Source organism: Advenella incenata, assembly GCF_004217095.1.
In the GTDB taxonomy this organism is placed as follows: Bacteria; Pseudomonadota; Gammaproteobacteria; order Burkholderiales; family Burkholderiaceae_B; genus Advenella; species Advenella incenata.
Genome location: NZ_SHKO01000002.1, coordinates 864,005 through 1,091,598, shown reverse-complemented (window position 1 = coordinate 1,091,598; position 227,594 = coordinate 864,005). Strand labels below are relative to the sequence as shown.

193 protein-coding genes, 2 tRNA genes, 1 pseudogene and 2 riboswitches are annotated in these 227,594 nt (G+C 53.6%); of the genes and pseudogenes, 65 read left to right on the top strand and 131 right to left on the bottom strand.

Annotation, left to right across the window (positions count from 1 at the left end; genetic code table 11):
* The first annotated feature begins 803 nt into the window (after positions 1 to 803).
* Positions 804 to 1,064, top strand: coding sequence for a hypothetical protein (locus EV681_RS16235; protein WP_130304599.1), 261 nt, complete (start codon positions 804 to 806; stop codon positions 1,062 to 1,064).
* 350 nt (positions 1,065 to 1,414) lie between these two features.
* Here the strand turns inward: EV681_RS16235 and EV681_RS16230 are convergent, their stop codons facing one another.
* From EV681_RS16230 to EV681_RS16225, 3 genes are all read right to left on the bottom strand, one after another.
* Positions 1,415 to 2,278 (bottom strand): hypothetical protein, encoded by an 864-nt coding sequence (locus EV681_RS16230; RefSeq protein WP_130304598.1) that lies wholly within the window; start codon positions 2,276 to 2,278, stop codon positions 1,415 to 1,417.
* 298 nt (positions 2,279 to 2,576) lie between these two features.
* On the bottom strand, positions 2,577 to 2,759 hold the full coding sequence (locus EV681_RS22865; RefSeq protein ID WP_423191217.1) for an IS66 family transposase: 183 nt from the start codon (positions 2,757 to 2,759) through the stop codon (positions 2,577 to 2,579).
* Complete coding sequence (locus tag EV681_RS16225) at positions 2,699 to 2,968, bottom strand: IS66 family transposase (protein WP_423191209.1); 270 nt, start codon at positions 2,966 to 2,968, stop codon at positions 2,699 to 2,701. The genes EV681_RS22865 and EV681_RS16225 overlap by 61 nt, the downstream gene beginning before the upstream one ends.
* A gap of 146 nt (positions 2,969 to 3,114) precedes the next feature.
* Between EV681_RS16225 and EV681_RS16220 the strand changes: the two are divergent.
* Positions 3,115 to 3,700: pseudogene (locus EV681_RS16220) on the top strand (DDE-type integrase/transposase/recombinase); the annotation flags it as partial.
* Positions 3,701 to 3,989: 289 nt separating this feature from the next.
* Here EV681_RS16220 and EV681_RS16215 read toward each other — a convergent pair.
* The 4 genes from EV681_RS16215 to EV681_RS16200 all read right to left on the bottom strand — a co-directional run bounded on the left by EV681_RS16215 (position 3,990) and on the right by EV681_RS16200 (position 7,655).
* The gene (locus tag EV681_RS16215) at positions 3,990 to 4,961 is read right to left on the bottom strand and encodes a Bug family tripartite tricarboxylate transporter substrate binding protein (protein ID WP_165393080.1); all 972 of its coding nucleotides are present in this window, start codon (positions 4,959 to 4,961) and stop codon (positions 3,990 to 3,992) included.
* Between the two features lie 119 nt (positions 4,962 to 5,080).
* Positions 5,081 to 5,965 (bottom strand): amidohydrolase family protein, encoded by an 885-nt coding sequence (locus EV681_RS16210; RefSeq protein ID WP_165393079.1) that lies wholly within the window; start codon positions 5,963 to 5,965, stop codon positions 5,081 to 5,083.
* A 5-nt stretch (positions 5,966 to 5,970) separates the two neighbouring features.
* A complete protein-coding gene (locus EV681_RS16205; RefSeq protein ID WP_130304595.1) occupies positions 5,971 to 6,294 on the bottom strand; it encodes an AtuA-related protein in 324 nt (107 codons plus the stop codon).
* Positions 6,291 to 7,655 (bottom strand): acyclic terpene utilization AtuA family protein, encoded by a 1,365-nt coding sequence (locus EV681_RS16200; RefSeq protein ID WP_130304594.1) that lies wholly within the window; start codon positions 7,653 to 7,655, stop codon positions 6,291 to 6,293. The genes EV681_RS16205 and EV681_RS16200 overlap by 4 nt, the downstream gene beginning before the upstream one ends.
* 297 nt (positions 7,656 to 7,952) lie before the next feature.
* Between EV681_RS16200 and EV681_RS16195 the strand changes: the two genes are divergently transcribed.
* Positions 7,953 to 8,786: a GntR family transcriptional regulator gene (locus EV681_RS16195; protein ID WP_130304593.1), complete on the top strand. Its 834-nt coding sequence runs from the start codon at positions 7,953 to 7,955 to the stop codon at positions 8,784 to 8,786.
* Between the two features lie 144 nt (positions 8,787 to 8,930).
* Positions 8,931 to 9,500, top strand: coding sequence for an MFS transporter (locus tag EV681_RS16190; RefSeq protein WP_341273445.1), 570 nt, complete (start codon positions 8,931 to 8,933; stop codon positions 9,498 to 9,500).
* Here EV681_RS16190 and EV681_RS16185 read toward each other — a convergent pair.
* The 13 genes from EV681_RS16185 to EV681_RS16125 all read right to left on the bottom strand — a co-directional run bounded on the left by EV681_RS16185 (position 9,480) and on the right by EV681_RS16125 (position 26,974).
* Complete coding sequence (locus tag EV681_RS16185) at positions 9,480 to 10,235, bottom strand: ABC transporter ATP-binding protein (RefSeq protein ID WP_130304591.1); 756 nt, start codon at positions 10,233 to 10,235, stop codon at positions 9,480 to 9,482. The genes EV681_RS16190 and EV681_RS16185 overlap by 21 nt on opposite strands.
* A 2-nt stretch (positions 10,236 to 10,237) precedes the next feature.
* Positions 10,238 to 11,308 carry a FecCD family ABC transporter permease gene (locus EV681_RS16180; protein ID WP_130304590.1) on the bottom strand — a complete coding sequence of 357 codons (1,071 nt, stop codon included), beginning with the start codon at positions 11,306 to 11,308 and terminating at the stop codon, positions 10,238 to 10,240.
* Positions 11,309 to 12,280: an ABC transporter substrate-binding protein gene (locus EV681_RS16175; protein WP_242612282.1), complete on the bottom strand. Its 972-nt coding sequence runs from the start codon at positions 12,278 to 12,280 to the stop codon at positions 11,309 to 11,311.
* Between the two features lie 201 nt (positions 12,281 to 12,481).
* Complete coding sequence (locus EV681_RS16170) at positions 12,482 to 14,617, bottom strand: TonB-dependent receptor (protein WP_130304588.1); 2,136 nt, start codon at positions 14,615 to 14,617, stop codon at positions 12,482 to 12,484.
* Between the two features lie 39 nt (positions 14,618 to 14,656).
* On the bottom strand, positions 14,657 to 15,061 hold the full coding sequence (locus tag EV681_RS16165; RefSeq protein WP_130304587.1) for a ParB N-terminal domain-containing protein: 405 nt from the start codon (positions 15,059 to 15,061) through the stop codon (positions 14,657 to 14,659).
* A 428-nt stretch (positions 15,062 to 15,489) separates the two neighbouring features.
* A complete protein-coding gene (locus EV681_RS16160; protein ID WP_130304586.1) occupies positions 15,490 to 16,317 on the bottom strand; it encodes a maleylpyruvate isomerase family mycothiol-dependent enzyme in 828 nt (275 codons plus the stop codon).
* Positions 16,301 to 17,890 (bottom strand): AMP-binding protein, encoded by a 1,590-nt coding sequence (locus tag EV681_RS16155; protein WP_130304585.1) that lies wholly within the window; start codon positions 17,888 to 17,890, stop codon positions 16,301 to 16,303. The genes EV681_RS16160 and EV681_RS16155 overlap by 17 nt, the downstream gene beginning before the upstream one ends.
* Positions 17,887 to 19,128, bottom strand: coding sequence for a thiolase family protein (locus tag EV681_RS16150; RefSeq protein ID WP_130304584.1), 1,242 nt, complete (start codon positions 19,126 to 19,128; stop codon positions 17,887 to 17,889). Before EV681_RS16150 ends, EV681_RS16155 begins: the two co-directional genes overlap by 4 nt.
* Before the next feature lie 43 nt (positions 19,129 to 19,171).
* Complete coding sequence (locus EV681_RS16145; protein WP_130304583.1) at positions 19,172 to 20,878, bottom strand: FAD-binding protein; 1,707 nt, start codon at positions 20,876 to 20,878, stop codon at positions 19,172 to 19,174.
* Between the two features lie 375 nt (positions 20,879 to 21,253).
* Complete coding sequence (locus EV681_RS16140; protein ID WP_130304582.1) at positions 21,254 to 22,522, bottom strand: amidohydrolase family protein; 1,269 nt, start codon at positions 22,520 to 22,522, stop codon at positions 21,254 to 21,256.
* A gap of 95 nt (positions 22,523 to 22,617) precedes the next feature.
* Positions 22,618 to 22,896 carry a MaoC family dehydratase gene (locus EV681_RS16135; protein WP_165393078.1) on the bottom strand — a complete coding sequence of 93 codons (279 nt, stop codon included), beginning with the start codon at positions 22,894 to 22,896 and terminating at the stop codon, positions 22,618 to 22,620.
* A gap of 855 nt (positions 22,897 to 23,751) precedes the next feature.
* Positions 23,752 to 25,476, bottom strand: a complete 1,725-nt coding sequence (locus tag EV681_RS16130) for an FAD-dependent oxidoreductase (protein WP_130304580.1) — start codon at positions 25,474 to 25,476, stop codon at positions 23,752 to 23,754.
* A 382-nt stretch (positions 25,477 to 25,858) separates the two neighbouring features.
* Positions 25,859 to 26,974, bottom strand: a complete 1,116-nt coding sequence (locus EV681_RS16125; RefSeq protein ID WP_130304579.1) for a CaiB/BaiF CoA transferase family protein — start codon at positions 26,972 to 26,974, stop codon at positions 25,859 to 25,861.
* 243 nt (positions 26,975 to 27,217) lie between these two features.
* On the opposite strand from EV681_RS16125, the gene EV681_RS16120 reads away from it, so the two are divergent.
* Positions 27,218 to 28,843, top strand: coding sequence for a sigma-54 interaction domain-containing protein (locus EV681_RS16120; RefSeq protein WP_130304578.1), 1,626 nt, complete (start codon positions 27,218 to 27,220; stop codon positions 28,841 to 28,843).
* 403 nt (positions 28,844 to 29,246) lie between these two features.
* On the opposite strand, the gene EV681_RS16115 is transcribed toward EV681_RS16120, so the two are convergent.
* From EV681_RS16115 to EV681_RS16085, 7 genes are all read right to left on the bottom strand, one after another.
* Positions 29,247 to 29,621, bottom strand: coding sequence for an enoyl-CoA hydratase/isomerase family protein (locus EV681_RS16115; protein ID WP_130304577.1), 375 nt, complete (start codon positions 29,619 to 29,621; stop codon positions 29,247 to 29,249).
* Positions 29,527 to 29,724: a hypothetical protein gene (locus EV681_RS22860; protein ID WP_423191216.1), complete on the bottom strand. Its 198-nt coding sequence runs from the start codon at positions 29,722 to 29,724 to the stop codon at positions 29,527 to 29,529. Before EV681_RS22860 ends, EV681_RS16115 begins: the two co-directional genes overlap by 95 nt.
* Positions 29,725 to 29,728: 4 nt before the next feature.
* Entirely contained in the window at positions 29,729 to 30,031 is a 303-nt protein-coding gene (locus EV681_RS22855) for an enoyl-CoA hydratase-related protein (RefSeq protein WP_130304576.1), read from the bottom strand.
* An 81-nt stretch (positions 30,032 to 30,112) separates the two neighbouring features.
* The gene (locus EV681_RS16100) at positions 30,113 to 31,690 is read right to left on the bottom strand and encodes an AMP-binding protein (RefSeq protein ID WP_165393076.1); all 1,578 of its coding nucleotides are present in this window, start codon (positions 31,688 to 31,690) and stop codon (positions 30,113 to 30,115) included.
* Positions 31,691 to 31,734: 44 nt separating this feature from the next.
* Positions 31,735 to 32,079, bottom strand: coding sequence for a Zn-ribbon domain-containing OB-fold protein (locus tag EV681_RS16095; RefSeq protein ID WP_278044087.1), 345 nt, complete (start codon positions 32,077 to 32,079; stop codon positions 31,735 to 31,737).
* Between the two features lie 59 nt (positions 32,080 to 32,138).
* The gene (locus EV681_RS16090) at positions 32,139 to 33,326 is read right to left on the bottom strand and encodes a thiolase family protein (RefSeq protein ID WP_130304573.1); all 1,188 of its coding nucleotides are present in this window, start codon (positions 33,324 to 33,326) and stop codon (positions 32,139 to 32,141) included.
* Positions 33,319 to 33,810 carry a MaoC family dehydratase gene (locus tag EV681_RS16085; RefSeq protein ID WP_207227082.1) on the bottom strand — a complete coding sequence of 164 codons (492 nt, stop codon included), beginning with the start codon at positions 33,808 to 33,810 and terminating at the stop codon, positions 33,319 to 33,321. Before EV681_RS16085 ends, EV681_RS16090 begins: the two co-directional genes overlap by 8 nt.
* A gap of 432 nt (positions 33,811 to 34,242) precedes the next feature.
* Between EV681_RS16085 and EV681_RS16080 the strand changes: the two genes are divergently transcribed.
* The 5 genes from EV681_RS16080 to EV681_RS16060 are packed head-to-tail and all read left to right on the top strand — an operon-like array spanning position 34,243 to position 38,651.
* Positions 34,243 to 35,133, top strand: a complete 891-nt coding sequence (locus EV681_RS16080; protein WP_130304571.1) for a branched-chain amino acid ABC transporter permease — start codon at positions 34,243 to 34,245, stop codon at positions 35,131 to 35,133.
* The gene (locus tag EV681_RS16075) at positions 35,133 to 36,011 is read left to right on the top strand and encodes a branched-chain amino acid ABC transporter permease (protein WP_130304570.1); all 879 of its coding nucleotides are present in this window, start codon (positions 35,133 to 35,135) and stop codon (positions 36,009 to 36,011) included. The genes EV681_RS16080 and EV681_RS16075 overlap by 1 nt, the downstream gene beginning before the upstream one ends.
* On the top strand, positions 36,008 to 36,763 hold the full coding sequence (locus EV681_RS16070) for an ABC transporter ATP-binding protein (RefSeq protein WP_130304569.1): 756 nt from the start codon (positions 36,008 to 36,010) through the stop codon (positions 36,761 to 36,763). Before EV681_RS16075 ends, EV681_RS16070 begins: the two co-directional genes overlap by 4 nt.
* Positions 36,763 to 37,461 (top strand): ABC transporter ATP-binding protein, encoded by a 699-nt coding sequence (locus tag EV681_RS16065; protein ID WP_130304568.1) that lies wholly within the window; start codon positions 36,763 to 36,765, stop codon positions 37,459 to 37,461. Before EV681_RS16070 ends, EV681_RS16065 begins: the two co-directional genes overlap by 1 nt.
* 53 nt (positions 37,462 to 37,514) lie before the next feature.
* The gene (locus EV681_RS16060) at positions 37,515 to 38,651 is read left to right on the top strand and encodes an ABC transporter substrate-binding protein (protein WP_130304567.1); all 1,137 of its coding nucleotides are present in this window, start codon (positions 37,515 to 37,517) and stop codon (positions 38,649 to 38,651) included.
* Positions 38,652 to 39,516: 865 nt separating this feature from the next.
* Here EV681_RS16060 and EV681_RS16055 read toward each other — a convergent pair.
* The 10 genes from EV681_RS16055 to EV681_RS16010 all read right to left on the bottom strand — a co-directional run bounded on the left by EV681_RS16055 (position 39,517) and on the right by EV681_RS16010 (position 54,076).
* Positions 39,517 to 41,646 carry a PQQ-dependent dehydrogenase, methanol/ethanol family gene (locus EV681_RS16055; RefSeq protein ID WP_130304566.1) on the bottom strand — a complete coding sequence of 710 codons (2,130 nt, stop codon included), beginning with the start codon at positions 41,644 to 41,646 and terminating at the stop codon, positions 39,517 to 39,519.
* 145 nt (positions 41,647 to 41,791) lie between these two features.
* The gene (locus EV681_RS16050) at positions 41,792 to 43,276 is read right to left on the bottom strand and encodes an aldehyde dehydrogenase (protein WP_130304565.1); all 1,485 of its coding nucleotides are present in this window, start codon (positions 43,274 to 43,276) and stop codon (positions 41,792 to 41,794) included.
* Positions 43,277 to 43,729: 453 nt separating this feature from the next.
* Positions 43,730 to 45,004 carry an MFS transporter gene (locus EV681_RS16045; protein ID WP_130304564.1) on the bottom strand — a complete coding sequence of 425 codons (1,275 nt, stop codon included), beginning with the start codon at positions 45,002 to 45,004 and terminating at the stop codon, positions 43,730 to 43,732.
* A gap of 523 nt (positions 45,005 to 45,527) precedes the next feature.
* Positions 45,528 to 46,283: an HpcH/HpaI aldolase family protein gene (locus tag EV681_RS16040; RefSeq protein WP_130304563.1), complete on the bottom strand. Its 756-nt coding sequence runs from the start codon at positions 46,281 to 46,283 to the stop codon at positions 45,528 to 45,530.
* 59 nt (positions 46,284 to 46,342) lie between these two features.
* Positions 46,343 to 47,452 (bottom strand): zinc-dependent alcohol dehydrogenase, encoded by a 1,110-nt coding sequence (locus EV681_RS16035; RefSeq protein ID WP_130304562.1) that lies wholly within the window; start codon positions 47,450 to 47,452, stop codon positions 46,343 to 46,345.
* 39 nt (positions 47,453 to 47,491) lie between these two features.
* A complete protein-coding gene (locus EV681_RS16030; protein WP_130304561.1) occupies positions 47,492 to 47,809 on the bottom strand; it encodes a 2Fe-2S iron-sulfur cluster-binding protein in 318 nt (105 codons plus the stop codon).
* A gap of 87 nt (positions 47,810 to 47,896) precedes the next feature.
* Positions 47,897 to 49,147 (bottom strand): cytochrome P450, encoded by a 1,251-nt coding sequence (locus EV681_RS16025; protein WP_130304560.1) that lies wholly within the window; start codon positions 49,145 to 49,147, stop codon positions 47,897 to 47,899.
* A 449-nt stretch (positions 49,148 to 49,596) separates the two neighbouring features.
* A complete protein-coding gene (locus EV681_RS16020; protein ID WP_130304559.1) occupies positions 49,597 to 50,736 on the bottom strand; it encodes an epoxide hydrolase family protein in 1,140 nt (379 codons plus the stop codon).
* Positions 50,733 to 52,157, bottom strand: coding sequence for an FAD-dependent oxidoreductase (locus EV681_RS16015; RefSeq protein WP_130304558.1), 1,425 nt, complete (start codon positions 52,155 to 52,157; stop codon positions 50,733 to 50,735). The genes EV681_RS16020 and EV681_RS16015 overlap by 4 nt, the downstream gene beginning before the upstream one ends.
* A gap of 1,679 nt (positions 52,158 to 53,836) precedes the next feature.
* Entirely contained in the window at positions 53,837 to 54,076 is a 240-nt protein-coding gene (locus tag EV681_RS16010; RefSeq protein WP_130304557.1) for an OsmC family protein, read from the bottom strand.
* A gap of 211 nt (positions 54,077 to 54,287) precedes the next feature.
* On the opposite strand from EV681_RS16010, the gene EV681_RS16005 reads away from it, so the two are divergent.
* Positions 54,288 to 55,880, top strand: coding sequence for an aminotransferase class V-fold PLP-dependent enzyme (locus tag EV681_RS16005; RefSeq protein ID WP_130304556.1), 1,593 nt, complete (start codon positions 54,288 to 54,290; stop codon positions 55,878 to 55,880).
* 261 nt (positions 55,881 to 56,141) lie between these two features.
* Here EV681_RS16005 and EV681_RS16000 read toward each other — a convergent pair whose 3' ends face one another.
* From EV681_RS16000 to EV681_RS22845, 19 genes are all read right to left on the bottom strand, one after another.
* Entirely contained in the window at positions 56,142 to 57,383 is a 1,242-nt protein-coding gene (locus EV681_RS16000) for an NAD(P)/FAD-dependent oxidoreductase (protein ID WP_242612281.1), read from the bottom strand.
* A gap of 93 nt (positions 57,384 to 57,476) precedes the next feature.
* Complete coding sequence (locus EV681_RS15995; RefSeq protein WP_242612280.1) at positions 57,477 to 57,932, bottom strand: 2Fe-2S iron-sulfur cluster-binding protein; 456 nt, start codon at positions 57,930 to 57,932, stop codon at positions 57,477 to 57,479.
* 3 nt (positions 57,933 to 57,935) lie between these two features.
* Positions 57,936 to 58,256, bottom strand: coding sequence for a Rieske (2Fe-2S) protein (locus tag EV681_RS22850; protein ID WP_130304555.1), 321 nt, complete (start codon positions 58,254 to 58,256; stop codon positions 57,936 to 57,938).
* Positions 58,249 to 58,740: a VOC family protein gene (locus EV681_RS15985; protein WP_130304554.1), complete on the bottom strand. Its 492-nt coding sequence runs from the start codon at positions 58,738 to 58,740 to the stop codon at positions 58,249 to 58,251. Before EV681_RS15985 ends, EV681_RS22850 begins: the two co-directional genes overlap by 8 nt.
* A gap of 1 nt (position 58,741) precedes the next feature.
* On the bottom strand, positions 58,742 to 60,184 hold the full coding sequence (locus tag EV681_RS15980) for an aromatic ring-hydroxylating oxygenase subunit alpha (protein WP_130304553.1): 1,443 nt from the start codon (positions 60,182 to 60,184) through the stop codon (positions 58,742 to 58,744).
* Between the two features lie 652 nt (positions 60,185 to 60,836).
* Positions 60,837 to 61,712: a transporter gene (locus tag EV681_RS15975; RefSeq protein WP_165393075.1), complete on the bottom strand. Its 876-nt coding sequence runs from the start codon at positions 61,710 to 61,712 to the stop codon at positions 60,837 to 60,839.
* Positions 61,713 to 63,045: 1,333 nt separating this feature from the next.
* Positions 63,046 to 64,029: a Bug family tripartite tricarboxylate transporter substrate binding protein gene (locus EV681_RS15970; protein ID WP_130304551.1), complete on the bottom strand. Its 984-nt coding sequence runs from the start codon at positions 64,027 to 64,029 to the stop codon at positions 63,046 to 63,048.
* A gap of 193 nt (positions 64,030 to 64,222) precedes the next feature.
* A complete protein-coding gene (locus tag EV681_RS22725) occupies positions 64,223 to 64,564 on the bottom strand; it encodes an ABC transporter substrate-binding protein (protein WP_242612279.1) in 342 nt (113 codons plus the stop codon).
* A 13-nt stretch (positions 64,565 to 64,577) separates the two neighbouring features.
* The gene (locus EV681_RS22720; RefSeq protein ID WP_278044086.1) at positions 64,578 to 64,823 is read right to left on the bottom strand and encodes an ABC transporter substrate-binding protein; all 246 of its coding nucleotides are present in this window, start codon (positions 64,821 to 64,823) and stop codon (positions 64,578 to 64,580) included.
* 152 nt (positions 64,824 to 64,975) lie between these two features.
* Complete coding sequence (locus EV681_RS15960) at positions 64,976 to 65,785, bottom strand: enoyl-CoA hydratase/isomerase family protein (protein ID WP_130304550.1); 810 nt, start codon at positions 65,783 to 65,785, stop codon at positions 64,976 to 64,978.
* A 289-nt stretch (positions 65,786 to 66,074) separates the two neighbouring features.
* Complete coding sequence (locus tag EV681_RS15955) at positions 66,075 to 67,061, bottom strand: NADPH:quinone oxidoreductase family protein (RefSeq protein WP_130304549.1); 987 nt, start codon at positions 67,059 to 67,061, stop codon at positions 66,075 to 66,077.
* A 120-nt stretch (positions 67,062 to 67,181) separates the two neighbouring features.
* Entirely contained in the window at positions 67,182 to 67,847 is a 666-nt protein-coding gene (locus EV681_RS15950) for a 3-hydroxyacyl-CoA dehydrogenase family protein (RefSeq protein ID WP_130304548.1), read from the bottom strand.
* 4 nt (positions 67,848 to 67,851) lie between these two features.
* Positions 67,852 to 68,727, bottom strand: coding sequence for a 3-hydroxyacyl-CoA dehydrogenase family protein (locus EV681_RS15945; protein ID WP_130304547.1), 876 nt, complete (start codon positions 68,725 to 68,727; stop codon positions 67,852 to 67,854).
* A complete protein-coding gene (locus tag EV681_RS15940; RefSeq protein ID WP_130304546.1) occupies positions 68,724 to 69,899 on the bottom strand; it encodes an acyl-CoA dehydrogenase family protein in 1,176 nt (391 codons plus the stop codon). The genes EV681_RS15945 and EV681_RS15940 overlap by 4 nt, the downstream gene beginning before the upstream one ends.
* 37 nt (positions 69,900 to 69,936) lie before the next feature.
* A complete protein-coding gene (locus tag EV681_RS15935; RefSeq protein ID WP_130304545.1) occupies positions 69,937 to 70,683 on the bottom strand; it encodes an SDR family NAD(P)-dependent oxidoreductase in 747 nt (248 codons plus the stop codon).
* 3 nt (positions 70,684 to 70,686) lie between these two features.
* Positions 70,687 to 71,457 (bottom strand): enoyl-CoA hydratase/isomerase family protein, encoded by a 771-nt coding sequence (locus tag EV681_RS15930; RefSeq protein WP_130304544.1) that lies wholly within the window; start codon positions 71,455 to 71,457, stop codon positions 70,687 to 70,689.
* Positions 71,454 to 73,160 carry a class I adenylate-forming enzyme family protein gene (locus EV681_RS15925; protein ID WP_130304543.1) on the bottom strand — a complete coding sequence of 569 codons (1,707 nt, stop codon included), beginning with the start codon at positions 73,158 to 73,160 and terminating at the stop codon, positions 71,454 to 71,456. The genes EV681_RS15930 and EV681_RS15925 overlap by 4 nt, the downstream gene beginning before the upstream one ends.
* A 36-nt stretch (positions 73,161 to 73,196) precedes the next feature.
* A complete protein-coding gene (locus EV681_RS15920) occupies positions 73,197 to 74,447 on the bottom strand; it encodes a CaiB/BaiF CoA transferase family protein (protein ID WP_242612277.1) in 1,251 nt (416 codons plus the stop codon).
* A 773-nt stretch (positions 74,448 to 75,220) separates the two neighbouring features.
* Complete coding sequence (locus EV681_RS22845) at positions 75,221 to 75,418, bottom strand: SDR family NAD(P)-dependent oxidoreductase (protein ID WP_423191215.1); 198 nt, start codon at positions 75,416 to 75,418, stop codon at positions 75,221 to 75,223.
* A 1,674-nt stretch (positions 75,419 to 77,092) separates the two neighbouring features.
* Here EV681_RS22845 and EV681_RS15910 point away from each other — a divergent pair.
* The 5 genes from EV681_RS15910 (at position 77,093) to pyrF (ending at position 82,705) form a co-directional block, all read left to right on the top strand.
* Positions 77,093 to 77,500, top strand: coding sequence for a hypothetical protein (locus EV681_RS15910; RefSeq protein ID WP_130304542.1), 408 nt, complete (start codon positions 77,093 to 77,095; stop codon positions 77,498 to 77,500).
* 1,591 nt (positions 77,501 to 79,091) lie between these two features.
* Positions 79,092 to 79,379: a co-chaperone GroES gene (locus tag EV681_RS15905; RefSeq protein WP_128396725.1), complete on the top strand. Its 288-nt coding sequence runs from the start codon at positions 79,092 to 79,094 to the stop codon at positions 79,377 to 79,379.
* Positions 79,380 to 79,460: 81 nt separating this feature from the next.
* Positions 79,461 to 81,107, top strand: coding sequence for a chaperonin GroEL (gene groL / locus EV681_RS15900; RefSeq protein ID WP_130304541.1), 1,647 nt, complete (start codon positions 79,461 to 79,463; stop codon positions 81,105 to 81,107).
* Positions 81,108 to 81,478: 371 nt separating this feature from the next.
* Positions 81,479 to 81,874 (top strand): diacylglycerol kinase, encoded by a 396-nt coding sequence (locus EV681_RS15895; RefSeq protein WP_165393073.1) that lies wholly within the window; start codon positions 81,479 to 81,481, stop codon positions 81,872 to 81,874.
* A 6-nt stretch (positions 81,875 to 81,880) separates the two neighbouring features.
* On the top strand, positions 81,881 to 82,705 hold the full coding sequence (gene pyrF / locus EV681_RS15890) for an orotidine-5'-phosphate decarboxylase (RefSeq protein ID WP_128396722.1): 825 nt from the start codon (positions 81,881 to 81,883) through the stop codon (positions 82,703 to 82,705).
* A gap of 76 nt (positions 82,706 to 82,781) precedes the next feature.
* Here pyrF and EV681_RS15885 read toward each other — a convergent pair whose 3' ends face one another.
* The 12 genes from EV681_RS15885 to EV681_RS15830 all read right to left on the bottom strand — a co-directional run bounded on the left by EV681_RS15885 (position 82,782) and on the right by EV681_RS15830 (position 94,756).
* Positions 82,782 to 83,294 carry a CinA family protein gene (locus EV681_RS15885; protein ID WP_130304540.1) on the bottom strand — a complete coding sequence of 171 codons (513 nt, stop codon included), beginning with the start codon at positions 83,292 to 83,294 and terminating at the stop codon, positions 82,782 to 82,784.
* Positions 83,295 to 83,296: 2 nt separating this feature from the next.
* The gene (locus EV681_RS15880) at positions 83,297 to 83,848 is read right to left on the bottom strand and encodes a phosphatidylglycerophosphatase A family protein (protein WP_128396720.1); all 552 of its coding nucleotides are present in this window, start codon (positions 83,846 to 83,848) and stop codon (positions 83,297 to 83,299) included.
* 16 nt (positions 83,849 to 83,864) lie between these two features.
* Positions 83,865 to 84,860 carry a thiamine-phosphate kinase gene (gene thiL / locus EV681_RS15875; protein ID WP_128396719.1) on the bottom strand — a complete coding sequence of 332 codons (996 nt, stop codon included), beginning with the start codon at positions 84,858 to 84,860 and terminating at the stop codon, positions 83,865 to 83,867.
* A gap of 88 nt (positions 84,861 to 84,948) precedes the next feature.
* Positions 84,949 to 85,392 (bottom strand): transcription antitermination factor NusB, encoded by a 444-nt coding sequence (nusB, locus tag EV681_RS15870; protein ID WP_014751893.1) that lies wholly within the window; start codon positions 85,390 to 85,392, stop codon positions 84,949 to 84,951.
* Between the two features lie 29 nt (positions 85,393 to 85,421).
* Positions 85,422 to 85,985 (bottom strand): 6,7-dimethyl-8-ribityllumazine synthase, encoded by a 564-nt coding sequence (gene ribH / locus EV681_RS15865; RefSeq protein ID WP_130304539.1) that lies wholly within the window; start codon positions 85,983 to 85,985, stop codon positions 85,422 to 85,424.
* A gap of 16 nt (positions 85,986 to 86,001) precedes the next feature.
* Complete coding sequence (gene ribBA, locus EV681_RS15860; RefSeq protein WP_128396717.1) at positions 86,002 to 87,150, bottom strand: bifunctional 3,4-dihydroxy-2-butanone-4-phosphate synthase/GTP cyclohydrolase II; 1,149 nt, start codon at positions 87,148 to 87,150, stop codon at positions 86,002 to 86,004.
* 105 nt (positions 87,151 to 87,255) lie between these two features.
* Positions 87,256 to 87,678, bottom strand: coding sequence for a RidA family protein (locus EV681_RS15855; protein ID WP_128396716.1), 423 nt, complete (start codon positions 87,676 to 87,678; stop codon positions 87,256 to 87,258).
* Positions 87,679 to 87,712: 34 nt separating this feature from the next.
* Positions 87,713 to 89,365 carry an AMP-binding protein gene (locus tag EV681_RS15850; protein WP_130304538.1) on the bottom strand — a complete coding sequence of 551 codons (1,653 nt, stop codon included), beginning with the start codon at positions 89,363 to 89,365 and terminating at the stop codon, positions 87,713 to 87,715.
* A gap of 71 nt (positions 89,366 to 89,436) precedes the next feature.
* The gene (locus tag EV681_RS15845) at positions 89,437 to 90,606 is read right to left on the bottom strand and encodes an acyl-CoA dehydrogenase family protein (RefSeq protein WP_130304537.1); all 1,170 of its coding nucleotides are present in this window, start codon (positions 90,604 to 90,606) and stop codon (positions 89,437 to 89,439) included.
* A gap of 2 nt (positions 90,607 to 90,608) precedes the next feature.
* On the bottom strand, positions 90,609 to 91,466 hold the full coding sequence (locus EV681_RS15840; protein WP_130304536.1) for an enoyl-CoA hydratase family protein: 858 nt from the start codon (positions 91,464 to 91,466) through the stop codon (positions 90,609 to 90,611).
* Positions 91,467 to 91,597: 131 nt separating this feature from the next.
* A complete protein-coding gene (locus tag EV681_RS15835; RefSeq protein ID WP_130304535.1) occupies positions 91,598 to 92,395 on the bottom strand; it encodes an SDR family NAD(P)-dependent oxidoreductase in 798 nt (265 codons plus the stop codon).
* Positions 92,396 to 92,401: 6 nt separating this feature from the next.
* Positions 92,402 to 94,756, bottom strand: a complete 2,355-nt coding sequence (locus tag EV681_RS15830) for a bifunctional salicylyl-CoA 5-hydroxylase/oxidoreductase (RefSeq protein ID WP_130304534.1) — start codon at positions 94,754 to 94,756, stop codon at positions 92,402 to 92,404.
* 291 nt (positions 94,757 to 95,047) lie between these two features.
* Here EV681_RS15830 and EV681_RS15825 point away from each other — a divergent pair, with 291 nt between their 5' ends.
* The 3 genes from EV681_RS15825 to EV681_RS15815 all read left to right on the top strand — a co-directional run bounded on the left by EV681_RS15825 (position 95,048) and on the right by EV681_RS15815 (position 99,398).
* Positions 95,048 to 95,521: a MarR family winged helix-turn-helix transcriptional regulator gene (locus tag EV681_RS15825; protein WP_130304533.1), complete on the top strand. Its 474-nt coding sequence runs from the start codon at positions 95,048 to 95,050 to the stop codon at positions 95,519 to 95,521.
* A gap of 310 nt (positions 95,522 to 95,831) precedes the next feature.
* Positions 95,832 to 97,421 carry a glycerol-3-phosphate dehydrogenase gene (glpD, locus tag EV681_RS15820; RefSeq protein WP_130304532.1) on the top strand — a complete coding sequence of 530 codons (1,590 nt, stop codon included), beginning with the start codon at positions 95,832 to 95,834 and terminating at the stop codon, positions 97,419 to 97,421.
* Between the two features lie 270 nt (positions 97,422 to 97,691).
* Positions 97,692 to 99,398, top strand: coding sequence for a CYTH and CHAD domain-containing protein (locus EV681_RS15815; RefSeq protein WP_130304531.1), 1,707 nt, complete (start codon positions 97,692 to 97,694; stop codon positions 99,396 to 99,398).
* 343 nt (positions 99,399 to 99,741) lie between these two features.
* On the opposite strand, the gene ftsY is transcribed toward EV681_RS15815, so the two are convergent.
* A complete protein-coding gene (gene ftsY / locus EV681_RS15810; protein WP_423191214.1) occupies positions 99,742 to 100,815 on the bottom strand; it encodes a signal recognition particle-docking protein FtsY in 1,074 nt (357 codons plus the stop codon).
* A 577-nt stretch (positions 100,816 to 101,392) separates the two neighbouring features.
* Between ftsY and rsmD the strand changes: the two genes are divergently transcribed.
* The 3 genes from rsmD to EV681_RS15795 all read left to right on the top strand — a co-directional run bounded on the left by rsmD (position 101,393) and on the right by EV681_RS15795 (position 103,013).
* Complete coding sequence (rsmD, locus tag EV681_RS15805) at positions 101,393 to 102,001, top strand: 16S rRNA (guanine(966)-N(2))-methyltransferase RsmD (RefSeq protein ID WP_130304646.1); 609 nt, start codon at positions 101,393 to 101,395, stop codon at positions 101,999 to 102,001.
* A gap of 86 nt (positions 102,002 to 102,087) precedes the next feature.
* Positions 102,088 to 102,606: a pantetheine-phosphate adenylyltransferase gene (gene coaD, locus EV681_RS15800; protein ID WP_128396778.1), complete on the top strand. Its 519-nt coding sequence runs from the start codon at positions 102,088 to 102,090 to the stop codon at positions 102,604 to 102,606.
* Positions 102,607 to 102,761: 155 nt separating this feature from the next.
* Entirely contained in the window at positions 102,762 to 103,013 is a 252-nt protein-coding gene (locus tag EV681_RS15795) for a YfhL family 4Fe-4S dicluster ferredoxin (RefSeq protein ID WP_014751910.1), read from the top strand.
* A gap of 136 nt (positions 103,014 to 103,149) precedes the next feature.
* Here EV681_RS15795 and EV681_RS15790 read toward each other — a convergent pair whose 3' ends face one another.
* From EV681_RS15790 to EV681_RS15730, 13 genes are all read right to left on the bottom strand, one after another.
* The gene (locus EV681_RS15790) at positions 103,150 to 103,524 is read right to left on the bottom strand and encodes an MOSC N-terminal beta barrel domain-containing protein (protein ID WP_128396706.1); all 375 of its coding nucleotides are present in this window, start codon (positions 103,522 to 103,524) and stop codon (positions 103,150 to 103,152) included.
* Positions 103,525 to 103,583: 59 nt separating this feature from the next.
* Complete coding sequence (locus EV681_RS15785; RefSeq protein WP_130304530.1) at positions 103,584 to 106,307, bottom strand: AsmA family protein; 2,724 nt, start codon at positions 106,305 to 106,307, stop codon at positions 103,584 to 103,586.
* A 450-nt stretch (positions 106,308 to 106,757) separates the two neighbouring features.
* Entirely contained in the window at positions 106,758 to 107,315 is a 558-nt protein-coding gene (locus EV681_RS15780) for a YidB family protein (RefSeq protein WP_130304529.1), read from the bottom strand.
* 250 nt (positions 107,316 to 107,565) lie between these two features.
* Positions 107,566 to 108,657 (bottom strand): redox-regulated ATPase YchF, encoded by a 1,092-nt coding sequence (gene ychF, locus EV681_RS15775; protein ID WP_128396703.1) that lies wholly within the window; start codon positions 108,655 to 108,657, stop codon positions 107,566 to 107,568.
* Between the two features lie 337 nt (positions 108,658 to 108,994).
* Positions 108,995 to 109,393, bottom strand: a complete 399-nt coding sequence (locus tag EV681_RS15770; protein WP_130304528.1) for a VOC family protein — start codon at positions 109,391 to 109,393, stop codon at positions 108,995 to 108,997.
* A gap of 119 nt (positions 109,394 to 109,512) precedes the next feature.
* Complete coding sequence (locus tag EV681_RS15765) at positions 109,513 to 110,253, bottom strand: CPBP family glutamic-type intramembrane protease (protein WP_128396701.1); 741 nt, start codon at positions 110,251 to 110,253, stop codon at positions 109,513 to 109,515.
* The gene (gene pth, locus EV681_RS15760) at positions 110,250 to 110,855 is read right to left on the bottom strand and encodes an aminoacyl-tRNA hydrolase (protein ID WP_130304527.1); all 606 of its coding nucleotides are present in this window, start codon (positions 110,853 to 110,855) and stop codon (positions 110,250 to 110,252) included. The genes EV681_RS15765 and pth overlap by 4 nt, the downstream gene beginning before the upstream one ends.
* 135 nt (positions 110,856 to 110,990) lie before the next feature.
* Entirely contained in the window at positions 110,991 to 111,641 is a 651-nt protein-coding gene (locus tag EV681_RS15755) for a 50S ribosomal protein L25/general stress protein Ctc (protein WP_128396699.1), read from the bottom strand.
* Between the two features lie 104 nt (positions 111,642 to 111,745).
* Complete coding sequence (locus EV681_RS15750; RefSeq protein ID WP_165393072.1) at positions 111,746 to 112,696, bottom strand: ribose-phosphate pyrophosphokinase; 951 nt, start codon at positions 112,694 to 112,696, stop codon at positions 111,746 to 111,748.
* Positions 112,697 to 112,792: 96 nt separating this feature from the next.
* Positions 112,793 to 112,869 (bottom strand) — tRNA-Gln (locus EV681_RS15745).
* 4 nt (positions 112,870 to 112,873) lie between these two features.
* Complete coding sequence (gene ispE / locus EV681_RS15740; protein ID WP_130304526.1) at positions 112,874 to 113,770, bottom strand: 4-(cytidine 5'-diphospho)-2-C-methyl-D-erythritol kinase; 897 nt, start codon at positions 113,768 to 113,770, stop codon at positions 112,874 to 112,876.
* Positions 113,767 to 114,378 (bottom strand): outer membrane lipoprotein LolB, encoded by a 612-nt coding sequence (locus EV681_RS15735; RefSeq protein WP_130304525.1) that lies wholly within the window; start codon positions 114,376 to 114,378, stop codon positions 113,767 to 113,769. The genes ispE and EV681_RS15735 overlap by 4 nt, the downstream gene beginning before the upstream one ends.
* A complete protein-coding gene (locus EV681_RS15730) occupies positions 114,375 to 116,156 on the bottom strand; it encodes a tetratricopeptide repeat protein (RefSeq protein WP_165393071.1) in 1,782 nt (593 codons plus the stop codon). Before EV681_RS15730 ends, EV681_RS15735 begins: the two co-directional genes overlap by 4 nt.
* A 149-nt stretch (positions 116,157 to 116,305) precedes the next feature.
* Here EV681_RS15730 and mutM point away from each other — a divergent pair, with 149 nt between their 5' ends.
* Positions 116,306 to 117,133 (top strand): bifunctional DNA-formamidopyrimidine glycosylase/DNA-(apurinic or apyrimidinic site) lyase, encoded by an 828-nt coding sequence (gene mutM, locus EV681_RS15725; RefSeq protein WP_130304523.1) that lies wholly within the window; start codon positions 116,306 to 116,308, stop codon positions 117,131 to 117,133.
* On the opposite strand, the gene EV681_RS15720 is transcribed toward mutM, so the two are convergent.
* On the bottom strand, positions 117,114 to 118,538 hold the full coding sequence (locus EV681_RS15720) for an FAD-binding oxidoreductase (protein ID WP_130304522.1): 1,425 nt from the start codon (positions 118,536 to 118,538) through the stop codon (positions 117,114 to 117,116). The two genes, mutM and EV681_RS15720, sit on opposite strands and share 20 nt — an antisense overlap.
* A 172-nt stretch (positions 118,539 to 118,710) precedes the next feature.
* Here EV681_RS15720 and EV681_RS15715 point away from each other — a divergent pair, with 172 nt between their 5' ends.
* Positions 118,711 to 120,099: a phosphomannomutase/phosphoglucomutase gene (locus EV681_RS15715; protein ID WP_130304521.1), complete on the top strand. Its 1,389-nt coding sequence runs from the start codon at positions 118,711 to 118,713 to the stop codon at positions 120,097 to 120,099.
* A gap of 95 nt (positions 120,100 to 120,194) precedes the next feature.
* Here the strand turns inward: EV681_RS15715 and EV681_RS15710 are convergent, their stop codons facing one another.
* From EV681_RS15710 to coq7, 10 genes are all read right to left on the bottom strand, one after another.
* Complete coding sequence (locus EV681_RS15710) at positions 120,195 to 121,328, bottom strand: glycosyltransferase family 4 protein (RefSeq protein ID WP_130304520.1); 1,134 nt, start codon at positions 121,326 to 121,328, stop codon at positions 120,195 to 120,197.
* Positions 121,329 to 121,352: 24 nt separating this feature from the next.
* A complete protein-coding gene (locus EV681_RS15705; RefSeq protein WP_242612275.1) occupies positions 121,353 to 122,636 on the bottom strand; it encodes a glycosyltransferase family 4 protein in 1,284 nt (427 codons plus the stop codon).
* The gene (locus EV681_RS15700; RefSeq protein WP_130304519.1) at positions 122,636 to 123,871 is read right to left on the bottom strand and encodes a glycosyltransferase family 4 protein; all 1,236 of its coding nucleotides are present in this window, start codon (positions 123,869 to 123,871) and stop codon (positions 122,636 to 122,638) included. Before EV681_RS15700 ends, EV681_RS15705 begins: the two co-directional genes overlap by 1 nt.
* A 32-nt stretch (positions 123,872 to 123,903) precedes the next feature.
* Positions 123,904 to 125,799 carry an asparagine synthase (glutamine-hydrolyzing) gene (gene asnB, locus EV681_RS15695; protein WP_130304518.1) on the bottom strand — a complete coding sequence of 632 codons (1,896 nt, stop codon included), beginning with the start codon at positions 125,797 to 125,799 and terminating at the stop codon, positions 123,904 to 123,906.
* 9 nt (positions 125,800 to 125,808) lie between these two features.
* Positions 125,809 to 126,909, bottom strand: coding sequence for a glycosyltransferase family 4 protein (locus tag EV681_RS15690; RefSeq protein WP_130304644.1), 1,101 nt, complete (start codon positions 126,907 to 126,909; stop codon positions 125,809 to 125,811).
* Positions 126,910 to 126,955: 46 nt separating this feature from the next.
* Positions 126,956 to 128,323 carry a murein biosynthesis integral membrane protein MurJ gene (murJ, locus tag EV681_RS15685; protein WP_423191208.1) on the bottom strand — a complete coding sequence of 456 codons (1,368 nt, stop codon included), beginning with the start codon at positions 128,321 to 128,323 and terminating at the stop codon, positions 126,956 to 126,958.
* A 3-nt stretch (positions 128,324 to 128,326) separates the two neighbouring features.
* Entirely contained in the window at positions 128,327 to 129,352 is a 1,026-nt protein-coding gene (locus EV681_RS15680) for an SDR family oxidoreductase (protein ID WP_130304516.1), read from the bottom strand.
* A gap of 92 nt (positions 129,353 to 129,444) precedes the next feature.
* A complete protein-coding gene (gene tviB / locus EV681_RS15675) occupies positions 129,445 to 130,719 on the bottom strand; it encodes a Vi polysaccharide biosynthesis UDP-N-acetylglucosamine C-6 dehydrogenase TviB (protein ID WP_128396687.1) in 1,275 nt (424 codons plus the stop codon).
* A 140-nt stretch (positions 130,720 to 130,859) separates the two neighbouring features.
* Positions 130,860 to 131,933 carry an MraY family glycosyltransferase gene (locus tag EV681_RS15670; protein WP_128396774.1) on the bottom strand — a complete coding sequence of 358 codons (1,074 nt, stop codon included), beginning with the start codon at positions 131,931 to 131,933 and terminating at the stop codon, positions 130,860 to 130,862.
* A gap of 932 nt (positions 131,934 to 132,865) precedes the next feature.
* A complete protein-coding gene (gene coq7 / locus EV681_RS15665; RefSeq protein WP_128396686.1) occupies positions 132,866 to 133,543 on the bottom strand; it encodes a 2-polyprenyl-3-methyl-6-methoxy-1,4-benzoquinone monooxygenase in 678 nt (225 codons plus the stop codon).
* Positions 133,544 to 133,685: 142 nt separating this feature from the next.
* Here coq7 and EV681_RS15660 point away from each other — a divergent pair, with 142 nt between their 5' ends.
* The 3 genes from EV681_RS15660 to EV681_RS15650 all read left to right on the top strand — a co-directional run bounded on the left by EV681_RS15660 (position 133,686) and on the right by EV681_RS15650 (position 135,496).
* On the top strand, positions 133,686 to 134,108 hold the full coding sequence (locus EV681_RS15660; protein ID WP_014751933.1) for an OsmC family protein: 423 nt from the start codon (positions 133,686 to 133,688) through the stop codon (positions 134,106 to 134,108).
* 2 nt (positions 134,109 to 134,110) lie between these two features.
* Complete coding sequence (locus EV681_RS15655) at positions 134,111 to 134,908, top strand: thymidylate synthase (protein ID WP_130304515.1); 798 nt, start codon at positions 134,111 to 134,113, stop codon at positions 134,906 to 134,908.
* A 63-nt stretch (positions 134,909 to 134,971) separates the two neighbouring features.
* Positions 134,972 to 135,496, top strand: a complete 525-nt coding sequence (locus EV681_RS15650; RefSeq protein WP_130304514.1) for a dihydrofolate reductase — start codon at positions 134,972 to 134,974, stop codon at positions 135,494 to 135,496.
* A 5-nt stretch (positions 135,497 to 135,501) separates the two neighbouring features.
* Here the strand turns inward: EV681_RS15650 and EV681_RS15645 are convergent, their stop codons facing one another.
* The 15 genes from EV681_RS15645 to EV681_RS15575 form a co-directional block, all read right to left on the bottom strand.
* Positions 135,502 to 136,224, bottom strand: a complete 723-nt coding sequence (locus EV681_RS15645) for an ABC transporter ATP-binding protein (RefSeq protein ID WP_130304513.1) — start codon at positions 136,222 to 136,224, stop codon at positions 135,502 to 135,504.
* The gene (locus EV681_RS15640) at positions 136,221 to 138,017 is read right to left on the bottom strand and encodes a branched-chain amino acid ABC transporter ATP-binding protein/permease (RefSeq protein ID WP_130304512.1); all 1,797 of its coding nucleotides are present in this window, start codon (positions 138,015 to 138,017) and stop codon (positions 136,221 to 136,223) included. The genes EV681_RS15645 and EV681_RS15640 overlap by 4 nt, the downstream gene beginning before the upstream one ends.
* Positions 138,014 to 139,069 (bottom strand): branched-chain amino acid ABC transporter permease, encoded by a 1,056-nt coding sequence (locus EV681_RS15635; RefSeq protein WP_130304511.1) that lies wholly within the window; start codon positions 139,067 to 139,069, stop codon positions 138,014 to 138,016. The genes EV681_RS15640 and EV681_RS15635 overlap by 4 nt, the downstream gene beginning before the upstream one ends.
* A gap of 63 nt (positions 139,070 to 139,132) precedes the next feature.
* On the bottom strand, positions 139,133 to 140,302 hold the full coding sequence (locus EV681_RS15630) for an ABC transporter substrate-binding protein (protein WP_130304510.1): 1,170 nt from the start codon (positions 140,300 to 140,302) through the stop codon (positions 139,133 to 139,135).
* Between the two features lie 63 nt (positions 140,303 to 140,365).
* Positions 140,366 to 141,517 carry an ABC transporter substrate-binding protein gene (locus EV681_RS15625; protein WP_130304509.1) on the bottom strand — a complete coding sequence of 384 codons (1,152 nt, stop codon included), beginning with the start codon at positions 141,515 to 141,517 and terminating at the stop codon, positions 140,366 to 140,368.
* Positions 141,518 to 141,608: 91 nt separating this feature from the next.
* Complete coding sequence (locus EV681_RS15620; RefSeq protein ID WP_130304508.1) at positions 141,609 to 142,334, bottom strand: SDR family NAD(P)-dependent oxidoreductase; 726 nt, start codon at positions 142,332 to 142,334, stop codon at positions 141,609 to 141,611.
* Positions 142,335 to 142,403: 69 nt separating this feature from the next.
* Positions 142,404 to 143,180 (bottom strand): cyclase family protein, encoded by a 777-nt coding sequence (locus EV681_RS15615; RefSeq protein WP_130304507.1) that lies wholly within the window; start codon positions 143,178 to 143,180, stop codon positions 142,404 to 142,406.
* 20 nt (positions 143,181 to 143,200) lie between these two features.
* The gene (locus tag EV681_RS15610; RefSeq protein ID WP_130304506.1) at positions 143,201 to 144,448 is read right to left on the bottom strand and encodes an SDR family NAD(P)-dependent oxidoreductase; all 1,248 of its coding nucleotides are present in this window, start codon (positions 144,446 to 144,448) and stop codon (positions 143,201 to 143,203) included.
* A complete protein-coding gene (locus EV681_RS15605) occupies positions 144,445 to 145,620 on the bottom strand; it encodes a thiolase family protein (RefSeq protein WP_130304505.1) in 1,176 nt (391 codons plus the stop codon). The genes EV681_RS15610 and EV681_RS15605 overlap by 4 nt, the downstream gene beginning before the upstream one ends.
* Complete coding sequence (locus EV681_RS15600) at positions 145,617 to 147,257, bottom strand: AMP-binding protein (protein ID WP_242612274.1); 1,641 nt, start codon at positions 147,255 to 147,257, stop codon at positions 145,617 to 145,619. Before EV681_RS15600 ends, EV681_RS15605 begins: the two co-directional genes overlap by 4 nt.
* A 7-nt stretch (positions 147,258 to 147,264) precedes the next feature.
* Complete coding sequence (locus tag EV681_RS15595) at positions 147,265 to 147,750, bottom strand: aromatic-ring-hydroxylating dioxygenase subunit beta (RefSeq protein ID WP_130304503.1); 486 nt, start codon at positions 147,748 to 147,750, stop codon at positions 147,265 to 147,267.
* Positions 147,747 to 149,096, bottom strand: a complete 1,350-nt coding sequence (locus tag EV681_RS15590; protein ID WP_130304502.1) for an aromatic ring-hydroxylating dioxygenase subunit alpha — start codon at positions 149,094 to 149,096, stop codon at positions 147,747 to 147,749. The genes EV681_RS15595 and EV681_RS15590 overlap by 4 nt, the downstream gene beginning before the upstream one ends.
* A gap of 87 nt (positions 149,097 to 149,183) precedes the next feature.
* Positions 149,184 to 150,152, bottom strand: coding sequence for a PDR/VanB family oxidoreductase (locus EV681_RS15585; protein ID WP_130304643.1), 969 nt, complete (start codon positions 150,150 to 150,152; stop codon positions 149,184 to 149,186).
* Positions 150,153 to 150,178: 26 nt separating this feature from the next.
* A complete protein-coding gene (locus EV681_RS15580) occupies positions 150,179 to 151,717 on the bottom strand; it encodes an indolepyruvate oxidoreductase subunit beta family protein (protein ID WP_130304501.1) in 1,539 nt (512 codons plus the stop codon).
* Positions 151,714 to 153,885: an indolepyruvate ferredoxin oxidoreductase subunit alpha gene (locus EV681_RS15575; RefSeq protein WP_130304500.1), complete on the bottom strand. Its 2,172-nt coding sequence runs from the start codon at positions 153,883 to 153,885 to the stop codon at positions 151,714 to 151,716. Before EV681_RS15575 ends, EV681_RS15580 begins: the two co-directional genes overlap by 4 nt.
* Positions 153,886 to 154,177: 292 nt before the next feature.
* On the opposite strand from EV681_RS15575, the gene EV681_RS15570 reads away from it, so the two are divergent.
* Positions 154,178 to 154,618, top strand: coding sequence for a MarR family winged helix-turn-helix transcriptional regulator (locus EV681_RS15570; protein WP_165393070.1), 441 nt, complete (start codon positions 154,178 to 154,180; stop codon positions 154,616 to 154,618).
* Between the two features lie 69 nt (positions 154,619 to 154,687).
* Here EV681_RS15570 and EV681_RS15565 read toward each other — a convergent pair whose 3' ends face one another.
* Positions 154,688 to 157,156, bottom strand: coding sequence for a DUF3772 domain-containing protein (locus EV681_RS15565; RefSeq protein ID WP_130304498.1), 2,469 nt, complete (start codon positions 157,154 to 157,156; stop codon positions 154,688 to 154,690).
* Between the two features lie 146 nt (positions 157,157 to 157,302).
* On the opposite strand from EV681_RS15565, the gene EV681_RS15560 reads away from it, so the two are divergent.
* The 7 genes from EV681_RS15560 (at position 157,303) to EV681_RS15530 (ending at position 164,303) form a co-directional block, all read left to right on the top strand.
* Entirely contained in the window at positions 157,303 to 158,274 is a 972-nt protein-coding gene (locus tag EV681_RS15560) for a MurR/RpiR family transcriptional regulator (RefSeq protein WP_130304497.1), read from the top strand.
* A 68-nt stretch (positions 158,275 to 158,342) separates the two neighbouring features.
* Positions 158,343 to 159,542 carry an ABC transporter ATP-binding protein gene (locus EV681_RS15555; protein WP_130304496.1) on the top strand — a complete coding sequence of 400 codons (1,200 nt, stop codon included), beginning with the start codon at positions 158,343 to 158,345 and terminating at the stop codon, positions 159,540 to 159,542.
* A gap of 2 nt (positions 159,543 to 159,544) precedes the next feature.
* A complete protein-coding gene (locus EV681_RS15550; protein WP_130304642.1) occupies positions 159,545 to 160,474 on the top strand; it encodes a carbohydrate ABC transporter permease in 930 nt (309 codons plus the stop codon).
* Positions 160,471 to 161,331, top strand: coding sequence for a carbohydrate ABC transporter permease (locus tag EV681_RS15545; RefSeq protein WP_242612273.1), 861 nt, complete (start codon positions 160,471 to 160,473; stop codon positions 161,329 to 161,331). Before EV681_RS15550 ends, EV681_RS15545 begins: the two co-directional genes overlap by 4 nt.
* Positions 161,332 to 161,385: 54 nt before the next feature.
* Entirely contained in the window at positions 161,386 to 162,672 is a 1,287-nt protein-coding gene (locus tag EV681_RS15540; protein ID WP_130304495.1) for an ABC transporter substrate-binding protein, read from the top strand.
* Between the two features lie 48 nt (positions 162,673 to 162,720).
* Complete coding sequence (locus EV681_RS15535; protein WP_130304494.1) at positions 162,721 to 163,407, top strand: HAD family hydrolase; 687 nt, start codon at positions 162,721 to 162,723, stop codon at positions 163,405 to 163,407.
* Entirely contained in the window at positions 163,407 to 164,303 is an 897-nt protein-coding gene (locus EV681_RS15530; protein ID WP_130304493.1) for a CehA/McbA family metallohydrolase, read from the top strand. Before EV681_RS15535 ends, EV681_RS15530 begins: the two co-directional genes overlap by 1 nt.
* Positions 164,304 to 164,562: 259 nt before the next feature.
* On the opposite strand, the gene gcvP is transcribed toward EV681_RS15530, so the two are convergent.
* The 3 genes from gcvP to gcvT all read right to left on the bottom strand — a co-directional run bounded on the left by gcvP (position 164,563) and on the right by gcvT (position 169,112).
* Positions 164,563 to 167,442 carry an aminomethyl-transferring glycine dehydrogenase gene (gene gcvP / locus EV681_RS15525; RefSeq protein WP_130304640.1) on the bottom strand — a complete coding sequence of 960 codons (2,880 nt, stop codon included), beginning with the start codon at positions 167,440 to 167,442 and terminating at the stop codon, positions 164,563 to 164,565.
* Positions 167,443 to 167,521: 79 nt separating this feature from the next.
* On the bottom strand, positions 167,522 to 167,893 hold the full coding sequence (gene gcvH / locus EV681_RS15520; RefSeq protein WP_128396677.1) for a glycine cleavage system protein GcvH: 372 nt from the start codon (positions 167,891 to 167,893) through the stop codon (positions 167,522 to 167,524).
* A 73-nt stretch (positions 167,894 to 167,966) separates the two neighbouring features.
* On the bottom strand, positions 167,967 to 169,112 hold the full coding sequence (gene gcvT / locus EV681_RS15515) for a glycine cleavage system aminomethyltransferase GcvT (protein WP_130304492.1): 1,146 nt from the start codon (positions 169,110 to 169,112) through the stop codon (positions 167,967 to 167,969).
* A 62-nt stretch (positions 169,113 to 169,174) separates the two neighbouring features.
* Positions 169,175 to 169,293, bottom strand: a riboswitch (glycine riboswitch).
* Between the two features lie 10 nt (positions 169,294 to 169,303).
* Positions 169,304 to 169,408, bottom strand: a riboswitch (glycine riboswitch).
* A gap of 462 nt (positions 169,409 to 169,870) precedes the next feature.
* Between gcvT and EV681_RS15510 the strand changes: the two genes are divergently transcribed.
* Complete coding sequence (locus EV681_RS15510) at positions 169,871 to 170,203, top strand: GrlR family regulatory protein (protein WP_128396675.1); 333 nt, start codon at positions 169,871 to 169,873, stop codon at positions 170,201 to 170,203.
* Between the two features lie 210 nt (positions 170,204 to 170,413).
* Here the strand turns inward: EV681_RS15510 and EV681_RS15505 are convergent, their stop codons facing one another.
* The 6 genes from EV681_RS15505 to apbC all read right to left on the bottom strand — a co-directional run bounded on the left by EV681_RS15505 (position 170,414) and on the right by apbC (position 183,800).
* Positions 170,414 to 171,616, bottom strand: coding sequence for a BaiN/RdsA family NAD(P)/FAD-dependent oxidoreductase (locus EV681_RS15505; protein ID WP_130304491.1), 1,203 nt, complete (start codon positions 171,614 to 171,616; stop codon positions 170,414 to 170,416).
* Complete coding sequence (locus EV681_RS15500) at positions 171,609 to 173,873, bottom strand: arginine/lysine/ornithine decarboxylase (RefSeq protein WP_128396673.1); 2,265 nt, start codon at positions 173,871 to 173,873, stop codon at positions 171,609 to 171,611. The genes EV681_RS15505 and EV681_RS15500 overlap by 8 nt, the downstream gene beginning before the upstream one ends.
* A gap of 34 nt (positions 173,874 to 173,907) precedes the next feature.
* On the bottom strand, positions 173,908 to 174,471 hold the full coding sequence (gene dcd / locus EV681_RS15495; RefSeq protein WP_128396672.1) for a dCTP deaminase: 564 nt from the start codon (positions 174,469 to 174,471) through the stop codon (positions 173,908 to 173,910).
* Positions 174,472 to 174,556: 85 nt separating this feature from the next.
* The gene (locus EV681_RS15490) at positions 174,557 to 180,907 is read right to left on the bottom strand and encodes a translocation/assembly module TamB domain-containing protein (protein WP_130304490.1); all 6,351 of its coding nucleotides are present in this window, start codon (positions 180,905 to 180,907) and stop codon (positions 174,557 to 174,559) included.
* Positions 180,907 to 182,688, bottom strand: a complete 1,782-nt coding sequence (locus EV681_RS15485) for an autotransporter assembly complex protein TamA (protein WP_130304489.1) — start codon at positions 182,686 to 182,688, stop codon at positions 180,907 to 180,909. Before EV681_RS15485 ends, EV681_RS15490 begins: the two co-directional genes overlap by 1 nt.
* A 17-nt stretch (positions 182,689 to 182,705) precedes the next feature.
* Positions 182,706 to 183,800: an iron-sulfur cluster carrier protein ApbC gene (apbC, locus tag EV681_RS15480; RefSeq protein ID WP_130304488.1), complete on the bottom strand. Its 1,095-nt coding sequence runs from the start codon at positions 183,798 to 183,800 to the stop codon at positions 182,706 to 182,708.
* 414 nt (positions 183,801 to 184,214) lie between these two features.
* On the opposite strand from apbC, the gene EV681_RS15475 reads away from it, so the two are divergent.
* Positions 184,215 to 184,502, top strand: coding sequence for a hypothetical protein (locus EV681_RS15475; RefSeq protein ID WP_128396668.1), 288 nt, complete (start codon positions 184,215 to 184,217; stop codon positions 184,500 to 184,502).
* 353 nt (positions 184,503 to 184,855) lie between these two features.
* On the opposite strand, the gene EV681_RS15470 is transcribed toward EV681_RS15475, so the two are convergent.
* A complete protein-coding gene (locus EV681_RS15470; RefSeq protein WP_242612272.1) occupies positions 184,856 to 185,278 on the bottom strand; it encodes a winged helix-turn-helix transcriptional regulator in 423 nt (140 codons plus the stop codon).
* Positions 185,279 to 185,355: 77 nt separating this feature from the next.
* Between EV681_RS15470 and EV681_RS15465 the strand changes: the two genes are divergently transcribed.
* On the top strand, positions 185,356 to 186,033 hold the full coding sequence (locus EV681_RS15465) for an FMN-dependent NADH-azoreductase (RefSeq protein ID WP_207227081.1): 678 nt from the start codon (positions 185,356 to 185,358) through the stop codon (positions 186,031 to 186,033).
* Positions 186,034 to 186,044: 11 nt separating this feature from the next.
* On the opposite strand, the gene EV681_RS15460 is transcribed toward EV681_RS15465, so the two are convergent.
* Positions 186,045 to 186,947 (bottom strand): LysR family transcriptional regulator, encoded by a 903-nt coding sequence (locus EV681_RS15460; RefSeq protein WP_130304486.1) that lies wholly within the window; start codon positions 186,945 to 186,947, stop codon positions 186,045 to 186,047.
* A gap of 178 nt (positions 186,948 to 187,125) precedes the next feature.
* Between EV681_RS15460 and EV681_RS15455 the strand changes: the two genes are divergently transcribed.
* From EV681_RS15455 to EV681_RS15440, 4 genes are all read left to right on the top strand, one after another.
* Entirely contained in the window at positions 187,126 to 187,911 is a 786-nt protein-coding gene (locus EV681_RS15455; RefSeq protein ID WP_130304485.1) for an SDR family oxidoreductase, read from the top strand.
* A 76-nt stretch (positions 187,912 to 187,987) separates the two neighbouring features.
* Positions 187,988 to 188,521: a DUF1097 domain-containing protein gene (locus EV681_RS15450; protein ID WP_128396664.1), complete on the top strand. Its 534-nt coding sequence runs from the start codon at positions 187,988 to 187,990 to the stop codon at positions 188,519 to 188,521.
* On the top strand, positions 188,497 to 189,009 hold the full coding sequence (locus EV681_RS15445) for a DoxX family protein (RefSeq protein WP_128396663.1): 513 nt from the start codon (positions 188,497 to 188,499) through the stop codon (positions 189,007 to 189,009). Before EV681_RS15450 ends, EV681_RS15445 begins: the two co-directional genes overlap by 25 nt.
* A gap of 518 nt (positions 189,010 to 189,527) precedes the next feature.
* Positions 189,528 to 190,634, top strand: a complete 1,107-nt coding sequence (locus tag EV681_RS15440) for an NADH:flavin oxidoreductase/NADH oxidase (RefSeq protein ID WP_130304484.1) — start codon at positions 189,528 to 189,530, stop codon at positions 190,632 to 190,634.
* Positions 190,635 to 190,665: 31 nt separating this feature from the next.
* On the opposite strand, the gene EV681_RS15435 is transcribed toward EV681_RS15440, so the two are convergent.
* On the bottom strand, positions 190,666 to 191,640 hold the full coding sequence (locus EV681_RS15435) for a LysR family transcriptional regulator (RefSeq protein WP_130304483.1): 975 nt from the start codon (positions 191,638 to 191,640) through the stop codon (positions 190,666 to 190,668).
* A 319-nt stretch (positions 191,641 to 191,959) separates the two neighbouring features.
* Here EV681_RS15435 and EV681_RS15430 point away from each other — a divergent pair, with 319 nt between their 5' ends.
* From EV681_RS15430 to lysM, 8 genes are all read left to right on the top strand, one after another.
* The gene (locus EV681_RS15430) at positions 191,960 to 193,327 is read left to right on the top strand and encodes an MFS transporter (protein WP_130304482.1); all 1,368 of its coding nucleotides are present in this window, start codon (positions 191,960 to 191,962) and stop codon (positions 193,325 to 193,327) included.
* An 81-nt stretch (positions 193,328 to 193,408) separates the two neighbouring features.
* Complete coding sequence (locus tag EV681_RS15425; protein ID WP_130304481.1) at positions 193,409 to 194,002, top strand: chromate transporter; 594 nt, start codon at positions 193,409 to 193,411, stop codon at positions 194,000 to 194,002.
* The gene (locus EV681_RS15420; RefSeq protein ID WP_130304480.1) at positions 193,999 to 194,532 is read left to right on the top strand and encodes a chromate transporter; all 534 of its coding nucleotides are present in this window, start codon (positions 193,999 to 194,001) and stop codon (positions 194,530 to 194,532) included. Before EV681_RS15425 ends, EV681_RS15420 begins: the two co-directional genes overlap by 4 nt.
* 324 nt (positions 194,533 to 194,856) lie before the next feature.
* Positions 194,857 to 196,959 carry a methionine--tRNA ligase gene (gene metG, locus EV681_RS15415; protein ID WP_128396657.1) on the top strand — a complete coding sequence of 701 codons (2,103 nt, stop codon included), beginning with the start codon at positions 194,857 to 194,859 and terminating at the stop codon, positions 196,957 to 196,959.
* A gap of 76 nt (positions 196,960 to 197,035) precedes the next feature.
* Complete coding sequence (locus EV681_RS15410) at positions 197,036 to 197,644, top strand: class I SAM-dependent methyltransferase (protein WP_242612271.1); 609 nt, start codon at positions 197,036 to 197,038, stop codon at positions 197,642 to 197,644.
* Between the two features lie 140 nt (positions 197,645 to 197,784).
* Positions 197,785 to 198,597, top strand: a complete 813-nt coding sequence (trmB, locus tag EV681_RS15405; RefSeq protein WP_128396655.1) for a tRNA (guanosine(46)-N7)-methyltransferase TrmB — start codon at positions 197,785 to 197,787, stop codon at positions 198,595 to 198,597.
* A gap of 20 nt (positions 198,598 to 198,617) precedes the next feature.
* A complete protein-coding gene (gene pip / locus EV681_RS15400) occupies positions 198,618 to 199,556 on the top strand; it encodes a prolyl aminopeptidase (RefSeq protein WP_128396654.1) in 939 nt (312 codons plus the stop codon).
* Between the two features lie 413 nt (positions 199,557 to 199,969).
* Positions 199,970 to 200,404 carry a peptidoglycan-binding protein LysM gene (lysM, locus tag EV681_RS15395; protein ID WP_128396653.1) on the top strand — a complete coding sequence of 145 codons (435 nt, stop codon included), beginning with the start codon at positions 199,970 to 199,972 and terminating at the stop codon, positions 200,402 to 200,404.
* 338 nt (positions 200,405 to 200,742) lie between these two features.
* Here lysM and EV681_RS15390 read toward each other — a convergent pair whose 3' ends face one another.
* Together EV681_RS15390 and ffh are read right to left on the bottom strand one after the other, a co-directional pair.
* Positions 200,743 to 201,471 carry a methyltransferase family protein gene (locus tag EV681_RS15390; protein ID WP_130304479.1) on the bottom strand — a complete coding sequence of 243 codons (729 nt, stop codon included), beginning with the start codon at positions 201,469 to 201,471 and terminating at the stop codon, positions 200,743 to 200,745.
* A gap of 221 nt (positions 201,472 to 201,692) precedes the next feature.
* On the bottom strand, positions 201,693 to 203,117 hold the full coding sequence (ffh, locus tag EV681_RS15385; RefSeq protein WP_128396651.1) for a signal recognition particle protein: 1,425 nt from the start codon (positions 203,115 to 203,117) through the stop codon (positions 201,693 to 201,695).
* Positions 203,118 to 203,234: 117 nt separating this feature from the next.
* On the opposite strand from ffh, the gene EV681_RS15380 reads away from it, so the two are divergent.
* The 3 genes from EV681_RS15380 to ampD are packed head-to-tail and all read left to right on the top strand — an operon-like array spanning position 203,235 to position 205,012.
* A complete protein-coding gene (locus tag EV681_RS15380; RefSeq protein WP_014751968.1) occupies positions 203,235 to 204,086 on the top strand; it encodes a cytochrome C assembly family protein in 852 nt (283 codons plus the stop codon).
* The gene (locus EV681_RS15375) at positions 204,086 to 204,346 is read left to right on the top strand and encodes a PP0621 family protein (protein WP_014751969.1); all 261 of its coding nucleotides are present in this window, start codon (positions 204,086 to 204,088) and stop codon (positions 204,344 to 204,346) included. The genes EV681_RS15380 and EV681_RS15375 overlap by 1 nt, the downstream gene beginning before the upstream one ends.
* A 54-nt stretch (positions 204,347 to 204,400) precedes the next feature.
* Positions 204,401 to 205,012, top strand: a complete 612-nt coding sequence (gene ampD / locus EV681_RS15370; protein ID WP_128396650.1) for a 1,6-anhydro-N-acetylmuramyl-L-alanine amidase AmpD — start codon at positions 204,401 to 204,403, stop codon at positions 205,010 to 205,012.
* 106 nt (positions 205,013 to 205,118) lie between these two features.
* On the opposite strand, the gene EV681_RS15365 is transcribed toward ampD, so the two are convergent.
* Complete coding sequence (locus tag EV681_RS15365) at positions 205,119 to 205,952, bottom strand: penicillin-binding transpeptidase domain-containing protein (RefSeq protein ID WP_130304478.1); 834 nt, start codon at positions 205,950 to 205,952, stop codon at positions 205,119 to 205,121.
* Between the two features lie 154 nt (positions 205,953 to 206,106).
* Between EV681_RS15365 and EV681_RS15360 the strand changes: the two genes are divergently transcribed.
* Positions 206,107 to 207,741: a hypothetical protein gene (locus EV681_RS15360; protein ID WP_128396648.1), complete on the top strand. Its 1,635-nt coding sequence runs from the start codon at positions 206,107 to 206,109 to the stop codon at positions 207,739 to 207,741.
* A gap of 98 nt (positions 207,742 to 207,839) precedes the next feature.
* Here EV681_RS15360 and htpG read toward each other — a convergent pair whose 3' ends face one another.
* Positions 207,840 to 209,753: a molecular chaperone HtpG gene (gene htpG, locus EV681_RS15355; RefSeq protein WP_128396647.1), complete on the bottom strand. Its 1,914-nt coding sequence runs from the start codon at positions 209,751 to 209,753 to the stop codon at positions 207,840 to 207,842.
* Between the two features lie 234 nt (positions 209,754 to 209,987).
* Here htpG and EV681_RS15350 point away from each other — a divergent pair.
* The 7 genes from EV681_RS15350 (at position 209,988) to EV681_RS15315 (ending at position 216,279) form a co-directional block, all read left to right on the top strand.
* A tRNA-Leu gene (locus EV681_RS15350) sits at positions 209,988 to 210,072 on the top strand.
* A gap of 73 nt (positions 210,073 to 210,145) precedes the next feature.
* Entirely contained in the window at positions 210,146 to 210,718 is a 573-nt protein-coding gene (locus tag EV681_RS15345; RefSeq protein WP_128396646.1) for a hypothetical protein, read from the top strand.
* A 1,539-nt stretch (positions 210,719 to 212,257) separates the two neighbouring features.
* A complete protein-coding gene (locus EV681_RS15335; RefSeq protein WP_128396644.1) occupies positions 212,258 to 213,088 on the top strand; it encodes a hypothetical protein in 831 nt (276 codons plus the stop codon).
* A 33-nt stretch (positions 213,089 to 213,121) separates the two neighbouring features.
* Positions 213,122 to 213,610, top strand: a complete 489-nt coding sequence (locus EV681_RS15330) for a hypothetical protein (protein ID WP_130304477.1) — start codon at positions 213,122 to 213,124, stop codon at positions 213,608 to 213,610.
* A gap of 285 nt (positions 213,611 to 213,895) precedes the next feature.
* Positions 213,896 to 214,786 carry a helix-turn-helix domain-containing protein gene (locus EV681_RS15325; RefSeq protein ID WP_128396627.1) on the top strand — a complete coding sequence of 297 codons (891 nt, stop codon included), beginning with the start codon at positions 213,896 to 213,898 and terminating at the stop codon, positions 214,784 to 214,786.
* A 167-nt stretch (positions 214,787 to 214,953) separates the two neighbouring features.
* Positions 214,954 to 215,928 carry a Bug family tripartite tricarboxylate transporter substrate binding protein gene (locus tag EV681_RS15320; RefSeq protein WP_242612270.1) on the top strand — a complete coding sequence of 325 codons (975 nt, stop codon included), beginning with the start codon at positions 214,954 to 214,956 and terminating at the stop codon, positions 215,926 to 215,928.
* A 33-nt stretch (positions 215,929 to 215,961) separates the two neighbouring features.
* Positions 215,962 to 216,279: an NIPSNAP family protein gene (locus tag EV681_RS15315; RefSeq protein WP_128396626.1), complete on the top strand. Its 318-nt coding sequence runs from the start codon at positions 215,962 to 215,964 to the stop codon at positions 216,277 to 216,279.
* Positions 216,280 to 216,306: 27 nt separating this feature from the next.
* Here the strand turns inward: EV681_RS15315 and EV681_RS15310 are convergent, their stop codons facing one another.
* Positions 216,307 to 217,419 carry a porin gene (locus tag EV681_RS15310; protein WP_128396625.1) on the bottom strand — a complete coding sequence of 371 codons (1,113 nt, stop codon included), beginning with the start codon at positions 217,417 to 217,419 and terminating at the stop codon, positions 216,307 to 216,309.
* Positions 217,420 to 217,818: 399 nt separating this feature from the next.
* On the opposite strand from EV681_RS15310, the gene EV681_RS15305 reads away from it, so the two are divergent.
* Positions 217,819 to 218,856: a Bug family tripartite tricarboxylate transporter substrate binding protein gene (locus EV681_RS15305; protein ID WP_128396624.1), complete on the top strand. Its 1,038-nt coding sequence runs from the start codon at positions 217,819 to 217,821 to the stop codon at positions 218,854 to 218,856.
* A gap of 295 nt (positions 218,857 to 219,151) precedes the next feature.
* Here the strand turns inward: EV681_RS15305 and EV681_RS15300 are convergent, their stop codons facing one another.
* Positions 219,152 to 220,231 carry an ABC transporter substrate-binding protein gene (locus EV681_RS15300; protein WP_130304476.1) on the bottom strand — a complete coding sequence of 360 codons (1,080 nt, stop codon included), beginning with the start codon at positions 220,229 to 220,231 and terminating at the stop codon, positions 219,152 to 219,154.
* A gap of 469 nt (positions 220,232 to 220,700) precedes the next feature.
* On the bottom strand, positions 220,701 to 221,723 hold the full coding sequence (locus tag EV681_RS15295) for an alpha/beta hydrolase family protein (protein ID WP_128396622.1): 1,023 nt from the start codon (positions 221,721 to 221,723) through the stop codon (positions 220,701 to 220,703).
* A gap of 508 nt (positions 221,724 to 222,231) precedes the next feature.
* Between EV681_RS15295 and EV681_RS15285 the strand changes: the two genes are divergently transcribed.
* Both EV681_RS15285 and EV681_RS15280 read left to right on the top strand, forming a co-directional pair.
* Positions 222,232 to 223,200 (top strand): Bug family tripartite tricarboxylate transporter substrate binding protein, encoded by a 969-nt coding sequence (locus EV681_RS15285; protein ID WP_128396621.1) that lies wholly within the window; start codon positions 222,232 to 222,234, stop codon positions 223,198 to 223,200.
* 22 nt (positions 223,201 to 223,222) lie between these two features.
* Positions 223,223 to 223,558: an EthD domain-containing protein gene (locus tag EV681_RS15280; RefSeq protein WP_014752008.1), complete on the top strand. Its 336-nt coding sequence runs from the start codon at positions 223,223 to 223,225 to the stop codon at positions 223,556 to 223,558.
* A 184-nt stretch (positions 223,559 to 223,742) separates the two neighbouring features.
* Here the strand turns inward: EV681_RS15280 and EV681_RS15275 are convergent, their stop codons facing one another.
* The 3 genes from EV681_RS15275 to EV681_RS15265 form a co-directional block, all read right to left on the bottom strand.
* Positions 223,743 to 224,702: a zinc-dependent alcohol dehydrogenase family protein gene (locus tag EV681_RS15275; RefSeq protein ID WP_128396620.1), complete on the bottom strand. Its 960-nt coding sequence runs from the start codon at positions 224,700 to 224,702 to the stop codon at positions 223,743 to 223,745.
* 60 nt (positions 224,703 to 224,762) lie between these two features.
* The gene (locus EV681_RS15270) at positions 224,763 to 225,065 is read right to left on the bottom strand and encodes an ArsR/SmtB family transcription factor (RefSeq protein ID WP_128396619.1); all 303 of its coding nucleotides are present in this window, start codon (positions 225,063 to 225,065) and stop codon (positions 224,763 to 224,765) included.
* 89 nt (positions 225,066 to 225,154) lie between these two features.
* Positions 225,155 to 226,396: an MFS transporter gene (locus EV681_RS15265; protein WP_130304475.1), complete on the bottom strand. Its 1,242-nt coding sequence runs from the start codon at positions 226,394 to 226,396 to the stop codon at positions 225,155 to 225,157.
* 59 nt (positions 226,397 to 226,455) lie between these two features.
* On the opposite strand from EV681_RS15265, the gene EV681_RS15260 reads away from it, so the two are divergent.
* Complete coding sequence (locus EV681_RS15260) at positions 226,456 to 227,460, top strand: AraC family transcriptional regulator (protein ID WP_130304474.1); 1,005 nt, start codon at positions 226,456 to 226,458, stop codon at positions 227,458 to 227,460.
* The last annotated feature ends 134 nt before the right edge of the window (positions 227,461 to 227,594 follow it).

The following is a 227,594-nucleotide window of genomic DNA, read 5'->3' as shown; positions in this document are numbered from 1 at the left end:
CCTACTGGGATGAATTACTCCACCAAGAACCTGATGGAGATTCAATCCTCTACGATCTGTCGCTGATATTCAAGATGGGTTTACCGGACGCTTACGTTACAATAAATAAAATCAAACTAAAGTTACCAAGTAATAAGAAAAATTAACAGTATTTCGGCTGTTTGCTTTGACGTATTTGGCACTCTAATTAACTACGCTGGCGCGTCGACTCAATCCCTACCCTGTTCGTCAAATATTGAGTACATCAGATGGCTATATCGTGAAAGTTTGAACCAATGATGCTGCGCTGTTAATTACGTGCTCTAAATCGGATCGAAAAATGGTAATTACACAATTCCGTTACGAATAGTGATAGGAATACGTGTTGATACAGTACAAGGATTCTACGAATCCATCCATAAAGAGTGGAAAAATACAATTATCAAGAAAAATTCATGAGCATGACTACACCACTATCTAACGAACTAGCATGTAATTAGCTCTTGATGAATGAACTCGGAATGGAAAATTCTCGCAAAGAATCGGATCTACTTGAGAAGGGCATTTACGAACTGGAGTATTTATACTTATTTATTGACTGGGCCGAACACAACAACACCTGGCATTGATTCTTCACTACCTAAAAAAATAGTTAAATTGAATTATCACTGTTTGAACAAAAACAAATGCTACCTTTACTGATCGATCCAGCCGTACAGAAGCTCCAATCGTTTTGTGCCACGACTAAGTGGTCCACGCTTGCCAACCAGAGCGCGTTTGAAACAGCTTCGCGAGTGTATACAAAGTGTCGTCCGCCGAAGCATATGCTGGACAGCACCGACGCGGTGGAATACCTTGAGACGTTCGTGCCGTTCATTCAAGCCGACATTCTTGAGCAACGCAATGCCTATGGGCCGATCCGATGGTTTTGGTACTTGCGCCGAGCACCTATCTGCCTCTTTAAAGGACGTTATGGAACCACGCTCGGCTACGACTTAATCCCTGCAGAAATGCTTTCATCACAATTTACCGCAATCGATGTGAGTGAAGTCGCTGGGGCATTACAAAACGGCACTGCGTCTTAGTCTTAAGATCGATATAACTGAATCGGCCAAGGTCTACTTGGCACTGTGGAGCCTCATAAACGGGTTGCAATATGCTGAAACATGACCACCTGAAACGGGCACGCTGTGCGACAGCTTCTCCCTAGTATGGGTGCCTACATTTTGCACTACGCAGTTCGAGTCGCAAGCCAGACCCGGCAACTATTGCGAAATATGCATCGCGTTCAGCGGTGAACCACACAAAGTGTTATTCATTGTCGACAGCAAGCGTTGCGATCAACATAGTCTAAAGCATTTGAGCCTTTAATTTTTATCATCAAGAGAGGTCTCGCTGATTGGGAGGTAAAAAAATTAAGAATAGCTAACTAAACTTACGTTTTATTTCCGAAGGGGATTACGTCATAGCTGACGATATTAAAAAAATCCTCCAAACGAATTTTCACACATTCTTGCTCGCTCTTTCTAATATAAACGGTATTATCAACTTCAGGCCCGCATGCTGAAAATGAGTAAGAATCGAAAAGCAGCATTTGCTTAGTACTAACAGGAAAATTCTGTCCAAGAAAAATTGCCATCCAAAATAATTCTATCCCATTTGATAGATATGAATATCTGGAAAAATTGCTAAATATTGGTTCATTAGCTTCTATATATCGATCCAAGAGCTTATTTATCTTGAATTTTTCCAAGAAAATGCATATCAAAATCGCGATCATCAAATTGATAGTGGCATTCTCCATAGTAAATGGATACTGAGACAAATCTGAAAAGAAATAAATTAGAGCGGTCATGCACAATGCCAAAAATATATTAATTATTGATAATGCTTTCAAAAATCCAAACAGAATAAAAAATACTCCAGATACTGCCATTGCAACTATAACTGTATAGAAAGCCCCACCGACTGAAGAGGCATATTGAATATATTGAGCGTCAATTTTAAGTTCATGATTAATCTTATGTTTGACAAATACCACGCTGATAAAGAATATAAGTACGCTAATCACCCAAGTCAACGGTGTTTTTTTAAAGATTTTTATTATTGGATCGCGGTGTGTTAGGTAAGTACAAACTACCATAACTGTTGATGCAATAAATATAGGAAATTCATTGTTCGATTTTGACCCAAATAAAAGGAATGAACAAAAAGCCATAAAGATGAAGCTAAAAGTCGTATTCACGCCTTCTCGACTATTTAGATTACGCAAATTTTTCTTAAGCAACTCTCTGAGCATATAACTGAATTCTCCTACACTAAATGTGGTGATTAACCTTGTAATAGAACAAATAGAAGATATCTAAATCTTAGGTAGATCAAGTATTCGACAGTTTTAACATTCTATATAATATCTTCGATTCAGTTTGCCATTTAATACTGGAAAATACGCAATCGCTTTCGCCAACGCTTCAAACTCACAAATAATGGGTAAATGATCGCGGGGAACAGGGCTTTCCGATTCCCAATCTATTTCTCCAATTTTAATAAAGCACGCAATAGCCTGCTCTATAACCGTTTGGTTGATTGCATCAACGTCAACTACAATATGGATGCCCGATGCTCTTGAGTGCCTGTTCTGCGATATGGCTTTTACCCGATTTGTGCAGTTCGAAGAATTTGCGCCGGGCGTGTGCCATACAACCGACTTCGGCCATGCCTAGCTCGAAGCAAGCTTTATAACCACCGTAATCATCACATATACGAGTTGACCGCGCCAGCCTCCCAAGAAGGTCCGGGCATGAGTCCCCGCGCGCCCTTCGGTAAAATAATAGACCACGGCCTTCAGATTCTGGAACGCGCCTGGGGCATAGGCCCACAGATAAGCGCGATGCGTCCTCTTGCTGCGCGGTTGCAGTACCTTCACGGGTGTCTCGTCCACATGCATCATCGGCTGGGTGAGAATCACTTGCTGGCTCGCTTTAGCCATCTCGGTCTTGAACGCCGCTGAGTAAATCCGCCGGGTACGCTTAATAGGGATTATTTCGTTTATAATAGTGTCCACTTATCAGGGAGTGGACACTATCCTGGCAGCCCCGATAAGACCTTGCAAGGTGACTTCACTGGATGCTTACGGATCGTGTCCAAATGGATACATGCAGAATCGGACCTAACTTGTACCAATACTCTTCGGTCGATGACTGCACTCGCTACAGGGTTCTAAGACTTTACCGTCGGCGAACTACAGAAAATACCCTGGATTTTATTAATTGTGTAATTGAAGATATGCCGTTTCCAATTCAACGCATTCAGACTGAACTTGGGCGAGAGTTTTTTGCCATCAAAGTACAGGAAAAATTCCAAAAGCATGGAATCAAATTTCGCCCCATTAAACCTACCTTTCCACACCTAAAAAGGAAAGTAGAACGGTCTCAAAAAACCGACAAGGCAGAATTTTATGCGACCGTTGATCTGACAATTAATACTCTGGATGATTTACTTCCAGAGTGGCAGTATTATTACAACAGGGAACGTCCTGACAGTGCTAATAATGGAAAAACGCCGATGGGAAAATACTTCGAACTATCTGAACAGACTCAGTATTCTAATGCTGTTCTAATCGAGTACCGATCACAGAAAAGAACGCATACAAGAACAAAACTATAGACTCGACCTCAAGCCTACCAAAGTTGAATTGATGTCTATGGATCACACCGATTAACTGCTCCGTATCACGGCCTTCTGGTTGCAACCATTCGCAAAATTCAACGATCATAACTCTGTCCTTGGGTATCATAACGCTGTTGGCGTAGTACGTCCGCCGCTTTACACTAAGTGGATCGAATGGTACACAGATGCGGCCGGAAATGATATCGTCTATACCCAAGAATAGCGATACCATACGAAACCCAGCCCCTCAGACGTAGCCTGTAAGGTGAAATACGTCTGCTCAAAGCCTAGCGTATTCGCGGAATTCTAACTCATGTTTTAGCACAACAATCCAAACGTGCTCAACTTCCATTTTTCAAAATATTGAGCGCGCGTACGACCTCGCGCCATTTACTTATCTCTTTAGCTAGCATATAGCGTAGGTCAGCCGGTGTTCCTCCGATGGGGATCAAGCCGTTTACGAGTAAATTGGCTTTGTAGTCCGCGCTGTGCAGAACCGCATTGATCTCTTTATTTAAGCGCTCTACAATTGGCTGTGGCATATTTCTTGGCCCAAATAAAGCATACCAAGACGTCACCTCATAGCCAGGTAGTCCACTCTCCGCAAAAGTCGGAATTGTCGGGGTTCCAGGAAACCTTTGAGGACTCGTTACAGCGATTGCTCGCACTTGACCTCCACGGATCTGCGCTAGAGCCGCGGGTAGGTTCGCAAACGCCATTTGAATCTGTCCGCTTAGAAGGGCAACCATCATGGGTCCGCCTCCTTGAAAGGGAACATGTACAATGTCAATATTCGCCATTTGCTTTAGTAGTTCTCCACTCATATGCAGTGAACTACCGTGGCCTGTCGAACCAAAATTAAGTTTGCCCGGATGCTGCCTAGCATAGCTAATTACCTGTTCGAGATTTGTTACAGGGAGATCATTGTTGACCAGCAAGACATTCGGCCCCCCGCACAGCGCAGCGATTGGGGTAAAGTCATTGACGGGATCGAAGTTCAGTTTTGGAGAAATAGCGGGGAGTATGGCATGGCCTCCCGTGCCGGCAATTAGTAATGTATAGCCCGCCGGACTTGCACGTGCCACCGCCGAGGCTGCGATTGCACCCGTAGCACCTGGTCGATGCTCCAGAATCAAAGGCTTTCCTAACTGAGTGGCTAGCTCCTTTTCCAACGGTCTAACGACTTGCTCACCAGCCCCTCCAGGTGCAAACCCCAGCACAAGAGTTACGGGACGAGAAGGGTATGGCTCCTGCGCCGTGGCTAGGAAACAAGTTGCCATCAGTGCACTTATAAGTAATCTTGAAATCTTCATGTCTCTATCCTCTGAATTGTTGTTTCCGGCGAGAGATGCGCAACCACTAGCGATACTGGTATCACCCGATCTCATCCTCCATCATGAAAGCGCCTGACTCGCTACTAGTCCTTTCAGAGTCAACGACTACGAGCTTCAGCAGTCTGGTCCTTATTCTCAAAATCGTAAAAATGTTGCGGGTTATGAACTAAGATCTGTGTGAGCGTCTCAATATCGGACACGGAGTCGAGAAGTACCTGCAATTGTTGTTCAGGCGTTACCTTGGCCGAGTACTTTGGATGTGGGAAGTCGGTACCCCACAATAGTCGGGTCGGCACATCCATCATTAACGAGCGCAGGATCGGGCGCAGGTCGTCATATCCCGATAGCTTGGAGAGGCGATAAAACGCCGATAACTTGACGTAACATCGATCGCCTCGAGATAACTCGCTACAGATGGCTCGAAATTCCTCTGAGACTGAACCCATTTCAGGCCGAAGGCCCGCTACATGACCGAAACAATACTTCAACCCCGTGTCCCGTAATACTGGAATTAGCCGAACAGAAAGCCAGCCTGGCGTCATCACTTCGATATGCCAATTGTTCCTCGCAACGCGAAGTGCAGTCGCCTGAATGCGAACGACCGTTCTCTGGTACAGTGAATCGTCCGGCAGACCTGCCAGTGCAATCGTCAAACGTACGCCGCGCGCGCCACTGGCATGCATGATGTCAAGCTCTGCGTCAGTGATGGCGTTCTCATCAATTTCAACGACTGCCCTGCCCGCACCCTGGAGACTTGCCGCCGCGTCAAGAGTACAATGGTTCTCAGTTCCGTATATACTTGGTTGAACGATGACAGCACGGCTGATTCCGCTCTTTCTTGCGAAGGCTTGGTGCGCGGACACCGGTGAGTCGTACCAGCTGTATCTACTTTCGTCCTTAACCGGGTAAAGTTGCTTAGACCCATATACATGGACATGGCAATCGCATGCGCCTTCGAGTGGCAGCGGTAGACTGATATTCACAATATTCAGCTCTCCAAAGGTAGTACAATAGATAAAACGATGCTGCTCAAGGATTTCCCATGAGGATCCAATCGCAACGAGCGTGTGACACCCCCAGCCAACGCATTGTGAATTACGAAATTGAGCGCACGTAGCTTTGGAAGCTCATATCGAATTACCGGTCCTTCGGCAACGCTACTATAGGCCTGCTTAACACGCTCACTGGTCAGAAGCCGACTGAGAATTTCCCAGCCGTCATCGTCATACGCTACAACGACAATGTTTGATATATTTCCTTTGTCGCCGGAGCGTGAGTGCGCAAGGTCATATACTTTGACGGTTCTGCTCATTGCATACCCTCCAGCGTAACTTGGGTCTTCACCCATTTGCGCGGCACAAGCACGCTTGCAACGGCCAGCACCTCTCGAGCACCATGATTGATCGGCCCACCCGCAGCACATGGGCCCTGGACCGTCATGTGACGAACTTGCTCACCGAGTAGTAATGCGGAGCGGCGATCAGGGCAGCGACCCGCGATGCGTAATCGGACCTCGTACGGAACAGAATGAGGCAATATATTTTGGTGCAATGAATTTATCCCAATCAGGTCGATCTGCATTTCGGTGCAAACCCCTCCTTCAAGCCGGAATCGTTCCTGGGCGACCTCCGCTGCGAGGCGTGCTCTCCCAACTGCGTTCGGACCCGCAAAGGAAACTTCACCACTACCAATATATCCATCGAAATAGCCAATAACCGCCTTATATGTGTCGGTACGAGGTTTACCAAGTACTCCCGTTACACGTATACGGTCTTTGCCTTCTTCCGTGAATGAAATATTGGTCACATCGACGACACAGTCCGGGGTAATATAGTTTGCGGGATCGTGGAGTTCATAAAGAAGTTGTTCAGTGCAAGTCATGCGGTCGACACGACCTCCAGAGCCCGGGGTTTTGCTTACAGTTACATCGCCGGAACGAGTTACGTCAATGTATGGATAGCCTATGTCCGCCAGCCTGGGCACATCCTTTTTTCCTGGATCGGCGAAATATCCGCCGGTCACTTGAGTGCCACACTCTGACAAGTGGCCACCTATCAAACCTGCAGCTAACTTACTCATATCCGAGTATGACCATGAGAAATGATGTAGCAGCACGCCGAGATATAACGACGGGTCGGCGACGCGGCCAGTTATCACAACCTGCGCCCCTGTATCTAACGCTTGGGCTATGACGTCTGCCCCAAGATAAACATTCGCGGAAGCCATTCGCGGCAACAGCTGTTCAAGTGGACCGGAATTATCCATTAATGGTAACTCCGGATGCCTCTTTAATAGCTCTGTAACGTCATCTCCAGACACTACGGCACACGAAACGTCGCCCAAACCCAGTTCCCGACCAACGCGTTGCACCACTTTGGCTGCACTTATGGGATTGGCGGCACCCATATTGCTGACAACCCGCACACTCTGTTCGATACAGAGAGGCATAAAGGCCATCATACGTTCCTCCAGCATTGGACAGTATCCAAGCTCAGGATTGCGCTCGCGACTGAGCGTCTCTCGTGCAATCGTACGCTCAGCTAAACATTCGCAAACGAGGTAGTCTAGTTTAGAATACTTCAACAACTGTACACCAGGATAGATTCGCTCTTCCGAAAAACTGGCGCCAGTACCTATACGTACTATGTCAGCGCTGTGCTTGCCTGTATACATCTGCAGTTACTCCTTTTATTTGGAGTCCCAAGGCAGCAACCAACACCACAATGGAGATCTCGCTAAAATCATTAGTATTAACTTAAGCAATTTTGATAGACGGTTATTGTTGCCAAAACCCCAGAAACACACTTTGAAATTTTGCCCAACAAATTTTGCTTAATGCTTCCCCATCAATCAAACTATGCGATATAGACTGCACCCCATTAATGATTACTCACTTGCACATATATATCAGCTGATACATAATGGAGAACACACCCCTATACGATCAATAGAACCTACTATAGTACTTTTATGAAACCAACGCAAGACTCTTCTGCGCCTCACCGCGCTTTTTCTTTCAACAGGCACAATAACCGCACGCCCAGCAACCCTGCTCACACAGGGAGGATCGCTCACTATTTGAGGTTAGCAGCCGTATTTCAGGACATAATTGCAAAGGGAGAATGGGCTCCCGGAACACAGTTACCAACGCTTCCAGAGCTTTGTGAGCAGTACAGCGTCTCTCGAAACACCGTCCGTCAAGCGTTGCAACTGCTGGTCGATGATGGACTCCTGACAAGCACCCGCGGTAAGGGGACTTTCGTACAAGAAGGAACGCAGCTCAGCAATATCCCTGCGATGCAGGATCAGCAAGTTCGGCTGCTTCGGCGAACTCAGCAAATGGCATTGCCGAAGGAATTAGCATCCGCCGAGGAAGGGTGTCAAGAAAGACCAATTTCGTACACGCGCATTCTCCGGATGCATCATCTAGACAGTGAAAAGTTTAATTTATCCGATGTGTACGTGGCCCAGAACATCTACACCAAATTTCCTAAAGATGCTGATCTTGAGGCAAAAATAAGTGATCTCGTCCGACGATATGCAAAGCCGCGGATCATTCGCTATCGACAAGAGATCACCATAGCGAGAGCCGACTTAGAGGTTGCTGCCTTGTTTGACCGCCCGGTCGGTGAGGTACTGGTGAGAATTCGCCGCTGGCTAACTGATAATAATGGAGATCTCGTTTTTGCGGCCATCAATTTATATGTTGGCCATCTGTTCGTTCTCAACCGCGTCGACGAGGACCCAGATGACGTCGGGTATAGACCTGGGTTAGTGCCTGACGAATCGTCATCTAATGAATAAGACATCTATCTTCGGTCGCATACCCAGTGCAACGCGCTCTTCACCATCAGCCATTCGCGAATTTGCCAAGCCCTTACCGGAGACCCACAACATATTGCTGCAGCGGAGAAACCCCTTGCACTGTCCAGTCTCGTTCCGCTTTATTTGGTATTAGGTGGTTTGCTACTTTCTAGAATGATTCCACAGACGGTATTTTCACGTTATGTGAGCTCCGTTTTTGAGGTTTCTCACACAACCACAGGCATTGCGTATGGAGCACTGGCTCTAGGTTTTATTATCTCAGCCCCGTTATGGGCGCGTATATTTGAGAATGAATCGTTACGGGGAACTTTGGTCAAACTGTTGTTTATCGTTTTCGGTTGTGGCTTGGTTGTGATAGTCGCAGCGGTTACTAGAAATGTAGATGTCTTTATTGGCTTATACGTTGTGTGGGGTATTTTGTTAGGCGGAACTCAGCCCATTGTCGTAGCAACGATATCGAGAATTGCAAATCGTACTAACCAAGGCGTGGTATTGGGTGTTAGTCAGAGCGTTTCTCAGTTTTCGTCAATTTCAGGTATTGCACTAGGCGCTATGTTCGGTCAGATGTATGGTTTAGAAAAAACGTACTTTTTTGTCTTCAGTGCTTATTTATTAACATCTATATTCATCGGTATTACTGCTCGTTACCTTCCAAAGAGATTGGCTTTTATGTCAGACGATAGATTCAACTAGTACCTGTTTAAAACCAATGGAAGTATCTTCTACTCTTGCAGAAACTCCATAAATATTTCTGAGCATTGATGAGTCAATGACGATATCGCTTTTCCCAAAAGCGGCTAAAGACCCACCGGAGATTACCATGCATAGATCAGAAAACCGCAGTGCATGATTTAGATCATGAATTGCAATAAATATCAGTTTTTTCTGGCCATTTGCTAATTCGCGTATGTAATCAAGCACTTGGATCTGACGACGCATATCCAAAGCACTGGTTGGTTCATCCATTAGCACAATATCTGGATCGCGTATGAGCGTTTGCGCAAGCGATACTAGTTGTAGCTGCCCACCACTTAAATCCCCGATATTTTTGAATGCCAGATTTTCTATCTGAATCGAATGCAATATTGCATCGACACGTTCCAATTCTGTACCTGATAGTTTCCACTTACTGCTGCCCTGTTTGAGTGCTAAAGCAATCGATTCGAATACTGTAATACGAGCGGTTGAGTAAGATATTTGAGGCATATAGGAAATTGTCGGTTCCCGTTTCTCCTTTGTTTTATCTATTATCACCTCTCCTGGACCTTGCATCAATCCGGCTATGCGTTTAAATAGCGTAGATTTTCCCGCAGCATTGGGCCCGACTACCGAAACAATATTTCCAAACGGGATGGGAGGAGTGCTGACCTCGCTCAGAATTTGATTGCGCCCGTAGCTTGCACCAAGGCTCGCGATTTGTAAAGTCATAGCTATGCTTTTTTGCTGGCCAGGATCAAAGAGAAGAATACCGGAATCCCGATAATAGAGGTAACTATCCCTATGGGGAAAATGGCGCCCGATATTAACGTTTTACTCAAAATTGAACTTAACGATAAAATTAAAGATCCCATGAGTAGTGACGCCGGCAGGAAGAAACGTTGATCCTCTCCAATGATCATCCTGGCGATATGCGGACCAACCAGACCGATAAATCCAATCGTACCGACAAAGGCAACGGGTAGCGCCGCCAGAAGACTCGTTAATATGAGAGTCTCCAGTCTGATATAGCCTACGTTTACTCCGAAACTAGCAGCTTTTTCATCTCCCAAACGTAGGGAGGTAAGTATCCAAACTCGTCTAAAAAAAATGGGTAGAACAAATACCAAAGATAGGCCAATTAATGCGAGTTTTCCCCAGGTCGCTTTGGTCAAGCTTCCCATTGTCCAAAACACCACTGCAGCAACGGCCTGCTCGGATGCAAAATACTGAACGGCAGCAAGCAGCGAGTTAAAGGAAAAAACGAGTGCGATACCCAGTAGTACCACTGTTTCTGTGGTGGCTCCCCGCCGTTTGCTTAAAAAGAAGATAAGCAATGCAGAGAGCGCAGCCATAAAAAAGGCATTTAGGGGTACGATATAGTTTGATATTCCAGGTAGTATTTTTACCCCGAACGCCAGGGCAAGCGCCGCTCCAAAACTCGCAGCAGCAGAAATCCCAAGAGTAAAAGGGCTCGCGAGCGGATTATTCAGAATGGTTTGCATCTGGGCACCCGAAACTGATAATGAAGCGCCCACGAGGACAGCCATGAGCGCCACTGGCATTCGAATCTCCCAAAGCACAGTTTTTATCTGTTCATTGGACGAATCAAAGAGAAATAACGCATTCAGTACTTCAGAAAACGCATATTGAGATGGGCCTATCGCAAGGTCAAATACGAAACTCAAGAACAGTAGCACTGCCAGGACCGTCAAAATGGCCGTCTTACGATAGATAGTTTTTATATACTGTGTTGACTGAGGGGCGTACCTACTGACTTGGGCGATGTCTTCGGATGTATGCATTTAATCAGCAAGCCCTAAAAAATAGCCTTTTTTATAGGGTATAGGAAGAAATCTATCATGGAGCACTTTGAAGTTTTCGTCCGGATTTAAAGATTTAAAAAGGTCTGGGTGTAGCCATTTAGCGAATTGTTGGATGGCAATAAATTGATATGGACTATTATAAAATTGGTGCCATACAGCATAAATATGATTGTTTTTTGCAGCGATTGTATCTTTATATACTGTACGGCTAGCATAGTTTTTAAGTTTACTCTTTTCGACTGACAAATCTGCTCCTGGTCCGACACCAATCCACTCGCCATTGGGCGCAATGGCGCTCCAATTTGCACTGGTGACAATGACGTATTCAGGCGAAGACGCTATTATCTGTTCTGGATTGACTTGGCCAAATGTGCCTTTAATAATATTTTTTGCAATGTTATCACCTCCAGCCAGCTCCACGAATCGGCCAAAATTCTCATTTCCAAAACTTAAACAGCAATCATCAGTGTAGCCTCCGATACGTTCCAGAAACACGGTTGGCCTTTTGGGATTTATGTGTTCAATGACATCGGTAACGAGTTTGGTCTGATTTTTATAAAATTTGAGGAACTCCTCGGCTCGCTGTTCCTTTCCAAAGAGTTTCCCAAAAATTCGCAAGGATGGGACCGTATTTTTTGTCGGATCGTTTCGGAAATCTACAAATACGACCGGTATATTCAGGGTAGCAAGTTTTTGAATATACTGGCCATCTTCTGCCGCTCGCTTGGACTCAACGTTAAGAATGAGAACATCAGGTTTCAGTGAAAGCGCTTGTTCTATACTAAATGATCCATCGTTAAAGCCTCCTATTATTGGTAGTTTTTCGATCTGCGGAAATTTCTCTTGGTACTCTTTGTAGGTATCAGGGTCTGTTTGCATTAGGTCTTTACGCCATCCTACTATTCTATCCAATGGATGATCAGTATCTAGAATAGACGTAAGGTAAAGCATGCGGCCCTCTCCGAGCATGACACGCTGCACAGGGAGCTTTATCTTAACTGTCCTGCCTGTTATGTCCTGTACCGTAGATGCAGACTCCACTGTGCTGGCTGGCCAGGCGATATTGCATGTCAGTACTAGAAATACCGCACAAAACCAGCTAATAGATTTAGATATTAAATTATTCATACAGGGGAAAATTTTTACTACGATTTAAAATTCCATTTCTGCGGAGACGAGCAGCGTCCTTGGGCTTCCTAATGAGAAAGATCCGTAGGAGGCTACACCAGACCAATATTTTTTATTAAAGGCATTTTGCAGGTTCGCTCGTAAAGCCACGGCTTTCCCACTAATTTGAGTATTGTAACGTGCACCTACATCGACACGGGTCCAAGCGGGCAAGTTTGCTGTATTCGTCTGATTAACATATTGTTTCCCGGAATATATAACATTACCCATTAACGTCAGACCAGTTGCTTTGGGCACATCCCACTCCATTCCAAGATTCGCTTGGAACCGCGGGACACCCACTGGACGATGGCCTTTCGTGGCCGGATTATTCGTCTTGGTTAGTTCAGCATCAAGGAAAGTTGCGCCACTGAAGACTCTAAGCCCTTTAGTTAATTCCCCTTGGAGAGTGAGCTCGAGGCCACGATTGCGTTGCTCCGCATTTACATCAAATATATTGCCCTCAAGCTGGCCGCTGGGCTTAGTAATCTGGAACAGACTGACGCCAGCATTTAGATTTCCAATATCTGCTTTGAATCCGAGTTCGTACTGTTTTGTTTTATAGGGAGCAAATGTCTCACCTGCATTCAAAGCACTGGAAGGGGCTACATCTCCCTTGCTCAGGCCTTCAATATAGCTTCCATAAACCATTGTGTTATCCGTGGGCCGGAAGATGAGGCCGACAGAAGGTGTTAATGCATCCTTACGATATGAAGTTGTTGTTGCACCTGTTACAGGATCATAGTTTTTGGAATTTACATTCTGATAGCGCAAGCCTAAAATCAGCTGTAATCGTTCGTTAAACATCGAAAGTGTGTCTGAAAGCGAAATACCAGAAAGGTCAATTTCTGCGCGCTTTGGCATATCAGGTCTAGCGATATCTTGAGAAGGGTGAGAAATAGGGTCGTATAAGTTAGAGAGGATTGAGGCCCCATCTAAACTACCTTGATAATTAATAACTTTCAAAGCACTATATTGCAAATTCACATCATGTCTAATTGCTGCAGTGTTAAAACTAACTCGGGCACCAATACTTGCGGTATTACGTTTCACTTCAAACTCAGCATAGCGTGGCTTCGTATTAAAGTCACCGTTCTCGTTGATAAAATTTATCGTTTGATCATACAATCTACTCACGCGTGAATTTCCATATCCAGCATTGCCGTAAATAGAAAAATTATCATTAATGTTGTATTCGGCTCCAAACAGGATGGAGTGATCCTTCATCTTCGACCATCCCCACCGCTGGGTTGGACTATTCTCTCCATCGGGCGCATCGGGTACTGACACTCCTTCCGGTAAAGTATAGACACGCGATGGATTTTTCCAATCTTCACGCTGATAGAGCATATCCAGATTTATACGAAGTTTGTCGCTGTTATAGTCCAGTGCTAAAGCCCCTACGGTATCTTCTTTGCGTTGGTGTTTTACCGGAGTTGCACCTTTTTTGTAGCCCCCATTGAAACGAATACCGACATTGCGTTCCACTCCAAATTTCCTACTGAGGTCAACATGGCCTCCCCATAAAGATCGCATGCCATACGTGGCACCGACTTCGGTTAAATCCTCTTCTAAAGGCCTTTTGGGTACCACATTAATCACGCCTCCTACGCCGCTGTCTGGAGACATGCCGTATAACATGCCGGTTGCACCTTTCAGGACCTCAATGCGCTCAACATATTCATTAAAAACACGATAATTTGGTGCTATTCCGTAGATCCCATCATAGGCAATTTCACCCACATTCCCTTCACCGACTGGAAAGCCTCGGATCGAATAAGAATCGACCTGCCCACCGGTTTGACTCACGCTCACCGATGAATCTAAAGCCAATGCATCGGCGACCGTGCTCATCTGCTGGTTTGTTAATAATTTTGAGGTATAACTGGATAAACTGAAAGGCAAATCCATAACATCTTTGTTCCCTAAAATACCAGCTCGGCCACCGCGCGCCGTCTGTCCCCCAGGGAGTTCTTCGGGTAGTAGGGACGGCTGGCTGACTGCTTGGATCGGCGTTAACCTCGTCACTTGCGCAGTATCACCTACCTGCGCAAGTGACGGGCTGGAAAAACCACATAGAATTGCCAAACCTAACTTTTTACGAGCTAAGGAGATTTTCATAACTTGCCTTTGAATTATAGATTCACTGCATATATTCAACTATCGCAAATGTTCAATTTGAATATCGACTTGTGGTAATTGAGGAGAAAAAATGTGGCGTGTGGTTTTATACGAAAATACTCTTCCTGATTTGATTGCATTTTGAACACATGCTTGGTCAAATTGCTCGGCCGTATCCCAATCAAGGACTTCTACTCGCGGGTCTGAATATGCCAGCAATATGCACGGAAGATAGTTCAGATGTAGCATTTTTGCTGCTCTGTATCTGTGATTGCCGTCCATAATGAATCCGGATGCTGATTCTGCAATGATAGGCTCAAGCCACGAACCATCTTGTCGAATCTTATCGGTCAAATACCATACCGCTTCAAAATCCACCCCTTCTGATTGCTCGAAAAACTCAATGGGCTTGAATGTAACTACATAGCTCTGGTCGACATACATGTGTAAATCTCCCTTCCCAAAATACATTATGAATATCTATATGATAATGATATTGATTCCTATTATTAATTATACTAAAAATTCAAGCCTTTAAGCTACTTATGTCTATTTGTAAACTCTTAATCGTCCACCTTGTTGGTTAGATGCTTTGCTATTAACCCTCGCGATATGAAAACGTGTCAAATACGATTGGTATAAAACTGCCCTCTACCATCTAACAGCGGCCAAATGAAAACAGGCTGCCCTGTAAAGATGGGAGCCTGTTTGCAAATTCGTATTAATACGGATTTTCCACTAACTATAAAAATCGACAAAAAGTATACTCACTAATTGTGAAATTCCATTCTCACTAATTGTGGAATATTCTCACTTAATGTGGAATTCGACACTTACCTTCGTATATATTGAAGAAGTAATTGCCCGGCGAGTTAATGATCTAACACTTTTGGGTTCAAACTTTCGCGCGAAACGTTGCGACGACGATCACCCGGGAGCGGCGGATCAGACGGCGGCCCGGCAAAGCATTGTGCAATTGCCATCCACGATCCTCCCACAAAGCCCTCGACTTGCAACTGGGTATCTGCGACATTTCTTGTTTGAGTCACAACTTGGCAAAATTCAGTAGCACTGCCAAGGATGCGCTCTGCAGATTCAGCATTGTGCCAACGCCACAAGACGCCACTGGGGGCTGTCAACTCCAGCGTAGGAATCGGACCTGGAGGATTCATTCCACGGTTCCGAAAGGTCCAGGAGAACGTTTGCACTCCAATTTGAACGATATTTCTGATTCGGTCATGGTCTAGGCGCTCGATTCCCCATTCATCATAGATTGCCTGGCTGTGAGACCACGTTTCCATCAGTCGCGACGTAATACAGGTTCGAGCACTGAGATCCGGTCCGCCCCATTTTAGACGTATTTTGGGATCAGCTGTTGCGTATAGTTGTGCCGTTTTTTGACAATTACTCCACCAGCGATTTGTCAGGCTGATACCTTGTTCAGGCACAACCTTTCGTTCGAACAACCTGATACGGTTGGCTTCTATATAAGCAGGGATAGGGCCAAAAAAGTGCTGAAACGCTTCTGCACTTTGCATAGTCAAACGCGCAGCTTCGTCCCAGACGATCAAATGACGAAGAATGTCCGAGACTGTCCAGTGTTTGAACTTGGTCTCGACCAATAGATCCCGTTCGTCCATAGTTGAAAGCAATCGATATAGGTTTCTACATTCGTTCAGAAAATCACTCGCTTGCTGCATTTAAATCCCTATCGACAGTAAATACTTGGCACGCTTCACTTGCATCGTTGCTATTTTTGAGCAGCTTTCGAAGTTCAGATTTGAGAACCTTGCCATAGTCACTTTTAGGTAATTCTGACAGGATAATATACTCTTTAGGCCGTTTATACCTAGCGATATTGTCCATGCAAATAGCATCGAGTTCCTCCACTGAAAAATTGTATCCAGATCTCACAACGATGAATGCAACAACTTCTTCTCCCCAATCGTGATGGGGCCGGCCGACGACCGAAACTTCTAGTACGCCAGGATGAAGTAACAAAACTTCCTCAACTTCGCGTGGATATATATTGCTGCCGCCAGAAATGATCAAGTCCTTGGAGCGATCTTTGAGACTAAGATAACCATCGTCACTAATGCAGCCCATATCACCAGTAAAGAGCCAACCATCCCGCAGCGTTTTTTCTGTAGCCTCAGGATTATTCCAATACCCGTCCATGCAAACATCACTACGTGTAATGATCTCTCCTATTTCGCCTAATGGCAAATCCTTGCCATGGTCGTCAACGACTCGAAGGTTGACGCCTGTTCGAGCAATGCCCACTGAAGACAAATGCTCCTCATACCGCGGGTTACCGACATCGGCATGGGCTCGTTTAGACAGAAATGTCAACGTATTGGGCGTTTCACCTTGAGCATAAATGCCGACAAGTTTTGGACCGAAGGTATCGATGGCGCGTTTGAGATCTTCCACATACATTGGAGCCCCACCGTAGAAGATGGTCTTAACTCCGTTGAGATTGGCTTGTAATACAGCGGGATGATTAACCAAACGATTAAGCATCGTCGGTACGACGAAAAAAGTAAGATTATTATAGAGATGAGTCAACTCAAAAATTTCGGTCGGATCAAAGCCAGTGCTAACAGGTACGACATGATGCGAAGCCTTGGCTATGTGAGGTAAGGCGTAAAGCCCGCCGCCATGTGACATAGGCGCAGCGTGGAGCATGCAGTCTTGCTCGGTGACTTCGTCGATATCAGCAAAGTAGCGTAGCGTCATTGCCATTAAAGAGTGATGGGTTAATGTTGCTCCTTTGGGCCTACCGGTCGTGCCACTCGTATAGAACAGCCAGGCGGGATCACGAGCTTCGACTTCGGCGATTGGCATGGGAGTGGACGAAAAAAGGTCGCGATATGAATCGCTGCCAGCGACAATGACTCGTTCAATTGACGGCACATACTCTGGCAACGATGCTAGCTTGACAGACAGATCTTGTGTAATGAAACACCAGCGAGACCCCGAATGTTCGAGTGCATAATTAACTTCACGTTCATGCAGTTTTGCATTCATAGGAACAGCACAAAGTCCAGCATGCCAAATACCAAATAGGATCTCGAGATACTCGGGCGCATTGGTCATGGCAATACCTACTCTATCGCCTTTGACGAGTCCTGCGGACCGGATGGAAGCGGCAATCCGGGCGACCCTGTCACCAAATTGTTCGTACGAGGCATAGAGCTGGTCACCAAAAGAAATAGCTGGCCGATGTGCGAACGAGGACGCTGCAGTTTGCAAGAGAATGGCGATGTTCATGTACTAGGACCCTCCAAGATTGTGATGCAGGCGGCTCCTTCCTCAAAGCCGTGAAACCCCCCACCATTCTCCGCGATAGCGAAGCGGGCATTCGGAACCTGCGAAGCGCCCGCCTCTCCCCGGAGCTGGCGTGTCAACTCGAAAATCTGCCCCAACCCTGTCGCTGCAATTGGATGACCTTTCGATTCGAGTCCACCCGAAACATTGACCGGAATGCGGCCGCCCAGTTTAGTGTCACCACGCTCACTAGCAGGGCCGCCTTCGCCGAATTCAACAAAACCGAGATTCTCAATTTGAGAAATTTCAGCAAAAGCTGAAGCGTCATGCACCTCAGCTACCGAAATCGCTTTCGGCTCTATACCAGCAATCTCATAGGCCTGCGTCGCTGCGAGATGGCAAATATTCTTTCCGTACTCTTCGTAGCCCCTGTTGGTGCCGGAAGCCAATACGCTTGCGCGGATCTTGACCGCGCGTTTTCTAGCTTCGGCTGCCATCACGTCGCCTGCAGTCAGAACAATAGCTGCACCTCCATCGGTTACAGGAGCACACATTGGCAAGGTCAGCGGCCACGTTATCATAGGAGCTTTTAATACCTCCTCGATGGTCATATTCTTCTGATATTGCGCGAGCCGATTGAAGGTGGAATGATAGTGGTTCTTTGAGGAGACAGCAGCAATTTGCCGCTCAGTGGTTCCGAACGTTTTCATATGAAAACGTGCGAGAGCAGCGTAGATGTCCATGAACACACTGCGATTCGCTAAGTCCTCTTGATCTGAAGGGGAGGAAATACCTCTTCCCATCTCCATGACCTTCGCATAGGCCGTATCAGCGCAATGAACATCCCAAGCACCATCGAATAGTGCAAGACTTTTTGCCTTATCCGGGTGTGTCATTTTGTCAACGCCAACGACCAAAGCCACATCGCACATGCCTGCGCGAATGTAGGCGAAGGCCGCATGAAGGCCACTGGTCGAACTCGCACACGCATTCTCAACATTGATAATTGGTATGCGTTCGAAACCGAGCGGTCGCAGCGCAACTTGCCCCGCAATCATGTGTTGCCCCTCGAGCGGAGATTGCGAAGTATTGGAGTAAAAAATTGCACCAATATTAGAGTGCACGAGACCTGAGTCCTTGATCGCAGCCGAGACTGCGAACTCGGTCAGGCCTTTTACAGTGGCATCTGCGAACCGCCCAAATGCTGTCATTGCAGTACCGACTACATATACATCCCTCATATGAGGCTCCTATTTTGTGTTCGTCCAATGGACACAAGCATTTTTAGCTGAAGTCTCCAGCAGGGCATTCCGTGTCAAGCGTTCTGCCGGCGATATGACGCGCTGCACGGCGTGCAGAAAACACCCCATCGGAGAGAGACATGCCACTCATATATCGGTTAGCACATACGCCGATGGCGGCGCGACCAGCTGCATACAGTCCATGGATCGGCTTGCCATCGACGCTGATGACTTGCCCGCTCATCTCTCCCACGGTGAGTCCCCCGAGAGTCAGGAACGGCGCTAACATGAATTTATTCCAAACGGACATATTAATTGCATGGTATGGGCCTTCACCCAAGGCACGAAAATAATCGCTCGATTTCCCAAGGGGATCACCGTGACCAGATGCTATGGTAGCGTGACTGGTCTGAGCCTCTTCCTGCAACCCCCTTTCATCGATTCCGCATTTTTTTGCTAGTGCGTACAGCGTTCGCCCTTTACGGCTGCCCCCGAAAATCACATTAACCAACGCGGGGAGATACCACTGGACGAATTGACCATCACCCTTCGGCACCAATTGCTTACGCAACTTGCGCCACACCTCGGCGTCCAGGATCAGCCAAGCCATTCCGTCCGGTTGCTCAGCAATGGCCTCGCCTAATTCAGCGTTATAGGCATCCTCGTTATAAAAACGCCGGCCATGCCGATTGACGATCATACCTTCGACAAATGCCGCGGGGGGAGAAATGATTCGGCCGTAGAAGTTGTTCGACAGTTTGCGGCCTTCACCACCAACAGATTGTCCAAGTTGAATGCCACTGCCGTCGCAACCCATTGATCCCATACGCAACATCGCTGAGGCAAACTTAGCATAGTTCGGCATATACTGTTTAAGCATATGGGTGTTATAACAGAAACCACCAGTTGTTAATATCACTCCCCGCCTTGCTCGCAAGCGAATACGTAGCCCATTTTCATTCTCTAATGTCCGGGCTCGAGCGATAGATTTTTCGGCCTTTTCGAAAGTGAACGGCATTGGGCCAACGTTTTTATATTGCCGAAGATGATCTTTGTGATGTCTTACCGGCAGTGCTATCGCTTCAACACCTATTACTCGTCGATCAGTATCCTGAACTAAGCGGACTACTTTTGTATGGCGCTGTATAGGAATGAAGCGTTGTTCTACCGCCTTTTTTAATATGGAAAAATAGACGTGACCGGTATAACCCTTGCCGACGACGCGATGGCCTCGTACTGCCGGTCTTGCTTTAGCAGCATATGCTGGCAATGGCTCGTTTCCAGAATAATAAAGGAAATGACCATCCGGCGGGTATACTGTCTTGCTTGTATATGGGTTCCCACCGAACTCAACCCCCAGAAATCGAAGCCATTCTATGTTTGAGCCGCTTTCGTGGCAAAAGCGCAATAATGTTTCATCACTCACGGCATCTCCAGTCTCGATCCGCAAGTAGTTGTACATGTCTTGAGCACGGTCTACAATGCCCGCTTCAGCTTGAACTTTCGTTCCGCCAGCATAATGGACTCCACCGCTCAAGGCAGTAGCTCCACCGCCTTCGAAGCGATCAACGATAACAACATTGCAGCCCTGATCTGCAGCTTCGATCGCCGCGCAGGCACCTGCGCCTCCGAAGCCAACAACAATTACATCGGCTTCGACATCCCATTGAACTGCATCAGCTGAACCAAGTATAAGCGGCTCTTCAATAATAGCACCTTCCCCAGCAGGGGTTATATCTTGATCTTGCATTTCTATTATCTCCTCACTAGCATCTATAAATATTGATAATATATTGATTTAGTATGATTTTTTGTCATATTTTTTATTTGTATTCTCACCTCGAAAGGAGCTTTAGGTTTACTAAAAAAGACCGCTGCGAAAGTGCATAGAATTGTATTAACAAGAACGTCAACGCTGAAGCTATTTTTGGACGATAGTGTGCCTATGTAGGTCCCTGCTGAACACAAAATAATATTGATTTCGTTCCCGAAAATTACAAGGAATTTCCTGATACGCAGATGTATTATTCAACCATTTCAAGACGAACTCGAATTGTTCACGATTCGTGTATAGTTTGACTATCATTAACGATAGCATCGCCAGCACCCTGACCATCACACGTTCTCATGAACGTGCTTTAGGGACGAGAGTCGACCTTGCGAAGATTCCCGATTTCATTACGGATAAAATATTCTTGGCTGGATCGGAAAAGCCTTTTAACCCATCTTTCATTGGATCGAAATCGAGAACCAAAAGGTCAGCGATCTTTCCCTTGGCAATTGTGCCGGTATCGTCATTAAAGAAGTGTGCACCGTTGGCAGTGACCATTTCAATCACAGCGGCAGGCTCAAAACCCATTTCGTCGACGAACATGTTAATTTCATCGCCCCAAAAATTTGGAAAAAATCCGTATTTCGGGCCATAATCATCGCCAATCAGCATCTTGACACCGGCTTTTTGGGCTCGTTGTAGTATTTTTCCGGTGCGCTCAATATATGCTTCATCCTTGGGATAATATTGCATAAAGTCAAAGTACGGTTTTGTATCGTCCCAACGAATTGTCATCACCGTCATGCCAATTGTTGGGCAATAGTAGGTACCGTGTTTGATCATAGCCTCAATGCATTCGTCATCAAGATCATCGGCATGATCGATGATATCGATACCGTTTTCGATGCACTCTATGATCTGATCTTTATAATTCACATGACCTCGGATCCAGGCACCCCGCTCATGAGCTGCGTTAATCGCTGCTTTTAACTCATCCAAGCTAATGTTACGCATTCCGTGAGTGTGTGGAAATCCATGACCTCCTGACGGCAGCAGCTTCATCATGCGTGCACCACGCTGCGCTTGCAGACGGATGAACTTGCGAAATTCGTCTGGGCCCGTGCACTGACCTCCCTCGAGTCCTAGATTCTTAGCCTCGATCCACCACGGTGTAGCTGGAAAGTGCGCGCCGGTCGCAACAATATGGGGACTGCAAGGCACGATTCGCGGCCCCTCGCACACGCCTTCTGCCATTGCCATCTCTAAGCAGACGTCGGTATCATATACGCATGCCGTACCCAACGCGGAAGTGAATCCGGCGTTTAGGGCGATTCGCATATTCTTTATAGCATAAGCCATAGTAACGCCAGGGGGACGTTCGGATCCCAGGCTGAAGCCAGGCATGGTGCCTAGACCGTTATACTCAGCGTGAAAATGTCCGATACACATTCCTGGCATTACTGTTTTATCTGTCAGATCGTAAACGATGTCATCGATACTCTTTTCGACAGTGCCGGCGACGATATCAGCGATCCGATCCCTCTCGATAATGATGGTAATGCCGGAAGTTGTCCCGCCTGCACCATCAATCAAATTCGCGTGTTCAAGTATAACGCGGCTCATAGAGTCTCCTGGTACGGTTGTTATGTTGCTTTTGCAAAACTAAGGTTGCGTTTGGTTGGGCGAACCGATCAAGGTGCCCGCTTGTTCTGATATTCCTACATATTTTGAATTGCCATGCCATAGTAGCCTGAGAGATAAACCCGCCCGGAAGAAATAGAGAATGTCAGCGGCCCATGTGCGATTCTTCCTTCAAATGAGGTTGCTTTTGCATACGCCTCATCGAGGTGTAGCGAATAGAATTCAAAGGTTAAACCTGCAAAACCTGATATATGTGAGGCCTCGATTGTTCGCGCAGATGAGATGACAACATCGCCTGTTGCGAAATCTTCAAGTGACCTCTTAATGGGCCAAACTGACTCGGGTTTAATTGCCATGGAAAATGTTTTTCCTATGTCTTGTTTGTATGAAGTTATCTCAGTTGTAGCAAATCGCGTGCCAATTTTAGAAATCAAGTTGTTTCTCGTGATTCGCAAAATTCAAATCTTTTCGGGAGTTTTTTGTCCCCTTCAAAAACACATAAGTGTCCTTAGTGAAAACAAGATTCGCGTAAGACGGCTGATAACACCATCTTGATGAAAATCACAGAGCGACTCGATAGCCGAATTGCTCGCTAGATTAGTGATTCGACACAATAAGCCTATGGATCTATACTGCTCCATCCGATAAGATAGATCAATAGACGACAAATTAACTTCAAGTCAAGCGCGCGCGCCGCAGCTATACGTTCGACTTCGTTGCACCGCAGAGAAGCGCTATAGTATGCCTAAAAGTCCAGCGTAATATTTCTGAGAACTCAAGTCAAATAACACTTTATCAAGGTTCTTTGCCATGCAGAGTGTGTCCACACTATATCAATATCCGTAAATTGCTAGCGGCAGCTTTCATCAATTAGTAGAAAAGTTTCTTAGCAGCCTCAAAAAAAGCGCAGGTACAAAAACGATTCTACAAGACACAAGATATCGCACGCGTTGTTCTATTCTTCCGCATTAAGGTCTTCTACAACCATAGTCGTCTCGACTATCACATAGATGACATCAGTCCAGATACCTTCTAGCAGAACGCCGCGTAATACTGGCAAGTGCCGAATTCCCGATCAGTTTATAAAAACTTTAAACAAAAAGTACCATGTTACTTTCATGATGAAAGGCCACGAGTTTTCGAACTTAAAACTTGCCTAAAAAGTCATCAGTAAAAATATGTTGAGGACCCTCTTCTTCGCAGCAAGGCCATTAACTTGAACTCTTTGACGTGTGATCTCGGTTAGCGAGCATATCAGCTACATGATTGGCAGCAACGAATCCGAAGACCAGCGCGGGACCGAGCGTACTACCAGCCCCAGGGTAAACATCAAGAAATAACGAACTCGTCGTATTGCCTGTAGCATACAAACCATTAATACGGTCACCGGCCGTGTTTAGCACTCGAGCATACTCATCGACGCGCAATCCACCTTTAGTTCCAATGTCCCCCAGTTCCAACCTGATGGCATAGAACGGTGCCTTGTCTATCGGCCCCAGATTTGCATTGGGCGTTGCGCGAGCATCTCCGAAAAATTTATCAAAATCAGTCTCGCCACGATGAAACTCAGGGTCAATGCCTGACTTAGCGTACGAATTCATATTGTTAATAGTCGTCGTCAATACTATCGGATCAACACCTATCTTGCGTGCTAATTCGTCAATCGAATCGGCACGGTAGATAATATTGTCCCAATATTCTGGGGGAAGCCAATTATCGGAGCGCACCCATCCTGGCAGGATATCACTCGCAGGGAAATTTTTCCGATATTGAGCATCAAATATCATCCAACATGGTAGATTGGCTCCTGTCTTGCGATGGTCCTCGATCATCGCATTTCCAAAACGATCATAGGAAAGGGCCTCGTTGCAAAATCGCTTGCCTAGACGATTGACACAGATCACACCCGGACGGCTACGATCGAAAAATACTTGCCCCGCTAGTTCTGTATTGCATTTTCCAGGTAGCCTTATGGTCGGAACCCACCACGCGTTCCCCATGTTACCTATGTCCGCACCAATCATCTGGCCTAACAATATTCCGTCTCCTTCGTTGGCGCAGTCCGGTGTCAATGAACTGGCAACTTCCGTTGGTACAGTGTGATATTTATTGCGCATCTCTTGATTTTGTTCAAAGCCACCCGTGGCGAGGATAACAGCGTGTGCCTTCATCACTGAGTCGCTACCATTGTGCCTGAAACGGGCGCCAGATATACGTTCTTGATCCATTTCAATTCCGACGAGTCTCGTATTCAAAAGAAGAGGAATCCCGCGATCAATCATTGCTTTGCGCAAGGCGCCTACTTGGGCGCGTCCCATAGATAGGCGACTATCAACCTTGGTTCTCAGTCGCCAGCGAAAGTCAATCCAGTAGCCCGCGACGAGCTTGAACCCTTCCCAAAGCCACCCCTTCTGTCGGCTCATCAAGGCATAGGCACCTTTGAGATTTAGCGCATACCGATCAAACGCCAAAAATGACGGATAACTCGTTCGCATACGGAAGAGTTCTTTACCCAGGCGCTTACCATCAAAATCAACCGCTAACATTGTTCGTCCAGCCACCGCATCCGGCCGTTCAGAAAAATAGTCTGGATACCCTGGCGCTTGTTCAAGCCCCATTCCAACCGAGCGAGCATACTCAACCATGGCAGGTCCGTTATCAACGTAGGCTTGTAGTAATTGATTGTTGGCCTTGCCTTTTGTAACACCACGCAGGTACATTAGCGCCTTTTCTCTTGAATCCTTGCTCCCGAGGTCTGAATTATTGGGAATCCATACTCCACCACCCGAGAGAGCAGAGGTGCCCCCATAGTGATGACTTTTTTCAATTACAACCACCTTAAGCCCGAGATCATGGGCTCGTATCGCCGTGAGCATTCCACCGACTCCTGAACCCACAACTATTACATCCACCGACTTGATAGTGTTCTCGACCATCGTGACATTCCCTTTTTAAAATTATTTGACAGAAGTCCCCGACCACAATCAATAATCTGTAGTGGCCTAATGTGGACTCTCCACGTTTAAAACCTCGGACATTTAATACTTTCAATAGAACAGCAACAAGTGCTGTCAACGAAGATTTATATGCCAGAATAATAGAACTTCTCTATAAGATAAGATAGCAACGCTAGTACACCGAATACCGAGACAAACCAGTCATAGGACTTTACGAAACTCATCCAATATGAATTTACGACAAATGTGTGATCATGCAAGATCATTAGTCCGTCGACGAGCCACTTCTCGGGTTAATTGATCGGTAACAGTACTACATGGCTCCACATTCGAAATCTGATAATTAACCATCGCTTTTTTTTCAAATAAGCAACATGGGATCCTGCGTTTCGTTTAGGCGTGGTGCGCTCGCACAATGCGTCTGAGCACGAAATAGTGGCGCAATCGGAGTCGGCAATGCTGGCAACGTACGACCAGCAACCTCCAATTGATGCTCAAAAAGGCCACGCACCTTGACTTGAGCATCCTGAACGGCCTCCTGAAGGGTCACTACTATAGAGCAACAAACTTCTTGTCCCGCAAACACCTCACGCCAGTGCTCGGCATTGGCAGCGGCAATGCGCTCGCCCACCGCCGCTTTTACTATGGCTACAGGCGCGTCCGCCCGGCACAGTAACTCTGGCAGGCCAATAAGTTTGCAGAAGGTATTCCAGAATTTGTCTTCGAGCGGAGCCGCGGCGAGATAACTACCATCCTTAGTAGGATAGATCTGGTATCTCGGCGATCCCCCTGTAACGATCTCGTCGCCAGAACCTGGCCAACAGCCCATGCCGAAGCCTTTACCCAAGCCCCAGTACATGAAAGTAAACAGGTTATCGGCCATGCAAATGTCCAAGTAGCTCCCACACCCAGTACGATCACGTTGCTTCAGCGCCAAAAGTATGTTCATCACTGCAGGATAAGCACCACCAGCTATATCAGCGGCAAGAATCGGAGGTAAGACCGGTTCGCCAGTTGCTCCTTTGGTCAGACTGAGCAAGCCAGTTTCGGCCATATAATTCAAGTCGTGCCCAGCGTTCTTCGCCTTAGGTCCCGTCTGACCCCAGCCTGTAATGGAGCAGTACACCAGTTGCGGATTAATGCGACGAACCGCTTCGTAACCAAGCCCCAAGCGATCCATCACTCCAGGGCGGAATTGCTCGATCAGTACATCTGCACGTTCGATCAGCGGGAGAAGACGCATCAAGGAATGTGACTCCTTCAGGTCGATTGCTATACTCTGCTTTCCGCGGTTGAGCATTGAAAAATTTATGCTATCTTCGCCGATTTTTGGTTCATAGGAACGCATCTCGTCGCCCTGATCAGGCTTTTCTATTTTAACTACGCGCGCACCGGCCTCGGCCAGCAATAAACTGGCACAAGGACCAGGTAGCAGCGTACTGAAATCTAAGACTAGCAAACCGTCTAATGGTTGCATTTACAGCTCCAATTTGTTTTCTATTACTAAACTTAGGGGCGAATATGGCAAGCGTATTCGATATTAAGCAAAAGACATGCCATATTAATTTATTTAGTAGAATCAATAAGTTGTATATAAGTTTCGTTCGAACATAGTTGACAAGAATCATATTTTGATCTAATTTGCTTGCACTGGAGACATTCGAAAACATCGCTGTCCTTCAAAAAAACACAATTGACATAACACAAATGGAATTTCAAGATGGACTCGTCTTTCGAATTACTCTGCTTTGACGATCAGGGACAAATTACCTTCTGTACTTCTGGTGCAACCAGCTCAAACCTGCAGAAAAACTTGATGAAGAAACTTGCTACACTGGCACCTGGCCAGCGTATGTTGTCCTTGGAAGTAGATGAGGTTCCTCAGGTAGCAATTGTTATTAAAAATGACCACTACAGCCTAGTTGTCGTCCATCCTGATGAAGGAAATCGTGCCCTCTTCGACTTTATTGCTACTGTCGACATTGCCTTTGATATTCTTCATCACTTCATCACTAATCCGTACGAAGGTATTACTGTAGTAGATAGGGACGCCATATTGCGCTATATCAGCCCTGTGCACGAACGCTTCTTCGGATATAAACCTGGAGGTGCCGTCGGACAACCGGTAAAGGAAGTTATTGAGAATACACGTTTACATGAGGTAATACTTACAGGCAAAGCTCAGATTGGCCAAGTTCAGCGGATGCGCAACACCTCACGCGTAGTTAACCGTATACCTATTACCCGTGAAGGAGAGGTCGTAGGTGCCATAGGACGTGTATTGTTCCGTGCTCCCGAGGAAGTTCATGAGCTCAGCCGTCAAATTTCTTCACTACGTGCAGAAGTTAATTACTATGAAACGGAGCTAACTCGACTCCGCCATCGCACATTTGGTCTCGAGGAAATCATTGGAGAAAGTGAAGGTATTGTTAAACTTAAGGAAGCAATCAGAAAGGTTGCACCATTAGATGTTCCGATCTTTATTGCCGGCGAGAGTGGCACCGGCAAAGAATTAGTGGCCCATGCCATACATAATCTAAGCCGCCGAGCCGACAAGGCCATGGTAGTAGTCAATTGCGGTGCACTACCAGGCACGCTTGTAGAAAGCGAGCTATTCGGCTATGATTCGGGCGCATTCACTGGGGCAAAGCGCGAGGGACGTGCTGGCAAATTTGAGATGGCGGACCGCAGCAGTATTTTTCTTGATGAAGTGGGAGATCTACCCCAGGAGGCTCAGGTAAAACTACTCCGAGTTCTAGAAGGTAGCTCATTTGAACGTGTGGGCAGCAACCGCCAACGCACTACAGATTTTCGGTTAATCAGTGCCACTAATCGTGATTTGAAGCGAATGATCGCCGAAGAGGATTATCGAGCAGATCTTTATTTCCGGCTCAATGGAGTAACTCTCACGATTCCTCCACTGCGAGAACGCCAAGAAGATATTCCAATCCTAGTTCACCACTTCATCACAAAAATTTCAGGACGCGTTGCTTCGAATGTGCGTAGCATCACCCCGGAAGCATTGACTCTACTTAAAAACCTAAAATGGCCGGGAAATGTGCGACAGTTACATCATGAAATCCAGCGAGCTATCATATTCGCCAACCACCATGAACTATCGCTTGGTAATTTCGCGGAACTTTATGAAGAAAGCCGGACTCCGCATGGAAACAATCTTGAAGAAATATCCAATATTACTTCCATGAAAGATACCGTCGGCGACGTGGAATCGAAGCTTATAAGGGAAGCAATTATTCGATTTGACGGGAATAAAAGACGTGCAGCTGAAGCACTAGGGATCTCTAGATCCTATTTATACAAACGTCTCGCCGAGCTTGAGCTATAAACCAAAGCACTGCGTTCGTCTCGCATACGCTCTATATTAAGCTCTTTAAGCTGAAATGATATTCAGATAAAGAGTTTCACTTGTGAGCCAATATGGGTGTTTCCCTAATGTCAAATATGAAATAGTTGCAACTGGCGTGCATAATGCAGCACTGACCTATGTATCGGCTACGGTTGCGACTAAGAAAAAAAAATTATAAATAATCTAGCGTTACAACTATTTCTAGAAGGTCGCATCGAGGTCAAAATCATTTGGCGCTTATTCAAACCAGGTACAATGCGAGCATTGCGCCAAAGAGTATCGCCTCTCAAATAGAGAAGTCTACAGAATCGATCCAGCGGGCAGTCTAACCCAGTAAGTACGACTGTCCCCTTTCCTCTCTTAGTCAGCCACTTCGTAAGCGCTAGGAATGTCCCGAAGAGCGGCTGCGAACAAACGCCTCAGCAGCTTTTCGATTCGGTTCACGTTCGCGGAAAATCAACGCATAGGAAAGGGATGCATCCATTACGCTGACAACAAGTTGCTTCAGTGAAACATTGACCGCCATTGTTGCGGCCTGAATAGCCAGTTGTGGCATGCGAGCCAACTTGTCCGCGAATACATCTGTCGCTCCATCGAGCTCTTCCAATGGCAACGCGTGGTACATCAGTCCAATCTCGACCGTCTTCTCCATCGCAATAAGATCACCCGTCATCAGGTACTCCTGGGCTCTCGCGTGACCAATCATCTGCGGCCAGTTCACCGCCGAGCCATCGCCTGCCGTGCCCCACGAGGACATGAGGACCGCCTATTTTCGCGGATCTATTCCCGAAGACAACATCACAGAAGAGAGCCAAAGTTGCGCCTAAGCCCGTCGCGTGACCGTTCAGCTTTGCTAGGATGGGCTTACGGCAATCGAGGATGGTGCCGACGATGCGTTTTTCTTCCGTGAAGGCCGATCATAGAACGCTTATTCCTTGACGAGATTCTCATGCATTTAACATCTTCGCCAGCACAGGACACAGAGCCGTTTCTGGTCAGGACAACGATGTCGGTTTCCGGATCGCTGTCCTGGTCGTAGAAGATGTTCGCAAGCTCCTCATGGAGCGTTGCATTGGTAGAATTGCGCACATCCGGACGATCAAGCACGATTATCGTGATACGTCCCCGACGGGAAATAACAATGGAGTCATAAACTCGCAAAAACACACCTCCCTAGTTGGCCATCACAAGGGCGCATCGCCTCATTGAACGCGCTTGATCTCCCCGGTCGGGCTACTGAGTCGGTTGTCAGATCACTGTCCGAACGACACCTTTAGCAGTCAGCTTTATGCCCGCCTCCTCACGATCCCAAGCTGCCGCACGCTCGCGTTTGCGCAGATCCCCCTTCGCCACTTTATGGTTTGGAGTACGCGGCAACTCGTCGATGAACTCGATGTATCGGGGCACCATAAAATGGGGCATACGATCGACGAGAAAGTCGAAAAGCTCCTCGTGGCTTACACCTGCTCCAGGTTGCTTCACGACATAGGCAAAAACGTCATCTTCCATCTCGTTGGAAGGAACGCCGATGATGGCACTCTCGGATACCGAAGGGTGCTGGTTAATCTCGGCTTCCACTTCAATCGACGAGATGTTTTCACCTCGCCGTCGTAGCGCATCCTTATTTCGATCCACAAAATGATAGTTGCCCTCAGCATCGATTTTGAACAGGTCGCCGGTGTGGAACCACCCGTCTGTCCATGCCTCCGCGGTCGCCTCAGGCATATTGAGATAACCTCGGGTTATCACACTTGGTTCAGTGTGCCGTACAACGAGTTCGCCTATCGAACCTGTGGGAACATCGTAGCCGTCAGCATCAACCAGCCGAAGCTGCCAATCTGACGATGCGGCCTTGCCGGCTCGGTTCATATTGCTTGTTCCTGCATCCGTCCTGAGCGGACCCGGCACTTCTGACATAGCATAACCTGTGAAGAGCTCCACGTTGAAGCGTTTACTAAACTCCTCCGTTTCAGGAATGTAGGGAACCAGACAAGCGACCCTTATCGGGTTGTCGGCATCGTCCGGCTTGGCAGGCTGCCGGAAGAGAAATCGCGCCATGGCTGCCATAAAGGTGCATGTTGTAGCGCCCATGCGTTTGACCGCTGGCCAAAAATCCTCAGTACGAAAACGCTCAACGACGGCAATGGAGCCGCCCCGCACCAACATGGTGTAGAGCCAACCGGTGCCTCCGACATGGAACATCGGCAGACACAGAAAACATCGATCTGTTTCGTTCAAATCCCGCCCATACCAATCGGCATAAATCTCGTGGTGGCGATATGAGCATCGAACAGCCTTTGAGGGGCCTGTTGTGCCCGAAGTATAGATATAGACCATGTCGTCGGTCGCCTTACGACGGCAGATTTTCGGCGGCTCCACTATCTCGCTTTCTTCAAGATCAGCCCATGCCACATGCTTGACATCGAGTTTCCGCAGAGGCCCGATACCAACAACAACAATCGTCTTGATGTACGGCAGATCAAGCCCCCTGAGGCGCTCATATAGATCGTCCGACACGATCAATATCTCGCTTCGAGGAAGATTTAACGCGTGTTGTAGAATCCCACCACGATAGGCCACGTTTATGGGCGCGTAAATGGCGCCGGCGGCATTCGCCCCAAAGAATACTGCGATCGCTTCTTCTCCATTCGGGAGAAGTGAGAGCACAGATTGTCCAGGTTTCACTCCAAGGCGTGAAAGGGCGTTACTCACCCGCCATGAAAGCCTCAACGCCTCCGCATATGACCACTGCGTCCCCGTCTCGAATACAGCGAAGATTTTGTTCGGCGTTTCACGCGCCCATTTATTTAGTAGGTCCTGGGTCAATTTATCGAATCCCCCCCAAAAATTTATATCTAGTAAAAAGCATGTCAACCCTTTTGGAACCACGCTACCGGGCGACGCGCAATTTCCTCAGTGGGCGCCGGCATGAACTGGACAGACATGTCACACTGATACGATGAGAATTCACCATCTTCGTCCGCTGACAGCCGAACCAAAAGTTGCGGCCCCTCACTGAGCTTCACGATGCCAATACAGTAAGGAGTATCTTCGGCAAAGTCATTGGGCGAGGCTGCCCGCACGACTGTGTAGCTGAGCAAGGTTCCCTTGCCGGAAACCCGGATCCAAGACAGATCGGATGAATAACAGTGCGGACACCGAGCTCGGGGATACATATTGAGCTCTCCGCACGAATCACAGTTTTGCACGTGCATTTCCCCATTGATGAGGTGTTGCTGATATTCTGATTGAAGCGTCATATTAATTGTCCTTGTTAAGCCACACGTTCCATAAGCAGTACTTGAGCATCGCTGTAGCTGCCGCCAGTACCACCGACGATTCCGCGCTCGGCACCCCTAATCTGCCTCTCTGGAGGCGCTTCGTGCATAAGCTGCCTTACGCCCTCCACTAAAAGTGCCAATCCGCCGCCGATCCCGATATGACCTGCGCCGATCAGCCCGCCATTAGTGTTGACAGGAAAACGCCCTCCCGGAGAAAACTCTTTGCCTGCAAACATCCGAGCAGCCTCCCCCTTCGGAGCCAACCCAAGACCTTCAAGCCCGACCGTGAGGACGCTCGGGTATGAATCGTAGATCTGGGCGAAATCGGCGTCCTGAGCCGTCCAGCCTACTTTTGCGAAAGCACGCTCAGAGGCCTTGGGCCAACCGAGAGTCCCGAGATCCTTTTCCTGACCGATGCTAAAATGCGTCACCGAACCGCCGCCGGCGACGATCTCCACTATGGGACGCTTGAGTTCCTTGGCCCGTTCCGATGTTGTCATGACAAAACCTACACCGCCGTCCGCCATCATAGGACATTCGAAGCTGTGCAGGGGATCGGCCACCAGGCGTGAGTTCAACACCTTTTCGACAGTCAGCTTCTTGTCTCGCCAGGCCCCATTCGGATTGAGATTGCCCCATTCGCGTAATGCTACGGTAACAGCAGCCATTTCTTCCTGCGTCGACTTGCTCTCATGCATGTAACGCTGCATCAAAAGCCCACCGATAGCATTGAAGGACAAGCCTGCCGGCCTTTCCCACTCTCGCGGAATACCGTTGTGAGTGAGCATTTCGACCATTTCTTCGACCGGCAGGGTTGCCCAACGCTCTGCCTGCAGGACTAAAACCGTCTCAGCGTCCCCGGCTTCGATCAAGCTCGACGCGACGCGGGCCAGATTATCACTGGTCGAACCGCCCGAATGAACGAGCATGTTAGTTGTCAGACTGCCAAGAACACCGAACTCCTCAGCAAAACGCGAGAAAATCAGGTCCGCTTGAGCATCAGGAGAAAACATCGGCGCTCCGAACAGGATCACATCGATATCTAGTGGAGTGAGCCCGGCATTATTGAGCGCAAGCAACGCGACGTCAGTCAGATCACCCATGAAGGTCCGGTCACCGAACCGGCCCGCCTCAAGCTCGCCGATACCGACGAACGCGGCTTTCCGAGTATGATTAACCATGGGACACCTCCGGATTGCGGCGTTTAGCCAACATAACCATACTATAGGTCATAACCTCCTCCTCCTTCTGATTGAGTACGCTATAGATTACAGTGAGTTTACCGAGATTGGGGCGCTTCCATTCATCGAGCCCTACCACTTCAGCGCGAACACGCAGTGTATCTCCTGGACGCACCGGCAGCAGTGCTCGCATATTCTGGCACTCCAGCATGTTCTGGATGGCCATTCCATAATAGCCGGATTGGTACATCAAGCCCGATGAAATCGAGAAGGTCAGCGGACCATGTGCGATCCGACCACCAAAGGGCGTTTTCTTGGCGTATTCTTCGTCGACGTGCAACGGGAAAAAATCTCCCGTCAACCCAGCGAACGTAGAGATGTCTGACGCTTCGATCGTCCTGCCATCGCTGACGATGATGTCTCCTAGTTTGAAATCCTCGAATGCCCGTCCTAGCTTCCCCGCCTGATGTAACCTTTCGCTCATTTGCTTTCTCTCCATGATATAGATGATCTCGCCTCAGCCAAACACGACCGTTTGACGGACTCGTTAGTTAGGCGTTTAGCAATTTACGTGCCAAACTATCTTGTTTCGCTCAATGCCGCTTGGAGTGAGGCGTCCATCCCGCCGAGAGCGCTTTGAACAGAAATGAAAGGTATGTCGTCAACGCGGACATATGGCGGTGCTAGTGCGTCTTTCAGAGACAGTTTATAGCCGCATGCCCTCGCTGCCAGACTATCCCAGCCGCCAAAACCGCCACCTTGAACAATTGGCACGAACCTTGCTGGTAACCCATTGCTGATAATCCATCTAAAAGACAGCGGCAGTTATGGCAAATACTACCACTACCGGAGGAATACAACATGAGTCAAGCAATGCAGTCGCAGTGCCTTGTTCGCTCGACGTCGAGCGCCTGACATGATCGTTCAGCAACTGCTCAATGGGATCACTACCGGTTCAGTCTATACACTGTTCGCACTCGGGTTCACAATTGTATTCGGAACGCAGCGGATCTTGAATCTCTCACATGGAGCTATCTTCATGGCAGGCGCCTTCATTGGCTATTACGCGACGCGCATTGGCCTGTCGTTCTTGCCAGCTGTGCTTTTAGCTATGGTGGGGTCAGCATTAATCGCCTGCCTGACTGACCTAGTCGCATTTCGAAGGCTCCGCGCCTCGGGGCAAATTGAATTTGGCGCGCTCATCTCCTCGATCGGTGTTGGCCTTATACTGACCAGCCTTGGTCAGTTGATCTCAAAGACAAAGGTATTAGTCTATCCGTTCGATCTGGTACCGAACGAATTTTTCCAACTGCTTGGCGTTCGGGTATCATTGCTTCAGATCGTGACCATCACCTCGGTCGTAGTGACTTTGGCACTCGTGTTTTTTGTCATTTATCGAACGAGCCTCGGTCGTCAGATTCGGGCCACTGCCGGTAACGAAAGAGCGGCAGTCCTGCTCGGTGTGAATCCAACCCGAGTTTACCTATTTGTGTTTGCTATATCGGGGGCACTGGCTGGGTATGCAGGAGTTCTCATCGGCCTGCTGTTCAATTCCGTGCACTTCATGATGGGTGATCCATATCTGTTAAAAGCATTCGTCATTGTGGTCCTTGGCGGCTTGGGCAGTTTGTATGGCGCGGTGGTTGCAGGCTTTCTGCTTGGTATTGTCCAGGCGTTCGCCATCGCCTACTTCACCGGCAGCCTCGCCGACATCATCTTCTATTCTTTGGTGTTCTTGATTCTGGTCGTCCGCCCCGGTGGATTGTTCGGAAACACCAACTCCGCTGTGAAAGTGGGGCGCGTTTGATGACTAACTTTTTTTCAATCTACGAAACCCAATTCCAGTTGTTCTTGATTGGAGTCGGATTTGCGTACAGCCAGCAGATCGTGCTGCGCGCAGGCTTATTCTCCATCGCAACCGCCGGTTTTGCCTCGATAGGAGCTTATGCCACAGCAATTACCGTTACGAATTATGGGGTTCACCCTACCCTAGCTATCGGAATCGCCGTCGCTTTTGGTGGTTTGGCTGGAGCGATGCTTTCCATTCCACTTGTGCGGCTTCGCGGTGTCTATCAGGCGATAGCGACGCTCGCTTTTGTTCAAGTCGTGATGGCCTTTGCGTTTTATGCCGAACCGCTGACAGGGGGTGCTCTGGGTATCAATAGGATTCCTCAGGTCGTTAAAACCTGGCATCTGCTACTTGCAGTCGGTGTCACAATCTATCTGACGTTCTCGATCGCCCACTCTGGTATAGGCCGTGCATTCAACGCAATCCGACAAAATGAAGTTGTCGCCGCGACGCTCGGCGTGTCCATTTTGCGATATCAGATAATCGCCTTTGTCATCAGCGGCCTTATGGGCGGTTTGTTCGGCGGATTGTTCGCTCTTCAGTCATACAGCGTGACGCCTGAGCATTTCGGCTTCGCGTTTCTCACCACCGTGCTTGCATATATCGTTTTGGGTGGGCGCAATTCCTTCCTCGGCCCGCTCGTAGGGTGCGCTATATTGTCAGCGCTTCCAGAGATCGCCCGCCCGTTATCGGAGTATAGGGTCTTACTGCAAGGCGCACTGATGATTATCGTTATGAACTATATGCCGATGGGAGTGGTCGACACTTTGCTGACCGTCGCTCGAAGAAGCCGAATGACTGACCACAATAACCACACCAAGGTTCCCGAGCTATGAATCTCGTACTTACAAATATTTCGAAGCGGTTCGGTGGCGTTGCGGCCGTTTCCGACGTTTCTATGACGGTTCAGCAAGGAATGATCACGGGCCTGATTGGACCGAATGGCGCAGGTAAAACCACCGTTGTCAATTTGATAACAGGCATCCTTGCTCTCAGTTCAGGGACGATCACCATTGGCGAAACTCACATCGGATCGGAATCGCCCCATCGTATTGCTGCCCGCGGCATATCCCGGACATTTCAAAACATCCAACTCCTCCCAGAGGCGACTGCGGTGGAGAACATTATGATCGGTTTCCACCGTCACGAACGCGCCACTCTGGTGGCTCAAATCATGGGATTCTCAACTAGTTGTCGCGAAACACGCGACTTGCGCGAACGGGCCCGCAACCTCATGACCATCTTTGAGATGGAAAACTTCGCCGAACGGCCCGCAGGCGGCCTGGCATACGGCCATCAGCGAAAGCTCGAAATAATGCGTGCGGTTGCAAGCGAACCTGCCGTATTAATCCTAGACGAACCGGTCGCCGGAATGAACGATGTCGAGGCATTTGAGATGGGACGCATCCTTCGGAAACTCGTGGAAGATGGCATGGCTCTACTGCTCATAGAGCACAATGTTCGGTTCGTCAGTAATCTATGCAATGCAGTCTATGTGCTTGACAGCGGAAGAATGATTGCTAGTGGGGCGCCGCATGACGTTATGGCGGATCCGGCGGTCCGTACAGCATATCTGGGGACCATGTAATGCTCAAAATAAATAAACTCTCCGCCGCTTACGACGGTATCAAAGCTCTTAAGGGTGTTTCTCTCAAAGTCCTGCCCGGCGAAATGGTCGCGTTGATCGGGCCAAATGGCGCCGGCAAGTCAACCCTGCTCAACTGCATATCGGGGACAGTCAGGCCGTCAGCTGGCTCAATCCTGTTCAAAAACTCAGAAATATCGAAGACGCCCGCTCACCGGATATCGCAATTAGGACTGCTACAGGTACCTGAGGGTCGTCAAATACTTGTTGACCTATCGGTCGAAGAAAATCTGCAGCTCGGCACACTAGCGCTTGGAAAAAGGATGCCGCGACACACTATCGATGATGTTTACGATCTCTTTCCGATCCTGGGAGAAAGACGCCTGCAACGATCTGGTGATCTCTCGGGTGGCCAGCAACAAATGCTCGCCATAGGTAGAGCGCTCGTCGCCAATCCAGGTCTGTTGTTGCTCGATGAACCTAGCTTGGGTTTGTCACCGCTCATCACCGACCTAGTATTCAATACTCTCAAACGTCTCAATGAGGCTGGGCTCGCGATTTTTGTAGTCGAACAGAATGCGTTGCGGGCGCTCACCTACACGCAAAGAGCATACATTCTAGAGCGCGGCCGCGTAGTCCTGGAAGGCTTAAGTTCCGATCTGCTAACAGATCCGCGCGTTGCCGAACATTACCTAGGGTAACGCGAAATTATCATCGGGAAGTGTAATCACGCACTTATAATGGAGGGAAAGACATGCAAGCTTCGAGGAAATACAATCATGCTCTGCGGGTAGGAGTACTGACTATACTGATTGGTGGTGCTTCTCAAGCGGCAGCAGAAAATTACAACATTGCTGTCGGCAAGAGCCTTACGGGCAATCTGGCATTTATCGGGGTACCCCAGGCTAATGCGATCCGAATGGTGGTTGATAAGCTCAATGCGGAAAAATTTCTGGGCGAACATACGCTATCAGTCACAATGGAAGACGATGCCAATGATCGCGGCCAAACGATCACTCTGCTGAACAAGGCCGCCGCCGATCCCAATACGCTAATTTATTTGGGCTCAATCTGGGGTGCTCACGCCGTCGCGGTTGCTCCGTTGCTGAACGATCTCAAGATCCCGATGTTTGGCACTGCACAGACGGCTGAGCCACTGAAATTGAGCGACTGGTATTTTAAGAGCACGACGTCGGCTCCAAAGTCGGTGACCACAATCGCAAAATACGCTGTTGAGAAGTCACAGATCAAGGATCTGGCCGTTGTATTTACTCGGGATGCTGAAAATACGGTTGTTGGCGCCGGAATTTTCCGAGATTATGCGAAGAGCCATGGAGTGAACATCGTTTCTGACGAGAGCATCCTTGGATCTGACTCAAATTTCTCCGCAATAGCCACAAAAATTGCTTCCACCAATCCAGACTCTATCTGGGTTGGGGCTTTCGGGGCCCAGGCTGCCAACCTAGTTGTTCAATTAAAACGGGCTGGCGTGCGTCCCGACCTCAAAATATTCACCACTGCTGGCCTAGGAACTGACTATCTGGAGGCTGGAGGATCGGCCGTAGATGGAACGTATTTTTGGGGCGATTTCAATGCGCAGAGTGCTGATCCAAGAATTGCTGCCTTTGTTCAGAACTACGAAGAAAAATACTCGAGCACGCCTGATACTTGGGCCGCGGTGGGCTACACAGAAGCTCTGCTTGCTGCTTATGCTATCAAGGCTTCGCTCCCCAATCCTACAAGAGAGAAAGTGCGGGGCGCCATCGTCGCCATGAAAGATGCACCGACTGTACTTGGCGCAGGGCCTTGGTCGTTGAATGCTGAACGGGTGCCGGTTTACGAACAAAGCATTGTCATGGTTAAGGACGGTAAGTTCATGGCTGCCCCCTGACTTTACCGCACCATCATGAGCAAAGTGGGGTCGCTGCTGTCGACAAAGCGGCTGACCTGCGGATCTACTGGCCATCGATGCACACCTATAACAAACATATCCCATTGATCAGTCATGAAGTTACGAGAAAGTGGCGAGTTACAAAAAATATCGCCAATATAGTGCCTGTTCTCGCGCCCAACGAGACCTAGTATATCAACGGTGTAAATTCTTCAGCGAAGCAGGGGACACGATGGAGTAGACTCTAGTCGTCAGGTAGTTTCGCATGTCTACAACAATATACTCATCACCAAGCAGTATAATAGCAAAGCCCGCCCCAACAACCCATCGTCGGGCTGCGGTGAATATCGGTTTACGGGACAGTCAAGCATGTCCGTAACCAGATCATGCGACTCGTCCATTGCTCGGAATTCTAAGTATATAGTCATCTCATTCTAGGCCCTCGTGCTTAAGGGCGACGCCAAGATGCGTCCGAGGGGACATCATGCATTTTGCCCTCAGTGATGACAACAAAACTGGGGGATTCGGCCGTCGTGATCCAAGCCCACAGCAGTTTTGTGGCACTATTGGTACGGCGAAACCTGGCCCGAGGAAGACTGAGAGACATAGGTCGAAGAAAAAGGAAGAACATAAACGGGATATGACTGAAATTAATTGAAGATCAGTCATATCCATACAACCAATTCAAAGCGCGCGGTAGCCAACCTCCTCTAAGCTCGATCAGCGGTGCAAGATATGGAGTCAAATTGTCCAATTCGAGAGGCTCAAGGTAGGTCCACCACACAAAAGTTGTTTACCCTACCGTACAGGTTTGATTTTCGTATGAGGCCAGCTCAAACTAACGTCCTATCATAGAAAAATCGCCTCAATTTCTGTTCGCACGGAGCTCGGCAGAGCGGCTGCGTAAATATTGCCGCAGGGCGTTCAGGTCCGCGTCTGAAAGTTCTTCAAAATTTGGCATACCGTTCGATCTAAGTAATCCATCACGCACTACTCTCTCGAATACATTATTAGATTGGACGATGCCTGAATATCTTAAGTCGGGTGCAGTGCCACCAGAAATGGCCTGAGGACCATGGCAAGTAAAACAGTAAGTATGATATACAGTTCCCCCCTGTGAACTGAGTGCTTCGTCCGATTTATAAGTGGGATCTGGCGATAATGGTCGGCGGCCAGAATCGCGCAAAGGTAGAGCAGGAAGGTTCACCTCACCATCAAGGGCAAAAGTAAGCACACGTCTACGTTGTGTGTGGTAGTCGATATCAGCATCGTTAAAGACACCGGCGGTTGAGCCTATACCGACAAGGACCGTTATATATTGCTTTGAGCCGACAAGATAAGTGATAGGCGCAGCAATAACGGCCGCCTGAGCTGGAAATTGCCACAATTGCTGACCACTGTCAGCTGCGTAGGCACTAAAAGTGCCGCCGATTTGCCCCTGGAAAACCAGATTCCCGCCAGTTGCCAATACACCACCATTCCACGAGCCGGGAGTCTTCACCTCCCAGGACGGCTTCTGTGTAATAGGATTCCATGCGATCAACGAACTCGTGTTGTGCAGCGGATCCTCCAAATCCGCCGTGATACTTACTCCAGTCTCGGTAATATTTCCAGGCGTTCGAACCCAATTTTCAATATCAATATCCTTATCGCTGTAGATGGCTCCATGCATTAGTTTTGGGATATAAGCGAGTCCAGTGTCGGGACTGAATGCCATTGGCATCCAGCTATGACCTCCCTTAAAACTCGGCCAGAGTTCAAAACTATTTCCATCAGGGAACCGTGCGCCTTCCACTTCCTCCGGCCGTCCAGTAACCAGATTGATCTTGTTTGCCCAAGTCACTTTTGTAAATTTCTCCGCAGAAATCAACTCTCCTGTTATACGGTCGATTACATAGAAAAATCCGTTTTTGGGTGCGGTGATGACAACTTTCCGTAACCGTCCGCCAATTTTCAACTCCGCAAGCGCCATATCCATAGTGGCATTGTAATCCCAGGTCTCCCCGGGATTGATTTGGTAATGCCATTTATACTCGCCAGATGAGGCATCGAGTGCGATAATCGAACTAAGGAACAGATTGTCGCCCCCACCAGGGCTGCGAATCTTCTGGTTCCATGGGCTACCGTTACCGGTCCCTACAAGTATAGTGTCTGTATCCTGATCGTAAGTGAAGGAGTTCCAGGCAGCCCCACCGCCGCCATATTTCCACCATTCCCCAGTCCAGGTCTTTGCCGCCATCTCCTGGGCTTTATCCTCAAATCCCTTTTCCGGGTTGCCAGGGACAAGAAAGAACCGCCACAGCTGATTACCCGTTTCAGCGTCATAGGTAGTAACATACCCACGAGCGTTTGAAGTATCAGCCCCCCCATGACCGATGATAATTTTACCGTCGAATACACGTGGCGCTCCAGTGATGTATCGTCCATCGCCAGGCTCAACCGTTAAGGTGCTCCACAGCATCTCTCCAGTTTTAGTATCCAGCGCTATCAGGCGTCCATCTTGTGTTCCTGTATATATTTTTCCATTCCAGTAGGCAATCCCACGAATTCCCCACGCAGCTCGCAGTTTTTTGCCCGCATACTTGGCAACTTTCGGGTCGTATTTCCACAAGAGAGCACCAGTCGCAGCATCGACCGCATGCACAATGCTCAACCCCATTGAGAAATAGAGAACACCATCGACTTCAATTGGTATAGTAGCCGGGTTTCCAACCCCGAGATCCATATACCAACTCAATCCGAGACGACGAACATTCCTGTCGTTGACTTGCCTAAGCGGACTAAAATGTTGCTCACCATAGGTTCTGCCATACGCAGGCCAATCGTCGCCATTACTGTGGTCTAAAAGAATACCTGATTTTCTGCCACTCTCGATTGATAAAGTTTTTTCAATTTTCGGCGTTGCCGCTACCAGATTACTTTGAGAGACAGTAACAGCGAGGACAAGTAAACTCGATGCAAAAATTATGGATGTTTTCCTGGATTGTGTTTTCATATAAGTATTTTTGGCTCTTCGCCCAATGTTGTCGGTTTAATAATTCTTGTGATATCACGAACTATGCTGTGACATCTCATTCGTTAATTTGGAAGAAAGGGCCGATGGAATTCGCCCTTTGCGCGCCCATACTTTCTAGAAAAGATTAGTCGTCCGTTGGTTTCTCATCGAGTATAATAGTCTTAGTTTCGAGAAATGGACTAAGCCCCTCCGTTCCGCCTTCGCGTCCTATGCCTGATTGCTTAAATCCGCCAAACGCAATCGAGAAATCGGTACGAAATGAATTGTGACCCACAGTTCCCGATTTTAGCGTGCGAGCGAATTCCTTAGCTTTATGCACATCATCGGTGAATACAGAGGCATTTAACCCGAACACAGTGTCATTAGCTATCTCAATCGCATTCATCTCATCCTTTACGGGAATCACACATACAACGGGTCCAAATATCTCTTCGCGAGCAACAATCATATTATTATCCACATCACCAAATACTGTCGGTTCAATGAAATAGCCTCGATCCAGGTAGGTAGGGCGTGTGCCTCCCTGGACCAATTTTGCGCCTTCATCTATACCTTTTCTTATATAACTTTCTACCCGATTGCGCTGCAGATCTGTAGCTAGCGGACCCATATCCGTTGTAGCATCGAAGGGATCGCCAACTTTGATTTCTCCGAATGCTGCGCAAAGGGCATCGACAAACTCGTCATGACGGTGCCGCGAGACGATTAACCTCGTAAGCGAGGAGCAAACCTGACCGCTCAATAGCCTCGCTGACATTGAGATGGAGCGAGCCGCCTTTTCGAGGTCGTAATCATCGAGAATAATTGCAGGGGATTTTCCACCAAGTTCGAGCGTGCAACGAGCCACGCGCTCAGCACAGATTGAGCCTATTCTTTTTCCTGCCTCACTTGAACCGGTGAACGTAATCTTATCAACGTCTGGGTGACGGACGAGCAATTCCGAAACCTCACGATCCGCAGCGACAACATTAATAACGCCCTTAGGCAGACCCACCTTTTCTGCTATTTCGGCCAAAATCCAGCCGCTGCCTGGAGACTCGAATGAAGTTTTGATGACGACTGTACATCCAGCAAGCAATGCTGGTGCAACTTTCCATGCAATCAGGCCGAGCGCTCCGTTCCAAGCCACAATGGCGCCAACCACGCCAACAGGCTCACGCACTAAAAGACCAAATTCTCCTCCAGCTTGTGGGGCGTGCTTTTCTTCAAAGGAGTAGGTATGAGCAAGATTCGCATAATAATCGAAAACTCCGGCGATTTGAGGTGTAATCGCTTGCGCGACATGGTTGGTAACGCCCACCTCCAACGTCCAGAGGTTAGCAAGCTCATGTGCCCTTTTGGACATTTCCGAAGATATTGCTCGCAGATAATCCGCTCGTTCAGCATGGCTCATACGAGGCCAAGGGCCGTAGTCAAACGCTTCCCGAGCTGCGCCCACGGCACGGTCAATATCGTCCGGCTGGGCCTTGGAAAATCTCATAAACAGTTCTTCGGTAGAGGGATTTATCACATCGAACGACGAGTTACCAACGGAGTTGACCCATTTACCTCCAATAAAAAAACGGTCGGGATGGCGGATATTGGGCTGTTCAGGTGAGATCAGAGACATAAAAGAAAACCTTCCTATGAAAGTAAGTAAACCAACAATCAGCTGTCGTATGCTAGGCTTAAGCAAAATATATGCCAAATCGATATATAGGTTTAAACCGGACAAGCATGTATTAATCTCATTCGCAGAAGCGAAGATATGCATTTCGTCCTGTACATTGCTTTTTAGGCCCAATTTGTAAAAATGTCCCTGATGAGAACATTTTTTTCATTCGATGTAGGCATAAAGGACAGCAAAGCTATCTTCGGGCTATGACTCTCGAATTCATCCTATGATTTATTATCAAATCCGGTGTTCACAAGTTTGATCACGCAGCGCACTGCTTGGCTATGTGCCCCCTCGATTCCACCATTGAGCCAGATTCCGATAGCGACCTTGGCCAACTACCTGTGTGGTGTCTGATGTCTCAACGATATTTCGAAAGCGCTCAAGAATTAGCAGTGACGAGGGAAATCATTGCTCGGCTCTCTTCAGGTTAATTTCACTTTTGGAAAAAACTTCGGCGCTAAGGCTAGGCTCAATTTTCTCTATTAGAAGAATCATTAATCCGCCCGCTAAATAGCAAGCTCCCGCCAACATCATAGTAATCGCGTGATCACTGAATACATCATGGATAGTCGCGAAAGCGACACCACCCAATGCTATTGCACCATAAATCGCAGCCCCCAGAAGACTGTATACACGTGCAAAAACCTCAATGGGATAATACCGAGCAACTAAGTAAGCAGCAAAGTCAGCCTCGGCGCCTTGCGCAAAACCAATCAGCACCCCAGAGAGAGCTGCTATTGGCCCCACCCAATCCCAATGGGGCTGCAGAAAATGAACTAAAGTTACCCCCAATATAGGGATTAGAAAGAAAAAACACACCACCCCTGGAGGCCATAGTTTGTCGAGTAGAAAACCAGCAGCAACTCTGCCCAAAGCTATCGACAGCGCAAAGGCGGAAGCAGCAGCTGTTGCCATTTGTATATTTATCCCCTTATCGGTGAGAATTGGCACGAGATGATACATAAAACCACCAACCGGAAAACTTACCAGAGAAAAGCAAACGAAAATCAACCAGAAACGTGGGCTACGAAGAGCGAGACTAAAACCAGGCGTACTCCCTATTTTTTTTGGGGAAATTTCGTCAATATTTATTTCCTGCGTCCGCTCTCTGAACCACAATAAAACTGTGGGTAATCCTAAAAACAGAATCATTAGTGAAAGCACAAAGAAACCTGCCCGCCAACCCCAATCGTCGATAACACCGCTAAGAACAGGCAAAACAATGGCAGAGATAATAGAAATACCACTAAATGTTAGGCCAAACGCTAAGCCCTTGCTTTGATCGAACCATGTGGCCACTCCTCTAACCCATGTCATAGCCCCGCTAGCGGACGCCAATGCTCCCAAAACTATCACTAAGCAATAAAACAGGAATTTGTCCGGCGGGACGAAACAAAAGCCTACACACCCGAGCATTAAGGAGACTAGGCCAAAGGTTCCGACGACCCTGGGGCCCCATCGGTCAACCAAATAGCCAGTTAGCGGCAAAACTAAAGCACTCACTACCCCCATTATCGGGAGAATGCTTAGTGCAGTTCTGGACCATCCAAATTCTTCCTGCATAGGCTTGACAAAGAGGCCGGCTGTCATCATTAACAAACCATATCCCGTGCCCATACCCAGAGCTCCACTTAACACGACTTTCCAACCCATGCGCCATTCGGACTTAGGATATTCCATCAGTATCTGCTCCTTTACTTTCAGTTACGCCACCTGAAATATCGCGTTTACCGATGAAAGTAAACGCCGATAATATACTCTTGCTCTGTGCGGTCTCAGCTATCAACTGGGATAAGACACATGTTGAATTTTTGTAGGCTGCAAAAACATTTGATTAATAGCCATATGAAAAGCCTGACGCGCGCTCCGCGCAAAAGTCTCAGTTTGACGATCGACTACTAGACATCGAATCACACTAATTTACCAAAGTCCCTGTCTGCCTAAATGGCAGAAAAACCGCAGGAAATCATGGCGTTCACCCAAAACTCAAGCATTTGAATATACGGTTTCTCACCTTACATCCGATGCACAAGGAATTTTTACATTATGATGTCTTGGCAACAATCAAAACCATCGTTAAAAAAAGGAGCCTAGCTACTGGCAAAGACAACAAAAGAAGTCTGCCGGCTATTTCAAAGTGAAACCCTCGCCAGGGAAGATCGCGTATATATCATTGGCGACCGAAATTAGTCTCAGATTAATATTATTGCTTGTACTGCTGAACAATTGCCTTTCCGGCGTTCAATAACATTTGTATGTCCATTTCGGCGATAAGGATATCCGCATCATCGAATCCCCAACCTCGTGGTGCTAAAGTGTACTTACCTGCCTCTTTCGCTGCATCTTTCACTCGTTGCCAAGAATCCATAAGTCGATCACCGTCCTTTGTAAAATTCAGGCCCATTTCAGCCGCGAGATCGCCTGGGCCAAAAAACACCACATCGATACCATTCACAGCGACTATTTCTTTAATATTTTCTACGGCTCGAGCAGACTCAATCAATGGGATCACTAGAACATTTTGATTCGATGCTTTAACATGATCAGGCCAGCTATCCAATTGGTAGCCGCCGGCGTAACATGCGTTGCACATACCCCTCTTACCAACGGGTGAATACAGGCTCGCCGCTAGAGCTCGTTGCGCATCGTGTGCAGTTTCAAGGTGTGGAATGATTACTCCTTGGGCTCCGGAGTCAAGCATGGCCTGAATGAGAGTTTGAGAATTTTCAAGTATTCGCACGAGCGGAATGATACCTCTTGCAGCCGCTGCACGAGAGTGAGTCTCAACGTCGACTCTCCCCATTTTTCCGTGCTCACCGTCAAGTACTACATAATCGAAGCCGGCGTCCGCTAGGGCTTCTGTCGACGCGGGATCCATACACGAAACAAAAACACCCAAAGGCCTTTCATTTCGTTCGAACATCTCAAAAAATTTTGATTTAGCATTCACTCGGTTCATAGAATTTTACCTCACTCGTTCTCACGAAAGTTTAGAATACGCATGTTTGAAAATGACATTCAATGCTGTGGATTTAGCGCCACTTTGATAGGTCGCTCTTCTGTTTGGTATGCTGCGGCCTCCAACGCGATCTGAGCTTGTCCCAAAGGATAAATATGCGTAATCCAACTACCAATATCTATTCCTTTCTCCAACAGCTTTTCTGCCATAGCGAGCCCTGCCTCGACTGTGTAGGGATGCGATGCGTAGCTAAGGATACGAATTTCTCTAGCAAGAAGATCCAACCAATTCATCGACTGTGCAGACGGAAACGGTAGCGCCACATTAACAAACGTGCCCATCTTTCTGACCACGGCAAATCCCAAGAGTTTCGCGTCTTGGACTCCCGCCAGGTCAATGACTACATCAGCTTGGCCGGCCTCCTGTAGCACGCGAGCTGCCAAGCCTTCAGGGCCATCTGGCAAGACATAGAACGTGTTATGCACACCAAATTTCATTGCTAGTTCGAGCCGCGAAGCGTCATCGCGTAGTCCGACCATGCTGACTTTGGCCCCCAAAGAGAGCGCAACCAAAGCACAGGCGAGACCTTGAGGGCCAGGGCCCACAATTAATACGTGATCTCCATCACCCACGCCCGACTCTTCAACCCAACGGATCCCATTTGCGAGCACAGAACAGCCGATCAGCGCTGTGGAATCATGCAGAGTATCGGGAATTTTGTAGACCAAAGCTTGTTTTGGCACAAACGCGTGTGTTGAATAGCCACCCCATAAGAATGGAGGAGATTTGCTTGTCGTCGCGCCATACCCGGAAATAATTCCATGGACATCACATAGATAATATTGCCTCCGAAGACAGCTCGAGCACTGATTGCATGGCCACTTTGCTTCAAGCGCTACCCTGTCGCCAACCTCAAGTTTTCGCTGTCGTCGAGCCCTGTCCCCTATCTCTTCAACCGTTCCGACGATCTCATCTCCAAAAATAAGAGGTGCCATGTCATTGACCCACTGTAGCTCCCCACGGAACATATGAAGCTCCGACCCATCCACTCCGCAAAGCGATATCTTTAAAAGGAGGTCATCCTCTCCTATTGCGGGACGATGAATCTCTCTTGCTTCGAAGGTGTAAGGTGCAACAAATTCAATGTATTTAGCTGTTTTTTCAGTCATCAAGTAGTTATCTCCAAACTGTGTGTCTTTGGGTTACGCCTATTCTGCGGGTGCTATCATCACCTCGATGCCATTCGTTTCTTTACTCAACTCTATTTGACAAGCCAGGCGACTTTCAGGCCGGTAACTTTCAAGAGCTTCGAGCATCTCGATTTCGGCAGCAGACGCAGCGGGCACCAGATCGACCCATTTCGGGTCAACGTATACGTGACATGTACCGCAGGACATCGCGCCGCCACATTCGCCCAGAATCCCGCCCACGTCGTTACGCACTGCACTGAACATCAACGAGTTATCTTCTTCAGCCTCGATTTCTTGGATTTCACCATTTTCAAGATGAAATATTGCTTTCACCATTTCTAATTCTCCAAACATTTAAAGAGTGAACCGTTACCATTCGCATAAATATTATTTTCTTCACAGTTATTATCGGAATCAGAAACTTCACTGATTCAGGTTTACTTCTAATTTAGTGACACCGGAGACCTGATGATCTATGACCCAATGAGGCCTTTTATCATTTGCGAAATCCATGTTAGGGAAGGCCTCAAATATTTTTGAGAATAATGTCTTGAGTTCAAGTCTGACAAGAGCACGTCCCAGGCAAGCGTGGATTCCTTCACCCAAAGCCAGGTGTTCATTCGAGGTGCGGGTGATATCGAACTTATGTGGATTATCAAATTTTCTTTCATCCTTGTTGCCGGAAGCCGGATAAATGAAAACCCAATCCAATGGCTTAATGACCTTACCATGAAGTCTATAGGGTGCTTTTGCTACTCTTAGCCGACCCCGGGCTGGCGTAACCCATCTAAGCACCTCTTCGACGGCTCCACCAGCTAGATCAGGCTGCTCAATGAGCAATTGTTTCTGATCAGGATTTGCAAGAAAAGTCCACATGCCTGCACCGATAGCATTTCTTGTAGTTTCAAGCCCCCCCAAAATTAGCACAAGAAACCACGTAGCAATTTCGTGCTCATCGAGCGACGTACCATCTACCACCATTTTGCTAATAACAGTCGCCATGTCGTCGCGAGGATTGGCAAGCCTGTCCCTAGCCATTTGATAACCATACTTACCTATACTTTCAAGGCCGATATACGACGCTTCAGCATGGGTTTTTCCTGGGATAGTACCTTTGGGATCGGCCGGAGAAAAAGCTTGGTATGCATATTTTTCAAGCATCGGCCAATCCTCTTCCGGAATCCCAAGCATTGCAAATACGATATCCATCGGGAGTTTAGCTGCAAACGTATTGACTATATCGATCGATTTCTTTGTCTTTAGCTCTTCGATTAACTCGTCAACAATTTTTTCGACATCATTCTTCAGCTTATTGATAGCCGGCACACTGAAATGCTTATTCATAGGTTGGCGCAAAACCGTATGGAAAGGGGGATCCAGCATAGCAATATTCACATCCCACATAAGAGCTCTTCTCTGTAGAGTCGTCAGTCGTTTTCCCGATCTAGGAATTCGACTGTCTACAGAATTGCTGAAAGTCATCGAATCAGCCATTATCGCTTTTACGTCATCATAACGTGTGACCACCCAGAAATTACGCCCGTAGTTCTCAGGCTCTGCCCAATATAACGGCTCTTCGTCGCGTAGCTGTTTGAATACCTCATGAAACTCCCCAGACGGCCACCATTCAGGGTTTACGAGATTGTTATCAATATAGCTTTTATCGAATGACATCGGTCTTCTCCTAATTTCAACAAATATCCTGCCAACATTGTTGATCGCCTTCTGTGTTATATACAATCGGTCAATCTATAAATATTGGATCAATCTTTTCAAACCACCCAGAGCAGGATCTCTGATTGATTCGCTGCATTCCTATCCTAATAGACAGACTAAAAGCAAACATCGTGCCATTTATAGTCATGCCGACTTGGTCCTGTTAATAAGCGCTTACAAAGTGTGATCTTCTCAAACGCCGCACCTAGTGTGTACTGCGTACGCACAGCAGCCTAAGACAATGTCTTTTTTAACTACAGCATTCAATTTATTCTGGAACCCCAAAGGTTCAGAAGGCTGATCCTCGAGTGCTACGCCGACACCCCACATGGCGAGCGATTTCAACGATGTATGTACAGAACGTGACGATTCTGCCTGCCACGGTGCTCACTTACCCTCGTATAGTCTTAAGCGAGTTCTCGGAAAAACGCCCGGATATCCGTGACAAAACATTCTGGCTGCTCGAGAGCTGGAAAATGACCTCCGCGTGCGAACTCCGTCCACCGGACAACACGGTACAAACGCTCGGCCTGTCGTCGCGAGACTCGGTAAGGCTCCTTCGGGAACACAGCGACTCCGGTTGGCACGTCGACATACTTGCTTACTGGGCTCGCAGATCCCGCGAGCACAGATTCCCGGTACAACCGCATCGACGATCCGGCTGTTCCAGTCAGCCAGTAAGCAGTGATGTTGCCGAGGATTTCCTCACGGGTTAACGCAGATTCCAATTGGCCACCACAATCGGTCCATGCATGGAACTTCTCGACGATCCAGCCAGCGAGCCCGGCTGGGGAGTCGGTGAGCCCGAATGCCAGGCTTTGCGGTTTCGTTGCCTGGATGGCAATATAGCCGGTCTCCGTCGCGACGTATTGTCTGAACTCTTCGGCGAGCAGCGTCTCCTCAGGAGTCGAGTCATCGTCTGCACCCGTCGGCGGTACCGTCACCAGCGTCAGGTATAGGCCGGATATCCGCTCCGGTGTAGCCAATGCCATTCGCGAAGCCACTAGTGACCCCCAATCTCCACCCATAAGGCCGTAGGTGCCGTAACCAAGGTGCTCCATCACCACAGTCATCGCATTCGCTATGCGACTGACATCCCAGCCTGGCTGCGTGATGGGTCCGCTCCATGCGTATCCTGGCAACGACGGAACCACCACATGGAATGCGTCCGCAGGATCGCCCCCGTAGGCAGCAGGATCAGTAAGCCTCGCTACGACCTTCCCAAATTCCAATACTGAACTCGGCCATCCATGCAACAGCATCAGCGGCCGAGCATCGGACACCGGCGAACGGGCGTGCAGAAAATGGATTCGCTGTCCATCAACGGTCGTTGTGAACTGGGGCCATCGGTTGAGATTCGCCTCCGTGCGGCGCCAGTCATACTCAGTTTCCCAGTAAGTGCATAGGTCACGCAAATAGCTGATATCAGTTCCGCTCGACCACCCCTCTCCGTCGATGGGCTGTGGCCACCGAGTTAGCGATAGCCGTCGCCTAAGATCATCGAGCTCGCGCTGATCGACGTTAACTACGAATGATTCAACTTTCATGGTGCAACCAACGGTCCGTTATCTTCGCGGGTCAGGTTGCCCAAGCGATCCCAATTCTCCTGCACCTTGACACGAACTTCCTCCTCGGACATCCATTCCGGCCCACGAACCATACTAATTGTCTCCGTCAGCTTGAGCTGCACATCGAGATCCTCAGTGGCCAAGGCCACCACGCGATTGACGTACTCCTGTTCTTGCGACTTCTCCGATTCCTGTCGCAGTCCGTCAACTTCGACGCCTGGAATTTGCAAGTCGGAGCCAGTCGAGAAGGCCCAGCAGGCCTGAATCACGGATGTATTGAGCTGCTTTTGGAAATGCTCTGCAAAGCCAGTCAGATCCTCTGCTCCACTGCTGAACCATGTTCGCAATTCTTCCCGGAGCAACCCAGCACCCATTGCCGCCGAACTCATTCCCTGACCGTAAACGGGATTGAACGCCGCAGTCGCGTCGCCAAGCACGATAAACCGCTCAGGTCGTGACTGCAGGCCGGCGAAGTCACGTAACCGGTTGGTCGTATTGCGCCACGCTACCGGAGGCTTTACCATCTCTCCTTTGTCAAGTAGCTCCAAAAACTCAGTCCTGCCGAAGCTACCGAGAAAGTCTCGGAAACCCTCCTCGTCATAGGGGGGATAGTCTCCCGCGCACCCCTGTGCAGTCAACACCCAAACATTGTCCTCCTGCGCCCACATGCCAGCGCCCCGCGTCGCTCTTACGTCGTTGCCGGTAACCGTTGGATTAATGTAGAGCGCATCATAGGGAGGCGACCACTCTGGACCTGGCCGGACATAGGCGGTAGTGTAACCCCACTTAGCATTGATGGTCGTCTCAACCGGCCGAGGATAGCCGAGTGAGGCCAGCCAATCGGGAGCAACGGACGGACGACCACTCGTATCAACGATAAGATCGGCATCGATGGTTCGCTTAATCTTGGCTGAATCGATCACCTCGACTCCGGTCACTATGCCACCGTGCGCCACGAGCCCACTGACCGCAGTCCGATCCAACACCTCAACATTGACAATCTCACGAATTCGGTTACGCAGCGTCCACTCTAGGAACTGCCGCGTAAGCAGAAGGCTTCGCAAGTTGGAGGGTTGATTTCGAAAAAATCCGAACTTTGAACAGTACCAAAGTGTATTGGCAGTGTCGATGAGTGGCACTCCGCTGTCGATGGCCTGTTGCGTTAACCCCGGGAACAAACCCTCCATCGCTTTCCTACCACCTACAGCAAGCGCATGAAACTGATATGCGTGCGGGGCGCCTTTGCGTGATTTACGAGTAGCGGGCAACTCGTCGCGATCGATAACCAACACCCGATCAAACTGTTCGTGCAAGGCCGCAGCTGCGGAGCAGCCCGCGATGCTGCCTCCGATTACTACCGCCGTACCAAGAGATGAACGATTTTCTTGGACAGAATTCATATTAGCTTTGCTCCTCTTGAAGATATGCCTTATGGCACACCCTCTCAAGCAAAAATCATGCCATGCTTTGGCTAAGAAGTTTTCGACTCTGGGAGAGCCACTAACCTGCGTAGATGTCTTTACCAAAGACATCTATTGAAAATTCTGCTTTCACAAGCTACAGCTCCAAGATAAAAAGGAGTTTGATATAACGAATAGAACATAAAAAGCAGTGAACCTAAATCTGGTTTGCCACGGGTATACCGAAACCAGCGTCAGACTACTTTTTTAATCTTCCAACGCTTTAAAAGGGCTATACGATGGAATTGATTGTCTGCGTTAACGTTAAGACGAGCTACCGATTCCGCCAATTATTATTTCTCATCAACATATACCCTATCGCAACGAAAAGACAAATAATAAATCTTCAGACTCCTCCCTTTTGGTTACTCCATCCTTAGCCTCGAATACTATAGTCCACGACAGGGTGCACTTACTCAAACCACCGCCTATGCAGGCCCACAAGAATTTCTTCAAAGTGGCATTTGACTTTTTTCCATCACACACTGTTTCTTAAGACACTGGAATTCAATATGCTTATCAAGCCCTACCTACCAAACATGGCAAAAGGTAAATCAATTCTCGTAATTTACAAGCCGAGAAACGCCCTTGGCCCGACGATGACTCGTAGCAAGTGTAGGATATGTAACTCATCCTTAGGGCCACAATAAGTACATCGTCCAACTGGTCAACCTCTACCCCAATGGCTTATCGCGGACTCAGCCTTCGATATCCGTTAGATAAAGGGCCAGTACCCGTGGTATCTCGTGCAGATAAATGTTGGCAGATTGTGGATACGTCTGAAACCCAACCTACATAGTCCGGCTTCGATGGCGTTCCGGATGGCAGCATAGGTTTCTCGTTTCACAGGTTTAACGTGCGGCAGGCGAATTTTAGGTACGTACCGCAACATTTCGATGAAGTTGATCTCGTCATCTGTCTGCGCCCGGTTAAGCATCAGAGAAAATAATCGGCATGCAGGCGAAGATAATCGACATAAGGTTAGACCAACTGATCAATAACGGCTTTGTCGGACAGCCGTTCCCAGTCAGCAGCGGGTATTTCGGAAAACCGTCGGCTGATCTCCTGCATGCCTGCTTTGTGTCGTTCGCATAGCGAGTCAAGCACGCTATGACGGTCTAGAAAAAAAATTACAGGGAGCCAATGAATGTTTGCGCCCATCGAGCCGGCAAGTGCATCGTCAAGCCAACCACACACCCCTCTATAACGACTTCCGCAGTTGCATCCCAAGTGACATTGACTCGTGCTTGCCCGCTGACCTGACGGAGGCTCGTTCGGATATAGTTGTGTCGACCATTACGCCTTCCATATACCAAGCTGAACGGGTGCGCTGTTCTTTGAACATATATCTCACGCGCAAGTGGGGCATGAGCCGTTAGTGACCGATAGAGTAATGACTGCGGCCAACGATCCCAATTGGCACTTGTGCAGGCCTAACCAACAGCATTACACTGACTGACTGATTGGCATAATGTCGCTAAAACGTACCCGCGCACGATATTCGCTGAGTCGAACGTAACAACAACAGTAAATCGATGGACAGCACGACGACCTGTACAACATGAGTTTTGTATGGCCAAATGACGTGGGTGATACATCTTCGTAAAGCCATACGCATCTCAACGTGTCACAATCGACAAGGCGACATCAATGTTACCTTGGATTGCATTGGAGTATGGACCGATCCGGTGCGCTTTCTGCACACTAGCTTCAGCTCCAACCGGATCAATGTCGGTAAAAATCACATCTAACGCGAGATGAAAACGAAAGCCAACACTGCCGTCCAGCACTAAACCTGCGTTGACGCGGGACTGCACATCACTATCGTTGATCTTTGTCTCCCGGTTGCTAATGATCATGTAGAAGACCGCATAGCTGAAGCACCGACCAGCTATGGATATCGACTGGAGGCAGGCGGAGACGGTATCTGAAGAACAAGAAGAACTCGTTAAGTAGATTATTCGCATAGGAACCACGCGAAATAAACACAACAACCAATCAAATCATTTCCGTGACTCAATCGGTATATTAAAATCGACACTAAATACAATTAATGTAGAGATAATCAAGATGAATGTAGTTCTGAATAGCGACACCGATGGCGCAATGAACGGAGTTGACCAGGCGAATAACTCACAGGCGCTGATTAATACCCTCTTCGGCTCCAATACAACTGCCATACGCGATAGAGTCGACCAGAGTTGCAGAAAATTCTTCAGCTCAACCGATGCCGTCACTGACATGCAAATCGAAGACGTTCGAAGCAAGTTCATGCAATTTGATGCACCAGCGCAGGGACAGTCGGCCGAAGCTTATCTTGATATGCTTGACAGCGAAGTATTACCTCATTGCTCGCACCTGGCATCGCCAAGATATCTGGGACATATGACCTCGCCGATTCCCCAGTTTCTGCCTGAAATTGGACGACTAGTCCAAACCCTGAATCAAAACGTAGTCAAAATGGAAACGAGTCGCGGAATGGCGTTTCTGGAGCGCCAAGTCATTGGCATGCTTCACCGGGAGATATTCCAGGCAGACCGACAATTCTACGAAGCACATTTGCAAATTGCATCCTCGGCACTTGGCATCTTTACCAGTGGCGGAACACTCGCAAATATTTGCGCGCTCTGGACCGCATTGCGTCTGGCAGATACCACGCAGGCGCCCGAATCCACAAAGGCATCGCACACGGTTGATCTACCGGTCATCATCGGCTCAGAACTGATGCACTATTCATTTGACAAAGGCGCGCAGTTGCTGGGCGCAGAGCTGCATAAAGTACCCGTCAACAGTCTATTTCAAATTGACCTGGATGCGTTGCGCGACACCGTTGAAAAATACCGACAGGCAGGCAGAAAAATTGCCTGCCTCGTTGCCATCGCAGGAACAACTGATTACGGCAGTATCGACGCAATCGCAAAAATATGTGAAATGGGCAGACAAATTGGTGCGCATGTTCATGTCGATGCCGCCTGGGGCGGTGGCTTGATACTGAGCCAAAGCAATCGGCATCTGCTGGACGGGATCGCCCATGCCGATACCGTGACTATTGATGGCCATAAGCAATTGATGCTGCCGTTGGGTTGCGGCATGCTCTTTTTTCGTGATGCCGCCCTCTCTCAACTTACCATGCATCACGCGCCTTATGCCGTTCGTGCGACATCGTTTGACCAGGGGCGGTTTACGCTGGAAGGCACGCGACCCGCTACTGCTCTGTATTTGCACGCTGCATTACATATTATCGGGAAATCCGGCTACGACGACCTTTTCTCCAAGAGCCTGCAGCGGGCACGCTACATGGCTCAGGCAATCGAGACGCGCCCCGAATTTGAATTGATTGCCGCGCCAGCTATGAATATTCTAACGTACAGATATATACCTGAAAAATACCGCAATATAAAAATCGACGATCTGGATAATATCCAAATCAATCGCTTCAATATTTCCCTGCAAAAATGGCAGAGGCAGAAAGGAGACAGTTTTGTCTCCAGAACATTCCGTACAATCAATCAATATAACAATCAGGGCCTCACATTGCTGCGAGCCGTATTGCTCAATCCTCTGACGACCTTTGACGACATTGATTTTCTATTAAGCGACCAATTAGATATTGCTCGCTCGCTGGAAAGCGAAATCCCAGGCGTTTCTGCCTCACGTTCATAAAAAATCGTACAGCTGCAGGACGCAGCGCCCTTCGGCAGACGAGCTATGGTCAATTCTGTTTCAGACAGAGCGACAGCCACGACAATGCTAATTTACACCGTACAGCGCGTAATCTATCGTCGAAACTATTTTTAGAATTTCGCAATAATTTTTTTATTGGCTAGCGACAAAGCAAAGAACGTCAGGTTAGACGATAAATCCACATATTGGTCAACACCGCTCTTAGATAGAGACTACAATCCGAAAGCATTCAAGCTACCGCTACAACAGGAATGATTTGAGCTTATGTTTCGGATCGGCGAGCAACTTTGGGGATATCTCTACATTTCGCTGGACAAGCAATTTTCCTTGAGCGTAGTCCGAAATTGCGTTAACACAATCGAGAGCAGCGACCTTTCCTCCGCGTAAATAAACAATTGAGAAAGAGCCAGTGAAGGGGTCACCTCGCAATACTTCACTGTCGTACCCGATATTCAAGCCTACCGTTTGTAATCTATGTTCAAATTGATTTGACCAAAACCAAGGCACCGAGACATAAGGTTGAGGTTGACCCAAAATGTGAAGCGCTGCGGTGATCGCCTGATCTGCAGCGTTCTGTACCGACTCCAGTCGCAATTTCCTACCATCTCCAAAGTTATTTATGTGAGCAGCACAATCCCCAATAGCATAGATGTTTGGCAAGCTTGTCCGGCAAAATTCATCCACCTCAACTCCGTTACCTCCGAGCGCCCCTGCTTGAAGCAGCGGAGTCACCGAAGGTTCTAGTCCGATTCCCACGATTACAATGTCTGCCGGAATTGTTGAATCGTCTTCTAGCCTCACACCAATAACCCGTCCCGCTCGTCCTTCAATTTCTGCCACCGCGGCTTGCAAACGGAAATTCACACCGTGTGCGCGATGCTTCTCCTCAAAAAAATTCGAAATAGGTTTGGCCGCGACACGAGCCAACACACGATCTTGAGCTTCTATTACGGTAACCTTCTTACCAAATTTGGACAGGATAGCTGCAGTCTCTAGACCAATAAATCCACCACCAATAATTACGACGCGACTAGCATCTGCAAGTTCGCTCTCCAACTTGTCGATATCTTTTCGAGTTCGAATCGTGTGTAATCCCGCGACGTTACTGCCATCGCACGAGAGTCGTCTAGCATGTCCGCCTGCCGCCCAGATCATCTGACCATATAGCCACATGTGACCACTCGCATCATAGGCGATTCTGTTTTCAGGATCTATCCGCTCAATGCTGTGACCAAAATTAAAATTCACTTCTTTCTCGGCCCAAAAATTTTCTGATCGAATTAACATACGATCAAAAGATCGCTCCTGAGAGAGGTATTCTTTGGAGAGCGGTGGCCGTTCATAAGGGAACTCTTGCTCCTCAGTAACAATGCGGATTGTGCCAGAAAACCCACGCTGACGAAGCACGATAGCAGCCTGAGCACCGCCATGCCCACTTCCCACAATCAATACATCCGAATATGACTTCATGTCTTTTACCACAATCCCTTCTCCATAAAATGGTGCAATCGGCAACCAGACTAGCACCTATTTTGGTTGCAAATAATGTCTAACCTTCGTTTGTTTAGACTTTGCTTAATCTTCTGGTGCGATGCGGGCTGCAAACCCTTCTAGTCCCTCTACCACTGAGATCTGACACGCAAGACGCGACTCCGGGAGTCGATGATCGGAACTGTCTAATAGCGCATCTTCATCATCTCCAATGGCAGGTAACGAACCGAGACGGGCTGAATCAACATGGATATGACAAGTAGCACAAGAACAACAGCCACCACAAAGCGCTAGCATTTCATCAATCCCTGCATCACGAATAGTTTCCATGATGCTATTTCCTGTTGTCGCCTGGATATTATGTTTGTGGCCATCACGTGTAGTGATGCAAATGAGCGGCATGGTATATTGACCTCTATCTGAAAAATGATGTATAGATAAGTAAGGGACTATACTCATAGTGAATATGTCGCTTTGTTTAATCAGGCTTAATGCAGTACCACCTAACAAAAGATCAAGCCGCATAACTTTGTATGGCAAATTTTAGTCCAATGATTTGTGTGCAATCTCGATTCCGCCATTACTCACTCGCACATCAAAACACCGTAATGGCGTCGTGGTCAAATTGCCCGTGGGAGTTCCTGAGCGCAAATCAAACCGAACGCCATGCGTAGGACAAAAAAGATAGCATCCACGCATTCGACCGCCTTCTAACGGCATTTTCTGGTGGGTGCATTCATTCGCAACTGCGAAGACCCCCTCGGCCGTCCGGCATAATAGCACTGATCGACCGAATACCTCTATGGCTCTATTTGTACCAACAGGTAAATCCACTTCGTCTAAAACTCTTAAAAAATCATTCATTATCTGCCCGTAATGCCAAGTATTCCAAACGCTCGAAAGCAAAATCGTGTTCCATTCGAACCTGCTGCAATTCTATGAGATTACCGTCCGGATCCTTTCCATAAATGGCTCGGATACCGTCAGTTTCAGTCGGCAGAGGTCGGTTAAACTTCATCCCCGCTCTTAATAGTCGGCTATAGTCTTCTTCAATATTATCTGTATCTACGCAAAAGTGCGTATATCCCCAATCGTTCGGGCGCAGAGGCTCGTTCTGAAGACCTAGTGGGGCTGTATACTCCCAAACCTCGAGATACAAGTTGTGGCTTTTGAGCATAATCAAGCGGCCAGCAGTCCCAGAGAGGCCGATCACGTTATCGAAAAATGAGTTCTCGTGCCAATGAATCTGCTCTGTAACCGGCATGAATCCGAACGCTTCCTGGTAAAAGTCCAAAATCCTTTCCAGGTTCTTAGTATGAATTGAGATATGATGCACGCCACGGATCATGCTATTTCACCTGTTTCACTTTGATTATCGAAGAGGGCGACTCAGGATCATATTGTTCCAAGTACTCGTCGAGTACTTTTTCCAAGTGTCTGATTCGAATTTCCTGTGTTTGCGCCGTTTGTAGCGATTCATCTGGGGACCCTGCGATTCCTTCCTGTAACAGCGCAAGATTCTGATAATCTTGATGATATGTTTCGCCAAGCAGCACCGAATAATCCTTCAACGCGTCCATGAAGGAGATTTCCCCAAGGTCCTGCACTTCGGCTGCAGGTGGTCGAACTCCAGAAGCAGGGATATCACCAAGCAAATAAAGATCAAAAATACTGGAGTGAGGATCATTTCCGTTAGGTCTGAAGCGATATACTGCAGGAAAAATGAGAGTGCGCCACAGAATCATATTAGGGAAAATAGAATATTGATTTGAGTCTATTAGCTCGGCTTCCGAGCATGATGAGTAGTCTTGGCCTGACAATGACGTATATCTTTCTCGCATTATTTCCGCAAGAAAAGCACGCGCGGTGGTCCCCTCCGGAATAGATGGTGCAGCACCAAGACTATTCGCGGCGAAAAACTCGTCCACGACAGTCTGTTCTGGCAAGGGGTTAGAGATTGCAGTGGTGTTTTTCCCTATCGTTAGAAGAAAACGGCTGATATGGCGTCCAAAGACATCATATTGCCCGTTTTCATCCGACAAGAAGCCAGTAAATTGTGGATGTACTTGCAGTGTGTGATAGCTCTCAATGAAAGCTTCAATGCCCAATTTCCAATTACAAGGAAGTACTTTACGCCAATGCGCCGTGATATATTTTTGGGAGTGCTCCAGGTGGCCTTTGAAGTGTTCAGGAAGAACCTCGAGAAAGCTGAGAAGTGATGGAGCCTTCGTATCCGGATTAATAAAAATAAAGCCTCCCCAAACACCAACTTGCACTTCCGAAAGTCGTGTGGATTCTTCATTCAAATCAGGAAAATCCCACCGCATTGGTACGTCGACCAATTTTCCGCTCAAGTCCCATGTGAATCCATGAAACGGGCAGCGGATTTCATTCACGCTTGTATCATAGGCGCACAGCTTCATTCCGCGATGTTTACATGTATTCCGAAACGCTCGAATTGTGGAATCTTCTCCACGAACGATGATGAAGGACAGTCCGGCAATTTCATAAACAGATATATCGCCTATCTCCGGAATTTCCTCCTCACGGCAAGCCATTTGCCAAACGTGAGACCAGAGCCCCCTCACCTCGCGGTCATGAAAATCCTGAGAGATATATCGATTGCGTGTGATAGTGTAAGGCTGCTTTCCAGAGTCCGCAGGTTGACGCATGTCCTCAGGCGGCAGTAATTTATCGCCAATGAGGTTTTCATGATAGAGGAGTCCCGCACGCTTATGTTGGTCGGGCCTCCTTTCCCAATCTCTCCCTGGTCTTATCAGCACTTTGCTCATATACGTCTCCTATTCGTCGTTATTAAATTTGGTCTTCATAATCATGACTGTGCATCTTAATGTTGTCAGCTGCCGAATGCTGACGGCTTTCTACTCGAGTGTCCGAGACATTATCCTTGGCCTTTCTGGTAATGCCGCTCCGGCCGCGTTTGCGCCAATGAACAACGCAGTTGCTTCTTACCATTTGGAAGAAATGACAAAAAAGCATCACCGCACCTCACTCCTAGACTTATGAGACCCCGTCCGATTTCCCAAGATTTTTCAAGCGCATGAGCGTACGTCCAGGAAGAACCTGTTTCAAAAACCGCGAATAAAGCCTCAGGCCTCATTTCGCACCATTTCTGAAGAAGTTTTTGCGTCATTTCTGATTCTCTCATCCATGTTCAGACATCAACTTTTGGTGCCCAAATAAAATAACCATTTCAAGTCTCTCTAAGCAAGATGCATGCCATTTAATCACAACGGTGGCGTAATAGAAAACTCGGGTTCTTCTCACCGCTCTATGCGCTCTCGGATGTCGTTATAAAACACATCATTGTCTGATGCATGTTCGTTTTAAAAACACAATCAAACATAAAAGATCTCTCAAACTAAATACAATGATTAGTCGAAAGTCTGTCGGCTGCAACTGCGGAATGAGCAACAGACTACATCAGAAGGTTTTGGAAATTCGCAGTACATACGATGTGTCAGCTTGAAATCCGCCCTTCACCTTAAAATCACGGCTTATTTGCCCCAAAATCTGCAACGAAGGAGTTACATTCCACGACACGACCCCACGAGCCTGCTGCCTTTTCGAGCTGAAACCATTGATGAGTCCGTTTACCTTTTGCTTCCCGCCCCAACCGCCAGCCCACCCTGCCGAGAATGATATCTTTGGAGTAACGGCGTAACTGACCCACGCCTGGGCCGAATATGTCGGGTCCTGCTTCAAGGCGCTCCCAAAGCCATCGGCGTTCGTGTTATCTCCGTGAAATGTAGCATCGGCTATGCCTTCCAGGAGCCATTTTTTTCCAAATCCATAAGCACCTGCTATTTGAAAGGCATAGGAGGTGCGGTTTGTACCGGGATTCATCGTGTCAGAAGGGTGGTATTTACCCGTTGGGATAAACAAGTAAGCGGACAGGTTAAAAACGCGTTTTCTTTCATTATCACTGTGAAGCCAGTACGTAAAGGCAACAGAGGTATCGCCGATGCCCTTCGACTCATTGAGTGGAGCTCCCGCAATATTGCCATCTCTTAAATCAACAAAAGGAACTACTCCAGTAACAAGCGCAGGCTGTCCGAAAATATCAAAAAAATAGGTCAAACGCTGTGAGACGGACATAGCTTTCAACGAGCCTCCGACTGACTTTCCATGAAGAAAAGCGTCGTGAGACTTGCTGTACGCGAAATACTGTGTCCAGGCAAAGGTTCCTGCTGGTGCAGCAAGGCTATCATATGGAAGTACATCGATCGCGTCGGCCGTAGGTGCTGCCAGACTAAGAAATAAAAAGGCTGGTCCTATTAAAGTGACTTTCAAATGCATTCTAATACTCCTCCTCAGGGCAATTCGGGTTTGTCTCATTCTTGGTACTTAAGGTGATCTCAATTCGTGTCATGCGATACGGATCACATAACTTAAATACATTCGAAGCAAAATACGTGCCATACACTCACATTGAGTTCGTCATATAAGAATTCTGAAACAATATGCCATTAGCACACTTGGTTTAAATGAGGTTGTGGCTGCCAAAATACATCGATACGCACAGGGCGTTCATTCTGGATAGATCTGGAAGGTGAATGAAGAATGCTGTTCTAGAATATAATTTTCCGAAAAAATTGTTGATAGACACTCCCCTGGATACGCACACCTGAAGCTGATCAACGAGGCAGGTAGGATTTTTACCGAAATACTTAGCCCCATTTTTGAAAATAATTTTGGAATTGCGCTAGTGTTTATAACAATATTGCAGTCACTCTCTAGAAAACCCTACGTCCAAGAGCGTTACTCCACCGCGCAGAAAAAATTCGAGATATGCTCAGCAAACGGATATCTGAGCTCATATGACTTCGAGGAGCAAGCTTTAGACAGAGCAGCTGTGGCCGAATAATTGGGGGAACCTCAACATGTCCACAAGCGCATGGACACGTATGGACTCTCCAGAAAACATCCGCCTCGAATCGGCTCCCGTTGCACATCGCACGTTGCACCGCTTCGATTTTGAAGCTCGTCTGGTGGCCTAGTGTAGAGACCCCACTGCTTCGGTTGCTGCCATCGCCCGCGCCAACAACATTAACGACAACATGCAGAGGTGAATAGAGATCACGTATCTGTCGTGCACCTTGCTCTCACCAGTAAGCACTTTAAGCTGAACATACAATGCTCCGCTGATCAAGCAATCAGCATGTGCGGTTCTTGTTCGAGAATTATTAAAATGATCCACATCGAGCAGATCTGACTGGCGGTGGAGCCGGTGGACATGCGCCGATTACATCAAGGCAACCTGCACTGACCCGGGCCTACGTGATCGGTAAATCCAGTTACACGTTTAGATATCATATTGCATGACTGTGGACGACAGCGGTGCCTAGATAGTGGCTTATACTAAACGTACGAGTCCAGCAAAATCCGCAGTACCAATAGAAACGAAATAACGCACAACCGAGGTTGATTGCCGTCGCTGTGCTCATCTAGAGCAAGTGAGAGATCTATTCAGCATTGCTCTCCCTTCGGTCAGCTCAGCTTACACCGTCCTCGATATCGTCTACCCGCAAGGCGACGTAAACTCTGATGCCTAATGTTGTCATTCTAAAGGGCATGACTTTGATTGAGAATACCAAATTCCTGAGCAATGAAAATGTACATTTCAAGTGGGCTAGTTGATACGGATGTTGTTCCTCTTTACAACTTCCCCCCATCGCTGGAACTCGGCATTAGTAAACGCAGCCAGATCCGATGCGCCTGATCCCACAGGGATAAGACCTTGATCAAACGCAAGCCTTCTAGTAGTCGGGACGTTAACGGCATTTGAGAAATGCTCAGCCAATGTCATGATGATTTCTTCTGCAGTTCCACTTGGGGCGTAAATTCCCTGCCATGTATCAGCATAGAAATTGGGAATCGTCTCGGAAATTGTCGAGACTGTTGGCAGAACAGCAATTCTCTTTGAACTTGTGATGGCGAGTGCCTTCAGTTTTTTTTCTCGAATCAAGGGTAACGCAGTATTCACCGGCTCGAAGCAGAGCTGAACAACATTACTAATTAGATCCGTCGTTGGTTGACCGCTGTATGGAATATGTGTGAACTTAACATTGGCTTCTGCGCACAGCGCTTCCATTGCAACATGCGCTAACGTACCGGCTCCGTAACTTGCATAATTGATCTCACCAGGCATCTCCATTGCTTTAATAAGTAAGTCCGGAAGCGTGCTGTAGGGCGATTCGTAAGCCGTTGCAAGGACACAAGGGGCCGTCAACGTATGAGAGATAGCAACAAAATCATTGAGTGGGTCGTATCGAAGTTTGGAGTAGATGTGTGGATTCATTACCATGACCCCGCTGTGCGCATAGAGCAGTGTCGTACCATCTGCGACGGACTTCGCAACGTATTCTGCTCCGATTATGCCAGCGGCACCTGGCCGATTCTCTACGATGATAGGTTTCCCGAGCGATTTTGTGGCTTGTTGCGCAATCAATCTTGCAAAAAAATCAGGAGAAGAACCCACTGGCGCCGGTACAATGAGTCGAATTGGCTGGCCGCTTGCTAGAATTTGAGCTATCACAGGCCGATTCATCACATTAAAAAAAGGAAAGGCAACAGCCACCTTCAGAAGATTTCTTCGATTTGATTTACTTAACATGGCTACTCCAAAAAAATTTCACTAATGCACACAGTCAATGTCCCGCCAATGAATTTTATCCATTAGGGTTACGGCGCCATTCGTACCAGTCTCCAATTTTAAATATGCTGAAGATTTCTTTTTTTCAACATAGGGCGAATACTTTCAGATAACGGGCGCCATGCTTACGCTGCCAGTAACGTAGATCTGATCTTCAATAAATCCCATTCGCCTTTTTACTCGGACGGCCTTTTACTTCGGTCAGATACAAGTCGTAGATCATTCTACCGTCGGCTCGTATTTTTCCATTATGGGTATAGAAATTGTTGATCGGCATCGTTTTCATTTGTTCTTCGATTTCCAGAGCATCATCGCTACCTACGCTCTTAACTACGTTCAAATAGTGCATTGTGGCGGAATACATTCCGGTCTGCACCATAGACGGCATGGCCTTTTGCCTCTCGTAAAAATGTTCCGAAAATGCGCGAGCCTCACCGCTTCTGTCCCAATAGAACCCACTGGTAAACAGAAGCCTCAGTGCCGCTTCCAGACTCATGCTTCCCTTCACGTCACTCAGAAACAATTATTGTGAATTTCTTCTTTTCGACTCCAAGCCTTTGCAGAGCGAGTGCAGAGGCGGAGTCTGTTGATTCTATAATCATACTCATGCCAGCCTGGTCGTACCACTCCCTTGCCTTGGCGGAAGTAACGTCGAGCCGATTTTGGTAGCCCGCAGATAACACTTCTATCTTCCTGCCCAACACCTGACCGCCAAAGTCATCAATTGCCATTTGTATGGCCTTTACGCTGCCCATATCTACTATCTCGCCAATGCGAAACGGTTGTTGCTCCTGAGCCTGTATCACCGTGGCGTGTGATAAAAAACACAGTAATAGTGGCTATCGCTAGTACATTCTCCTGAAACATTTTAGTCTCCTATATTGTAACTTCAAGGATTAAAGAACCCTTAGAAAGGGCAATCTTGATTAAATTCGGGATATCGTTTTTCCAAGAATGCATCAATACCTTCTTTGCCCTCAGGGCTTGCAAATCCGGTGAATTCGAAAGCAAGCGAAGCATCGAAGATGGGTTGGGCCTGTTTAATCCAATGATTAAGCATCATTTTTGTCCATCGTTGCGCGGTTGGTGCACCCTGCGCCAACCGGTTGGCGATTTCGATGGAGCGGGATTCCACCTCTTCGTCAGGAACGGCCAACGATACCAGATTCATGCGCTCGGCCTGTTCACCGGTAAAGTTATCAGCCGTCAGGAGGTAGTATTTTGCCTTTGCCATTCCGCAAAGAATCGGCCAGATGATCGCCGCGTGATCACCGGCGGCAACACCAATCTTCAGGTGGCCATCAGAAAATTTTGCATCATTCGCAACAATGGAAACATCCGCAAGCAGTAACGTGGCGAGCCCCGCTCCAACAGCCCATCCTCGCGCTGCTGTGACTATCGGTTTGCGACAGTCAAGCATGTTCGTAACGAGGTCACGCGACTCTTTCATTGCTCGCATTCTAAGTATGTAGTCATCGCATACTAGGCGCTCGTGCTTAAGGTCTCCTCCAGCAGAGAACGTCTTTTCGTTCCCTGTAAAAATAATAACATTTACGGAATCGTCCGCATCGACATCCCGCCAGATTTCTGACACCTCCCGATGCATGGTTGCGTCCATTGCCCCCATTTTCAGTGGAGAGTTCAGGGTTACCCGCAATACCTTTGGGCTTGGTCGGTCAAAAGTTAGTCTTGTGTATTTAGAATAGCAGTCATTCATAGCATTTTTCCTTATAAGTATGGATTCTTGGCTCGTAGTTTCCACCGGTTGCATATAATAATATAATAACGGGTAAGCAAATTTTGTGCCTGCAACGTAACACATGCTAAACGATTGAATTTACTCGATAAAGGCTACATCAAATGAGTAAATACGTACTTACAACTGTCTTAGAAAAACACACTACGGCTTTCTAATTACATAAAATGATTCAATAGCGCGACTAATCAGATGCATTAAAGCGTGGCTGTACACTTTATACGGCGCGCATTTTTTAAAAGATCGGTTGTTACACCTGCAGTATGTATTTGCCTAGGGCTTTTCCATCGGAAAGTACCCTCAATGGCTTTGCAACCTTGTCAAGTGGAACCACGTCTGTGATTGGCGGTTGCAACATACCCTGTGCATGCAAAGCATAGAGCCTCTGTTGTACTTCTCTAACAAGGCCAGGTTGTTTTTTCCGATAGTCGCTCCACTGCAGCCCCGATACCGAAATATTTTTGACCAGCAGATAATTGACCTTTACTGTCGGAATCCGTCCGGCGGCAAAGCCAATAACAACCAGCCTCCCGCTCCAAGCCGCCGCGCGGATTGATGCGTCAAAGATATCATCACCCAGCGGGTCAAGAACAATATCCGCTCCGTGGTTAGCGGTGCATTGGTATACTTGCTCTCTGAGCGATTCACGCAAATTAGGTGCAGAAAGATCAATAATATGGTCCGCACCTGACTTGAGTGCTGACTGAGCCTGCTCCTGGCTCATCACGCCAGCCAGTGCGATACCTCCCAGCGCTTTGACCAACTGAATTGCCGCGCCACCAACACCGCCAGCAGCGCCATTGACTAGTACGGTCTCGCCCGAACGGAATTGTCCTCGTACGACAAGTGCAAAATAAGCCGTCTGATACACTAGTCCCATTGCCGCGGCTTCCGCGAAGGAAATACTATCTGGCAACACATGACAATTGTCGGTGGACGTGACAACACGCTCTGCGAAAGCACCGAATTCGACTTGTGCCAGCACTCGCTCGCCCACTTGTAGACCCTTTACATTCGCGCCGACTGCCAGAACGGTACCGGCAGCATCCTTACCTGGCACAAAGGGGCGCTCAGGAAGACTTTGGTATTTGCCGCTTATCACAAGCACATCGGGATAATTAATACCAGCGCAAGTTACGCCGATCAGCACATCGTTGTCACCGCCAACGGGCTCGGGTACCTCTTCGATATTTAACTGTTCCGGTTCGGAAAATTGATGGATAACGACAGCTTTCATTATGATCTACCTTGAGAAAGGAATTGTATAACTTCTCTCATCTGATCACCCACGTCCGAGAACGGCACTTCCACATCGTAAATACAAAACGGCCTACAGACAGGAACCAGCACGATTTGCTCACGTGGTTGAGTCATTTTTACTCCGATTCTGTTGGGCCCAGCTCACCCGTGCGCGGCGTGCAGGGGCATAAGGCTCCTGTCCCAGTGCCTCGTACAGCGCCTGACTCGCGACAAAATGATGATGCAAGCCAGTGCGATTCAAGAGAGAAATGGGACCTTCTGGATAGCCTAGACCCAGGCATAGCGTCTTGTCCATGTCAGCGGCGCTGGCTAACCCTTCGTCAAGCCGACGCAACGCTGCGTTGTAGTAGGGTCGTACCAGCCGGTTCAGAATACGGCCGGGAAAATCATTGCAAACGACAACCGTCAGTCCTGACGCTTCAAACGCCTGACGCGCGGCATCCAGAGAGGCTGGATCCGTATAGTTTTTTTTCACTAACTCAATAAGTTGCGTCGGATCTGCGTCGCCCAAACGGAAACGAGCAAACCCGACCACATTGGGCGCCCCATCGTCGTCGCCGATGTGTTCGCCCAAACACTCCATCCCCAGCTCGATCGCAACAAACGGCAATCCCTTGACGCAAGTTGCCTTGTCCTGCCATGCCGTGCCTGCCTCACTGCCAATCAGGACAAGTCCCTTGCCCAGCGGCTGCGCCGCCTGTAAAAATGTATGGGTTTGTGGAAAAGATTGGCTTTCGCCACTTTTGATGATTTGATAACTCATTGCGTCACGCTCCGAAAATTTTGTCGTTCTGATAAGTGTGAAAGCCCCTCCCTGTTTTGCGTCCAAGCCTGCCCGCACCAACCATTCGCTTAACCAGAGAGGGGCAGGCTGCACGCGGTTCGTTGGTCAGCCCATACATGGCTTCCGATAACAGCTTTTGCGTATCCATGCCCACCATATCTAGCAGCTCCAGCGGTCCCAGTGGATAACCCAGGGCAGTTTTGACAGCCAGATCAATATCGGCCGGTTCGGCGACACCCTGATCGACCATATTGATCACATCGTTATGCCATGGGATCAGAAAGTAATTGAGAATAAATCCCGGCGTGTCACGTGTTTTGACCGGCTTTTGCCCCAGTGCCTCTGAGAACTTCCACAGTCGATCAAACGTTTCCTCGGATGTTGTCAGCCCTGGGGACATTTCCACCAGTTTCATCAATTGCGCAGGCAAGCAAAAGTGCATGCCCACGACTTTGTCAGGTCGCCCACTGCCACCTGCAATTTCGGTAATGGAAATGGTCGAGGTGTTCGAGGCAAATATAGTATGTTGCAGGCAGACCTTGTCGAGTTTGGAAAACAGATCATGCTTGACTGTCAGATCCTCATAGATTGCCTCGATGACCAGGTCACACTCGGCCAGGTCTTCAAGTTTGGTCGTCCCTTTCCATTGCTGCATGATTTGGACATCCTGCCCTTCTTTCAATTTTCCACGGGCAACTGATTTTTCCAGAAACGCAATGGCCTGCTGGCGTGCCTGCTCAAGAGCATCGTCCCTGGTGTCAAGCACAATCGTTTTAAATCCAGCGCGAGCAATCACAATGGCAATCCCCGTACCCATCGTGCCGCTACCGACTACGCCTACTGTCCTGATTTCACTCATTTCATTTCCTTTTTCAGAAAGCTGCGGCCAATCAATTGCCGATGTATCTGGTTTGTTCCTTCCCAAATCTGGGTGATCTTGGCATCCCGCATCAATCTTTCAACACGGAAATCCTGACAATAGCCGTAACCCCCATGCAGCTGTACGGCATCCGTTGTCATTCGCATTGCCAGATCGGTCGCCTTTAGTTTGAGTATCGATGCCTCGATTCCCATATCATTGACATTCTCGTCGACAAGTTCGCCGACATGCCAGAGCCAGCGTTCGCAGACTGCCAGCTCTGCGGCCAAGTCAGCTACCATGAACTGTACTCCCTGAAATTCAAGAACACGGCGATTGGACTGGCGACGCTCGTTAATGTAGGCAACGGCATCCTCGAATGCCGCGCGCGCGATACCCAGCGCGTGGGCAGCAACGCTAGGACGGGATTTATTCAGCGAGGTCAGAAGCACCGATAAGCCCTTGCCGGCCGGCGCTAGCAGATTCTCTTTGGGTATCCGCACGCCCTCAAATGAAAGTGACGCGGTACCGGAGCCCCGCGTGCCCATTTTGTGTTCCACGCCGGTCACGGTCAGCCCTGGTGTACTCTTCTCGATCACCACGGCGCTGATCGCATCTCTGGCACTGTCAACACCGACCCATTTGCCGAACACCACGTAGAAATCGGCGATATCACCATTACTGATAAAAATCTTCTGGCCGTCGACCACGATCTGGTCGCCCTCTTCTTTGAATTGTGTCTTCATCCCGGTGGCGTCTGAGCCTGCGGACGGCTCGGTAATAACCAACGCTGCCAGAGCGCCGCGGGCCATACGTGGTAACACTTTGAACTTGAGCTCACCCGACCCGAACTGAATAACGGGTTTGATAGCGTGAAAATTGGTTGCCCAGATAATGCCAGTTGAGGCACAAGCCTTGGAAATTTCACGGACACACGCCAGGTAGCAACGATAAGACAACGGCATGCCATCATATTCTTCGGGAATGAACATGGCGTTCAGCCCCAGTTCATTAATATCCTGAATGTTGTCCCACGGAAATTCGCTGTTTTTGTCACAGGCTGCAGCGCGTGGCTTCAATGCGGTTTCACACAGTGACTGCACCGAATCCAACAACATTTTTTCTTCGTTCGACCAGGATAGCCCTGCGTCAATACGTTCAAGAATATTCACCTTCACTCCTTGTGTTTTTCTGTTTTTTGCCGGCTACTCATACCGACACACTCTGGGCGCCGTCGAGATAGATGGTTTCTCCGCTCAAGAACTGCAATCCGTCGTGAAATAATGATGACACAAGCACGGCCACATCTCTAGCATCTCCGGGACTTTTGCGAGGAATACGCTTTTCCAGATACGCACGCAGAGGTCCACTTTCCATCGCCTCGCGGTTTAGGTCCGTTGCAATATAGCCAGGCGCAACATTAATCACCTGAATTCCGTCCCTGGCCCACTCAACCGCCAGACAGCGCGTGATAGCGCCGACCGCAGCCTTGGACGCACAATAGGAAACATTGCGTTTAACGCCCAGCTTGTCATAAAACGAACCAATATTCACGATCAGACCACCACCATTTTCTTTGAGCAGCGGGTACACGAGTTGACTGGCGCGCAGGACAGCGACAGCGTTGATATCCATTAACCGTCGAAATTCATCCATAGGTAAATCAATGGTGGGCTCCTCGGTATGCAATCCGGCATTATTGACCAGGCCCCTGATCGACATCTGCAAATTTTCGCGCAACCAGGTCATGGCAGCGGCCAATGCCGTTTCATCCATGACGTCACAAGCAACGGGATGCCAGCGGGCAGAGATGGCATCGGATACGTCACCTACCTGGGGTAGATCGCCCGACCGGGAAAGGCAACCCACCTCAAATCCTCGTTCGGCCAATACCAAAGCAATCATAGCGCCAATACCGCGGCTGGCGCCTGTGACAAAAATCAACTTGTTTTCCATATTTCAACAATCCTTGAAAGCTGGGGTTCGTTTATCGATAAAGGCACGCAGGCCTTCTGATGCATCATCGCTGCGATAGGCAAGTGTCGACAAGTCACGTTCTATCTTCAAACCATCTGTTAAATCGGCCTGCATACCACGCTGAACGGCTTCACGCGCAAAGTACAGGGCGCAAAGGCCATGCTTGAGCATAGGTTCCAAAAACCGCTGACCTATCTCCAGTGGCGTACCGTCGTTGTCTATCCGGTTCACAAGCCCAATACGCTCTCCCTCTTCGGCATAAACCGTTCTTCCCGACATGATGAGCTCCAGCGCGCGCCCTTCTCCTATCAATCGCGGCAGGCGTTGCGTACCCCCATAGCCGGGTATCAGTCCCAGTTTCACCTCAGGCAATCCCATCCGTGCCTTTTCCGTGGCGACACGAAAATTGCAGGCAAGTGCCAGCTCCAGGCCACCGCCGAACGCATATCCCTGAATGACGGCAACAGAAGGAATTTTCAAATGGGCAAGACTATCGAACACGCTCTGTCCAAGTTCAACGCCTTCCAGTTCGTACATCAGCGCTCGGTCAATCAGTTCCGGGATATCCGCACCAGCACAAAACGCCTTGTCGCCATTGCCGGTAATGATAAGGGCGCGCGCATTTGACGCTCTCACTTGGACAACGGCGTCCTTCAGCTCCCCTAGTATCTGAAAACTCAGTGCATTCAAGGCGTTGGGCCGCGACAAACTGATGTGCGCGAATTGGTCAACAAACTCAAGCAGTACGGTCATGCGGATACTCCTTCGTTTTTCGCTGCCGAACTGGCTTTCCAGCGAACTGGGTGCACCTTGATACGCCCTTCCCGGTGCCATTGAACCAGTTCGCGTTTCAGTATTTTTCCGCTGGAAGTCAGTGGAAAGGCATCCATCTGCAGGTAATATTCAGGCATGTCGTACTTGGAAAGCCCTGCATTGCATAGGTGCTGCAGCACCTCGTTCGCCTCCAGCACCGTGCCGGTTTCAGCAATGATCGCAAGACAGACCTTTTCTCCCAGTCGGGCATCTGGAATTGGAAACGCCGCCGATTTCAAAACAGACGGATGCTTATGAGCCAACTCTTCAATTTGCGACGGGTAAATATTGTGGCCACCGCGAATGATCAAGTCCTTTTTGCGACCCACGACATGCAGGCACCCCTGTTCGTCAAGTCTGCCCAGATCACCGCTCAAAAACCAGCCGTTTGAATTGAAGGAATGTTCAGTTGCATCCTGATTGTCGTAGTAGCCAAGTGTCAATACCGCGCCCTTTCCACCGATCTCTCCAATCTCGCCCGGGGCTACTTCCTCGTCCGGGTTCTCCTGCTGGAATATGCGGATATCATAGCCTTTGCATGTTCGACCACATGTGGTTACAATCGTATGACTATCGTCAGTCGGCAGCGTATATTGATGTGATCCGTTTTCAGTCATGCCATATACGTTTTGTGGCTTGATGCCCAAATTCAAAAATTTCTGCGCAACTTCAGTAGGTATCTGGGAGCCTGCCATATAAAAGACATTCACGTTACCCAACCGATCCAGGCCACGCTCGCGCAACATGCTCAGAATATCCATCGCATGGGTGGGAACACCCATCACATATGTGGCGCCGGCCTCGAGAATCCAGTCCAGCGAGGACGAATAGACGAGAGGATTGTGTATCACAAGCTCCATACCAGCGATTAGAGATTGCTCCATGGCAACCGTGGCGATGTGATGGCTTATTGGACTTAAGGACAGTAGTATGGTCTTTGAGTCATGTTTCCAGTCGCTGACCAGTGTTCTGCCATTGGCCAGCAGTGTATTATCGCTATGCATGACCCCTTTTGGTTCGCCTGTTGTACCCGATGTAAAAGCCAGATAGACTACTTTGTCTGGATCAAGCACGGGATCACTTGTGATTCCGACTCTCTGTTTATAGTCCGGGAACGGTAGCACCCCATCGGGCAATGATGGGCGTTCTTTATCCCCGTCTTGAGGCATTAATGCATAAAGCTGCTTGAGCGTCGGGATGGCTGCTGCCTGTTCAAAAATTGAAAGACGGTCAGAGTCTGCCCCGTAGCCCGGCTGACAAAACAAGGCTTTGCACCGGATTCGGGAAAGTAATTTGGTCACTTCGGCGATCGTATAATTCTGATGCAGTGAAGGACAACATATATATCCGTTGCGCGAACAGGCCAAAAATATCAAGATGCTTTCAATCCGGTTAGGTAACCATATGGCTACCCGGTCACCCTGCCGCAGACCACGTTGATAAAGAATTGCGGCAATACTATCTGCATTGGCGAGAACCTCGCGCCAAGTGAGCCGGCAATATGGATCGCGTAAGGCGTACTCGTTGGGGCGAGTATGCGCATGTCCACTTAGCAGAGAATATAGCGTTTCAGTGCGCCACGCACCATTAAGATAATTTTTTTGCACGGCTTGAGGCTCGTGCAAAGTCAAAATTTTATTCATTAAGCTTCCCTTATACAAATCAACGGGTATTCGTATTCATCCAATTGCGCCTGATTGTCTCAATTTTATGATGTCTTCCTGCGATAGATTTAATAGTTTATTAAGAATCACTTCCGTATCCTCCCCCAGTGTGGGTGGTGCTTTTCGATGAACGGACGCGTTACCGTTAATGGTAATACCTAAACCAACCTGCGGTACAGTACCTACGCAGGTGTCTACCTGATAGAGAAAATGAAGCTTTAAAAGTTCTTCGTCTCTAGCCACTTCCTGAAGCGTATTGATCGGACCGGCGGGAACTCGGTGTTGCTCGAACGTCTCGAGCCATTCCCGCTGCAGTCTTGTACGCAGCACCTGAGCTATCTTTGCAACAATCTCATCCCTGTGCTTTCGACGCTCTGCATTAGAAGCATAACGTAAATTTTTGCCCATGGCTGGTTGCCCAAGGGCGACCCAAAATCGCCGCCAAATGTTGTCATTCCCCAACCCGAGCGAAATTTGCTTATCGGCAGTGTCAAATACCTGATAAATAGCGATCACAGAATCTTTCCCTCCAGATCGATGTGGCAATTCATTGGAGCTCAGATACGATGCCAGTCGGGGGGCCATGAATCGTGTCATACTTGTCTGCATCGATACATCCAGTTGGGAACCTTTTCCCGTTCGTTCACGGTCGATGTAGGCAGCCAACACTGCCAAAGCTACATCCTGCCCTGCCAGTAAATCCGCCGCAGGGGTTCCCACCTTCTGAGGAGCATTTTCTGCCTCACCGGTCAAATCCATCACGCCTGAATAACCCTCTGCGATCAAGTCATAACTTGGCAGATGGCTGCGCGCACCTTTGAGCCCGAACCCCGTCAGAGAAGCGTGTATCAATTTCGGAAATTTGGAACTCAAACAAGCATAATCGACGCCAAGTCTTCTTTGGGCTGATTCGACCAAGTTCACAACAAGAACATCACACTGCTCGATCAATTTATACAACACGTCCAGACCTTCTGGGCAACCCAGATTCAGCGCCACACTATGTTTATTTCGATTGACACTTAAGAACCAGGGCGACTCCCCATGAATAAAAGGAGGCCCCCAGTGACGGGCGTCATCACCCACAATATGCTTCTCAATTTTATAAACAGTGGCTCCAAGGTCTGCAAGCAATTGCGTCGCATAAGGGCCAGCAATCGAAGTTGTAAGATCTACTATTCTCACACCGTTGAGTAAAGTCTGACCATTCGTCCCTTCAAGTTTGGGGAGAACGGCATACGGCATGTCCGTGCGATTTTTATGCATGTCTATGAAGAACCTTCGTAGTTTTTATAACAACAGAAGCAAATATCGTGCCAACAGCATGTACCCCTTAATGCCACGTGGAGTGAAGGTATTAAAGTGTTCAAAAGACGTCCATTATGTTTTGTATAAGGACATATAAATCGAATCAACCACATTATCAAAAAAAGTGAGCAGTATCAGAAAAATATTGCTGTTTTTAGTTGACCGGGAAAGGGCGATTTTGGGACTATAGCGACAGATTAAATTGTAAAATCTATCAATAATAGTCAAACCGTTGCTCAGATCGCTTGTAACCGTCAGCTCTGATATGGTCGCCACCGATGAGCAACCAGCCGCGTAAGTAGCAAGTTTGAAATTATTACCTGAATGCAAACATGCTACTGAAGTGAGTATCGGATTACGACGATCTGCGGGCCATAGGTGGGTGTGCTTCTCTCCAATTTTTTGAGCATTTCTCTCTCGCTCCCATGACGCCATGGCTCAACCTATCGGCGAAAAATCTGCCTCACCATTTCGATCTGAACAGAGCTTCGAGGTATACTGTTAACGTGGATTTTTTGTCCGAGGTCGTTGAATTCCAATGCTGCGGCCTTTGTGAGCAGCCTGACCACGTCTTTGCTTGCGCGATAAGCAGCAAGCAGCACTGAACGGGGCATCTACCATCCCCATGATCGACGAAAAGTTTATGATCGATGCTCAGCAGACGCGGCGATCTACAGCAGAGCGGAGCAACGGAACCATCTTTGACATTCCGAGGAAAACTCCATCGACCCTCACGGCCTGTGTTTTGTGCCAGCTCTGCAGGCTCGGCTCCTCAAGCTTCCGATTATCTCGATACCTGCGTTGTTCACGAAGACTTCTAAACGGCCGTACTGTCGCCTCACCTCGCCTACGAACTTTTCCCAATTCGATTCACTCGTCACGTCGAGACTGCACCAATGCGCTCTCCCAGCTGGTTGGTCAGAGGAGATGCCGATGTAGCGGCAATCACCGTCGCCCCGGATTCCACAAGAGCTTTGCAGACTGCCCTACCGATCCTCTGCGGCTGAACAGAAGAAACGATACGGTGGCGCTCAGTCCACTCTACCAGCCGACGGTTCCAGTGGAGATCAAATGGAGCGATCAATTTCGTGCCATGTCTGTTGCTTATTTATCGCACAATACTGAAGCACAAAAACATATGCACCACAACACCTACTCATATTGAGCTCTGCATTCGCACTCATCTTAGCGCCCTTCACTACTATCGAAGGGCATGCAAGCCCACATGTCCATGTTGCACACAGCAATGTAGCTAAAAAACACAGTGGTAGGATAATTGATTTGAACAATAAGCAGTGTACTGCCAGCGAGAAATACTCGAAGGAATTACTCTTGTAGATTTACTGTTGATAAAAGCAGCACTAGAGCCACCTGCAAGGATACGTATATGCTCCTACGCACCAGGGTACGGATAAGGCTCATCGCCGGCGCCCTGACGCAGGGCTGCGACATCATCATTGTAGTTTTTCGAACAAGCCGATTACGCTGATCGTTCCCTACCCCGCCGGAGGCCTTGCTGATCCAACCGCTCGACTCATAGGAAAGAGGCATCAAAACTCATGGCACCAAGCAGTAGTTGCGGAGAACGGGACTGGTGCTGGCGGCATGGTCGGAGCAAGTGCTACCGCACGCACCGGTACATGGCTATAAACTCTTGCACATGTTTCCGGACTGGTACTACAGCCTCTTTTGGCCCATACTCTTACCGTTGATCACTTCAAAAATCTGGTTCCTATTTCCTTGATTGCACGCCTTCCCGTGCTACTTGCAGTACAAAAAATGGGACTGCTTCTCTGGAAGAATGCGTACAGCAGCGAAGGTAGATCACGAGAAATCGGTCTAATCAATGGTGTTAGAAGTGGTAACCGCGGGGGATTAAGAGGCACGGAAGATCTAGGCAATGGTACAAGCACAATATTCCAATTGGAAAGTGGCTTTGATTTGGGCAACGGCAGATCCACATTGAGCAGCCGCTTGTTTGGTCTCCAAGCATACCGGTTTGACTGGCGCCAACTGAGGTACGCTAACCTTGGGCCGTCTAACAAATCGAGCTGCAGATATGGTTGGTCCCATCATATCCATTCAGTGTGACATATCAGCAAGCAGGAGTTCTCACGGTGCGCTCGGTAGTTCCGTCTATGCACGTACGGATAATGCAATGAAATATGTAACACCTAATTTAACCGGCTTTAAATTTGGTGTCGGATACGCTGGAAAAAAACTCTAAAACGACAGGTAGTAACGGACTGGATAATTTCGAAACTAGTAACACTTCTAATTGGATAACCGCCGAAGCCACCTACGACAATGACCCTGCCATTGTATCAGCATCTTATGACCACTTTCGTACTAACTTCCGTGACTCAGACAGTGAAATCAAAACCACAACACATATGTAGAATTTATTTGGAGCTTAAGATTTTAACGTAGTTAAAATTTACATCGGGTACGGTCAAGTTCATGGCTCCATATCTAATTCGTTTATTGTCGAATAACAGTGCTGGGAGTACCGTGCTGAATGGCACACTTAATGATTTCACGACAACGACCAACCCGATGGTTTGAATTATGCAGAAACCAATGGGTATCGTCAGCAATCCTGAATGGCTGGCCTGTCCGCCCGTATTGGCGAACAGGGGAAGGTGCTTTTCTCATATCAGGGCAGCGCTACCAAAAACAAAGAAGACGCTTTTAACGGCGTGAAAGGAAAATTGAGCACTTTCAGCCTGTGTTATGTACATAACTTATCTAAACGTACAAATTTCTGTGCTGTAGTCTTGTATGGATCAGGAAAATTAAATTTTGACAAGACAGAAAACATTAAGCTGAAGTCAACTTTACTAGGAACTGGAATGACTCATTCGTTTCTGACAGGGGCTTCCGGCGTTGCGCCTTGGCCATTCAGTATTCTAGCCTGTACATTTGGAGAACGTTGGGGCAATGCCAACGCCCCCCTGACATGGGCTATTGTATGTTTATTGAGTTCACCTTGGGGCTATATGATCAGCTAACGATTGGGGCGCTCTCGCCGTCTAGGAGTAGCTATTGCTCTTTTAATTACGAATATTACCGGTGTAAATAGAAGCATATAACCATCTGAATTTGCATGTGCAGCGAGACAAACAGTTCCCTATATTGCTATCCGCTCCGGAGCAGTTATCCACGATAATTGCTCTATGCGTGAGCCGATGCAAACGCGAAGTTATATATCAAATAATATTGTCTCTCACGCATGCTTTGTGTCGCTGCAATGAGTATTTGACCATGATCGATCTGCGACTGAAGCAACGGATCGAGGCGCCTGCAGAATTCATGCACATGTATCTAAACGCGCTGCGCATGAAAAACAGTAGTCCGTAACGGAATGAGCACATTCGTCAGTTTGAAAACACTCTAGAATTTAGTACGAATCTGGCGATTCAAAACTGAGTGACGAAAATTCAAAACTGAATGACAATTGACAATAGTTTGCAAATCTGGTTCTTCTAAATTCAGATTTATCGGCATTCTAACGATAATATCCCTCTTATCTTGATATTTTTCGAATTACTACTTTCATAGCTAGAGATTTTTCAGAAAGAAGCCAGTTACAACTTAAGTTTTACTTTCGAGGCGAGAGAAGAAAAAATCGACTTTTTAGTAGGATTTAGCCATTTTCACGTAATCTATTGATTTAAATAAGAAAGAAAAAATTCGAATAATAATCGCTCTGATTTTAAAGTTACCAAAATCTGATTCTAAGAAAACTTCGACAATTACGAATATTACCGGTGTAAATAGAAGCATATAACCATCTGAATTTGCATGTGCAGCGAGACAAACAGTTCCCTATATTGCTATCCGCTCCGGAGCAGTTATCCACGATAATTGCTCTATGCGTGAGCCGATGCAAACGCGAAGTTATATATCAAATAATATTGTCTCTCACGCATGCTTTGTGTCGCTGCAATGAGTATTTGACCATGATCGATCTGCGACTGAAGCAACGGATCGAGGCGCCTGCAGAATTCATGCACATGTATCTAAACGCGCTGCGCATGAAAAACAGTAGTCCGTAACGGAATGAGCACATTCGTCAGTTTGAAAACACTCTAGAATTTAGTACGAATCTGGCGATTCAAAACTGAGTGACGAAAATTCAAAACTGAATGACAATTGACAATAGTTTGCAAATCTGGTTCTTCTAAATTCAGATTTATCGGCATTCTAACGATAATATCCCTCTTATCTTGATATTTTTCGAATTACTACTTTCATAGCTAGAGATTTTTCAGAAAGAAGCCAGTTACAACTTAAGTTTTACTTTCGAGGCGAGAGAAGAAAAAATCGACTTTTTAGTAGGATTTAGCCATTTTCACGTAATCTATTGATTTAAATAAGAAAGAAAAAATTCGAATAATAATCGCTCTGATTTTAAAGTTACCAAAATCTGATTCTAAGAAAACTTCGACACCTATCCGTGTCAAAAATGTAACAAGCCAACTTTCCCTCTTGAAACTGAGCCATTCATCCCTATAATTAGCACTCAGTAGGGTCGAGTGCTAACAGCCGATCTAACTAACTCAATTTACCAACCTATTTTATATTTTCAGGAGTTTTTCCATGGCATTGCGTCCTTTGCAAGACCGCGTGATCATCAAGCGCCTCGATAACGAAACTAAAACTTCGTCCGGTATCGTTATCCCTGACAGTGCAGCAGAAAAGCCAGATCAGGGTGAAGTTGTTGCTGTTGGTCCAGGCAAAAAGACAGACGATGGCAAAGTTATCGCCGTTGACCTGAAAGTAGGCGACAAAGTCCTTTTTGGTAAGTATGCCGGTCAATCCGTCAAAGTTGACGGCCAAGAGCTGCTGGTTATCCGCGAAGAAGAGATCCTCGCTGTAGTCGGCTGATCCGCCCGCAAAAACTAACCCGCCCGCCCTGCTTCGCACGGCATAAAAGGGCTACTGAGACAATCAATCAAGGAATTAAACATGGCTGCTAAGCAAGTATTATTCGGTGACGACGCACGTGTGCGCATCGTCCGTGGTGTAAACATTCTGGCAAACGCTGTTAAGACAACACTGGGCCCTAAAGGCCGTAACGTTGTTCTGGAGCGCTCATTCGGCGCCCCTACCGTAACAAAAGACGGTGTATCTGTTGCCAAAGAAATCGAACTGAAAGACAAATTCGAAAACATCGGCGCCCAGCTGGTTAAAGAAGTTGCTTCAAAAACGTCAGACAATGCCGGTGACGGTACCACAACAGCAACGGTTCTGGCTCAGTCCGTCGTTGAAGAAGGCCTCAAATACGTGGCTGCCGGTATCAACCCAATGGATCTGAAACGCGGTATTGACAAGGCTGTTGCAGCTGCTGTTGCAGAATTGAAAGTACTGTCACGCCCATGCACAACCAGCAAGGAAATTGCTCAGGTTGGTTCCATCTCTGCCAACAGCGATAGCTCTATTGGCGACATCATCGCCAATGCCATGGACAAAGTAGGCAAAGAAGGCGTGATCACTGTTGAAGACGGCAAATCACTGGACAACGAGCTGGACGTCGTTGAAGGTATGCAGTTTGACCGTGGCTACCTGTCTCCTTACTTCATCAACAACCAGGACAAACAGGTTTCTGCGCTGGAAGATCCATACGTTCTGATTTTCGACAAAAAAATCAGCAACATCCGTGATCTGCTGCCTATCCTGGAACAAGTTGCCAAATCAAGCCGCCCTCTGCTGATCGTCGCAGAAGATGTTGAAGGCGAAGCCCTGGCAACGCTGGTTGTGAACAACATCCGCGGCATCCTGAAAACCACTGCAGTCAAAGCTCCTGGCTTCGGCGACCGTCGCAAAGCCATGCTGGAAGACATCGCCATCCTGACTGGCGGCACCGTGATCTCTGAAGAAACCGGTATGTCTCTGGAAAAAGCCACGATCGAAGATCTGGGCCAGGCCAAACGTATCGAAGTAGGCAAAGAAAACACCATCATCATTGACGGTGCAGGCGTTAGCGCAAACATCGAATCTCGTGTTAAACAAATCCGTACACAGATCGAAGAAGCCACTTCTGACTACGATCGCGAAAAACTGCAAGAGCGCGTTGCCAAACTGGCAGGCGGTGTTGCCGTGATCCGTGTTGGTGCTGCAACCGAAGTTGAAATGAAAGAGAAAAAAGCCCGCGTTGAAGATGCTCTGCATGCAACACGTGCTGCTGTTGAAGAAGGTATCGTTCCTGGCGGTGGCGTAGCGCTGATTCGTGCCAAGAAAGCCATTGAAAAAATCAAGGGCGACAATGCTGATCAGGACGCAGGTATCAAACTGATTCTGCGCGCTGTTGAAGCGCCTCTGCGCACAATCGTTGCTAACGCTGGCGACGAGCCAAGCGTTGTTGTAGCCAAAGTCGCTGCCGGTGAAGGCAACTACGGTTACAACGCAGCAACAGGCGAGTACGGCGATCTGGTTGAGCAAGGTGTTCTGGATCCAACCAAAGTAACCCGTACAGCACTGCAAAACGCTGCCTCTGTTGCCAGCCTGCTGCTGACAACTGAAGCTGCTGTTTGCGAAATCGTTGACGACAAACCTGCTCCTGCCATGCCTGACATGGGTGGTATGGGCGGTATGGGTGGCATGGGCGGATTCTAATCCAGCCAGATACACCCCGGGCCTGCCTTGTGCAGGTCCACAGCAAACAAACCCCGAACGGTTCGCCGTTTCGGGGTTTTTCTTTGGGCGCTCATTTCTGGATACTTTTCTTTGCGTGGCTATCTTTTGGCCGGCTGCCTTCTTGCTCACGATTCAGGTGGCTGGCATCGCGATTTCGCGCCTCATTTCAACAATGGGGACCAACAGCCTCGCGCGCGGTCTTTCCCCCTGCTTGCAAAGTGCGGCACGATGGCAGATACAACACCGACACGCATCCCACGTCTGGGAAAATTCCGGGCCAACACGTCTGAATGCGCCAGCACAGCACCGTTTAATCAAGCCGTAGCGTTTTGTGAACTACAATATCGTTCATGAATCGACCCAGCCACCCGCACGTCCGCAAAAATCGCGGCGCACTGCGTTTTATCCAGTCGACTGTGTACTCGGCACAGGGCTTTCGTGCAGCCTTTTCCAGCGAGGAAGCCTTTCGCCAGGAACTGATTGTCTGCATCACGCTCACGCCCTTTGCCTTCCTGCTGGGACGCAACTTTGCAGAGATCATTGTGCTCCTGGGAGTATTGGTCAGCGTCCTGACGGTAGAGCTGATCAATTCAGCCATCGAAGTGCTGGCCGATACGGTCAGCGCAGAAACGCACCCCCTGATTGGCCAGACCAAGGATATTGCCAGCGCTGCGGTCATGATGGTGATTACTTTCGCCGGCCTGGTCTGGTTCGGTTTGCTCTTTGTTCGTCTGTTTTCACATTAATTATTCATGACATTTATCGAAAAACTGGAATCCGCCTGGCAAAGCCAGAACTCCCTGCTCATGGTCGGCCTAGACCCTGATCCCGAAAGACTCCCTGTTAGCATGAAACAGAACCGCGAATCCACATTCGAGTTCTGCAAGGGCATCGTAGATGCATCAGCACCCTACGCCTGCGGTTTCAAACCACAAATTGCCTATTTTGCGTCACAGGGCGCAGAAGAACAGTTGTCACAGCTGTGCGCCTATATTCACGAGACCTATCCGCATTTGCCCATTGTGCTGGACGCCAAGCGCGGCGACATCGGCACGACGGCTGAACATTACGCCCGCGAAGCGTACGAACGCTACAAGGCCGATGCTGTTACCGTCAGCCCATATATGGGATTCGATTCCATCGAGCCATACTTGGCATGGAAAGACCGCGGCATTATTATTCTGTGCCGCACCTCCAATCCGGGCGGCTCCGATCTGCAATTTGTTGAGTCTGCCAGCGGCGAACCGCTATACCTGCATGTGGCCAGCATGGTCGCGGAAAAATGGAACACGCACGGCCAGTGCGGTCTGGTGGTAGGCGCTACCTTCCCCGAAGAGTTAAGCAAGGTTCGCGCCCGGGTGGGCGACGCCATGCCGCTGCTGGTGCCAGGTATTGGCGCCCAGGGCGGAGATATCGAGCAAACCGTGACGGCCGGCCGCAATATCGCCGGTACCGGCATGATGATCAATTCGTCACGCGCCATTTTGTATGCCAGTTCCGATGAAAACTGGAAAGAGGAAGCGGCTCGTGTCGCACAGGAGACGCGTGACCAGATCAATCGGGCACGCAACCTGTAGCAACATTATTTGGGTAAACGGGGGTTCGGCAGGATCACCGTCCCCCTGCCGGCGGCACTAGGCCACCCTGCCGCAGTTAGTTTTCCTCGACGATGCGCCGGGTAATTTCCATGGCGTAGATCACCGCCTGGACACGCACCTGATGGCGATCCCCAACGAAATTCTGCGAGAATGGCAATGTGACAATGCCGTCAGCCTTACGGTAGGAAACCGCAAAGCACACCAGGCCTACTGGTTTGTGTGCGGTGCCGCCGTCGGGCCCCGCGATGCCGGTCGTGCTGACCGCGCAAGTGGATAGGGGCGCATTGCTCAGCACGCCTTCGGCCATTTCGATGGCCACTTCTTCACTGACGGCCCCAAATTTATCCAGTGCAGCCTGGTTGACATCCAGCATATCCATCTTGGCTTCGTTGGTGTAAGTAACGAAACCGCGATCAAACCATTGGCTGGATCCCGCAATGGCGGTAATGGCGCCGGCCAGCAGACCCCCGGTGCAGGATTCTGCGGTGCCCAGCAGCCAGCTCTTTTTCTTTAGCGCTTCTCCCAACTGGGCAGCTACCTGCCACTGTTCACTCAACAACTCTGACATACTCACCCCAACATTCTGGTGGCAATCGCCATGATGAATAGCGTATAGGCCGCTGCCACCACGTCGTCCCACATGACGCCGAACCCGTTTTTGAGCGTACGATCAAAGTAACCGATGGGTGGCGGTTTGACGATATCGAAAAAGCGAAAAAGAATAAAGGCGACCAGTTGCCAGCCCAGGTTCATGGGGGCAACCAGCAACAGGACTGCCCAGAAGGCGACCATCTCGTCCCAGACGATGCCGCCGTGGTCATCTACGTGCATTTCCTGGGCGACGCGATGGCAGCAATAGACGCCGTAAGCGAAGCCGACCAGAATAAACAGCGCCATGTAAAAATCGGTGCCCAGCACAAAACTGAGCGGCCACCAGAGTACCCAGGCCAGCAGGGTGCCCCAGGTCCCGGGTCCCGGTCTGATCAGTCCGGCACCAAGCCCGAAGGCAAAGAAGCGGTGGACATTAGCCCGGATCCACCCGAAAGTAGGCCATTGCGCGTTCACGGTCGTTTTGGTGCCAGAGGCATTAGGTATCGTTTGCGTATGAATGTCTTCTATCATGCAATTATTTCTGTGTTTACGGCTTGCGCCGACGAGCTGGCCGGAAATGGTCGAACCCCGCTGGAAGTGCGGAGATATCCTGTTGCGCAGCATCAAGTACCCGCAAACCCTGCCCGACGTGAACCTCTCCAATACGCGTAAGCGTCACAGGCAGGCTGGCAGCAATGGCTTGCAGTGCCGCTCTGGCGGTCTGCGGCGCCGTAAAACACAACTCGTAGACGTCACCCCCGCCCAACACGGACTGGCGCACTTGCTGCGGGTCATCGTCTGGCAGGCTAAGATTAACAGGCATTAAAGATTCATACAATACGGCAGCGACACCGCTGGCATGCAAAATATGTTTCAAGTCCTGCACCAGGCCGTCGGACAGATCTATGACGGCATGCGCCAGTGGCCGCAGGGCAAGCCCCAGGGCCACACGTGGCTCGGGCCACTCCAGGGCATGCCGGGTGACCTGCAGGGTCTGTGTTTCGCGTTCGTTCAGGGTTTCGCCCGCCTTCTGGCGCAGCAGCAGGTTCAGGGCCCAGTCGGCAGCGCCCAGGCTGCCAGAGACCCAGATATCATCACCGGGCTGGGCCCGACTGCGCAGCAGAAACGGCTGGGTCACTTCGCCCAGCACAGTAACGCTGATGACAATATCGTGTTCGCTGCGGGTGGTATCGCCACCGATAAGCGGGCATTGGTATTTGTCGGCCAGGCGGTTAAAGCCCCGGGAAAACGCAGTCAGCCAGTCGGCATCGTAACGCGGCAGCGCTATGCCCAGCAGGCAGCCGCGCGGCGTCGCCCCCATCGCGGCCAGATCGGACAGGTTCACTGCCAGTGATTTGTGGCCCAGCGATTCGGGATCCACGTCGGAAAAGAAATGGCGCTCTTCGAGCAACAGATCCTTGCTGACCGCCAGGGAGGTGCCGGCGGTGGGCGTCAGGATGGCGCAATCGTCCCCCACCGCCATATCAACAGAGGCTGCGGGACGGGTAAAAAATTGACGGATCAGATCAAATTCGCCGGACATAGGAACCGCTCTTCAAGTTGCGCGAGCATCAAAAGCACCCGGCTAACGCCCGGCACTACCCGCAGCGCATCTGACCACCAACCCCGGGTCAGCGTCCAGCATTGACTTCAAGCGAACGCACACGGGCTGCCAGTTTGTCCAGTACGCCATTGACAAATTTGAAGCCGTCGGTGCCGCCAAATTCCTTGGCCAGCTCCACCGCTTCGTTAATGGCCACTTTGTACGGAACATCCACATGATGAATGAGTTCGTAACTGCCAATAAGCAGAATGCCGTGCTCGATGGGCGAGAGTTCGTCCAGCGGGCGGTCGATATAGGGCACGAATGCTTCACGCAGCGCCGGCGCCTCGGCAAAAACGCCGTGCAACAGCGTCTTGAACCAGACCGGATCCGCGTTTTCGAATTCCGGGCTGTCCTGGATGTGAGCGTCGATGGCGCCTGCCTCGCGCAGGTCAGTGTCGCCACTGACCAGCCAGGCATAAATACCCTGAAGGGCAAATTCGCGCGCCCGGCGGCGCGCACTGCGATGCATTGTTTTATTATCCTGAGCCACTCGTTGTCCTATCGCCTTGGGGTATCTGCTACTTCTTCGGTTTCATCATCTTCGTCGTCCTGGTCGTCGTCATCATCCAGATCTTCGAAGTCATCATCTTCGTCTTCCGACTCGGGCACCAGGGCGGCCGACAGATTGGCCATTTCCACGGCAACCTGGGCGCAATCCTTGCCTTTCTGTTCGGCACGAGCCTTGGCCTGCTCTTCGTCTTCTGTGGTCAGAATGCCATTGGCCACCGGCACATTGGTGTCCATGGACACCCGGGTAATGGCCGCAGCACTTTCATTGCTAACGATCTCGAAGTGATAGGTTTCACCACGAATGACGGCCCCCAGGGCAATCAGCGCATCAAATTCATAGGTTTCGGCCATTTGCGCCAGCGTCAGGCCCACTTCGAGCGCGCCGGGCACGGTCACGACCATAATGTCGCGCTCGTCGACACCCAGCTCGCCAAGTTCGGCCAGGCAGGCTTCGAGTTCGGCAAAACCAATTTCCTCGTTAAATCGTGCGCACACGATGCCGATATGCAGGCCTTCGCCATTCAGATCAGGGGCGAGTGTATAGGGTTTCATAGCCATTCCTTTAAAGTCAGCGGGGGTCAGAAGAAGTTTCGTAACCTGTCACGGTAAGTGCATAACCAGTCATGCTTGGCATTTTACGTGGAAGTGCGAGCAGGCGCATCTTTCCGACGTTCAGTTCACGTAATATTTGCGCGCCGATACCGTACGTGCGCAGATCGTAGCGATCATCCTTGCGCGCGGTGCTCTCGGTTTCTCCCCATTTTTCCAGCGCCTCGATCAGGCCCTTTTGCGATCCCTGGCAGTTGAGCAGCACCAGAACGCCGGCCGGGCTGGCGGAAATGGCTTCCAGCGCCTGCGCCACGCCCCAGCTGTGTGCATTGCGTTCCAGGTCCAGCAGATCCAGTACCGATACCGGCTCATGGACGCGTACCAGCGTTTCCTGGTCGGGATGGATGGCGCCATGCACCAGCGCAATATGCCCGGCGCCCGACATGCTGTCCTGATAGGATACCGCTTCGAACTGACCGAAAGGCGTTTTCAGGGTCTTGCTGCCCAGGCGGCGAATCATGGATTCGTTTTCGCTGCGGTACTGGATCAGATCGGCGATCGTGCCGATTTTCAGATTGTGTTCACGGGCAAAGGTAACCAGGTCGGGCAGGCGCGCCATGCTGCCATCGGGTTTGAGAATTTCACAGATAACAGCGGCCGGTGTCAGGCCCGCCATGGCGGTCAGATCGCACCCCGCTTCAGTGTGTCCGGCGCGAATCAGCACGCCGCCGGAAACGGCTTGGACCGGAAAAATATGTCCCGGATTGACCAGATCCTGGGGCTTGGCGTTTTTGGCAACGGCCGCCTGGATGGTGCGGGCCCGGTCAGCGGCGGAGATGCCGGTAGTGACGCCTTCGGCCGCCTCGATGGACACGGTAAAGTTGGTGCCAAAGGAAGTGCCGTTGCGCGAGGCCATGAGCGGCAGCTCCAACTGCCGGCAACGCGCTTCAGTCAGCGTCAGGCATACCAGGCCACGGGCGTGGGTCACCATGAAGTTAATGGCTTCAGGCGTGACAAAGTCTGCCGCCATGACCAGATCGCCTTCATTTTCGCGATCCTCTTCGTCGACCAGGATAACAATACGCCCCGCCTTGAGCTCTTCGACAATTTCAGAGACGGGGGAGATGGTGCAGTCGGGCACCAGAGAAACAGGGGCGGCAGAAGTCATGATCGTGCTTGAATCCGGAAAGACTGGGCTGGCGCGACGCACCAACAGTGGGCAAAAGCGGTATTTTACCCCTTTCACCCCTGTAAAAGGCGGCAATGCCCCTATTCAGTCCGAGGATTGTTGGGGGCCGCGCACCACTGCCGTCACCTCGATTTCCACTTTGGCCCGGTCTTCCACCAGACCGGCCACCTGTACCGCCGTCATGGCGGGAAAATGCCGGCCAATGACATTGCGGTAGTGCTCGCCGATCGCCGGATAGGCGGCCACATATTCGCGCTTGTCGGTCACGTACCAGTTCATGCGGACAATATCGGATGGCGCTGCTCCGCCCTCCCTGAGGATGGCCACGATATTTTCCAGGGTCTGGCGCACCTGTTCGCCCAGATCATCGGACTCAAACTGCTGCTGCCCGTTCCAGCCGATCTGCCCGCCGACAAACAGCAGCCGGCTGCCCGCCTCGACGGTGATCATCGTGCCATTGGCATAGCCGCGGGGTTTGGTCCAATCTGACGGTTGCAATATTTCCATGTTTTCAGTTTCCCATTCCTTGTACCGATCCCGATTACCGGGTCTCGGTCATTTTTCTCAGGACAAAGCGCTGCAGCTTACCGGTTTCGGTGCGCGGCAACTGCTCAACAAATTCAATTTCGCGTGGATACTTGTAGGGCGCCGCTTCCTGCTTCACATAATCTTGCAGCTCGGCGACCAGTTCAGCGCCGGGTGTAAAGCCGTCGTTCAGAACAATATAGGCCTTGACGATCGCACCACGCTCGGCGTCGCTGCGGCCCACGACCCCGCAATCGTTCACCGCGGCGTGGGTCATGAGCACGCTTTCGACTTCCGGACCGGCAATGTTGTAGCCGGCCGAGACAATCATGTCATCGTCGCGTGCGCGATAATAAAAGTAACCGTCGGCGTCCATCACAAAAGCGTCGCCGGGCAAGTTCCACTGCTGCTGCACGTAACGCGATTGGCGCTCATCGTCCAGATAACGACAGCCGGTGGGGCCGCGTACAGCCAGTCGACCAAGCGTGCCGGGCGGTACCTCGTTCATATCGGCATCGACCACCCGGGCCTGGTAGCCAGGCACCACCCGCCCGATAGCGCCATCACGGATATCGTTACCGGTACTGGAAATATACACATGCATCATTTCCGTCCCGCCAATGCCATCTGTCATATTGATACCGCTGGCCGTCTTCCATACCTGGCGCGTGTCATCGGGCAGCGCCTCGCCGGCCGAGACGCAAACCCGCAGGGAATCGAGCGCATAGTCCTCGGCCAGGGCGGCCATCTTGCGATAGAAGGTGGGCGCCGTAAAGGTCATGGTCACCTTGTGGTCCTGAATAATCTGCAAAAAAGCATCGGGGGTCAGCTTTTCTACCAGCAGGGTCGAACCGCCGGCGCGCAATGGAAAGCACAGCAGCCCGCCCAGCCCGAAAGTGAAGGCCAGCGGCGGCGTGCCGCAAGCTATATCGGTCTCCCGGGTTTGCAGAACCTGGCTGGAAAAGGTATCGCACATGGCCAGCACATCGCGATGAAAATGGATGCAGCCCTTGGGTTTGCCGGTCGTGCCGCTGGTAAAGGCGATCATGCAGGGATCGTCGCGCAGCGTCTGCGCATCATAAGGCGCAGCGCTTTTGGTGTCGGCCCGCGCCTGCATGCTGTCTGCCGTCAGCGTGCCGAACGCCATGATCTGCTGCAGCGTCGGGCAATAGTTCGGATTATCGGGGTTGCGGCAGTGATCCAGCTCCTGCAGCAACCGTTCGTCGCACAGCGCGGCCTGCGCCTGTGAAATTTGCACAATGGCGCTCAGCTCCCGGGCGCGCAACAGCGGCATGGTGGGCACGGCGACAATGCCCGCCTTCAGGCACGCCAGCAGCGCGCCAGCCATACCCACGTTGTTGGGGCCGCGCAGCAACAGCCGGTTGCCCGATACCAGCCCCAGATCTTCGGTCAGCACCCGCGCCAGCTGGTTGGTCCATTGCGCCAGCGCCTGATAGGTCATCTGCTTCTGCATACCGTCCTGCAGCCAGCGCAACGCAATATTCTGGCCACGCCCCTGCTGCACGTGGTGGTCAATCAATTCCACCGCGCTGTTGAGCTTCTCGGGGTATTGCAGTTGTGGCAAGTCGAAGTGGTACTGCGGCTGCTGCCCGCTATCGGGCAGATGTTCAATGACAAAGCGGTCTTGCAATCCTGTCTGTGCTGTCATGGCTTGTCTCCTGTGTTGTCGGCTCAACCGGCGGCGCGGATGAGTCAGGAAGTCTTTGCTCCCGTTTCGATTCAGTCCCGCAGTAATTCACGTGCAATAATCAGTTTCTGCACTTCGGTGGCGCCTTCGTAAATGCGCAGGGCGCGAATATCCCGGTACAACCCTTCTACACACTCGCCGGCCACCACGCCCTGTCCGCCAAACAGCTGAACGGCCTTGTCAATGACCTGCTGCGCCGATTCGGTCGCAAACATCTTGGCCATGGCGGCCTCCTTGGTGGTTCTGGCCTGGTACACGTCACGCCGCCAGGCGGCGCGATAGGTCAGCAGGCGGCTGGCATCCAGCGCCGTTGCCATATCGCCCAGCGCTGCCTGGGTCAGTTGCAGGTCGGCCAGTACACCGCCAAACATCTGGCGCGTCTTGCTGCGCGCCAGGGCCTCGTCCAGCGCCCTGGCGGCGAACCCGTTGGCCGCCGCCGCGACCGAGGCGCGGAAAATATCCAGCACCTGCATCGCCAGCTTGAAGCCCTCGCCCTTAGTGCCCAACAAGGCCTCGGAAGAGAGGCGGCATTGCTTCAGTTTGAGCACCGCCATCGGATGCGGCGCCATCACGTGAATGCGCTCGGACGTGTCCAGCCCCTTCACATTGCTGTCCACGATAAAGGCGCTGATCCCGCGCGCGCCTGGCAGAAAATCGGTGCGTGCAAAGACACAGTAAAAATCGGCAATGCCACCATTGGAGATCCAGGTTTTGACGCCATCCAGAACATATTCGGATCCCTGTTGCGTGGCCTTGCAGGCCATGGCGGCCACATCGGACCCGGCATCGGGCTCGGACAGGGCGAAGGCGGCAATCAGCTCGCCCCGCGCCACACGTGGCAGATAGGATTTTTTCTGTGCTTCGGAGCCGCCCAGCACAATGGCGCCGCTACCCAGGCCCTGCATGGCAAAGGCAAAGTCGGCCAGGCCGTGATAACGCGCGAAGGTCTCGCGGATCAGGCAGATCATGCGCGAATCAATGTGCTCCAGCGCACCGCCCCAGCTTCCATTGGGCCCTGCCGGAACCGCATAGCGCAGCCAGCCGCCTTCTCCCATCCTGCGTACCAGTTCACGACAGGTATCATCGGTATTGCCATGCGGCACATTGCGCAGATTTTCCTGTGCCCAGCGATCCAGTTCGACAGCAACATGGCGATGCTGCTCCTGGAAAAAAGGCCAGTCCAGAAACTCGTGATCAGGCATGCTCAGTCTCCCTCGAACACGGGTTTGTTTTTCGCCACGAAGGCATGATAGGCCCGATGAAAATCTCGGGTCTGCATACAGATGGCCTGCGCGTGGGCTTCGGCATCAATGGCGTCGTCCACACCCATATTCCATTCGTGATGCAGGCAATGCTTGGTTATGCCATTGGCAAAGGTCGGGCCCGCAGCAATCTGCGCTGCCATCGTTTGCGCCGCAGCCAGTACCTGGTCCGGCTCATGCAATTGGTTGTAGAAGCCCCAGTGATGGCCTTCCTGGCCAGACATGGAACGCCCGGTGTAGAGCAGTTCGCTGGCGCGGCCCTGGCCGATAATGCGCGGCAAAATTGCGCATGCGCCCATGTCCGCACCGGCCAGGCCAACGCGGGTAAATAGAAAGGCTGTTTTGCTGTCGGCCGTGCCCAGCCGAATATCGGACGCCATGGCCAGAATCGCGCCAGCACCCGCACACACACCGGCCACCGCCGCGATCACCGGCTGCGGGCACCCGCGCATGGCCTTGACCAGGTCGCCGGTCATCTGGGTAAAGGCAAGCAACTGGGGCATCGACATCCGGGTGAGCGGTCCGATAATTTCGTGCACATCGCCACCGGAACAGAAATTGCCACCGGCGCCGGCGATCACCACCACCTTGATGTCACTGGCGTAAGACAAGGAGCGAAACAGGTCACGCAGTTCGGCATAGGAATCGAAGGTCAGCGGGTTTTTTCTTTCCGGGCGGTTCAGCGTAATGGTTGCCACCTTGTGGTCAGCGCTGACCTGCCAGTCAAAATGCGTGGCCCGATAGCCTGCCAGCGGCTTGTGCTGATCCTGCATGGGGTTGATGTCATCCGAAATAGTCATCGTATATCTCCTGTTTTCCTTCTGGTGAATGCTTGGATTCTTCGGCATTCACATCTGTCATCGCTGCATTCCCTGGCCCGCCTATACCTGGTCTTGCCAACTGCCCTCAGGCAACTGGCCGGGCCGCGCCTTCACCCGGCCATTTTCTCGCCGCCATCGACCGGGACAGCCTGCCCGTTGATACTGGCCGACTGCGGCAGGCACAGCCACAGCACGGCATGTGCCACCTCCTGGGGCTGCACCAGCCTGCCCTGCGGATTGTTGCTGGCCAATGCAGCCTTTGCCTTGTCCGCAGTCATGCCGGTTTTGGCAACCATATTGGCCACGGCGCCATCGAGCAGCGGCGTTTCGGTATAACCGGGGCACACGGCATTGACCGTAATATTTTTTGCGGCCAGCTCCACAGCAAGGGCACGGGTCAGGCCCACCACCCCGTGCTTGGCTGCACAATAAGCGGCCACATAGCCATAGCCCTTTAGCCCGGCAACGCTGGCCACGTTCACAATCCGCCCCCAGCCCTGCGCCAGCATATCGGGCAGCGCGGCGGCAATGCATTGATAGGTCCCGGTCAGATTGACCTGCAGCATCCGGTTCCAGAATTCGGTGTTCATGCGGTCAAAGCGCTCGCTTTGCGCTTGCCCGGCATTGTTGACCAGAATACTGATCGGGCCAAAGCGCGCCCGCGCCGCGTCAAAGGCGATCTCGATCGCCTTTTCATCTGTGATATCGGCCTGCACCGTGTGTACCCGCTGCGCGTCTGCGCAAAGGCTTGCCGCAGCCGCGACCAGGCGCTCGCCGTTACGGGCCAGCAGCGTCACGCGGGCGCCGGCATCCAGCACCAGGCGCGCCACTTCAAGCCCGATTCCCTGACTGGCGCCGGTAATCAGCACGTGGCGATTGTCCAAAGCGGGTGTAGCGGTCTGCGTCATGATGGTTTATCCGTTCTGCATTGATTGGGCCCGTTCAAACAGGGTTTCGATTTGACGTTTGCCGGCGCTGTACTGCAGGGGCCAGTGCACTTGCGTATAACCGATCTTGGCCGTTTCGCTCAGCGTCCAGGCCGGGTTGGCCAGATGGGGGCGGCCAATGGCACACAAATCTGCACGACCCGAGGCAATAATACTGTTGACCTGGTCTGCCTCTGTGATGGCGCCGACCGCCATGGTGGCAATCCCTTCCTGATTGCGGATTTCGTCTGCAAAAGGCGTCTGGTACATGCGCCCATACACCGGCTTCTGTTCGGGGCTGACTTGCCCTGACGAGCAGTCAATCAGATCGGCGCCCGCCGCCTTGAAGGCGCGAGCAATAAGCACCGCATCGTCTGCGGTAATACCGCCCTCGACCCAGTCGCTGGCCGAGATACGCACATTAAGCGGTCGATCTTCAGGCCAGTGGGCACGCATCGCTTTAAATACTTCAAGGGGAAAACGCAGGCGGTTTTCCAACGCGCCCCCGTAGGCATCCGAGCGCTGATTGGTCAATGGCGAAATAAAGCACGACAATAAATAGCCATGTGCGCAATGCAGTTCAAGCACGTCAAACCCGGCCTGGGCGGCAAGCCGGGTAGACTGTACAAACTGCTCGGTAATGTGCTGCATGTCCGCCGCATCCAGCGCCTTGGGCACTTGCGAGATATCTGGCAAATACGGCAAGGGGGACGCTGAAACCAGCGGCCAGTTGCCCGATTCCAGTGGCATATCGATGCCATCCCAGGCCGCTTTGGTTGACCCCTTACGACCTGCATGGCCCAGTTGAATGCCGATTTTTGCATCCGACTGCGTGTGAACCGCCTGCACGATGTGTTGCCAGGCCTGCAACTGAGTGTTGTTCCACAGGCCCGGGCAATGCGGCGTGATTCGTGCCTGAGGCGACACGCAGGTCATTTCAACCATGACCAGGCCAGCGCCGCCCAGCGCGCGCGCCAGCAAATGCTGGAAATGAAAGTCGCCGGGCACCCCGTCAACGCACGAGTACATGGCCATGGGAGAGACCACGATCCGGTTTTTCAATACCACAGAGCGCAGGCTGAACGGCGTCCACATGGGTGGGATCGCAGCGGCGCCGTTGTCCGCGCCCGCCGCCCTCTCAGGGGATCTGGCCTGGCTGGCCTGACGGCTGAACCAGCTTTCAAAATGATGCATCCACTGCGGATCGCGCAGCCGCAGGTTTTCATGTGAAATACGCTGCGAGCGTGTCAGCAGCGAATAAGCAAACTGCTCCGGCGCCAGCCGGCTGTAGCGTTTGACATTCTCGAACCATTCGGTGGAATTGCGCGCCGCATTCTGAATTTTCAGCACTTCGATGCTGCGCTGCGCTTCGTAGTGCGTCAGTGCGGCGCCGGTATCAGTGTGGGTGCGAAAACTGCTGGCCAGCTCTATGGCATCTTCCAGCGCCAGCTTGGTTCCCGAACCGATAGAAAAATGCGCGGTATGCGCGGCATCGCCCATCAGCACCACGGGTACGGTTTTACCGTTAGACAGGCGCTGCTGATGTACCCACTGCTCGCAAATAACGCGGGGAAACTGAATCCAGATGGCCGATCCGCGCAAATGCTTGGCATTGGAGAGCAGCTTGTGACCGTCCAGCCACGGCGCAAAGAGGGCCTCGCAATAGGCAATACCCTCCTCCTGCGACATATTGTCGATCCCGGCAGCGCGCCAGGTTTCATCCAGGGTTTCCACAATGAACGTGGACATGCCCTCTTCATATTGATAGGCGTGCGCCTGAAACCAGCCATGCTCTGTATTGACAAAGGCAAAGGTAAACGCATCAAACGTCTTTTGCGTGCCCAGCCAGACAAAGCGGCAGCGCCGGGTGTCGATATCCGGTTTGAATGTATCAGCGTAGCGCGTGCGGATGCGGCTATTGATGCCGTCGGACGCAATGACCAGGTCCGCATCGTAATCCATTGCGATGGCCTGATCGTCTTCGGCCACGGTCTCAAACACCAGTTCCACGCCAAGATCCAGACAGCGCTGTTGCAGGATATTGAGCATCTTCTTGCGGCCGATGCCGATAAACCCGTGTCCGCCGCTGCGGATCGTGGTCTGGCCGATATGAATATCGATATCGTCCCAGTGGTTGAATTGGCGGATGATTTGTTCCGCCGTCGGCAGGTCGGCCTTTTTCAAGTTTTCCAGCGTGGCGTCAGAAAACACCACCCCCCAGCCGAAGGTATCAAACGGGCGGTTGCGTTCAATGACCACCACCCGGTCCTGGGGATTGCGTTTTTTCAACAGCAACCCGGCATATAAACCAGCCGGGCCGCCACCGATACATACAATATTCATGACAGATCCTTTGAATGCGGTCTGTGGCCGTTGCCTGTCCAGCCGCTGTCTTGCCGGCGCCGCCGGACAGACACAAGAGTGCAGTACTGTGGTTTTGCCTCTTTCACAATTGTGATTTATTTTAAGTTTAAACTAATTTATAATGCACTACAAACTTTTTTTAAACAGGCGACAATGGCTGCCTCATGCCAGGCGTGGGCACCCGAACGAACCGGACTGCGTTTACAATTTGCCCGGCCACACCTGAACGGCTATGTCGTTTTATTTACGTTTATTTCAGCAGGAGCAGTTATGCAACACGATCTGGAAACCCGCGCCGCAACCATTGATCACTCCGAATTGCGTCTGTGGCTACGCCTGCTTACCTGCACCAGCCTGATCGAAAATCGCATCCGCAATTATCTGCGCGTGCAATTCGATTGCACCCTGCCGCGCTTTGACCTGATGGCGCAACTGGCCAAGGAGCCGCAAGGCATGCGGATGGGGGAACTGTCCGCAAGACTGATGGTCAGCAACGGCAACGTGACCACCATTGCCAATCAGCTGGAAAAAGAAGGGCTGATCCTGCGCAAGGTCAGCAGTGAAGACCGCCGCAGCACCTTTTTGCGACTCAGCGCAAAGGGACGCCGGCAATTTGACCAAATGGCCTCGGCTCACGAAGCCTGGCTGCAGGACATGTTCAGCGATATGCCCAAGAGTAATCAGAAGGATCTGTATACGCTGCTGGCTGATCTGAAACAGGCAGCGCTTGCATCGCAACAGTGACACAACGGTGGCCCCAACGCCGCTCCCGGTGTGGCTTCGGACATGACCTGGCCTGCCCCCCGGTGACATGATATGTTTTGCCCTGAGCGCACCCCGCTGGATGTCAACCATTTCGTGCCGATGCAAGCACGAGAACGCCCGGCCTGAAGACCGCCGCAGTGGTGCCCGCGCTCAGAGATGAGCTGAGGTTGCAACTTTGCGGCTATCGGCATTTTGGCCACCGCTGCCGACAGCGGCAATCGGGTAAAATAGTCTTTTTGACGATACCGCCCGGGCATCAATTGGCGATATCTTTTTTGGAGCAGTCCGGATGAATGCCGCAACGATTCAGCAGAACGATCAATCAGTCCACCAGACAGATCTGTTGGTGATCGGTGGCGGGATTAACGGGACGGGCATTGCGCGAGATGCTGCAGGACGCGGCCTGTCCGTATTGCTCTGTGAACAGGAAGATCTGGCCAGCGCCACCTCGTCGGCAAGCAGCAAACTGATCCATGGCGGCCTGCGCTATCTGGAACAATACGAATTTCGCCTGGTGCGCGAAGCGCTGGCCGAGCGCGAAGTTTTGTTGAATATCGCCCCTCATATCGTGCGCCCCTTGCGCTTTGTGCTACCTCACGATCACACCCTGCGTCCCGTATGGATGATCCGTGCCGGGCTCTTTCTTTATGATCATCTGGCCAAGCGCTCGGCGCGCCTGCCGGGATCCCGTCATATCCGCCTGGACGATGACTCGCCATTTGCGCGGCCAATGAGTGAACGTATCAAACAGGGTTTTATATACTCCGATTGCCAGGTGGACGATTCCAGGCTGGTCGTACTCAACGCCATGGATGCGCAGGCGCGTGGCGCGCAGATTCTCACAGGAACGACCTGCACCGGTGCACGTATTGAAAACGGTCGCTGGCTGGTGACGCTGCAGGACGCCGCGGGCCGCCACTCGCAAGTGAGCGCCAAAGTGCTGGTTAACGCCGCCGGCCCTTGGGTGGACAACGTACTCAAAACGGTACGCGATCCCGATGCGCAGCCGCGCAATCACCTGCGCCTGATCAAAGGCAGCCATCTGGTGACGCGCAAATTATATGAAGGCGATCATGCCTATATCCTGCAGAATGATGACAAGCGGATCGTTTTTATCACTCCGCATCGCGATGCCTATTCCATGATCGGCACCACCGATGTCGATTTCAATGGCGATGCGCGCACTGCGCACATTTCCGAAGAAGAAACCGATTACCTGCTGTCGGTGGTCAATCGGTATCTGCGACAACCGGTGCAGCGTGAAGATATCGTCTCAAGCTGGGCCGGCGTGCGGCCATTGTATGATGATGCCCAAGGCAAAGCGGCTGCCGTCACCCGCGATTATGTCTTTGATGTGAGCGGCGGCCAAGACGGCGAACCCGCCATGCTATCGATCTTTGGCGGCAAAATCACCACCTATCGCAAACTGGCCGAACATGCGCTGGAAAAACTGCAGCCTTTTCTTGAACAGGGACCAGCCTGGACCGCCACGGCGCCACTGCCGGGCGGCCAATTGCCCAACCTGGACCCGCAGCACTATACCCAGCAATTGCAGGCGCGCTACCCGTGGCTGGATGCTGCACTGCTTGCCCGTCTGGTAGCCGCCTATGGCTCTATGACAACTGAAATTATCGGCGACGCCGATTCCGTCGCCGGTCTGGGCATGCATTTCGGACACGGCCTGTACGAAGCCGAAGCGCGCTGGCTGATCAACCGCGAGTGGGCACAAAGCACGCAGGATATCCTGTGGCGCCGCACCCGGCTGGGCCTCAAGTTCAGCGTCGGACAACAACAAACCCTGGAACACTGGCTCATTGGCAGAACCCTGGCGGCGACAATGGCGCGCAACGCGTTTTTTGAAGCCACTCCATCACGCTAGGCTGATCAATCCAGGCTAATCACGGCAACCTGGCCACCCTGACCTCCCGCAATTGAGCCACGCTCGCCCGGTCGTCGGACGCGACCGGCACCATGCTGTTTACGTAACGTAACATGCACGCCACGCCTGAAGCGTATACAAAAACCCTGGTAACGGGACAGGTATTGTATTTCTTATTTATGACATGTCATCAAATATGCATGGCCGCAGTGGTATGATCCTTACTACAAATCCCACCCTCTTTGCAGTGTAACTACATCAATAATGACTATGTCTGAACAGGAACTGAAGCTACATGTGCCTGCCGCCGCGGCTGCGCAAGTAGAAAAGGCGCTGAAAAAAGCAAAATGCGAAACCATCTCGCTGCGCGCCATGTATTTTGATACGGCAGATCGCGAACTGGCCAAATCAAAAATCGCCATCAGGCTACGCCTGGAAGGCGACAATTGGGTACAAACGCTGAAAATGCCCGGCAGCAATGCGCTGACCAAGCTGGAACTGAATCACAGCCGCCCCAGCCCGGTGCTGGATTTGAGCTTGTACGCAGGCACGCCGGCCGAAGCCGCCCTGCTCAAACTGGCCAAGCCGCTGGAACTACGTTACGAAACCGATATCACCCGGCTGTATCGGCGCCAGCGTACGCGCAAGGGCACCATAGAAATCGCCTTCGATACCGGTGTCATCCGTGCAGCGGAGCTGGAATTGCCGGTATCCGAAGTGGAGTTCGAACTGGTTTCGGGCTCGCCTGAAGCCATTTTTGAGATCGGAAAAAAATGGCTGTCTCAGTACAAACTGATTCTGGACCTGCGCAGCAAGTCACAGCGCGGCGACGCCCTGGCGCAATCTGCAGCCAATATCCGGCTTGCAGACAATGCTAGCGTAAAGAATGCGACACGCGACAGTGAAGTGCTGCGTTTCTGGGCGCCTCGCAAGGCGCGTGCCTACGAAATCGACAAACAAGACAGTGCCACGCAGGCGCTGGTCTCGGTCACCACTGAGTGCCTGGAACAAATCTGCGCCAACGCCGGCGCCCTGGCAGAAATAGATACGCTGGGCGTTGTTCAGGTAGGCCGCCCCGAACACGTGCATCAATTGCGTATCGGCATGCGGCGCCTGACCAGCAACTGGAAGTTGTTCACCGGCCTGGCCTGGCTGCCGGAACAGCAAGTGCGCGATGAACTTCGCGTGCACCTGGGTCGATTTGGCGCCACGCGTGATCTGGACGTGATGCTCGCGACCGTGGTGCCGGTCCTGAATGAAGCAGGCATGCCAGCCATGCAGTTCAGCTCGCATGAAGACGGCGCCACACCGCACGACATCGCCATAGACCCGCTATTTCAACAATGGCTGCTGCGGTTGCTGGAGTGGTCGGTACTGACGCCGACAACTGATCCGGTGGCTGCCATCGCCGATGACACCGAACCGCTTCAAGTGGACGGGGTTGAAGACGCACAATCGGCCGAGCAAGCGCCAGATGAACCGGCAGCGGCTGAACAGAGCACACAGGCCGCAGCAGGGTCCACAACAGCCGGCGCAGCAACCCAGATTGAACCGATCATTATCCCTCTGACGCCACTGCCCCACGGTCGCCCTATTCTGCGCAGATTGCTGGAGCAGCGTCTGAACAAATGGAACAGGCAAATCGTTCGTCACTGGAAAACTGAAGATAAATCGGATATCGAGGCCTATCACGACCTGCGCAAGCGCATCAAGCGCATGCGTTACGCCCTGAATGTGTACGAAGGCTTGCGCCCCAATTGCAATCTGAGCGGGTATGTGAAAAAGCTGGCAGCAGCGCAGGAAGTATTCGGTCATCTGAACGATATGTCTACTGCTCTCACATTCTTTAGCGCTCATACACAGACCCATCCCGGTGCCTGGTTCGCCGTGGGCTGGCTTACCGCCACGCTTGAAACGCTGAAACACCAGGCCGATGAAGCGCTGACACATATCCCCGCAAAGATCCGCTACGACTGACGCACCACCCGATCGTGCTCATGGTCAGCACGTATACGAAAAAAGCACCCTGCCAGCGCGGATGATTTATCCGGGTTTGCAGGGTGTCTTTTTTGTTGTAAAGGGTTTATTTAAGGGTTGTTCAGAGGATGCCGGGCAGCCATCGCCTCAATCGCATTACCGCTCTTGGTGAAGTATCCCGTTGCCCAAAGAAACAAGCCTGCGCCCAAACAAGAAACGCTCGTGCTGCGACAGGGCGGGCAGCGTATACAGGGTGCACCAGGGTGTTGGGTGCTATAGGCCGCAGACCGCTTTATTTATATGAAGCGAAACAAGCTGCCTGGATGTGCAGCCCTTTGGCCGACTAATCGCCCAGCAACGCACCGGCAAACTCGGATGCCACAAAGGGTTGCAGATCCTGCAATGACTCGCCCACCCCAATCCAGTACACAGGCACGGGCCGCACGCCCTGACTGCCCGCAGCCACAGCTGCCAGCGTACCGCCTTTGGCCGTACCATCCAGCTTGGTCACGACCAGCCCGGTCAGCGTCAAGGCCGCATCAAAAGCCTTGATCTGAGAAATGGCGTTTTGGCCGGTATTGCCGTCCACCACCAGCAAAATCTCATGAGGGGCATCGCCATCGGCCTTGCCGATCACGCGCTTGATTTTCTTGAGCTCTTCCATCAAATGCAACTGCGTGGGCAAACGGCCGGCGGTATCGATCATGACAATTGACGCCTTGCGGGCCCGTCCGGCATTGACCGCATCGAATGCGACCGCAGCCGGGTCGCCGCCATCCTGGGCGATCACGGCCACATTGTTGCGCGCGCCCCATTCAATCAGCTGTTCGCGTGCCGCGGCACGGAAAGTGTCACCAGCGGCCAGTAACACGCTGTGCCCTTGTGCCTGGAAATGGTGGGCAAGTTTGCCAATGGAGGTTGTTTTGCCTGCGCCGTTCACGCCCGCAATCATCACCACGCGTGTCTGCCCGGTGCCTGCATCAAACGGCTTTTGCAGCGGAGCCAAATGCTCGGCCAATAGATCTCGCAATGCGTGCTTGACGGTTTGCGCGTCTTCAATGCGCTCCTTTTTCACCTTGTTGCGCAGTTTGCCCAACAGCGATTCGGTCGCTTCCATCCCCGCATCGGCCATAATCAGCGCAGTTTCCAGTTCTTCGAACAGATTCTCGTCAACTTTAACGCCGACAAACAGTGAACTGATATTCGAACCGGTTCTGGACAGCCCATCCTTCAGCCGCGCCAGCCAGGATTTGCGATCGGATTTGGGGCGCTGTGCCGTGCTGGACGCTGCCGGCGCCTGCTCAACCGTCGCAGTAGCGTCGGGTGTGGCAGATATGACCGGTGCTGCTGGTGCCGGGCGGGCCTCGGCCTGTGCCGGCACTGCGGAGACGTCGGGCGTTGGTGCTGCGGCCGGCACGTTCCTTTGCTCGCCGTGTACAGCAGTTTTGGCCGCTGCGCCGGAAGCCTGGCCCGCAGACGGCGATAAAACGGCATCCATGGGCTTTTTCAAGGTTGCCGCTTTTTCGGTCAGATCCACATGAACCGGCGGGCTCGAAGGCGCAGACTGCACTGTGCGCTGCGCTTGCGGCGGCAAAGTTGATGTCGAAGGCGTGGCCGCAGCCGCTGGAGCCGCTGAAACAGCAGCCGGCACTGGCGGTAGTTCGGTCGATGCAGGCGCGGCCGTCTCATGCGCCGGCGGTTCCTGAACGGGGGGTTCTTTGGACGGCGGCTCCTGCGCGGGTGGTATGTCCTGATCCGCTTGCTCAGTCTCTACTGGCTCCGGGGCAATGGTATGCTCGGGCACCGGCATGAGGGCAGCACCTTCTTCAAGCGTCTCGGGCTGACGGGTCTCAAGCACCGGTTCAACGGGCTTTTCAACAGGCTCGCTGGTTTTCTTTTTACGTTTGAAAAAACTGAACATAGGTTGTCGCAGGAAAGTGAATACTACAATAACGATAGGATTTCCTATTTTAACAGTGTACGTCGCAACAATGATGAAACCAGCAAACCGCCCCGCAGGCACTTCCGGCAAACGCCAGACCATCCGAATTATCGGCGGTCAATATCGTCGCTCGCAGATCCCGGTGGTTGATGCCGACGGCTTGCGGCCGACCTCGGACCGCATCCGGGAAACGCTATTTAACTGGCTCAATTATCTGTGGGATGGCAGGTTCGACGATAAATCGGTGCTGGACCTGTTCGCCGGCACGGGCGCACTGGGCTTTGAGGCCGCCTCACGTGGCGCCGCGCATGTTCAGATGGCCGAAACCAGTCCGGCGGCACTGGCCACATTGCGCGCCACGCGCGACAAATTGCAGGCCAGCCAGGTGCGCATCAATAGCGCCGATGCATTTCTGATGTTAAAACGCATGGATGCCTCCAAGTTCGACCTGGTGATGCTTGATCCGCCCTTTGCCAGCAAGCTGTTTGATCGCATCTTTCCCTTCCTGCCCGCCATTGTCAAACCGGGCGGCCTGGTCTACATCGAATCGGACCAGCCCGAAGACCCGGGCCCCGACTTTCCGGCCATCCGACAAGGCAAGGCCGGACAGGTGTATTATCAGTTACACGAACGCCTTATTGCACCGCACAAAAGCGAGTAAATACCTTATAATCGACGTTCCTTTAAACGCTCGGGCCGGTTTTCGGCCTCTTTCCCGGCATCGATCGGGAGCAAACGGAGCTCATGATGATCACTGCTGTATACCCAGGGACATTTGATCCTCTCACCCGCGGACACGAGGATCTGGTCCGACGCGCAGCCGGGCTGTTTGATCATGTTGTGGTAGGCGTCGCCGTCAGTGCGGGCAAGAATCCGCTGTTTACTATCGAAGAGCGCTTGCAGATTGCCGAAGAGGTTCTGGGCCACTATCCTAATGTCTCTGTCAAAAGCTTTGGCGGACTGCTCAAGGATTTTGTACGCAAGGAAGACGCTCGCATCATCGTGCGTGGCCTGCGCGCCGTGTCCGACTTCGAATATGAGTTCCAGATGGCCGGCATGAATCGCCACCTGCTGCCCGACGTGGAAACGCTGTTCATGACCCCGTCCGACCAGTACCAGTTTATTTCCGGCACGTTTGTCCGTGAAATTGCCCTGCTCGGTGGCGAAGTGGGTAAATTTGTATTCCCGTCGGTCGAGCGCTGGTTGCAGGAAAAATCCAAGGTCCGCCTGGCTGCCAGAAACGAGCAAGCGCCCGAGAGCGAATAGGCAAACCTCGCCAGGGCGACCCTCGGCAACTGCACCCGAATGGCTCGCTGGCGCGCCGCCGCCCATTAACCCTGACACGCTTGCCTGTTTTCAGGTATTTGTCCACTCATTGGCGTACACTGTCATTGTGTATAAACTAAAGCGCCGGAAAGATTATGGCCCTGCTGATTACCGATGAATGCATCAACTGCGACGTCTGCGAACCGCAGTGTCCCAATGAAGCCATCTATATGGGTGTGGATTTCTATGAAATCGACCCTGCCAAGTGCACCGAATGCGTCGGGCACCATGGCGAGCCGCAATGTCAGGTCGTCTGTCCTGTCGAGTGTATTGAGATCAATCCGGAATGGAAAGAATCCCAGGATATGCTCATGGCCAAATTCTACAAGCTGACAGCGGTAGCCTGACAAGTCTGCCTTGCAACGGCCCGCACCTTATGCGGACGGGCCGACTACCCCATCACCGTCAAATACATCACCCCTGATTTTTTGCCCCGCCGCCGCAACCAACAGCACTAGCATGATCACGACCGACGACAAGACGTCAAGCGGTCAGCTCTTCATCAGGGTGCAGCTTGACCAGCCGAATCGGCCGCTCCAGAAACTTACTAAACCACGCATCGGCCAATTGCCCCTCGCTGACTACGCGCAAGGCACGCCCGTCAAGCTGCGCCTGTTCAAAAGCATCCTCATCATCTTCCAGCACATCGACCGGGATATCCAGTCGTAGCATGCCTGGCGCGCGGATAACCAGGTAATCGAAGCGGATGGAAAGTTCAATTTGTTTCAATGCCGGGTCGTCCCGACCAAGCGCCTGCGACTGCTCATCAACGAGCAACCAGCGCAGTTGCGCTGCGGGCTTGACCGGCCCCGCAATGGGCGGGCATTGATAAATAGGCTGAAAATCGGATGTTGTCATAATGCAGAATCGAAAAAGGGAAAGGCTCGCTTAAATAGGGGAATATTGGAAAAACCCGCCTATTTAGCAGGAGCAGGTGTGGGCTCGGCGGGTGCTGCCGGCGCAGTTGCTGCCGGTTTATCGCCTGCCGCTGGCGTCTCGGGTGCGGTCTGGCCTGCGGGCGCAGGCTGCGCGGGCGGCGGGTTACTACCGTCTGCTTCAGGCTTGGTCGGTGCCGGTGCAGGCGCAGGCTGGCCCTCCTCTGTCGTAGCGCCAGGCTGCACCTGAGGCTCGGGCGCAGCGGCTTTCTGTGCAGCTGCCTGCTCGGCCGCCTGCTTTTGGGCCTCTGCTTCTTTGTCCTTGCGCTGCTTGACGAACTGGCCCAGCGGCGAATTATTCAACCGCTGCCATTTGACCTTTAACTGCGCGCCCTGGGGCGATCCGGTCAACTCGAACGGCAAAGTCACCTGTTTGATGCTCACCCGCAGCCCATCCTGATTGAGCGTGACCGGTTGACGCGTGACAAATTTGCCAGGAAATGAAAACTGGTTATTGATCAGGTTGTACACCGCCAGATTGTCGTCAGCCTGAATCAACAAGGGATCGGTCAGCAGGCTGAAGTGCGTAAAATGCAATTCGCCTTTATCGAGCACCAGCTTGGTTTTCAGCGTTTTATACGGCGTTTTGGCCGCTGGATCGAACTTCCAGGTGCCGGCCTGCTCAATGTTGTTGGCGTAGGCGGCAGGATCGGCAAGCATCGGCGCCAGATCAAAGCCACTGATCGCGCCGTCGCTGGCCTGGCCTTCGAGTGAGCCAGTGGCATTGGTCAGCCAGTTGGCGCCTTCAGGCGCGTTTCTGGAGGCAAAGACCAGCGCGAAGGTGCCCGTGCCTGTCATGACCGGATTCATACCCAGTCCCTTGAGCAGCGGCTCAATGGATACGTCCTGGAAATTGAGTTTGGTCGTAACCTCGTTGTCCTTCATATTGATCAACGCGTCGCCCTGTACCTGTCCGTCAAAAATACTGGACTTGATATCAGTGATACCCAACTGGTCTTTGGTGAAGTTCAGGGCCGCCGTCACATCGTTATACACCACGCCATGATAGGTAATTTGCTTGAGACTGGCAGTGCCGGATCCGATCAGCGAGCCCATCAGGTCGCTGACCAGGTTGCGCACCGCCGTGGTGGCTGGCTTGGCTTCGGCCGGCTGGGCCGCAGCGGGTGCCTTGGTGTCGCCGGGTGCAGCGGCGGGCGCGGGTGCAGCAGCGTCCGACACATTGTCGATCAGCTCATCCAGATTGACCGAATCGGCACCCACAGCAAAACGCACGTAAGGCTCATCAAACCTGGAAATATTGCCGTCAAAACTGAATTTGCCGGAATTGATGACGGCATCGGCCTTGAAGCTGGCGACACTTTTGAGGAAATCGGCGCTGAAGGTGCCGATAACGGGAATGTTCTGCTCGCGCGTTTCCACATCCTTGAGCACCACATTGCCGCTCATGGCCGACAGCGCAACCAGACGGCGCGCCAGGTCCATTTTAGCCGGCGACGAAATATTGAAATTGACCGCGCGTTTATTGCCCCGGGCGTACGCGCCATCCAGCTTGATCTGGGCTACATTGAGCGCCTCGGACGTGCCGCTGATGCCCTCCATGCGGAAATTGACGCCGAACTGTTCCTTGCCCTTTATCCGGACAGACCCGGTCAGCGGCTTGCCGCCCGCACCGGTAGGCGAGATATCCAGCGCCGGCGAATTGAGCACCCATTCGTAGCTCTCGTCGTCTTCATCAGAGGCGGTGCCTTTGACGGCGAAATTGGTCATCTGCAATAGCGGCGCAGTGGAGTCAAAATTCAGCTTGGGCGCAGCCAGGCTCATATCCAGATTACGCAATCCGGTGCCCTTGGCGCCCTTGCCCGAAATGGTCAGATCAATGCCCGACCCGGTGAGCGCGTGTGCAAAACTATCGACTTCAAAATCGCCGGTCAGCGTGCCGGTTTGCACATCCACATCACCCACAACGCCTTTGATATTGGCTTCCAGATTGCGCGCCGTATACAGCTTGGTGACCGGGTCCAGCTTGACCAGGCCCTGGATATTCACGCTGGCATTGGCAACCGGTCTTGCACCTTCCAGATTGCCCGTCACAGATACATCGAACGGCTGATCAAACGTGACCCGACCGGTATTGACCGTCATCCGGTTCAGGCGCATATCCAGGTTGTTCAGCCTGTCCTTGTAGAAGATGGCACCGTTTAGCACTTCAAGCCCGGCAATATCGATTTTGAAATCGGTCTTTTTGGGCTGTGGCAAAACACTGTTGCTCTCGGCAGCCGCGGCGGGGGCCGGGCGGATTTCATCGCTTTTGAAGCGCGGATCGACCGTCTCTATGGATGGCGGGCTCTGAGTCAGCAGGTCTTCGAAGTTGAAATTGCCCTTTTCATCGCGCACGATCCAGCCCTTTAGACCAGACACGGCAACATGATCGACCACCAGACGGTTCGATATGAGCGGCCAGATGGCCACGGCAAAACGGGCGCTGTCGATAGAGGCAAACGTGGTGGTGGAATTGGGCTCGGACAGCGAAATTTTTCGAACCGACAGGCCGATACGCGGGAACAGGGACAGTTCCAGGTCGCCCTCGATGACCATGGTGCGGTTATAGCGTTCCTGCACAATGCTTTCGATCTTGTGTTTATAGGCGTTCGGATCGAACGTCAATAAAAAGACGGCTGCGCCTACAAAGGCAAACAGCATCAGCACCACAAGGCCGATCAAAATTCTTTTAAGCCAGGCTTTCATGGGCGGCTTGATCTCTCATTCGTAATAAGTGGGAACAGCCCGCTCAAGGACCGTCTGTCATCCCGATAAACGCAGCCGACAGGAGCAACGCTGCCACGTGTGTAACGTGGGCATGAGCGGTGAACATGCGCGCAGAGCGTTGCCAAACCACATTACCCATTCAAGTAGATCCCGCACACACATGCGCGGGATCCCACCATTATGGCCACACTGTGGATCGACCATCGAGACGCACAGCGCCGGTGACATGCCAGCAGCGACATGTTGCTCATGCACTTGATGCAATGCATATCGCAGGCGGCGCTTCTTTTCACATAAAGAAAAGCATGCACCACCTGCCGGTTGAGCTCACGATCGTGCCGTGCCTGCCGGATCTGCCTGTCTGGATTTATCGGGCTGTTATTTTGATTATGCTAACAGATATGGCACTCGAATGCAGGCAGAACAGGACTATTTGAACAGTGAGGAAAGCGAATTGAGTACTTCATTCTCGCCACGCGCCTGCCCATCGGCCGGAATCTGGCCCTCTGGTGTGGACTTGTCGACCACTTGCGGCAAAATACCCGACAAGCTTCCCAGAATATCGTCACGAGACTGGCCTGACTGAGCAGCAATGGAATCGACCGTATCGGCCCCCAGTGCGGTATCGACCTGTTGCGGGGAAATCTCACGGTTTTCGCCCTGATTGACCCAGGAATTGAAAATATCGCCCAGGCCACCGCGCTGGAATTTTTCGGCCAGACCACCCAGGCCGCCCTGCTGATTATTGATCACGGACAAAACCACAGGCAACAGCGCGCTCAGGGCGCCCAGATTGATGCCATTGCCCAGGCCACCCAAACCACCCAGGCCGCCGAGGCCGCCCATGTCTTCTTGCTGCGCAGCAGGCGCCTGATCTGCCGGGGCCTGCCCGGATGCTACCTGGCCTTCCTGTCTTTGTTCACTTTGTGGCTGTTCTTCAGGCTTTTTGCCGCCCAGTACAGCATTGATTGCATCCAGAATTCCCATGATCTTTCCTTGATTGAGTAAGAAGAGGAATTTTGACTATAACACCGGAATAGAGACGCATCATGAATGTTATTTATCTGATAAACATTTGATACAGATGAAATTATTGCTGTTGCAAGGCGGTTGGCCGGCTCAGCCCGCCAAAAAGACAGTCCGCAGGCCGACCAGCCAGGAACAGCAAAGCCGCGAACAGGCGCGGCTTTGCTTGGTTTGGGAAAGCACGGCACGCTTTCCCGGGTCAATACTGGCTTTAGACGTTGAACAGAAAGTTCAGCACATCGCCGTCCTTGACGACATACTCCTTACCCTCGGCCCGCATTTTGCCGGCTTCCTTGGCACCCTGCTCGCCTTTATGCGTAATAAAGTCCTCATAGGCAATGGTCTGGGCGCGAATAAAGCCGCGTTCGAAGTCTGTATGGATCGCAGCGGCGGCGCGCGGGGCGGTGTCGCCTACATGAATTGTCCAGGCGCGCACTTCCTTGACGCCCGCGGTAAAGTAGGTTTGCAGGCCTAGCAGGCGGAAGGCGGCGCGGATCACGCGATTCAAACCCGGCTCATTCATGCCCATATCGGCCAGGAATACGTTTTTGTCCTCGTCGTCCAGGTCAGCAATCTCGGCTTCGATTGCCGCGCATACAGCCACGACCGGCGCATTTTCTTTGGCGGCAAATTCCTGTACTGCAGCCAGATGCGGGTTGTCGGTAAAACCGTCTTCCTTGACATTGGCCACGTACATGGCAGGCTTGGCCGTAATGAAACAGTACGGCTTGATCAGATCCAGGTCATCTTTATCCAGATTCATGGAGCGGATGGAGCGAGCCTCGTTGAGAACAGCAATGATCTTTTCCAGCAGGCCAGCCAGGCGCTGCGCTTCCTTGTCGCCCGCGCGACCGGTCTTCTGGGCACGCAGCATCGCTTTTTCAGCGGTGCTCATATCGGCCAGCGCCAGTTCGGTATTGATCACTTCGATATCGGAAATCGGGTTGACCTGACCGGCTACGTGAATTACGTTTTCGTCTTCAAAGCAGCGCACGACGTGAACAATCGCGTCGGTCTCGCGGATGTTGGCCAGAAACTGATTGCCCAGGCCCTCGCCCTTGGAGGCGCCCGCCACCAGCCCGGCAATGTCTACAAACTCGACCGTGGCCGGCAGAATGCGCTCAGGCTTGACCACTTCGGCCAGTTTATTCAGGCGCTCATCGGGTACTTCCACGATCCCGACATTGGGTTCGATGGTGCAGAACGGATAGTTTTCCGCCGCGATGCCCGCTTTAGTCAGGGCGTTAAAGAGCGTGGATTTGCCCACGTTGGGCAGTCCGACAATCCCACATTGAAGAGCCATTGAATTTCCTTGAATTTCGGGCACATGCGTCCTCACGGGGAACCCGGTCTGTCCGGATCCACGAACGCGATGTGTAATCAGTAATTGCTGTTGCAGACAAAACCGGTCAATCGGCTCACGCGACGCGAAGCGCTACGGGTTTTGCGCAAAACGTTGATTGTAACCCTCTCTGACGCTCTACTTCATGCGCTTGCATGATCTGCAAGAAGAATACTGGTGGCGTTACATAATAGGACCAATAGTGCAATGTCTGATGCCGCCAGCGCAATGATCACATCGTCGATTGCGCCGTCCAGACCGGGCGACCTTGCACCGGACCGTATCCCTGCAACGGATGTCACTGCGGCGCGTCAACCATCTGAATGATTTGAATCAAATTACCGCAGGTATCGTCAAACACTGCCATCCGCACCGGCCCTGCATCCATGGGCTGCACCGTAAAGCGCACGCCACGCTGCGTCAACCGGTCAACCTCGGCGTCCAGATCGTCCACTTCAAAGGATGTGGCAGGTATGCCGTCCCTGACCAGAGCCGCTTTGTATGGCGCCACTGCCGGGTGCGCGCCAGGTTCGAGCAACAGCTCCACGCCCTCGGGCTGCTCCCTGGATACAACCGTCAGCCAGCGATAGTCGCCTGCGGGAACGTCATGCTTTATTTGGAAACCCAGAATATTGGTGTAAAAATCCAATGCCCTGGCCTGATCATCAACAAACACGCTCGTTACATAAATTCGCATATGCTGCTCCTATCTATGAATCGCGATTGATTGAATATACAGCGATTGCCAGCGGCCACGTGTAAATGGCCGGATACAACAAATGCCAAAAGTACCGCAACCCGACGTCTCACATCGTCCTACCGACCCTGCAACATCAGCCAGATCAGCAGCAGCGGCCCGCCATTGAACATCATATGCATCAGGATCGATGTGCCGATCCCGGAACGCACGCGCATCCAGGCCAGGACCAGTCCGGTCATCCATTGCGGCATGACCATGACCGGATACATCCACCAGGGCGTCTCGTTCAGCTTGAAATTATTCAGATGCACAAAGGCGAAAACCAGCACTGACAGGTGAAAGATCCAGGGAAACCATTGTACATACAGTTTGCGTATGCGCCATGGCAGTGCTTCGTCATGACCGGTAAAACCCCGGAACTTGAGAGCAGCAAGCAGCGCCAGCACCAGGATAAATGCGCCGGCGCTCAGCCACGATGGCCCCGAAAAGACCACCATCATCATCACCGGCAATACCCACAGAATCGCACGGGGATAACGCAGGCTGTAGCGAAACAGCATTTCCTCGACCAGCGGCGCCCACAGCACGGCCATCAGCCAGGGAATATTGTCCGGGTCCAGCCGGTGCTGGGCGCCACCACTTTCTGCTGCGCTCAGGGCCAACGGCGCCAGAACGAACAGATTTACAAACCATAACAGGGCTACCCAGGACAGCATGCGGGCAAAACGCAGATTCGGATACCAGTCGCGCCACCAACCCGAACCACCGCCTCTCTGGGCAATGCGTGGGGTAAAGCGCGGCCTGCGCACAAAGCGCAGGAACACTTTAAGATCGGCGCCGAAAGTCGCGGTGTTCATGACCGCGCCTCGCGCGCGGCGGCAAGACGGCGCGAAGCCGCGGCAAAATCACCATCGAGCAGGGGCCCGAGCACCAGTCTGGCACAGTCGATTTCATTGTCGATCAGCGGCATATCTTCCTTGGCCGGCATGGACAGCACGTAATCGGCCACGCCCTGGGCCAGACCACGACTGCGCGGATGACCAATGCCCAGCCGCATGCGCCAATAGTCGCTGGTGCCCAGTGCTGCCTGAATATCGCGCAGCCCGTTATGGCCGGCGTGACCGCCACCTTTTTTCAACTTGACCTCGCCCGGCGCCAGATCCAGTTCGTCATGCAGCACCAGTACCTGTTCGGGTTCAATCTTGAAGAACCGCGCCACCGCGCCCACAGATTGACCAGAGCGGTTCATGTACGTGACGGGCTTGAGCAGATAAACGGCCTCGCCGTCGTGACGCGCACGCGCCAGTTGTCCGAAAAAGCCGGTTTCCAGGGTGAACTGGGTCTTCAGGTCGTCAGCGTAGTGGTCGGCAAGCCAGAACCCCGCATTGTGGCGCGTGGATTCATACTGCTGACCGGGATTTCCCAGCCCGACAATCAGACGGATAGGCAACGAAGCCATGTACAAAATTCCCTGCAGTTTACGAAACAAACCCCCGAAATGCGAACGCACTGCGGGGGTGTACCAACATAATGGCCTGACCGACAAGGCCGGCCCGCGTTACCCTGCCTTCAGGCAAAGTAACACATTCGAGACTTACTTGGCGTCGTCTTCGGCTGGCTTGTCAGATTTTTCTGCTTCGGCCGCGCTAACATCAGCAGCAGATGGCGGATCCTCGTCAGGACTTTCTGCAATCACAGTTGCAGTGGCCAGTACGGGGCTTTCTTCGCCAATACCCAGAAACTCAACACCGGCCGGGACTTTAACGTCTGACAGATGCACAACTTCATTGGCTTGCAGGTTGCCCAGGTCTACTTCGATGAACTGAGGCAGGTCTTTAGGCAGGCAGGTGATCTCGATGTCGTTCAGAACGTGCGAAATGGTTGCACCTTGCTGTTTGACGGCAGGAGATTCATCACCGTTGATAAAGTGGAAAGGAATACGTGTTGTAAGCGCTTCGTTGGCGTTGACACGCTGAAAATCCACATGCAGCACGAGCTGTTTGTACGAGTGCCATTGCACGGCGCGCAGCAGAACGGTTTGCTTTTTGCCGTCGAGCATCATGTCCAGTACGGACGTATGAAATGGCTCTTTACGCAGTGCGTGGAAAATTTCATTGTGGTCAAGTTCGATGCTTTGCGCTTCGCCTTTTCCACCATAAACAATGGCCGGTACACGGCCGGCGCGACGCAGGCGGCGGCTCGCACTCGATCCCTGAACGCTACGCGTGGTGGCTTCAAATTTCATGGAGAACTCCAAATAAACAATACCGTTTACGGTATTTTCAAAAAGGCTGAACCGGTTGGCTCAGCCACCCGACCCGCTGCCGCGACCAGCAACGGATCAAATTCTTATTCTACAAACAGTGAACTGACTGATTCTGCATGGGAAATACGCAGAATGGTCTCGCCCAGCAATGATGCGCTGGAAAGCTGGCGGATGCGCGTGCAATCGGCCGCTTCCTGGGACAGCGGAATGGTGTCTGTCACTACCAGTTCGTCCAGCTCGGATTCGGCGATGCGGCCAACCGCCCCACCAGAGAGCACGGCATGCGTACAATAAGCGTAGACGGCACCGGCGCCGCGCTCTTTAAGCGCAGAAGCCGCCTTGCACAACGTGCCGGCGGTGTCGACCATGTCGTCCATAATGATACAGGTGCGGCCATCGACCTCACCGATAATATTCATGACCTCGGATACATTGGCGCGCGGACGACGCTTGTCAATAATCGCCAGGTCTGCTTCCAGCTGTTTGGCCAGCGCACGGGCACGGACCACACCACCAATGTCGGGAGACACAACCACCAGGTCCTTGAAACCGCGCTGACCGATATCGGCCAGCAGCACGGGAGCGGCGTAGATGTTATCTACCGGAATATCAAAAAAGCCCTGGATCTGGTCTGCGTGCAGGTCCATGGTCAGCAGGCGATCGACGCCCACGCTTTGCAGCATGTTGGCAACCACTTTTGCCGTGATGGCTACGCGAGCCGAACGCGGCCGGCGATCCTGCCGGGCATAGCCGAAGTACGGGATGGCAGCGGTAATACGGCCGGCCGAAGCGCGGCGCAGTGCATCGACCATCGTCATGATTTCCATGAGATTGTCGTTGGTAGGCGCGCAGGTGGGCTGCAGCACGAATACATCGCGGCCCCGTACGTTTTCCAGGATTTCCACCATGACTTCACCGTCAGAAAAACGACCGACGGTCATTTTGCCCAGCGACATGTCCAAATGATTAACGACGTCTACGGCAAGCCTAGGATTGGCTGTGCCGGTAAAAATCATGAAATTAGTGTTGGTCATGATGACTGGAATCGGTGAAGTGAATAAAAAAACCGTGATAAGCACATACCGGTTTATAGCGGCTTATTCACGGTTTCCGCACATGCAGTACGAATTTGGCTGGGGCGGAAGGATTCGAACCTTCGCATGCTGGAATCAAAATCCAGTGCCTTAACCAGCTTGGCGACGCCCCAAATTCTATATCCAATTATACAGCGGATGCCGGTTGATGCCTTGACAGACAACGACCTGTTTTATCCACTGGCTTGCCTCTGGATGAGAAGCAAGCGCAGATTCTACACGCTGCCTGCATGCCTGAGCCTGATCAGCAGTATCGAACGACGCAAAAAAACACGCACCCGATCCTGTCATTCTGGCCTGTATACCCAGGGATTCAAGCCAGCCGACAATAAGCGAAAGCGGTTTGAAAAGGGCACATGCTGCTGCCTGTAGATCATTTCTGCCAAACTGATGAATATCATGTCCAGCAAAGTCGTGCATTATGAAGGATTTTGTGTCCCGTGTCAAATCAGGATAAGCAAAAACTGTTGCAGTTGCGACACTGATTGCTGGCACAAACACGACATATGACGCTTGCGGCACCGGACAGGCGGCCAGCGCCTCGCCCACGCCCTGGGCAAAAGCCGATTCACCGAAGACAAAAACCGGTACATCCGCGCCCAGCGTCAGGCCCAGGGCCTGCAGGGTTTCGCGGGAAAAACCGCAACCCCACAGGCGATTGAGCGCAATCAGGGTGCTGGCCGCATCGCTGGAGCCCCCACCCAGGCCGCCGCCGGCTGGAATCTGTTTATCTACGGCAATGGTCACGCCAGCGGCTGCGCCACTCTGAGGCGCGGCATGCTGCTGAAGCAGACGTGCCGCCCGTACGATCAAATCCTGATCATGAGGCACACCAGGAATATCGGTGCTGCGCACAATACGCCCATCGTCACGCAAGGTGAAATGCAGCCGGTCGGCCAGGTCAACAAAGGTAAAAACCGTTTGCAGCAGATGGTAGCCATCGGCACGCCTGCCGGTGACATGCAGAAACAGGTTCAGCTTGGCCGGCGCAGCAACGTCATGCAAAGACTTCATTCGCTCTCGGTTACCACGCGAACGGTAATGCGGTCGCCCGCCATAGTGCGCTCAAAGTTCAGGCGTGTGGGGCCGTTGCTATCGAAATCGGACATATTCACCCGCCAGCCTGCTTCGTCAAACGTCTGGGCGCCCTGGGCTGCACCGGCCTGCCCTGCCGTACGCTGGCCATGCCCCAGGCTATTGCGCTGACCCTTGAGCCAGCTGCGCATGCCGCTGACCGGGATCGGGCTGCCCAACACCTCAGCCACCAACGCATCGGGATCGCTGGCGACCGTGCGCTGACCGTTAGAACGCGTCAGCACCGCCTGGTTATCGGCCACCACCACCCGGGCCAGGGTAGAACCCAGCGGATTGGTCAGGTCCAGCGTCAGCACCGCCCCCGTATCCAGCCAGGTAAAACCGCCCTGCACCGAGTCGCGATTGCGCTCTGCGCTGCGATCATAAACGGTCAGGGCAAAGCGCCCCGAACGCTCGAACGTGCCGTCGGCACGGGCGGCCTGTGAAGCCGGGGGCTGGGTGGGCACGGTCGAACATGCAGCCAGTGTTGCAGCCACCAGGCAGATAGCGGTCAATCGGGTATAGCGATGTAAAGCGCGTACATTCATTTGAGGCGGACTCCCAGTCGTTTGAGGGTTTCTTTGAGCGTCGGGTTTTCTTTGTCCAGTTGCCAGCCCTGTTTGAGCAGCGCCCGGGCCCGTTTTTTGTCGCCATTGGCCCAGTAGATTTCGGCTAGATGGGCTGCAATATCGGCTTGCGGCGACAACTCGAAGGCATTTTCCAGATACTGGCTGGCCAGCGCGTCATTGCCCAGCCGAAATTGCAGCCAGCCCATGCTGTCAAGAATGAAGGGATTACCCGGCGCCAGTTGCACCGCCTTGTCCAGCAGCGTTTGCGCCTGGTCCAGATTAATATTCTGGTCGGCAAAGACATAACCCAATGCGTTATAGGCATCCGGCGAGTCGGGCTTGAGCGCGATCACCTGCCGCAGCAGGGTTTCCATTTCAACGATTTTGCCCTGACGCTCGTACAGCATGGCCAGGTCATATTTGATGGCCGGGCTGTCAGGCAGCGCCTTGTCGGCCTGAACCAGGCGGGCGACTGCCCTGTCGGTGCGTCCGGCAGCGGCAAGCACCTGCGCGCCCGCCAGTTCAACAATGATTTTGTCGTCGCGGGTCTCGGTGCGAATGTCGGCGATCAGCGCCATGGCTTTGCTCAGTTCTCCAAGCTTGCCGTAGAGCGCCGCCTGTTTCATGCGAACTTGCGGCAGGGCTGCCAATTCATCGATTTTGTCCAGTTGGGCAATCGCATCGCGATACTTGCCTTCATCTTCGTCAATCTGGGCAAACAACACGCGCGCATCGGTCGACTGCCCCTGAGCGTTGGTTTCAGCATCTGACAATGCCTCGCGCCGCTGCCCCTGCACCTGCAGGAACTCGGTCAGGCGCGCACGTGCCGTTTTATAATGTTTGGCCTGGTAATTGACCTGGGCCTCCAGGTACAGCAGGTCAAAGTCCTCGGGAAAGGCCTTGCGCATACGCGTCAGATCGGCCAGGGCAGGCTCAAACTTCTTGTCTTCGACCAGTTGGCTGATATACAGCAGGCGAACCCGGCGGATATTGGGATGGGCGGTGATGAACTTGCGCCCCAGCGACATGGCCAGGTCGTGATTGATTTTGACGCCGTATTGCAATACGCGCTCGGCAGCGGCATCGGAGTCGGAATCGAGCGTGAGCGATTTGCGCGCCGCTTCCCAGGCCAGCACCGGATTGCCCGCCTGGGCCGCCAAGTCTGCCAGCAACAGGTGCGCGACCGAAAAATTGTCACCGTTCTTGTGAATAACCTCTGTAAAGACCTCGAGCGCTTCCTGCTTGTCCTTCATGCGCGCCACCACGGCGGCGGCCTGGTACAGGGCCCGATCCTTGTTGCCGGCCTTGGCGATGCGCTCGCGCAGCGCCTTGACAATGCCAGCCGTATCGCCGTTGCTGGCCGAAAGCGCCAGCGTGGCTGCCACGGCTTCTTCATCTCCGGGCGCCAGCTGGCTCCACAGGCGCGCCGCCACGGCTGCCTGTCGGGGTTGGGAGGTGGCCATATACAAATGCATGGCGCGTTTGGCCATGCGCGGCATTTTCCGCTCGCGCGCCAGCGCCATCGCCGTTTCTGCCGCCAGATCGGTTTTGCCTTCCTGGGCGGCAATTTCCATGATGAGCAAACGATAAATATCGTCAGCTTCGGTATGGTTGACCAGTGTCACGGGCTTGGCCTGCTCGTTCGACAAAAAGTCCAGCATGGCACGCCGGTCTACCGGCTGGTCAAACTGGGCATGTGCGAGCGCAGCCCACATGAGCGGAGCAACAAGGGCTGCGGCGCGAATAACGCTTTTCATCGGGATCACAGGCAAGCGAGGCAGTGGCTGATAACAAAAAACAAATGTTATCATCCCTGCTTAGTTATTATTAATAAATCCTTAAAACATAAGCATTTTATCTGCGTCGGCGTGCCTTTGCGCGCGCCGTGGGCGCCCCCATTTTTCCTATGCCTGAACTACCTGAAGTTGAAACCACCCGCCGTGGCCTGGACATGATCATTACCGGCAAGCGGCTGCTTGCGGTCCACGTGCACGAAGCGCGGATGCGCTGGCCGGTTACGCCCGAGCTCAATCTCATTTTGCAGGGCAAACAATTGCTGGCCTGCGAGCGACGGGGTAAATACCTGCTGTTGCGTTTCGAACACGGTACCCTGCTTGTGCATCTGGGCATGTCCGGATCGCTGCGCCATGTCCAGGCGGGTGAGTTTTTGCGCAAGCACGATCATGTGGAGTGGTGTTTCGATGGCGTCACAGTCCGCCTGAACGATCCGCGGCGTTTTGGCGCAGTCCTGTGGCACGACCATGCCACCGGGCCCGTCGCAGCCCACCCCTTGCTGGCCGGGCTGGGCATAGAACCCTTTGATGTGGCCTTCACGCCGCAAATGCTCCATGCCGGGCTACAGGGGCGCAGCGTGGCCATCAAGCAGGCGCTGCTGGCCGGCCAGATTGTGGTGGGCGTAGGCAATATTTACGCATCGGAAAGCCTGTTCGCCGCCCGCATTCATCCGCGTACGCCGGCAAACCGCATTTCGCCGGCAAGAGCACAGCGCCTGCATGCGGCTATTTTAAGTACGCTGGAAAAAGCGCTGGATTCGGGCGGCAGCACCTTGCGCAACTACACCGGTACGCAGGGCGAGCCAGGCGCCTATTTTGAGATTCACGCGGCCGTTTATGACCGCGAGAACCAGCCCTGCCGCAGCTGCGGCACGCCGATACGCAAAATCGTGCAGGGCCAGCGCGCCACTTTTTTCTGTCCTAAATGTCAGCGCTATTGATGACCTTGCCCGGGTTCATCAGAATGTGAGGATCCAGCGCACGCTTGATCTTGCGCATCAGCGCCAGCTCCACTTCGGATTTGTATAGCGGCAGCAGGTCTTTTTTCAACTGCCCTACTCCATGCTCGGCGCTGATCGAGCCGCCAAAGGCATGCACACTGTCATGTACCAGCCGATACACTTGCGGCTGCAATTGCAGGAAAGCAGTCTCGTCCGAGCCTGCCGGCGCCGCCACGTTGTAATGCAGGTTGCCGTCGCCCAGGTGACCAAAAACAATATGGCGCACGCCGGCAAAAGCCGCCTGCAACTGCGCATTGGTCTGCTCGACAAAATCGGCCATGCGCGAGACTGGAATCGACACATCGTGCTTGATGTTTTTGCCCATCTGCTTTTCCGCCAGCGGAATGCTTTCACGCAAATGCCACAATTCGTTGCTCTGCGCAATAGAGGCCGCGATCACGGCGTCCACCACATCCCCATCTTCAATGGCCTGGCCCACCACCGCTTCAAAGCGTTCGCGCGCATGATCGGCACTTTCGCTGTCAGAAATTTCCAGCAGCGCATACCAGGGACACTGCCTGCCGGAAACGTCAAACGGCCATTTCTGCTGGTCAAACTGCAGCGTGACCGAATCCAGGCAATAGTGGGAAATGAGTTCGAAACCGGTCAGGGCCGCGCCGAACCCCTTGCGGGCTCGCGCCAGCATCCGCACGGCCGCCGGCATGTCGTTAAAGGCAAGCATGGCTGTGCACTTGGCCACTGGCTGCGGGTACAGTTTGAGCGTTGCCGCGGTAATGATACCCAGCGTGCCTTCGCTGCCGATATACAGATCGCGCAAATCGTAACCCGTATTGTCCTTGCGCAGGCCGCGCAAGCCGTGCCAGATCTCGCCGTCTGCCGTGACCACTTCCAGACCTAGCGTGAGGTCACGGGTATTGCCATAGCGCAGCACCTGCGTGCCTCCCGCGTTGGTCGCCAGATTGCCGCCAATCGTGCAACTGCCTTCGGCAGCCAGACTCAGCGGAAACAAACGGTCTGCCTCAATGGCAGCCTGCTGCACCTCGCGCAGGGTGCAGCCGGCCTGCACGGTAATCGTATCGTCGGCCGTATCCACCTGCAGGACGCGGTTAAGGCGCGCAAGAGCGATCACAACACTATTGCCCTGTCCATCGGGCGTGGCGCCACCGCAAAGACCGGTGTTGCCACCCTGCGGCACCATGGGCGCCTGATGCTCCACGCAGGTGCGCACCACTTGCGCTACCTGTTCGACAGAGGCGGGTCGCACCACGGCCAGCGCCTGACCTGTGTAGCGGCCGCGCCAGTCGGTCAGATACGGCTGTGCCGCAGCCCCGGTCAATACATGATCTGCGCCGACGATGTCCTGCAATGTTGCCAATAGATTCATTTTTTTCTGCCCGTTTCAATTTGACCGCTGTCGCAATGGGCAGGCGGACAGATTCCCACCAGCCCGCTTTGGCAACAGACGTATAATACAGTTCACATTCTACCGAAAATAGTGGCTAGTACCCGCCGCTTGCCTAACGCAACGGCTGCAACCGCCTTCACCAGGACAACCCATGACCCCAGCGCTTCCCCAATCCGTATTCAAGGCTTATGACATTCGTGGTATTGTGCCTGAACAGCTCAATGCCTCGTTTGCCTACCTGCTGGGGCGCGCGCTGGCCCGGCGTGCACGCGCCTGCGGCACGGATCGGATCGTGGTGGGCTATGATGGTCGCCTGTCCAGCCCCGACTTGTCTGCCTCCCTGCAAAAGGGCATCCTGGATGAAGGCATTGATACGGTAGATATCGGCATGGTGCCCACGCCACTGGTGTACTTCGAATCCTACTCCGAAAATATCGGCGCCGCCGTTGCCATTACCGGCAGCCATAACCCGCCAAAATACAACGGCTTCAAAATGATGATCGGCGGCAAGGCCCTGTACGGCGACGACGTGCTGGCCCTGCGCGAGCAAATGCAGGCGCTGCAATCGGAACCGGTCGCTGCCGCCAGAGGCGTTGCGCATAGCAAGGATATCGTCCAGACGTATATCGAACGGATTGTGTCGGACGTCAAGCTGGCCCGCCCGATGAAAATTGCCATCGATTGTGGCAACGGCGTGGGTGGCGTGGCGGCAACCAAACTGTTTCGTGCGCTCGGTTGCGACGTCACCGAGCTGTTTTGCGATGTGGATGGCACCTTTCCCAATCACCACCCGGACCCGGCCGATCCCCATAACCTGGAAGACCTGCAACGCACCCTGCAGGAAACCGACTGCGAAATCGGCCTGGCCTTCGATGGCGACGGCGATCGCCTGGGCGTTGTCACCCGCAGCGGCAGCATCATCTGGCCAGACCGTCAGCTGATTCTATTTGCCCGCGATATTCTTGCGCGCCAACCAGGCGCCACCATTATCTATGACGTCAAATGCAGCCGTCATGTCACGGCCTCTGTCAAGGCTGCCGGCGGCGTGCCGCTCATGTGGCGCACCGGTCATTCGCTGATCAAGGCAAAGCTGGCGGAAACCGGTGCCCCTATTGCAGGTGAAATGAGCGGGCATGTGTTCTTCAAGGAGCGCTGGTTCGGCTTTGATGACGGCCTGTATACCGGCGCGCGCCTACTGGAAATCCTCTCGCGCGATGCCAACCCCACGGCCGTACTTGATGCTCTGCCCGAAGGCATTTCCACGCCGGAACTCAAGCTGGAAATGGAAGAAGGCCAGCAATATTCGCTGATCAAGACCCTGCAGGAAAAGGCGCATTTTCCCGGCGCCACCAGCGTTAACACCATTGATGGCGTGCGCGCCGAATATGAAGACGGCTTTGGCCTGGCGCGTGCATCCAATACCACACCTGTGATTGTGTTGCGGTTTGAAGGTGAGACGCAGCAGGCGATTGATCGCATCCGTGCAGAGTTCAAGGCGGTGTTCGCCCAGTTTGCGCCCGGCGCGGCGCTGCCATTCTGATTGTTTTATGATGCCGGGCCTGGGCCAGCGGCTTTAAGCAAGCTTTGGCAAAAGCAGGCGCCGGCAATCCCGGGCCCTTGGTTGGTATCAGCAGCCTAGCGGCTTAGCGCCTGGTAAATATCCAGATGCGCCTGCACCACCTTGCGGATATCGAAGGCCTCCTGCGCCAGCGCCCGCCCTGCCTGGCCCATGGCCTGACGCTTTTGCGTATTCTCTGCCAAATCGCAGACCGCCTCATAAATGGCGCCTGCATCCCGGACCGGCACCAGCACGCCGGTCTGACCGGCCTCAATCGCATCCCGGCATCCCGGCACGTCGGTCGTAATCACGGCACGTCCACAGGCAGCGGCCTCAACCAGTGACTTGGGCAACCCCTCCCGGTATGACGGCAGCACCACAATATGAGAATCGGCATACAGCGCAGCAATATCGCTGCGCTCGCCCAGCCATTGCACGCGCTCGCCCCAGGCATTGGCCTCTTGCTGCGTGACCGATGCCGGGTTGCCCGGATCGGGATTGCCCACCACAAGCCAGCGATAGGGCTTGCCATCGCGTCGCGACATGTCGGCCGCTTCCACATATTCCAGCACGCCTTTATCGCGCAGCAGCCGCGCCACAAAAATAATCCGGACCGGCAGCGGTGGCTCAGGCGCCGCGGCATACTGTTCAAGATCCACACCCGAGCCTCGAATCATCACCACCTGTTCATCTCTGACTGCGCCAATACGGCTCAGGATATCGCGATCATTGCGGTTCTGGAAAATAACACGGCTGTTGCGATGCCCCAGCGCAAAGCGATAGAGCTGCTGGGTAATCAACCTGACCCAGTCGATGCCCTTGTGCTCGCGCGTAAAAATAAACCCCAGGCCCGAGATCGCAGAGACCACGCCCTTCACACCCGCAAGCCTTGCGGCAATGCCGCCGTACAACACGGGTTTGATCGTGACCAGATGCACAATATCGGGCCGCACCCGCCGGAATAACTGATAGATGGCGTAAAGCGTTTTGAGTTCGGCCAGCGGGTTCATGCCGCTGCGCGACATCGGCAACACATGGTGCGTCAGTCCATGGGATTTGATGGCCTGCACGGCGGCGCCGTCCATGGTCGCCACCCTGACCTCATAGCCCTGTTCCTTTGCCGCCAGTGCGATGGGCAAACGATGCGACAGAAAAAAGGCAGGATTATTCACCACAAACATCAGGGAGCGGGGCGAGTTCTGCTGTGTCATAGTACTGGGTCCCTATTCGTTGAATCAGCGCGCATCGGCAACCATCGCCCGCCAGGTCTGTTCATATCGTTCAATCATCTTGGGCAGGCTGAACTCCTGCAGCACCCGGGCGCGCACCCTTGCGGCGATCACGTCACGGCCCTGCGCATCGATGGCGGCAAACGCCTGGCCGATCGCGTCGGCCAGCGCTGTCGGGTTCTGCGGCGGCACCACCCAGCCGGTCTCACCGACAATCACGGCGGCATCGCCAACATCGGTCACCACGCCAGGGACGCCGCAAGCCATTGCCTCGGCCACCACATTCGGAAAGCCCTCTGCCAGGCTGGAGAGCACATGTACATCAAGTGCATTCATGACCGCGGGCACATCATCGCGCATGCCCAGCAGAATGACCTGATCGACCACATCGGCCTCGCGCAACCATTGCATCAATTGAGCGTTGTCTGTATCCAGCCCTTTGCCGACCAGCACACAATGCAGGGCCAGCCCGTTTTTCTTGCACTGGGCCAGCGCGGCAATCAGGCTGCGATGGTCCTTGAGCGGATTAAAGCGCGCCACAAAACCGATCACCCGCGCATCGGGCGCCAGTTGCCACTGCTGCCGCAGGCGCTCGCGGGCCTGCGCATCCGGCTGCCAGCGCGTCAGGTCATAGCCGTTCTGTATCACTACCATTTTGTCTGCATCGTAACCCCATTGCTCATGCCGCGCCCGGGCGCCTTGCGCGCAGCAAACAATGGTTTGCGGCAGCCAGCCAGAAACCAACCCGCAAAAGCGCGCCAGCAGCCAGGCAGACTTGCTGCTGCTCTTGAGGTTTTCGCCGGAATTGCGTATGCCCCAGGCAATATGCCGGATCCCGGCGGTTCGTGCTGCCAGTCCGGCAATCGCATCGGCGTGATACATCCAGGTCTGCACCACGTCGGGCCGCAGCCTGATCAGTTCACGGCGCAGCGCCACAAAGTCGCGCGGCGTGATCTTGCCGGGTTTCATGTCAAGTGTAATAACGTTGATGCCCGCATCGCGCAGGCCGGCGCCGTACAATCCGTCATCGGTAAAGCTGACCAGCGTATGCTCAATTGTGTTTGAGGGCGCCATCAGCAAGCGGTTGAGCACTGCTTCAGCACCACCCTGGCCCAGGCCACTGATCACGTGTACCACATGCAATTTGCGCGCAGGCGCTGCTGTTGTTGCTGCAGTTGCGTTGGCATCATCTGTCGGCGCTGCGACGACCGGCGCCGATACAGACGAATCCGGCCCGGCAGATTGGCTCATGGCGCCAGCCGCGCCTGCGGGCTGCGACGATGCAGTCATTATTGCGACTCCGTCGGCGTTGCCGGCTTTACCCGCGACTTGCCCAGCACCGCATCAAACAGGAACTGCCATTGCTCCAGTACCGCAGCCAGACTGTACCGATCACGTACCGAGATCGTGGCGCGATGACCCAGCTCGCGCCGTAGTATTTCATCTGTCATAACCTGATGCAGCGCTTCCTGCAGGGCGTCCACATCGGAGAGCCCGACCAGAATGGCGTCACGCCCGTCTCTGGACAGTTCGGCAGGCCCGCTGGGGCAATCCATGGTCACGCAAGGCAGGCCCAGCGCCATGGATTCGAGCAATACATTGGGAAACCCTTCCACTTCAGAGGTCATCACAAACGCATCGGCGCGACTGATTGCCTCCCAGGGCTGATCGGTTTTACCCGGCAGATGGATGCGATCCTGCAAACCCAGCTTGCGCACTTTTTCCTGCAGCAGACTCAGCAGCGGTCCTTCGCCCCAGATCGTCAGGTCCCAGTCGGGCACCTGCGGCGCCAGCCGGGCAAAGACATCAATCAACATTTCAAAGCGCTTGGTGGCAACAAAGCGGCCCATGGCGCACAATTGCTTGCGCGCACTTGCTTGTGCTTGCCGAACAGACGACGTTGCTGCGCTGGCGGTGTCCTCATCGGACGCCATGCCGGCGGACTCGGACACATACGAGACCCTGCCGGTATCGTCCACCGCCCGGGCGGCCGACTCCAGTGCCGGCGGCAGCGGATTGGGAATGACTGCCACATGCTGCAAGCCGGGCACGACTCGGGCAAAAACCTCGGCGGCCTGCTGGGTCTGCAGCATAACGGCATCGGCCTGCGGATACAGCAGGCGCCGCGCGCGTGCCAGCACGTTGCTGATATTCTTGCTGGCAGCCGGATTGGTTCTTTCGCACACAATGACCGGAATGCCCAGGCCCTTGGTGGCAGCCAGCACCATCACATTCACATTCGTTAAGAACGATACGATCACATCGGGCGCTTCGTCCTGAATCAGGCGCCGCAGGATCAGCGGCTTGGCCAGTGTACGAAACATGCCCGGGCCGCTCAGATGCCGGGCCACCCAGACCTGACGCACGCCGGGATCCAGCGGATAGAACGATTGGCCCGTACCCCGTGAAAAAGTGGGCATCAGACACACCTCATGGCCTTCCTTGACCCAGGCGTTGACCAGCGATGCGGCTACCCGCTCTGCGCCACCGGCATTCATGGAACTGACAAGTAACAGGATTCGCATGGGCTACTCCTTACCGCTGCAGTTAATGATTTTCATGGTTTGATTCCGTATTCATCCAGCCAGGCCTGCAGCATCAGGATACCCCACAAGCGCGCACTGTTGTCCACCTGCCCGCTTAGATGCTGCGTCCAAGCCTCGCGCACGCGTTGCGCATCCAGCAGGTTCTGTGCCTCAAGACGCGGCAATGCCAGCAACTGTTCGCCCCATTGGCGCAGCGGCCCCCTGAGCCACTGCCCCATGGGCACGGAAAACCCTTTCTTGGGCCGGTCCAGCATCTGCGCGGGCACGTGACGGTAGAGCAATTGCTTGAGAATCCACTTGCTGTCGTTGCCGCGCAGCTTGTATTTTTCGTCCAGACTCCAGGCAAATTCATATACCCGGTGATCCAGCAGCGGCACACGGGTTTCCAGGGAAACGGCCATGGCCGCCCGGTCCACCTTGACCAGAATATCATCCGGCAGATACGACACGGTATCGATGGCCATCATCGTATCCAGCAGACTATCCAAAGGGGCCTGTGAAAAGGCGCTGACCGGTTCGGTCGCGCCCTTGACCATGCTGGCCGGATCCTGCCAGTACGAAACAAACTGCCGGTAGAACGCGACCATATTGTCCGCCCCCAGCACCTGTTCAAGCTTGCCGAATTTTTCTGCACGCGGCCCCGATAGCAGACTGGCAGCAACCCGCGCGCCAGCACGCAGGGGGGCCTGCAGGCCCGCTGGCACACGCTCGCGCTTGCCCCACCACTGCTGCACCCGTTTGTAACGGGAATAGCCGCCAAAGAGTTCGTCACCGGCATCGCCCGAGAGCGCCACCGTCACCTGCTGCTTGGCCATGCGCATTACCAGCGCGGTCGGAATCTGCGAGGAGTCGGCAAACGGTTCGTCATACATCTGCGGCAGCGCGGGAATCAGATCCAGGCTATCCTGGGCGCTGACATACAGCTCAGTATGGTCTGTGCCCAGATGGCGGGCCACCTCGGCTGCATATTCGGCTTCGTTGTATTCCGGTTCGGTAAAGCCGATGGAAAATGTCTTGAGCGTGCCCGAGGCCTCTTCCCGGGTCAAACTGGCAATCAGGGAAGAATCAATGCCGCCGGATAAAAACGCGCCCAGCGGCACATCCGAGAGCAACTGCCCGCGAATCGCCTGACGCAGCACGCGATCCAGGCCATCGACCGCATCATCATCCCGCGCAAATTGCGCACGCGGCTGCGAACGGGCCACTTCCAGCGCAGACCAGTACGGCTGCGGTTCGGGCCACGCACCTGCGTCTATCTGGTCCGGCGACAAGCTGACCCAGGTTCCTGGCAACAGCTTGCGCACTTGCGTAAAAACGCTATAGGGCGCAGGAATGTAGTTATGCCGCAGAAACAGCGCAATCGCATCACGATTCAAATGCGCATCAAAACCCGGCAAAGGCATCAGCGCCTTAAGTTCAGAGGCAAACATCAGGCCATCTGGCGCATAACCGTAATACAGCGGCTTTTCCCCGAAGCGGTCACGGGCCAGTACCAGATTGCGCGTCTGCCGATCCCATACGGCGATGGCAAACATGCCGACCATCCGCTTTAAGGTTTCCTGCACACCCCAGACCATCAGTCCGGCCAGAATGGTTTCCGTATCGGAGTGCCCGCGCCAGGCATGGGCATAGCCATCCTGCTCCAGCGCCTGGCGCAATTGCGGATGGTTATAAATTTCGCCATTGAACACCAGCATGAAGCGCTGATCGGCGCTGGCCATGGGTTGGTGCCCCTGCTCGGACAGATCCTGAATGGCCAGCCGAACATGGCCAAAGGCCACGCCACTGTCGGCATCTTCCCAGAAACCATGACTGTCCGGCCCGCGGTGGGCAATACGGCCACAGCTTTGCGCAAGTAATGTTTCCTTGTGTTCGAACCGGCCTACAAGCCCGACAATCCCGCACATAAGCGTTGCCTATCCCTTTTTATCCTGATGCTGTATATCGTTGAATACCTCTTGCCACAAAGACAGCACGCGTCGCATCGAAAAGCGGTCACGTACATCCACGGCGCGACTGGCCAGCGTTTTACGAGCCTGCTTGTCCTGCATCAGCCCCGACAGCGCGGCAGCCAGCGCCTGCGGATCTTCTACCGGCGTGACCAGCAGCCCATCAATATCAGGCCGGATAATCTCGCGCGGCCCGGTTTCACAATCGAATGCCACACTGGGCATGCCACAGGCCATCGCCTCCAGCAGGCTGTTGGACAGGCCTTCTACCCGCGAGCTCAGGACATAGATATCACAAGCCTGGTACCACTGCTGCATATTGCCTACCCTGCCAGGCATACTGATGCGCCCGGCCAGCCCGGCCACATCAATCTGTCCCTGCAGGCGATCGCGCTCGGGCCCCTCACCCAGGATGACCAGATCCCAATCGGAAAACACGGCAGCCAGATCCCTGAATGAGTCAATTAGTATATCGAAACCCTTGTCGGTATGCAGACGTCCCACGGCCAGTAGGCGGCAGCGTCCGTTACGCTGGGGCGGCGGCACCTGCGGCTCGCCATTGGCCAGCGGCCAGTGAACGGCATTCGGTATTACCGCCATATTCGATCCGGGCACGTGATTGACGATCCAGCTGGCCGTATCGCGGGTCAGCGCCACCACCTGGGCGGCATGCGGATACGTGCGCCGCCGCAGCTTGAGCCAGAACGACGACAAATTCTGCGATGGCGGATGGGTATGCTCGGTGGCGATAACCCGGCACCGCAGACCGGCGGATGCCAGTATCGACAGAATCGACGCGGTGGTCATCATGCCCAGCACGATATCGGGCCGGTAGCGCTGCATGGTTTTGCGCAAGGCGTACAGACGCCGCAAATTGGCCATCACGCCACGCAAACCCGCTGTATTGAGCGCCACGCGCTCCACATGCCGGTTCAGTTCATAAACGTCGCCACGAGCATCGGTCTGGGTCACCACCATCACGTCGTGCCCATGAATATGCCACTGGTTGGCCAAGTCGACGGCCACCCGCTCCGCTCCGCCGGCATGCAACGAGTGGATGAAAATCATGATTCGCAGGGGGACTGGCGCTGCGGTCGTCGAAGTCAAAGGCATATCAATCGGTTGTTTTTTCAGAAGTAGATTGTTTGGACACATCATGTGTCAGCGTCACAAAGACATAGCAAATATAAGACAGCAGATACATGCAGCTGGTTGCCAGCATAATACCTTCGGCGCCCATCAGGGGGGCCAGAATCTGGTTGAGCACCGCCTTGAGCGCAAAGTTGGCTACGGCGATGGCGGCCATCAGCTTGTAGCGGTTTTGGCTGGCCATCAGTTGCACCAGGATCAGCACGCCGAAATAGAATGGCAACTGCAATATTCCCCAGCGCAGCACGCTGGCCACGGCGATCGTATCATCGGCCGTAAATGCGCCGTTTTCGAACAGGATTTTCACAATCCAGGGCGCCAGCACCCAGCATGCCGCCACCGCAACCACGCCGCCCGCCAGCATCAGCACCGACCATTTCAGCGCCATATTGCGGGCGCGCAGCGCATCGCCCTGGCTTTGCACATCGGCCAGCACCGGCAATGCGGCACGTCCCACCGAAGCGGCGCCAAGGCCGATAATCAATGACAGCAACCGTGTGGCGTAACCCAGCGTCGCGTTGGCGTTATCTCCAAGGCTGGCTGCGGCAATCTGATCCAGCGGCCCCACAAAGCTCATGGCGATCTGTCCGATCAGCATCACGCCGGCCGCGTTCAGCAACAACGGCCACTGATGCGACTTGAACGTAAAACTGGGTACACCCCAGATGCCATTGTCGGCCTTGCGCGCCAGCACCATCAGCCAGACTGCCTGTATGACGTAGCCGACCAGCGTGCCCAGCAGCAGCGGCATGACGCTGACATCGCCCGGCGTGAGCAGAATCCAGACCAGTATCATCAGCGCCGGGATGCTTTCCAGCAAGGTATTGACATGCCGCTCGTGTGCACGCAGGCGCGATGTTCCCACGCCGATCAACAGCGTGAGCAAGGCTGCCGGCGCAAAGGCCCAGATCAGCTCACTACTGTGCTGCCTGGTCATCTGGCTCAGGTTGCCTGCAGAATAATCAAGAATATAGGGCCACAGCAGCCAGGTCAGCACACCGGTCACAACCCCAATGGCCAGTACCCAGCCCTGCAGTTCCCGGATAAATTGCACCCGCTCGCTGCCAGGCGCATAGCGCGTCTTGACCAGCACGGGGATCAGGACAATGGAAAACGCCCCGACAATGGTAATGGGCAGCCAGTTCGCCATGGTCATGGTGAATTGATAGGCGTCAACCACCTCGCTCACACCATAACGATGCGCTACCGCCATTTCCTTGAGTGCGCCGGCCATCTTGCCGATCAGCAGGAAAAACGCCACGCGCATCGCGCCGCGCGCGATACGCATATGGTCAGGATGCAGCCCTTTAAACCGCCCGATAGCCCGCTTCAAGGATCAACGCAGGAACTGGGTGTACCACGGCATCGCCACTTCGATCCCTTCCAGGATATCGTGCGTGGGCTTGTACCCCAACTGGTCATGCGCCTTGGTGATATCTGCCTGCGAATGACGAACGTCGCCGCTGCGAAAATCGCGGTATACCGGTTTTTTATCGTACTTCACACCATTCTTGTCCAGCGTGCTGGCCAGATGGGAGAACAGCTCATTCAGGCTGGTACGGGCATTGACCGCCACGTTAAACACCTGGCTGCCCTCTTGCGGCATATTGGCTGCGGCCAGCAGATTGGCCTGCACAGCGTTTTCCACAAAGCAGAAATCGCGGCTGGTTTCGCCGTCGCCATTAATGAACACGTCTTCACCCTTGATCATGGACGCGGTCCATTTAGGGATCACGGCGGCATAGGCACCATCGGGATTCTGGCGTTTACCGAACACATTGAAATAACGCAGGCCCACGGAGCTGAAACCATAGGCACGGGCAAACACGTTGGCGTACAGTTCGTTCACGTATTTGGTCACTGCGTACGGAGACAAGGGATTGCCGATCTTGTCTTCTACTTTCGGCAGATCGGGATGATCGCCGTAAGTGGAGCTGGAGGCCGCATAAACAAACGACTTGATACCGGCCTCGCGGGCGGCAACCAGCATATTCAGAAAACCGCTGATATTGACTGCGTTCGTTGTAATGGGATCATCCAGGCTGCGTGGCACGGAACCCAGCGCTGCCTGATGCAGCACATAGTCTACGCCGGCAACGGCTTTCTTGCAGGCATCCAGATCACGGATATCGCCTTCGATGAAGTTGAAGTTGGTCCACTGCTGTGCGCTGACCGCTTGCTGCACTTCGTCCAGATTGTGCTGAAAACCCGTGGAAAAGTTATCCAGGCCCACTACTTTCTGATCCAGCAAAAGCAGGGTCTCCAGCAGATTGGAACCGATAAAGCCGGCGCAACCGGTAACCAGCCAGGTGCGTGGTTCGGCCTGAATGGCGTTTTTGAGATTGTCGAATGCCTGAGTCATAAATTTCACCTGCTATTGGTTGAAGCTGCCAAAACACAGCCGCCATCGAATGTACATCGACAGCGCCTGTTCGTACTTACCTGCCTTTCTGATTACAGTCGAATATCGGCCTGATCGGCCTTCAATACGTATTTAAGGTCATAAAGTACATGCTGGGCCTTACCCAGCGCCCGGATGCCTTCAGCACCCATGCTCACAAACTGATGATGCGACACGGCCAGGATAATGGCATCGTAGGCGCCCTTTTCCGGCATTTTCACAGGTGTAATACCATATTCGTGATCGGCTTCGGCCGGGTCAACCCACGGATCATAAACGTCTACATCCATACTGTACTCGCCCAGCTCCTTCAAGATGTCCACGATACGCGTGTTGCGCAGATCGGGGCAGTTTTCCTTGAAGGTCAGGCCCATGACCAGTACCTTGGCGCCCTGTACCTGGATCTGACGCTTGGTCATGGCTTTGACCAGCTGCGATACCACATACGAGCCCATGGAGTCGTTCAGGCGACGGCCGGCCAGGATGATTTCCGGGTGATAGCCAATGGCCTGCGCCTTGTGCGTCAGATAGTAAGGATCTACGCCGATGCAGTGACCGCCGACCAGACCTGGACGAAACGGCAGGAAATTCCATTTGGTGCCGGCCGCTTCCAGCACGGCTTCGGTGTCAATGCCCATCTTATTGAAAATAAGGGCCAGTTCATTGATCAGGGCGATATTCACATCGCGCTGGGTGTTTTCAATGACCTTGGCGGCCTCGGCCACGCGAATGCTGGATGCCTTGTGCGTGCCTGCAGTAATGATTTCGCTGTACAGGTCATTGACCAGGTCGGCAATTTCCGGCGTAGAGCCCGAAGTGACTTTCTTGATCGTTGAAACGCGATGGCTCTTGTCGCCCGGGTTGATGCGCTCGGGGCTGTAGCCGGCAAAGAAGTCTTCGTTAAACTTTAAGCCGGAGAATTTTTCCAGGACGGGAACACAATCTTCTTCGGTTGCTCCGGGGTATACCGTCGATTCATAAATGACGATATCGCCTTTTTTGAGCACCTTGCCAATGGTTTCGGACGCCTTGATCAGCGGCGTCAGGTCCGGCTGCTTGTAATCGTCGATCGGCGTTGGCACGGTCACGATATACACATTGCATTTGGCAAGGTCAGCCGGATCGGCGCTGTAAGCCAGTTTGTCAGCTTCGGCAAGTTCTTCGGAAGAGACTTCCAGCGTGTGGTCCACACCGCCCTGCAAATCTTTGATGCGCTTCTGATTGATATCAAAACCCAGCACACTGCGCTTTTTGCCGAATTCCACCGCCAGAGGCAGCCCGACATATCCAAGTCCGACAATCGCTAATTTTATATCGCCAAGTTGCACGTAGTTCTCCAGAAGGCTATTCAAATAGATGTGATGGAACGTATTTCAAGTGTCAATTTTAACAAGTTCCGGATAACCACGGACGAAGATACGACACGCATGTATTACCGGAATGAAACAAAGCAGACGGCCGGATGCGGTCAGCGGCGACGCGACACCGACGGCAGCAGTAGCCAGCGCGGGCAGCGCCAGGCCACCAGCCGTGAATAGAGCCAGATATACACAGATGCAAATACCAGCATACTGATACACAATGCGATCGGGTTATCCCAGTAATAGGTCGCCGGGATCAGGCCGATCAATGTCAGGACCCACAAGTACGGCGAGGTGAGCGCGTTGCACATGACCGGCACCATGCCCTGCCCCTTGCGGTTGAAGGTGACACGAACCAGGCGGCGAAAAATGAGCTGGTGCAAATGCAGCGCATCGGGCTGGTCCACCGGCACGCCACGCTTGAAGCGGCGGCGCCAGATGGAAAACAGCGTTTCGAAAACAGGATAAAACAGCACGGCCAGCGCATAGAAGGGAGAGACCGACGGGTTGCGCACCACCAGCAGCACAGCCAGTTCGGCAAGCATAAAGCCGATAAAGTAAGCGCCACCGTCACCCAGGAACACCCGCCCGTATGGAAAATTCCAGACGAAAAAGCCGATGATGGACGAGGCCATGGCAAGAGCAATGGCAAAAATGGCCAGATCATCTACCTGATACGCCACCAGGGCAATCGAAGTGGCCATCAGCATGGCCACCATACCGGCCAGACCATTCATGCCGTCCACAATATTGAGCGCGTGGGTGCAGCCGCCAACGGCGATCACGGTAAAGATCAGTGAAATCGGCCAAAAGCCCAGAATGTAATTGAAAACGTCAATACTGACGCGGCTGACCCCGCCAAAAAACCACCAGGCAATGGCGGCAGACAGGAACGCAGCCAGCAGGCGCTTGCCCGCGCCAATGTCCTTGGTAATGTCTTCAAGTATGCCGGCCACAAAAACCGGCATCGAGGCCACAAACAAAGCCGGCCACAGCCAGTTGAGCGTCATGTTATCGGGCCGGCCCAGCACCAGCAGCCCGGCCAGCGTACCGGCAAACACTGCCAGCCCGCCAATACGGGGGGTGGATTTTTTGTGGGATGCCTGCGGTTTGTTCAGATCATAGTCGCCGGTGTAGCGGCCATGCCATCTTTCAGAAAAAACAATAAGCCCGCCGACCATAAAGGCGACAACGCTGATATAGAGATATTGCCAGGGAAATGTCAAAGTCGATCCAGAATGCAAAATACTTAACAAGCGACAATAGTAACGCGGAGCGACCGGGCGCTATCCGGTTTGAAACAAACGGCATAACATTTCATATTCGGCAATTTTAATAATTAATCTGCATTAAAAATGCCGTCGGTCATATTATGACAAATTTAGCTCGCTTCCGGGCAGCCTACTGCCTGCGCTTTGCCGTCCGGATACAGGGCTCGCAGACAAAAAAAAGCCCAAGACCTTGCGATCTTGGGCTAAATCCACCAAAGGAGGAGGGTGGAGGAGACAACCTTGGCAAGACAAATGGGCAAGAAACTCAAGCAGCAGGCAATTAAGAAGCAAACAACCTTTTCTTATTGCGGGCAATGCTAGCGGTTACTGTGGCGCCAACGCTTATTCTTGAATGTGGCGAACTGCAGAACTGCTGTCACTGCTTACTGCGAATTTCCGAAAGACCATTTCGTCATCCGTTAGACAAATAGTACTGCTTTTTTTTGTGCGATGCAAGAAAATTATCAGTCAAGCGTTTGAATTTGCACCCAATTTACTTCAATCTGTTTCAAAACAGACACACCCTACGCGCATGTCCATAGGTAATTACGCTGGTGTGCGGGTATGTCTGGATATTTTACGCCCTGGCTGGCGAAAACAGACACGACGGGCCGACATGCCGTGGTGTATTCACAACAATGGGGCATAAAATCAATATCCACAAGGTACAAATACAGGACCACCACCACCCTGCCAGCGCGAAGGTAACGGCCATCAAGAACGATCCGGGATTCCGCGCCTGGCAGTTCGCATATCTTGGCAGGATCGCCCCTGCGCGCGTTGCACTGCGAGAGGCAAGGCTTTAGCGCAGGCAGTTCCGATGCGACATGCGAACGCGATAGTCAGACGCGATAGGCCAGCGTTGTCATGACTTTGGACATGGCCGTCATGATGCCGCGCACCGGCATTGGCAATGGCGTGCCGCCGTGCTGCTCTGCCGTTTCACGATGGTGGACCTCATCTTCCTTCATCTGCTGGACAACGGCGCGCGAGCGGCTGTCCTGCGCCGGCAGATCGGTCAGGTGACGCTCCAGATGCGCTTCGACCTGGCGTTCGGTCTCGGCCATGAAACCCAGGTTACGTTCGCGACCGGCGGCACTGGCCAGCACGCCCAGCCCGAAAGAGCCCGCATACCATAGCGGATTAAGGAGGCTGGTGTGGCTATTGAGCTCACGAATGCGATCGCGGCACCAGGACAGGTGATCCACCTCTTCCTGCGCAGCCGTCTCGAACACCTTGCGCACCGACGTTTCCTTGCACATAAGCGCCTGCCCGCGATACAGGGCCTGAGCGCATACTTCTCCCACATGATTGACACGCATCAGGCCGGCCGCATGCCTGGCTTCGGCCTGGCTCAGCTCGGGTGCGCTGGCCGCCATGTACGGACCAGCAGGATTGGGACGCGATGCACGCGAGGCGCCCGAGAGCACTTCGAGCGCAGTCCCGATTTCTGCCAGCACCCGGTCGGCAAGCGAGTAACGACGGTCAAATTCATGTACAACAATAGCTTTTTCGGTCATAAGTCAACCTGTGTTGGAAAGGACAGGAAAAGAACGGTGCAGGCGCCGCTGGCGGTCGATTTGTTACCCCGGTGGAGTCTGTCCGATTGTCTATTGTAGCAATGGGTTATGATTTGATTTTGATTTAATGCAGGAAACGATCATGGAATGCAATATCGAATGGAATGGCCCCGAAGGCATGCTGTTCGTTGCCACAACCGGCAGCGGACACACCGTTGCCATGGATGGCGCGCCTGAAGGCGGCGGCAACAATCTGGCGCCCCGTCCCATGGAGATGATGCTGGTGAGCGCCGGTGGCTGCTCGGCCTACGACATCGTGCTCATTCTAAAACGCGGCCGGCACCAGGTCACCCGCTGCCAGGTCACGGTACAGGGCGAACGCGCCGAGACCGATCCCAAGATTTTTACCAAAATCCATTTCGTGTTCACTGTCACTGGCAAGAACCTGCCTGAAAAAGCGGTGGAACGGGCCGTCAGCCTGTCTCACGAAAAATACTGTTCTGCCGTTGCCATGCTGGAAAAGTCAGCAACCATTACCCACGCTTATGTGATCGCCGAGGCATAAAGATGAACCAGCAGTATGAAGATTTCATGCGCCATGTGATGGAGCATGGCGTAGCCAAGACAGATCGCACCGGAACCGGCACCCGCTCGGTGTTCGGTCATCAGATGCGCTTTAATCTGGCCGAAGGCTTTCCGCTGATCACCACCAAGAAACTGCATACCAAAAGCATTTTCATTGAGCTGCTGTGGTTTTTGCGCGGCGACTCGAACGTGCGCTGGCTGCAGGAACGCGGCGTCACCATCTGGAATGAATGGGCCGATGCCCAGGGCAATCTGGGGCCGGTTTACGGTGTGCAATGGCGCTCCTGGCCCAAGCCGGATGGCGGCCATATCGACCAGATCACCCAGGTCATTGAGCAAATCAAATCAAATCCGGATTCTCGCCGGCTGATCGTCTCGGCCTGGAACGTGGCCGACATCGGGCAAATGAAACTGCCGCCTTGCCATGCGTTCTTCCAGTTCTACGTGGCCGATGGCAAACTGTCCTGCCAGCTATACCAGCGCAGCGCCGATATTTTCCTGGGCGTGCCCTTCAATATCGCCAGCTATGCCCTGCTTACACATATGGTCGCACAGCAATGCAACCTGGAACCAGGCGACTTCATCTGGACCGGCGGCGACTGCCATTTGTACAGCAATCATATCGAGCAGGCACAACTGCAATTATCACGGACGCCATACCCCTTTCCACGGCTGATTATTCATCGCAAACCCGATTCCATTTTCGACTATGAATATGAAGATTTCGAGATTGCCGATTACCAGTTTCATCCGCATATCAAGGCACCGGTAGCAGTCTGAACCTGCCCGTTCAAACGTAGCCTGCGTGACTTGCCCGCCCGCGCACCATATACAGGAACCGACATGCCTACACTGATTATTCTTGTTGCCTATGCCATCGAAAACCGAGCCATTGGCGTGGACAACACCCTGCCCTGGCATCTGCCGGGCGACCTGAAACGCTTCAAAACCCTGACCATGGGCAAACCCATTATTATGGGACGCAAAACCTGGGAGTCTATCGGACGCCCCCTGCCCGGCAGGCGCAATATCATTATTACCCGCCAGCAGGATCTGAGCGCCGCGGGCGCCGATGTCGTGAACTCGCTGGACGCAGCCATCGGCCTGGCGTTCGAGCAAAGCGATACGGCTTTCGTTATTGGCGGCGAGCAGATTTACGCCCAGGCCATTGAAAAGTCCCAGCAGGTAATGGCAACTGAAATACACCAGTTTGTCGATGGCGATGCCTTTTTCCCAGATCTGGATGAAAAATTGTGGCGTGAAACATCACGCGATGCCCAGCCCGAAGAAAACGGCATGAACTACGATTACGTTGTTTATGAACGTATTCCCAAAGACCTGCAACAGAACAAGGTCAGTATTCCTTGAGGACGCTATTGCTGCCCGCCGCCCAGATATAGCTGGATGATTCGAGGATCGTCCAGCAGTTGCGCTGCCGCGCCCTGGAGCGCAATCTCGCCGGTTTCCAGCACATAGCCGAAATCGGAGATTTGCAAGGCAGCGCGCGCATTCTGTTCAATCAGCAGCACCGACACACCATCGTCACGCAGGCTGGCCACCATTCGCAAAATGTCCTGAACGATCAGTGGCGCCAGACCCAGGCTGGGTTCATCCAGCATCAGTAATTTGGGGGAAGACATGAGCGCCCTGCCCAGTGCCAGCATTTGCCGCTCACCGCCCGAGAGCGTGTATGCCTTCTGTTGTTTTCTCTCATGCAGTCGCGGAAAGCGGGCATAGACATCATCCAGACGCACGCGCACGCCCGTCTTGTCGGCGCGTTTCGCATAGGCGCCCAGCAACAAATTCTCGTAGACGCTCATTTGCCCGAACAGTTCGCGCTGTTCCGGCACCAGACAAATGCCTTGTTCAACACGGCTCTCAACATCGATGTGTTGCAGATCAATACCTTCATAGGTCACGGCGCCTTGCGACGGACGCAGGCCCATCAGGGCCGACAGCAGCGTTGTCTTGCCTGCGCCGTTTGGCCCGATTACCGATACAATGCTGCCAACCGGCACCTGCAGTGAGACATTCCGCACCGCCGTCACATGCCCATAGGAAACACTCAATCCCGATACATTCAGCAGGCTAGTCATTGGTCGGCCCCTCCCAGGTAGGCATCCTGCACTTTCTTATCGGCACGCACTTGCTGCGGCGACCCTTCGATCAGCTTGGCGCCGAAATTCATCACAACCAGGCGATCCACCAGTTTCATCACGAAATCCATATCGTGCTCAACAATCAATATGGTCAGCCCCTCGGCCTTCAATTGGCGCAATAGAGTTGCCAACACATCCTTTTCGTGCTTGCGCAGGCCGGCCGCGGGTTCGTCCAGGATAAGCAATACCGGATCAGATGCCAGCGCCCGGGCAATCTCAAGTATCCTCTGCAGCCCGAGCGGCAGCTTGCCAGCCGGCGTATACTCTTTGCCATCCAGGCCAATACGCACCAGCTGTTTATATGCTTGATCCAGAATACGATTTTCCTCGGCGCGGTTCAGGCCCAGACCCGAACGCAGAAATCCGGCCGAGCCTCTCATATTGGCACCAAGCGCCACACTGTCCAGTACGCTCATGGCAGGCCGCAACTTGACATGCTGGAACGTTCTGGCTACACCCAGGCGTGCAATCTGCCTTTGTGATTTGTGCGTGACATCTTCGCCCAGAAAGCGTATTCGTCCTTCCGTTTTCCCTAACACACCAGTAATAAGATTGAACATGGTGGACTTACCTGCCCCATTGGGACCGATCAATCCTACGATCTCACCTGCCGACACAGTAAAGCTCACATTATTGACAGCAACCAGTCCGCCAAAACGGCGGACAACGCCATCCACGCTCAGCACTTGTGTCCCCGCCTCGATCGGGGCCCTTTCGGTCAGAGGCTTTTCGCCCGAGAGTTCATAGCGTTTTTTATCGATCTGCGCAACTTTCTGCCCCATACTCTTGCGCCTTGCGACGAACGACATAATGCCTCCGCGTGCAAAATGCAAAAGCAGGATAAAGAGCGCACTGAACACAATCGCCTCAAGCTGACCGCCCCGGGAAGAGACCAAAGGAAGAATATCCTGGATGTAATTTTTCGAGATCAGCACGCCAGCGGCGCCCACCAGCGCCCCCGACAGAAAACCGACACCACCCAGAATGGCCATCAGCAGGTAATTGATACTGGCATGCAAATCGAACGGAGACGGACTCACAAAGCGGTTCATATGTGCATAAAGCCATCCGGCCAGCGCAGCAAATACGGCAGCGGAGATAAATAATTTGAGTCGAATCACAAACGCATCTTCGCCCACACTGGCCAGCAGTATGGAACCGCCACGCAAGCTGCGGATGACCCGCCCCGCCCTGGATCGCAACAAATAATACGAAAACAGCAGCGCAAGCCCAACCAGCAGCCATATGAGGTAATACATCTGCAATGGATTGAGAAGCTCAACGCTGCCTAGCGAGACCGGTGGGATATTGGTAATACCGGTATTGCGGCCAAGCATGTCCATATTGCCGAACAACAGTGAAATCGACAGCCCCCAGGCGATTGTGCTCAGGGGCAAAAAATGACCGCCCAACCGCAGTGTGATGCAGCCAATGACCAGCGCGCACAATGCGGTAATCAAGACGGCTGCGATCAAACCGGTCCACGCAGACAGGCCATAGTGAGTGGTCAGATAGGCGGTGGTATAGGCAGCAACACCCACGAAAGCCGCCTGCCCAAAAGACGTTGCTCCGCCTACACCGGTAAGCAGCACCAGGCCGAGAGCGACCAGGGCGCCGATGCCGATATCGTTCATCAGCGAAATACCAAACTTGCCCAGAAACCAGGGCAATCCCAGAATGAACAGCGTTCCCAACATAAATACGACGATACTGCGCAGGGACGTTTTCATTCGTCGATCTCCTCGTTGTTATCTTCATCATGTGCCGTCAACAGCGAACGAACCATCAATACGGGAATCAGTAATCCGAACACAATGACTTCTTTGAGCGCTCCATTCCAGAAAGACGAAAAACTCTCCACAATGCCTACGGCAAGCGATCCGATCATGGTCAGCGGATAGCTCACCATGCCGCCGATAATGGCGCCTACGAACGCCTTGAGACCCAGCATAAAACCGGAATCGTAATAAATGGTATTGACAGGTGAAATCAGTACACCAATCATGCCGGCGAGCACTGACGCGAAAAGGTAGACCAGCGTGGCCGTCTTCACCGGCCGGATGCCGACAATGCGCGCGCCCACCCGATTGACCGACGTTGCACGCAGCGCCTTACCTGTTAAAGTAAATTCGAAAAACAGATAGAACATAATGCTCAACACTATGGCGACTGCAATGGTCAACGCAACCTGGCCGCTCAGTGTAAAATTGCCGAACAGAGCGATATCCAGGTCTGTAAACGACTCAGTGCGAAAGCCTTCGGGCCCAAAGAAAAGCAGCCCCAGGCCGACAAACAGAAAGTGAATGGACAGCGAGACAATAAGCAGGATCAGGGATGAGGCATCGGCAATCGGTTGCAATGCAATGCGTGCAATCAGCGGAATAATGGGCGTCACTAGAAGTACTGCGGCGGCTATCTGGATCAGCATCGAATCAGTACGTCCGACAATCGACCAGGCCAGCAGACACGGCACCAGCGGTGCCACACCCCAGCAGACAATCGCCCTGGGAACGTGACGCCACGCGTGCCTGCGGGCAAGACTAACCACTTCCACGGCAAGCGCAACAACGGCCAGCACAATCACCAGACCAATAGTGGGGGGCGCGACACCGGCCTGCAAAGAGGCAAGGCTCAAGGCAGCAAATGCAGCCACATCGCCAAAAGGCACAAAAATGACCCGGGTAACGGAAAACACCATTACCAGTCCGATACCCGCCAGCAAATAGACAGCGCCATTCGACAAACCGTCTACCGTCAGCATATAAGCAACTTCCCAATCCATTGTGTATCCCGTCCGACGTTACTCGTTAATCGTGCGACGCGCTTGGCCTCGTTGTCCGTCCCATCATTTTTCGGGGATATATTTCCATTTGCCTTTTTCCAGACGAACCAGCACACGACCACGCTCATCGCTGCCGAACGAATCGCCCTGTTTGAACGTATAGACGCCGTGCGTGCCGGCCACTTGGGTACCAGACATGATGGCGTCGCGCAGGGCTTCGCGAAACGCCGGCGTACCTGGCTTGGCTTTGCCGTCGGCAATGACTTTTTTCGCTGCCGCTGCCGCAATCAGCCATGCGTCAAAGGCATAGGCAGAATAGGCATCGGTCGACGGCTTGCCATTGGTTTTCTGGAAAATGTCGTGAAACTTGCCAGACATCTGCTTGACGGGATGATCGGGCGGCAACTGTTCTGCCACAATCACCGGCCCGGTCGGTGCTACCAGCCCTTCAGCAGAGGAACCTGCAACACGAATGAAATCAGGGTTGATCAGTGAATGCGCGCCATACAGTTTGCCCTTGAAATTCCTGTCTTTCAAAGCCAGGTATGGCAATGCACCCGGTGTTCCCGCGCCGCCGGTCATCACGGCATCAGGTCGCTTGGCGATAATCTTCAGAATCTGCCCGTTCACAGATGAATCAGATCGTGCATAGCGTTCATTGCTCACAACCTTGATGCCGGCACTGTCAGCTTCCTTGACAAGATTGTCGTACACCAGATCGCCCCAGGCATCAGAAAACCCAATATATCCAACCGTTCTGACGCCATCGCGCTTCATCTGCCCAACTACGGCACTGATCATCAACTTCGCGGACTGGGCAGTTGTCACATACCAGGCTGCATTTTCTCCTGTTGTGCTGGCCGGACTGATGCCGATCAGCGCCGTTGCTGCCTCCCGAGCCACCGGTAAGGCAGCAAACGTTGCCGGCACATTCGAGGAACCGATCAGGATATCAACCTTGTTGTCCTGTGTCAGTTTCCTGGCATTGCGCGCTGCGCTCGACGGATCCGTGGCATCGTCCAGTACAATCAGCTCCAGCTTATTTCCCTCAATGTCGGGAATCATCGCCTGCCCTGCTTTGGCGCCTAATTCATAAGGAATGCCGATTGACGAACCCGGTCCGGTTAGCGCGGTGATCAGTCCAATCTTGATGGTATCGGCATGCACAAAACCTGGCGATCCCACGCCGCTCAGAATGCCGATCAGCACCGCCGTTTTAAGCCAATGTTGCATTTTATTCTCCTGATTTTCTGTATGGATCGGTCCTGCCGTACTCACGCAGGACCGAGAACCTGTTTACTCGTTTTCCAGCTTCCATTTACCGCCTAGCAACCTGACTACGACCCGCGCCCGTTCATCTGTTCCGAAAGGGCTGCCGCGTTTGTAGTTATATACTCCATGCGTTCCCGCCAGTTCGTGTGTATTGAAAATGGCATCCATCACTGCCTGTCGATAGGTTGGTGTTCCGGGTTCCGCGTGTTTCTGTGCCTCGGCTGTTGCCGAAACCAGCAAAAGCCAGGCGTCGTAGGACCAGGCTGAAAATACGTCCGGTGACCCCTTGGGAAAGGCCGCCTGAAATGCCTCGCGGTAAGCCAGTGCCACTTTCTTTACCGGATTGGTATCGGGCAACTGCTCGGCAACCGTCACCGGCCCGGTCGGGGCCAGGATATCGTCGCCGGCCTTGCCCACAACACGAATGAAATCACTATTGATCAAACCATGCGTGCCATATACTTTGCCCTTGTAGCCGAGTTTTTTCAGCTCCAGATAAGGCAGTGCTGCAGGCGTACCCGAAGTTCCCGCCAGAATGGCATCGGGCTTTTTCGCACGGATCTTCAATATCTGACCGGTCACCGACGCATCAGTACGTGAATAGCGTTCGTCATTAAGCAGTTCTATGCCGACCTGTGCCGCATGCTTTTTCAATGCGTCGTAGGCCAAATCTCCCCAGGCGTCCGAAAACCCGATGTAGGACACGGTTTTCACACCATGAGCTTTCATATGATCCACCACCGCATTGATCATCAGCTCGGTTGGCTGGGCGACGCTCACCATCCATTGAGCAGTGGCCGGCGACACATTGGCTACCGGTGATATGGCAATGAACGGCACCTTGCTTTCGTTCGCGACAGCAGCGATGGCCATCGTACCGGGTACGCCTGACGTTCCCATCAGCACATCAACCTGGTCTTCATTGATCAGCTTGCGGGCGTTACGCGCCGCCGTAGCGGGATCAGAAGCATCATCCAGGCGTATCAGTTTGATATCGGCATCCGCTGATTTTCCTATCGCCTTGTGCCCGGCAATCGCGCCATTGGCGTATGGAATACCAAGGGATGAAATCGGCCCCGACAATGACGAAATAAATCCCACCGTGACAGTTTTTGCAAATGCATCCACCGATGCACACATACCCACAGCGAACACAATGGTTGACAGCAGCTTCATAGTTCCTCCTGTTTGACCGTCACGCAAACCGACGATCAAAAAACAAATGAATCCACGATTTCAGATAAACACACCTGAAATCGGCGGGGCCTTAAATAGTGATGGAACCGATGCTGCTGCCACCACACACATACAGCACCTGCCCGGTCACGAAACCGGATGCAGCGCTGCAAAAAAATGCCACTGTCTGGGCCACATCCTCTGGCATGCCGATACGACCCACCGGAATAGCCGCCGCCAGGGATTTTTCGCGCTCGCTGCCCGGTTCGATCACGTCGTAAAACATGTCTGACGCTATCGGTCCGGGCGCCACGACATTAACCGTTATGCCAAATCCTGCCAGCTCCAGCGCCCAGGTTCGTCCCATCCCAATCATCCCAGCCTTAGTGGCTGCGTAAGCGGTGCGTGTCTGCAGGCCAAGCGCACCCCGAGACGAAATCAATACAATCCGTCCGTATTTGTTTTTTTTCATGGACGGGATAAAAGCCTGGGTCAATGTCAGGGCACTGGTCAAATGCAACTGCGCAAGCGCATCCATGTCTTCGTCGCTCACCTGCTCAATCAGATTAGGGCGGATAACCCCGGCGTTATGCACAAAATGACTGACCGGGTAAGTGTCGGCTACGTCACGCGCGACCTCCCTGACCGCTCCGCGATCGAGCAGATCCACACTTCTGGTCTGCAACCGGGGATGGCTGAATCCGGGCGAACGCCGCGCCAGCGAAATAACCTCCATGCCCCGCTCAAGCAGGGAGTTGCATATGGCAGCGCCGATACCCACGCTACCTCCCGTTACGACTGCGACTTCGCGTTCCATCCCTGTTTACTCCTGTGTATTTCGTTTGCCATTATTTTTCTTCTGTGCTTCCTGGGTGTTCAAATCAAGCTACTGTTCGACCAACGCAAGCACCCGCAAGGGGCTACCCGATCCACGACGTATTTTCAGGGGAGCAGAAAATATCATCGCCCCGGTGGCGGGCAACTGATCCAGATTAGTCATGCACTGCAAGCCATAACGGTTATTGCCATGCATGAAGTAGTGACAGGGAAATGGCGGGTCCAGATGCTGCGCCTGCCCCGCATCCGTTCCTACCGATTCCGTACCAAAACCGTGCACATCGCGCTCCTGAATCAACCAAGGCACCACCTGTGCATCCGGCCCGGGCGAATGCGCCCCGTCCTCCTGCATATTCAGATACGCTGCCGGTTTTTCCCGCCTGGACCAATCGGTACGCATGAACACCCAGGAGCGAGCAGCAATCTTGCCATGCTCTTTTTCCCATTCCAGTACCTTGTCGATGGTCAGCAGGTAGTCGGCAGACTCAGCCGATTCCGCCGAGCAGTCGATTACGCAGGCATGGGCAATGAACGCCTGCGGATCAATGGTGTCCACAGTATTGTCCGGCTGATCCTTGCCGCTGACCCAGTGCGCAGGCGCATCAAAATGGGTCCCTGTGTGCTCGGAGCACGAAAAATTGTTCCAGTACCAGCCCGGACCACGTTCGTCATAACGCGAAATTTCCTCGATGCGAAACGGCCACGCCTGCCCCATCTCCGGTGGAAGCACAATCGTCGGAAACTCTGGAGTCAGCGTTTCCGTCAAATCAATAATTTTCACTTTCCCCGAGGCCAGTGCTCCCATCAGTTCTACCAATACAGTCATCGTGCTCTCCCTTGTCAGTCTCAATTGCCGCCGGCCAGTTCGCGCTCCAGCGCCTTGGCATTACTGCGCAGCCGTTCCCTGATGTCATTTGCCACATCTCCGACATAAACATCTTCCAGCCCGTTTGCCAGCGCCTGGACAATCTGCCGGGCAATCTGGGACGGTGCGACCCGTGGCGGCGGGGTTGTCTGCTCCCATTCGTAATCCACCGGACCGGTAAATACATTCATGACCCTGATGCCGGCCATCTGCATCTCTGCACGCAGGCAATGGGACAGCGACAGGCCGCCTGCCTGGGCTGCAGACCATACTCCCCGACTGGGCAGACTGGCCATGGCATGGACTGAAAATATGTTCACCCAGGCCGATGCGCTGTTGACCCCATCGGCGGCCCGGCCCGCCATCGCCCCGCCAAATGTCTGGGCCAGACGGAGCAACCCCAGGCAACTAACATCGAACATGTCGCTTGCGGTACTGATAGTGTTTGTACCCAGCATGCCACCGTCACGCAGCAAATCTGCCGTGTTGATCAGTACGTCTACCTTGCCGCCGATTTCAGCGGCAACCCGTTCCAGAGAATCACTGTCAGTGACATCCATGGAATGCACCTGTACCCTGCTGTCAGTCAGCAGCGTATTGAATGCGGGTGAAGGTCGCCATGGTTGTGGATCACCCAAAAAAACAATCGATGCATCAGTCTGCAGCAAGGTCCGTATCATGGCCATTCCCAATCCCGACTTGCCGTCAGTCACCAGCACACGCCTGAACTTCACATTATTGGTCATTTCACGCATCATCGGATCATCCTGATAGTGAGGAGGTAACTCCTGGGGCACGGCAAACAGGGCGGCGTTACCGCTCCTGTCCAGTTTCATCTCCAACTGCACCGGCATACCCTCTTGACAGGCCGGATGCACATGGGCTATCACAACCGGCCCCACTGTCATTTGCACGGTGCCGATCCGCCAGGGAAGACGTTCCCTGAAATACACATCATTACTGTGATGCAACACCGTGGTGGCCACCAGTCGAGCGCTACGGTCCACTTCGGACCACTGCAGACGATGCGACAGGCAATATCCGCAGACGTCGCGCGGCGGATACTGAACCTGCCGGCACTCGTGACACACTTGTAATTCAAATCTGCCTTCTGCCGCCGCGCGCGTCATACCATGGAAAGTGCGACTGCGCGTAGCTGCAGGCAAGGTTGGCTTGCGGGTGCGCTCAACCGGATTTTTTCTTGAAGGCTTGCGTAAAGGGTCCGTCATGCCGACGCTCCACTTTGCAGAATCGCGGCTGCTGTGCATAACCCACGATCATAGTTAATCATTCCGAACCCGCTGACCATGCCGATGCGCGCTGCGGCAACTTGCGTCCTGTCTGCCCGTCCCGTCAGTTGCCGGATGGCCTCGTTCATGCCCAGCGTGCCTCCGGCCGCGCCCGCCTGCCCGGCAGACAACTGTCCGCCACACGTATTGAGAGGGCAGGAACCATCCACGGTAAACGAATGGGTGCGAACAAATTCGGGACCGGCGCCCGCTTCGCAAAACCCCAGATTTTCCAACTGCATCATGTTGATAACCGGATAATCGTCATAAGCCTGCAGAAAATCCATCTCCTCTACGCCAACCCCTGCCTGGTCATACAGCGATTTGCAGTCCTGTGTCCAGCCTCCGCGCGACTGGATAACATCGTCAGGCCAGCCGTTATGCCGTTCTATGGTGCCCAGAACACGTACAAAAGCAAGGCCAAGGCTGCGCGCCTGAGCCTCGCTCATCACCAGAAACGACTCCGCGCCGGCGCAAGGCATGACGCAATCGAACAGATGAATCGGCTCGGTTATCGGACGGGCCTGCAAATAATCGTCCAGCGTCAGCGGTTTTTTCATCAGCGCAGGCGGATAGCGCAGTGCGTTGTCACGCTGGGCTACACACAGCTTGCCGAAATCCTCCCGTGTGGCGCCGGTGGTGTTCATATAGTGGCGGGTCAGCAGCGCAAAACTGGCATTGGGTCCGCCTGCGCCATACGGGTAGGTAGCATCCTGTGCAAAGCGCGAAAACTGTCCGAGCGTCCTGCGAAAAGAATCCACATGATTGGTATCTCCGGTAATAACCGCAACAACACTGGCATCACCGGCCTGCACTGCCCTGGCGGCGCGGCGCAAGGCAACAATGGCACTGGCGCCACCCATTGGAATATGATCCAGCCAGCGCGGTGAAACACCGAAATGCTGGGTCAGGCCCACAGCGGAATCCGGGCCTAGACTGAAGCTGGACACGCACAGTCCGTCAATTTTTGACAACGGCAAGCCAGTGCCATCAAGCAGGCCTTTTAATGATCGTCCGAGCCAAAAATGGGCGCTCTCGATCGAATACCTGACGTACGGCACCGTGACCGGCATGGTCAGAACGACGCCCTCGTAGGAAGCTGGCAGGTTCATGTGCGTCCCCCCGGCTTTTTCAGATGGCAGGTATTGATGGCCTGGCCGCCGGATATCAACTCAAATGCCAGCATGCGCAAGGCACCACGCTGGATTTTATTGGTGGAAGTCAGGGGGAGCTCGTTGACAAAACTTACATATCCAGGCACCTTGTAATAGGCCAGTTGCGACAAAGACCAAGTCACCAGTTCGCCGGCCAGCGCCACCGGATCAGCTCGATCGGACACCGCAGGCGACAGCACGATGCACGCCAGCACTTCGTCTCCCCTGACATCATCAGGCACAGCGGCAACAGAGACTGCCTGCACCATCGGATGACGTGCCAATGCGCCCTCCACCTCGACCGCAGCAATATTTTCGCCACTGCGCCGGATCACGTTTTTCTTGCGATCAACGAAAACCAGATAGCCATCCTTATTTCTGCGAACAATATCCCCGGTTTTAAACCAATCATCCTGCCAGGCAGCCTCTGTGGCAGCCGTATCCTTGAGATAGTGCGAAAAAAAACCGAAGCGCGGATTGGCGCCTGCGTGACACACCCAAAGTTCGCCCTGCTCACCTGCACAAACCTCGCGTCCGTGCTCATCGACAATGCTGACCCTGACGTCTTCCCTCTCTATTCCAATACAGCTGGTACCCACAAAGCGAGGTTCACGGTTTGCCATAATCACTGCTCCGGCGCCGGTTTCTGTCATCGCCCAGGCTTCCAATAGTGGGAATCCGAAGCGTTGTTCAAAATCTGCATGAAGCTTTTTGTCCACCCCGGCGCCAAAACCGAAACGGACGCAATGTTCCCGGTCTTGCGGGTCGGCAGGCAACTTGTCCAGTATGGCGGGCATCACACCCAGGTAATGCACGATAGTCGCCCCGCTGTCTCTGACCGATGACCACCAGGAGCGCGGGTGAAACCGGTCCAGCAGAATCAGGCAACCCGCGCTCAGGACCATCGCCATGACAGAATAGGCCATCGCATTCATGTGCACCAGAGGCAAGGGCGTCAGCATTCGCTCTTCACCCATGCGAATGCCGGCCAGGCCGCCGGTACTTGCATACCACTGGCCAGCATGCAAAAAATATTGGTTCGACAATACACAACCCTTGGGCTGCCCTGTCGTTCCCGAGGTATACAGCAAGGCGCATTCCGTATCCGGCCCCGGCTTGCGGTTATCACGTTTGTCATCGCGTCGCGCAGGCGGCAGCTCTTGTGGAGATATCACCGGCACGGACATTCCGGCAGTGGTGCTGGCTTCACGCATTAGATCGTGATGGCTTTCAATGGCAATGACAAGACTGACTTCGGAATGGCTGATCAGATACTGCAACTCTGCCAGACGCAGATCGGCATTCACAGGCACGACCGAGACACCCAGTGCATTCAGGGCGAACCAGTGCAGAAAGAAAGACAGCCGGTTCTCAAGCAGCAATGCCACCCGGTCTCCCACCGCATAGCCCGCCGAACAATAGGCATCACGCCATTGATGCACCTGCGTCAGCACCTCGCCGTAGCTGAACTGGCCAGCGCTGGTTCCGTATTTGTGGGCCGTCTCTGGCAATACCATCAGAAAGGGCTTGTCGGGGCTGGCCTGTGCAGTCAGTGCAAAAGCGTCATAAACAGTTTGGGCGGTCTGAGGAATCACTGCGCGCTCACATAAACAACTGAATGCTGCCAAAGGCTGCATCGGGATTGACCAGTTCGACTTTCTTCAAGCGAATGCGCAAGCCATCGGCTTCGTCCACCAGTGTATGCGTCGACCACCCGGCATACAGACGCTGATCGTCCTGTCGGGTCTCGATATAATGAAATGCCGTTCGCACCACATAGACGCCTTTCTGCGGGTCGTGCCCCTGATCATTGTGTCTGATCTGCGGTCTCTGTAACAGATGATGGCAATAGCTCACTGGTTGCTGCGAAAACGTGCGTTTCCCGGTCAAGCGCTCGGCCCTGACCTTCAGCAGCAGCTTGTCCTCGTACATCAGCGAGGCCTGCAATCGCGTATCCGTCTGGCCGCGGTGCAGGGGCATCCAGTAATAACCGTCATCCGTAAAGAGTTCTACCCATTGGTCCAGGCGCAACTCATCGATCAACTGGGCCTCGTAGTAAACGAAATCGATCAAATCCTGTTCAGTCATATACCGGCCCCTTGGTTCTGCGCAGGTTTGATAAAACGCAGCCATGCCCGATATTGATTGCGCATCTGCCATTCGCTGGTGCCGTGAGTGATGACATTGCGCTGCCCTGCCTCTGCCGGATCATACAGCCGTGCAAAATTTACCCACTCGTGGCTGCGCGCATGCAGCACCTCCTGCGACCGCTCATACATTTCCAGATCATCATGGCCGACGACAGACGTCGGCGCATTGATCAGCCGGTTATACATCAGGCTGCGCTCAAACAGCAGATCGGGTGCACCCACCAGCCGGAACGTCCAGGATTCGACCATTGTGGCTCCCGCGGAAACCGGCTTGAACAGCCGCAGGGTTTGTATGGGTCCTTTGACCAGGATATTGGGAAAATACACGGTGTTGTGGCGGACATCGCCCAGAATCTGCGCGGCGCGCGCTTCACCATAGGCAGCAGTCATGGCATCCCAGTAACCCGGAATATCCGAATAGGCAGCGTGAATCGAATCGCTCACCCCCGTATGACCGTGGCCGTTTTCCCAGACCCGAATACCCATCTTGTCAAAAAACTCGTACGACGACATAAATGGAGCGAACAGCTCCACCGACATCGGCCTGGGCGTACCTTCAGGCGCCTCCTCCCAGACCTGAACTGCCGTACCTGCCGACGATTCATGTGCCACCATGGGGTGGCAGGTGTCTGTCTGATTGTCCACAAGCATTTTCCAATTGCAATTATGAACATAACGGAATATGCCACCCTCAACCTGCAGCCGGCCTTCCGGCGAACGGTCAATCATATTGTCGATAGTGGACAAAGATTCCCCGAAGAAAGCCTCAAAAGACACCCCGTCGTTGCTCAGCCGGCAAAAAATGAATCCACGGTAATCGTGCACATTGTCAATTGCGACCATCCCTTTGGCGGCATCGCATGTATCAAGCCTGGCATTCTCATAGCCGCTTTTGAGCGGGATTGCGAGCAGTTTTCCATCCGTCCGGAAGGTCCAGGCGTGATAGGGGCAGCGAAAAAACTTTCCGGTATTGCCACACAAGTCACCCGCCACCTTCACGCCACGATGGGGGCAGCGGTTATAGAGCACCTTAACGGTTTTATCGGTGTGACGCACCATTACAACCGGCTCATTTCCTACCGTGGTCGTATAGTAATCGCCCACGTTCGGGATCTGACTTTCATGACCCACAAATATCCAGGTCGACGCAAAAAGATGCGACATCTCCAGATCAAAGATATCCTCGTCAATGTAAAGATCCCGATGCACCTCACGCTCGCGAACCAGCGCCTGCACGGCATCAGGATTCATTTTGTAGTCGTTCGCGGACTTTCTGGCTGACATGATCGTTTCACTCCATCAGATACGTTGTTCTTCCTCTGCTGCATGACATCTGTCATTGCGAACAGAAAAAATTCGCAGCACCGGGCATTACAAATCCAGCACTAAAACCTCCGATTTCGACCGCGATACGCAGATCTGCATCAGCTTGCCTGCAGCCTTCTCGGCATCGGACAGAACATAATCGCGATGATCGGGCTCTCCTTCCAGCACGCCGACCTGACATACCCCGCATTCGCCACGGCAACAGTCACACAGCGGGTCTTCTCCCTGCTCCTGCAATACCTCCAGAATACTTTTGCCCGGTGGAACCACATATATTTTTCCCGACTGCGCCAGCCGTACCTGGAAACTGCCCGCATCCGCTTTGGCTGCCGAATTGCTGAACAGCTCGAAATGCACCCGGGCTGCCGGCAATCCTTCTTCCTTTGCTATTGCAAGTGCCGCATCCAACAAGCCTGTCGGGCCGCATACATACAAATGCTGATCGGCATTCATAGACTGCACGATAGCCTTGATATCCAGTTGCGAATCCTGCTGATCCAGGTGAATCCATAGACCATCGCCAGCGATGGTGTGCAGTTCCTTTAACAGCGCCATCTGGGATTTATCACGTCCGGCATAATGCAGATGAAATGGCCGCCCATCGCGCCAGAGCGATCCAGCCATGGCAAATATAGGGGTGATACCGATACCACCGGCCAGCAGGACCGGAGCGGCCTGATCTGCCGGGTCCAGCATGAAATCATTGCGCGGCGGGTCACACGCCACGATGTCCCCAACTTTCAAGACATGCATGTAGCGGGAGCCCCCACTTCCTGTGTCTTCACGCTTTACCGCGATCTCGTATTGCAAATGTGTTTGGTCATCGTTATTTCCGTTTAGCATCAGCAGCGAGTAGGCCCGGGTGTCGTCGGCAGCCCCACCGATATGTACGCGAACATGCGCCCCGGGCTTTGCTGCCGGCAACGGCAGACCGTCGACATGTTCCAGCACGATCTTGCGAATCTGCTCGGTCAGGTTTTCTGTTTCCTTTACGCGCAACTGGAGCGTTTCCACTGTATTTTTTCCCCTAGTCATTACCGTCATATCGCTGGCATGGCTGACAGCGCCGCCTGCAACCGCTCGCCCTTGACATCGTTTAATGCGGCTTCGTATAGCACCTGAAACTGCGCGGCTGCATCCGGCCTCCTACTTAGCCCCTCGGCCGCTTTCATCAATTGGCTGAACCTGCCACTGCTGCGTGCGTGGGTATCGCTATACCCCTTGACCAGCCGGCGTGACTTGACCACGGTAACGGCAAACTCATAGTCCGTTTCAAGTGCGGCTTCAATTTTTTTTGTCCATTGATCAATTGATTTCATTTCCTGCGCATGTCGGAGCGTCGCAGTCCGTGTGGACCTGCGCGAGGCCAGTACATATAACAGCAGATATCCGCTCAAATGACTGGTTCTGATATGACGTCCTTTTCTGAAAAAGGGAGTCGTCCAGTTGCGCAGAAAGGATTGCTCCATCCAGCGCCCGAGACGCTCGGGCATGGTGCCACAGACCTCTTCAAACCTCGGATGCATATAATCTGCCACATCCAGCATCTGCCCCTGCTCCAGTCTCACTTCCTTCGATATATGCTGCAGCCGCGCTTCCCGGATCTTCAAGTCAGCGACCTTGATGACATCGTCGTAGGCCATAGCGGTGGCCAGGTAGCGGGCAAACTGCCAGGTCAGCGTCCAACCCCGTGACTGGCCGTCTGCGGCACTGTCAAGATTGAATATATGTTCAATGCGGTTCAGGTATGCATGGGCATAATCAGCGTCCTGAAAATCCAGCAGATGCCTCAAGCCTGCCAGGACCACCGGCTGCAGTACGACGGGAAATCGTGATCGCAGATTGTCCAACAGCATCTGCCCACCAGCCGTATCTGCTTTATCCGGCAACGCCGGGAAGCGCGTATTGGCAGTCTGGGTATCATGCTGCATCTGCGCCGAGCGAATCTCATTCCAGCCTGCGTCAAATGCCGACAGGCTCGAGTCGACCCCTACTTTGCCAAGTCGAATGGTCTGTTCGAATTGCTCCCGTGAAAAAGGCAATACGCCAGTACCTGCCAGGGCGCCGAACAGGCTGGCACTGATCACACTGCCACAGCTTTCGGCTATACGCTGCAAATCTGCGGCATAGAAATGTTTGGCTGTATCGTTGCCTGCTGCAATGACCTGCGCCGCATCCACAATGCCGTTAGACGGATGACTTTTTTCACTAATAGCATAACTGCGGTGTATCGAAGTGAGCAGCGTTGTCCGGTCCGGCGTCACAATGCCGCGCAAAATAGCGCGCCCCGCTTCCATCAGCTCGGCGCTGATCACCACATCCACATCGCCTGGCGTCGGCATCTGTGCAAGCACTGGCGGTTGTTCCATGGACCAGGGTGGAGGAAAAAGCTCCACGTAATAGATCGTAGCCCCGGTTCGCTGTGCGACGCCGGGAACAGACGTGCTTTGTGCATACCAGTCGGCGCGCTCTGCCAGGTCCACCAGCCAGTCTGCCAGCACGCCACCGCCCTGTCCTCCCATGGCAAGAATGGCTATTTTCAGGGGTTCGGCGTCCGTCGTGTGCGTCAACCCGGTCATATCGTGACTCGCTCGATGCGCTCACGATGCCGCTGCTGGAGTCGACCTATCAGTTTGCTGCGCATTCGCCCAAAAAAGTGATCTTTCTTACCTGGATTATGAATAATATCGGCGCGATAAAAAGAAGGACACAGCACAGCCTCATGGGCGATCTCGCCACAATGACCACAGCCGACACAACTGCTCTCGACATGGGCGACTGGATCATCCTTCAGGGGATTATCATTGTCTTTCAGAGTCAGCGAGGGACAGCCCGAAAGCCGGATACAGGCATGGTCACCGGAACAGATATCCTTGTCCACTCCAAACTGTTGCCTGACACGGCGTACGCCTTGCGCGACATCCTTCTTGAACACCGGCTTTTCGCGTCGCTGCAGGTTCAGCATGCATTCGGACTGGGCAATAATCACCTTGGGGCCCGTATCTGCACAGGTAAGCGCATCTTCAATCAGCGCACGCATTTTTGATACGTCGTAGGTGTGATCAATGACTCGCACCCACTTGACGCCCACACCCCTGACCGCCTGTTCTATTGGATGATTAGTAGATCGGTTGTCATTGTTGGCCCGGGACGACAGGATATCCTGCCCGCCGGTTGCTGACGAATAGTAATTGTCCACAATGATAATCACACCATCATGCTTGTTATAGACGGCGTTGCCGACGCCGGAAGTCAGCCCGTTATGCCAGAAGCCACCATCGCCCATGATCGAAATGGAACGCTTGCTTGCCTTCACGTTGAACGCAGACGCGCTGGACGCCCCCAGCCCATATCCCATGGTGGTTGCACCCAGATTGAAGGGGGGCAAAATGGAAAAAAGATGACAGCCGATATCACAGGAAATATGGTGTTCTCCCAACTTTTCCTGTGCCAGTGTTAGCGCAGAAAACACTGGACGCTCCGGACAACCTGTACACAGTCCCGCCGGGCGTGGCGGAATAATGTCGGCCAGCTGCTGACGACGCACCTGCGTAAAAACAAGCGGCTTTTCAACCACAATTTTTGCTGCTGGTTCAGAGTCTGGCATCGAATCCGGTGGTGACGGAAGATTATCCAGAAAGTTCCGCAGGCCATCGCGGATCGTTTGCACCGTATACTCACCCGCCATGGGCAGTACATCCTTACCCGACAAGGGCGTCCCGATCCCTGCTTTGCGCAATATGCTGTGAATATTCTGTTCAATATAGTCAGGCTGACCTTCCTCTATCAGCAGCACAGCTTTTTTATCCCGGCAAAAATCCTGCACTTCTTCGTTGATCAGCGGATAGACCGCATTCAATACATATATCGGCAGCTCGCTTTTGCCAAAATGATCAGCCTTGCCCAGCAGGCCCAATGCGCGAATGGTGTTGTTGTACAAACCACCCTGTACTATGATGCCGATGTCCTTGCGGCTGCCGTCAAAGAACTCGTTGACCTGATTGTCCTTAAGGAATTTGACGGCGGCAGGCCAGCGGTCGCGCACTTTTTCCTGTTCATGTTCGTAGGCGGCAGGTGGCAATACGATACGACCAGCATCACGCCGTGGGGTTTCCAGCGCCTGCGCAAGCGTAAACGGCGGTTTGACGTTGTCCCTGGCGATAAAGCGGCCATGCACGTGGCAACCTCGAATACGAACCTGATAAAACACGGGTGTACTGCTGGCTTCAGACAGACGAAATCCCGTTTCCACCATATTCACCATGCAGGTAAGATTCGGCCGCGGATCCAGCATCCACATTTGTGATTTCATGGCAAAGGCATGGGTTCGCTCCTGCATGATGGACGACCCCTCGCCATAATCCTCACCGACGATGACCAGGGCACCGCCAGTGACGCCGCCCGAAGCCAGATTAGCCAACGCGTCCGAAGCTACATTGGTTCCCACTGTTGACTTCCACGTTACAGCGCCGCGGATCGGATACATCACAGATGCCGATAGCGTGGCTGCAGCGGTCGCCTCCGATGCACTGGACTCAAAATGAATACCCAGGTCTCTCAGAATGTCATCCGCGTCCGCCAGCACGTCCATCAAATGCGAAATCGGTGCTCCCTGATAGCCGGCGACATAGCCCACGCCCGACTGCAAAAGTGCCTTGGTGATGGCCAGTATGCCTTCGCCGCGAAACTCTTCACCAGCGCCAATCTTTAGCGTCTGCACTTCCTTTTTGAAGGACCGTTCTGCCATTCATTTGCTCCTTTCCCTGGGCGGGGACAGGTGACCGTGGATCCCAACAATCACAATAGCGATTGCATAGGGTTTAATTTAGTTTAAGTTTAAAATAAAAGTGCGTCAATAAATTTATATGAAAATTCATGTATTGAGATCATAATAAAGGGACGCAGTAGGGCAAGTCACTCAGTACTACTAGTATTTGAGGAAGAAAATATATTTTTCGTGCAAAGCACTAAAATGGCGCACCGTAGCAAAACATGCTTAATTTTGTGCATGCAGTATCTACTTCCGGAGCAGAACAGACGTGAGCCAATCCAATCGCTTTATTGATACCTATCTGGCATATTTGTTGCGGCGCGCAAGCGATACCGTTTCCACCGACTTTTATACGTACCTGTACACGACTGATCTCTCTGTTACAGAGTGGCGCGTGCTCGCGTGCCTGCACAATAATCACGAAGAATCGGTTACCGATCTGGCTTACCACGCCGTCATGAAACAGCCCACGCTAAGCAAGGCGCTGGTACGTATGGAACAGGATGGTTTAATCGAACGAAGACAGGAGCCGGATGATCGGCGCCAGACGATGGTACGCAACACGCGCAAGGGGACGGCCCTGGCAGCCGATTTGTGCCGCGTAGCCAAAGAACACGAGGCGGGAATTATGGAAAATCTGAGCAAGACAGAGCGCAAGCAATTAATCACCATACTGCGCAAGCTGATCAACGGGTCGGAACCTGCCTGATGGATTACTCCTGGGCAAGTGACGCAAACCGGTCAGCCCGCGAGACCTGGGCTGCCGGTAGTCGAACGCCTAATCCGGCCCGCCCTCAAAATGCGTTTTGCTTTGTGGCTGCGCCGCCACTTCCTTGAGCATCATGGTGGCCGGCGCCGCCAGGGCAATATCGGCCTCATGCAGGTGCTGCAGTATGTCAAACAGCAATGCACTGCGTACGCGCGCCACCATGCGCGGCGAGTTAACGTAGCCGGTGGCAATAAATACCAGCCCTGCCGCGTCTATGCTATCGAGCAAAATATCCGGCCTCGGTTCATCCAGTATGTCTTCATTGGCCTGATACGCTGCCAGAATGATTTCACGCACTTGCGCCGGCTCGGTGCCCAGCGGCAGTGTCAGCTTGATCAGCACACGACCGATGGGGCTGGCGTGGGTGACATTGCGCACCACTTTGGTAATCAATTCTGAATTAGGAACAATCATTGTCGAGCGATCCCACAACTGAATTTCCGTTGCCCGCACATTAATGCGCCGGATATCGCCCTCGGCGCCATTGAGCGACACCCAGTCGCCCACCTTGACCGGCCGCTCGGCCAGCAAGATCAGGCCCGAAACGAAGTTCTGCACAATCGCCTGCAAGCCAAAACCGATACCGACCGACAGCGCACTGGCAATCCATGCCACCCGCTCCAGCCCGATACCCAGCGCCGACAGCGTCATGGCGCCGGCCAATACGTAGCCCGCATAGCCGAACAAGGCGCCGGCCGATGCCCGCATGCCGGCATCCATTCGCGTAGTGGGCAAGTACTGGTCTGTCAGCCAGTTCTGCAGGATCTTGACCAGCGCAAACCCCAGCACCAGCACCAGCAGCGAAATCAGGATGGCCGTGGGACGAATCTGTACTTCGCCCAGCGAAATGCCGGAATACAGGAATGAGAAATTGCGCAACCATTCTGTCGGGCCACCACCGAAAGGCGCCATTAAAAGCGCCAGCGCCAGCAAGACGACCAGCAGCCGACCGATGCCCGAAGCCAGCACCAGCAACTGGCTGCGAATGGCGGGATAGGCGCCCTCGTCTTCCTGCCCGTTCTGCCGCTTGATGGCGATCAGCATCACGGTGCACGCGTCATCGATCAGCACCGCCAGCAGATAGGCCGAGAGCAGCACCAGTAAAATCCAGACCAGTTGCTGCACTATAACGGTACCCAGGGCGACAAACCCCAGCAGCAGCGCGGCCTGGCTGATAATCAGCGCAAGACCGGCCAGGCTGATGATCGCATTGAGCCAGCCGGGAATGGTCATCTGGTTGCTGCGCTGCACTGCCTCTGTTTCTGTGGCATAGCGTTTGCGCGAGCGCACCATCGTCACGCCCATGGCAATACTGGTGGTCAATGAGATAATGCAGTTGAAGGCCACCGTCAGCGCAAGGCTGGCGTATACCGTCGCAAATACGCCCTGGATGAACCAGCCCAGGCTGATGATGGTCGCCAGCACCATCGGAAACCAGCGCAAGGTCAGCGCCACGTCGTCGCGCATGGGAATCAGCCGCCATGAAGCGTGATGCGCCGCGAGCAAGGCCTTGCCCAATCCTGCCACAAAGCCGCCGAACCAGGAGACGACAACCATATGCGACAGGATTTCGGTCATCGTGCTCGTGGGGCTCTGGTTCCAGCTCAAGCCGGTTCTGATCGTTTCGGCCACCAGTCCATAGGCCACAGCAGACATCAGCACCACGACCAGCGCATACAAAGACCGGCGCAGGCGGCCCGGTGCGACAAAACGGGTCATGGCCTTGAGCAGCAACTCTTCGGCGGCCAGACGCACGGCAATAATCAACGCAATAATAACGGCAACGCCAAGCCATAAGACAGGCGTTACGGCCTCCAGCAGCCCGGCCAGCTCATTGGCCAAAGGCTGGGTGCGGATCGAATCGCGCGACCACTCACGGGTCAGATCAGCCCAGAATGTGCCCGATAAGATAGAGGCCGTGCGCTCGCCCAGTTGCGCCTGAAAGCGCACCCGCCGCTCTTTGCTCAACTGCTCTGCAGCCTGCTCAGCCTCCACCCCGATCAGGCGCGCCAGTTTGATCTGCGAATCCAGCTTGCCGCGTTCCTTGCCCAGCTCGGCGCGTTGTTCGCTGATATTGGCCGCTTCGGGCGCGGCTCCGTCCGTGGGACCCAATTCGGCCAGGCGCTCCTGTACATCTTTCAACTTGGGCGCCAGCGCGGCCGCCACATCACCTACGGCAGACTGCGTCTTGAGGGCTTGCTCCCGCATGCCCGAGAGCGCGGCGTCATTTAACGGCGCGTCGGCAATTTTCTCCAACTGCTTTTTGATGGGCTCGATCTGCTCCTGCGCCTGCTTGAGCACTTGCGCCACATCGGGCGGCGCTTCCTTATCCTGGGCCCATACCGGGCTGGCGCAGCAACACGCCAGCACCAGCGCCAGCAAAGCCAGCACCCAATTGAACTGCTGCCAGGCGGCACCTGTGGCGCGCAAACGCGACTGAAAGATCATGAAGAGGAAGATGGCTGTTAAAAACGCCATATTAACGCCGATTACCTGCGCAAGGCACAGGAAATCCGCAGATTCCTGTTTGAATTCATTACGGAGCAAGCCGCGCGGGCCAGGCCGCGCACACGAAATGACCTGGCGCGCACCACGATCTGCCTCATGAACCGCTTGCGCTATACTTGCACATTCCCATCACATTGGCCATGTATGATCTGGATCATTGGCGTCGGCGCATTGGCCACATCCGGCCCGGCACGATTGGGCAGGCCACGATCCCGTTCACTATCACGACGAATTCTTCCAGCCAGGTTACCCGTTTTATGAGCATGCTTAACGAACAAAAAGCCCCGCTGGTCCATTTGGCCAACGCCATTGGCACGATGAGTGAAGTTTCTTCACGTGTTGGCCAATACGTCCTGGCCAACCCGGAAAAAGTGGTTCACCAAACGGTGGCAGAGCTGGCCGAATACACCCACAGCGGGCAGGCCAGCGTGTTGCGCCTGTGCCGCCAGCTGGGATTCAAAGGCTTTAGCGACTTCAAACTGGCGCTCATGGCCGAGCTCACAGCCAATGAACACAGTGCCGCGACGGACAGCGACAACGAGGCAGACCGCTACAGCGCCCTGCTCAGACGGCTGACACTCAGTATGCAGAAAACCGCCTACGCCCTGAATGCCGAGCAGTTATTGGCCATTGCCGTGCATATGGTCAAGGCACGCCGCATATCCGTGTTCGGTTCCGGGATCTCCGGGCTTGTCAGCCAACTGGTGTCCTACCGGCTCATGCGGCTGGGCTTGCCCGCCCAGGCGTTCCAGGATCCAGTCCTGGCCCATGAAGTGATGACCGATGTGGATAAGCATTGTGTAGCACTGGGCATTTCCGAAAGCGGCGTCACTCTTGACACCGTGGAGTTTCTCAAGCGCGCCCGCTCGGCCGGCGCAAAAACCATCGCCATCACCGGGCGCGTCAACAGCCCGGTTGCCCAGGCCGCAGATCTGGTACTGCTGGCGGTGCCGATTGAACCGCTTACCATCGGCGGAGATATTTCACCTGCAATCAGCAAGATTTATCTGGTGGAATTGCTTGCCATGGCGATTGCGGATCTGTCTCATGCAGGGCGCCAAAGCAACAAACGGAGTAAAACTCCATAATGAATAAATAATAATGAAATAAATAACCAATAGAATGACGCCTGTTTGGAACAACAGGTATCGTCATCATGGCCGCTTCAGTCAGACTTGAAAAAGTCGAAAAATACTACGGTACGAAACGCACGCTTGCCGAGGTATCGCTCGATATTGCCGCCGGCGAGTTTCTTACGCTGGTCGGTCCCTCCGGCTGCGGAAAATCCACCTTGCTGCGCATTGTGGCGGGCCTGACCTCCCACGAGAAGGGACGCGTCTATATTGGTGACCAGGATGTTACCCAGTTCCCGGCGCGCGACCGTCCGGTTTCGATGGTCTTTCAGAGTTACGCACTGTATCCGCACATGACAGTTGCGCAGAACATTGCCACGCCCTTGAGAATGAAGCGTTTGCCGGCGCCGGCCAGATGGCCGCTGCTTGGTCGCTTCTGGCCGGGCAGTCGCAAGCTGCGCCAGCAGATTGACCATGAAGTGACGGCAGTGGCCGCCCAGGTTCAACTGGAGAATCTGCTTGATTCGAGGCCGTCGCAACTATCGGGCGGACAGCGCCAGCGTGTGGCTGTGGCCAGGGCAATGGTAAAACAACCCGACGTCTTTCTCATGGATGAGCCGCTATCGAACCTGGATGCGCGGTTGCGCGTACATATGCGTTCTGAAATCGCGGCCCTGCACCAGCGCACCGGTGCCACGTTCATTTACGTCACGCATGACCAGGTGGAGGCCATGACATTGTCAAGCCGGGTCGCTGTCGTTATGGACGGCGCTATCGTGCAGATCGGCTCGCCCAGGGATCTGTACGAAGACCCGCAGGACATTCGTGTCGCCCGTTTTATCGGCAGCCCGGAAATGAACCTGCTGGCAATCACTGCCGACGCGCAGCACGGTGCAAGCCTGGCAGGCGAACCCATTGACCTGCCATTGGCGGTCACCGATGCCGTGGTCCATATGGGCTTTCGATCCGAGAGCGTGAGTATTGCCGATCTGTCCAGCCGCCATATGTCAAATGCAATCCGGTTTTCCGCGACATTCGAGCGCATGGAAGTGCTCGGGCATGATGCCCTGCTTTTTTGCCGGCATCTGCATTCGGGCGAGCCGCTGGTGGCAAGAGCGCCGGTTGCTGACATAGACCGGCTGCGCACCCGTGGCAACTGGTCAGACAAGCTGACCCTGCAAGTCAATCTGGCCCAGACGTTCTGGTTCGATGCGCAAGGCAGCAGAATCGCACCCGCGTACGCCAGTTGCGAGGTGCTGCCCATTCACAAGCGTGTGTCTTGAATATGACCAACTGCCACGCCCTGCCCGCGCAACAAGCAGACCGGGTCACCGAAAAAAAACGCCGCTGGCCTGACAGCATGGCCTGGTGGTTTGCCATGCCCGCCACCTTTCTCATGCTCAGCACCATGCTGCTGCCTGTCATCATTGTGATGCTGCTCAGTTTTACCAACTATGAGCTTGGCATGCCGGACACGGGCTTTGTCGGTATCGATAACTATGTGTCGGTTCTGGGCGATGCCAAATTCTGGCATGTGCTGCGCAATACCGTGGTCTATACCCTGCTGGTTGTTCCCGGTTCAGTGATCGGTGGCCTGTTCCTGGCCGTTCTGGTGCAAAGCGTTGGCAAAGGTCGCCGCATATACCAGTGCCTGTTTTTCCTGCCGGTAACGGCAACGCTGGTTGCCATGGCCACCGTCTGGAAGTATCTGCTGCACGGCCAGATCGGACCGATCAACCAGCTGCTGCACGCGCTGGGCCTGCCGCAAATGGAATTCTTTGGCGATCCCGGGCTGGTATTAATTTCACTTGCCATTATCGGCATCTGGCAGCTGGCTGGTTTCAACATGGTGCTGTTTATTGCCGGTTTGGTAGCCATCCCCGAAGACCTGTATGACGCGGCCCGGGTAGACGGCGCCGATCGCCCGTGGGACCGTTTTTTTACTGTCACCCTGCCATTGCTGGGTCCCACCATGCTGTTTGTGATCGTGACCTCCAGTATCACCGCATTCAAGGTTTTCGATACCGTTGCCGTGCTGACCCGGGGCGGCCCGCAAGCAGCCAGTGAAGTCATCCTGTACCAGATTTACCTGGAAGGGTTCCAGTATTTGCGCACAGGCAGTGCGGCGGCCATGACGGTGCTGTTTCTGGCCTGCATTCTGGTTCTGTCCTGGCTGCAAACCCGGTTAACCGAGAAAAAGGTTCATTACCTATGACACCGCAAACAGGGTATGGCGCCCGCCTCTTATCACAACTGACATTGTCGTCCTGCCTGCGCCACGGCACATTGCTCGTGCTGGCGCTGATCATGCTGTTCCCCTTTTACTGGATGATCGTAACGGCCTTCCGGCCCGCCCAGGAAGTGTTCTCGGGCTCGTTCAGCTGGCTGCCCCAGCAGTTTGTCGGCTGGGATAATTTCCGCACGGCCCTGGCCGATGCCCCTTTGCTGCGCTACATGCTCAATGGCGCGATCGTCTGCGCTGGTGTCCTCCTGGTGCAGCTTGCCACCGCCATACCTTGTGGCTGGGCATTGGCGCGCTACCGCTTCCGGGGCGATCGGCTCCTGTTTGGCGCCGTCCTGCTTGGCCTGTGCATTCCCATCCAGGTGCCGGCGATCCCGCTCTTTCTAGGGCTGGCCGCCACCGACCTGCTCAACACCTATTTTGCCTTAATGGTGCCCTTTTTTCTGTCGGTGTTTGCCATCTTCCTGTTCAGACAATCATTCAAGATATTTCCGGAAGATATCGTGCAGGCTGCGCGACTGGACGGCCTGTCGGAAATGGCCATTCTGTGGCAGATCGTCGTACCTGCCAGCAAGCCGGCCATTGCCGCCTTCTCGGTCTTTTCCGTAACCAGTCACTGGAACGATCTTTACTGGCCGCTGATTGTCATCACCAACGCAGAACTGATGACGCCGCCGCTCGGGTTGGCATCCTTTGCCGATCCCGAGATTGGCGCCAACTTCGGCGCGCTGATGGCCTCTGCAACGATCGTGACGTTGCCGCTGATGATTCTCTACCTTTTTATTCAACGCCATTTTATTCAGGGCGTGACCAATACAGGCGTCAAGTAAGGATGCCGGCTTCGGACCAGCGGGTCGGAAGTTTTTTTCTGGAGTGCGAGTGATATGAAAACTGTTTGTCGGATATTGATAGGGCTGTCAGCCAGCAGCCTGTGCGCGTTCGCAGTAGCGGCCCAGGCCGAGACCATTACGCTGGACGCCATGCACGCATGGCCGGGTCACAATCCTTTCTATGAGAAAGTTGCGCAGGCCTTCACCAAGGAGAATCCGGATATTATCGTGCGCTTTCGTGCGTCGCCGCCCTCTTATGACGAAGCGCACCAGGCTGTGCTGCGCAGCATGATGACCGGGCAGTTGCCCGACGTCTACTTCTCCGGTTTTCATCTGTTGCCCGAACTGGTGCATGCACTGCAGCGGCGCAAGCAGGCGGTCGATCTCAAATCGTTTATAGACAAAGAGCAAGGCCAGTGGCTTGAGACCAACTACGAACCGTCCGTGCTCAAGCTTGCCCAGGTGCAAGGCACGCAATATGGGCTGGCCTTCAATGCCTCCACGCCGGTCATTTTCTACAACGCTGATCTGGTGAAAAAAGCCGGTGGCGACCCGGACGCATTTCCGACGGACTGGCCCTCGCTGGTTGCCCTTGCCGCGAACATCGCCAAGACCTCAGAAGGCACTAACGGCATGGCCTATGATGTGCATGCCTGGCCGGACGACTGGCTCTGGCGTGCCCTTATCATGGAACAGGGTGCGCCCATCATGAACCAGGATGGAAAAACCGTAGCATTCAACGGCCAGTCCGGCTTGCACGCATTGCAAAAGGCCCGCAGCTTTGTGACAGACGGCGCCATGGCCTTGCGTGATTTTGACCAATCGCGCCAACAGTTTGTATCAGGCAAGCTGGGCTTTATTTTTGCCTCTCCCAATAGTGCCAAGGCATTTTCCGAACTGATCGGCTCGCGCTTTGCCCTGCGTTCATCGGTATTCCCGCTGGAAAACAAACAGTCAGGCAAGGTCCCCACCGGCGGCAACGCCATGATGATCCTGGCCAAAGACCAGCAGCGCCAGGAGGCCGCCTGGAAGTTCATCAAATTTGCCACCGGCCCTGTCGGTCAGACTGCAGCGGTGCTGGGCTCGGGCTATATGCCGACCAACAAGCTGGCCCTGCAGCCTGAGTACCTGGGCGATTTTTACAAGAAAAACCCCAACTGGGAAACCAGCCTGAAGCAGATCGCCTATGCCAGCCCGTGGGGCGGCTACCCGGGCAATAACGGGGTACAGATCTGGCGCACACAGCGTGACATTATCGGTTCTGTCATGCGCGGCAAGGTTACACCCCAGGACGGGCTCGCTCAGATGGTTGAAGCGACCAATGCCCTGTTAGCAAAATAATTATGTCAACCGGGGTAGCCAGGCGCCGCCCCCTTTTGCCGGTATCTCATGATCAACACTTCTTTGGATCTCATCATTTTTGACTGCGATGGTGTCATTGCCGACAGCGAGGTGCTCTCGACCAGGGCCTCTGCCGCTGCACTGGCCGAATTCGGCCTGAGCCTGAGCGAAGCACAAGTTGCCGAGCTGCTGGTTGGGCTCACCTTCGAGGCGGGGCTCAAGCGCATCCACGAGCAGTACCAACTGGTATTGCCACCGGCATTTGCCCAGCGAAAAATGCAACTGACCGAACAGCTATTTCGCCAGGAACTGGCGCCGGTGCCCGGTCTGGTTGCCTTGCTGGAGCGGCTTACGCTGCCTTACTGCGTGGCCTCCAACAGTTCCCATGAACGACTGCGTTTCACATTCGAGGCCACAGCGCTCACGCACTATTTTGCCGGCCGCATCTACAGCGCTGACGATGTCGCCCTGGGCAAGCCCGCGCCGGATCTGTTTCTGCATGCCGCCGGCCAGCACCAAACGCCACCGCATCGTTGCCTGGTGATCGACGACAGTCCCAGTGGCGTGCGCGCGGCAGTGGCCGCAGGCATGCCAGTCATTGGCTTTACCGGCGGCGCCCATGCCCTTCCCGCGCTTGTCGAGCAGTTGCACGACGCGAGCGCAACCTGGGTCATGCCTGACTACGACGCAGTCAGTGCGCACATCGAACAGTACAACGTAAAGGAATTTTCATAATGCTCGATAGTCTTTTTTCCAGGCCAGGCACATTTTTGCGTGGCAATCTGCATGCCCATACCACCAACTCCGACGGCATGCTGCCGACCGAGGAAGTGGTCAGGCGATACAAGGAATCGGGTTACGATTTCCTGGCGCTCACAGATCACTTTCTGCCCTCGTATCAGTTCCCCTTGACCGATGCACGACAATTTGCCTCGGACACGTTTACGCCACTGGCCGCCGCCGAACTGCACGTGCCGCGTACGGAAAACAGCGCGCTGTGGCATATTACCGCCATTGGCCTGCCCTATGATTTTGAACCCACGCGCGAGGGGGAAGACGGCCCGACCATTGCCCGGCGCGCCGCCGATGCCGGCGCCTTCGTCACTTTGGTTCACCCAGCCTGGTACAGCCTGTCGCTCGCCGATGCGCTGACCATTGATGCGGCCCACGCCGTGGAGATTTATAACCACGGTTGCCAGCTCATGCATGACAAGGGCGATGGCGCCTATCTGCTGGACGGGTTGCTGGACCGTGGTCGCCCGATGCTGGCCACTGCCGTTGATGATGCGCATTTTAAATCGCCGGATTTTGGCGCGGCGTGGGTAGAGCTCAAGGCAGACAGCAGAGACCAGGCCGATATCGTGTCAGCACTGAAAGCCGGCAGTTTTTACTCCACGCAGGGACCGGTCTTTCATGATATTGAAACCACCGCCACTCATCTGAATGTACGCTGTTCTGCCGTCAATGGCATTCTGCTTGTGGGCGCCGGTTATCTGATGGCCTATCAGTTTGCGACCGGGCTTACCCGTGCCAGCATTGACCTGGCGCCGCTGGCAAAAAGCCCGTGGTACCGCGTCGTTTTAATTGGCGCAGATGGCAAGCGCGCCTGGAGCAACCCGGTCTGGAAGTGACGCGCCGGATATCCGGGTAACGAGCAGGCGTAAGGCCGCGCACCATGTTGCCTTACTGCTGCGGCTCACGCGGCTGCCCCGCCCCCACCGCAACAGGCATGCTGGCTCAGGTATTCAGCCTGCCTGTTACACACGAGCTGCTACAGCCGCAAAAAAACCGGGACGACATGCATGACCTGAAGCCATGCCGGTCGCCCCGGTTCTCCTTTAACGTGGTGGTTCCCCTTGCTTGTCAGGAGGCGTACCACTCGCGCTGCCACTAGTCCATATAGGCTTCCAGCGGCGGGCAGGAACACACCAGATTGCGATCGCCAAAGGCGTTATCGACCCGTGCCACTGGCGGCCAGTACTTGCCCACCGGCGAGACATGGCCCGGATAAGCCGCCTGGCTACGCGCATAAGCATGATTCCACTCATCGGCAGTCAACATCTGCGCCGTGTGCGGTGCATTGGTCAGCACATTGTCCTGGGCATCCACTTCACCTGCTTCAACCTGGGCAATCTCGCGACGGATGGAGATCATTGCTTCCACAAAACGGTCCAGTTCCTTCAGACTTTCCGATTCGGTCGGTTCAACCATTAAGGTACCAGCCACCGGAAAACTCATGGTTGGCGCATGAAAGCCATAATCGACCAGGCGCTTGGCCACGTCGTCTACCGTAATGCCGCAAGCGTCCTTGATGGGGCGCAGATCCAGAATGCACTCATGGGCCACGCGACCGTTACGACCGCTGTACAGGACCGGATAATGCGGCGCCAGGCGAGTAGCAATATAGTTGGCATTGAGCAGCGCAACTTCGGTGGCGCGCTGCAAACCGGAAGCGCCCATCAGCGCGATATACGCATAGGAAATAGGCAGAATACTGGCCGAACCAAAAGGCGCCGATGACACCGGACCAGGGCGCCCGTCCGCATCGGCTGCGTCAGGCTTGCCCTGTTCGTTCAGCACACCCGGCAGATACGGCGCCAAATGCGCACGCACGGCAACCGGACCCACACCCGGACCGCCGCCGCCATGCGGAATGCAGAAGGTCTTGTGCAGATTCAAGTGGGAAACGTCGGAACCGAAGCTGCCAGGCTTGGCCAGCCCGACCATCGCATTCATGTTGGCGCCGTCCAGATACACCTGGCCGCCAGCGGCATGAACCAGATCGCAGATCTGTACAACGGCTTCCTCGAACACGCCATGGGTAGAAGGATACGTGATCATCAGCGCAGCCAGGCGATCGCCGGTCTGCTCGATTTTGCGCTTCAGGTCTTCCACGTCCACGTTGCCATTGCTGTCAGAGGCAACTACGGTCACCGACATGCCGGCCAGATTGGCCGATGCCGGATTAGTGCCATGGGCCGAGGCCGGGATCAGGCACACATCGCGCTGGTTCTGTCCATTGGCCTGGTGATAGGCACGAATGGCCAGCAAGCCGGCATATTCGCCCTGCGCGCCGGAATTGGGCTGCAGGCTGACCGAATCGTACCCGGTAATCTCGCACAGGGCGGCCGACAGGCGGCTGACCAGTTCGGCATAGCCGGTGGTTTGCGCTGCCGGCGCGAACGGGTGAATATTTGCGAACTCCGGCCAGGTGATGGGAATCATCTCGGCAGTGGCGTTCAGCTTCATGGTGCATGAACCCAATGGAATCATGCTGCGATCCAGCGCCAGGTCCTTATCGGCAAGGCCGCGCAGATAGCGCAACATGTCGGTTTCGGAATGAATGCTGGAAAAAATCGGGTGCGACAAAATGGCTGACTGGCGCGCCAGGGCGACCGGCACGAAGGTGTCTTCGCCGGCGTTAAGCGCGGCAACGTCAACCGCCGGCGCGCCGGCGGCTTCAGTAAGCACATTGGCCAGCGCCTGCAGGTCTGCCAGGGTGACCGTTTCGTCCATGGACACGGCAAATTGCGTCTCGGATACCCAGCGCACATTGATCTGCGCGGCATCCAGCGCGGCACGCAACGCCTGGCCGCGATTGGTCTGCACCAGCAGCGTATCGAACCAGGTTTCGTTCTGTACTTCGTAACCGGCAGACTGCAGCAAGGTGCGCAGCAGGGTCGTGGTCACATAGGTGCGCTGGGCAATGCGCCGCACGCCCTTGGCGCCGTGATAAACGGCAAACATGCTGGCCATCACGGCCAACAGTACCTGCGCAGTACAAATATTGGAAGTCGCCTTCTCGCGACGAATATGCTGTTCACGCGTTTGCAGTGCCAGCCGCAAGGCCGGCTTGCCCTGCGCATCCTTGGATACACCAACCAGACGTCCCGGCATGCTGCGCTTGAAGGCATCGCGGCAGGCCATGAAGCCAGCATGCGGGCCGCCGAATCCAAGCGGCACGCCAAAGCGCTGTGCAGAGCCCACGGCAATATCAGCGCCCCACTCGCCCGGCGCTTTCAGAATGGCCAGGGCCAGCAGATCGGTAGCAACCGCCACTACGGCGCCTGCGGCATGGGCCTCGGCCGCCAGCTGCGTATAGTCGCTCACGCCCCCCAGGCTATGCGGGTACTGCAGCAGCACGCCAAAGCACTCGGGCAGGCCTGCGGCTTCATCGGCAACCAGCACCTTGATGTCCAACCCTTGCGCACGGGTTTTGACAACCTCGATGGTTTGCGGATGGCAATGTACAGACACAAAGAAAACATCGCTTTTTGATTTGGCAGAGCGGCGCGCCAGCGTCATGGCTTCGGCCGCGGCCGTGCCCTCGTCCAGCAGGGACGCATTGGCAATATCCAGGGCCGTCAGATCGGTCACCATGGTCTGGAAGTTGAGCAGCGCCTCAAGCCGACCCTGGGAAATCTCGGGCTGATAAGGCGTGTAAGCCGTGTACCAGGCAGGGTTTTCTAGAATATTGCGCAAAATCACATTGGGCGTGAGCGTGCCGTAATAGCCCTGGCCAATGTAGTTGCGGTAAATCGCGTTTTTCTGTGCAATGGCGCGCAATGAAGCCAGCATATCGGCTTCGCTGCGTGGCCCGTCCAGCGCCAAGGGCGCGGCATTGCGGATACGGGAAGGAACAATCTCGTCGATGAGCGCGTCAAGGCTTTCGGCGCCAATCACAGACAGCATTTCTGCCTGCTCGGCCTCAGATGGGCCGATATGGCGTCCGACAAATTCCTGGGACGCCGCTTCGTGTGTGTGCAACATAATCTGGGTAATCCGGTGGTAATCAGTCATGCCGCTGCTGCCGCGCATTCAGCGTGAATGCCGGCAGCGGCGGCGCAGTTCAGGCCTGGGCTTCGTAGGCAGCCGCATCCATCAGCTTGTCGGCGTCGGCCGCGTTGGCGGGCTTGATCTTGAATATCCAATTGGTATAGGAGTCTTCGTTGACCAGGTCAGGCTGCGCCTCCAGCACATCGTTGAAAGCGACAATTTCGCCATCCACCGGTGCGTAGATGTCCGAAGCGGCCTTGACCGATTCGACCACGCCGGCAGTGTCGCCCGCCTTCAATTGCGCGCCCACCTGGACGTCGCCCACGTAGACCAGATCCCCAAGCTGTTCCTGGGCATTATCAGTGATGCCGACAACGAACACGTCGCCTTCGGCCAGGACCCACTCATGCGAAGGGGTGTATTTACGATCGGTAGGTAATTTCATTCAAGACTCCTGGAAGAGGAAAATGACCACGTTGCACACGGTCATATAGTATCAAGGTTTATGTGACGGTTTTCTATTTCTGTGCAGGAACCACGGCCTTGCCGTTGCGCACGAAAGGCAGCGCGGTCACCGTAGCAGGCACCCACTTGCCGCGGATATCCACTTCAACGGCATCGCCGGCGGCAACGCCCTGGGGCAGACGGGCAAACGCCACGGACACGCCCAGCGTGGGCGACATGGTGCCGCTGGTCACTTCGCCTTCGCCCTGCGCGGTGCGTACCCGCATATGCGCCCGCATCACGCCGCGCTCATTGAGCTTGAGACCGGTAAACACGTTCTTGCGCGGTGAAGACTCAATGGCCTGGCGACCGATGAAGTCGCGCTGGGTATCGGTCAGGCTGACTGTCCAGGTGAGTGCTGCCTGTGCCGGCTGGGTCTGCTCGTCCATATCCTGGCCGTACAGGTTCATGCCGGCTTCAAGACGCAGCGTATCGCGCGCGCCCAGGCCGCAAGGCGCCACACCCGCTGCAACCAGCTGGTTCCACAGGGCTTCGGCCTGCGTGGCTGGCAGCACGATTTCAAAACCGTCTTCGCCGGTATAACCGGTGCGGGCCACCAAGGTGTCATTGCCGACACTGGCTGCGAAAAACGCCTTGAGCAATTCGGTCGCCGCCTGCCATTCAGGATGAATCTGCCAGACCAGTTCACGCGCTTGCGGGCCCTGTACGGCAATCATGGCCAGATCGCGCCGGGGCGTGATGATGACATCCAGCTGGTGTTCACTGACCACGCGCTGCATCCAGTCAATATCCTTCTGTGCGCAGCCGGCATTCACGACCACACGCCAGCGGTCGTCATCAAAAAAGTAAACAATCAAGTCGTCGATCACCCCGCCTTCGGGGTTCAGCATGCAGCTGTAGAGCGCCTTGCCGGAAACGGCCAATTTGGCCACGTCGTTGGCCAGCAGCAGGCTCAGAAAGCGCCGCGCCTGCAGACCGGTCACATCGACATTGAGCATATGGGAGACATCGAACATGCCGGCTTTCTGGCGCACGGCATGGTGTTCGGCCAGTTGCGAGCCGTAGGAAATAGGCATTTCCCAGCCGCCGAAATCGACCATTTTGGCACCTGCGGCCTGGTGGGCCGCGAACAGGGGCGTGCGATTCAGTTGAGTGGGGGGAGCGCTTGCCGCAGTCGGAGGGGTTGTCTGTGTAGACATGCTTGCACCTGTTGAAAAGGATTGAAGGTCGCAGCGCACAGGTTTCACCATGAAACCGGCGCTTGTCGCCCTCTGTCCTTTTGCCTGAGAGTTGTAGCGCGCTTTGGGCTGGCCTGATGGCGCAGCACAGCGCGTTTCCCCTTCGGCGCCTTAATGAAAAGGTCTCTCCAGAGTGCCTTACCGGCCGGGCCGGTGATTGTGCGGTACATGGACCTGAGCGATTCCGGGCGAATTGCGCCTTCGGTGGCAACATGACAGGCCAGTGGCCGCCTGCTGCTCTCTCCCACGACAATTTGAAAGCATGCGAAAGGATACAGGCAAACGGCAAAAAAATCCATTCTGACAACCCCGATATTCAATTTTTTGCCGCCACCGCACCCCTGTCTCCAATGCCCGTTCCGATCATCTGCCAAACCCGTGAGTTAACAGAGGTTAGCTGCAGTTAAGGTATTGTTACCGTGGCAATACGAACTGTTACATCTTATAGTTTCAATTAAATAATTCTTTGGAAAAGAGATAGAATACACTTGACCACAAGCAATTAGTCACTCGTGCGGCAGCACCCTCACACACGAGTGTCATCATGTTGCGGTACACTAGCCATCCGCTGGTGAACGTCAGCATAAAACACAACAATATCAGATACAGAACACACGTTTTCATTAGCAGCTTCAATAGCGAGCCGGTCTATTTCAGAACAGCTCGCCACTGCAGTCAGCATCAAGCGCCCTAGTGGCAACTACATAAGGAGTACTATTATGGATAACGGTTTCTACGCAACAGTGATCGCAGATTCCAAAGCCCACGCCGGAGTGACGGTCGTAGAAGACAATAAGGTCCGGGGGGGCGATGCCCATTACCTGTATTCAGGCACCATCCAGGCAGATGGCAACGATGAAATCGTCGCCAACCTGAAAATCAAGGCATATACAGCGGTTGACCAGTCTTTCGGCACCGACGAAAACAGCTTCGAATTGTCCCTGATGGGCAGTAAAACCGATAGCGGCTTTCGCCTGACGGGCTATTCACCCAGCGGTCGTGAAATCGTGATCGATGCCCGGAAAATCGCCAATATTGACCTGGGCTTTTAAACGGATCGTCCGGGGCTGACCGGGCCGGCATTCACATTCTTATAATTTATAGGGCGGCTGCCACAGGTGGCCGCCAGCCGGACCGACAACTTGCCTGACCACTTTGATCTGAACCCGCTGTCTCTCATTTCCCTTAAATAACATGCCGGCACAGCCGCATCAAAACACATTATTGCAACCCGGCCTTTAACAAGGCATCCGCCTGTTACTTCACGCTGACAGGGCGCGGCCGCAAGCCACTGCAGAAGCCCAGGCCCACTGAAAGTTGTAACCACCCAGCCAGCCGGTCACATCGACCACCTCACCAATAAAATACAGTCCCGGCACTTTGCGTGCCTGCATGGATTTCTGGTCCAGCTCGCGCGTATCCACACCGCCGCGCATGACTTCGGCCTTTTTATAGCCCACGGTTCCCGAAGGCGTCAGGATCCACGGTTGCGCGCTCTGTGCCAATTGCATCAACGGCTTGTCGGCCATATCGGCCAGCCGCTGTGTCGGCAGCATGCCCCGGTATTGCAGCCAGTTCTCGGCCAGTCGGCGCGGCCACACTTCGCTCAGGGCATTGGCCAGGCTATGCTTGCTGCCCTTCTTGCGTTGCACCAGCTCCTGCGCCAGTTGCCTGCCTGGCAGCAGATCAATGTGGATGGGCGTATCGGGTTCCCAATAGCTGGAAATCTGCAGGATTCCCGGGCCCGACAGGCCCCGGTGGGTAAACAGCAGGTCTTCATCGAAGAGTCCTCGTCGCTTGCCCTGCCCCGTTTCCAGCCGGGCCGGCACCGCCAGACCCGAGAGTTCGGCAAACGGCTTCCAGCTTTGCTGATCAAAGGTCAGTGGCACTAGTGCGGGGCGCGGTTCAATGATTTTCAGCCCGAACTGGCGCGCCGTCTTCAGTCCGAAATCGGTCGCGCCCAGTTGGGGAATAGCCATGCCGCCGGTTGCGATTACCAGCTTGTCGGCTGTCAGCGCCCCGCTTGCGGTCTGCACCGTATAACGGCCGTGTTCCTGGCCAATCGCGGTCACGGGCGCTTGCATGCGTCGCTTGACGCCACCCTTGTCGCACTCGGCGACCAGCATGTCGATAATCTGCTCGCTGCTGTCGTCGCAAAACAGCTGACCCTTGTGCTTTTCATGCCAGGCAATGCCATGGCTGCGCACCAGCGTCAGGAAGTCCTCAGGGGTATAGGAAGACAGGGCCGACCGGCAGAACGCCGGATTGGCGGACAAAAACTGCTGCCAGGTGGTGCCGATATTGGTGAAATTGCAGCGGCCGCCACCGGAGATCCGGATTTTTTCCGCCAGCTTACTGGCGTGATCCAGCAAAACCACCCGCTGGCCACGCTGGCCGGCCACCGCCGCACACATCAGGCCGGCAGCACCGGCACCGATGATCACGACATCAACAGAGTCAGTCATCCAGTCTCAGGCAGTCCACGTAGAAAAAGTCGCGACCATCCTCCTCAACCACATGACCCAGGCCATGGATAAAGGTTTCGAAGCCCGGAAATTTCGCATTAAAACTGCGTGCAAACTTCAGATACTCCACAATGGTCTTGTTAAAGCGCTCGCCCGGAATAAGCAGCGGAATGCCCGGTGGGTAAGGGGTAAGCAGCACACCGGTAACGCGGCCTTCAAGCTCGTCCAGCGGGACACGCTCAACCTCACGGTGCGCCATTTTCGCAAACGCATCCGACGGCTTGAGCGCCGGCACCATATCCGACAGATAGACTTCGGTCGTCAGGCGCGCCACATCGTTCTGGCTGTAGGCCTCATGAATTTTCTGGCACAGATCGCGCAGGCCCATGCGCTCATATTTTTTGAAGTCGGCGCAAAACTCGGGCAGGATGCGCCACAGCGGCGCATTGCGATCGTAATCATCCTTGAACTGCTGCAGCGCCGTTACCAGCGTGTTCCAGCGCCCCTTGGTAATGCCAATGGAAAACAGAATAAAGAAGGAATACAGGCCGGTTTTTTCCACCACAATGCCATGCTCGGTCAGATACTTGGACACCAGCGCTGCAGGAATGCCGCTTTCGGCAAAGTTGCCGTCAATATCCAGCCCGGGCGTAATAATGGTCGCCTTGATCGGATCCAGCATGTTGAAATTGTCGGCCAGGTCACCAAAACCGTGCCACTCATCGCCAGACTCCAGCACCCAGTCTTCCTGCTCGCCGATGCCTTCGGACACCAGGCGATTCGGTCCCCAGACCTTGAACCACCAATCAGTGCGCCCATACTCCGAGGCCACTTTGCGCATGGCGCGACGAAAATCCAGGGCTTCGCGAATACTTTCGGCCACCAGCGCCGTGCCGCCGGGCGGCTCCATCATGGCAGCCGACACATCGCACGACGCAATAATCGCGTACTGCGGCGAAGTGGAGGTATGCATGAGAAACGCTTCGTTGAAAATATTGCGATCCAGCTTGCGGTTCTCAGACTCCTGCACCACGATCTGCGAAGCTTGGGAAATACCGGCAAGCAGTTTATGTGTGGAGTGCGTGGCAAACACCATTGCATCTTTGCTGCGTGGCCGGTTCGGGCCGATCGCGTGCATATTGGCATAGAACTCGTGGAAGGCCGCATGCGGCAGCCAGGCTTCGTCAAAGTGCAGTGTATCAACGATAGTGCCCAGTTTTTCCTTGATCATCTCCACGTTGTAGATCACGCCATCATAAGTACTTTGCGTGAGCGTCAGAATGCGCGGCGTCTTGTTCTTGAGTTTGCGGGCAAACGGATTGGCTTCGATTTTCTTCTGAATGTTTTCAGGATCGAACTCTTCCAGCGGGATCGGGCCGATAATACCCAGGTGGTTGCGCGTTGGACGCAGAAACACCGGTATTGCACCTGTCATAGTAATGGCGTGCAGAATCGATTTATGACAATTGCGATCGACCACCACCACGTCATCGTTGGCCACGTTGGCATGCCACACCACTTTGTTGGAGGTGGAGGTGCCATTGGTCACGAAGTAGCAGTGATCGGCATGAAAGATACGGGCGGCGTTGCGCTCGGACTCGGCCACCGGACCGGTATGGTCCAGCAACTGACCCAGTTCCTCAACCGCATTGCACACGTCAGCGCGCAGCATGTTTTCACCGAAGAACTGGTGAAACATCTGCCCGACCGGGCTTTTCAGGAATGCTACGCCGCCGGAGTGACCCGGGCAATGCCAGGAGTAGGAACCATCCTGCGCATACTTGACCAGTTCACGGAAAAACGGCGGCGCGAGCCCATCCAGATAGCTCTTGGATTCGCGAATAATATGACGCGCCACGAACTCGGGCGTATCTTCAAACATATGAATGAAACCATGCAGTTCGCGCAGGATGTCATTGGGAATATGTTCAGATGTACGGGTTTCGCCATACAGATAAATGGGTATGTCTTCGTTACGAAAGCGCAGCTCGCCAATAAAGGTTCGCAAATTGCGGATGGCATGCGCCACGTCTTCGCGCGAGTCTACATCGAACTCTTCGTCGTCGATGGACAGAATAAAGGCGCTGGCTCGGCTTTGCTGCTGGGCAAACGAACTTAAGTCGCCGTAACTGGTTACGCCAAGCACCTCGACGCCTTCGGCCTTGATGGCATCGGCAAGGGCACGAATACCGAAACCGGACGCACTGTCCGAGCGGAAGTCTTCGTCAATGATGACGATGGGGAAACGAAATTTCATCGGGTACTCCTGGCTGGCTGATCAAATAGCCTGATTATGTTCTTGGAAGTGTGACGCCTTGTTGACCCTGATACTTGCCGCCGCGATCGCGGTATGACGTTTCGCATACCTCGTCGCCCTGCAGGAACAGAAACTGGGCACATCCCTCGCCGGCATAGATTTTTGCGGGCAGCGGTGTCGTGTTGGAAAACTCCAGCGTAACATGGCCTTCCCACTCCGGCTCCAGCGGCGTCACGTTCACGATAATGCCGCAGCGCGCGTAGGTGCTTTTGCCCAGGCAGATGGTGAGCACTTCGCGCGGGATGCGGAAATACTCAACAGTGCGGGCAAGCGCAAACGAGTTCGGCGGAATAATGCAAACATCACCCTTGAAATCCACAAAGGATTTTTCGTCGAAGTTTTTTGGATCCACAATCGTGGAATTGATGTTGGTAAAAATCTTGAATTCGTCGGCGCAACGCACGTCGTAACCATAGCTGCTGGTGCCGTAACTGACGATCTTTTGCCCGTTAGCCTCACGCACCTGACCCGCCTCGAAAGGAGTGATCATGCCGTCTTGCGCCGCCTGCCGAATCCACCGGTCGTTCTTGATACTCATAGACTGTATCTCTCTGCTGGGGTCTGCCCCGAAGGGAAAAGCGCCATTGTAGCCCCTGCAGCTGCAGGGGAGTATGCATTTTTCATCAGTCCCTGAAAAACCGGCGATAGATCAGTTCCAGCCCGTTCACGGTGCCGCCCTTGATATCGGCCGACAGGTTTCTGAACAGCCGGTAACTGCCGCGCACCACGGTGCCGGTACCGGCCATGGCCTGCTCGACACTCACGGTCATGCCATTTTCAAATTTCTTGCTGGCCACGAAAAACTGCTGGGACAGATCGCTCGATGATTCCTGGTTGACGCTGGAGGCCACCGTTTTTTCCGGCAGAACCGTACCAGACTTGCCGACATTGCCCGAACGGATGGCAATATCGTCCAGCCCCATCTTACGATAGAACGGCTCGCCCCCGCCCACGATGGACGAACCCACCGAAAACAGCAGGGCCGCGTCGCTGCCACTGCTGTCGGGGCCGCGCCCCATCAGCAGCCAGGACAGTTTTTCCACCTCGCTCACGTCGGGATAGGACACCAGATCGATCTTCGGCTTTCTGGCCGTGCCTACCACCTTGACCCCGGCCTCTACATCCAGGCCGGTGCGCAAGGCTTCGATATCCAGGATCGGGTTGGCCAGGTTACCCTGGAAGGTAATGCGACCGCGGCGGATCTGCAAGCGCTGCCCATAGGCTTCGATCGCTCCGCCACGTGTGCGGAAAGCACCTACGCCGGTCAACTGGTTCTTTTCCTGGATCACATTGAGCGAGCCCACCAGGCCGGAGTCCAGCCCCAAACCCACGATATAAAAGCGCTTGCCCAGGTCTACCGTGAAATCCAGCGTCAGGTCCAGGGGAGATTCTTCCTTGACCACTTTGGTTTGGCCCGGCTTGAGCACAATCACATCGCCATCGACCGCCGGCACGCTGCCCAGAATATCCACGCTGGCCCAGCCGGCATCCGCCGTGACCTTGCCCTTGATATCCACTTTGGGCAGGGGCGCGTTGATGTCCACATCGCCACTGATCATCACAAAGCGGTCGGACCGCTGAATAATCGGGTAATGATCGAACACGATCCGGAAATCGCCCTTGCTGGTGTTCAGGTTCCATTTGCCGGTAATGCCCAATGAACCGTTCTGGGCCTCTACATTATCGTCAATCCATTTCTTGGTGCGCCATTCATTGGCCTTAATGCGGATCACCGACGGAAAGCGCAGCGTGTTGATGACCACCTGGTTGTCGCGCAGGGTAGCCTCCAGCGTGCCATCGAGCAGGCGGATGCCGTTGTCGATTTCCACGATCTTCACTTTGGAACCGGAAATTTTGCCGCTGGTGGTCCATTGGCCATTGGCGCGCGATTGCGCGGTCACGTTCAGCGCCACGGCCCCGCCCAGATCCAGCATATCGCCAGTGAGCGGCCCCATCCAGCTGATATCGGCCAGATTGCCATTGAGCGTGATTTTCGAGCCGCCGTTCAGATTCGGCGCCAGCCCGTTGAACGCGATGGCGCCCGTCCCTTTCAGATTGCCTTTATTTTGCGTATCAAAGGCCAGGTTCAGGTTGGCAGTACTGGTAGTGGCGCCGGTCTTGTTGAAATTGGCGCCCACCAGCATATTGGTCAGCCCCAGCGCAATCGGGGTGGCTGCCGGAATCATGAAATCGCCGCTCACCCGTTTGAGGGCGGTCTTGCCGGTCAGCGCCCCATCAAAAGCCAGATCCCAGTCGAAATCGAGCACCAGCGAGGTTTCCTTTGGTGCGCTCTTGCGCCGGTCAATAATACCCGCATTAACGTTGCTCGCCTCTTTGGCGGCCGGATCGGCCAGCTTCTGCATATCACGAATGAAAGCGGGGCTGAGAACAAACCGGCGAATGGAACCCTTGGTCTGCCACTTGCCATTGCTGCCGGTGGTGCCTTCCTGATTGATCACGATGCTGTGCTTGCCCGGCAGGCCAATATTGATGGCCGATGGCCCGGCTTCCCACGCCGGCAGCCCGCCCTCGGCGGCGGGCGCAAACGCCAGTGTCCAGGGCTTGTCCTGCGCAACGGTAATGCCCGCGTACTGTACATCCAGCGTAGCGAGCGTGCCGCGCCACCCCTCTACACCCTGTTCGTTCTTGCCCCAGGAACCATCGGCAGCCAAATGGAAATTGACCGGCGCCTTGCCCAGTTCCCTGGATTTGCCCTGCGAGAACATGCCCTTCAGATCAAGCGCGTGTTTGGCGACCATGCCCTTGACGGTGCCATCCACCGTGACACTGCCAGGCAGGCCGGGCCAGAAGGAAGACAGGGCCGGTGCGTCCACGTCCAGCGTCAGTACGCTGTCGGCCTGGCCGAAAGCGCCCTTGCTGCGTATTTTGTTGGTGCCCAGGGTCAGGTCGATATTGGCCGCCGGCACCTGGAAAGCATTCAAGTCTATGCCGGTGCTGCCCTGGCCGCCCAGCGCCAGATCGCGCACCGCCAGATCCAGGGATCCGACCAGCGGCTTGTCATTCCAGATGCTGCCCTTGTCAAAGTTGCCCTTGATGGTTGCCGACTTGATGGCCGTGGGCGAGAACATGTCGACGTCAGCCGTCAGGTCCGTGCTGAGCAAGGTTCTGGGAATACTGTCTGCCATCAGCTTGCTGACCGGCAGCGCCTTGGAATTGACACGCATATGAATGCGGTCTGACTCATCCTGCCCGCCCTTGGGCGAGACCAGCGCTTCCAGCGTTAGCGTTGCGCCATCGCGCAAGGCAAGGTCCGCCTTGGCATCGCGCAGCAGCAACGGCGTTGCCATATCCAGTTTTACATCCGCATTCAGATGCGACTTTTCCCCGGTGGCGCTGGCCGTGACGACATAGCCATCCTGCACCTGCGGCGTTTGCTGCGGTTCAATGTCAAATGCAATTGTGTCAAAATCAAGCGGCACCGGTGTCTTGAACGGCAACACGCCGGTGCCGTCGGTACGCATGATATGCGCCGAGCCGGTCAGCATCTGGTTGAAAGCCAGATCCCAGTCCGCATCCAGCGTGATGTCCTTGTCGGCCACCGCGTTGGCTGCGCCCTTGCCGCCATCACCGGCGGCGTCCGCTGCTTTTTTGCTGCTGGCCGAGGCCGCCGCCAGCGCCTTGTTTGCAGCCTGCGTGGCTGCCCGCGCCGCGGCCGGGTCTTCGGCTGCAAAGGCTTTTTGCAGATTCATCAGGTACTGTGGATTAATGACCAGGTCCTTGATTTGCCCCTTAGTCTGCCACTGGCTACCGTTACCGCCAGACTCGCCGGGCAGGATCTGCGCACTGCGATTTTCCGGCAGATCCAGCAAAAAGCGCGAGGCTGTGGTGGCCCACTGCAAGGGATGCTGGCCATCGTCCGGCAGGAACGACAACGACATCGGGCTTTGCTGCTGCAAGCGCAATTCGGTATGACGCAAATTCAAGTCTTCCAGCACACCCACCCAGCCTTCCTGGCCGCCTTCCACTTTGTCCCAGGCGCCCTGGACATTCAGGCCGAACACCACGGGCGCCTTGCCCAGGGCGCGACTGGGTGCCTGCGCATACATGCCGTAAATTTGCGCACGGTGATTGGTCACGCGACCATCCACCACGGCATTGACCAGCGCACTGCCCGGCAGAGACGGCCAGAAATTGGCCAGCGCCGGCGCGTTAACGTCCAGATACAGCTGGCTGGCATCCTGGCCGAAACCGCCGTGCGCCGTGATCCGGTTATTACCCAGCGTCAGGTCAACATCGGTGTCGCTCACCTGCAGCTTGTCCAGATTCGGCTTGATGGTGCGATCGGCCTGCTCCTGCTCTGGCTGCTTGTCGAAAATGCCTGCCAGATGCACCTTGCTGCCAATTGTGCCGGCCAGCGGTTTGTCATTCCACATGCTGCCCTGGGTCAATTGCGCATCCAGGTCCACATCAGCAATTTCGCGCTTGCCCGGCAGCGTATCGGCAACCAGCGCCACAGTGCCATTAAGCAGCGAAGCCGGTGTAGCGCCCGCCGACAAGGTCTGCAGATTCAGCGATTTCAAGCCGACCTTGGCCGTCAGGCGATCCGTGCCTTCACTGACGCCGGCGATGGTTTCAAAATCTGCGTTAACTGCAGCGCCATCGGTCAATGCCAGCTGCAATTTGCCATCGCGCAGCGGAATCACATTTGCCATAGCCAGGTTCAGCGTGGTGTCCAGGCTGGACTGCGGGCCCTGGCCCTGAGCAACGATGGCCAGCACCGGATTTTTTTCATCCTGGCGCGTTTCATTCAACTTGATGTTCAGCGTCTCGAAATCCAGCGGAATTTTCTGCACCAGCGGCACGAACCGGTCGCCCGCCGTACGCCGCACATTGACCGCACCTTGCAGGCCATTTTCCGTGGCTATATTCCAGTCGCCGTCAAACACAATATCCGGAAAGCTGCCGGCAGTTTTTTGCGCCAGCGCCTTGGCAGCGGCATCCCGCGCTGTCTTGTCAGTTGCATTGGCCGGCTGCGCATCGCCGGCGGCCGTCATCCTGGCCACCTCGTCCATCAACCTGTCGCTGATCGTCAGGTTGGCAAAGGATCCCGCTGTCGTCATGCCCAGGGCATTGCCACTGGCCTTGTCCAGCTTGATCTGCGCCTCGGAGCCGCCGGGCAGGGTCAGGCTTAGCGCGCCAGGCCCTGCCGCCCATACATTCTGCACCCCGGTCGCGTTCGGGCTGAACAACAAAGGCAAGGCGTCGCGCTCGCGCACACGCACCCCGGCATGCGCCAGGTTCAATGCGGCTAACTCGCCTTCCCAGCCGTCAATCCCGTCTGCCAACCTGTGCCACTTGCCGTTGATGGTGGCGGACAAATCGGCCGGCGCCTTGCCCAGGGTTTTCGCTTCGCCCTGGTTGACCTTGCCGCTAATATCGATCGCATGCTCGGCAATCGTGCCGGCCAGCGTGCCAGAGAGTTTGGCCGTGCCGTTAACGCCATCGACCAGCTGGCCCAGTTTGGGCGCGTCAACGCTTAAGCGCAGCACACTTTCCTGCTGCCCGAAGCTGCCCGATGTCGTGATACTGTTATCACCCAGTTTCAGATCAATATCTGCCTTGCGAATATTCAGGCGCTTCAGGTCCACCAGCGTGGTCGACGCCTGTATTGCATCTGTGTTTGCGGCAGTTTGCTGTGCCTTCTGAAGTGCATCCTCGCCCTTCTCGGTGGTAACGGTTTTACCTTCCTGCTGCGCCTTGCGGGCGGCCGCGGCTTTGATGTTGTCGGCAACGGCCTGGGCCATCTGCTCGCCGTCAACAATCCGGCGTTGCGTCAAGACGCCCTGCGAATCAATATCGATATCCAGGTCGGCAGTCAACGGTTTGCCCTGCAGACGGCTTTGGCCATCGACCGTGCCTTTCAATTGCAATCCCTGCACATTGGACAGACCCAGAACATCTGCCACAAATGTCATATCGCTAGTCAATACCGAATCGGCCGCCCCTTGCTGACCCTTGAGCGTGAGCCGCTGGCTGGCAAAGGATCCCGCAATACGGTCCGACTCTGCTGCGCCCTGTTTTTCCTTTTTGTCCAGCTTGAACTGCAGGCCCGAACTATCGCCCAGCTTGACGTTCACATCGGCCTGGTTCAATGGAATGCCGCCACCCATCACGCCCAGGTTCAACGACGCATCCACTTGCGCGCCCTGGCCGCTGCCCTGCAGGGTCACGCCCAGTTTTTCCAGATCGCCGGCCACTTGCGTGTGCAGATCAAATGTGCAATCACGCTGCTGCAGCGCGCCGGTCAGCACGCCGCCAATCTGCACGAACTGGCTCAGGCAAACCGGCGACTGTTTGTTTTGCGTCGCCAGTTTCGCATTCAAGTCCAGCTTCATCGGGTACGGGCTTTTGATAGACTCCACTTCCAGCGTACCGTTCAGATCGGCCTCGGTCTGCGGATGCGAGACGTGCACGCTTTTGAGCGTGCCTTTGGCATGCTGGTCAATAATCAGCAAATCGGTCAGACTGAAATTACTCAGTCCCACGGGCAGACCCGAGCCATCAGGCATCAGCAGTGCAAAATCGCCCACATCCAGCCGATCCACCTGTATGCCAACCGGAATACCCGGCATTTCAAATGGCTGGGCATCTTCGGGCGCCGGTTCGGTTGTCTCCAGCGGCAGCAGCTTGACGTCCAGATCGGCCACGCTCATCTGCTCTACACGCAAGGTGCGTTTGAACAACTTGAGCCAGTCCACTTTCAGTACAGCCTGCCGGCCGGTAATCTTGATTTCGGGCGTATCGATCTGCAGCCGTTCCAGTTCGATCCCGCTCCATAACGTGCCGCGCACATTGGTCAGTTCACCGCCCACCTGGCTGATCACGGTATTGAGCAGCCAGCGACTGCCCGGATTGGTGCCCATGAACCAGAACACAAAGGCGCACAGTCCGATCAGAAGCGTCAGGACGATGGGTTTCCAGCGAAGATACCAGCGCAAATATTTCATTTTCATCAGAATGCCACTCCCAATGAAAAGTGCAGCCGTATACTGCGGTCACGCTGGCCGTAGGCCAGATCCAGAAACAGCGGGCCGGCCGGGGTCTTGATTCTTGCCCCCACGCCGTAGCCCACATGCAGCTTCATCTTATTGAATGACTCTGCTGCATCACCGGCATCAATAAATACGCCCATGCCGAAACGGTCGTCAAAGTAACGCATATATTCAACGCTCACCACCGCCAGGGAGCGATCACCCACGACCGCATCGCCAGCGCTTTTGCCAATATCATTGTATTTGTAGCCCCGGATGGAGCGCGCGCCGCCAGTCCGATAGCCAAAGTCATCCGGAATGCGCATACCGCTGGACCCGAATACCTGTCCCACTTCGCCGCGCATGGTAAAGACATCGCGCCGGCCTATCGGCCACCATTGTTGCGCACGCAGCCCGACCCGGCTGAACGGCTCGCCTTTATCCAGCGTGACGCCGGCGCCCAGACCCAGCGCAATCAGATTGCCTTCACGCGGGTCATATTTGTTGTCGACATCGCGACGCAGAAAATCCCAGGTTGCCACCGCAGTAGGCAGGCGATAACGCTCCTCGCCTTCGCGCTTGACCGAGTCGTAAGCTGCCAGCACACCCCAGTTCGATTCGTAATCGACGCGACTGGCCGCATCCAGCTTGAACTCCAGCTTGCGCTTCCAGCCCACGGCGTAACGCATCACATCTTCATCCTGGATATCGGAGTGACGAAACATCACCCCAACGCTATCTTTGCTGCCATCCAGATTGGGCGGCAAATGAAAATCCATATAGGCGCGCTGCAGCTTGGCGTTCACTGCAGCACCCGTTTCCATAATCAGCGGCTGTCCAAACACCACATTCTGCTTGTACATGATCTCGGCGCCCGGGCCCACCGAATCGTCAATCCCCAGAGAACCGGCCAGCGAACGCGCCGGCGCTTCGGACACCCGCACGGCAACCGGCAACTCTACCGCGTCCTGTGCATAGACCTCATCGCCCGGTGGTTTTTTCAGGGTAACGAACGCGCCGCGAAAGAAATTGGTAGATTGGATCTGCTGCTGCCAGGTGTCCAGCTGTTCCTGGGAAAAGCGCTGGCCCGGCGTGTATTTGATATAGCGACGGATCAGGCTATCGGGCACGCGCCGCAAGCCTACCACTTCGGTATGGCCCAGCGTGACTGCCGGACCGCTGTCGACCGTGGTCTCGGTATCCACGCTCGCCGTTTCGGGATTGACCACCGCCTGCGAATGCGTCATGCGGGCCAGGTAAAAATCATTGGCAGCCACGCCCTCGAGCATGGTCGACTTGGCATTGCTCCACTGCTCGTTCAGAAAATCCTTGTCTACCGGCAGGCCCCAGTCTTTACGCAACTGTGATACGCGCTCGTTAAAGCGAGGCGTGGCAATACTGCCGGTAAAATTATTGGTGACCGATTTGACTTTGGCCACCTTGCCCGGATCAATGGAAATGTCCCAGGTTTCGCCGCCCACGTCTTCACCCACTTCCAGCGTGACATCGGGCGCAAAATAACCACGAGTGGCCAGGGCAGAGATTACCGCCTCACGGCCCTTGCGCCGGATCCGGTCGGCTTCGCCCGAATCCTGATCGTCGGCCATGCGCACCACAGCTGAAATACCTTTGTTTACCGCATCCAGCGATTCAGGCCCAAGCCCGCTGGGATCGATAATCACTTCGGGCTTTTGCGCCGAAACCTGACCAATACCGGCCAACAATAAAATCGTTGTGAGAAAACAAGCCTTGTTCAATCGCATCGGTCCATTCAGCGCTTTTATTTCTTCAGATTTTCAACAACCACAGAGGGAAAGCGGCCAGCCATATCCTTGGGCAAGGCTGCCACCGCCATGGCTACACGCCGTGCCAGTTCGCGATAAAGCCCCGCCGCCTCGCTGTTGGGGTCGCTGGCAACCGTGGGCGTACCCGCGTCGGTCTGTACACGAATACTTTTTGCCAGAGGCAAGGCGCCCAGCCATGGAACGTCCAGTTCCTGGGCCATGTACTTGCCGCCGTCCTCGCCAAAAATGGCTTCGGCATGCCCGCAATGCGAGCAAATGTGCATTGCCATGTTTTCGACAATACCCAAAATCGGAATATTCATTTTTTCGAACATGCGCAAGCCCTTGCGGGCATCAAGCAACGCAATATCCTGCGGCGTGGTCACGATAATGGCGCCCACCACCGGTACCTTTTGCGCCAGCGTCAGGGCAATATCGCCCGTGCCCGGCGGCATATCGACAATCAGATAATCAAGATCGGGCCAGTTGGTCTGGCGCAGCAGTTGCTCCAGCGCCTGCGTGACCATGGGTCCGCGCCAGATGGCTGGTGAATCGGCCTCGATCAGAAAACCGATGGAATTGACCGTGATACCGTGGGCGCGCAAAGGCTCCATGGTCTTGCCGTCATTGGATACCGGCTTGCCCGATACGCCCATAATCAGCGGCTGGCTGGGGCCGTAAATATCTGCATCCAGAATGCCGACGCGGGCGCCGCTTTGCGCCAGTGCAATCGCCAGGTTGGCGCTGGTGGTGCTCTTGCCGACACCGCCCTTGCCCGAGGCCACCGCAATAATATTTTTTACCGCGGCAATAGGCTTGAGCCCGCTTTGCACAGCGTGCGCCCTTACCGTATCACTGAACTGCAACGTCAGTTGTGCCGCGCCGGCTTGTCTGGCAGCAGCCTGCAGCTGTTCGGTCAGGGCGGCCTTGGCTGCGGCGCTGGTCACATACCCGGGCTCTACGCGAACCGTTGCTCCCGTTTCGGAAAGCGTGATATCGGACTCTTTGAGCGTTGGGGCCACCGGCATACCAGTAACCGGGTCTACCACAGACCGTAACGCATCCAAAAGGGCTTTTGACGACAGACTCATTTCAACTCGCTGCAATTGATACTATTTTAAGGGCGTAATGGCCTTAATGATAACGTTTAATGGGCTTGCACATTGTTAAAATCTGTGTGGAGCAGGGATATCTTCCCTATGACGCGCCGCGTACCGCTTGGGGTTGCAACAACGAATTTCGCCGTGCTGCCGCCTCACTCGCATCAAACAAGCGCCGCCCTGCCGACGGTTTTGATGCGGTCCCGCTCACGTTACACGCCATGGGTGCTCGGGCTGTAACCACTTTTTGAAATCTTTTGGCATATCCGCGTGCGGGCGGCCCTTGAATTTTCCAGAAAAAGCCCTACTATAGAGAAAACAAATCAAGCAAAATCAATTGCTTGTGTACAATAAGCCGTAACGAATGCTTATTGGCTCTTCCCACTTACAAGGATCTGACCCCTTATGAACGATTTTCTGGACCGGTTTTTCAAAGCGCTGCTATTTGGTGTCATCACCATTGCAGGCCTTGTCATGGCCGCTGTGTTCCTGGTCTCTGCGGCCATTGCGGTGGGGCTGTTCTATATTATTGCGAAGGTGCGCGGCAAGCCGTTCGTCGCCCGCGAATACTGGAAAACAACCTCAACCCGCGCCCGCCAGACCCATTCCGAATTTTCCGAGAAATTCAAGAAACCCGGTAATTTTTCGCGCAAGCCCGATATCACAGATGTGGAAATCCGGGAAATAAAGTAACGCCGGCATGCCATACGCAGCCGCCCCACATCCCTGTCACTGAACTGGCCCTTGAAGTCAGACGCGTTATTCAAATTGGGCTGAAGGACTGAATTCTGTATTGAACAGGACTCAGTCCTTTTAATTTTTAGTTTGCTTCATTTGTGATTGTAATTACATATGCAATCATGCACTTGCCTTGCCAAGTGCAGCATTGAATCGAACTTTTCTGCACATGAAACAGCACGCTGGTTTTAACGCCCCAAACACGCTTGCCATGCTGGCATTGCCCGGACAGTTACCCCATTTTGCGTTAAAAAAATCTTTTGAAAATAATAGGGCAACGGCAGGCCCGGTGGGCTGTTTCAACAGCGCTACGACGCTGCATCGTATGCCTGGCGAGCATTCTTGATCGCTGCACGACTGCGATCGGCCCACTGAACAAGAACGGTCAGGGGCTCTAGAATTGTTTCGCCCAAAGGGGTCAGGCGGTACTCAACGCTAGGCGGCTTGGTTGGGAACACCGTTCGCGCGATCAGCCCGTCGCGCTCCAGATCGCGCAAGGTCTGCGTCAGCATTCGCTTGGAAATGTCCGGAATCGCGCGCTGAACGGCGCTAAAGCGATGCGGACCGCTCGCCAACGTGCCCAGGACAAGCGTCGACCACTTGTCGCCGATCCGGTCAAGCACATCTCGCACCGGACATTGCGGGTCGACTGCCCATTTTGACCGCTCGTTATGTTTGGTGGACAAACCGCCGGGTACGTCGGCGGTTACTTTTAGCTCTCCATGTCCCAAAATTCTGCCTCCTTCACGTCGCGATAAAGTCTCATTATACTACCTAGTCTCAATTAATAACCACTAGGAAGAATATCATGTCCCTTACCTCCAAACCCGTTGTCACCAAGGCCAGCGGCCAACCCGGCGCGAACCCCGTGAGGCTGCTGCACATCGACACAAGCATTAAAGCGACAGGATCATTGACGCGGGAAATGTCGGCTGCAGCTGTGGCGCGCATCAAGCGTGAAGCCGCGGACATCGCGATTCAATATCGCGATCTGGCCGCCCATCCGCTGGGCGATCTGACTGAACGCGTGTTCGCAGCCCACGTAAAGGGCACAAGCATTAGCGACCTGGATCAGGACGAACTGACCGACCTTGCCGAAAGCGGACAGGTTCTTGAGGCGTTTCTAAGCAGCCAGGTGATTGTGATAGGCGTCGCTTTTTACAATTTCACCATTCCAAGCTCCCTGAAGGCGTGGATCGATCGCATTTGTGTTGCTGGAAAAACGTTCAGCTATAGTGCCAGCGGCGTAGTCGGGCTGGCGCGCGGCAAGCGCGTCATCGTGCTGCTGGCACGGGGCGGAATCTATGGCGAGGGATCGCCCAACGCACACCATGAACATGCAGAAACCTACCTGAGGTCGGTTTTCTCGGTGATTGGTATCGACAACCTTGAGGTAATCGCCGCCGATGGCGTTGACATTAGTCCGCAACTGCGCGAAGCCGCATTAGCGCGCGCGATGGGCAGCATCGAGACGCTGGCGGCTTGACGACAAGCCTCTTACGCGCCGAATTTTTCGCTATACAGGTCGCGCGCCCAATCAATGAAAACCCGGACCCGCGGCGACAACTGGCGATGAAACGGATAAAGCGCGCACACTGGCAGGTCCGGACACGGCCAATCGGCCAGCACCTGCACCAACCTGCCCGCCTGCAAATGGGCCTGCAGCCGAAAGCGTGGCACCTGGATCAGCCCGCAACCGGCAAGGGCAGCGCTGGTATAGCATTCGGCATCGCTTACGGACATCCAGCCGCTGGCCTCGAACTGCGTCTCCTGCCCATCCATCATGATCGAAAAGGGGTAGCGACTGTCGTTGCCGCGCGAGAAAAAACCGATGGCCTGGTGCTGCGGCAGTTCGCCCGGATGCACGGGCGTGCCATAGCGGGACAAATATTCGGGACTGGCGCAGATAATCTGCTCCATATCCGCCAGTTTCCGAACCACCAGCGAGGAGTCGCGGGACTGCCCCGCTCGCACCACGCAGTCGATCCCTTCCCTGACCAGATGCACCAACCGGTCACCGCTACTGATAACCACATCGATATTCGGATAGCGCTCACGAAACTGCGCAATGCGCGGCAGGATGATCATGGTCGCATGCGCCCCGTGCAAATCCAGCCGCAACGTCCCGTGGGGATCGGTCACATGCGTGCTGAGCGAAGTCTCGGCATCTTCCAGTTCGGCCAGCACCCGTTTGCTGCGTTCATAGAAGGCCTGGCCATCCAGCGTGGGGGCAACCTGCCGCGTGGTGCGATCCAGCAATCGCGCGCCCAGGCGCTTTTCCAGCTGCTTGATGGCATGCGTGGCAGTGGCTCGCGGCAGATTCAGCGCCCCCGCCGCGTCGGTAAAGCTGCCCAGCTCCACGATCCGGATAAACAGCTGCATCGCATCAAAGCGGTCCATATGCACCCCATTGTTGGTGTTTTTTGAATTAACAAGCCAATTTCACCCCATTTATCCATCAGGCGTCAATCGATATGATGTTATTCATCGCTGCACCAGGCAACAGCAACTGCCACCGCCATCACCCTGGCGTACCCGCCGCCTCGTGCGCAGCCCATCATCATTCAAGGACAGGACTATGAACACCAGAAAAGACACCAGCAGCACCACCGACACAGCGGCCCACCCTGCATCAGCTGCGCCCACCGCCATCGTGACCGGCGCCTCGCGAGGCATTGGCCGCGCCATCGCCCTGCGCCTGGCCGCCGATGGTTTCAGGGTCGTGGTCAATTATGCGGGCAACGCCGCCAAGGCGCAGGAAGTGGTCGACGCCATCCAGGCGGCAGGCGGACAGGCAATGAGCGTGCAGGCCGACGTGTCCGTGGCCGAAGACGTGCAACAGCTCTTTGCCACGACGCAGCAAGCCTATGGCCAGATCAGCGCTGTTGTGCACAGCGCCGGCGTGATGACCATGAATGCGATTGCCCCGGAGAATATCGACGCCTTCGATCGTGTCATCCACACCAATCTGCGCGGCGCTTTCCTGGTGCTGGGGCAGGCGGCTGCGGATTTGCAAACCGGCGCACGCATTGTCGCGCTCTCGAGCAGCGTGATCGCCAAATCCTTTCCGCAGTACGGCCCCTACATCGCCGCCAAGGCAGGCGTAGAGGGCCTGGTGCGGGTGCTGGCCAACGAGCTGCGCGGTCGCAACATTACCGTTAATGCGGTCGCACCCGGGCCGGTTGCCACCGAACTGTTTTTTGAAGGCAAGAGCGAAGAGCAGATCACGCAACTGAGTAAGCTTGCCCCGCTGGAGCGCCTGGGCCAACCCGAAGACATTGCAAATGTGGTTGCGTTCCTGGTCGGGGCCGACGGGGGCTGGGTCAATGGACAAGTTGTTCGCGCTAACGGCGGCTTCGCATGAACCAGACTGCGTATGCCCGGCCCCGCGCCGGTGCCCGATTGACTATGCCATTACTGCATTTCCAAGGAGATGAGCAATGACAGGCAAGGCATTTTCCTCACACATAAAAGTGGTCATTGGCGAATCGGTCATTGCCTCGTCGGCCGCAACGCTAAGCGTCCTGGCCTTCGAGATACCGGTATGGGCCATGTTCGTCGGCTGGATCTCGTATTTCACCCGCGGGCTTAACCTGCAGCAGGGAATCATCAATCTGGCATGTGTCCTGATCGGTGTCATGCTGGGCATTGCTGCGGCCCATGGCCTGGCGACGCTCACACCCTATTTGGGCACCTACGCTATCAGCGCGGTGGTGTTTGCCATCACCATCATTGCACTGTCGCTGGCCAAAGCGCCTGCAGTGAACAACCTGCCCGCCATTTTTCTGGGGCTGGTGGCTTACTTTGCCTTGCACCAGCCCCCTTCAATGGCCACCTTCGGCACGCTGACGCTTGCAACAACATTGGGCGCAATTGCCGCATTCCTGGCCCATTCGCTACAAAATCACATCCGGCATAACGCCACCCATTCACCTGCCGGAGAACCCAAATGGCACGCAGCGAAAACGAAATAACCACGGCCATCCAGCAAGCAAGCGCACGCCCTCCTCGCCTGCTGATCCCCGCCCTGGACACGCTGTATAAGCGCGCTGAACCGGCCTTGTATGCCTTACTGCGCGTAGCCTTCGGTATTATCCTGTTCACGCACGGCTTACCCAAAGCCCTGGGAACGTCCCATGGTTCCATGGCCGACCCCATGGCTGGCTCCATCAACCTCATACAGAATGTGATGGGTCTGCCTTTTGCTCCCCAACTGGCCTTTCTGGTCATGCTGCTCGAAACAATAGGTGCGCTCATGCTTGCGCTTGGGTTGTGGGCTCGCCCCGTTGCTCTGGCCATCGTGGTGCAAATGCTGGCGATCAGCTATGTGCTGGGCCCGACCTGGCCGTGGATAGATCGCGGCATCGAGTACCCCGTGCTCATGGCATGCCTTGCCCTTTATATCGCCGTACGCGGCAGTGGCGCCTTTGCACTGGATCGCAGACTGGGGGTTGCCATTTAATCTGCGGATATCATATCGAACAACGACATCCATCACAGACGGCATCCCGGGCTCCACCGGCACATTATCTGTGCGGCCCGGATCTGCTGGCAACCCAACCCCCAATGAGCATAAGCACCCACGGCATAAGCACCCACCGTTAGTAAAACAAACGCGGTGGCCGCTGCCCGCCCCTGGCATATCCGATGATATCATTTCAAATGATATCTAAGATAAAAATATAGCATTTGAATTATTTGATGCATGGCACCATAATTTGACGTGACCCGGCATAAAGATGATCGCTTGCGGTCGGCGCCGCCGGTGGGCGGGCTTGTCGTCACACGGCAAACGCCCGTGCACCTGGCAGGCCAGACGCGTGGGTTGCCCGGCACTGCCGGCAACATCGTCCTGCCCCCGGCATATTTGGGGCAACGACACCGCACATTGGTTCGCCTTGCTGCGATCGCCCTGCCGCCCCATGAAGAATATTGATCCACCCTGCCCGATTTACGCTTATCTATTTCAAGAGTACCAATATGACCAATCTGTTTTCCCCCTTCAGCCTGAAAGACGTGACCTTGCGCAACCGCATTGCGGTTCCGCCCATGTGTCAGTACAGCGCCCAGGAGGGCTTTACCAATGACTGGCATCAGATTCATTACGCCAGCCTGGCCCGCGGCGGCGCCGGTCTGGTGATTGTGGAAGCCACGGCGGTCTCGCCGGAAGGCCGCATCACGCCAGACTGCCTGGGACTATGGAGTGATGAACATACCGAAGGGCTGGCCCGTATTGCCGCTTCCATCAAGGCTGCCGGTGCAGTGCCGGGCATCCAGATCGCCCACGCAGGCCGCAAGGCCAGCGCCAACCGTCCGTGGGAGGGCGACGACCATATCGCCGCTGACGATCCGCGCAGCTGGCAAACGATCGCGCCCTCAGCCATTGCCTATGGCGAGAACCTGCCCCAAGTGCCCAAAGCAATGACGCTGGCCGACATTGAGCGCGTCAAGGCCGATTTCGCCGCGGCAGCAAAACGCGCCCATGACGCCGGCTTCGAATGGCTGGAACTGCACTTTGCCCATGGCTATCTGGCGCAAAGCTTTTTTTCTGCCCACAGCAATCAGCGTGATGACCAATACGGTGGCGACCTGGCCGGCCGCAGCCGTTTTCTGCTGGAAACACTGGCCGCAGTACGCGACGTGTGGCCCCAGAACCTGCCATTGACCGCACGTTTCGGCGTGATCGAATATGACGGTCGTGATGAACAAACGGTTGCCGAGTCTATCGAACTGGCCCGCAATATGCGCAAGGGCGGCCTGGACCTGCTGAACGTGAGCGCCAACTTTGTCATTCCCGATACGCAGATCCCATGGGCAACCCCGGCGTTCCTGGCGCCCATTGCACAACGCCTACGCAACGAAGCGGGTTTGCCGGTGGCCTCAGCCTGGGGCATTGATGATCCGCAAGTGGCCAACCGCGTGGTTCAAGAGGAACAATTGGATCTTGTCATGATCGGCCGGGCCCATCTGACCGACCCGCATTACCCCCTGGCGCTGGCCAAAACGCTGGATCAGCCGCGCCCTACCTGGGTGCTGCCGGCGCCGTATGCGCACTGGCTGGAACGCTACCGCGGCGCAGCGGCTTAAGGTATTGGCGGGTCAGTATCGGCCAGTCCGATCAAGGCTCGTGCCCGGACATCACGTGCGGCGCACCCGCCTTGCCCAGCGACCCAGCCTCGCATTGCGCATGGCTGTCAAAACAGATATTAAACAGCAACTGGCGCAACCAGCGCTGGGCCGGATCACGATGCGTACGTTCATGCCAGGCCGCCATATTGGTAAAACCGGTAATGGCAATGGGCGGCTCGAATACAGCCAGCCCGGCCAGGTCGTTGACCAACCGGCTGGGCAGAATCGACACCATATCGCTGGCCCGCAACAGATCGGGCACAATCAGAAAACTTTTGACCGACACCGTGACCCGGCGCGTTTTACCGATTTTCTCCAGCGCCTCATCGGTCGCGCCGCGAAAGCCTGCGCCTGTGTAAGACACCAGCGCATGATCCAGTTCACAAAACCGCTCCAGCGTCAGATCCTGCTGGGTTTTAATAATGGGATGATCCCGGCGCACAACACAAACGTAATGTTCATCAAACAGCTTGCGCGCATGCAGATCCGGACAGGTATATTCAGGCGAGACCAGCGCCACGTCAATCACGCCGCGTTCCAGCTGGGATAGCATCTGGGTATCGTTCACCAGCACCAGCGCCACCTTGATATTGGGTGCCAGCCGCTTGAGCGTGGCCAGAAACGGCAACGCAATGGCGCGCAGCGCATAGTCGGTCGAAGCGATCGTAAACTGATGACTGGCAGTGGCCGGATCAAATACCGGTGGCTGCAACAGTGCGCCCACTTCGCCCAGCACCTGCTTGAGCGGTATGGCCAGGGACTGCGCACGCTCGGTCGGCTCAATGCCGCGCTGTGCCCGCACAAATAGCGGGTCATCGAAAGTATCGCGCAACCGGGTCAGCATGCCGCTCATCGCCGGTTGCGTTACGCCCAGGCGGGCTGCCGCCCGGGTCACATTTCTGTGATCCAGCAACGCGTCCAGCGCTTTGAGCAGGTTAAGATCAAGGTTTCGAATATCTTTCATCGTGATGATATTACATCTGTAAATAATGGCATTTGTCTTGCGGGCGGCAGGCTCCTCGATAATCAGCCAAGTATGTCCTAGTGAGCCGGGTATGTCGTTATTGGTACGGGCCAGGTAATTCGTCGTGGATAATTAAGGCGATCGCTATATCAGCATCCCTGGATATCTACTTAGCCTGCATCGCTATACTTAGCTTATACCTTACCCTTTGTATCACTGATTTACCACAGCATCCGCAAAACCTGCGAGGCACGCAGGGTTGACATCAAGTTAACTTCAGGTTTTATGATGACACCATACTCTGTCAATCAAGGTAGCCATGACCACCGATACTCCGCCAACGACCCCCGCCCGGCAACAGGCCAATAACGCGCCCCAGCCGGACACTGATGTCGCAGGCATACAGGCCACTGCCGGCGACGCCCACAGCACCCAGGGCGGACATAGGCCGCGAGCCGATAGCGCGGCCCAAACACGTGCATTACCTGCACCCGTGTTCAGTGCGCGCAGGCTGGCGGCGCGCAAGCTGGTGCTGCTTCTGGTGGCCACCCTGACCATTATGGCCAGCATTATCATTGCCCCATCGCTGCCTGCCATTGAAACCCGGTTTGCCGACAGCGAGCATATCGCCCTGCTCAGCCGCATGGTGCTCACTCTGCCTTCATTGTTTGTCGCCCTGTCAGCGCCCCTTGCCGGCATGCTGGCCGACCGGTTCGGGCGCAAGGGTCTGCTGGTTATTGCCATTGCCTTGTATGGCATCTCCGGGGCGTCGGGCCTGATCGCCGACAGCCTGACCGCCCTGCTGGTCGGGCGTGCGGTACTGGGGGTTGCCATCGGTGCCATCATCACCTTGAGCACCGCGCTGATCGGTGATTATTTTTCAGGGGCAGAGCGGGAAAGGTATCTGGGCTTGCAGCAAGCCTTTGTACAACTGGGTGGCGTGGTGTTTGTCATGTCTGGCGGACTGCTGGCCGAACTGCACTGGCGTATGCCATTTGTCATTTACGGCACGGCGCTGGTCCTGATTCCTGCAGTCATATTTTGTCTGACAGAGCCGCAGCGCCCCCGCGCCCTGCAATCGACAACCAGGCTCACAGACGCACCGGTGAACTGGCTGGTTGTAGGAACGGTATGCCTGCTGGCTTTCCTGATCAATGTCTCTTTTTATACCGTTCCCTCACAACTGCAATTTCATATGCAAGCGTTGAACATCTACAACGCCAGCGGCTTTGGCATGGTGCTGGGCGCGTTCAATCTGGCCGGCGGCATGGCTGCCCTGTGCTTTGGCGGGCTCAAGCGCCGCCTGGATACGACGCTTATTTTTCTGCTGGGCTTCAGCCTGATGGCTGCCGGCTTTGGCTTGTTATCCATAGCGTCACGCTTTGAGGGACTGGTGCTGGCCAACGCCATTCTGGGCGCGGGGCTGGGCATCGCCATGCCAAATGTCATGTCCACCGCCATCGCCCATTCCGCACCCGCGCTGCGTGGCCGGATTGCCGGCATGGCAGCCACCTCCATCTTTATCGGTCAGTTCATCTCGCCCTTTGTCAGCCAGTACTGGATCGCCCTGGTGGGCTACGCAGACATGTTCCGCAATGTCGGGCTGATCATGGCGACCCTGGCCGTGCTCTCGCTGCTGCCTGCCCTGCGCAACGGCTGGATGACGCTGATCGGACAAAAAACATAAGGGTTATTTTCGCGAAACATGGCTCATATTGGGAGTACAATTTAAGTCTTATATAAGACTTAAATTTTTGGTTCCTCTTTTATGGCCCAGACTCCTCCCATCGCGCCCCTGCCCGCCCCAACCACAGCCGTTGCCACGCTGCCTGCCCTGTTCCGTGGTTTTGCCAAAATCGGGCTACTGGGTTTTGGCGGTGTCGGGCCAATTGCCCGGCACGTGATTGTGCGCGAGCAGCATTGGCTGAGCGAAAAAGACTATGCAACGCTGCTGGGCATCGGTAAAGTTTTGCCCGGCGCCAATACGGTCAACGTGGCCGTCATGCTGGGCGACCGTTACCATGGTATCAAAGGCTCTGCAGTGGCGGTGGCCGGTCTGCTGGTGCTGCCGATCCTGGTCTTGATCGTGCTGGCCATCCTGTACCAGTTTCTGGACCAGAACCCTTATTTCAACGCCGCGCTGCAAGGCTCGGCCTGCGCGGCAGCCGGCATGGTCATTGGCACCGGCCTGAAAATGGCCAGCAAGATCGACCTGCGGGCCCATCATATCGTGGCTGGCATCGTGACGATTGCACTTGTGGTACTGCTCAAGTTCTCGCTGTTGCAGGTGGTTGGCGTCATGATGCCGCTGGCCATTCTTGCCAACTTCATCATTGCCCGCCGCCAGGAGCACCAGCCATGACAGTGCTGCTTGAGCTGTTTTTGACCTTCAGTCGCATTTCCCTGATTGCCATCGGCGGGGCCAACGCCGCCATCCCGGAAATCCGCCACGCGGTGGTGGATATTCATCAATGGATGAACACCGACACCTTTACCCATCTGTTTGCCGTTGCGCAATCGGCGCCCGGTCCCAATGTGCTTATTGCAAGCATCATTGGCTGGCATGTAGCAGGTATTGCAGGGCTGCTGGTGGCTACCATTGCCATGGTATTGCCGGCCTCGGTACTGGCCTTTATGGTCGGTCGCGTGATCAGCCACTTTACCCACAGGCGTGAATACAAACTGGTGCAGGACGCCGTGGTGCCAGTGGCCATCGGGCTGATTATTGCAAGCGGCATTGAGCTGTCGATGTATTCAGCCTTTGACGTGCTCACCTGGAGCATGGTCCTGGGCACGCTGGTCTTTGTCTATTTCACTGAAGCCAACCCCATGTGGGCGCTGCTGGTCTGCGCCATTGGCGGGGCGGCGGCCTATCAGGTCGGCATACTCTGAGCGCCTGCCGCTGCCGGAGATCCTCCAGCCGCGTTGCCCTACGCTCCGTAGTACCATGTTGCCTGCTATCCATGGCTGGCTGCTATTATGGGTGCCTGCTTTTCATTGGGCGCCACGCTAAAGAGGCCGCTGTACCTGGCGTTTGATCTTCTGCCAGCACAAGCTCACAACGCCCCGTTATACACCCCCGGGCATGCCACGGCAGCGTCCCGGCGCGGGCGGCGCGATCATCATTGCACGCCCATTGCCGCAAAACCCCGGTGCGCTGCAATATTGGTCTAAAATCACTCTTTTCCCCCCTTTTTTGTACTTACATTGCATCTTATGTCCCGCACGATTTTTGTTACCACGGCTCTCCCTTACGCTAACGGTTCGTTCCACATTGGCCACATCATGGAGTATATCCAGGCTGACATCTGGGTACGAAGCATGCGAATGGCCGGCCACACGGTGCATTTTGTCGGCGCCGATGACGCCCACGGGGCGCCCATCATGCTCAAGGCAGAAAAGGAAGGCATCACGCCGCAGGAACTGGTGGCCCGTTACGCACAGGAACGCCCGCGCTACCTGAATGGCTTTCATATCAAGTTCGATCACTGGCACAGCACAGACAGCCAGGAAAACATCGAACTGTCCCAGGCCATCTATCGCCAGCTCAAGGCTGCCGGCTTCATCAGCACCAAGACCATCGAACAGTTCTATGACCCGGTCAAGAGCATGTTCCTGCCCGATCGCTACATCAAGGGCGAGTGCCCCAAATGCCACGCACCGGATCAGTACGGCGATTCCTGTGAAGTATGCGGCGCCGTGTATGCGCCTACCGATCTGATCAACCCGTACTCCACGTTGACCAACGCAACACCGGTGCTCAAATCGTCCGAACACTTTTTCTTTAATCTGTCCGATCAGCGCTGCGTGGAATTTCTGCAGGAATGGACAACCGGCAGCAACAGCCAGGGCAACAAACGCCTGCAAGCGGAAGTGCTGGCCAAGACCCGCGAATGGCTGGGCAATGACGAGGGCAAAGAAAGCAACCTGAACGATTGGGATATCTCGCGCGATGAGCCTTATTTCGGTATTGAAATTCCCGATGCGCCGGGCAAGTACTTCTATGTCTGGCTGGATGCGCCGGTGGGCTATCTGGCCTCGCTCAAATCCTACTGCAAGCTTCAGGGGATAGACTTTGACGCCTTACTGGCGCCGGACAGCAGCACCGAACAGGTTCACTTTATCGGCAAAGACATTGTGTATTTCCACGCGCTGTTCTGGCCGGCCATGCTCAAGTTCTCCGGCCGCAAGGTACCCGACGCCCTGAATGTGCACGGCTTCATTACCGTGAGCGGCGAGAAAATGTCCAAAAGCCGCGGCACCGGCATCTCGCCCGTCAAGTACCTGGACATTGGCATGAATGCCGAATGGCTGCGCTATTACATCGCGGCCAAACTCAATGCACGCGTTGAAGACATAGACTTCAACCCCGATGATTTCATCGCCCGCGTCAACAGTGACCTGATCGGCAAATACATCAATATTGCCAGCCGCGCCGCCACCTTCATTACCCGCCACTTCGATGGCAAGCTGGGTTATTCCGGTGATGCCCAGGCAATGGCAACAGAATTGGCAACGCTGACCGACCAGGTACGCGTTGATTTCGAGAACCGCGAGTACGCCCGCGCGATCCGCAACCTGATGGCGCATGCCGACAAAATCAACCAGGCATTTGACAGCGCCCAGCCGTGGGTGATGGCCAAGGGCATCAGCACCGCAGATGAGCAGCAGAAACTGGCCTTGCAAGACGTGTGCTCACGCGCCATTGCCGGCTTCAAGGCCCTGTCTGTCATGCTGGCGCCAGTGCTGCCTGCGCTGGCCGAACGTATTGCAACTGAATTGTTCGGCATGAACCGCAGCTTTGCCTGGAGCGATGCTGCCGAACTGCCCGACCATATTGCGCCGTTCAAGCACCTGATGCAGCGTGTAGAACCGACCATGCTCGATACCCTGATTGAACCCGACGCACCTGCAGCCGATGCCGATGTGGTGGCCGCAGCTGTTGCCGCTGCGCTGCCCGGTGGCGAAGCCATTGCAGATGTAATTACGATTGATGATTTTGTAAAAATAGATTTGCGAATTGCAAAAATTGTTAATTGTGAACATGTGGAAGGTTCCAGCAAGCTGTTGCGCCTTACACTGGATGTGGGCGAAGGCAGAACCCGGAATGTGTTTTCTGGAATAAAATCAGCTTATCAGCCCGAGACCCTGATCGGAAAATATACGGTAATGGTGGCCAATCTGGCCCCACGTAAAATGAAGTTTGGTGTCTCCGAAGGCATGGTGCTTGCCGCCAGCGATGCTGACGAAAAAGCCAACCCCGGTATCTATATCCTGGAACCGTGGGAAGGCGCTCAGCCTGGCATGCGCGTGCGCTAATACGCCGGCCCCGTAAAACGGGCCGCGTGCACAAGCATCATGCTGTGGTCAACAATAAAACGGGACGTAGAAATATATGGTTGGAACATGGTGCAGAAGCGGTTTTGGCCGTCTGAAGAAAACCGTCAGGCGCTCACGCCCGCTCATGTTTGTGAACGAGCTGATGCACCAGCCCAAATTCACCGGCGCCATCTGTCCCAGCTCTCGCAAGCTGGGACGCTATATGGCCAAGCACATCCCGCTCAATCATGACGGCATCGTTATTGAACTGGGCGGCGGCACCGGCGTTATCACACAAGCAATACTGGATCATGGCGTTCCAGCCGACAAGCTGATCGTCATTGAGTTTTCCAACGTCTTTGCCCAGCACCTGCAGCGGCGCTTTCCGCATCTGACCATCATCAATGGCAATGCCGCCGATCTGGATGCCCTGCTGCCCCCGGGGGTCAGCATTAATGCCATCGTCTCCAGCCTGCCGCTCATTTCCCTGCCACCCGAAGTGCGCAGCCGAATTCTGCACCATTGGCAGACGCTGCTCAAGGACGACGGCCGCGCCATCCAGTTCACCTACAACCTGCGCCAGACACAATGGCAATCTTCCCTGAAAGCCTGTCATTACAGCAGTGAAATCGTGTGGACCAATGTGCCGCCGGCTCGGGTCATGACATTCCGCTTCGCAGCCTGAGCAACCCGCGCCTGCGGGGCGAATGCACTACAATGCAGGTTCCGTCGTCCGAGCGACTCTCCGCCCGATAGCCCCCTGGGCCTGGTGGATTGGCGCCCGGACAAGAAGCCAGACTTTGTACGCCCTTGCCCCTTTGACCCATGACCATTGCAGATCCCAATAAAAACGCCAATAATAGCGCCGACAAAAGCGCCAACAACAACGCAAATAAAGAGGCGGGTAACCCGTCCCCCGGCCCCGATGCGGCAGCCGGGGCCGGCGACAGTCACGAGACCCCCGACGCGTTAAAAGGACGCCATATTCGCAGCTTCGTGCATCGTCGCTCGCATATGACCCCAGGCCAGAAACAGGCGGTTGAGCAGCATATGGACAAATGGGCATTGCCCTACCAGGACAGCCTGCTGGACTATGACCAGGCCTTTGGCCGGGGCGCCCCCACCATTCTGGAAATCGGTTTTGGCATGGGCGAAACCACACAAAAAATTGCCCAGTTGCGCGCCGATGAAAATTTCCTGGGCGTTGAAGTCTTCAACGCCGGCGTGGGTGCATTACTCAAACGCATTGAAGAATCGGGCGTGAGCAATATTCGCATCATCCAGCACGATGCCGTCGAAGTGGTACAGAACATGATCGCGCCAGACAGCCTGGCGGGCGTGCATATTTACTTTCCTGACCCCTGGCCGAAAAAACGCCATCACAAACGTCGCCTGGTGCGCCCCGAATTCATCGCCCTGCTGGCCAGCCGCATCAAACCGGGCGGTTATATCCATTGCGCGACAGACTGGGAAGACTACGCCGGGCAAATGCTTGAGGTGCTCAGCGGCGAAGCATTGCTGCGCAACACCAGCGCAGACTACGCCCCCAAACCCGATTACCGGCCCCAGACCAAATTTGAAACCCGCGGCCTGCGACTGGGCCATGGCATTCGTGATCTGGTTTTCAAACGCATCTAGACTATTTCAAGGACCACTGCATGTATCCGCCTATTGAACCCTATCAGACCGGCAAACTTGATACTGGTGACGGCCACCAGGTGTACTGGGAGCTTTGCGGCAACCCTCAGGGCAAGCCGGCTGTTTTCCTGCACGGCGGACCCGGCGCCGGTTGCGGCGCGCACCATCGCCAACTGTTCAATCCGCAGCATTACAACATTCTGCTGTTCGATCAGCGCGGTTGTGGTCGCTCTGCGCCGCACGCCAGTCTGGAAAACAATACCACCGCCCACCTGATTGCCGATATTGAACGGCTACGCACCGAAGTGCTCAAGGCCGAGCAGATGCTGGTCTTTGGCGGATCATGGGGTTCTACCCTGGCGCTGGCCTATGCCCAGGCGCATCCGAAACAGGTGAGCGAGCTGATCGTGCGCGGTATCTTTACTCTGCGCAAGGAAGAATTGCGCTGGTTCTACCAGGAAGGCGCTTCGTGGCTGTTCCCGGATTACTGGGAAGACTATGTGGCCCCGATACCGCCAGAGGAGCGCGACGACCTGATTGCCGCTTATCACAAACGTCTTACCGGCGATGATCGCGAAGCGCAGATCAATGCTGCGCGCGCATGGAGCCAATGGGAAGGCCGCACGATCACGCTGTATCCTGATCAGTCCAACACCCAGAACTACATAGCCGATCACTTTGCTCTGGCCTTCGCTCGCATTGAAAATCACTATTTCACGCACGCAGGTTTTATGCAGGAAAACCAGTTGCTCAATAACGCGCATCTGCTCAAGGATATTCCAGGTGTGATAATCCAGGGCCGCTATGACTGCTGCACCCCGGCCAAAACAGCCTGGGACCTGCACAAGGCCTGGCCCCAGGCCGAGTTTCATATCGTGCCAGATGCCGGCCACGCGTTTAATGAGCCGGGTATTCTCAAGCTGTTGCTGGAAGCCACCGACCGTTACGCCACGCAATAACGCGACCGGAAAAGCAGCATCGCTTTAAAATTAGTATCGCCGGGATAACCGGTTGGTAAAAGCAAAAAGCCGCAACAGCAATGTGCGGCTTTTTGCTTTGAGCGATTGGCATGTTGCGCTTGCCCAAAGCGCCAACCCTAACGCAGGACAATTAATCCACTTTCAGCCTGCAAGAAGCCACTTGCAAGGCACACCCTGGCGCCCGAAGTAAAGAATCCTGCATTTATTCAGCTTTGCATCCTCATTGAGCGACGTTGCCGGATTTTGCACAGCGATTGGCACGATCTAACATTTGTTAACTTTCGGGGTCTTCCGTTTGTCATGTATTCCATGAATAATAGCGCTACGCACTAACCGTGCTATATTGAAGTTGAAGTTGCAGTTGTCATTTACGATAACAAGGAGTCATAACAATGGGTATTCTCAGTTTTATTAAAGAAGTCGGCGAGAAAGTATTTGGTGGTAGCGAAGCGCAAGCGGCAACCCCCGACGATCTCAAAAAGGAACTGGCCAAGCACGGCCTGAATGCTGATGGTCTGGATATCGCCGTTGATGGTGACAAGGTCACAGTGAAAGGCAATGCCGCAAGTACCGCCGACGCGGAAAAAATTGCAATCGCAATTGGCAATACGCAGGGCGTGGCTTCTGTAGACAACCAGTTGTCTGCAGCTGCAGCCGGAGAAGAATCCAACTTCTACACCGTCAAATCCGGTGATACCCTGTCCAAGATCTCCAAAGACCAGTATGGCGATGCCAACCAGTACCAGAAAATCTTTGAAGCCAACCGCCCAATGCTAAGCCACCCGGATAAAATCTATCCAGGCCAGGTTCTGCGTATTCCCAAGTAATTGCCTGGGTTCAGCCTGATCCCTTCTACGGGTATCAGGCTCCGGTTCGAGCCGATATTTCTATCGTGCACAACCGACATGAGGACCGCCTGCCATGGGCCTATACAAAAGACCCTGTCGGCATGCATAGACAGACAAAACCCTGCATATGAAAATATCGCTGGGTTTTTTATTGTATGCTGAATACTGCACATGCGTGATATTGCCAGACAGAACGTGACATACAAATCTGACACCAACAATCTGGCCCAGGATTAATATCAATGGTGTTGTGTCAGCGTTTTCTTCTTTATCAGCACCGGAGGTCTACCGAAGCGTGCAGCGGCAAGCTCCCACCCTCAAAACACATGCATCAGCACCGGCAAAATCGCGTCCTTGTGCAGATAATTCAACAGAATAAAAAACGGCCCGGCCAGCAGAAAACACAGGGCCTCGCGCACGGTGCGCCCCAGCGCCTTCATGGAAATTTCCAGGTGCGCCGGGTTATTCCAGTGGCGCAAGGTAATGCCCAGGCGCGGCACATGTTTTTTATACTGACTGTAGGGCACACCGAATATCATCTGCAGCGTATCTTCTTCCTGCGCAATCACCCAGTTGAACACCAAATAGATCAAGCCGCCGCTGACCAGGCCGGTCAATAGCGAGCCCGAGAGCAGCCCCATGCCGGTCACGCCCATGATGGAAAACATATACAGTGGGTTGCGCGTAACTGAATACGGGCCGTGCGTCATCAGCTCGGTATTCTTGCGACCATTCAGATAAAGCGAGGACCAGATGCGCCCCAACGCGCCGCACAGGATCAACACCAGGCCGCCCGCCTGGATCAGGTCATGCATAAGCGTCACATCGCGCCAGGCCGATTCGGTAAACAGGGACATGGCAACAATAACCAGTGCGGCACAAACCAGCAGCACCCGTCGCAGGCGCTGTACACGACCTAGGCGCTTGAGCCTGGCATAGACGGCCGAATCAGGTTTGGCAGGTATGACGCGCGGGCCATGGGCACTCGCGGCACCGGTAGCAGCACCGGTAGCGATCGTACTCTCTGTAAATTCACTCAGGGACATAATGGGTACTCAAAAAAAATGCATCGCGCAAAACCTGCGCGTATGCATCTTTATACCCAGTCGCTTATCAAATTATTGTTGAATAATCTGCAGCATATATTGCATGGCAATTCAAACCATTGAGCAATCCGCATTACTCAATCGTCATTTGGTTCAGATCCATGTGCCTTCGGGTGTGGGGGTTCGAGTCCCCCCCTTGGCACCACTGCTTTTGAACCCGCTTACTTCTTGAAATTACCAAACGCGCCCATGCCGCCTTTGAGGCCCTTTAAGCCGCCCATGGCGCGCATCATCTTGCCCATGCCGCCTTTCTTGAACTGCTTCATCATGCCCTGCATCTGCTCAAACTGCTTAAGCAGCTTGTTCACTTCCTGCACCGGCACCCCAGCGCCCGCCGCAATACGACGCTTGCGCGTTGCCTTAAGCAACTCAGGTTTGCTGCGCTCTTGCGGCGTCATGGAGTTCAGAATGCCTTCGGTGCGACGCAATTGTTTCTCGGCCTGGCCACCCTGGATCTGGCCAGCGGCCTGGGCAAATTGCGCGGGCAGTTTTTCCATGAGCGAACTCATATCGCCCATTTTCTTTACCTGCTGTAATTGTTCACGAAAATCATTCAGGTCAAAGCGATCGCCTGTCTTGATCTTGGACGCCAACTTTTGCGCTTCGGCAATATCAATATTGCGCTGCGCCTGCTCCACCAGCGATACGATATCGCCCATGCCCAGTACGCGCTGCGCCATCCGTTCCGGGTGAAACACTTCCAGGCCGTCCAGTTTTTCGGACATCCCGATAAATTTCAGCGGCTTGCCCGTCACATGACGCACCGAGAGCGCCGCGCCCCCGCGCGCATCGCCATCCAGCTTGGTCAGCACCACGCCGGTCAGGGGCAATGCTTCGCCGAACGCCTTGGCCACGTTTACCGCATCCTGGCCCTGCATGGCGTCAACCACGAACAGCGTCTCAATCGGCTTGATCAGCCCGTGCAGCATGCTGATTTCCTGCATCATGGCCTCGTCCACACCCAGGCGGCCCGCGGTATCGACAATCAGCACTTCATAATGATGCTTGCGGGCGTAATCGACCGCAGCCAGCGCAATATCGCGCGGCTTCTGGTCGGCAGCAGACGGGAAGAAGTCAGCCCCCACCTGGCCGGCCACCGTGCGCAACTGTTCAATCGCCGCAGGGCGATAAACGTCGACACTGACGACCAGTACTTTCTTTTTCGGGACCTTGCGACCGTTCTGGATCAGCTCGCCGGTCACCAGCAGGCGCGCCAGCTTACCGGTGGTGGTGGTTTTACCCGCCCCCTGCAGACCCGCCATCAGAATAATGGCCGGCGGCGTGGTGGTCAGATCCAGCTCCGAGGCCTCGGCACCCAAATCGCCGCCCATCACGGCGGTCAGTTCCTTGTGCACCACCCCGACCAGCGCCTGGCCCGGGTTCAGGCTGCCTGTGACATCGGTGCCCAGCGCCCGTTCCTTAACTTTGGCAACGAACTCGCGCACCACAGGCAGGGATACATCGGCCTCCAGCAGCGCCATGCGCACTTCGCGCAGCATCTCCTGGGTATTGGCTTCGGTCAGGCGCGCTTCCCCGCGCAGGGTTTTCATGGCCCGGGATAACCGGTTGGTCAAATTATCAAACATGGAATTTCACTGAAGTAAATGGGGGAATGGGCAAAACGGCTATACTATATGCCTGCAGGCCGAATCGAGCTATGCAGATCCGCTGATTGCTTATCCGGAAACACACGTCATTATTTTATGTCTTACGACATTGTATTTCACTCTCTGGCCACCGTGGCCTATCTGCTGCTCAGTTTACTAATTTGGCGGCCCCTGCTCGGCTCAAACCGACCTGTACTGGCCGCCGGAACCTCCCGCTGGCTGCTGGCTGCCGTGATTATTGTGCATGGCGTGGCCGTGCACATGGCCATGCTGCACGAAAGTTCGCTGCGCCTGTCCTGGTCTGTAGGCTTATCGCTCACCATCTGGCTGGGCATGATCGTCTTCTGGCTGGAAAATCTCATTAGCGACATCGGTGGCTTAAAACTGCTGCTTTTGCCCATTGCCGGGGTTATTTGCCTCTTGGCAGCCCTGTTTCCGGGCCACGACAGCCTGGTCATTCCAGTGGCCGACGCCTATTTCCAGGTGCACCTGCTTATTTCCATCGGCGCCTACAGCCTGATCGCCATTGCCGCCATTCAGGCATTTCTAATGACCTCGCTGGACCGTTACCTGCACCAGCCGGTGCAAGCCCGCGCCGAACGCTCAATCTTTGCCCGCGCGCTAGAAGAGCAACCACCGCTGCTGGTCCAGGAAAAAATCCTGTTTCGCCTGATCTGGATCGGCTTTGTCCTGCTGACCCTGTCCATTATTACAGGGGTAGCCGTTTCCATGAGACTGACTGGCGTACTGCTGCCGTTTGACCACAAAACCGTGTTCACCATGATGTCATGGGTGGTTTTCGGGTTGCTGCTACTGGGGCGTGCCCTGCGTGGCTGGCGCGGCCGCTTTGCCCTGCGCTGGACTCTGGTGGGCTTTGCCCTGCTCATGATTGCCTACACCGGCACCCGCTTTATATTTGATGTCATGCTGCACAAAGGAGGTGCCTGATGCGCTTTATTATTACGATCGTCCTGCTTTGTGTGCTCTACCTGGTGCTGCGTCACTTTCTGCGCAGCTTTATCCGCAAGCTCAATGACGGCGCAGCCGCACAGGCAGCCCGCGCCTCGGGTGCGGCGCCTGCCAGCCTTCCTGAAGAAGATATGGTGCAATGCGCCCATTGCGGCGTGTATCTGCCCGCTTCCGAAGCGATCACGCAACAGGGCCGCCAGTGGTGCAGCCAGGACCATGCCAGGCTGGGTGTGAAATAACACGCACAATAATATGCCTTTAAACGGTCCGCCTATGACAGATGAAATATGACTATGACCGAAGACCTTAAACTGGACCGACGCGGCTGGCTGTGTCCACAGCCCGGGGTCCGACATATCCGCTCTCCCAACCAGGACCGCCGCCCCCTGCTGGAAAACATTTCCCTTCTGGTGATCCACAATATCAGCCTGCCGCCCAACCAGTTTGGCGGACCACATGTGCAGCAGCTTTTTACCAATACCCTGAACCCGCAAGATCACCCGTTCTTTGCAGAGATTGCCGATCTGCGCGTCTCGGCGCACTTTTTTATCGGCCGCAACGGACGCATTATCCAGTTTGTGAGCACCGACAGGCGCGCCTGGCACGCCGGGGTGTCGCGTTTTGACGGGCGTGATCGCTGTAATGACTTTTCCATCGGTATTGAACTGGAAGGCACAGACTTTACCCCCTTTACCGACGAGCAGTATTTGCAACTGGCTGCACTTACCACCGTCTTGCGCAACCGCTATACGCTTAAAGCCGTACGCGGCCACGAACACATTGCCCCCAAACGCAAGACCGACCCGGGACCGTATTTCGACTGGCATTGGTACAAACGGCTGACAGGCTGGGATTGGCGGCAGATGCCTGAAGGCATTGCGAGCCAACGGCTGGTTGCGGTGTAGCGTCATATTGCGACGCCGCACACCACCGTCATCATGCACTTGATCGCGTACGGATCTGGTCGACATTTATCTGACGCTCCCAGACTTCAGTTGACCAGCCCAACCGTCAAATCAGTCCAAGATCTTGCATGATGGCCTTGGTGATTTTCATGCGCAACTCAGGACCATGCCCCTGATCCACATCCATGTTCATGGCATAGATGTAAGTATTGTCGCTGGTCTCCAGGTATCCGACCAGCCAGCCTGTCTTCACCTTCATACTTGCCTCGCCAAAGCCGGCCATGCCGGTCTTGCCACTTAACGTGTAACCCTCTTCTTTTTCCAATATGATGGCTTTTTTGACGACATCGGTCGCGCGATCGGAAACGCCCAGGGTACGCGAGTAAAAACGGTCCAGAAAATCCACTTGCTGGAGCGCCGAAATGCGCAGGCCGCCGGTGAGCCAGAACTGGTCTATGCCGCCTGTGATATTGCGATTGCCATAGTCAAAGCGATCCACGTAGGCTTGCATGCGCTGGGGATTGATTCTCCTGGCCAGCTCCTGGAAATACCACACTACCGAATTAGGCAGCGCCGTTTGCAGCGTCTGGTCCCCAGCCCACGCCTGGGGCCACCATGGCTGCCTCGGATTGCGCTTTTGGTTCCATGCGAGCGGGAAGTCGGCGCCACTGGCCACGCCGCTCTCCAAGGCAATCAGGGCATTGGGTATCTTATAGGTTGACGCTGGCAGCAAACCAGTTTCGGCCCGTTTGGGGTTATGGCACAGTCGCTGGCCGGTTCGTGTATTCATTAACACAAACGTACCCTGCACACCCTCCTGTTCGAAGGCTGCGGTGGCTTTGGCCTCTGGCTTGCATCCCTGACCCGCCTGCGCGGCAGCGCCCTGTGACAGAGCAGCAATGGCCAACAGGATACCGGTTACATAACGAGATATTTTCATATCACACCTTGTTTGAAATGAGTTAAGTGGAAAAAATTTGAATTGCATTTTGCTGCCGGCAGGATGCAATACTATGCGAGGCGACCAGCAGCGTAAAATCAGCTGCTGTAACACGCGTAACCTGTCTCTCAATTTTTCGCTTACGGATCTTTCCATGGGCCCCTCCAGACCACATCTATCCCCTGCCACACCGGCAATCATCTGCATTGAACTTGCACAAAGACCAACCGTGCAGGGGCAAGTCGCCCGGTATCAATCGTTGTGGCTGTTGTTGCGGGTTTATTACGCCCGGCGCTCAGGCGTCGAAAACCTGCCGGTATCGCACATTTGCGCGCGTTTTCCGGGGCAACAAAATACCCGCATGATGATTTCACGCGCGTTTGCTGATTTCAAGACCTGGGGCATCGAGATCGGCTGGGGCTGGGATCGCGCCTGCGCGCCATCGGCCCTGATGCCGGCGAACCGCAGCCGCGGTCCGTTCTGGATAAGTGAGCCAGAGGCTGCGCGCCTGCGGGTGACCCAAGGTGGACAGGCAGTGACAATGGACGCGTTGGCGGCCTTTCTGGGCATTGAACCCCGGGCCGGGCAGGCATCTGGCACGCTCGACTACGCGATGCAGGATGTGGCATTCTGGAATCGCCTGACCCTTGCCATGCGCGCCGCCAAAGACGGCGTAGCCGCCAGCGACTCGACCGGGGTCGCCGAGCATTTTCATGCAGCGCATGCTGCGGCCGAAGACAATTTCCAGGCCGCACTGTCCGTGCTCAACGAAAGCCTGGCGTGGCGTCGGCAAGGACAGGTCCGCCGCAGTTGGGAAGCCCTGGAGAACCTGACTCCCTACCTGGTCGACGATGAAGACGGCTCTGGCTCCCAGGCCGCATTTTCGGCCATGGCGGCCATTGCCCGCGCCTGGAACCGCTATAGCGCCGAAGGCGCGCGGGCGGCGCTGATGGAACTGGACTTGCTGCAGGCGGACGCAAAACTGCGCCCCGTGGTGCAGCATAATCCCCGTGTGCGCTTTGAGTTCCTGAATCTGAAAGCCCTGCTTTTCAAAGCCATGGTTCTTAAGCCCGATGGCCTGCCCATGCAGGAACGGCGCGACCTGGCCGTGCAGTCCATCAAATATTTTTCCAGGGCCTTGCAATCGGCCTATGAAACGGGCGCCATCGAATCGGCGCAGGACGTGGCCGCCAACATTGGGCTCTCACTGTGGCTGTTCTGGAAAGAGTCATTGCTGGATAACCGTATCCAGCAAGACACGCTTGCAGTACAGATACAGGCGTTGCGCTGGATCTGCCTGTCTGAATGGATATGCGACCGGTTCGGCGTGGGCGGCGGCTCCGTCTGGAATATTGTGTTTCTTCTTCGGATCGTGCGCGGCGCGTGTACACCGGGTCGCCCCGGCGATCTGGCGCAGTTTCGCAAGCAAGCGCCCCTGAGCATGAAGCAGGTGATTACAGCGACCACGCCATTTCATACGACATTTTCTGCCGCCAAGGGATATATTGACTGGTCCAGCGTAGTTGCCTATACGCTGGAAGACTACGATGCAGGCCATGGCCGATACCAGGCGCTGCAACTGGCCAACCTGTTGCTGGAAGCCGTGTGGTTTTATACGTTCGAGCAAGGGCTTGCAAAACCCGCTTTCGACGCCGCGCAGCGGCTGGCGCAGCTGATGCCGGAACTCAAGCGTGAGCAGCAACAGTTTTTCAGACAAAGCCTCGCCGCCATGCCCGCAGAACTGAAAGACGCGTTCGACGAGCATCTGAATACGGACAAGGCTGTATAAAAAACGGCAAAAGCGCCCTCGGACGCATTTCCAATGCAATGCGGCGATCCCATGGGATCGCCGCTATTCACATCCTGACCGGTTGCCCGATCAACCCCTTAGCTCTTGAGAAGCAAACCGTTCAGACGCTTCACATACGCAGCCGGGTCGGCAATTTGCGCGCCTTCGGCCAGCATGGCCTGATCCAGCAGCACATGCGCCCAATCGTCAAACGAATCGTCTGCGGCGCCCTTGATTTTTTCAATCAAAGCATGCTCGGGGTTAATCTCCAGTACAGGTTTGATATCCGGTGTTTCCTGACCAGCGGCCTTCAACAAGCGCAACAGGTGCGGGCTCACATCGTTCTGGCCAACTACCACGCAGGCAGGAGAATCCACCAGACGGTTCGTGACTTTGACTTCCTTCACAGACTCGCCCAAAGACGCTTGCAGGCGCTCCAGCAAAGGCTTAAGGGACTCGGCCACTTCTTCCTGATGCTTTTTCTCTGCTTCGTCTGTGAGCTTGTCCAGATCCAGGCCACCCTTGGCCACAGACACGAAAGACTTGCCGTCGAACTGACGGAAATGCGAGAGCATCCATTCGTCTACACGGTCAGATAGCAACAGGACCTCAATACCTTTCTTGCGGAAGATCTCCAGATGCGGACTGTTCTTGGCAGCGGCAAAGCTGTCGGCCGTGACGTAATAGATGGCCTCTTGCCCTTCTTTCATGCGGGAGATATAGTCTGCCAGCGTTACGTTCTGGATGGCATCGTCGTTATGGGTAGAGGCAAAACGCAGCAGCTTGGCAATACGTTCCTGGTTGGCGATATCTTCGCCCGTGCCTTCCTTGATTACCTGACCGAACTCTGTCCAGAAACCGGCATAGTCTTCGGCGCGGTTTTCTGCCAGATCTTCCAGCAGGCTCAGGATACGTTTGGTAGAGCCTTCACGGATTGCCTTCACATCGCGGCTTTCCTGCAGGATTTCACGCGACACGTTCAGCGGCAGATCGGCCGAATCAATTACCCCGCGCACAAAGCGAAGGTAGGACGGCAGCAACTGCTCGGCATCATCCATGATGAAAACACGTTTGACATAAAGCTTGACGCCACGACGCGCTTCGCGATCGTACATATCAAACGGCGCGTGTTTGGGCAAATATAGCAACTGTGTATATTCGCTGCGACCCTCTACGCGGTTATGCGTCCAGGCCAGCGGCTCTTCAAAGTCATGGCTAACGTGCTTGTAGAACTCGGTATATTGCTCGTCTGTAATATCGTTCTTGGCACGGGTCCACAGCGCGCTGGCCTGATTAATGGTTTCCCACTCGTCCTTTTTGACCTGCTCGCCCTTCTCGGAATCGTACTCTTCCTTCTGCATCAGCACAGGCAGGGAAATATGATCGGAATAGCGGCGCAGCACTTCGCGCAGCTTCCAGCCGCTTAAGAAATCATCCTCTTCGGCGCGCAGATGCAGCGTCACGCTGGTGCCGCGCTCTGTTTTCTCTGTATCGGCAACGGTAAACTCGCCCTGGCCTTCAGATTCCCAGAACACCGCCTGATCTACCGGCTCGCCAGCGCGGCGGCTGACCACGGTAACCTTGTCGGCAACAATAAAAGACGAATAAAAGCCCACGCCGAACTGGCCGATGAGCTGAGCGTCTTTTTGCTTGTCGCCCGAGAGCTGGGAGAAAAACTCCTTGGTGCCGGAACGGGCAATGGTGCCCAGGTTGGCCACTGCCTCGGCCTTGGTCAAACCGATACCGTTATCGGCGATTGTGATGGTGCGCGCTTCCTTGTCGTAGCTGACGCGGATTTCCAGGTCTGCGCCGCCTTCGAGCAACTCGGGCTTGTCGATCGCCTCAAACCGCAGCTTATCGCAGGCGTCTGACGCGTTGGAAACCAGCTCGCGCAGGAAAATTTCCTTATTGCTGTACAGGGAATGAATCATCAAATGCAGAAGCTGCTTTACTTCTGTCTGGAAACCCAGCGTTTCCTCTGCTTTTTTCACGGTAGTATCGGATTGACTCATGGTAACTTTTCGTTAAATTGGATGGAAAATGGTGAAAAATGGGGCAAAACAGCCAGTTTTAAGGCAATTTCGCCCTCGTATCCGATAGTAGTGGGGACGCAGGGAGGGTTTTCAAGGGGAACAGTGGGAAATTGGCAGGGAAATGAGGATTTTTTATTAGTAAGCGCGTGGGAATGGCGCAAGAAAAAGAATATGGGTATAATTCCGCTCTTATCTGCAATACCCTCCATACCTGCCCGGGTGGTGAAATTGGTAGACGCAGGGGACTCAAAATCCCCCGCCGCAAGGCGTGCCGGTTCGATTCCGGCCCCGGGCACCAGCTAAAAAAGTCAACCCTTTGAGCCCACGCGGTCTTTTTTAAGATCCTATCGATTGCGCCACTTTGTGAGATCATGATTTCTTCAAGTGACATTATTGTTAGTATTGCCCCCTATTTCAAGCCATATATAGAGCTTACGAAGCTCTCCGAAGAGGCTTACTATTTTCGAAAATCCTCGACATCCTTATTTGACGAGGAAGGCATCAGACGAATATGGCACCCAAAGATCGAACATAAGATGCTTCGAACGTTACACAATTCCAGTGAAGGCATTCTCTACATAGCTCTACCCAAACCCGCTAATCCTTGTTTCTTGAACGCTAAAGACCTCTTATACGTCGGCTGTTCTGCCAAAGGAGGTGCAAGATTCTGGCGAGGAAAGGTGAACGCTACTACTCGATTTTCCATTCCCAAAAGCTGCTTTCATCATGAACAGATGCGAAAAGGGCGTAATGGAACAAATCTGGAGACTCATTTGCGCGAAAACGGGGCTGTCTGGCTTTATACGTTAACCAACGAAGAGACTGAAGTTATTTCGCGCAACCAAGGCATTTCTTTACCCGATGGAAAATATATTGCGCATAAATTGGAAAAAAGAATTTTGATGGATGGATTCTTAAAATGGGCTTGGAATAAGCGACGATAAACCGTTTTTTAAGTCTCTCCACCAAAAAACGGGCAGACAGATTGATCCGCCTCAGACCTTGTGAATGTAGCGGCAGCCAACACAATCAAATACATCGCATCAGCCCGTAGCCGCTCTACACCAACAGCCAGTATGCCCTGTCCCGGAGGTTCTCGCCGGCGAGGGTGCAGAGACAAAGTCTCTTTGGGAAGTTGCCGTCATTTGCACACAGGTAAGTAGCCCTTAATCGCGCAAACCTCTTAAATGAAAAAAACGAAACAATCTTGCGCAAAGCTTTTTCGTCGGTTATCTCAGCAAAATATCAAATATATTTTACATACTGTAAAATTATGTTACTTAAGTTGCAGGGGGGCTGCCATGGCTGAAATGGATACGCAGGAACAGGAACAAATAAAACTATCCTAATGTCGGGCGCTGCCGACATAAGGGAGCCGTTGATTACGCTCACGTATTCTCGCTCAGCGAGTCAGACGAAGCACATGCCCGTCGCTTCATCTATGGGGATATAAATCTCACCGAATTTGTGCACCTGAGTGCTGCCTTGGCGCACACAAAAACTTAGTCATGGCGAAGAATTTTTAGGTAGTTGAAGCTAGTGCAGGATAGGCCGTTTCAGGGTTTCACATCACATAACGTATGTGCAACTTGGTAATTATGAAGGCCGCCACTTTATGTCTTGGTGTGCAGCCTATTTATAGTCAAATGTTTAAGGAAATATTATGCCGCTAAATTATCAAAACCTTGATCCACAAACTCGGGCGTACATGCTGTCTGAAATCGCTCATGACGTTTTTGAAAAAACTCTCTACATAAGTACTAGGCTCGCGGAAGTTGGAGCTCAGAATTGGGCGGCATTGCTCACAGAGTCTGCAGAACAGCACGACGACGCTTGGCTGGCAAATGAGATTCAGCGGCGTGGCTACCTGAGAACCCACGAAGAACGTCGCAAATCTACAGGTGGAACAACAACTGTAAAGGTTCCCGTTACGGCGCATACAACACTCGCGGAGGGCGAGTTTAATCGCTTCTACGTGCGTGGATTGTGCCAATCTGTTCTGAAGAATGGAGGAGATAGATTGGTGGCCTACCGGGCCAGACACTCGAGCAACCCGCGGCCAGAATCCGACGCCATTGTCGGTAGGGAATTCAGTCCGACTTCTTTGCTCGCCGACCTACGCACTTCAACAGGCGTAGAACCTGCACTCGGAGTACCTCCAGGCCCCAATTCTGGACTGTCTGTCAGAATTCCGTAATCACTGAATAATCCCGGAAATCGCAGAGGCGTGGGCGATAGACGCGACTGCAGAACAGAAAACATATACTGCCAATAAAACACAAATCTTCTAGTTAGGACCTGATCATGCATAAAAATTTAATTAACCCTATGCCATCTCAGCACATGGGTTATTTCAGGCGTTAAGCTTTACAAGCATGCACGGTCATAGAGCCTCATTCAGGAAACGCCGCGCTGCGCTCGCGCAGCGAGGCGTTTACAACCACAAGCCCACACTAGACATCTGGCTCACGCGGATGTCAAACGTGAGCCAACCTCTATTGCTTTGCCTTGCTTTTTTTGGCTACATCTACACTGTCATTCCCGTCTATCAGAAAGAGCTGTTGAGCGAGCACATCGCCGCAAAAGAAATTGAGCTCTCCAGGCTGCAACGGGCTATCGATGCAACAAGCCCGACCATTCAACGTTTAGAGGACGACCGCGTAATTCTGGAGAGACAGTTGAGTTTGTTACAAAGCCAAAAGGAGGTAGCAGAACGCACCATCGCGCAGTTAACTACGCGACAATCGGCACTGGAAAAGAAAAACATGAAGCTAGAAGCGTCTCGAACGAAGCTTAGCAAAGAGGTTGCTGTCGTTGAGGCTGCAGCTAATGCCTTTTCGATGCGAGCATATCACGATAGCTTCGCAGGATCTGTCACGCTCCAATATTTTATCGGCCTCTCAGATCCCTACAAGATTATAGAATCTCCGACATATGAAGCGATATCTACTTATCTTCTTACCCCTTACGACGCAGTATCTTCGGTCCTAGCCAGCGGTGATTCTAAGTACATCGAATCCGCCGCTAGCGTTCCTAGCCAAGTAAAACGCAAATACCACGCACAAATCCGGACAGCGCTGAAATCTCGTAGAAAAAGCCTATCGCGTCCGAAAGACGATGTGCATGCATTGCTTACGCAGATTAAAGACAGCCTAGCTGCCGCGGCCACTGATCCCACACCTGGAGATGAATTCAATGAGCTCCTGTACGAAACGAAGGACCGCTTGGTTAAAATTCTTCAGGATTCTCGCCAACGAGAATGGGACAGAACCACGCGTTTTCTCGACGATATGAAAGCTAGTTTTCTAAAGTGAGGCGATTCCACTAGCATAGCGGACGGAATATCAATGAAATCAACATCTCAAGATCTGCAGCAAGAGATCGTGTCCTCAAGCGCAAAGCTTTTCTACATTCTTATAACGATAGTAATACTTTATGTTTATGCGGGATTAAACAAAATTGACCGTAATGAGGCGATTTCAAATCTACAAGCGCTGAGTATTATTCATGCATTAATCATGCTTTCAGAAGAATCCACTAAATACCGCGAAATGCCTATTCGATCATTACTGAAGTTTCACAAACGAGCTGAGGATGAAGCGGAAAAAAACGGATTTGTTATTCCAGAAAAATTTCGATATGGGATGATTCAGGGTGCTACTCTCCATCAGATTCCAATGAGATTCGCGCCCGCTGGTCGGTGTGAAGTCGCTGTCGTTGAAGGAGAAAATGGTGCAATCTTCTACGCATTCACTAACTACGTTGCGGGAGGCTTATACAGAATTCGTAGCGAGGACTCTAAGGTAGTTAGTTTCGGAAACTGCATCGGCGGTTAGCCGCAGCTGAGACTGGAAACTACATCATTGTCGTCGACCCGCGAATCCGGACGCTGCGGGTTGTACTCGGGGGCTAAAGCTGGCCCTATTTTGCGTATTCCCATAGCAGCAGGAAAATTCCAGGGAGTACCATCAGTACCGCTATTGGCCCCTACCAACCTTCACCGCCCCCTCTGCTTTCTATTCTAGTAACATATTCGTCGTAACCTTGGCCGCCTCATTCATCAAACCGCCATCGCGTTTTGCAAACGCATTTATTCCGCAGTCTATCCGGAGAAGCCACGCGTGCCCACCAAAGCGTCCCCCACCTTCCCGACCTTCGACACCTCCGATTTCGGTGGTGCAGGAGGACCATTCTATTTCGATCTAGTTCGCTTGCAAGACCGGGATGACATTCCCCGTGCCTTTCCGCATAGGCACAATTACTACCATTTGCTTTGGATGACGGAAGGTCATGGCGCACATATGCTGGATTTCGAGCAATTCGAGCTGCGCGCCAACACCGTATTTTTCGTATCGCCTGGACAAATCCATGCCTGGACGTCTTCCACACGCCCCAAAGGCTATGTGATTAACTTCAGTACTGAGTTTTTTGTGCAAATGTTGCCACGCTCCGACGATATTGCTCAGTTCCCCTTTTTTCATATCGCGCGTGACACGCCAGCGCTTTATCTTGAACAATCCCGGCACGATGAGCTATTGCCATTGTTGTTTGACATTGAAAAAGAAGTGCTCAATCGAGAAGACGGCCGCTTCGACATTGTTCGTTCGTATCTATTGATTCTCCTGACGCGGCTGCGGCGGCTTTATCCCATGAGCATCACCGAAGGCATGTCGCCACAAAGCTATTCCCTGACAAAACGTTTCAAGCTACTGCTCGATGAGCATTTTTTGGAATTCGGCCCAGTCAGAGATTACGCCGCCAAACTGCATATCACTGATCGGCAACTGAACGACGCCATTAAACGAACCATGGGATGCACCGCCGGTCAACTGCTACACGACCGTATCGTGCTGGAGGCTAAACGCCTGCTTAGCAATACCCACCTTAGTGTTTCCGAAATTGCCTTCCAGCTCAATTTTGATGACCTAGCCTATTTTTGCCGCTTTTTCAAAAAGCATACGCAACTGACGCCGGGCGAGTTCAAAAAACGTTACTCCGGGCCAATGGAATGAGGCACGGTGAAAAAGTACAACATAAGGTCGCGTAAGTCCTAACACCAGCGCAAAACCCCTATGTATAGTTTATTCATATTTCAACCGAGCCGCCGGTCGGGCTTGCGCAAGGCAGACATACAAACCGCGTTATAAAACGCGTAATCAAAAAAAACCGGAGACAACACATGAAGAATAAGCTACTTAAATGGATAGGAGTGATAACGCTGGGCGCGTGCCCAATCGCGCAAGCGCAGCAAGCGGCGGACTTTCCCAATCATCCCATAAGGCTTGTCGTACCGTTCGCTGCAGGCGGTGCTACCGACGTTATCGCGCGTACAGTAGGTCAGAAACTTTCCGAACAACTGCAGCAACCTGTCGTGGTAGAAAATAAGGCTGGGGCCAACGGCAATATCGGTGCAGTGCTCGTGTCGCGCGCCGAGCCCGACGGCTATACGTTGTTAATGGCAACATCCAGTCATGCCATCAACACCACGCTGTATCGCAAACTGGACTACAGCCTGACCAAAGACTTCGTGGGCCTGTCCAATTTGGCGTCGGTGCCGCTCTTGCTGGTGGTCAATCCCTCGTTACCGGTAAAAACGCCTGCTGAACTGGCTGCTTATGCCAAGCAGCATGGGGCCGAAATCAACTATGCATCTGGCGGCACAGGTACTGCTGCCCATCTAGCCGGTGCGCAATTTAGCACTTTAGTCGGTGCAAGCATGACCCACGTACCTTATAAGGGCGGCTCTCTGGCACAAAATGATGTGATTGGCGGTCAGGTACAAACCATGTTTGCCAATCTGCCTGAAGTGCTGGCGCAGGTTGAAGCGGGACGCTTGCGTCCACTTGCCGTCACCGGCAATGTGCGTCATCCGGCATTGCCTGACGTACCCACATTTGCCCAGTCTGGCTACCCGCAGATAGAAGCCAAGTCCTGGTTCGGCCTGTTTGTACCGGCCGAGACACCAGCACCAATAGTGGCAAAGCTATCGGCCGCCATTGCCAAATCCGTGGCCGATCCTGCTGTACAAAAGCGACTGAAAGATCTGGGCGCCGATCCTATCGGAAACACCAGCACAGTATTCCAGCCTTTTGTCGCCGAAGAAGTCAAACGCTGGGGAACACTGGTCAAGCGTTCCGGCGCAACAGTGAACTGATTGCCGTTCATTCATTAAAAGGAAAACCATCTGATGCTTTACGACGTACGAACCTACACCTGCCGGGCTGGCACCTTGAAAAAACACCTGTCGCTCTACGCCCAGAGCGGGTTCGATATCCAGCGACATCACTTGGGCGAGCCGCTGGCCTACCTGCAAACCGAGACGGGCAACGTTAATAGCTATACCCATATCTGGGTTTACCAGAACGCGGCCGACCGTGAACAAAGGCGCGCCACCTTACAGCGCGACCCCAAATGGCTGGACTACTTGAAGGAAAGTGCGCAGGCGGGATATCTTTTATCGCAAGAAACGCGCTTGATGGTGCCTACGTCTTTTTTCAAACCTTGATGGCAGATGACGATCAGGGTAGCAACACTAAAACGTATGACGCAGCCCCGCACTGAACAGTGTAGAAGTCAGGTCATCCTGCAAGAGTACATGTTTGGCATACGACCCATAAGCATACACACTGGTTCGCTTTGAAATGCTATAGGTATAACCAAGCGAAAGGACTTGCTGACTTGATAAATTGTCGCCAACGAACGCACCGCTGGCACTAGCGTTCGCGCCGTGCGTGGGATCAGCCATCTGCCAGGAGGCCCTGATCGAGCCATTGCCCAATGGGGCAACCACGCCGACCATATAGGAATTGACTTTTAAGCCCTCGGCAGAAACGAATGTGCCAGTACCGAGCGGTCCATAGTTTCGGCCTGCAAACCAGCCATCCTTGGTTTGACCGAATGCCATGGACAACTTAACCACATCCAGATCATAGGACGCGCCAAGAGACCAAGCGGTGAATTTACTGTCGGCTTCTCCGAGATTGATTTGGTCATAGGCTGCAAACATAGCAAGAGGACCGCGCGCATACTTTATTCCAGTCGTAATGGCACGATCGTTTTTCGTATTCGCGTCGTTGAGCCCCCAATTTTGCTCTCCATCGATCGCAAAAGAGTAACCAATCCCGAATTGAAATCCTGCTATGGTCGGTGTACGGTACATGGCCATATTGTCATAGCGCACCGTGCCCATCGCGCTAAACGAAGAGCCTACCGCTGACTGCTTAAACCCACCCAAAAACGGATCTACGGTCGAATTTCCGTATTTGGATGCCATGTTGGTTTGCCGACCCAAGTCCAATTGACCCCATTCTTGACTTTTCAAGCCTACCGTCGCGTGGCGCCCAAACAGTCGATTACCTTGAGTGCTTTTTCCGTCTCCTATGTCAAATCCACTTTCCAGTTGAAATACGGCCCGTATGCCATTACCAAGATTCTCGGCACCTTTTATCCCCCATCGGCCTGCAGACTGCCCCCCACTAATGAAGCCGGAATTCCTTGCTGAATAATCAGCGCCGTTCCATGTTCCATCCACTTTCTGATATACGACGCCAGCATCGACAATTCCATAGAGCGTCACGGATGCTTTCGCTTGAGGAATGCTTAACCCGAACATTATTAGCGAGGTAGCCATCACTTCTTTTTTCATTCATGTCTCCTGATTGATTGTTTTATTCCTTTTTAAATATTCGCTTTGGTATCCCGTTCGCACAAACGAAAACTTTGCGCTTTCCGCTCCATGGAAAATTGCCAACAGCCACACAAGTGTGTATTGCGCGAGCGCATCATTCCGTCGCAAGCGATGTAGTAAGCGTTCGGTGACCACACATTGCCGAACGGTCGGCATCGGCGTGCTGTTGCTGATCTCTGCGCTTGTCGTGCCGGGCGGCTTGCACTTTCCACAGCACGGAAAGCGGCGAAAAACCAATAGACAGCAGGCGCAGTGCCTTCCTATACTGGGGCTCATTGATCTGGAGTAGAGATCGAGTCTGCACATCACGGCGCTGGTTTTATCCCACCACCAACAACAACAATTTAGGAGGCATGCATGCCCTCGTTTTCTTCTCTGCTGCGTCGCGTCGAGTTAATGCGTGCAGCAGGTTCATCCGCATGGCTGAAAAAGCTGTTCCGTGTTGGCGCAGTGTCCGCCGTGTTGGTGACATCGCCCGGGTTTGCGCAATCAGCGGCACCAGCAAGTTCTCCCTTGACGATGATCATCGGCTATCCGCCCGGCGCCATTGTTGATACGGTGGCTCGTCAGCTTGCAGGGGTTTTGGGCCCTATCCTGAATCGCACGATCGTGCCGGAGAATAAAGGCGGCGCGGCGGGTGCCATTGCTGCCGGGCAGATTGCCAAGACGCGCCCGGATGGGCACACCATTCTGTTCACGGCGTATACCTCGCTGCAGATAAGCAGGGCGCTGGATAGAAACCTGGCGTTCGATCCGGTTGACGATCTGCAGCCGGTCGCGTCGGTGGGTCGGCCGACCACCTTGCTGCTGGTTCCTGCCGATTTTCCGGCAAAGACATTTGATGAGTTCTTGGCGTTGGTCAAATCACAGCCTAACCATTTCAACTTTGGGACCAGCGGGATCGGCTCACCTAACCATTTCGCCCTGGAGTACCTGAATGCCTCGTTCGGACTCAAGCTGACGCCGGTGCCGTACAAAGGCGCAGCACAAATGCTGACGGATATGTTGGGAGGTCGTGTGCAAGCAATCTTTAGCTCAACGTCCTTGGCAGCTGGTCATCTGCAAAGCGGCGCGGTACGTGCGCTGGCAATCGGCTCACCCGATCCAAGTCCCGCCTTTCCTGATCTGCCCGTCATTGCGCAACATGGTGCGCCAGGTTTCAACGCGGCGGGCGCACTCGGGATCTTTGCCCCGGTTGGCACGCCCACGGAAACGTTAGCGAAGCTTAACGCGGCGATTCAGGAGGCGCTCAAAGATGAAGCCACTCAGCAACGGTTGCATGATGAGGGCATTGTTATTGAATTGCAGAATGTGGAAGAGTTTTCCGCCAGATATCGTCAAGAGGCGCAAGATATTGCGACTGTTATCCGAGATCACGCGCTCAAGATAAATTGATTCGAATTTTTGGATGCTATGGACATAAGAAGGCCGCTTCGATACCAACAAAGCCCGGCCAACCACTCGTCTGGGTGGTATTGACTATGCCACGGTGGGCGAAATTGTGCAGATGCCAGCCCCCTTTCGCCGGGCCGTCGAGCCCGAGACACTTATTTCTTCGCGTCTGGATCCTGCCCAAGACAAACAAAGATGCCCCTCTCTACGTGCCGTATACGTGAGTCAAGATCGTTTGGTTAAGTGACACGTGGGTGGTGCCCCATCGGGACAACCCCACGAATGGCGACTTCGGGCGCTAGAGAAGCCACTGCGTCCGCAGCGCTTCGTTCAAAATAGAATCGTCGATCAGAGGCGCCAGCTGACTGCGGCTACGCGGCGCTCTCCCCGTTTCCTTGGCAACCCAGACGTCTTCTTCGACCATCGTGTCCAGCAGATTGCCCAGCAGTGTGCCGGGGTAGGTATTGTGCGGCCAGGCGCGCTCAATGACGTTGATATCCTGCCGGGTTGCGTCGGCGACCAATTTTCTGGCAGGTAGTGGATCGCGGCGAATCTGTTCCGAGGCGATGACCAGCGACTGCACAAGAGACACGATGCGCGGGCGCAGGATGGGATCGTTCAGGTTGGCCTGAGTGCTCATGAGGCTAAACTGCTCGCGGTAGTCCGCTGCATTAAAGAAAGAGACGGCGTCCGCGCCCAGCGCATCCGCGCAGCGCTGCATCTGCGGCTCCCAGATGGTCACGGCGTCGATCTCGTGCTTTAGCAGGGCTTGCTTCATCATGGCCAGCGGCTTATCGGTGCCTGATACAAAGGGCACGACGGTCACTTCCTCATCGCTCACGCCAGCGCTTACCAGGCAGCGGTGCAGGTAATACGCCGAAGAGGTCCTGGGCATCGTGCCAATGCGCTTGCCGCGCAGGTCGGCCAAGGTATTGATACCCGCCGAGCGCCGCGCCACGATACGGTATACGCCTTCGGACACCGTGAAGATAATACGCAAATCAGGGTTGGCAATCGAATAGCGCAGGGCCTGGGTTTCGGAGTTCGTGGCAGCATGCGAGCGCCCCTTGGCCTTCAGGTTGGGCAAATCGCTTTTTTGATCATACAGGCTCAAGATGCCGCCGCGCTTGATCTCTATGCGGCCGGCCTCACGGGTCGCCCCAGCCAGCAGCACGGGCGCAAACTCCAGCGTATCCAGGTTGCCATAGACCTGTAGTGGCATCTGGCCCACCGGCAGCGGTGCCGGCTTGTTCGACGAGAAAGGCGCCGCTTGCGCGAGGGTGCTCACCCCTGCGAACAGGACGGGCGACATGAGTACGGTGCGTCTGACGGCGCTAGGGAGTGAGGGTTGCGGTGGACAGTTAGCTGAACGACTCATGTGTTGTATCCTATTTCTCTATGTGGAATCGATGGCGGTCAAGTGAAGTACACGATAGGGGGGAGGCAGTGCTGAGTCAATGCAGCATTTGAGAAATTCCAGCAGCTGAAATTATGCTGTCTGATGGCGTCCCGCAGCGCCGGCGGTTATGCCCACCCTGCGCGAGACGCACCTGGTTGACGCCCATGCCCAACTCTATACGCCGGACATGCCACTAAACGCCGACGCGTGGCATCCTGGTGCAGATAGAGGGAGTTACCCCGTAACATGACTTGTCGCCACTGCTGTGCTTACTCATTAGCATAGCGAATACAACTATACATGCTGGTGAAAAGCCAGCCCTACCGTTTTCGACGGTAACTCATCAAGCACAATCGAAATATTGATGTACTGGCTTTCCCCTGATGTTTTCTTATCCCCCAATGGAACGCGCAGAGCTGCGCTATAGGTAAAAACTCGGATAAAAAAATCAGCTTTTCACGTTCTGGTTAATCCAACCGATCAACCATTTACCTATCAGAATGCTATTTTTGTCCTGCATGAGCATATGTGACGCACCAGTCATGCCTAAATCGCTCAACATCACATTTTGTGCTTTGATTCCTGCTTTATTCGCTGCTTCTACGAATTCCTTGCATGCCTTTAGCCGCGGTTCCCAGCGTGGAGATTTGTTCACATAATCGCCCCAAAGAACCAATACAGGGATACCTTTCAGATAAGACAAGTCTTCATCTGCTGCAGGGCACGCGCCTGGTTCAATCGATACAATTGCACGGATACCAGCAGGGTTCAATTTTGCCGTTTCAAAGGGGAAAATACCAGATTGGGAGTGGCTAATAAGCACTGCGCCATTGATTTTCTGAGCCAGTTCAGACAATGCGGGCACCGTGGGAGTTGGTTTGGGTAATGCTCTTATCCAGTCTGGAACCATTTGCTTCCAGAACTCTGCCTGAGCATCTAGTGGGAATTGCATGCCAGGATAAACTTCTGGATATTTGGGTCCGAAACGGAAAACCTCCCACGCATCCTCCTGCGATACGTGATTCACCATCGGCAATTGCTTAGAAGTCTGGCGACCACCTTTGACTGCAATGAGGGTCGATGGATCGACGGCAGACCGACCTCGCGAGGCTTGATCCACGACGTACGTAGAAAAACCATTCCGTACGAATAATTCATCCCATCCCATTCGGCCATCCGGGGTAGACTCCCAAGTCTTGCCGGTCAAGCAACAACCATGGATTAAGACCACAGATGTATTTTTTGCTTCTGTCGGTTTTTGGTAGTGGACATATACCTGGTCTACCGCAATTGTCCCCGATGACGAGTAGATGGGTAAGTTTGATACCGAATTTGATTTGATATTTTTTCCGCCAACAAAGAAGCTGCCTTGTTTAGCAATGCTCATCGGGCCGGTTTCAGTCTTATTGGATGCGCAGCCGAACAAAGAAATTGACACACCCAAAGTTGCCATCAGTCCTAAATATTTCATTTATGTCTCCTTTTTATAATTACCGGAAATTCATAGCACACCTATTGTTCACTTTTTTTCGTCGCCTTGGTCATGGCTTGGATTGGAAAAAGTCAAAGCTCGAAAGTTTAAATATTATGTCTCATAAAGGTCAATAGTATAACTTATTGACATAATTATCAAAACAGATTAGCATTTCCAACAACAATTTGAATATACAAACTCGGTCGCTCACATCACGATTCAAACACAGTGTGCAGCTGCGAACAAAGAACAAATTAATGAGGAGATTTTTGATGAGGCTTATTGCACATTTCTGGTTTGGCATACTTGGTCAAAGAGCGATAGCTGGCAATTAAGCCACGACCTGGGAGATGAGCGTGTAACCACCGCTCAAATTGCTGACGCTGGCCACGCTCTGTTGCCAGAACAGCCTGACGCCATTGCTGATGCAATCAATACGTATCTCAAGATACTTCAATGATCAAATAAATTCGGCTTAAATCAGTTCTATACGTACGGAATCTTTATGAAATCATTAATCAAGTCAGGTATAGCAATAAGCTTGTTAGCAATTGCGTCCTCGGTTGCTTACGCAGAATTTCCGGAAAAGGGAATCCGACTAGTTGTTCCTTTCGCTCCAGGCGGATCGGCCACTACCTCAGCAAGATTGTTTGCCGACGAGTTGTCAAAAGAACTTAATCAAAAAATCTATATCGAAAACAAGGGAGGAGCAAGCGGCGCTATCGGAGCCTCGTTCGTTGCCAATGCAAACCCAGACGGATATACGCTGTTATATTCTTCAGCAGGAATGATGACGGTTAACCCCGCTCTTTTTGGAGAGAAATTAAGCTATAAAGTCAGCCAATTAGCACCGATTAGTCTGACTTCAACATTTGCCAGCGTACTCTTCACTGATAAAGATTTTCCCGCAAAAGAGCTGAATGATTTGCTTTCATATGCAAAGGCGAATCCCGGCACGGTCACTTTCGGCTCAGCCGGTCCCGGAAGTTCAGGGCACTTATGGGGTGAATTGCTAAAGAACCGTGCGAACATCGATATTCAGCACATACCTTACAAGGGAACAGCGCCCGCACTCATTGATGTCATTGGCGGCAGAATTACGTTTGTCGTGGATGCGGCCGTGGCGGGTCAGGAACAGCTTAAAGCGGGAAATTTGCGTGCTCTTGCCGTCACTTCCAGTAAACGAATAAATACCCTTCCCGACACTCCTACCTTTGCTGAATTGGGCTTAAAGGGCTTTGAACCACTTAGCTGGTATGGGGTTTTCGCACCCGCTGGAACGCCCGCAGAAGTGATCGAGAAACTTAACGCGGCTGTCAAAACAGTTGCCGAATCCTCCAAGTACAAGGACGGTCTTCATACTCTGGGCATGGACGCAGCTTCCAGTACATCCAGTGCATTAGGCGAACGAATCACGAACGATTCTAAACTATGGACAACCGTCATAAAAACGGCTGATATTGTTGTACAGTAATTTACTCTCGGGGAAACTCTAAATGATCAAAAGTATTTCGTTGCTTACACGAAAAGAAGGCATGTCACACGAAGAATTCATGACCCACTGGGTGGAGAAACACGCCCCGCTGGCACACGCCGTTCCGGGCCTTCGGCGTTATATCCAGTCCAATATTGTGGAGGAGCGTTTCCGCCAAGACATTCCGGTTATCGAAGCCGATATTGATGGTATCGCTGAGCTTTGGTATGACGACATTGATGCTCTTAAAAAAGCTAATCTGTCGCCCGAAGCAAAACGACTTCATGCGGATGGAGCAACATTCATTGGAAAAATAAAGACCTTCACCGTCTTTGAAAATCTTATCATTGGTTCATAAAAAACTGTCCAACCGCCGGACATGACCCAGACTTCACGAGTCACCTCAATCCTGTCATTGATATTTAATGAGTTTGCAACGGGATTGCGGATGTTTTCCACTTCGGCCATATCCGGCAATTGCGTGATCGTCCTTTCGCAGACCCCGTATACGTCTAAGCGTATACAGCGCCCGGATCCTCTCACTACACCACAGCAATAGCAATCTTCCCCCGCAACCCATTATGAGCACTCTCAAGACGAGCATGCGCTAGCGGAATATCCGCTAACGAGTAAGTGGCTCCAACATGTGGCCGCAGCTGCCCACGTTCAACCAACGCGCTCAGCTCATCAAGCTTGCCGCGATTCTGTCTTGTGAACACGAAGTGATAACTGGCATTCTTGCCCCAGGCGTTAATAAGGTTTTGTGGTTGCGCAATATCAACAATCGAAACCAGGCGACCCAGTTGTGCAAGCACATCCGGAGAACGAGCAAGGGTGTCGCCACCAATGGTATCGAAAACAACGTCAACGCCCTGGCCTGCGGTTTCTCGCATAACAGCCTGGACATAATCTTCTTTCGCGTAGTCGATGACAACATCGGCGCCCATGCTGCGGGCGAAGTCAAAGTTTGCCTCACGTACAGTTGTAATTACCCTGGCACCGATAGCCTTCGCCAATTGAATGGCCACATGCCCGACCCCGCCTGCGCCGCCGTGTATCAGAATGCTCTCCCCTACTCGCAGGCCCGCTCGCACAACAAGTGCTTCCCATGCGGTGCCGCCGACCAGAGTCAGGCTGGCGGCTTCAAGATGACTAAGCGTAGCCGGCTTCTTGCCTATGATGCTTTCGGCAGCAACATGGTACTCGGCATAGCTTCCCGAACCTTCAAAGATCTGGGGCGTATACCAGACCTCGTCACCCCGGGCGAAGGTGGTCACGCCTGGGCCGATTTCCTCGACCACGCCAGACACATCGTGTCCGGTAATGGCCGGAAGTGGCACCAGGTCGGGGTAGTCTCCGCGCCGGACCTGATAGTCCAGGGGGTTGATGGACGTTGCGTGGACACGAACCAAAACTTGCCCTGCTCCAGGCACCGGCTTGGGCACCTCAGAAAGTTCAAAAGCTTCCGGGCCGCCAAAGGTGTTAAGTGTGATTGCTTTCATTAGATCCTCATTTCGTTAAAAAGGAATATCGGGATTTTTCGATATATAGAGATAAAAAAATTACAGGTCTTTACCGATGAGTTCGGCAAGCGCACTGATGGCTTCTTCGTTGCGTTTATAGTAGGTCCACTGACCAATGCGTTGAACTTCAACCAGACCTGCTCTTTGCAAAGTGGCCAGATAGTCAGAGACCGTGGACTGCGACAACCCAACACCCTCTTGAATACTGCTTACGCAGACGCCGACCGTATGAACGTCCCCCTCGTCTTGCGGTGGGAAGTTATTCACAGGGTCCTTCAGGCGTCTCAGGATATCAAGACGCGTACGGTTCGAGAGGGCTTTGAATATTTCAAGTAAGTCCATAACTCGATTATATCGAAATTTACCGATATGTCAATTTATCGAGTAGTGTTCAGCCATCAAAGGGACGTTTGGAAGTCGATTTACGCGGCTCAGCTTTGCGTAGCCGGGCTGACTGCTTCCCCATGCTGGGACGATGCAATTGATACACGCAAAGCAATGACCAACGCAGCGAACAGCATTACGACGCCAGCGATGACGAAAACGCCCGTGACGCCCCCGAAACCAAATACCATACCACCTAGCGCTGCGCCTGCCGCAATGGAAGACTGCACCGAAGCAACAACCATACCGCCTGCGGTCTCCGCCTGATCGGGAACCGCGCGCGCTACCCAATTGGACCAGGCGACCGGCACACCGCCGAACGCCAGCCCCCAAAGGGCTACCAACAACATCAACCCTGTACTTTCCACTGGCAGCCAGATCATGCCCAGCGCCGCGACGCCAACCAGAGCCGGCATTAGCACCAGTGTGACTCGCAAGCTACGTTCCATAAGCCAACCAGCCAGAAGTGTACCGACAAAGTTGGCGACACCGAACCCCAGCAGCATGAGCGATAAACCATCAATATCAATGTGAGCCAGGCTTTCCAGAGCGGGTCGAATATAAGTGAAAAGCGCATATTGACCAGTATGGGCAAGCACGCAACCCAGCATACCGATTCCAATTCCAGGCCGGCGCAGCAGCTCCAAAACCGATGCTGTTCGTGCCATCCTGAGCGGTGCCATGCTGGGAAGCGTAAATAATTGGAAGATCAGCGTGATCCCGCCAACCGCAGCAGCTGCAAAAAATGCGCTGCGCCAGCCGTACAGGCCTCCCAGATAGCTGCCGAGCGGCACAGACACCACCGTTCCGACGGCAATGCCGCTGAAGATAATAGAGAGCGCCCGTGGCACGAGCCTTACCGGGACCAGGCGCATTGCCACCGCAGCAGCCATACTCCAAAAGCCGCCCAGGGCGATGCCCAGCAGAATTCGCATAATCAGTAACACGGTCAGGTTGGACGACAATGCCACCAGCAGATTGGAGGCGATCATCAATATCGTAAAGCCCAACAGCACCACGCGCCGGTCAAGCATGCGCGTGAGCCCCGGAACCAGCAGTCCGGCAAACAAGGCAACGACAGCGGTTACGGTCACGGCTTGTCCAGCCAGCGCTTCCGATACCCCAAAATCGTAGGCCATGGGTGTCAACAGGCTGGCGGGAAGGTACTCCGCCGTTAATAACCCGAATACGCCCATTGCCAATGAGAAGACAGCCATCCAGGCTGGTTCCACGCCGGATGGTTTAACAGCGCTTTGCACAGAAACCGTGCCACAGACATCATTGCTCATTTCAACAAATCCTCAAAAAGTTACAGCCCAAAGTCTAGACCGAAACATCCGGATGATCTATGATGAAAAGTCTTGATGTTTTGATCAAAACTCCTGAAATGACACAGAAAAATCCATTCGCCCTATCCTCAGAACTCATTAGCGAACTACTAGCCGGCATGCGCCTGCGCGGAGTACAGTACCGCCGCATTCAAACAGGCCCAAGCTTTGGGATCGGTTTTGAGCCCAAAGTAGGACACGCTTACTTCCATTTCCTGGCTGTCGGTAAAGCGATCTTGCGAACCGAAGATGGGGTCATGCACGAGTTGTCAGCCGGCAACGCGGTGTTAATTCCCCAGGGCGCAGCGCATCAGCTGCTATCCGAACCAGAGACTCCCGTTCACAATATCGACAACTTCGGTGCTGCGCCTCTTGGAGAGACGGTCAGCGGTGTAAACACTTGCCCAAGTACGCAACCCACGCCAAGCGCGATTCTGTTTTATGGTTGTATGGAGTTTGATCTTGGCGGTATGCAGGGGTTAGGTAAACTGATGCCGACCGTTATGGTGGCTGACACGCAGGCAGAACGCTACCCCGGTTTAGTGCCTATTCTTGATTCTATGAAACGTGAAATTTGCGCAGGTCGAATCGGTTTTGCCGGCATTATGGCACGGCTGGCTGAGGTGGCGGCGGCGATGATTGTGCGTGGCTGGATCGAATGCGGTTGCGAGAACGCCTCTGGTCTGGTCGCTGCGCTACGTGATCCCCGGCTGGCTCGCGCCATACTGGCATTGCACCGGCAACCCGGCCGTGATTGGACTGTCGCAGAGCTGGCCGCAGAATCACACATTTCTCGCTCCGTTTTCGCGCAACGATTCCAGGCCACTATCGGTGTGCCACCCTTACGCTATGCCACGCAGTTGCAAATGCGTCTGGCCAGTCAATGGTTGGCTCATGACAAAGTATCTATTGACGCCGTAGCACAGCGGCTGGGTTATACGTCTCAGGCCGCATTCAGTCGCGCTTTCAAACGTATAACAGGCCAGTCTCCGGGAGCCAGCCGTGACGCTCAAATGCGCATGTAGACGCCATGTCCGACTATGCGGCGACGGCTTGTCGTTCATTTCATTAACCCGATACAGAAATTCTTGCTCCACGGTTTTGCTACCTCCCTTATGGCTCTTGAATGTCTTCGGTGGAAAAAGCTTTTGCGCCGCAA

Coding starts and splice junctions, on each gene's coding strand:
- EV681_RS16235 (WP_130304599.1), top strand. CDS start 804: ATGCTGGACAGCACCGACGCGGTGGAATACCTTGAGACGTTCGTGCCG.
- EV681_RS16230 (WP_130304598.1), bottom strand. CDS start 2,278: ATGCTCAGAGAGTTGCTTAAGAAAAATTTGCGTAATCTAAATAGTCGA.
- EV681_RS16225 (WP_423191209.1), bottom strand. CDS start 2,968: ATGGCTAAAGCGAGCCAGCAAGTGATTCTCACCCAGCCGATGATGCAT.
- EV681_RS16215 (WP_165393080.1), bottom strand. CDS start 4,961: ATGAAGATTTCAAGATTACTTATAAGTGCACTGATGGCAACTTGTTTC.
- EV681_RS16205 (WP_130304595.1), bottom strand. CDS start 6,294: ATGAGCAGAACCGTCAAAGTATATGACCTTGCGCACTCACGCTCCGGC.
- EV681_RS16200 (WP_130304594.1), bottom strand. CDS start 7,655: ATGTATACAGGCAAGCACAGCGCTGACATAGTACGTATAGGTACTGGC.
- EV681_RS16195 (WP_130304593.1), top strand. CDS start 7,953: ATGAAACCAACGCAAGACTCTTCTGCGCCTCACCGCGCTTTTTCTTTC.
- EV681_RS16185 (WP_130304591.1), bottom strand. CDS start 10,235: ATGACTTTACAAATCGCGAGCCTTGGTGCAAGCTACGGGCGCAATCAA.
- EV681_RS16180 (WP_130304590.1), bottom strand. CDS start 11,308: ATGCATACATCCGAAGACATCGCCCAAGTCAGTAGGTACGCCCCTCAG.
- EV681_RS16175 (WP_242612282.1), bottom strand. CDS start 12,280: ATGCTTTACCTTACGTCTATTCTAGATACTGATCATCCATTGGATAGA.
- EV681_RS16170 (WP_130304588.1), bottom strand. CDS start 14,617: ATGAAAATCTCCTTAGCTCGTAAAAAGTTAGGTTTGGCAATTCTATGT.
- EV681_RS16165 (WP_130304587.1), bottom strand. CDS start 15,061: ATGTATGTCGACCAGAGCTATGTAGTTACATTCAAGCCCATTGAGTTT.
- EV681_RS16160 (WP_130304586.1), bottom strand. CDS start 16,317: ATGCAGCAAGCGAGTGATTTTCTGAACGAATGTAGAAACCTATATCGA.
- EV681_RS16155 (WP_130304585.1), bottom strand. CDS start 17,890: ATGAACATCGCCATTCTCTTGCAAACTGCAGCGTCCTCGTTCGCACAT.
- EV681_RS16150 (WP_130304584.1), bottom strand. CDS start 19,128: ATGAGGGATGTATATGTAGTCGGTACTGCAATGACAGCATTTGGGCGG.
- EV681_RS16145 (WP_130304583.1), bottom strand. CDS start 20,878: ATGCAAGATCAAGATATAACCCCTGCTGGGGAAGGTGCTATTATTGAA.
- EV681_RS16140 (WP_130304582.1), bottom strand. CDS start 22,522: ATGAGCCGCGTTATACTTGAACACGCGAATTTGATTGATGGTGCAGGC.
- EV681_RS16135 (WP_165393078.1), bottom strand. CDS start 22,896: ATGGCAATTAAACCCGAGTCAGTTTGGCCCATTAAGAGGTCACTTGAA.
- EV681_RS16130 (WP_130304580.1), bottom strand. CDS start 25,476: ATGGTCGAGAACACTATCAAGTCGGTGGATGTAATAGTTGTGGGTTCA.
- EV681_RS16125 (WP_130304579.1), bottom strand. CDS start 26,974: ATGCAACCATTAGACGGTTTGCTAGTCTTAGATTTCAGTACGCTGCTA.
- EV681_RS16120 (WP_130304578.1), top strand. CDS start 27,218: ATGGACTCGTCTTTCGAATTACTCTGCTTTGACGATCAGGGACAAATT.
- EV681_RS16115 (WP_130304577.1), bottom strand. CDS start 29,621: ATGTCCTCGTGGGGCACGGCAGGCGATGGCTCGGCGGTGAACTGGCCG.
- EV681_RS16095 (WP_278044087.1), bottom strand. CDS start 32,079: ATGCACGTGCAAAACTGTGATTCGTGCGGAGAGCTCAATATGTATCCC.
- EV681_RS16090 (WP_130304573.1), bottom strand. CDS start 33,326: ATGGTTAATCATACTCGGAAAGCCGCGTTCGTCGGTATCGGCGAGCTT.
- EV681_RS16085 (WP_207227082.1), bottom strand. CDS start 33,810: ATGAGCGAAAGGTTACATCAGGCGGGGAAGCTAGGACGGGCATTCGAG.
- EV681_RS16080 (WP_130304571.1), top strand. CDS start 34,243: ATGATCGTTCAGCAACTGCTCAATGGGATCACTACCGGTTCAGTCTAT.
- EV681_RS16075 (WP_130304570.1), top strand. CDS start 35,133: ATGACTAACTTTTTTTCAATCTACGAAACCCAATTCCAGTTGTTCTTG.
- EV681_RS16070 (WP_130304569.1), top strand. CDS start 36,008: ATGAATCTCGTACTTACAAATATTTCGAAGCGGTTCGGTGGCGTTGCG.
- EV681_RS16065 (WP_130304568.1), top strand. CDS start 36,763: ATGCTCAAAATAAATAAACTCTCCGCCGCTTACGACGGTATCAAAGCT.
- EV681_RS16060 (WP_130304567.1), top strand. CDS start 37,515: ATGCAAGCTTCGAGGAAATACAATCATGCTCTGCGGGTAGGAGTACTG.
- EV681_RS16055 (WP_130304566.1), bottom strand. CDS start 41,646: ATGAAAACACAATCCAGGAAAACATCCATAATTTTTGCATCGAGTTTA.
- EV681_RS16050 (WP_130304565.1), bottom strand. CDS start 43,276: ATGTCTCTGATCTCACCTGAACAGCCCAATATCCGCCATCCCGACCGT.
- EV681_RS16045 (WP_130304564.1), bottom strand. CDS start 45,004: ATGGAATATCCTAAGTCCGAATGGCGCATGGGTTGGAAAGTCGTGTTA.
- EV681_RS16040 (WP_130304563.1), bottom strand. CDS start 46,283: ATGAACCGAGTGAATGCTAAATCAAAATTTTTTGAGATGTTCGAACGA.
- EV681_RS16035 (WP_130304562.1), bottom strand. CDS start 47,452: ATGACTGAAAAAACAGCTAAATACATTGAATTTGTTGCACCTTACACC.
- EV681_RS16030 (WP_130304561.1), bottom strand. CDS start 47,809: ATGGTGAAAGCAATATTTCATCTTGAAAATGGTGAAATCCAAGAAATC.
- EV681_RS16025 (WP_130304560.1), bottom strand. CDS start 49,147: ATGTCATTCGATAAAAGCTATATTGATAACAATCTCGTAAACCCTGAA.
- EV681_RS16020 (WP_130304559.1), bottom strand. CDS start 50,736: ATGAAAGTTGAATCATTCGTAGTTAACGTCGATCAGCGCGAGCTCGAT.
- EV681_RS16015 (WP_130304558.1), bottom strand. CDS start 52,157: ATGAATTCTGTCCAAGAAAATCGTTCATCTCTTGGTACGGCGGTAGTA.
- EV681_RS16010 (WP_130304557.1), bottom strand. CDS start 54,076: ATGATCATTAGCAACCGGGAGACAAAGATCAACGATAGTGATGTGCAG.
- EV681_RS16005 (WP_130304556.1), top strand. CDS start 54,288: ATGAATGTAGTTCTGAATAGCGACACCGATGGCGCAATGAACGGAGTT.
- EV681_RS22850 (WP_130304555.1), bottom strand. CDS start 58,256: ATGAATGATTTTTTAAGAGTTTTAGACGAAGTGGATTTACCTGTTGGT.
- EV681_RS15985 (WP_130304554.1), bottom strand. CDS start 58,740: ATGATCCGTGGCGTGCATCATATCTCAATTCATACTAAGAACCTGGAA.
- EV681_RS15980 (WP_130304553.1), bottom strand. CDS start 60,184: ATGAGCAAAGTGCTGATAAGACCAGGGAGAGATTGGGAAAGGAGGCCC.
- EV681_RS15975 (WP_165393075.1), bottom strand. CDS start 61,712: ATGCATTTGAAAGTCACTTTAATAGGACCAGCCTTTTTATTTCTTAGT.
- EV681_RS15970 (WP_130304551.1), bottom strand. CDS start 64,029: ATGTTAAGTAAATCAAATCGAAGAAATCTTCTGAAGGTGGCTGTTGCC.
- EV681_RS22725 (WP_242612279.1), bottom strand. CDS start 64,564: ATGAGTCTGGAAGCGGCACTGAGGCTTCTGTTTACCAGTGGGTTCTAT.
- EV681_RS22720 (WP_278044086.1), bottom strand. CDS start 64,823: ATGGGCAGCGTAAAGGCCATACAAATGGCAATTGATGACTTTGGCGGT.
- EV681_RS15960 (WP_130304550.1), bottom strand. CDS start 65,785: ATGAATGACTGCTATTCTAAATACACAAGACTAACTTTTGACCGACCA.
- EV681_RS15955 (WP_130304549.1), bottom strand. CDS start 67,061: ATGAAAGCTGTCGTTATCCATCAATTTTCCGAACCGGAACAGTTAAAT.
- EV681_RS15950 (WP_130304548.1), bottom strand. CDS start 67,847: ATGAGTTATCAAATCATCAAAAGTGGCGAAAGCCAATCTTTTCCACAA.
- EV681_RS15945 (WP_130304547.1), bottom strand. CDS start 68,727: ATGAGTGAAATCAGGACAGTAGGCGTAGTCGGTAGCGGCACGATGGGT.
- EV681_RS15935 (WP_130304545.1), bottom strand. CDS start 70,683: ATGGAAAACAAGTTGATTTTTGTCACAGGCGCCAGCCGCGGTATTGGC.
- EV681_RS15930 (WP_130304544.1), bottom strand. CDS start 71,457: ATGACCGTACTGCTTGAGTTTGTTGACCAATTCGCGCACATCAGTTTG.
- EV681_RS15925 (WP_130304543.1), bottom strand. CDS start 73,160: ATGAATAAAATTTTGACTTTGCACGAGCCTCAAGCCGTGCAAAAAAAT.
- EV681_RS15920 (WP_242612277.1), bottom strand. CDS start 74,447: ATGCATAAAAATCGCACGGACATGCCGTATGCCGTTCTCCCCAAACTT.
- EV681_RS15910 (WP_130304542.1), top strand. CDS start 77,093: ATGGCTGGCCTGTCCGCCCGTATTGGCGAACAGGGGAAGGTGCTTTTC.
- EV681_RS15905 (WP_128396725.1), top strand. CDS start 79,092: ATGGCATTGCGTCCTTTGCAAGACCGCGTGATCATCAAGCGCCTCGAT.
- groL (WP_130304541.1), top strand. CDS start 79,461: ATGGCTGCTAAGCAAGTATTATTCGGTGACGACGCACGTGTGCGCATC.
- EV681_RS15895 (WP_165393073.1), top strand. CDS start 81,479: ATGAATCGACCCAGCCACCCGCACGTCCGCAAAAATCGCGGCGCACTG.
- pyrF (WP_128396722.1), top strand. CDS start 81,881: ATGACATTTATCGAAAAACTGGAATCCGCCTGGCAAAGCCAGAACTCC.
- EV681_RS15885 (WP_130304540.1), bottom strand. CDS start 83,294: ATGTCAGAGTTGTTGAGTGAACAGTGGCAGGTAGCTGCCCAGTTGGGA.
- EV681_RS15880 (WP_128396720.1), bottom strand. CDS start 83,848: ATGATAGAAGACATTCATACGCAAACGATACCTAATGCCTCTGGCACC.
- thiL (WP_128396719.1), bottom strand. CDS start 84,860: ATGTCCGGCGAATTTGATCTGATCCGTCAATTTTTTACCCGTCCCGCA.
- nusB (WP_014751893.1), bottom strand. CDS start 85,392: ATGCATCGCAGTGCGCGCCGCCGGGCGCGCGAATTTGCCCTTCAGGGT.
- ribH (WP_130304539.1), bottom strand. CDS start 85,985: ATGAAACCCTATACACTCGCCCCTGATCTGAATGGCGAAGGCCTGCAT.
- ribBA (WP_128396717.1), bottom strand. CDS start 87,150: ATGACTTCTGCCGCCCCTGTTTCTCTGGTGCCCGACTGCACCATCTCC.
- EV681_RS15855 (WP_128396716.1), bottom strand. CDS start 87,678: ATGGAAATATTGCAACCGTCAGATTGGACCAAACCCCGCGGCTATGCC.
- EV681_RS15850 (WP_130304538.1), bottom strand. CDS start 89,365: ATGACAGCACAGACAGGATTGCAAGACCGCTTTGTCATTGAACATCTG.
- EV681_RS15845 (WP_130304537.1), bottom strand. CDS start 90,606: ATGCCTGATCACGAGTTTCTGGACTGGCCTTTTTTCCAGGAGCAGCAT.
- EV681_RS15840 (WP_130304536.1), bottom strand. CDS start 91,466: ATGACTATTTCGGATGACATCAACCCCATGCAGGATCAGCACAAGCCG.
- EV681_RS15835 (WP_130304535.1), bottom strand. CDS start 92,395: ATGACGCAGACCGCTACACCCGCTTTGGACAATCGCCACGTGCTGATT.
- EV681_RS15830 (WP_130304534.1), bottom strand. CDS start 94,756: ATGAATATTGTATGTATCGGTGGCGGCCCGGCTGGTTTATATGCCGGG.
- EV681_RS15825 (WP_130304533.1), top strand. CDS start 95,048: ATGCAACACGATCTGGAAACCCGCGCCGCAACCATTGATCACTCCGAA.
- glpD (WP_130304532.1), top strand. CDS start 95,832: ATGAATGCCGCAACGATTCAGCAGAACGATCAATCAGTCCACCAGACA.
- EV681_RS15815 (WP_130304531.1), top strand. CDS start 97,692: ATGTCTGAACAGGAACTGAAGCTACATGTGCCTGCCGCCGCGGCTGCG.
- rsmD (WP_130304646.1), top strand. CDS start 101,393: ATGAAACCAGCAAACCGCCCCGCAGGCACTTCCGGCAAACGCCAGACC.
- coaD (WP_128396778.1), top strand. CDS start 102,088: ATGATCACTGCTGTATACCCAGGGACATTTGATCCTCTCACCCGCGGA.
- EV681_RS15795 (WP_014751910.1), top strand. CDS start 102,762: ATGGCCCTGCTGATTACCGATGAATGCATCAACTGCGACGTCTGCGAA.
- EV681_RS15790 (WP_128396706.1), bottom strand. CDS start 103,524: ATGACAACATCCGATTTTCAGCCTATTTATCAATGCCCGCCCATTGCG.
- EV681_RS15785 (WP_130304530.1), bottom strand. CDS start 106,307: ATGAAAGCCTGGCTTAAAAGAATTTTGATCGGCCTTGTGGTGCTGATG.
- EV681_RS15780 (WP_130304529.1), bottom strand. CDS start 107,315: ATGGGAATTCTGGATGCAATCAATGCTGTACTGGGCGGCAAAAAGCCT.
- ychF (WP_128396703.1), bottom strand. CDS start 108,657: ATGGCTCTTCAATGTGGGATTGTCGGACTGCCCAACGTGGGCAAATCC.
- EV681_RS15770 (WP_130304528.1), bottom strand. CDS start 109,393: ATGCGAATTTATGTAACGAGCGTGTTTGTTGATGATCAGGCCAGGGCA.
- EV681_RS15765 (WP_128396701.1), bottom strand. CDS start 110,253: ATGAACACCGCGACTTTCGGCGCCGATCTTAAAGTGTTCCTGCGCTTT.
- pth (WP_130304527.1), bottom strand. CDS start 110,855: ATGGCTTCGTTGCCTATCCGTCTGATTGTCGGGCTGGGAAATCCCGGT.
- EV681_RS15755 (WP_128396699.1), bottom strand. CDS start 111,641: ATGAAATTTGAAGCCACCACGCGTAGCGTTCAGGGATCGAGTGCGAGC.
- EV681_RS15750 (WP_165393072.1), bottom strand. CDS start 112,696: ATGACCAACACTAATTTCATGATTTTTACCGGCACAGCCAATCCTAGG.
- ispE (WP_130304526.1), bottom strand. CDS start 113,770: ATGAAGTCTTTGCATGACGTTGCTGCGCCGGCCAAGCTGAACCTGTTT.
- EV681_RS15735 (WP_130304525.1), bottom strand. CDS start 114,378: ATGAATGTACGCGCTTTACATCGCTATACCCGATTGACCGCTATCTGC.
- EV681_RS15730 (WP_165393071.1), bottom strand. CDS start 116,156: ATGAAAAGCGTTATTCGCGCCGCAGCCCTTGTTGCTCCGCTCATGTGG.
- mutM (WP_130304523.1), top strand. CDS start 116,306: ATGCCTGAACTACCTGAAGTTGAAACCACCCGCCGTGGCCTGGACATG.
- EV681_RS15720 (WP_130304522.1), bottom strand. CDS start 118,538: ATGAATCTATTGGCAACATTGCAGGACATCGTCGGCGCAGATCATGTA.
- EV681_RS15715 (WP_130304521.1), top strand. CDS start 118,711: ATGACCCCAGCGCTTCCCCAATCCGTATTCAAGGCTTATGACATTCGT.
- EV681_RS15710 (WP_130304520.1), bottom strand. CDS start 121,328: ATGACACAGCAGAACTCGCCCCGCTCCCTGATGTTTGTGGTGAATAAT.
- EV681_RS15705 (WP_242612275.1), bottom strand. CDS start 122,636: ATGACTGCATCGTCGCAGCCCGCAGGCGCGGCTGGCGCCATGAGCCAA.
- EV681_RS15700 (WP_130304519.1), bottom strand. CDS start 123,871: ATGCGAATCCTGTTACTTGTCAGTTCCATGAATGCCGGTGGCGCAGAG.
- asnB (WP_130304518.1), bottom strand. CDS start 125,799: ATGTGCGGGATTGTCGGGCTTGTAGGCCGGTTCGAACACAAGGAAACA.
- EV681_RS15690 (WP_130304644.1), bottom strand. CDS start 126,909: ATGATTTTCATCCACTCGTTGCATGCCGGCGGAGCGGAGCGGGTGGCC.
- EV681_RS15680 (WP_130304516.1), bottom strand. CDS start 129,352: ATGACTCAGGCATTCGACAATCTCAAAAACGCCATTCAGGCCGAACCA.
- EV681_RS15670 (WP_128396774.1), bottom strand. CDS start 131,933: ATGGTCGGCGGGCTTATTGTTTTTTCTGAAAGATGGCATGGCCGCTAC.
- coq7 (WP_128396686.1), bottom strand. CDS start 133,543: ATGACCGAAAAAGCTATTGTTGTACATGAATTTGACCGTCGTTACTCG.
- EV681_RS15660 (WP_014751933.1), top strand. CDS start 133,686: ATGGAATGCAATATCGAATGGAATGGCCCCGAAGGCATGCTGTTCGTT.
- EV681_RS15655 (WP_130304515.1), top strand. CDS start 134,111: ATGAACCAGCAGTATGAAGATTTCATGCGCCATGTGATGGAGCATGGC.
- EV681_RS15650 (WP_130304514.1), top strand. CDS start 134,972: ATGCCTACACTGATTATTCTTGTTGCCTATGCCATCGAAAACCGAGCC.
- EV681_RS15645 (WP_130304513.1), bottom strand. CDS start 136,224: ATGACTAGCCTGCTGAATGTATCGGGATTGAGTGTTTCCTATGGGCAT.
- EV681_RS15640 (WP_130304512.1), bottom strand. CDS start 138,017: ATGAAAACGTCCCTGCGCAGTATCGTCGTATTTATGTTGGGAACGCTG.
- EV681_RS15635 (WP_130304511.1), bottom strand. CDS start 139,069: ATGGATTGGGAAGTTGCTTATATGCTGACGGTAGACGGTTTGTCGAAT.
- EV681_RS15630 (WP_130304510.1), bottom strand. CDS start 140,302: ATGCAACATTGGCTTAAAACGGCGGTGCTGATCGGCATTCTGAGCGGC.
- EV681_RS15625 (WP_130304509.1), bottom strand. CDS start 141,517: ATGAAGCTGCTGTCAACCATTGTGTTCGCTGTGGGTATGTGTGCATCG.
- EV681_RS15620 (WP_130304508.1), bottom strand. CDS start 142,334: ATGGAACGCGAAGTCGCAGTCGTAACGGGAGGTAGCGTGGGTATCGGC.
- EV681_RS15615 (WP_130304507.1), bottom strand. CDS start 143,180: ATGACTGTATTGGTAGAACTGATGGGAGCACTGGCCTCGGGGAAAGTG.
- EV681_RS15610 (WP_130304506.1), bottom strand. CDS start 144,448: ATGACGGACCCTTTACGCAAGCCTTCAAGAAAAAATCCGGTTGAGCGC.
- EV681_RS15605 (WP_130304505.1), bottom strand. CDS start 145,620: ATGAACCTGCCAGCTTCCTACGAGGGCGTCGTTCTGACCATGCCGGTC.
- EV681_RS15595 (WP_130304503.1), bottom strand. CDS start 147,750: ATGACTGAACAGGATTTGATCGATTTCGTTTACTACGAGGCCCAGTTG.
- EV681_RS15590 (WP_130304502.1), bottom strand. CDS start 149,096: ATGTCAGCCAGAAAGTCCGCGAACGACTACAAAATGAATCCTGATGCC.
- EV681_RS15580 (WP_130304501.1), bottom strand. CDS start 151,717: ATGACCGGGTTGACGCACACGACGGACGCCGAACCCCTGAAAATAGCC.
- EV681_RS15575 (WP_130304500.1), bottom strand. CDS start 153,885: ATGGCAGAACGGTCCTTCAAAAAGGAAGTGCAGACGCTAAAGATTGGC.
- EV681_RS15565 (WP_130304498.1), bottom strand. CDS start 157,156: ATGGCGTTTTTAACAGCCATCTTCCTCTTCATGATCTTTCAGTCGCGT.
- EV681_RS15555 (WP_130304496.1), top strand. CDS start 158,343: ATGGCCGCTTCAGTCAGACTTGAAAAAGTCGAAAAATACTACGGTACG.
- EV681_RS15550 (WP_130304642.1), top strand. CDS start 159,545: ATGACCAACTGCCACGCCCTGCCCGCGCAACAAGCAGACCGGGTCACC.
- EV681_RS15545 (WP_242612273.1), top strand. CDS start 160,471: ATGACACCGCAAACAGGGTATGGCGCCCGCCTCTTATCACAACTGACA.
- EV681_RS15540 (WP_130304495.1), top strand. CDS start 161,386: ATGAAAACTGTTTGTCGGATATTGATAGGGCTGTCAGCCAGCAGCCTG.
- EV681_RS15535 (WP_130304494.1), top strand. CDS start 162,721: ATGATCAACACTTCTTTGGATCTCATCATTTTTGACTGCGATGGTGTC.
- EV681_RS15530 (WP_130304493.1), top strand. CDS start 163,407: ATGCTCGATAGTCTTTTTTCCAGGCCAGGCACATTTTTGCGTGGCAAT.
- gcvP (WP_130304640.1), bottom strand. CDS start 167,442: ATGTTGCACACACACGAAGCGGCGTCCCAGGAATTTGTCGGACGCCAT.
- gcvH (WP_128396677.1), bottom strand. CDS start 167,893: ATGAAATTACCTACCGATCGTAAATACACCCCTTCGCATGAGTGGGTC.
- gcvT (WP_130304492.1), bottom strand. CDS start 169,112: ATGTCTACACAGACAACCCCTCCGACTGCGGCAAGCGCTCCCCCCACT.
- EV681_RS15510 (WP_128396675.1), top strand. CDS start 169,871: ATGGATAACGGTTTCTACGCAACAGTGATCGCAGATTCCAAAGCCCAC.
- EV681_RS15505 (WP_130304491.1), bottom strand. CDS start 171,616: ATGACTGACTCTGTTGATGTCGTGATCATCGGTGCCGGTGCTGCCGGC.
- EV681_RS15500 (WP_128396673.1), bottom strand. CDS start 173,873: ATGAAATTTCGTTTCCCCATCGTCATCATTGACGAAGACTTCCGCTCG.
- dcd (WP_128396672.1), bottom strand. CDS start 174,471: ATGAGTATCAAGAACGACCGGTGGATTCGGCAGGCGGCGCAAGACGGC.
- EV681_RS15490 (WP_130304490.1), bottom strand. CDS start 180,907: ATGAAAATGAAATATTTGCGCTGGTATCTTCGCTGGAAACCCATCGTC.
- EV681_RS15485 (WP_130304489.1), bottom strand. CDS start 182,688: ATGCGATTGAACAAGGCTTGTTTTCTCACAACGATTTTATTGTTGGCC.
- apbC (WP_130304488.1), bottom strand. CDS start 183,800: ATGAGTCTGTCGTCAAAAGCCCTTTTGGATGCGTTACGGTCTGTGGTA.
- EV681_RS15475 (WP_128396668.1), top strand. CDS start 184,215: ATGAACGATTTTCTGGACCGGTTTTTCAAAGCGCTGCTATTTGGTGTC.
- EV681_RS15465 (WP_207227081.1), top strand. CDS start 185,356: ATGTCCCTTACCTCCAAACCCGTTGTCACCAAGGCCAGCGGCCAACCC.
- EV681_RS15460 (WP_130304486.1), bottom strand. CDS start 186,947: ATGGACCGCTTTGATGCGATGCAGCTGTTTATCCGGATCGTGGAGCTG.
- EV681_RS15455 (WP_130304485.1), top strand. CDS start 187,126: ATGAACACCAGAAAAGACACCAGCAGCACCACCGACACAGCGGCCCAC.
- EV681_RS15450 (WP_128396664.1), top strand. CDS start 187,988: ATGACAGGCAAGGCATTTTCCTCACACATAAAAGTGGTCATTGGCGAA.
- EV681_RS15445 (WP_128396663.1), top strand. CDS start 188,497: ATGGCACGCAGCGAAAACGAAATAACCACGGCCATCCAGCAAGCAAGC.
- EV681_RS15440 (WP_130304484.1), top strand. CDS start 189,528: ATGACCAATCTGTTTTCCCCCTTCAGCCTGAAAGACGTGACCTTGCGC.
- EV681_RS15435 (WP_130304483.1), bottom strand. CDS start 191,640: ATGAAAGATATTCGAAACCTTGATCTTAACCTGCTCAAAGCGCTGGAC.
- EV681_RS15430 (WP_130304482.1), top strand. CDS start 191,960: ATGACCACCGATACTCCGCCAACGACCCCCGCCCGGCAACAGGCCAAT.
- EV681_RS15425 (WP_130304481.1), top strand. CDS start 193,409: ATGGCCCAGACTCCTCCCATCGCGCCCCTGCCCGCCCCAACCACAGCC.
- EV681_RS15420 (WP_130304480.1), top strand. CDS start 193,999: ATGACAGTGCTGCTTGAGCTGTTTTTGACCTTCAGTCGCATTTCCCTG.
- metG (WP_128396657.1), top strand. CDS start 194,857: ATGTCCCGCACGATTTTTGTTACCACGGCTCTCCCTTACGCTAACGGT.
- EV681_RS15410 (WP_242612271.1), top strand. CDS start 197,036: ATGGTTGGAACATGGTGCAGAAGCGGTTTTGGCCGTCTGAAGAAAACC.
- trmB (WP_128396655.1), top strand. CDS start 197,785: ATGACCATTGCAGATCCCAATAAAAACGCCAATAATAGCGCCGACAAA.
- pip (WP_128396654.1), top strand. CDS start 198,618: ATGTATCCGCCTATTGAACCCTATCAGACCGGCAAACTTGATACTGGT.
- lysM (WP_128396653.1), top strand. CDS start 199,970: ATGGGTATTCTCAGTTTTATTAAAGAAGTCGGCGAGAAAGTATTTGGT.
- EV681_RS15390 (WP_130304479.1), bottom strand. CDS start 201,471: ATGTCCCTGAGTGAATTTACAGAGAGTACGATCGCTACCGGTGCTGCT.
- ffh (WP_128396651.1), bottom strand. CDS start 203,117: ATGTTTGATAATTTGACCAACCGGTTATCCCGGGCCATGAAAACCCTG.
- EV681_RS15380 (WP_014751968.1), top strand. CDS start 203,235: ATGTCTTACGACATTGTATTTCACTCTCTGGCCACCGTGGCCTATCTG.
- EV681_RS15375 (WP_014751969.1), top strand. CDS start 204,086: ATGCGCTTTATTATTACGATCGTCCTGCTTTGTGTGCTCTACCTGGTG.
- ampD (WP_128396650.1), top strand. CDS start 204,401: ATGACCGAAGACCTTAAACTGGACCGACGCGGCTGGCTGTGTCCACAG.
- EV681_RS15365 (WP_130304478.1), bottom strand. CDS start 205,952: ATGAAAATATCTCGTTATGTAACCGGTATCCTGTTGGCCATTGCTGCT.
- EV681_RS15360 (WP_128396648.1), top strand. CDS start 206,107: ATGGGCCCCTCCAGACCACATCTATCCCCTGCCACACCGGCAATCATC.
- htpG (WP_128396647.1), bottom strand. CDS start 209,753: ATGAGTCAATCCGATACTACCGTGAAAAAAGCAGAGGAAACGCTGGGT.
- EV681_RS15345 (WP_128396646.1), top strand. CDS start 210,146: ATGATTTCTTCAAGTGACATTATTGTTAGTATTGCCCCCTATTTCAAG.
- EV681_RS15330 (WP_130304477.1), top strand. CDS start 213,122: ATGAAATCAACATCTCAAGATCTGCAGCAAGAGATCGTGTCCTCAAGC.
- EV681_RS15320 (WP_242612270.1), top strand. CDS start 214,954: ATGAAGAATAAGCTACTTAAATGGATAGGAGTGATAACGCTGGGCGCG.
- EV681_RS15315 (WP_128396626.1), top strand. CDS start 215,962: ATGCTTTACGACGTACGAACCTACACCTGCCGGGCTGGCACCTTGAAA.
- EV681_RS15310 (WP_128396625.1), bottom strand. CDS start 217,419: ATGAAAAAAGAAGTGATGGCTACCTCGCTAATAATGTTCGGGTTAAGC.
- EV681_RS15305 (WP_128396624.1), top strand. CDS start 217,819: ATGCCCTCGTTTTCTTCTCTGCTGCGTCGCGTCGAGTTAATGCGTGCA.
- EV681_RS15300 (WP_130304476.1), bottom strand. CDS start 220,231: ATGAGTCGTTCAGCTAACTGTCCACCGCAACCCTCACTCCCTAGCGCC.
- EV681_RS15295 (WP_128396622.1), bottom strand. CDS start 221,723: ATGAAATATTTAGGACTGATGGCAACTTTGGGTGTGTCAATTTCTTTG.
- EV681_RS15285 (WP_128396621.1), top strand. CDS start 222,232: ATGAAATCATTAATCAAGTCAGGTATAGCAATAAGCTTGTTAGCAATT.
- EV681_RS15280 (WP_014752008.1), top strand. CDS start 223,223: ATGATCAAAAGTATTTCGTTGCTTACACGAAAAGAAGGCATGTCACAC.
- EV681_RS15275 (WP_128396620.1), bottom strand. CDS start 224,702: ATGAAAGCAATCACACTTAACACCTTTGGCGGCCCGGAAGCTTTTGAA.
- EV681_RS15270 (WP_128396619.1), bottom strand. CDS start 225,065: ATGGACTTACTTGAAATATTCAAAGCCCTCTCGAACCGTACGCGTCTT.
- EV681_RS15265 (WP_130304475.1), bottom strand. CDS start 226,396: ATGAGCAATGATGTCTGTGGCACGGTTTCTGTGCAAAGCGCTGTTAAA.
- EV681_RS15260 (WP_130304474.1), top strand. CDS start 226,456: ATGATGAAAAGTCTTGATGTTTTGATCAAAACTCCTGAAATGACACAG.